At 51.6% G+C, this 230,686-nt stretch carries 212 protein-coding genes, 4 pseudogenes, 2 riboswitches and 1 other annotated feature (2 of these 219 only partly in view); of the genes and pseudogenes, 119 read left to right on the plus strand and 97 right to left on the minus strand.

The genetic code is table 11. The features are described from left to right. The 4 genes from mepS to GFC06_RS12265 all read right to left on the minus strand — a co-directional run. A protein-coding gene (gene mepS / locus GFC06_RS12250; protein WP_003027474.1) for a bifunctional murein DD-endopeptidase/murein LD-carboxypeptidase crosses the window boundary here: on the minus strand, positions 1-153 show its beginning. Its footprint begins 417 nt before the window's first position; 153 of the gene's 570 nt are visible here — the first part of the coding sequence; it begins with the start codon at positions 151-153; its stop codon lies beyond the left edge, outside the window. A gap of 413 nt (positions 154-566) precedes the next feature. Beyond that, entirely contained in the window at positions 567-1,280 is a 714-nt protein-coding gene (locus GFC06_RS12255; protein WP_019077242.1) for a phosphatase PAP2 family protein, read from the minus strand. Positions 1,281-1,315: 35 nt separating this feature from the next. Continuing rightward, positions 1,316-2,302: a CobW family GTP-binding protein gene (locus GFC06_RS12260; protein ID WP_019077241.1), complete on the minus strand. Its 987-nt coding sequence runs from the start codon at positions 2,300-2,302 to the stop codon at positions 1,316-1,318. A gap of 119 nt (positions 2,303-2,421) precedes the next feature. Then, positions 2,422-3,888, minus strand: a complete 1,467-nt coding sequence (locus GFC06_RS12265) for a mannitol dehydrogenase family protein (protein WP_103766558.1) — start codon at positions 3,886-3,888, stop codon at positions 2,422-2,424. A gap of 202 nt (positions 3,889-4,090) precedes the next feature. Between GFC06_RS12265 and uxuA the strand changes: the two genes are divergently transcribed. Continuing rightward, the gene (gene uxuA / locus GFC06_RS12270; protein WP_103766557.1) at positions 4,091-5,281 is read left to right on the plus strand and encodes a mannonate dehydratase; all 1,191 of its coding nucleotides are present in this window, start codon (positions 4,091-4,093) and stop codon (positions 5,279-5,281) included. A 45-nt stretch (positions 5,282-5,326) separates the two neighbouring features. Here uxuA and pdxR read toward each other — a convergent pair whose 3' ends face one another. Further along, the gene (pdxR, locus tag GFC06_RS12275) at positions 5,327-6,799 is read right to left on the minus strand and encodes a MocR-like pyridoxine biosynthesis transcription factor PdxR (RefSeq protein ID WP_103766556.1); all 1,473 of its coding nucleotides are present in this window, start codon (positions 6,797-6,799) and stop codon (positions 5,327-5,329) included. Positions 6,800-6,964: 165 nt separating this feature from the next. Here pdxR and torC point away from each other — a divergent pair, with 165 nt between their 5' ends. Genes torC through torD form a run of 3 tightly spaced genes read left to right on the plus strand, consistent with a single transcriptional unit; the run spans position 6,965 to position 11,228 of the window. Next, positions 6,965-8,104 (plus strand): pentaheme c-type cytochrome TorC, encoded by a 1,140-nt coding sequence (gene torC / locus GFC06_RS12280; RefSeq protein ID WP_103766555.1) that lies wholly within the window; start codon positions 6,965-6,967, stop codon positions 8,102-8,104. A gap of 3 nt (positions 8,105-8,107) precedes the next feature. Further along, on the plus strand, positions 8,108-10,606 hold the full coding sequence (torA, locus tag GFC06_RS12285) for a trimethylamine-N-oxide reductase TorA (protein WP_153690200.1): 2,499 nt from the start codon (positions 8,108-8,110) through the stop codon (positions 10,604-10,606). Continuing rightward, on the plus strand, positions 10,596-11,228 hold the full coding sequence (torD, locus tag GFC06_RS12290; protein WP_153690201.1) for a molecular chaperone TorD: 633 nt from the start codon (positions 10,596-10,598) through the stop codon (positions 11,226-11,228). Before torA ends, torD begins: the two co-directional genes overlap by 11 nt. Before the next feature lie 56 nt (positions 11,229-11,284). On the opposite strand, the gene yeiP is transcribed toward torD, so the two are convergent. Then, positions 11,285-11,857 (minus strand): elongation factor P-like protein YeiP, encoded by a 573-nt coding sequence (gene yeiP, locus GFC06_RS12295; protein ID WP_016153740.1) that lies wholly within the window; start codon positions 11,855-11,857, stop codon positions 11,285-11,287. Positions 11,858-12,014: 157 nt separating this feature from the next. Here yeiP and GFC06_RS12300 point away from each other — a divergent pair, with 157 nt between their 5' ends. After that, positions 12,015-12,269 (plus strand): YkgJ family cysteine cluster protein, encoded by a 255-nt coding sequence (locus GFC06_RS12300; protein ID WP_016153739.1) that lies wholly within the window; start codon positions 12,015-12,017, stop codon positions 12,267-12,269. Here GFC06_RS12300 and setB read toward each other — a convergent pair. Further along, positions 12,266-13,447 carry a sugar efflux transporter SetB gene (setB, locus tag GFC06_RS12305; protein WP_016153738.1) on the minus strand — a complete coding sequence of 394 codons (1,182 nt, stop codon included), beginning with the start codon at positions 13,445-13,447 and terminating at the stop codon, positions 12,266-12,268. The genes GFC06_RS12300 and setB overlap by 4 nt on opposite strands. Positions 13,448-13,815: 368 nt before the next feature. On the opposite strand from setB, the gene fruB reads away from it, so the two are divergent. From fruB to fruA, 3 genes are read left to right on the plus strand one after another with little or no spacing between them, the layout of a single operon-like run. Then, positions 13,816-14,946: a fused PTS fructose transporter subunit IIA/HPr protein gene (gene fruB / locus GFC06_RS12310; protein ID WP_016156988.1), complete on the plus strand. Its 1,131-nt coding sequence runs from the start codon at positions 13,816-13,818 to the stop codon at positions 14,944-14,946. Continuing rightward, a complete protein-coding gene (fruK, locus tag GFC06_RS12315) occupies positions 14,946-15,884 on the plus strand; it encodes a 1-phosphofructokinase (RefSeq protein ID WP_003834544.1) in 939 nt (312 codons plus the stop codon). Before fruB ends, fruK begins: the two co-directional genes overlap by 1 nt. A 16-nt stretch (positions 15,885-15,900) precedes the next feature. Continuing rightward, positions 15,901-17,589 carry a PTS fructose transporter subunit IIBC gene (gene fruA, locus GFC06_RS12320; protein WP_016153736.1) on the plus strand — a complete coding sequence of 563 codons (1,689 nt, stop codon included), beginning with the start codon at positions 15,901-15,903 and terminating at the stop codon, positions 17,587-17,589. Between the two features lie 79 nt (positions 17,590-17,668). Here fruA and GFC06_RS12325 read toward each other — a convergent pair whose 3' ends face one another. Together GFC06_RS12325 and cuyB are read right to left on the minus strand one after the other, a co-directional pair. Next, the gene (locus tag GFC06_RS12325; RefSeq protein ID WP_047500971.1) at positions 17,669-18,967 is read right to left on the minus strand and encodes an anaerobic C4-dicarboxylate transporter; all 1,299 of its coding nucleotides are present in this window, start codon (positions 18,965-18,967) and stop codon (positions 17,669-17,671) included. A gap of 76 nt (positions 18,968-19,043) precedes the next feature. Next, positions 19,044-19,763 (minus strand): cysteate racemase, encoded by a 720-nt coding sequence (cuyB, locus tag GFC06_RS12330; RefSeq protein ID WP_153690202.1) that lies wholly within the window; start codon positions 19,761-19,763, stop codon positions 19,044-19,046. Positions 19,764-20,116: 353 nt separating this feature from the next. Here cuyB and hypT point away from each other — a divergent pair, with 353 nt between their 5' ends. The 4 genes from hypT to GFC06_RS12350 all read left to right on the plus strand — a co-directional run bounded on the left by hypT (position 20,117) and on the right by GFC06_RS12350 (position 24,543). Beyond that, complete coding sequence (hypT, locus tag GFC06_RS12335) at positions 20,117-21,028, plus strand: hypochlorite stress DNA-binding transcriptional regulator HypT (protein WP_019077233.1); 912 nt, start codon at positions 20,117-20,119, stop codon at positions 21,026-21,028. Positions 21,029-21,331: 303 nt separating this feature from the next. After that, positions 21,332-22,273 carry a pseudouridine kinase gene (locus GFC06_RS12340; protein WP_016153731.1) on the plus strand — a complete coding sequence of 314 codons (942 nt, stop codon included), beginning with the start codon at positions 21,332-21,334 and terminating at the stop codon, positions 22,271-22,273. Then, positions 22,261-23,196 (plus strand): pseudouridine-5'-phosphate glycosidase, encoded by a 936-nt coding sequence (locus tag GFC06_RS12345; protein WP_153690203.1) that lies wholly within the window; start codon positions 22,261-22,263, stop codon positions 23,194-23,196. The genes GFC06_RS12340 and GFC06_RS12345 overlap by 13 nt, the downstream gene beginning before the upstream one ends. 96 nt (positions 23,197-23,292) lie before the next feature. Continuing rightward, positions 23,293-24,543 carry a NupC/NupG family nucleoside CNT transporter gene (locus tag GFC06_RS12350; protein ID WP_047359178.1) on the plus strand — a complete coding sequence of 417 codons (1,251 nt, stop codon included), beginning with the start codon at positions 23,293-23,295 and terminating at the stop codon, positions 24,541-24,543. A 43-nt stretch (positions 24,544-24,586) separates the two neighbouring features. Here the strand turns inward: GFC06_RS12350 and GFC06_RS12355 are convergent, their stop codons facing one another. From GFC06_RS12355 to GFC06_RS12365, 3 genes are all read right to left on the minus strand, one after another. Continuing rightward, positions 24,587-25,675 carry a sugar kinase gene (locus GFC06_RS12355; protein ID WP_047416236.1) on the minus strand — a complete coding sequence of 363 codons (1,089 nt, stop codon included), beginning with the start codon at positions 25,673-25,675 and terminating at the stop codon, positions 24,587-24,589. A 2-nt stretch (positions 25,676-25,677) separates the two neighbouring features. After that, the gene (nfo, locus tag GFC06_RS12360; RefSeq protein ID WP_046275457.1) at positions 25,678-26,535 is read right to left on the minus strand and encodes a deoxyribonuclease IV; all 858 of its coding nucleotides are present in this window, start codon (positions 26,533-26,535) and stop codon (positions 25,678-25,680) included. 71 nt (positions 26,536-26,606) lie between these two features. After that, positions 26,607-27,656 (minus strand): YeiH family protein, encoded by a 1,050-nt coding sequence (locus GFC06_RS12365; protein ID WP_016153726.1) that lies wholly within the window; start codon positions 27,654-27,656, stop codon positions 26,607-26,609. A 244-nt stretch (positions 27,657-27,900) separates the two neighbouring features. Here GFC06_RS12365 and yieE point away from each other — a divergent pair, with 244 nt between their 5' ends. Together yieE and lysP are read left to right on the plus strand one after the other, a co-directional pair. Further along, positions 27,901-28,773 carry a DNA-binding transcriptional regulator YeiE gene (gene yieE / locus GFC06_RS12370; protein ID WP_047500977.1) on the plus strand — a complete coding sequence of 291 codons (873 nt, stop codon included), beginning with the start codon at positions 27,901-27,903 and terminating at the stop codon, positions 28,771-28,773. Positions 28,774-28,976: 203 nt separating this feature from the next. Next, positions 28,977-30,446, plus strand: coding sequence for a lysine-specific permease (gene lysP, locus GFC06_RS12375; protein WP_047500979.1), 1,470 nt, complete (start codon positions 28,977-28,979; stop codon positions 30,444-30,446). 65 nt (positions 30,447-30,511) lie between these two features. On the opposite strand, the gene GFC06_RS12380 is transcribed toward lysP, so the two are convergent. Beyond that, positions 30,512-32,497 (minus strand): ligand-gated channel protein, encoded by a 1,986-nt coding sequence (locus tag GFC06_RS12380; protein ID WP_153690204.1) that lies wholly within the window; start codon positions 32,495-32,497, stop codon positions 30,512-30,514. Between the two features lie 348 nt (positions 32,498-32,845). Then, positions 32,846-33,682 (minus strand): S-formylglutathione hydrolase, encoded by an 837-nt coding sequence (gene fghA / locus GFC06_RS12385; RefSeq protein WP_047500981.1) that lies wholly within the window; start codon positions 33,680-33,682, stop codon positions 32,846-32,848. Between the two features lie 321 nt (positions 33,683-34,003). Here fghA and folE point away from each other — a divergent pair, with 321 nt between their 5' ends. The 6 genes from folE to mglC all read left to right on the plus strand — a co-directional run bounded on the left by folE (position 34,004) and on the right by mglC (position 40,924). After that, the gene (folE, locus tag GFC06_RS12390) at positions 34,004-34,672 is read left to right on the plus strand and encodes a GTP cyclohydrolase I FolE (RefSeq protein ID WP_003027410.1); all 669 of its coding nucleotides are present in this window, start codon (positions 34,004-34,006) and stop codon (positions 34,670-34,672) included. Positions 34,673-34,686: 14 nt separating this feature from the next. Continuing rightward, positions 34,687-35,844, plus strand: coding sequence for a DUF418 domain-containing protein YeiB (gene yeiB / locus GFC06_RS12395; RefSeq protein WP_049281981.1), 1,158 nt, complete (start codon positions 34,687-34,689; stop codon positions 35,842-35,844). 144 nt (positions 35,845-35,988) lie between these two features. Further along, positions 35,989-37,014: an HTH-type transcriptional regulator GalS gene (gene galS, locus GFC06_RS12400; protein ID WP_016153720.1), complete on the plus strand. Its 1,026-nt coding sequence runs from the start codon at positions 35,989-35,991 to the stop codon at positions 37,012-37,014. 293 nt (positions 37,015-37,307) lie between these two features. After that, positions 37,308-38,306 (plus strand): galactose/glucose ABC transporter substrate-binding protein MglB, encoded by a 999-nt coding sequence (mglB, locus tag GFC06_RS12405; protein WP_016153719.1) that lies wholly within the window; start codon positions 37,308-37,310, stop codon positions 38,304-38,306. A 71-nt stretch (positions 38,307-38,377) separates the two neighbouring features. Next, positions 38,378-39,898, plus strand: coding sequence for a galactose/methyl galactoside ABC transporter ATP-binding protein MglA (gene mglA / locus GFC06_RS12410; RefSeq protein WP_016153718.1), 1,521 nt, complete (start codon positions 38,378-38,380; stop codon positions 39,896-39,898). Positions 39,899-39,913: 15 nt separating this feature from the next. Further along, the gene (gene mglC / locus GFC06_RS12415) at positions 39,914-40,924 is read left to right on the plus strand and encodes a galactose/methyl galactoside ABC transporter permease MglC (RefSeq protein WP_003027393.1); all 1,011 of its coding nucleotides are present in this window, start codon (positions 39,914-39,916) and stop codon (positions 40,922-40,924) included. Positions 40,925-40,981: 57 nt separating this feature from the next. On the opposite strand, the gene preA is transcribed toward mglC, so the two are convergent. The 8 genes from preA to GFC06_RS12455 form a co-directional block, all read right to left on the minus strand. Continuing rightward, entirely contained in the window at positions 40,982-42,217 is a 1,236-nt protein-coding gene (preA, locus tag GFC06_RS12420; RefSeq protein WP_153690205.1) for an NAD-dependent dihydropyrimidine dehydrogenase subunit PreA, read from the minus strand. Then, positions 42,211-43,452, minus strand: a complete 1,242-nt coding sequence (locus GFC06_RS12425) for an NAD(P)-dependent oxidoreductase (RefSeq protein WP_153690206.1) — start codon at positions 43,450-43,452, stop codon at positions 42,211-42,213. Before GFC06_RS12425 ends, preA begins: the two co-directional genes overlap by 7 nt. A gap of 232 nt (positions 43,453-43,684) precedes the next feature. Next, positions 43,685-43,924 carry a DUF2542 family protein gene (locus tag GFC06_RS12430; protein WP_016153715.1) on the minus strand — a complete coding sequence of 80 codons (240 nt, stop codon included), beginning with the start codon at positions 43,922-43,924 and terminating at the stop codon, positions 43,685-43,687. 2 nt (positions 43,925-43,926) lie between these two features. Next, the gene (gene sanA, locus GFC06_RS12435; protein ID WP_016153714.1) at positions 43,927-44,646 is read right to left on the minus strand and encodes an outer membrane permeability protein SanA; all 720 of its coding nucleotides are present in this window, start codon (positions 44,644-44,646) and stop codon (positions 43,927-43,929) included. Between the two features lie 181 nt (positions 44,647-44,827). Next, complete coding sequence (gene cdd / locus GFC06_RS12440) at positions 44,828-45,712, minus strand: cytidine deaminase (RefSeq protein ID WP_016153713.1); 885 nt, start codon at positions 45,710-45,712, stop codon at positions 44,828-44,830. Between the two features lie 148 nt (positions 45,713-45,860). Beyond that, positions 45,861-46,556 (minus strand): CidB/LrgB family autolysis modulator, encoded by a 696-nt coding sequence (locus tag GFC06_RS12445; RefSeq protein ID WP_016153712.1) that lies wholly within the window; start codon positions 46,554-46,556, stop codon positions 45,861-45,863. Next, positions 46,553-46,951 carry a CidA/LrgA family protein gene (locus GFC06_RS12450; RefSeq protein WP_016153711.1) on the minus strand — a complete coding sequence of 133 codons (399 nt, stop codon included), beginning with the start codon at positions 46,949-46,951 and terminating at the stop codon, positions 46,553-46,555. Before GFC06_RS12450 ends, GFC06_RS12445 begins: the two co-directional genes overlap by 4 nt. 131 nt (positions 46,952-47,082) lie before the next feature. Beyond that, on the minus strand, positions 47,083-47,991 hold the full coding sequence (locus tag GFC06_RS12455) for a LysR substrate-binding domain-containing protein (RefSeq protein WP_016153710.1): 909 nt from the start codon (positions 47,989-47,991) through the stop codon (positions 47,083-47,085). Positions 47,992-48,117: 126 nt separating this feature from the next. On the opposite strand from GFC06_RS12455, the gene mhbT reads away from it, so the two are divergent. From mhbT to dusC, 6 genes are all read left to right on the plus strand, one after another. After that, on the plus strand, positions 48,118-49,476 hold the full coding sequence (mhbT, locus tag GFC06_RS12460) for a 3-hydroxybenzoate transporter MhbT (protein ID WP_153690207.1): 1,359 nt from the start codon (positions 48,118-48,120) through the stop codon (positions 49,474-49,476). An 11-nt stretch (positions 49,477-49,487) separates the two neighbouring features. Further along, positions 49,488-50,525, plus strand: a complete 1,038-nt coding sequence (gtdA, locus tag GFC06_RS12465; RefSeq protein ID WP_019077221.1) for a gentisate 1,2-dioxygenase — start codon at positions 49,488-49,490, stop codon at positions 50,523-50,525. Positions 50,526-50,540: 15 nt separating this feature from the next. Then, entirely contained in the window at positions 50,541-51,242 is a 702-nt protein-coding gene (locus GFC06_RS12470; RefSeq protein WP_016153707.1) for a fumarylacetoacetate hydrolase family protein, read from the plus strand. Positions 51,243-51,250: 8 nt separating this feature from the next. Further along, complete coding sequence (gene maiA, locus GFC06_RS12475; RefSeq protein WP_019077220.1) at positions 51,251-51,895, plus strand: maleylacetoacetate isomerase; 645 nt, start codon at positions 51,251-51,253, stop codon at positions 51,893-51,895. Between the two features lie 14 nt (positions 51,896-51,909). Next, the gene (locus tag GFC06_RS12480; protein WP_047500993.1) at positions 51,910-53,103 is read left to right on the plus strand and encodes a 3-hydroxybenzoate 6-monooxygenase; all 1,194 of its coding nucleotides are present in this window, start codon (positions 51,910-51,912) and stop codon (positions 53,101-53,103) included. 61 nt (positions 53,104-53,164) lie between these two features. Next, positions 53,165-54,115 (plus strand): tRNA dihydrouridine(16) synthase DusC, encoded by a 951-nt coding sequence (gene dusC / locus GFC06_RS12485; RefSeq protein WP_016153704.1) that lies wholly within the window; start codon positions 53,165-53,167, stop codon positions 54,113-54,115. Between the two features lie 32 nt (positions 54,116-54,147). On the opposite strand, the gene GFC06_RS23595 is transcribed toward dusC, so the two are convergent. Together GFC06_RS23595 and GFC06_RS12490 are read right to left on the minus strand one after the other, a co-directional pair. Continuing rightward, positions 54,148-54,231, minus strand: a complete 84-nt coding sequence (locus tag GFC06_RS23595; protein WP_019077217.1) for a small membrane protein YohP — start codon at positions 54,229-54,231, stop codon at positions 54,148-54,150. Between the two features lie 68 nt (positions 54,232-54,299). Next, entirely contained in the window at positions 54,300-55,034 is a 735-nt protein-coding gene (locus GFC06_RS12490; RefSeq protein WP_016153703.1) for a class I SAM-dependent methyltransferase, read from the minus strand. Between the two features lie 169 nt (positions 55,035-55,203). Between GFC06_RS12490 and mdtQ the strand changes: the two genes are divergently transcribed. After that, positions 55,204-56,643 carry a multidrug resistance outer membrane protein MdtQ gene (gene mdtQ / locus GFC06_RS12495; RefSeq protein ID WP_153690208.1) on the plus strand — a complete coding sequence of 480 codons (1,440 nt, stop codon included), beginning with the start codon at positions 55,204-55,206 and terminating at the stop codon, positions 56,641-56,643. A gap of 24 nt (positions 56,644-56,667) precedes the next feature. On the opposite strand, the gene GFC06_RS12500 is transcribed toward mdtQ, so the two are convergent. Further along, positions 56,668-57,240 carry a DedA family protein gene (locus GFC06_RS12500; RefSeq protein WP_016153701.1) on the minus strand — a complete coding sequence of 191 codons (573 nt, stop codon included), beginning with the start codon at positions 57,238-57,240 and terminating at the stop codon, positions 56,668-56,670. Between the two features lie 164 nt (positions 57,241-57,404). On the opposite strand from GFC06_RS12500, the gene GFC06_RS12505 reads away from it, so the two are divergent. After that, positions 57,405-57,992 (plus strand): Yip1 family protein, encoded by a 588-nt coding sequence (locus tag GFC06_RS12505; RefSeq protein WP_016153700.1) that lies wholly within the window; start codon positions 57,405-57,407, stop codon positions 57,990-57,992. Positions 57,993-58,172: 180 nt separating this feature from the next. Continuing rightward, positions 58,173-59,120 carry a D-alanyl-D-alanine endopeptidase gene (gene pbpG, locus GFC06_RS12510; RefSeq protein ID WP_153690209.1) on the plus strand — a complete coding sequence of 316 codons (948 nt, stop codon included), beginning with the start codon at positions 58,173-58,175 and terminating at the stop codon, positions 59,118-59,120. Positions 59,121-59,223: 103 nt separating this feature from the next. On the opposite strand, the gene dld is transcribed toward pbpG, so the two are convergent. Further along, complete coding sequence (gene dld / locus GFC06_RS12515) at positions 59,224-60,930, minus strand: D-lactate dehydrogenase (RefSeq protein WP_153690210.1); 1,707 nt, start codon at positions 60,928-60,930, stop codon at positions 59,224-59,226. Positions 60,931-61,162: 232 nt separating this feature from the next. Between dld and bglX the strand changes: the two genes are divergently transcribed. From bglX to GFC06_RS12540, 5 genes are all read left to right on the plus strand, one after another. Next, the gene (gene bglX / locus GFC06_RS12520) at positions 61,163-63,460 is read left to right on the plus strand and encodes a beta-glucosidase BglX (protein ID WP_072034073.1); all 2,298 of its coding nucleotides are present in this window, start codon (positions 61,163-61,165) and stop codon (positions 63,458-63,460) included. 218 nt (positions 63,461-63,678) lie between these two features. Further along, positions 63,679-64,596: a glycine betaine ABC transporter substrate-binding protein OsmF gene (gene osmF, locus GFC06_RS12525; protein WP_016153696.1), complete on the plus strand. Its 918-nt coding sequence runs from the start codon at positions 63,679-63,681 to the stop codon at positions 64,594-64,596. Positions 64,597-64,611: 15 nt separating this feature from the next. Beyond that, on the plus strand, positions 64,612-65,778 hold the full coding sequence (locus GFC06_RS12530; protein WP_016153695.1) for an ABC transporter permease: 1,167 nt from the start codon (positions 64,612-64,614) through the stop codon (positions 65,776-65,778). Further along, positions 65,771-66,718 carry an ABC transporter ATP-binding protein gene (locus GFC06_RS12535; RefSeq protein WP_016153694.1) on the plus strand — a complete coding sequence of 316 codons (948 nt, stop codon included), beginning with the start codon at positions 65,771-65,773 and terminating at the stop codon, positions 66,716-66,718. The genes GFC06_RS12530 and GFC06_RS12535 overlap by 8 nt, the downstream gene beginning before the upstream one ends. Then, positions 66,702-67,433, plus strand: a complete 732-nt coding sequence (locus GFC06_RS12540; protein ID WP_049281973.1) for an ABC transporter permease — start codon at positions 66,702-66,704, stop codon at positions 67,431-67,433. Before GFC06_RS12535 ends, GFC06_RS12540 begins: the two co-directional genes overlap by 17 nt. On the opposite strand, the gene GFC06_RS12545 is transcribed toward GFC06_RS12540, so the two are convergent. Further along, positions 67,414-67,521 (minus strand): protein YohO, encoded by a 108-nt coding sequence (locus GFC06_RS12545; RefSeq protein WP_003027354.1) that lies wholly within the window; start codon positions 67,519-67,521, stop codon positions 67,414-67,416. The genes GFC06_RS12540 and GFC06_RS12545 overlap by 20 nt on opposite strands. A gap of 74 nt (positions 67,522-67,595) precedes the next feature. Continuing rightward, positions 67,596-68,327, minus strand: a complete 732-nt coding sequence (gene mlrA / locus GFC06_RS12550; protein ID WP_016153692.1) for an HTH-type transcriptional regulator MlrA — start codon at positions 68,325-68,327, stop codon at positions 67,596-67,598. Positions 68,328-68,552: 225 nt separating this feature from the next. On the opposite strand from mlrA, the gene GFC06_RS12555 reads away from it, so the two are divergent. From GFC06_RS12555 to GFC06_RS12565, 3 genes are read left to right on the plus strand one after another with little or no spacing between them, the layout of a single operon-like run. Further along, positions 68,553-70,238, plus strand: coding sequence for a sensor histidine kinase (locus GFC06_RS12555; RefSeq protein ID WP_016153691.1), 1,686 nt, complete (start codon positions 68,553-68,555; stop codon positions 70,236-70,238). Further along, positions 70,235-70,954, plus strand: coding sequence for a two-component system response regulator BtsR (btsR, locus tag GFC06_RS12560; protein WP_016153690.1), 720 nt, complete (start codon positions 70,235-70,237; stop codon positions 70,952-70,954). The genes GFC06_RS12555 and btsR overlap by 4 nt, the downstream gene beginning before the upstream one ends. 46 nt (positions 70,955-71,000) lie before the next feature. Further along, entirely contained in the window at positions 71,001-71,471 is a 471-nt protein-coding gene (locus GFC06_RS12565) for a YehS family protein (protein ID WP_016156965.1), read from the plus strand. A gap of 42 nt (positions 71,472-71,513) precedes the next feature. Here GFC06_RS12565 and GFC06_RS12570 read toward each other — a convergent pair whose 3' ends face one another. Both GFC06_RS12570 and metG read right to left on the minus strand, forming a co-directional pair. Next, complete coding sequence (locus tag GFC06_RS12570) at positions 71,514-71,972, minus strand: YehR family lipoprotein (RefSeq protein ID WP_141875420.1); 459 nt, start codon at positions 71,970-71,972, stop codon at positions 71,514-71,516. A gap of 211 nt (positions 71,973-72,183) precedes the next feature. Beyond that, positions 72,184-74,217, minus strand: coding sequence for a methionine--tRNA ligase (gene metG, locus GFC06_RS12575; protein ID WP_047501004.1), 2,034 nt, complete (start codon positions 74,215-74,217; stop codon positions 72,184-72,186). Positions 74,218-74,381: 164 nt separating this feature from the next. Between metG and apbC the strand changes: the two genes are divergently transcribed. The 3 genes and pseudogenes from apbC to GFC06_RS12590 form a co-directional block, all read left to right on the plus strand. After that, positions 74,382-75,491, plus strand: a complete 1,110-nt coding sequence (gene apbC, locus GFC06_RS12580; RefSeq protein ID WP_016153686.1) for an iron-sulfur cluster carrier protein ApbC — start codon at positions 74,382-74,384, stop codon at positions 75,489-75,491. A 227-nt stretch (positions 75,492-75,718) separates the two neighbouring features. Continuing rightward, a complete protein-coding gene (locus GFC06_RS23490; RefSeq protein WP_407643783.1) occupies positions 75,719-75,916 on the plus strand; it encodes a DUF2574 family protein in 198 nt (65 codons plus the stop codon). A gap of 54 nt (positions 75,917-75,970) precedes the next feature. Further along, positions 75,971-76,429: pseudogene (locus GFC06_RS12590) on the plus strand (fimbrial protein); the annotation flags it as partial. Positions 76,430-76,482: 53 nt separating this feature from the next. On the opposite strand, the gene GFC06_RS12595 reads toward GFC06_RS12590, so the two are convergent. Then, a complete protein-coding gene (locus tag GFC06_RS12595) occupies positions 76,483-76,815 on the minus strand; it encodes an RcnB family protein (protein WP_019077205.1) in 333 nt (110 codons plus the stop codon). A gap of 140 nt (positions 76,816-76,955) precedes the next feature. Here GFC06_RS12595 and GFC06_RS12600 point away from each other — a divergent pair. Beyond that, positions 76,956-77,160: pseudogene (locus tag GFC06_RS12600) on the plus strand (IS3 family transposase); the annotation flags it as partial. Positions 77,161-77,513: 353 nt separating this feature from the next. Here the strand turns inward: GFC06_RS12600 and GFC06_RS12605 are convergent. Together GFC06_RS12605 and GFC06_RS12610 are read right to left on the minus strand one after the other, a co-directional pair. Continuing rightward, entirely contained in the window at positions 77,514-78,014 is a 501-nt protein-coding gene (locus tag GFC06_RS12605; protein WP_153690211.1) for a YrhA family protein, read from the minus strand. Positions 78,015-78,554: 540 nt separating this feature from the next. Beyond that, positions 78,555-78,707 carry a hypothetical protein gene (locus GFC06_RS12610; protein WP_153690212.1) on the minus strand — a complete coding sequence of 51 codons (153 nt, stop codon included), beginning with the start codon at positions 78,705-78,707 and terminating at the stop codon, positions 78,555-78,557. Positions 78,708-78,859: 152 nt separating this feature from the next. Beyond that, a riboswitch (TPP riboswitch) is annotated at positions 78,860-78,956 on the plus strand. Positions 78,957-78,987: 31 nt separating this feature from the next. On the opposite strand from GFC06_RS12610, the gene thiM reads away from it, so the two are divergent. The 3 genes from thiM to GFC06_RS12625 are packed head-to-tail and all read left to right on the plus strand — an operon-like array spanning position 78,988 to position 81,361. After that, positions 78,988-79,776 (plus strand): hydroxyethylthiazole kinase, encoded by a 789-nt coding sequence (gene thiM / locus GFC06_RS12615; RefSeq protein WP_153690213.1) that lies wholly within the window; start codon positions 78,988-78,990, stop codon positions 79,774-79,776. Continuing rightward, positions 79,773-80,573, plus strand: a complete 801-nt coding sequence (thiD, locus tag GFC06_RS12620) for a bifunctional hydroxymethylpyrimidine kinase/phosphomethylpyrimidine kinase (RefSeq protein ID WP_049281969.1) — start codon at positions 79,773-79,775, stop codon at positions 80,571-80,573. Before thiM ends, thiD begins: the two co-directional genes overlap by 4 nt. A 41-nt stretch (positions 80,574-80,614) precedes the next feature. Then, entirely contained in the window at positions 80,615-81,361 is a 747-nt protein-coding gene (locus tag GFC06_RS12625; protein WP_016153677.1) for a GntR family transcriptional regulator, read from the plus strand. Here the strand turns inward: GFC06_RS12625 and GFC06_RS12630 are convergent. From GFC06_RS12630 to GFC06_RS12640, 3 genes are read right to left on the minus strand one after another with little or no spacing between them, the layout of a single operon-like run. Beyond that, positions 81,335-82,300: a PfkB family carbohydrate kinase gene (locus tag GFC06_RS12630; RefSeq protein ID WP_080858893.1), complete on the minus strand. Its 966-nt coding sequence runs from the start codon at positions 82,298-82,300 to the stop codon at positions 81,335-81,337. The two genes, GFC06_RS12625 and GFC06_RS12630, sit on opposite strands and share 27 nt — an antisense overlap. After that, positions 82,297-83,301, minus strand: coding sequence for an ADP-ribosylglycohydrolase family protein (locus tag GFC06_RS12635; RefSeq protein WP_049281967.1), 1,005 nt, complete (start codon positions 83,299-83,301; stop codon positions 82,297-82,299). Before GFC06_RS12635 ends, GFC06_RS12630 begins: the two co-directional genes overlap by 4 nt. After that, on the minus strand, positions 83,298-84,575 hold the full coding sequence (locus GFC06_RS12640; RefSeq protein WP_103766531.1) for a nucleoside permease: 1,278 nt from the start codon (positions 84,573-84,575) through the stop codon (positions 83,298-83,300). The genes GFC06_RS12635 and GFC06_RS12640 overlap by 4 nt, the downstream gene beginning before the upstream one ends. 252 nt (positions 84,576-84,827) lie before the next feature. Here GFC06_RS12640 and fbaB point away from each other — a divergent pair, with 252 nt between their 5' ends. Next, positions 84,828-85,880, plus strand: coding sequence for a class I fructose-bisphosphate aldolase (fbaB, locus tag GFC06_RS12650; protein ID WP_016153672.1), 1,053 nt, complete (start codon positions 84,828-84,830; stop codon positions 85,878-85,880). A 22-nt stretch (positions 85,881-85,902) separates the two neighbouring features. Here the strand turns inward: fbaB and yegS are convergent, their stop codons facing one another. The 7 genes from yegS to GFC06_RS12685 form a co-directional block, all read right to left on the minus strand. Beyond that, positions 85,903-86,802, minus strand: coding sequence for a lipid kinase YegS (yegS, locus tag GFC06_RS12655; protein WP_016156953.1), 900 nt, complete (start codon positions 86,800-86,802; stop codon positions 85,903-85,905). Positions 86,803-87,663: 861 nt separating this feature from the next. Beyond that, positions 87,664-88,395, minus strand: coding sequence for an arginine ABC transporter substrate-binding protein ArtJ (gene artJ / locus GFC06_RS12660; RefSeq protein WP_016153670.1), 732 nt, complete (start codon positions 88,393-88,395; stop codon positions 87,664-87,666). 246 nt (positions 88,396-88,641) lie between these two features. Next, complete coding sequence (artM, locus tag GFC06_RS12665) at positions 88,642-89,310, minus strand: arginine ABC transporter permease ArtM (protein ID WP_016153669.1); 669 nt, start codon at positions 89,308-89,310, stop codon at positions 88,642-88,644. After that, on the minus strand, positions 89,310-90,026 hold the full coding sequence (gene artQ, locus GFC06_RS12670) for an arginine ABC transporter permease ArtQ (protein WP_016153668.1): 717 nt from the start codon (positions 90,024-90,026) through the stop codon (positions 89,310-89,312). The genes artM and artQ overlap by 1 nt, the downstream gene beginning before the upstream one ends. A gap of 6 nt (positions 90,027-90,032) precedes the next feature. After that, positions 90,033-90,764, minus strand: coding sequence for an arginine ABC transporter substrate-binding protein ArtI (gene artI / locus GFC06_RS12675; RefSeq protein WP_003027298.1), 732 nt, complete (start codon positions 90,762-90,764; stop codon positions 90,033-90,035). 16 nt (positions 90,765-90,780) lie between these two features. After that, complete coding sequence (gene artP, locus GFC06_RS12680) at positions 90,781-91,509, minus strand: arginine ABC transporter ATP-binding protein ArtP (RefSeq protein ID WP_016156950.1); 729 nt, start codon at positions 91,507-91,509, stop codon at positions 90,781-90,783. A 225-nt stretch (positions 91,510-91,734) separates the two neighbouring features. Continuing rightward, on the minus strand, positions 91,735-92,250 hold the full coding sequence (locus GFC06_RS12685) for a lipoprotein (protein WP_016153666.1): 516 nt from the start codon (positions 92,248-92,250) through the stop codon (positions 91,735-91,737). A 251-nt stretch (positions 92,251-92,501) separates the two neighbouring features. Between GFC06_RS12685 and GFC06_RS12690 the strand changes: the two genes are divergently transcribed. Both GFC06_RS12690 and GFC06_RS12695 read left to right on the plus strand, forming a co-directional pair. Further along, entirely contained in the window at positions 92,502-92,825 is a 324-nt protein-coding gene (locus GFC06_RS12690) for a heavy metal-binding domain-containing protein (protein WP_001160725.1), read from the plus strand. Beyond that, a complete protein-coding gene (locus tag GFC06_RS12695; protein WP_049042455.1) occupies positions 92,822-93,652 on the plus strand; it encodes an N-acetylmuramoyl-L-alanine amidase in 831 nt (276 codons plus the stop codon). The genes GFC06_RS12690 and GFC06_RS12695 overlap by 4 nt, the downstream gene beginning before the upstream one ends. Here the strand turns inward: GFC06_RS12695 and GFC06_RS12700 are convergent. The 4 genes from GFC06_RS12700 to poxB form a co-directional block, all read right to left on the minus strand. Continuing rightward, positions 93,649-94,662 (minus strand): NAD-dependent epimerase/dehydratase family protein, encoded by a 1,014-nt coding sequence (locus GFC06_RS12700; RefSeq protein ID WP_016153664.1) that lies wholly within the window; start codon positions 94,660-94,662, stop codon positions 93,649-93,651. The two genes, GFC06_RS12695 and GFC06_RS12700, sit on opposite strands and share 4 nt — an antisense overlap. A 94-nt stretch (positions 94,663-94,756) precedes the next feature. Then, positions 94,757-96,190, minus strand: a complete 1,434-nt coding sequence (locus GFC06_RS12705) for an SDR family oxidoreductase (RefSeq protein ID WP_016156947.1) — start codon at positions 96,188-96,190, stop codon at positions 94,757-94,759. Positions 96,191-96,200: 10 nt separating this feature from the next. Next, positions 96,201-97,202, minus strand: a complete 1,002-nt coding sequence (ltaE, locus tag GFC06_RS12710) for a low-specificity L-threonine aldolase (protein ID WP_016153662.1) — start codon at positions 97,200-97,202, stop codon at positions 96,201-96,203. A 36-nt stretch (positions 97,203-97,238) separates the two neighbouring features. Then, positions 97,239-98,957, minus strand: coding sequence for a ubiquinone-dependent pyruvate dehydrogenase (gene poxB, locus GFC06_RS12715; RefSeq protein WP_016156946.1), 1,719 nt, complete (start codon positions 98,955-98,957; stop codon positions 97,239-97,241). Between the two features lie 152 nt (positions 98,958-99,109). Here poxB and GFC06_RS12720 point away from each other — a divergent pair, with 152 nt between their 5' ends. After that, the gene (locus tag GFC06_RS12720; RefSeq protein WP_047501022.1) at positions 99,110-99,544 is read left to right on the plus strand and encodes a DoxX family protein; all 435 of its coding nucleotides are present in this window, start codon (positions 99,110-99,112) and stop codon (positions 99,542-99,544) included. A gap of 72 nt (positions 99,545-99,616) precedes the next feature. Here the strand turns inward: GFC06_RS12720 and GFC06_RS12725 are convergent, their stop codons facing one another. From GFC06_RS12725 to aqpZ, 5 genes are all read right to left on the minus strand, one after another. Beyond that, positions 99,617-101,233 (minus strand): FAD-NAD(P)-binding protein, encoded by a 1,617-nt coding sequence (locus tag GFC06_RS12725; RefSeq protein ID WP_047501024.1) that lies wholly within the window; start codon positions 101,231-101,233, stop codon positions 99,617-99,619. 201 nt (positions 101,234-101,434) lie between these two features. Then, entirely contained in the window at positions 101,435-102,403 is a 969-nt protein-coding gene (gene hcr, locus GFC06_RS12730) for an NADH oxidoreductase (protein ID WP_016153658.1), read from the minus strand. A 10-nt stretch (positions 102,404-102,413) separates the two neighbouring features. Next, complete coding sequence (gene hcp, locus GFC06_RS12735) at positions 102,414-104,066, minus strand: hydroxylamine reductase (RefSeq protein WP_016153657.1); 1,653 nt, start codon at positions 104,064-104,066, stop codon at positions 102,414-102,416. A 155-nt stretch (positions 104,067-104,221) separates the two neighbouring features. After that, positions 104,222-105,121, minus strand: coding sequence for a lysine exporter LysO family protein (locus GFC06_RS12740; RefSeq protein WP_016153656.1), 900 nt, complete (start codon positions 105,119-105,121; stop codon positions 104,222-104,224). Positions 105,122-105,263: 142 nt separating this feature from the next. Further along, positions 105,264-105,959 (minus strand): aquaporin Z, encoded by a 696-nt coding sequence (aqpZ, locus tag GFC06_RS12745; RefSeq protein ID WP_003840208.1) that lies wholly within the window; start codon positions 105,957-105,959, stop codon positions 105,264-105,266. Between the two features lie 372 nt (positions 105,960-106,331). Here aqpZ and GFC06_RS12750 point away from each other — a divergent pair, with 372 nt between their 5' ends. Further along, entirely contained in the window at positions 106,332-107,990 is a 1,659-nt protein-coding gene (locus tag GFC06_RS12750; protein ID WP_103766527.1) for an ATP-dependent endonuclease, read from the plus strand. Here the strand turns inward: GFC06_RS12750 and GFC06_RS12755 are convergent. Continuing rightward, the gene (locus GFC06_RS12755; RefSeq protein ID WP_049042464.1) at positions 107,987-108,937 is read right to left on the minus strand and encodes a VirK/YbjX family protein; all 951 of its coding nucleotides are present in this window, start codon (positions 108,935-108,937) and stop codon (positions 107,987-107,989) included. The two genes, GFC06_RS12750 and GFC06_RS12755, sit on opposite strands and share 4 nt — an antisense overlap. Positions 108,938-109,097: 160 nt before the next feature. Here GFC06_RS12755 and macA point away from each other — a divergent pair, with 160 nt between their 5' ends. Together macA and macB are read left to right on the plus strand one after the other, a co-directional pair. Next, the gene (gene macA, locus GFC06_RS12760) at positions 109,098-110,213 is read left to right on the plus strand and encodes a macrolide transporter subunit MacA (RefSeq protein WP_016156938.1); all 1,116 of its coding nucleotides are present in this window, start codon (positions 109,098-109,100) and stop codon (positions 110,211-110,213) included. Beyond that, complete coding sequence (gene macB / locus GFC06_RS12765; protein WP_153690214.1) at positions 110,210-112,156, plus strand: macrolide ABC transporter ATP-binding protein/permease MacB; 1,947 nt, start codon at positions 110,210-110,212, stop codon at positions 112,154-112,156. The genes macA and macB overlap by 4 nt, the downstream gene beginning before the upstream one ends. A 74-nt stretch (positions 112,157-112,230) precedes the next feature. Here the strand turns inward: macB and cspD are convergent, their stop codons facing one another. Further along, on the minus strand, positions 112,231-112,455 hold the full coding sequence (cspD, locus tag GFC06_RS12770) for a cold shock-like protein CspD (protein WP_003036813.1): 225 nt from the start codon (positions 112,453-112,455) through the stop codon (positions 112,231-112,233). Between the two features lie 323 nt (positions 112,456-112,778). Here cspD and clpS point away from each other — a divergent pair, with 323 nt between their 5' ends. After that, positions 112,779-113,099 carry an ATP-dependent Clp protease adapter ClpS gene (gene clpS / locus GFC06_RS12775; protein WP_003036810.1) on the plus strand — a complete coding sequence of 107 codons (321 nt, stop codon included), beginning with the start codon at positions 112,779-112,781 and terminating at the stop codon, positions 113,097-113,099. Positions 113,100-113,129: 30 nt separating this feature from the next. Further along, complete coding sequence (clpA, locus tag GFC06_RS12780) at positions 113,130-115,406, plus strand: ATP-dependent Clp protease ATP-binding subunit ClpA (protein ID WP_016153651.1); 2,277 nt, start codon at positions 113,130-113,132, stop codon at positions 115,404-115,406. 259 nt (positions 115,407-115,665) lie between these two features. On the opposite strand, the gene trhP is transcribed toward clpA, so the two are convergent. The 8 genes from trhP to GFC06_RS12820 form a co-directional block, all read right to left on the minus strand. Further along, positions 115,666-117,027: a prephenate-dependent tRNA uridine(34) hydroxylase TrhP gene (trhP, locus tag GFC06_RS12785; RefSeq protein WP_006683890.1), complete on the minus strand. Its 1,362-nt coding sequence runs from the start codon at positions 117,025-117,027 to the stop codon at positions 115,666-115,668. Between the two features lie 159 nt (positions 117,028-117,186). Next, on the minus strand, positions 117,187-117,519 hold the full coding sequence (locus GFC06_RS12790) for a YegP family protein (RefSeq protein ID WP_047501032.1): 333 nt from the start codon (positions 117,517-117,519) through the stop codon (positions 117,187-117,189). Between the two features lie 135 nt (positions 117,520-117,654). Continuing rightward, positions 117,655-118,377 (minus strand): envelope stress response regulator BaeR, encoded by a 723-nt coding sequence (baeR, locus tag GFC06_RS12795; RefSeq protein WP_019077149.1) that lies wholly within the window; start codon positions 118,375-118,377, stop codon positions 117,655-117,657. After that, positions 118,374-119,777: an envelope stress sensor histidine kinase BaeS gene (baeS, locus tag GFC06_RS12800; protein WP_016153606.1), complete on the minus strand. Its 1,404-nt coding sequence runs from the start codon at positions 119,775-119,777 to the stop codon at positions 118,374-118,376. The genes baeR and baeS overlap by 4 nt, the downstream gene beginning before the upstream one ends. Further along, a complete protein-coding gene (gene mdtD, locus GFC06_RS12805) occupies positions 119,777-121,189 on the minus strand; it encodes an MFS transporter (protein WP_153690215.1) in 1,413 nt (470 codons plus the stop codon). Before mdtD ends, baeS begins: the two co-directional genes overlap by 1 nt. Next, on the minus strand, positions 121,186-124,266 hold the full coding sequence (mdtC, locus tag GFC06_RS12810; RefSeq protein WP_016153604.1) for a multidrug efflux RND transporter permease subunit MdtC: 3,081 nt from the start codon (positions 124,264-124,266) through the stop codon (positions 121,186-121,188). The genes mdtD and mdtC overlap by 4 nt, the downstream gene beginning before the upstream one ends. Then, on the minus strand, positions 124,267-127,389 hold the full coding sequence (locus tag GFC06_RS12815) for an MdtB/MuxB family multidrug efflux RND transporter permease subunit (protein WP_016153603.1): 3,123 nt from the start codon (positions 127,387-127,389) through the stop codon (positions 124,267-124,269). It lies immediately after the preceding gene. Then, positions 127,389-128,636 carry an MdtA/MuxA family multidrug efflux RND transporter periplasmic adaptor subunit gene (locus tag GFC06_RS12820; RefSeq protein ID WP_049281957.1) on the minus strand — a complete coding sequence of 416 codons (1,248 nt, stop codon included), beginning with the start codon at positions 128,634-128,636 and terminating at the stop codon, positions 127,389-127,391. The genes GFC06_RS12815 and GFC06_RS12820 overlap by 1 nt, the downstream gene beginning before the upstream one ends. Positions 128,637-128,915: 279 nt before the next feature. Between GFC06_RS12820 and GFC06_RS23245 the strand changes: the two genes are divergently transcribed. Next, positions 128,916-128,975, plus strand: coding sequence for a type I toxin-antitoxin system Ibs family toxin (locus GFC06_RS23245; protein ID WP_109017525.1), 60 nt, complete (start codon positions 128,916-128,918; stop codon positions 128,973-128,975). Between the two features lie 99 nt (positions 128,976-129,074). On the opposite strand, the gene yegD is transcribed toward GFC06_RS23245, so the two are convergent. Further along, on the minus strand, positions 129,075-130,427 hold the full coding sequence (gene yegD, locus GFC06_RS12830; RefSeq protein ID WP_016156931.1) for a molecular chaperone: 1,353 nt from the start codon (positions 130,425-130,427) through the stop codon (positions 129,075-129,077). Between the two features lie 136 nt (positions 130,428-130,563). On the opposite strand from yegD, the gene alkA reads away from it, so the two are divergent. Then, entirely contained in the window at positions 130,564-131,433 is an 870-nt protein-coding gene (alkA, locus tag GFC06_RS12835) for a DNA-3-methyladenine glycosylase 2 (protein WP_103766507.1), read from the plus strand. Here alkA and GFC06_RS12840 read toward each other — a convergent pair. Next, positions 131,401-134,730 carry a diguanylate cyclase gene (locus GFC06_RS12840; protein WP_019077140.1) on the minus strand — a complete coding sequence of 1,110 codons (3,330 nt, stop codon included), beginning with the start codon at positions 134,728-134,730 and terminating at the stop codon, positions 131,401-131,403. The genes alkA and GFC06_RS12840 overlap by 33 nt on opposite strands. A 315-nt stretch (positions 134,731-135,045) precedes the next feature. Between GFC06_RS12840 and udk the strand changes: the two genes are divergently transcribed. The 3 genes from udk (at position 135,046) to asmA (ending at position 138,236) form a co-directional block, all read left to right on the plus strand. Then, on the plus strand, positions 135,046-135,687 hold the full coding sequence (gene udk / locus GFC06_RS12845) for a uridine kinase (protein ID WP_003036776.1): 642 nt from the start codon (positions 135,046-135,048) through the stop codon (positions 135,685-135,687). 91 nt (positions 135,688-135,778) lie between these two features. After that, on the plus strand, positions 135,779-136,360 hold the full coding sequence (dcd, locus tag GFC06_RS12850; RefSeq protein WP_016153598.1) for a dCTP deaminase: 582 nt from the start codon (positions 135,779-135,781) through the stop codon (positions 136,358-136,360). A 25-nt stretch (positions 136,361-136,385) separates the two neighbouring features. Continuing rightward, on the plus strand, positions 136,386-138,236 hold the full coding sequence (gene asmA, locus GFC06_RS12855) for an outer membrane assembly protein AsmA (protein WP_153690216.1): 1,851 nt from the start codon (positions 136,386-136,388) through the stop codon (positions 138,234-138,236). Positions 138,237-138,280: 44 nt separating this feature from the next. Here the strand turns inward: asmA and GFC06_RS12860 are convergent, their stop codons facing one another. After that, a complete protein-coding gene (locus tag GFC06_RS12860; protein WP_019077138.1) occupies positions 138,281-139,864 on the minus strand; it encodes a TerC family protein in 1,584 nt (527 codons plus the stop codon). Positions 139,865-140,518: 654 nt separating this feature from the next. On the opposite strand from GFC06_RS12860, the gene GFC06_RS12865 reads away from it, so the two are divergent. The 35 genes from GFC06_RS12865 to ugd all read left to right on the plus strand — a co-directional run bounded on the left by GFC06_RS12865 (position 140,519) and on the right by ugd (position 179,336). Then, a complete protein-coding gene (locus GFC06_RS12865; protein ID WP_153690217.1) occupies positions 140,519-141,658 on the plus strand; it encodes a polysaccharide export protein in 1,140 nt (379 codons plus the stop codon). Between the two features lie 5 nt (positions 141,659-141,663). Beyond that, entirely contained in the window at positions 141,664-142,113 is a 450-nt protein-coding gene (gene wzb / locus GFC06_RS12870) for a low molecular weight protein-tyrosine-phosphatase Wzb (protein WP_016156925.1), read from the plus strand. Continuing rightward, on the plus strand, positions 142,110-144,272 hold the full coding sequence (gene wzc / locus GFC06_RS12875; RefSeq protein WP_016156924.1) for a tyrosine-protein kinase Wzc: 2,163 nt from the start codon (positions 142,110-142,112) through the stop codon (positions 144,270-144,272). The genes wzb and wzc overlap by 4 nt, the downstream gene beginning before the upstream one ends. A gap of 120 nt (positions 144,273-144,392) precedes the next feature. After that, complete coding sequence (gene wcaA / locus GFC06_RS12880) at positions 144,393-145,235, plus strand: colanic acid biosynthesis glycosyltransferase WcaA (RefSeq protein ID WP_049281965.1); 843 nt, start codon at positions 144,393-144,395, stop codon at positions 145,233-145,235. 2 nt (positions 145,236-145,237) lie between these two features. Beyond that, positions 145,238-145,726 carry a colanic acid biosynthesis acetyltransferase WcaB gene (gene wcaB / locus GFC06_RS12885; protein ID WP_016156923.1) on the plus strand — a complete coding sequence of 163 codons (489 nt, stop codon included), beginning with the start codon at positions 145,238-145,240 and terminating at the stop codon, positions 145,724-145,726. After that, positions 145,723-146,940 (plus strand): colanic acid biosynthesis glycosyltransferase WcaC, encoded by a 1,218-nt coding sequence (gene wcaC / locus GFC06_RS12890; RefSeq protein ID WP_153690218.1) that lies wholly within the window; start codon positions 145,723-145,725, stop codon positions 146,938-146,940. Before wcaB ends, wcaC begins: the two co-directional genes overlap by 4 nt. Continuing rightward, entirely contained in the window at positions 146,915-148,132 is a 1,218-nt protein-coding gene (gene wcaD, locus GFC06_RS12895) for a colanic acid polymerase WcaD (protein ID WP_153690219.1), read from the plus strand. Before wcaC ends, wcaD begins: the two co-directional genes overlap by 26 nt. Before the next feature lie 5 nt (positions 148,133-148,137). After that, complete coding sequence (gene wcaE / locus GFC06_RS12900; protein ID WP_153690220.1) at positions 148,138-148,884, plus strand: colanic acid biosynthesis glycosyltransferase WcaE; 747 nt, start codon at positions 148,138-148,140, stop codon at positions 148,882-148,884. A gap of 9 nt (positions 148,885-148,893) precedes the next feature. Continuing rightward, positions 148,894-149,448 (plus strand): colanic acid biosynthesis acetyltransferase WcaF, encoded by a 555-nt coding sequence (gene wcaF, locus GFC06_RS12905; protein ID WP_016153587.1) that lies wholly within the window; start codon positions 148,894-148,896, stop codon positions 149,446-149,448. A 24-nt stretch (positions 149,449-149,472) separates the two neighbouring features. After that, the gene (gene gmd, locus GFC06_RS12910) at positions 149,473-150,594 is read left to right on the plus strand and encodes a GDP-mannose 4,6-dehydratase (RefSeq protein ID WP_016156920.1); all 1,122 of its coding nucleotides are present in this window, start codon (positions 149,473-149,475) and stop codon (positions 150,592-150,594) included. A gap of 2 nt (positions 150,595-150,596) precedes the next feature. Then, positions 150,597-151,562, plus strand: coding sequence for a GDP-L-fucose synthase (gene fcl / locus GFC06_RS12915; protein WP_153690221.1), 966 nt, complete (start codon positions 150,597-150,599; stop codon positions 151,560-151,562). Positions 151,563-151,564: 2 nt separating this feature from the next. Beyond that, positions 151,565-152,044 carry a GDP-mannose mannosyl hydrolase gene (locus GFC06_RS12920; RefSeq protein ID WP_153690222.1) on the plus strand — a complete coding sequence of 160 codons (480 nt, stop codon included), beginning with the start codon at positions 151,565-151,567 and terminating at the stop codon, positions 152,042-152,044. Continuing rightward, positions 152,041-153,267, plus strand: a complete 1,227-nt coding sequence (gene wcaI / locus GFC06_RS12925; RefSeq protein WP_153690223.1) for a colanic acid biosynthesis fucosyltransferase WcaI — start codon at positions 152,041-152,043, stop codon at positions 153,265-153,267. The genes GFC06_RS12920 and wcaI overlap by 4 nt, the downstream gene beginning before the upstream one ends. Continuing rightward, entirely contained in the window at positions 153,267-154,703 is a 1,437-nt protein-coding gene (gene cpsB / locus GFC06_RS12930; protein WP_153690741.1) for a mannose-1-phosphate guanyltransferase, read from the plus strand. Before wcaI ends, cpsB begins: the two co-directional genes overlap by 1 nt. A 127-nt stretch (positions 154,704-154,830) precedes the next feature. After that, positions 154,831-156,201, plus strand: coding sequence for a colanic acid biosynthesis phosphomannomutase CpsG (gene cpsG / locus GFC06_RS12935; RefSeq protein WP_049281944.1), 1,371 nt, complete (start codon positions 154,831-154,833; stop codon positions 156,199-156,201). Positions 156,202-156,255: 54 nt separating this feature from the next. Next, a complete protein-coding gene (wcaJ, locus tag GFC06_RS12940; protein WP_153690224.1) occupies positions 156,256-157,650 on the plus strand; it encodes an undecaprenyl-phosphate glucose phosphotransferase in 1,395 nt (464 codons plus the stop codon). Position 157,651: 1 nt separating this feature from the next. Further along, positions 157,652-159,130: a colanic acid undecaprenyl disphosphate flippase WzxC gene (gene wzxC / locus GFC06_RS12945; RefSeq protein WP_019077129.1), complete on the plus strand. Its 1,479-nt coding sequence runs from the start codon at positions 157,652-157,654 to the stop codon at positions 159,128-159,130. A 23-nt stretch (positions 159,131-159,153) separates the two neighbouring features. Continuing rightward, a complete protein-coding gene (gene wcaK, locus GFC06_RS12950; RefSeq protein ID WP_153690225.1) occupies positions 159,154-160,434 on the plus strand; it encodes a colanic acid biosynthesis pyruvyl transferase WcaK in 1,281 nt (426 codons plus the stop codon). Continuing rightward, positions 160,431-161,651 carry a colanic acid biosynthesis glycosyltransferase WcaL gene (wcaL, locus tag GFC06_RS12955; protein ID WP_019077128.1) on the plus strand — a complete coding sequence of 407 codons (1,221 nt, stop codon included), beginning with the start codon at positions 160,431-160,433 and terminating at the stop codon, positions 161,649-161,651. The genes wcaK and wcaL overlap by 4 nt, the downstream gene beginning before the upstream one ends. Before the next feature lie 11 nt (positions 161,652-161,662). Then, on the plus strand, positions 161,663-163,057 hold the full coding sequence (gene wcaM, locus GFC06_RS12960; protein ID WP_153690226.1) for a colanic acid biosynthesis protein WcaM: 1,395 nt from the start codon (positions 161,663-161,665) through the stop codon (positions 163,055-163,057). Positions 163,058-163,205: 148 nt separating this feature from the next. Then, positions 163,206-164,201, plus strand: coding sequence for an SDR family oxidoreductase (locus tag GFC06_RS12965; RefSeq protein WP_049281939.1), 996 nt, complete (start codon positions 163,206-163,208; stop codon positions 164,199-164,201). Between the two features lie 237 nt (positions 164,202-164,438). After that, the gene (gene galF, locus GFC06_RS12970) at positions 164,439-165,332 is read left to right on the plus strand and encodes a UTP--glucose-1-phosphate uridylyltransferase GalF (protein WP_153690227.1); all 894 of its coding nucleotides are present in this window, start codon (positions 164,439-164,441) and stop codon (positions 165,330-165,332) included. Positions 165,333-165,710: 378 nt separating this feature from the next. Continuing rightward, entirely contained in the window at positions 165,711-166,730 is a 1,020-nt protein-coding gene (locus tag GFC06_RS12975; RefSeq protein ID WP_153690228.1) for a glycosyltransferase, read from the plus strand. 26 nt (positions 166,731-166,756) lie between these two features. Beyond that, positions 166,757-167,830 carry a dTDP-glucose 4,6-dehydratase gene (rfbB, locus tag GFC06_RS12980; RefSeq protein WP_153690229.1) on the plus strand — a complete coding sequence of 358 codons (1,074 nt, stop codon included), beginning with the start codon at positions 166,757-166,759 and terminating at the stop codon, positions 167,828-167,830. A 1-nt stretch (position 167,831) separates the two neighbouring features. Next, positions 167,832-168,695 (plus strand): glucose-1-phosphate thymidylyltransferase RfbA, encoded by an 864-nt coding sequence (gene rfbA / locus GFC06_RS12985; protein WP_153690230.1) that lies wholly within the window; start codon positions 167,832-167,834, stop codon positions 168,693-168,695. 52 nt (positions 168,696-168,747) lie between these two features. Next, positions 168,748-169,140 carry a sugar 3,4-ketoisomerase gene (locus tag GFC06_RS12990; RefSeq protein WP_153690231.1) on the plus strand — a complete coding sequence of 131 codons (393 nt, stop codon included), beginning with the start codon at positions 168,748-168,750 and terminating at the stop codon, positions 169,138-169,140. A 51-nt stretch (positions 169,141-169,191) separates the two neighbouring features. Continuing rightward, positions 169,192-170,298, plus strand: a complete 1,107-nt coding sequence (locus GFC06_RS12995) for a DegT/DnrJ/EryC1/StrS family aminotransferase (protein ID WP_153690232.1) — start codon at positions 169,192-169,194, stop codon at positions 170,296-170,298. Further along, a complete protein-coding gene (locus tag GFC06_RS13000; protein WP_153690233.1) occupies positions 170,295-171,569 on the plus strand; it encodes an O-antigen translocase in 1,275 nt (424 codons plus the stop codon). Before GFC06_RS12995 ends, GFC06_RS13000 begins: the two co-directional genes overlap by 4 nt. A gap of 23 nt (positions 171,570-171,592) precedes the next feature. Further along, positions 171,593-172,507 carry a glycosyltransferase family 2 protein gene (locus GFC06_RS13005; RefSeq protein ID WP_153690234.1) on the plus strand — a complete coding sequence of 305 codons (915 nt, stop codon included), beginning with the start codon at positions 171,593-171,595 and terminating at the stop codon, positions 172,505-172,507. Beyond that, complete coding sequence (locus tag GFC06_RS13010) at positions 172,507-173,796, plus strand: O-antigen polymerase (protein ID WP_228522560.1); 1,290 nt, start codon at positions 172,507-172,509, stop codon at positions 173,794-173,796. The genes GFC06_RS13005 and GFC06_RS13010 overlap by 1 nt, the downstream gene beginning before the upstream one ends. Positions 173,797-173,800: 4 nt before the next feature. Continuing rightward, positions 173,801-174,904, plus strand: coding sequence for a glycosyltransferase (locus tag GFC06_RS13015; RefSeq protein WP_153690236.1), 1,104 nt, complete (start codon positions 173,801-173,803; stop codon positions 174,902-174,904). Between the two features lie 73 nt (positions 174,905-174,977). After that, positions 174,978-175,430: a GNAT family N-acetyltransferase gene (locus GFC06_RS13020; protein WP_153690237.1), complete on the plus strand. Its 453-nt coding sequence runs from the start codon at positions 174,978-174,980 to the stop codon at positions 175,428-175,430. A gap of 1 nt (position 175,431) precedes the next feature. After that, positions 175,432-176,370, plus strand: coding sequence for a GNAT family N-acetyltransferase (locus GFC06_RS13025; protein ID WP_153690238.1), 939 nt, complete (start codon positions 175,432-175,434; stop codon positions 176,368-176,370). Positions 176,371-176,527: 157 nt separating this feature from the next. Next, complete coding sequence (gene gndA, locus GFC06_RS13030) at positions 176,528-177,934, plus strand: NADP-dependent phosphogluconate dehydrogenase (RefSeq protein ID WP_153690239.1); 1,407 nt, start codon at positions 176,528-176,530, stop codon at positions 177,932-177,934. Between the two features lie 235 nt (positions 177,935-178,169). After that, positions 178,170-179,336 (plus strand): UDP-glucose 6-dehydrogenase, encoded by a 1,167-nt coding sequence (gene ugd, locus GFC06_RS13035; RefSeq protein WP_153690240.1) that lies wholly within the window; start codon positions 178,170-178,172, stop codon positions 179,334-179,336. A gap of 58 nt (positions 179,337-179,394) precedes the next feature. Here the strand turns inward: ugd and GFC06_RS13040 are convergent. Beyond that, positions 179,395-180,144 (minus strand): annotated as a pseudogene (locus GFC06_RS13040) (NAD-dependent epimerase/dehydratase family protein); the annotation flags it as partial. A gap of 229 nt (positions 180,145-180,373) precedes the next feature. Here GFC06_RS13040 and wzzB point away from each other — a divergent pair. Beyond that, on the plus strand, positions 180,374-181,357 hold the full coding sequence (gene wzzB / locus GFC06_RS13045; protein WP_153690241.1) for an LPS O-antigen chain length determinant protein WzzB: 984 nt from the start codon (positions 180,374-180,376) through the stop codon (positions 181,355-181,357). A gap of 64 nt (positions 181,358-181,421) precedes the next feature. Here wzzB and hisIE read toward each other — a convergent pair whose 3' ends face one another. The 9 genes from hisIE to hisL form a co-directional block, all read right to left on the minus strand. Next, positions 181,422-182,033, minus strand: coding sequence for a bifunctional phosphoribosyl-AMP cyclohydrolase/phosphoribosyl-ATP diphosphatase HisIE (gene hisIE, locus GFC06_RS13050; protein WP_103766463.1), 612 nt, complete (start codon positions 182,031-182,033; stop codon positions 181,422-181,424). After that, entirely contained in the window at positions 182,027-182,803 is a 777-nt protein-coding gene (gene hisF, locus GFC06_RS13055; RefSeq protein WP_131346297.1) for an imidazole glycerol phosphate synthase subunit HisF, read from the minus strand. Before hisF ends, hisIE begins: the two co-directional genes overlap by 7 nt. Next, the gene (gene hisA / locus GFC06_RS13060; RefSeq protein WP_153690242.1) at positions 182,785-183,522 is read right to left on the minus strand and encodes a 1-(5-phosphoribosyl)-5-[(5-phosphoribosylamino)methylideneamino]imidazole-4-carboxamide isomerase; all 738 of its coding nucleotides are present in this window, start codon (positions 183,520-183,522) and stop codon (positions 182,785-182,787) included. The genes hisF and hisA overlap by 19 nt, the downstream gene beginning before the upstream one ends. Then, positions 183,522-184,112 (minus strand): imidazole glycerol phosphate synthase subunit HisH, encoded by a 591-nt coding sequence (gene hisH, locus GFC06_RS13065; RefSeq protein ID WP_003030129.1) that lies wholly within the window; start codon positions 184,110-184,112, stop codon positions 183,522-183,524. The genes hisA and hisH overlap by 1 nt, the downstream gene beginning before the upstream one ends. Then, a complete protein-coding gene (hisB, locus tag GFC06_RS13070; RefSeq protein ID WP_153690243.1) occupies positions 184,112-185,179 on the minus strand; it encodes a bifunctional histidinol-phosphatase/imidazoleglycerol-phosphate dehydratase HisB in 1,068 nt (355 codons plus the stop codon). The genes hisH and hisB overlap by 1 nt, the downstream gene beginning before the upstream one ends. Next, positions 185,176-186,255: a histidinol-phosphate transaminase gene (gene hisC, locus GFC06_RS13075; RefSeq protein ID WP_049281927.1), complete on the minus strand. Its 1,080-nt coding sequence runs from the start codon at positions 186,253-186,255 to the stop codon at positions 185,176-185,178. The genes hisB and hisC overlap by 4 nt, the downstream gene beginning before the upstream one ends. Beyond that, complete coding sequence (hisD, locus tag GFC06_RS13080; RefSeq protein ID WP_049281926.1) at positions 186,252-187,556, minus strand: histidinol dehydrogenase; 1,305 nt, start codon at positions 187,554-187,556, stop codon at positions 186,252-186,254. Before hisD ends, hisC begins: the two co-directional genes overlap by 4 nt. A 5-nt stretch (positions 187,557-187,561) precedes the next feature. Beyond that, the gene (gene hisG / locus GFC06_RS13085) at positions 187,562-188,461 is read right to left on the minus strand and encodes an ATP phosphoribosyltransferase (RefSeq protein ID WP_003834191.1); all 900 of its coding nucleotides are present in this window, start codon (positions 188,459-188,461) and stop codon (positions 187,562-187,564) included. 45 nt (positions 188,462-188,506) lie between these two features. Next, positions 188,507-188,629 (minus strand) — a sequence feature (His leader region). After that, positions 188,605-188,652: a his operon leader peptide gene (gene hisL, locus GFC06_RS13090; protein WP_100250077.1), complete on the minus strand. Its 48-nt coding sequence runs from the start codon at positions 188,650-188,652 to the stop codon at positions 188,605-188,607. (Overlaps the previous feature by 25 nt.) A gap of 174 nt (positions 188,653-188,826) precedes the next feature. Here hisL and GFC06_RS13095 point away from each other — a divergent pair, with 174 nt between their 5' ends. The 4 genes and pseudogenes from GFC06_RS13095 to plaP all read left to right on the plus strand — a co-directional run bounded on the left by GFC06_RS13095 (position 188,827) and on the right by plaP (position 192,252). Next, positions 188,827-189,651, plus strand: a complete 825-nt coding sequence (locus tag GFC06_RS13095; RefSeq protein ID WP_047498991.1) for an SDR family oxidoreductase — start codon at positions 188,827-188,829, stop codon at positions 189,649-189,651. A 40-nt stretch (positions 189,652-189,691) separates the two neighbouring features. Next, positions 189,692-190,676 (plus strand): annotated as a pseudogene (locus GFC06_RS13100) (LysR substrate-binding domain-containing protein). A gap of 162 nt (positions 190,677-190,838) precedes the next feature. Further along, on the plus strand, positions 190,839-190,901 hold the full coding sequence (gene yoeI / locus GFC06_RS23535) for a membrane protein YoeI (RefSeq protein WP_099045591.1): 63 nt from the start codon (positions 190,839-190,841) through the stop codon (positions 190,899-190,901). Beyond that, positions 190,891-192,252 (plus strand): putrescine/proton symporter PlaP, encoded by a 1,362-nt coding sequence (gene plaP / locus GFC06_RS13110; RefSeq protein WP_016153551.1) that lies wholly within the window; start codon positions 190,891-190,893, stop codon positions 192,250-192,252. The genes yoeI and plaP overlap by 11 nt, the downstream gene beginning before the upstream one ends. A gap of 60 nt (positions 192,253-192,312) precedes the next feature. On the opposite strand, the gene sbcB is transcribed toward plaP, so the two are convergent. Continuing rightward, positions 192,313-193,737, minus strand: a complete 1,425-nt coding sequence (sbcB, locus tag GFC06_RS13115) for an exodeoxyribonuclease I (RefSeq protein WP_016153550.1) — start codon at positions 193,735-193,737, stop codon at positions 192,313-192,315. A gap of 397 nt (positions 193,738-194,134) precedes the next feature. On the opposite strand from sbcB, the gene phsA reads away from it, so the two are divergent. The 7 genes from phsA (at position 194,135) to GFC06_RS13150 (ending at position 201,386) form a co-directional block, all read left to right on the plus strand. Then, positions 194,135-196,408: a thiosulfate reductase PhsA gene (gene phsA, locus GFC06_RS13120; protein WP_153690244.1), complete on the plus strand. Its 2,274-nt coding sequence runs from the start codon at positions 194,135-194,137 to the stop codon at positions 196,406-196,408. Between the two features lie 14 nt (positions 196,409-196,422). Further along, positions 196,423-197,001 (plus strand): thiosulfate reductase electron transport protein PhsB, encoded by a 579-nt coding sequence (gene phsB, locus GFC06_RS13125; protein ID WP_016153548.1) that lies wholly within the window; start codon positions 196,423-196,425, stop codon positions 196,999-197,001. Further along, entirely contained in the window at positions 196,998-197,765 is a 768-nt protein-coding gene (phsC, locus tag GFC06_RS13130) for a thiosulfate reductase cytochrome B subunit (RefSeq protein ID WP_032319018.1), read from the plus strand. The genes phsB and phsC overlap by 4 nt, the downstream gene beginning before the upstream one ends. A gap of 138 nt (positions 197,766-197,903) precedes the next feature. Continuing rightward, positions 197,904-199,076, plus strand: a complete 1,173-nt coding sequence (dacD, locus tag GFC06_RS13135) for a serine-type D-Ala-D-Ala carboxypeptidase DacD (protein WP_032931656.1) — start codon at positions 197,904-197,906, stop codon at positions 199,074-199,076. Positions 199,077-199,199: 123 nt separating this feature from the next. Beyond that, on the plus strand, positions 199,200-199,667 hold the full coding sequence (gene sbmC / locus GFC06_RS13140) for a DNA gyrase inhibitor SbmC (protein WP_049281922.1): 468 nt from the start codon (positions 199,200-199,202) through the stop codon (positions 199,665-199,667). Positions 199,668-199,753: 86 nt separating this feature from the next. Further along, positions 199,754-200,812, plus strand: a complete 1,059-nt coding sequence (locus GFC06_RS13145) for an FUSC family protein (protein ID WP_016156885.1) — start codon at positions 199,754-199,756, stop codon at positions 200,810-200,812. Positions 200,813-201,050: 238 nt separating this feature from the next. After that, positions 201,051-201,386 (plus strand): DUF496 family protein, encoded by a 336-nt coding sequence (locus GFC06_RS13150; RefSeq protein ID WP_003834176.1) that lies wholly within the window; start codon positions 201,051-201,053, stop codon positions 201,384-201,386. Between the two features lie 40 nt (positions 201,387-201,426). Here the strand turns inward: GFC06_RS13150 and GFC06_RS13155 are convergent, their stop codons facing one another. The 21 genes from GFC06_RS13155 to pduA all read right to left on the minus strand — a co-directional run bounded on the left by GFC06_RS13155 (position 201,427) and on the right by pduA (position 218,187). Continuing rightward, positions 201,427-202,293 carry a GHMP family kinase ATP-binding protein gene (locus GFC06_RS13155; RefSeq protein WP_046275680.1) on the minus strand — a complete coding sequence of 289 codons (867 nt, stop codon included), beginning with the start codon at positions 202,291-202,293 and terminating at the stop codon, positions 201,427-201,429. Between the two features lie 92 nt (positions 202,294-202,385). Further along, positions 202,386-203,600 carry an acetate/propionate family kinase gene (locus GFC06_RS13160; protein ID WP_153690245.1) on the minus strand — a complete coding sequence of 405 codons (1,215 nt, stop codon included), beginning with the start codon at positions 203,598-203,600 and terminating at the stop codon, positions 202,386-202,388. After that, positions 203,585-204,037, minus strand: coding sequence for a propanediol utilization protein PduV (gene pduV / locus GFC06_RS13165; protein ID WP_046275682.1), 453 nt, complete (start codon positions 204,035-204,037; stop codon positions 203,585-203,587). Before pduV ends, GFC06_RS13160 begins: the two co-directional genes overlap by 16 nt. A gap of 4 nt (positions 204,038-204,041) precedes the next feature. After that, a complete protein-coding gene (pduU, locus tag GFC06_RS13170) occupies positions 204,042-204,392 on the minus strand; it encodes a propanediol utilization microcompartment protein PduU (RefSeq protein ID WP_016156881.1) in 351 nt (116 codons plus the stop codon). Continuing rightward, entirely contained in the window at positions 204,392-204,946 is a 555-nt protein-coding gene (pduT, locus tag GFC06_RS13175) for a propanediol utilization microcompartment protein PduT (RefSeq protein ID WP_003030201.1), read from the minus strand. Before pduT ends, pduU begins: the two co-directional genes overlap by 1 nt. Positions 204,947-204,948: 2 nt before the next feature. Continuing rightward, positions 204,949-206,304, minus strand: a complete 1,356-nt coding sequence (gene pduS / locus GFC06_RS13180; protein ID WP_153690246.1) for a cobalamin reductase PduS — start codon at positions 206,302-206,304, stop codon at positions 204,949-204,951. Continuing rightward, complete coding sequence (locus GFC06_RS13185; protein ID WP_016156879.1) at positions 206,301-207,413, minus strand: 1-propanol dehydrogenase PduQ; 1,113 nt, start codon at positions 207,411-207,413, stop codon at positions 206,301-206,303. Before GFC06_RS13185 ends, pduS begins: the two co-directional genes overlap by 4 nt. A gap of 10 nt (positions 207,414-207,423) precedes the next feature. Continuing rightward, entirely contained in the window at positions 207,424-208,809 is a 1,386-nt protein-coding gene (pduP, locus tag GFC06_RS13190) for a CoA-acylating propionaldehyde dehydrogenase PduP (RefSeq protein ID WP_047415486.1), read from the minus strand. Further along, complete coding sequence (gene pduO, locus GFC06_RS13195) at positions 208,806-209,813, minus strand: two-domain cob(I)yrinic acid a,c-diamide adenosyltransferase PduO (RefSeq protein ID WP_016153535.1); 1,008 nt, start codon at positions 209,811-209,813, stop codon at positions 208,806-208,808. Before pduO ends, pduP begins: the two co-directional genes overlap by 4 nt. 8 nt (positions 209,814-209,821) lie before the next feature. After that, positions 209,822-210,097 carry a EutN/CcmL family microcompartment protein gene (locus tag GFC06_RS13200; RefSeq protein WP_153690247.1) on the minus strand — a complete coding sequence of 92 codons (276 nt, stop codon included), beginning with the start codon at positions 210,095-210,097 and terminating at the stop codon, positions 209,822-209,824. Positions 210,098-210,100: 3 nt separating this feature from the next. Continuing rightward, positions 210,101-210,592: a microcompartment protein PduM gene (gene pduM, locus GFC06_RS13205; protein WP_049040282.1), complete on the minus strand. Its 492-nt coding sequence runs from the start codon at positions 210,590-210,592 to the stop codon at positions 210,101-210,103. Next, positions 210,589-211,221 carry a phosphate propanoyltransferase gene (locus tag GFC06_RS13210; protein WP_016153533.1) on the minus strand — a complete coding sequence of 211 codons (633 nt, stop codon included), beginning with the start codon at positions 211,219-211,221 and terminating at the stop codon, positions 210,589-210,591. The genes pduM and GFC06_RS13210 overlap by 4 nt, the downstream gene beginning before the upstream one ends. Continuing rightward, positions 211,221-211,685, minus strand: a complete 465-nt coding sequence (locus GFC06_RS13215; RefSeq protein ID WP_094761565.1) for a BMC domain-containing protein — start codon at positions 211,683-211,685, stop codon at positions 211,221-211,223. The genes GFC06_RS13210 and GFC06_RS13215 overlap by 1 nt, the downstream gene beginning before the upstream one ends. Before the next feature lie 24 nt (positions 211,686-211,709). Continuing rightward, the gene (gene pduJ / locus GFC06_RS13220; RefSeq protein ID WP_001057752.1) at positions 211,710-211,985 is read right to left on the minus strand and encodes a propanediol utilization microcompartment protein PduJ; all 276 of its coding nucleotides are present in this window, start codon (positions 211,983-211,985) and stop codon (positions 211,710-211,712) included. Positions 211,986-212,004: 19 nt separating this feature from the next. Continuing rightward, positions 212,005-212,355 carry a glycerol dehydratase reactivase beta/small subunit family protein gene (locus GFC06_RS13225; RefSeq protein ID WP_016156873.1) on the minus strand — a complete coding sequence of 117 codons (351 nt, stop codon included), beginning with the start codon at positions 212,353-212,355 and terminating at the stop codon, positions 212,005-212,007. Next, a complete protein-coding gene (locus tag GFC06_RS13230) occupies positions 212,345-214,177 on the minus strand; it encodes a diol dehydratase reactivase subunit alpha (RefSeq protein ID WP_153690248.1) in 1,833 nt (610 codons plus the stop codon). Before GFC06_RS13230 ends, GFC06_RS13225 begins: the two co-directional genes overlap by 11 nt. Before the next feature lie 15 nt (positions 214,178-214,192). After that, entirely contained in the window at positions 214,193-214,711 is a 519-nt protein-coding gene (pduE, locus tag GFC06_RS13235) for a propanediol dehydratase small subunit PduE (protein WP_153690249.1), read from the minus strand. A gap of 14 nt (positions 214,712-214,725) precedes the next feature. Next, entirely contained in the window at positions 214,726-215,400 is a 675-nt protein-coding gene (gene pduD / locus GFC06_RS13240; protein ID WP_003844241.1) for a propanediol dehydratase medium subunit PduD, read from the minus strand. Positions 215,401-215,410: 10 nt separating this feature from the next. After that, positions 215,411-217,075: a propanediol dehydratase large subunit PduC gene (gene pduC / locus GFC06_RS13245; RefSeq protein ID WP_153690250.1), complete on the minus strand. Its 1,665-nt coding sequence runs from the start codon at positions 217,073-217,075 to the stop codon at positions 215,411-215,413. An 18-nt stretch (positions 217,076-217,093) separates the two neighbouring features. Continuing rightward, a complete protein-coding gene (pduB, locus tag GFC06_RS13250; RefSeq protein ID WP_016153528.1) occupies positions 217,094-217,906 on the minus strand; it encodes a propanediol utilization microcompartment protein PduB in 813 nt (270 codons plus the stop codon). Continuing rightward, a complete protein-coding gene (gene pduA / locus GFC06_RS13255; RefSeq protein ID WP_003030255.1) occupies positions 217,906-218,187 on the minus strand; it encodes a propanediol utilization microcompartment protein PduA in 282 nt (93 codons plus the stop codon). Before pduA ends, pduB begins: the two co-directional genes overlap by 1 nt. A 525-nt stretch (positions 218,188-218,712) precedes the next feature. Between pduA and pduF the strand changes: the two genes are divergently transcribed. From pduF to GFC06_RS13325, 14 genes are all read left to right on the plus strand, one after another. Continuing rightward, positions 218,713-219,522 (plus strand): propanediol diffusion facilitator PduF, encoded by an 810-nt coding sequence (pduF, locus tag GFC06_RS13260; RefSeq protein ID WP_153690251.1) that lies wholly within the window; start codon positions 218,713-218,715, stop codon positions 219,520-219,522. A gap of 201 nt (positions 219,523-219,723) precedes the next feature. Continuing rightward, a complete protein-coding gene (pocR, locus tag GFC06_RS13265; RefSeq protein ID WP_016153526.1) occupies positions 219,724-220,635 on the plus strand; it encodes a transcriptional regulator PocR in 912 nt (303 codons plus the stop codon). Positions 220,636-220,967: 332 nt separating this feature from the next. Then, a riboswitch (cobalamin riboswitch) is annotated at positions 220,968-221,142 on the plus strand. 88 nt (positions 221,143-221,230) lie between these two features. Next, positions 221,231-222,610 (plus strand): cobyrinate a,c-diamide synthase, encoded by a 1,380-nt coding sequence (locus GFC06_RS13270; RefSeq protein WP_153690252.1) that lies wholly within the window; start codon positions 221,231-221,233, stop codon positions 222,608-222,610. Next, positions 222,607-223,566, plus strand: a complete 960-nt coding sequence (gene cbiB / locus GFC06_RS13275) for an adenosylcobinamide-phosphate synthase CbiB (protein ID WP_153690253.1) — start codon at positions 222,607-222,609, stop codon at positions 223,564-223,566. The genes GFC06_RS13270 and cbiB overlap by 4 nt, the downstream gene beginning before the upstream one ends. A 10-nt stretch (positions 223,567-223,576) precedes the next feature. Beyond that, positions 223,577-224,209: a cobalt-precorrin-8 methylmutase gene (locus tag GFC06_RS13280; RefSeq protein ID WP_008785140.1), complete on the plus strand. Its 633-nt coding sequence runs from the start codon at positions 223,577-223,579 to the stop codon at positions 224,207-224,209. Next, positions 224,206-225,342 carry a cobalt-precorrin-5B (C(1))-methyltransferase CbiD gene (gene cbiD / locus GFC06_RS13285; protein ID WP_016153523.1) on the plus strand — a complete coding sequence of 379 codons (1,137 nt, stop codon included), beginning with the start codon at positions 224,206-224,208 and terminating at the stop codon, positions 225,340-225,342. Before GFC06_RS13280 ends, cbiD begins: the two co-directional genes overlap by 4 nt. Further along, a complete protein-coding gene (locus tag GFC06_RS13290) occupies positions 225,336-225,941 on the plus strand; it encodes a cobalt-precorrin-7 (C(5))-methyltransferase (protein ID WP_019077093.1) in 606 nt (201 codons plus the stop codon). Before cbiD ends, GFC06_RS13290 begins: the two co-directional genes overlap by 7 nt. Further along, positions 225,931-226,500, plus strand: a complete 570-nt coding sequence (locus tag GFC06_RS13295) for a decarboxylating cobalt-precorrin-6B (C(15))-methyltransferase (RefSeq protein WP_016153521.1) — start codon at positions 225,931-225,933, stop codon at positions 226,498-226,500. The genes GFC06_RS13290 and GFC06_RS13295 overlap by 11 nt, the downstream gene beginning before the upstream one ends. Then, positions 226,493-227,266 carry a cobalt-precorrin-4 methyltransferase gene (locus GFC06_RS13300; protein WP_003030275.1) on the plus strand — a complete coding sequence of 258 codons (774 nt, stop codon included), beginning with the start codon at positions 226,493-226,495 and terminating at the stop codon, positions 227,264-227,266. Before GFC06_RS13295 ends, GFC06_RS13300 begins: the two co-directional genes overlap by 8 nt. Continuing rightward, positions 227,247-228,302 carry a cobalt-precorrin 5A hydrolase gene (gene cbiG, locus GFC06_RS13305; RefSeq protein ID WP_016153520.1) on the plus strand — a complete coding sequence of 352 codons (1,056 nt, stop codon included), beginning with the start codon at positions 227,247-227,249 and terminating at the stop codon, positions 228,300-228,302. Before GFC06_RS13300 ends, cbiG begins: the two co-directional genes overlap by 20 nt. After that, positions 228,302-229,027 carry a precorrin-3B C(17)-methyltransferase gene (locus GFC06_RS13310; protein ID WP_003030278.1) on the plus strand — a complete coding sequence of 242 codons (726 nt, stop codon included), beginning with the start codon at positions 228,302-228,304 and terminating at the stop codon, positions 229,025-229,027. Before cbiG ends, GFC06_RS13310 begins: the two co-directional genes overlap by 1 nt. Continuing rightward, positions 229,024-229,809 carry a cobalt-precorrin-6A reductase gene (locus GFC06_RS13315; RefSeq protein WP_047499027.1) on the plus strand — a complete coding sequence of 262 codons (786 nt, stop codon included), beginning with the start codon at positions 229,024-229,026 and terminating at the stop codon, positions 229,807-229,809. Before GFC06_RS13310 ends, GFC06_RS13315 begins: the two co-directional genes overlap by 4 nt. Positions 229,810-229,819: 10 nt before the next feature. Continuing rightward, the gene (cbiK, locus tag GFC06_RS13320) at positions 229,820-230,614 is read left to right on the plus strand and encodes a sirohydrochlorin cobaltochelatase (protein WP_019077091.1); all 795 of its coding nucleotides are present in this window, start codon (positions 229,820-229,822) and stop codon (positions 230,612-230,614) included. Next, positions 230,611-230,686 carry the 5' portion of a cobalt-factor II C(20)-methyltransferase gene (locus GFC06_RS13325; protein ID WP_016156863.1) on the plus strand. The gene runs 638 nt beyond the window's last position, so 76 of the gene's 714 nt are visible here — the first part of the coding sequence; the start codon lies at positions 230,611-230,613; its stop codon lies off the right edge, out of view. The genes cbiK and GFC06_RS13325 overlap by 4 nt, the downstream gene beginning before the upstream one ends.

Genomic DNA, 230,686 nt, shown 5'->3' on the forward strand with positions numbered 1-230,686 from the left:
CAGTGAAGAGTTATCTCCATTGCCCACAGCATGCGTCTCAGAATGCATATTCCTGGCGGTGTTCGTTGTGCTACATGCAGAAAGCAGAACCGCAACTGCTATCGCGGGTATGCCCCGCAAGATATATCTCAAAATCGGTTGAGATTTGACCATTTTGTTTGTTTTCCCTTGAAGTCCTTAACGATAAATATCGTTATAAAAAATGCCAAACGTGACGAGACTAATTACCATCGCACGATGAGACAATTCTTTAAGGTCAAATCTGTGGCAGAACGCACAAATTTATTCCTGAAGAGAATAATTATCCCGCGAGGCAAAACGAGTTCGAGATTACCCGATCGGTCCGGTCATTGCGAGTGAATTTACGTGATTTCTTATAAGAAAAATTGATACAGAAAGTGAATAACCGGCATTGCCTAAATTAAGAACAATCGGGATAAAAAAGACGCAACCCAATCATTTTAAAGATGAATAAGATGACGGGAGAATGACAGCCAGAATGATGAAATATCGGCAAGCATCATCAGGGAATCAGAGTTTTCCCTGATGATGTTAATTACTGTGCGTTATTTGTTTAAAAAATGTTTGTTTTTACCGGGCAGATAATTCGCAAACAGAGTGACTAATCGGTCGCTTAACGGTGTCATTAGCCACCAGGGCAGACCAATCAAGACGACAGTCATGGAACCGATCACGATATCGGTGAGCCAGTGAGCGCCAATCATTATGCGTGGAAAGGCAAAAACCACAGCGATAATAAGGCCGATTATTCCGGCGACTTTTCCGAAATAACGCAGCATAAATGCGGAAAAAATAAGCAGCATCATACCGTGATCGCCGGGGAAACTGTCTCTGGACGCATCTTTAGTCGGAATATGCAGCAGTTCGCTGACGCGATAAATATTATCCAGCATCAGAGTAGGGCTGGCGCGTTTAACGGGAATAAGCGCCTGGCCTAACTGATTTAATACCACTGCGGTGAGCAGCATAACCAGGCCAATAGCGACAATGCGTCGGCGACCTTCCGACGTCTCTTTCAGCCAAAAATGCAGCATCAAGGCGCCCATTGCCAGCAATGAGCAACCATCAAATGCCCGGTTATTGGTAATAGCAACAATCCACAAGAACTGCGGGCTTTCCACCAGTTTCTGGTTAAAGAAGCGGAAAACGCCCGTATCCAATGAAGACCAGATCCCATGTCCGGCAGGAAGATACCAGGACAGAAACAGCGCAAGCCCCGCAATATTGAGTAGGAGAATAAGAGGGTATCGGGTTTTCATCATCGTTTACCATTGCTATAAAAACGAAGGCAACCTTACGCGTTAGCGTCTAAACGAAGTCTCAACAATGCACTCTGTAGCGTATTCCAGTCGGTCTCAGTATCGGCGATGAGTTCAATACGGCTATCCGGTGGCGCGACGTTTTGCGTCTCAATATGCCAGTCCTCTCCCTGGCGGTTAATGCGCACCAGCCCTTCCTTTATACGCATGACACCTTTCACGCGCCCCACGGGGGCAAGACGGGACCATTCCAGCAGACCGATGGTATCGAACACCGTATCGGCGTCAAAAATCCAACCGCAGGCCTGATGGCCCTGGCCGCTGTTCAGGCTGCGCCGCCAGCGCTGCTGTGACGGCAGACTCAATGCCGCCAGTCCCTTTTTGTCTGCATGGCTATGGGCGTGCTCTGCGCTTGCAGGAAGCTCTGCCAGGTTTAGTCGGGGTAAATCCAGTAACTGCCCGTCAATTTGCCCATGGTCGGCATGAACCAACTGGCGATTGCCGCCGTAGTGTTGCCACCAGGTTTGCAAGGCGTTTTCGCTTTCCGCTGTGGCGCGGTCGGCTTTATTGGCAACAATGATATCTGCGGCGGCCAGCTGATCGCGGAAATTGTCATTGGCGACGCTTTTTTCATCCAGTAACAGCCGGGGGTCAAGAATACAGAGGGTCGCGCGCAGATCGATCCACGGTTCGTAAACCGGTGCGGTGAGTAAATCCAGAATTTGTTTAGGGTGTCCGAGGCCAGTAGGTTCAATCAGCAATCGATCGGGTTTTCCCTGACGCAGCAGCGTATTGAGGCCAACCTGCATCGGTAGACCGTTAACGCAGCACATACAGCCGCCGGGGATCTCTTTTAGCAATGCGCCGCTGTCGGCTAACAGGGCGCCATCAATACCTACTTCACCAAACTCATTGACCAGCACGGCCCACTTCTCTGCGGGATCCTTGTTCGCCAATAGATGAAGAATAGAGGTGGTTTTGCCACTGCCGAGAAAACCAGTGATGAGATTGGTTTTAGTCACAATTACTCCAGAATCATAAATTACCGTAATGGCATTTAACAATCCTGGCGAAAAATGGGGAAAAAGAGAAGGGGGGAGGGGACGAAGACGTGCTTCGTCCTGTTTAATGGCAGAAATCGTTAATTTTTTAACGTTTCAATGACAGCCTGATGCGCACCGTATTGGGTAATACGTTGCCAGGCCTGTTGAATGGCCGCGACAAACTGCGGATTCTGTACGAGATCGGCGGCGAAAATCTCATGCAGCGAAAGCAGGGCGCTGACGCGTTCTGATTCAGTGCTCTGTGCCACCAGAGCGGCAATTTTCTCACTGAGCGGGTCACGAATATCAATCGTAGCGCCTGAATCATCCACACCGCTCACGTAGCGCATCCAGCCTGCGATGCCGAGCGCCAACAGCGGCCACTCGCTTTGACGTGCTAAATGCACGCGGATCCCTTCCAGCATTCGCTGGGGTAATTTCTGGCTACCATCCATCGCGATTTGCCAGGTTTTGTGTTTCAGCGCCGGATTGGCAAAGCGGTCCAGCAGGCTTAAGGCATACTGGTTTAAATCAACATCGGTAATTTGCAGCGTGGGGGCCTGTTCGGTGAGCATCAGCCGGTAAGCGGCTTCACGAAATGCGCTATCCTGCATACAGTCGCTGATGTGCTGGAATCCGGCCAGATAGCCGAGATAAGCGAGAAACGAATGGCTGCCGTTCAGCATCCGCAGTTTCATTTGTTCCCACGGCAAGACGTTTTCAACCATCTGGACACCCGCGGTTTCCCATAGCGGACGACCACATACAAAGTTGTCTTCAATCACCCACTGAATAAACGGCTCGCAGCTGATTGCGCAAGGATCGGCAATGCCAAGCTCGTGGGCGATTTCAGCCAGCGACTCTTCGGTGGCGGCGGGAACAATCCGATCCACCATAGTACCCGGGAAACTGACGTGTTCCTGGATCCAGTGCGCCAGCTCAGGAGAGCGTTTTTCCGCCATCCCCAGTACGGCATTTTTTACCACATGACCATTGTCCGGGATGTTATCGCAGGAAAGGACGGTAAACGGCTGCAGCCCACGTTCACGTCGGCGGTGCAGCGCTTCTACGATAATACCGGGGGCGGAGTGCGGTTCAGCCGGTGTCTGCAGATCGTGAATAATACGCGCATTAGAGAGATCTAACGAACCCGTCGCCGGATCGATGCAGTAGCCTTTTTCCGTGATGGTTAACGAGACAATCGCGACCTGAGGCTCGCAGAATTTTTCAATAATGGCCGCCAGCGAATCCAGCGTGGCGTTCAGGCATTCGTTAACGGCACCGATAACAATAGGCTGGTTGCCGTTAGCCCCTTTTTCTAACACGGTAAATAAATGATCCTGTTCGCGAAGCTGACGCATCAGCCGATCGCCACTGAACAGACTGATCTCGCAAATTCCCCAGTCTCCGCCCTGCGCATTCAGCACCCTGTCGGTTAATAACGCCTGATGGGCGCGGTGAAAAGCACCGAAACCAAAATGTACAATCCGCGTTTTTAATTGTTGGCGGTCGTACTGCGGCATCATGACATTTTCCGCCAGTGGCGCTGAGGCAATAGTTTTCATTAAATACACCTGATTAACCATTAATTAACAATGGCAGTATAAAGTTATATGACAGCAAATTGAATTGGTGTGCCTCATTTATCCGGGGAATGTGAGCTGGATCAATCAATGATAGGCCATCTGTTGAACATCTCCGGGATGGCTGTATGGTAGTCGTCATTCAGGTAGTTTAATTTGGTATAACAACTTGTGAGGTGAAACAATGGAACAAACCTGGCGTTGGTACGGACCTAACGATCCGGTATCGCTTGATGATGTGCGTCAGGCTGGCGCAACGGGTGTTGTGACCGCCTTGCACCACATTCCCAACGGTGAAGTGTGGCCGGTAGAAGAGATTCAACAGCGTCAGGCTATTCTGGCTGAAAAAGGGCTGACCTGGTCGGTGGTGGAAAGTATTCCTGTCCACGAAGATATCAAAACGCGTTCAGGCCAGTACCAAACGTGGATTGCCAATTATCAGCAGAGTATCCGTAATCTGGCGACCTGCGGCATCGATACCGTGTGCTATAACTTCATGCCGATCCTCGACTGGACGCGTACCGATCTCGAATATCAGTTGCCGGACGGCTCCAAAGCGCTACGTTTTGACCAGATTGCTTTTGCAGCCTTCGAACTGCATATTCTTCAGCGCCCAGACGCCGCAGCGGATTACACCGCAGAAGAACAACGCCAGGCGCTGAATTACTTCAATGCTATGAGCGATGCCGATATCGAAAAGCTGACCCGCAATATCATTGCCGGCCTGCCCGGTGCGGAAGAGGGCTATACGCTGGATCAGTTCCGTGCGCGCCTCGCTGAATATGACGGCATCAGCAAAGACGATCTGCGCGATAATATGGCGGTATTCCTGCGGGCGATTGTGCCTGTGGCGGAAGAAGTCGGCGTGCGTCTGGCTGTCCACCCTGACGATCCGCCGCGTCCGATCCTCGGCCTGCCGCGCATTGTTTCGACTATCGAAGATATGCAGTGGCTGAAAGAAACCGTCGACAGCATCAATAACGGTTTCACCATGTGCACCGGTTCCTACGGCGTGCGCGCCGATAACGATCTGGTGAAAATGATCGAAACCTTTGGCGATCGAATCCACTTCACGCATTTGCGCTCCACCTGCCGTGAAGATAACCCGAAAACCTTCCACGAAGGTGCGCACCTGCAAGGCGATGTGGATATGGTATCGGTGGTTGCTGCCATCCTGAGCGAAGAACAGCGCCGTAAAAAGGCGGGCGATTTGCGTCCTATCCCGATGCGTCCGGATCACGGACACCAGATGCTTGACGACCTGCACAAGAAAACCAACCCAGGCTACTCCGCGATTGGTCGCCTGAAAGGGCTGGCGGAAGTTCGCGGCGTTGAGCTGGCGTTAAAACAAACGCAGTTCCGCGATCTGCTGTAAGGTTAACAACAGGGATTGTGCCGCAGGCGCGATCCCTGAAATTCATCAAGGCTGCGCTAGCGCCTGCTCCAGTACCGACAGCACCTTTTTGATCTGCTGTATCTGCAATCCGCCAAACCCGAAAAACATAACAGCATCGCTATTCTCCCTACGCCATGCGGCTCCTGAGCCATTTTCAATATCTGGCAGAGTGTCAAAGCGGATCCCTGCCAGCAGGCAGCGCTGTTGCAGCCTGGCTATCATATCTGGGTGTCTGTCAACGCGTAACGAGAGGTGCAGACCCGCCGTTGCGCCAGCGATTTTCCCTGACGGAAACAGAACAGAAAGGCCATCACGTAACAGATTGAGGCGCGCCGCATAGTTGCAGGCCAGCTTGCTGATGTGCGAATAAAACACCTGATTTTGCATTAATTCGGCTAAAAATTGCTGCAATAGCCACTGACTGCCGTTGTTGTTGAGCGCTTTCATATTCTTTACTGCCGGGAGCAGTTCATCAGGACAAATGAGATAGCCAAGACGCGTTCCCGGCCCCAGCGTTTTGGAAAATGTCCCCATGTAGATAACCCGGTTGTGATAATCCATAGCTTTCAGGGCAGGAAGGGGGTTCTCGCCATAGGTAAAAACAGCATCGTAGTCGTCTTCAAGGATATAAGCGCCGACGCGCTGCGCCCACGTCAATAATGACTGACGGCGCTCCAGCGAAAGGACGCTTCCCATTGGATACTGGTGAGCCGGAGTCACATAGCAAAGCTGGGTTTCATATTCGGGTAATTTATCTGTTTGCAGCCCGTGGTTATCTACAGCAATTGACGTAATGTCTGCACCGTAATAATTAAACAGATGCCATGCGCCAGAATAGCAAGGGGATTCGGCCACAACGTGGCACTTTTTTTGCTGACTGACGGCATGATGAACAATAAATATTTGACTGAGCAGCGACAATCCTTCCTGAATCCCATTGGTAATGATGATATTCTCCGCCCGGGTATTAATGCCGCGAGATAAATTAAGGTACCTGGCTAGTTGCTCACGCAGTGAAAATAATCCATTTGATGAATGATATCGGGTAAACAATTGCTCTTTAAGTACGCTTGGCGCGTTATTCCATTTTCGCCAGCTTGCCCAGGGAAAAGCATTGGGATCGGGGACGCCCATCCGGCAGTAGCACTCCCGCCCAGGCTCTGCGTAAACATCGGTAGAGACCCCGGCCGCTTTTGGTGTTACTGGCGGAGAGCCCTGGGGTACGGACACATGCGCTGGGGTTACACGTACAGGCGTGGTGAATATCACCTCATAGCCAATGCCGTGTCGGCTCTTAATTAATCCAGCCGCCATCAGCTTATCATAGGCCATCACTACCGTTATTTTGGCACTGTTCAATGCCTGAGCCTGCTCGCGAATAGAGGGGAGTTTATCTCCACACAGCAAATCACCCCGCTGAATGGCCTGTAAATAAAATTGAAATATCTGCAACTGCAGCGGAGTCCGGCTTTCTCTATCGAGAGTCAGTTTGAGCATGATAAATTCCTTATTTATAGATGGTGATTATATTACGGACTTCTGCTCTTTACTATTTGACGAACCTCATAGAGTGGATGCTGTTCCTATAATCTGCCTTCGCTGTCTCTATTTTTGATTTTTATTATCCCTTAGCGTGTCGCTATTAAAAAAATGGAGGCAAGCATGTCGTGGATAAGAAAAAACGCACTATGGTGCGCATTCGCCGGGGCGGTAGCAATGGCCCTGGCTATTTGGGGAACGTGGCAAGGCGTTCATTACACCAGTTCTACCGAGTTTTGTTTATCGTGTCACTCGATGCGCATATCTGGCGAGGAGTATAAAACCAGCATGCATTTTCGCAATGCTTCAGGTGTGCGTGCGGAGTGTAAGGATTGTCATATTCCGCCAGGCATCGTCCCAACGCTGGTTCGTAAAACGCAAGCCTTAAACGACCTCTACCACACCTTTATCTCTCCTTCGATCGATACCCCGGAAAAATTTGCCGCAAAGCGGGCGGAGTTGGCCCAACGAGAATGGGCGCGCATGAGCGCGAATAATTCTGCGGCGTGTAAATCCTGCCATAGCTACGAGGCAATGGATCACGGCAAGCAATCGGCAAATGCAGCGGCGCAAATGACCGCGGCGGCGGCAAAAGACAGTAACTGTATCGATTGTCACAAAGGCATTGCCCATCACAAACCCGATATGAGCAGCGGTTTTCGCGATCGTTACCAGCAGCTGCAGCGTCAGGGAGAGCAGTTACCCACGGCGACGACGCTGTATTCGTTAGGCGAAAAATCACTGACTGCGACAGCAGAGAGCCCGGCAGGTAAAGCCATGCTGTACCCGGCAACGCAAGTGCGTGTGCTGAAAAGAGAAGGGAAAAACGTTCAGATAGAGCTGACCGGCTGGCGGGAAAGCAAAGGACGGGGACGGGTGATTACCCAGTATATGGGTAAACGCGTTTTTGCTGCCGTATTAGATGCCTCGCTGATGAGCAATGTGAAGGTTGAGCAAACACAGGTTGATCCGGAGTCACATCAGGAGTGGCAGCAGGTAAGCGTGATGGCCTGGAGTTCAGCGGAGGGGTTTACCGACAATATTGACCCCCTCTGGCAATACGCCGATCAGATGTTGCAATCCACCTGTAGCGCTTGCCACAGCACGCCGCCGCCGACTCGTTATTCCGCGAATGGCTGGATCGCCGGACTGAAATCCATGTCCACCTACTACCGGCTTAGTCCGGTGGAAGACCGTACGTTGTTGAAATATCTCCAGACTCACGCCAGCGATATACCTCAACCTAACAATTCAAAAGGATAATTTATGGATATTCATGATTTTAATCCGTCACGTCGACGGTTTTTAAGCGGAATGCTGGCAGTCGGTGCCGTCAGCGCTTTAGGGCCAAATCCACTGATCTCAAAGGTCTGGGCAGCGGGTGAAAACCCGGAGCAATGGATCCAGTCTGGCTCGCACTTTGGCGCTTTTGAAGCCAAAGTCGTGAACGGTGAATGGGTCGATACCCGCCCCTTCAAACATGACAAATACCCCTGCGATATGCTCAATGCCGTTCGGGAGGTGGTCTACAACCCATCGCGCGTGCGCTACCCGATGGTGCGGCTGGACTGGCTGCGCAAGCGTGAAAAGTCAGATCGCAACCAGCGCGGCGATAATCGCTTTGTCCGTGTGAGCTGGGATCAGGCGTTGGATCTGTTCTATGAGGAGCTTGAACGAGTACAAAAGACCTACGGATCTTCTGGTGTCTTTACCGGGCTGGCGGACTGGCAAATTGTTGGCAAATATCATAAGGCCGGCGGCGCGATGGATCGGGGACTCGGCTTGCACGGTAGCTATGTAACGACCGTCGGCGACTACTCGGCAGCCGCAGCGCAGGTGATTTTGCCGCATGTGATTGGTTCGCTGGAAGTTTATGAGCAGCAAACGTCACTCCCGCTGGTTATCGAAAATACCCAAACCATCGTGCTGTGGGGCTGCGATCCTATCAAGAATCTGCAGATCGAGTTCCTGGTTCCCGATCACGATGCGTTTGGCTATTGGCAGCAGATTAAAGAAGCGGTTGCGCAGGGTAAGATGCGCGTTATCAGCGTTGATCCGGTGCGTAGCAAGTCGCAAAACTATCTTGGCTGTGAGCAGCTGGCGCTGCGACCGCAAACGGATGTCGCATTATTGCTGGCGCTGGCGCATACCCTGTACGAAGAAAAACTGTATGACGTGGCGTTCATTAACGATTATACCGTGGGCTTTGAACAGTTCTTGCCGTATCTGCTTGGGGAAAGCGACAAGCAGCCGAAAAATGCCGAATGGGCGGCGGAAATCTGCGGCCTGACGGCGGAGCAGATCCGCGACTTCGCCCGCCTGCTGGTCAAAGGCCGGACACAGTTTATGGGCGGCTGGTGCGTGCAGCGTATGCACCATGGCGAGCAGTATCCGTGGATGCTGGTGGTGCTGGCCAGCATGGTTGGCCAAATTGGCTTGCCGGGCGGCGGAGTAGGGTTTGGCTGGCACTATAACGGCGGCGGGACGGTCACCTCTGGCGGTCCCGTCCTGTCCGGCCTCGGGAGCATCAACAATCCCCCGGCCGCGAAATACAAAGCGGATTTCCGCGGCGCTTCAGAGCATATTCCTACCTCGCGAATGATTGATTGTTTGCTGGCGCCAGGCAAAAAGATCGCTTTCAACGGTGAAACATTAATTTTCCCTGATATCAAAATGGCGATTTTCAGCGCCGCCAATCCGTTCCATGCGCAGCAGGATCGTAACCGCATGATCGAAGCGTGGAAGAAGCTGGAAACCGTGGTAGTTCTGGATCATCAGTGGACAGCATCCTGTCGTTTTGCCGATATCGTCCTGCCTGTGACCACGCGCTTTGAGCGTAATGACATTGAGCAGTTCGGTACACACTCGAATAAAGGGCTGATGGCGATACATCAGGTGGTTAAACCGCAGTTTGAAGCGCGACATGACTTTGATGTCTTTGCCGGTCTGTGCAAACGCTTTGGTCAGGAAGAGACATACCGCGAAAAGCGGGATGAAATGCAGTGGATAAAAGCCATTTATGATGAGGGCGCGAAAACGGGAGCGTCCCTTGGCGTGAGTATGCCGAACTTCGAGAGCTTCTGGCAGGGCGAAGGATACATTGAATATCCTGCCGGGAAGCCGTGGGTGCGTCATGGAGAATTTCGCGAACAGCCGGATATCAACCCGTTAGGAACACCCTCTGGTCTGATTGAAATTTACAGCAAAACCATCGCGGGCTTTGCCTACGAGGACTGCCCGGGGCATCCGGTGTGGATGGAACCCTTTGAGCGTACCCATGGCAGCAAAACAGATAAATATCCGCTGCATCTGCAGTCCTGTCATCCGGATAAACGTCTGCACTCCCAGCTGTGCTCAAGCGAGGCGTTTCGTAACACCTATGCGGTGGCAGGAAGAGAGCCGCTGTACATGAGCGAGTCGGATGCCCGCGCACGTGGCCTGAAAGCCGGGGATATTGCGCGCGTGTTTAACGCCAGAGGCCAGGTGCTGGCCGGGGTGGTGATCAGTCCGGATTACGCACCTGGCGTCGTCCGGATTCATGAAGGCGCGTGGTATTCGCCGCAGGAAGGCGGGAAAGCGGGCACATTATGCACTTATGGCGATCCGAACGTGCTGAGTGCGGATATCGGTACATCGCAACTGGCGCAGGGGCCTTCGGCGCATACGGTGCTGGTCGAGGTGGAGCGGTACCAGGAGAATGCCCCGCAGGTCACAGGCTTTGGCGGGCCGGAGGTTGTGAAAGAGGAGGGGGCAAGTGCAGCATAATCATATTCATCGACAGCGGGCGGCGGTGTACCAGTGGTTTTCGCAACTGCTGTTCCGCGAGCTGGACGAGGAGCAACTCATCCGCCTTGAAAGTGGGGAAAGCCGAAAGTGGCTGGCGTCGTTGACGGCTATCCCTGGGTTATCCGTTGATGTCAAAAACCTGGAACGTAGTCTCGTTCGGGCGCTGCGCCGGGAAAGCCGACAGCTGGAGCTGGCGGCGGACTATGCCTCGTTGTTTTTGCTGGCACTTCCTGGCGGTGTTTCACCTTATGCGGGGTATTATCCGCATACGACCGCGCCTGAAGAACGTAAGGAAATGAATGTGCTGTTAGTCGAGTATGGGCTGACCCCGCAGGACAACGAGCCTGCCGACCATATTGCTGTACAGCTGGCACTGATGGCGAGAATGGTTACCAAAAAGGAGACGTTATCGGCGCAATATTACTTTTTGCATCATCACATTATGTGCTGGGCACCCCTGCTACGGGAAAGTTGTTTACAGCGGGACGAAGAGGGGGTTTATCCTCAGGCGGTTAACGTCATAACGCATTTTATGCGTGAGGATGAGCTGTATCTGGAATCTCTGTTGATGGATGATTTTTACCTCAGCAGCCAGGGCTGAAAAGAACAAAGGGACAGCAAATGCTGTCCCTTTTCACCGCTGTCGCAGCAGAAAAATTAGTCTGCGCGGCCCATGTAGCGACGTTCTTCGATATGGATACGGATTTTTTCGCCTGCACTCAGATATTCAGGAACCAGGATAACCAGACCGGTGCTCATGGTCGCTGGTTTGTTACGCGCACTTGCTGACGCGCCTTTAATGCCTGGTGCCGTTTCAACGATTTCCAGGTCTACCGTTTGCGGCAGTTCAAGCGCCAGCAGCTGGCCGTCCCAGGTCAGTACCTGCATATCCGGCATTCCGCCTTCCGGGATGAATAGCAATTCTTCTTCGATCTGGTCTTTGGTGAAGGTATACGGGGTATAGTCTTCTTTATCCATGAAGACGTATTCGTTGCCATCGACATAGGAGAAATCAACGCCACGACGGCTCAGGGTGACGGTATCAACGATGTCATCACCTTTGAAGCGCTCTTCAACTTTCAGACCGGTACGAACATCAGAAAAACGCATTTTGTACAGCGTGGCGGCGCCACGTGCGGTTGGTGATTGAATATCAATATCTTTTACAATCAGCAGTTTGCCGTTGTAATTCAGTACCATACCTTTTTTAATTTCGTTCGCTCTTGGCATCGAAAAAATCCTGTAATGAGGAGTGTCTAAAATATCGCGTAAAACTACTCGCGCCGGGGCATTCAGGCAAGCGGAATTGATGCTTTTGCTGGTGCCCAAAAGGTGTTACTGTGCGCTTCCTGCACAATCCGATGGTTTACGATAAAGAGAGTACTGTATGGAATGCCGTCCGGATTGTGGTGCATGTTGCACCGCGCCTTCAATTTCCAGTCCCATCCCCGGCATGCCTGATGGCAAGCCCGCTAATACGCCATGCGTTCAGCTGGATGAATCCCTGCGTTGTAAAATTTTTGCTTCGCCTCTGCGGCCAAAAGTGTGCGCCGGTTTACAGCCCAGTGCGGAAATGTGCGGACAGACGACGCACCAGGCCATGGTCTATCTCATCGAGCTCGAGGCGCTGACCGCACCTTAAACGTCTTTGATGCGCGTCAGACACGCGACGGTGGCGACGATCATCACCAACGCAAACCAGAATACCGCGTGATAGTTCCAGATTTCAGCGGCAATACCCGCCAACGATCCGGCAATAATCCAGCCCACGCGAATGGTATTTGTATAGAGAGTTGTGGCTGAACCCGCTTGTCCCGGCATCAGATCCTGGAAATAAAGCATGCCAATCCCGCCGAGGATGCCGATATAAATCGCGTTCAGCAGCTGTAAGCCAAGTAATATCGCCGGAGAGTGGGCTAACAGCATGCCGGCATAAAAGAAAAATCCGGCGACAACGGCGATTCTCATCAACAGGCGTTTGCCCAGACGCTTCGCGAAGTATCCGGCAATCAACATGGTTGGGATTTCCAACCCCGCGGCAGTTCCCATCATGATGCCCGCCAGCTTTTCCGGCAGATGCAGTTCGTTGATAATAAACAACGGCATATTAATGATATAGAGACTGTTAGTCCCCCACATTAATGTGCAGATAACAAACAGTAGCAGCGTGTCGCGTCGATTGCGGCGCGGGGCTTCTACCGCGCCTGTCGCGAGAGGCACGTTTTTACTCATCGAGGGTAAGAACAGCCAGACCATTACGCCGCAGACAACAAACGCCACCGCCGCGCTGAGGTACATCACCGTAAAGCTAAACCCCATGGCGAGCGCGTAGGCCAGCGGCGGGCCAATCACCCAGGCCAGCGAAACCTGCGCACGTAATATTGAACTGAACATGACGGCTTCCCGACCCGTACGGTCGGCGTGCTCGCGGGCGAGAGCAAACATTTGCGGGTTGGCGGTCGAACCGAAGCTGCTGAGGAATACCCCGACAAACAGCAGAATAAAATAGTTACGGTTCCAGGCGAACAGCACGCAGGCCAACATCCCCAGCACGCAGCAAAACACAATCAGGTTTTTGCGATCGCCTTTTTTATCTGAACGTCCGGCCAGAAACTGACTCACCAAAATGCCGATCACGGCGCTACCGGTAAAAAAGAACCCGACCATGCCGGGACGGGCATGGACTTCATCCGTCAGAAAAAGGCTGAGCGTTGGCGTCTGCAACGCACCGGCGATACCCGTCAGAAATGCGACAAGCAGGAACGCCGAAGACGTTAAATCAAACGCCTTGGGTGTGGCGGCTACGGGGGTGTTGTGCATGTTTTGATATCAATAATGTGAAGAGACGCGGAGTTTACGCTGCTTGTCAGAAAATAAACAGGGAGCCAAATCAAAATCGGCATCAAAAATCAAAATAGCATTTCAGTCAGAGAAAGCAGTTTGCTGACGCTGCTGAATCTGACAGGCTGACGCCGTTTTTGCGTCAGCAATTTTTTCTCCTCCGCGGAAAAAATGTGCGTTATCTCTAAATTCAGCAAGTAATTTGTCAACTTTACTTGTGTGCTGAAGAAAAAAGAGCAAGACTTCTTGAAACGTTTCAGCGTCATCTCGCCATAACTGATGGAGTCAGGTGACGCCTTTTTTCTCATGTTAGCTGAATCGTTTCAAATCAGCGGGAGAGGAGAACCATGTTCCAGTTATCTGTTCAGGATATTCACCCGGGCGAACAGGCCGGGAATAAAGAAGAGGCTATTCGCCAGGTTGCCGCTGCCTTAGTGCTGGCAGGTAACGTAGCGGAAGGCTACGTCGATGGCATGCTGGCGCGTGAACAACAGACGTCCACGTTCCTCGGCAACGGTATTGCTATTCCTCACGGTACGACGGACACGCGCGATCGGGTGCTGAAAACCGGCGTGCAGGTGTTTCAGTTTCCGCAGGGTGTGATCTGGGGTGAAGGGCAGGTTGCTTATGTGGCAATCGGCATCGCCGCCAGCTCTGATGAGCACCTCGGTTTACTGCGTCAGCTGACGCACGTGCTGAGCGATGACTCCGTCGCTGAACAGCTGAAATCTGCGACCACGGCGGAAGAGTTGCGCGCGTTGCTGATGGGGGAAAAGCAAAGCGAACAGCTGAAGCTTGATAACGAAACGCTGTCGCTGGACGTCGTTGCCAACTCGCTGGTCACGCTGCAGGCGCTCAACGCCGCACGGCTGAAAGAGGTCGGCGCGGTTGACGCCACCTTTGTGGCCAGAGCCATTAATGAGCAACCGATGAATCTCGGTCAGGGGATCTGGCTGAATGACTGTGCTGAAGGCAATGTGCGCAGCGCCGTTGCGGTCAGCCGCGCAGCAACAGCGTTCGATGTACAAGGCGAAGCGGCAGCCCTGCTGGTGACCGTCGCCATGAATGACGAACAACCGGTTGCGGTGCTGAAGCGCCTTGGCGATCTGCTGCTGAATAATAAAGCTGACCGTTTGTTGAAAGCCGATGCGGCAACGGTGCTGGCGCTGCTGACCAGCGATGATGCCTTAACTGATGATGTACTGAGCGCCGAATTTATAGTGCGCAATGAGCATGGTTTACACGCCCGCCCGGGCACCATGCTGGTGAATACGATTAAACAATTTAACAGTGAAATTACCGTGACAAATCTTGATGGAACCGGCAAGCCGGCGAATGGACGCAGTCTGATGAAAGTTGTGGCATTAGGCGTGAAGAAAGGACATCACCTGCGCTTTACCGCCCAGGGTGAAGATGCTGAACAGGCGCTGAAAGCGATTGGCGAAGCCATCGCGGCGGGTCTTGGGGAGGGCGCGTAATGAGCAGACGTGTTGCTACTATCACCCTTAACCCAGCCTACGATCTGGTGGGTTTCTGCCCGGAAATTGAACGCGGTGAAGTGAACCTGGTTAAAACGACCGGTCTGCATGCGGCAGGGAAAGGGATTAACGTCGCTAAGGTTCTGAAAGATTTAGGTATCGATGTAACGGTGGGCGGTTTCCTCGGTAAAGACAACCAGGATGGTTTTCAGCAGTTGTTCAGCGAGCTGGGTATCGCCAACCGTTTTCAGGTTGTACAGGGGCGTACGCGTATCAACGTTAAGCTGACCGAAAAAGACGGCGAAGTGTCCGATTTCAATTTCTCCGGCTTTGAAGTCACCCCGGCTGACTGGGAACGCTTTGTGAATGACTCGCTGAGCTGGCTGGGCCAGTTCGACATGGTGTGCGTCAGCGGCAGTTTGCCGACCGGCGTTAGCCCGGAAGCATTCACCGACTGGATGACGCGCCTGCGCAGTCAGTGTCCTTGCATTATCTTTGATAGTAGTCGTGAAGCATTAGTGGCCGGTCTGAAAGCGGCACCGTGGCTGGTGAAACCAAACCGTCGTGAACTGGAAATCTGGGCAGGCCGTAAGCTGCCAGAAATGAAAGATGTGATTGAAGCTGCACATGCGTTGCGCGAACAGGGTATTGCTCACGTGGTGATTTCACTTGGCGCGGAAGGTGCGCTGTGGGTTAACGCTTCGGGTGAGTGGATTGCTAAACCGCCGTCAGTCGAGGTGGTAAGCACCGTAGGCGCGGGTGATTCAATGGTTGGCGGCCTGATTTACGGCCTGCTGATGCGTGAATCCAGTGAACACACCCTGCGTCTGGCAACCGCTGTTGCCGCCCTGGCGGTAAGCCAAAGCAATGTGGGCATTACCGATCGTCCTCAGTTGGCCGCAATGATGGCGCGTGTCGACTTAAAACCGTTTAACTGACAGCAGGAGAGGCATAATGAAAACGCTGCTGATTATTGACGCTAATCTCGGCCAGGCTCGCGCTTATATGGCGAAAACCCTGCTTGGAGCGGCGGCGCAGAAAGCACATCTGGAAATTATTGATAATCCTAATGATGCCGAACTGGCAATTGTTCTGGGCGACACGCTTCCTGCCGACAGTTCGCTGAACGGCAAAAAAGTCTGGCTGGGCGATATTGGTCGTGCGGTTGCGCATCCTGAACTTTTCCTCAGTGAAGCGAAAGGCCACGCAAAACCTTATAGCGCTCCGGTTGCGACAGCGTCCGTGGCCAGTAGTGGTCCAAAACGCGTGGTGGCGGTGACGGCTTGTCCAACTGGTGTTGCCCATACGTTTATGGCCGCTGAAGCTATTGAAACGGAAGCGAAAAAACGTGGCTGGTGGGTGAAGGTTGAAACCCGTGGTTCTGTTGGCGCAGGCAATGCCATTACGCCGGAAGAGGTGGCTCAGGCGGATCTGGTGATTGTGGCGGCTGACATTGAAGTTGATCTGGCGAAGTTTGCCGGAAAACCAATGTACCGTACTTCTACTGGCCTTGCGCTGAAGAAAACGAAGCAGGAGCTGGATAAAGCGCTGGAAGAAGCAACGCCGTACCAGCCTGCCGGCAAAGCGCAGTCTGCAACCACTGAAGGTAAGAAAGAGAGCGCTGGCGCGTATCGTCACCTGCTGACGGGCGTATCCTACATGCTGCCGATGGTGGTTGCTGGCGGTCTGTGTATTGCACTCTCATTCGCTTTTGGTATCGAAGCGTTCAAGGAGCAGGGTACGCTGGCGGCCGCGCTGATGCAGATTGGCGGTGGTTCAGCTTTCGCGCTGATGGTGCCGGTTCTGGCGGGCTACATTGCGTTTTCCATCGCTGATCGTCCGGGTCTGACGCCTGGTCTTATCGGCGGTATGCTGGCGGTGAGCACCGGTTCCGGCTTTATTGGCGGGATTATTGCCGGTTTCCTTGCCGGTTATGTGGCGAAGCTCATCAGCACGAAGCTGAAACTCCCGCAGAGTATGGAAGCGCTAAAACCGATCCTGATCATTCCGCTGCTCTCAAGCCTGGTGGTTGGTCTGGCCATGATCTACCTGATCGGTAAACCAGTGGCGGGCATTCTGGAAGGTCTGACCCACTGGCTGCAAACCATGGGAACCGCGAACGCGGTGCTGCTTGGAGCGATTCTTGGCGGCATGATGTGTACCGATATGGGCGGTCCGGTTAACAAAGCGGCGTATGCTTTCGGTGTGGGCCTGCTTAGTACGCAAACCTATGCGCCGATGGCGGCGATTATGGCGGCGGGTATGGTGCCTCCGCTGGCCCTGGGGCTGGCAACGCTGGTGGCGCGTCGTAAGTTCGACAAAGCGCAGCAGGAAGGCGGTAAAGCTGCGCTGGTACTGGGCCTGTGCTTTATTACCGAAGGGGCTATCCCATTCGCTGCCCGTGACCCGATGCGCGTTTTGCCTTGCTGTATCGTTGGCGGCGCGATTACCGGGGCTATCTCGATGGCGGTGGGGGCTAAGCTGATGGCGCCGCACGGCGGTCTGTTCGTGCTGTTAATCCCTGGCGCAATCACTCCGGTGGTTGGATACCTGCTGGCCATTATTGCCGGTACGCTGGTAGCCGGTCTCTCCTACGCGGTGCTGAAACGCCCGGAAGCAGAGGTTGTGGCAAAGGCGGCCTGATTTAACGCTGACATCCGGGGCAGAGATTTCTCTGCCCCTTTTTTTATCCATAAGATCTGCTTGGTAGTGTTAAACCGGTTCAGGCAATCATTGGCGCGATGATAAAACCAAAGGCAACGCCAGCAATGATCCCGCCAAGCCCTGGCAACATAAACGGATGGTTTAAGACATACTTACCCACGCGCGTTGTCCCGGTGGTGTCGAACTCCATTGCCGCCAGCGAAGTCGGATAAGTTGGCAGAACAAACACGCCGGTCACTGCGACATAGGAAGCCAGAATGGCCCATGTGGGTACGCCGAGCGCGACGGCAAGAGGGATAATCAGCGGCGTGGTGGCTCCCTGCGAATAGAGAAGCGCGCAGGTACCAAACAGCACCAGCGCCAACAGCATCGGATAAGCCCGTAGAATATCGCCCGCGATATCCTTTATCCCCGTTAAGTGGGCATCAATGAAAGTTGTGCCCAGCGTAACAATACCCAGAATCACTGCCAACGAACTCATACCCGCCCGAAACGTGGATGTCAGGACAATCGCGTCTGTTGATGTTTTACATAGCACCACCATCAGACACGCGGCAGCTAGCATGCAGATAATGATAATATCCCGGGTATTCATGGGGTTACCTGCATCGAATCCAGGGCGCAATTGAGGGCATGCGGCAAGAATAACGATGACCACCGTTGCCAGCATAAACAGGGCGACTGACAGTCTGGCACCTGGCGTTGTGCTGTTTTGCCCTGCATATTTACGCACCAGTCCTTTTTGCAGGCGTTCCAGATAGACTTCATCATCCTGTAGCTCACATCCCTGACGTGAGGCGATAAAAGCGGCGACCATCGCGGCGACAAATGAGGCAGGCAGACAAACCGCCATGACCTGAATAAAGCTGATACCGTTGCCTTCCATAATAGTCAGCATAGCGGCCATTGCGGCACTGATCGGCGAACCGGATATCGCCACCTGAGAAGCGACTACGGAGCCTGCGAGCGTACGAGAAGGGCGAATACCTGACTCTTTGGCAACTTCGGCAATCACTGGCAGAGTAGAAAAGACGATGAACCCTGTTCCCGCCATAATCGTCATCGACCAGGTAATAATCGGCGCAATAATATTGATATATTTAGGGTTACGGCGCATAAAATTACCGGCAATGCGAACCAGATAATCCATGCCTCCGGCGGCCTGTAGCGCCGATGCCGCCACCACCACCGTCATAATAATAAGAATAACGTCAACGGGTGGTGAACCAATTTGCAGCCCAAATCCCAGCGTTAAAATAGCCAGCCCCAGCCCGCCACATAAACCAATACCAATTCCGCCAAGGCGGATACCGAAAAATATTGCGCCCAACACTACGATAATTTCTAGCCAAATCATAATGGCCTCCGCCAGAGAGTAATTTGTAATTAAAATGGATTTTTATTTAATGCAACAATTAAACAGGTAGGGACATTCATTGTGCCAAAAGGTGATTTTTACCCACGCGTTTCTCGTACCATTTAATACCGGCACGAACCAACGAACCGGTTGAATCAATATATTTTTCAGGTGACTTTTTGACGGCTTCAGCAAGAATGACAGGAACTTCAGTACATCCGAGCACGATGACTTGTGCCCCGCGTGAGAAGAGTGCTTCAGCCTGTTCATTCATCAGCGTTTGCGCCCGCTTAGCATCACCAGCTTTTAAGCAATAAATGCTTTCCATCACTTTTTCCTGACTGGATGAGTCAGGGCTGATGCAGGTTAACCCATGAGATTCTATGCCTTTTTGATAGAGGCCCATGTATAAAGTGGCGTTGGTGGCGAGTAATCCGACTTGCGATTTCCCGCAGTTTTTAACCTCATTGATGGTCGTTTCAACGATACTGAGCAACTCTGTATGGCAGCACGCTTTTAATTCATTAAACCAAAAGTGGGCGGTGTTACAGGGGATCACAATACACTCGGCGCCAGCATCTTCGAGTTTATGCATATAATCGCGCATTGCCGGAAGAGGGGAATGACCATGATGCATTAACGCGTCGGTTCGGTCAGGAATGTCAGGAATAGATGAAATAATTAAGGGGATATGTTCCTGGTCACGTTGCGCAGCGGTAAAAGTGACGAATTTATTAAACAGATCGACCGTTGCAGCAGGTCCCATACCACCAAGCACGCCAATTAAACCTTTCACGATATATACCTCAATTCACCGATGATTAATATTCAGAGCCGGGTTGTGTCTGCTGATAATGTTTAACAGCAGTGAGACGTGAGGAGAAATGCAATAATGTATGGCTTAATGCAAAAACCGCATGACTGTGGTTTATTGTGTAACCTCAGCAGGCCGGTATTAGGCCAGAGGCTCCGCGTTACGCGGCGGACAAGCGGTCGTAACCGATAGGGAGAGAAGTATGTTAATGTTAAAAATGAAGCCTTGATGCAAAAAACGAATCACCAGGCGCTAATGATGAATGTCATCTTCGGAACTATTCAGGCATGATGCTTTAAGGCTAATAGGCATATTTAAATATCCGCGTGATAAGCATGAAAAATATTGAGACAAAATGGTTATATGACTTTCTGACGTTGGAGGCATGCCGTCATTTTTCCCAAGCGGCTGAGGAGCGCAACATATCCCAACCGGCATTTAGTCGGCGGATCAAGGCGCTCGAATCAGCCGTGGGTGTGCTGCTTTTTGATCGCACAACGAGCCCACTGCAACTCACGGAGGAGGGCAAGCTATTTCATTCGCAAACCCGTAGTTTGTTGCAACAGCTGGAATGTAATCTGGATGAGCTAAGCGGCCACAATTTACTGGGTGTACCCAATATCAAAATAGCGGCGGCACATTCTCTGTCGCTGACGATGTTGCCCAGATTGGTGCACTCAATGGCGGCCTGGGGTGAGGAGTTTGTCTATCACGTTGAAGCTATTGATGTTGTTCAGGCGGTGAATACTCTGCGCGAGGGTAAAAGCGATTTTATTATCTCCTTTCGGGATGAAGACTTAATGCAGTCACCTTTCTGCGGCTTGAAGGTTTTTGAGTCTGAACTGTACCCCGTGTGTGCTGCTGATGCGCAGGGTAAGGCGTTGTTTGATATCTATCAGTCGCAGGCGCCGATTCTGAACTATACCAGCACATCCTACATGGGAAGATTGGTAAACCGTCATCTGGCGGAAGTAGGTGGCATTTCAGCCCGTACGCTGTTTATGTCTTCAATGAGTGAGTTATTAAAAAATATGGCATTGGATGGGCATGGTATCGCCTGGCTGCCGGCGTGGACAATCGTAAACGAACTGCGCGAAAAGCGGCTGGTTTGTCTGCAGACGCCGGAACTGATGGTGCCTATTCAGGCTTACATTTACCGAATGGATACCCGGTTGAATAAAACGGCTGAGCACTTCTGGCGGATTTTGTACAACCATATGCCAGAGGACCTTGTTTCGCTCAGTTGATACGAACCGGATCGCCTGTCGCATCTGAAAAATCTCCGGTTATGCCGGAGTTAAACTCTTTAGACTGCTTGAATTGTGTACTACCTCTCATTTTCTCTTTCCTTTACAGACTGTATCTATAAAAAATTGTGATTCTGTTCATATCTATTGAGTTTAGATCTTGAATATGGATTTACTTTGTCAAAAACACGCTTACTATGAACACATGTTTGATAGTGAACATGTGCTCTAATAACCTGATGTGTGGCGTTGGTTATTTTTAACGAACTCATTTGTGGCAAGTTAATTGCCAGGGGACGTGCTATGCGTGAAAAGGAATACATAGTAACTATTGGCTCGGCCAATATGGATGTTGCTGGGTATTCGCATGCTTCTCTAAATTATGCGGATTCGAATCCAGGAAAGATAAAATTCACCCCCGGCGGAGTTGGACGTAACATTGCACATAATCTCGCGCTGCTGGGGAAAAATTCATGGTTACTGACGGCGGTTGGTAATGATTTTTATGGACAATCGTTATTGGCGCAAACCAATCAATCCGGAGTTCATGTTGATAAGTGTCTTATCGTTCCCGGAGAGAATACGTCCAGTTATTTATCATTGCTTGATAACACCGGTGAAATGTTGGTTGCCATTAATGATATGAGCATTACCGAACATATTTCAGCAGATTTTTTATCACAGCATCATGATTTTATTCGGCAGGCGAAAGTCATCGTCGCCGATTGCAATATCAGCGAAGATGCCCTGGCATGGGTGCTGGAAAATGCCGGAGAGGTTCCGGTGTTTGTTGACCCGGTATCGGCATGGAAATGCGTCAAAATTCGCGAGCGGCTTGGACAAATTCACACTCTTAAACCCAACCGGCTTGAAGCCGAAACGCTAAGCGGTATTGCGCTTTCCGGGCGTGATGACGTGGGTAAAGTCGCCGCCTGGTTTCATGATCGCGGCTTAAATAGGCTGGTGCTCAGCATGGGCGGTGACGGTGTTTATTACAGTGATATTGCGGGAAGTCGTGGTTGGTCGCTGCCGATTAAAACTCACGTCATTAATGTTACCGGGGCTGGCGATGCGATGATGGCTGGACTGGCTTCCTGCTGGGTAGACGGCATGCCCTTTATTGATTCGGTTCGATTTGCGCAGGGTTGTTCATCAATGGCGTTAGCCTGTGAATATACCAATAACCCTGATTTGTCTGTTGCGAATGTAAGCTCATTAGTGGAGAACACAGAATGTCTGAATTAACTCTTTCCTCTGAATTATTACAAATATCTCCAGAAGTACAGGAAGCATTAAACAGTAAGAAGCCGATTGTTGCACTTGAATCAACCATTATTTCTCATGGTATGCCATTTCCGCAGAATGCCCAGACAGCGATTGAAGTAGAAGAAACTATTCGTAAACACGGTGCGGTTCCTGCGACCATTGCCATTATTGGCGGAATAATGAAAGTTGGTTTAAGCAAAAATGAAATTGAGCTGCTTGGGCGAGAAGGTCATAGCGTTACGAAAGTAAGTCGTCGTGATTTGCCGTTTGTGGTCGCGGCAGGAAAAAATGGTGCAACGACTGTTGCCTCAACCATGATTATTGCCGCCCTGGCGGGAATTAAAGTATTTGCGACAGGGGGAATAGGTGGGGTTCATCGTGGTGCTGAACATACCTTTGATATTTCCGCGGATCTGCAAGAACTGGCGCATACCAATGTCACGGTAATTTGTGCCGGGGCGAAATCTATTCTTGATCTCGGCTTAACTACTGAATATTTAGAAACCTTTGGTGTGCCGTTAATTGGTTATCAAACCAACGCGTTGCCAGCATTTTTCTGCCGTACCAGTCCGTTTGAGGTCAGTATCCGTCTGGACAGTGCGCAAGAGATTGCCCGTGCCATGGCGGTGAAATGGCAAACGGGTCTCGACGGCGGTCTGGTTGTTGCGAACCCCATCCCAGAGCAGTTTGCGATGGCCGAAGAGAAAATTAATGCGGCAATCGATCGGGCGGTAAAAGAAGCGGAAGATCAGGGCGTTGTGGGCAAAGAGAGTACGCCGTTCCTGTTAGCGCGGGTTGCAGAGCTGACCGGTGGTGACAGCCTGAAATCAAATATTCAGCTGGTGTTCAACAATGCGGTACTGGCCTGTGAAATTGCGAAGGAGTATCAGCGCCTCGTCTGACAGAGTTTCCCGGGCAGAATGCGGTCGCCCGCGAATATCAAACCTACCAAAACCTGGCGATAACGCCGGGTTTCCTGGCATGAAGGGAATTTCATTATGGATATAATGAGAAGTGTTGTGGGTATGGTGGTATTACTGGCCATCGCGTTTCTGCTGTCAGTAAATAAAAAACGTATCAGTCTGCGCACGGTCGGGGCTGCACTGGTACTGCAAATCGCAATCGGCGGCATTATGCTGTACTTCCCGCCAGGAAAATGGCTGGTTGAACAGGCTGCGCTCGGTGTCCACAAGGTAATGTCATACAGTGACGCGGGAAGCGCATTTATCTTTGGCTCCCTGGTAGGGCCAAAAATGGATGTGCTGTTTGACGGAGCCGGGTTTATCTTCGCTTTTCGGGTGCTTCCGGCCATCATTTTTGTGACCGCACTGATCAGTCTTCTCTACTACATTGGCGTGATGGGGCTGTTGATCCGCATCCTCGGCGGTATTTTCCAGAAAGCGCTGAACATCAGTAAGATCGAGTCATTTGTCGCCGTAACGACGATTTTCCTCGGGCAAAACGAGATCCCGGCGATAGTGAAGCCGTTTATTGACCGCCTGAATCGCAATGAGCTGTTTACCGCTATTTGTAGCGGGATGGCCTCGATTGCTGGCTCAATGATGATTGGTTACGCCGGAATGGGCGTTCCGATTGACTATTTGCTGGCGGCATCGTTGATGGCAATCCCTGGCGGTATTTTGTTCGCGCGTATGCTGAGTCCGGCTACTGAAGAATCTCGCGTCACCTTTGAGAACCTGTCATTTACTGAAACGCCACCGAAAAGCATCATCGAAGCAGCGGCGAGCGGAGCGATGACCGGGCTGAAAATTGCTGCTGGCGTGGCGACGGTCGTAATGGCATTTGTTGCCATTATCGCGCTGATTAACGGCATTATTGGCGGAATTGGTGGGTGGTTTGGCTTTGGTCATGCCACTCTGGAAGGGATCTTTGGCTATGCGCTAGCCCCGCTGGCGTGGATTATGGGTGTGGACTGGGGCGATGCGACGCTGGCAGGCAGCCTGATCGGACAGAAGCTGGCGATTAATGAGTTTGTCGCTTATCTCAACTTCTCGCCGTATCTGCAAACGGGTGGAACGCTGGATGTGAAGACCATTGCGATTATCTCGTTTGCGCTGTGCGGTTTCGCTAACTTTGGTTCGATTGGCGTTGTCGTCGGGGCATTTTCGGCGATAGCGCCACAGCGTGCCCCGGAAATCGCGCAGCTTGGCATGCGCGCGCTGGCAGCAGCAACGCTGTCAAACCTGATGAGCGCCACTATAGCCGGTTTCTTTATCGGGCTGGCATAGCGAAAATAATGCCGGATACGCGTAGCGCCATCCGGCATTACATTTAAGCAGTTTGCAGCAAATACAAGGCGTTATCTGCTGAGAGGGTTGGGTTGTTGATGCTGACGCTGGCTCGCGATAATGCCGCGCAGGCCATGGCAAAGTGAGCGCTTTCACGAAATTCACTACCTTCCAGAAAGCTGTACAGCAATCCCGCCATAAAAGCATCGTCGGCGCCAAAACTGTCTACAACCGTATGCTCAGGAGGCGTCAGTAAAAACTGTTCTCCGTCCTTTTCGCTGCAAAAAACGGATTCATCTTCCAGGCAAACAAAGATTCGTTTTACCCCTTGCTGATGGAGACTATTGACGGCCAGTACGCGATCGGCATCTGAATGAATAGGTTGACCCCACAAAATCGCCAGCTCTTTCTGCGTTGGTTTTAGCGTATGAATACGCGTAAACCAGGTCTTCATTTTTGCCGCTTTGAACTCTGAAACGGTGTCAATGAATACCGGAATATCATCAGCAATAGTAAAGACCCACTCAATGGCTTCGGCAGTCAGATTGCAATCAGCCAGTACGACACCGGAATGGCGGATCAAATCTCGCGAACTGTTCAGTAACTGCGGCGTCAATTGTTGCAGGATATGGGTATCGTTAATTGCCAGTACGGTCTCTTCCTGCTGATTAGCGATCGACAGGTAAGTTGAGGTGTTATGTCCATGCAGGCGTATGCAACTGGAAACGTTAACACCGGCCTGACGCGTTTGTTCCAGCAATGTTTCGCCATAGAAATCACTGCCAACAGCGGAAATTAAGTGGACGTCACGGCCCAGCAGCGCCAGGTTGTGGGCGATGTTACGTCCCACGCCGCCTGCCGAGCAGTGAATGCTACCAGGGTTAGAGGCAGCCTGAGGATAGTGGATGTCAGCAACACCACGAATATCCATATTGATCGCCCCAACAACCACGCAATAATCCTGTTCGGTAAGGATATAACCTTTACCTTTGATCATGCCTTTACGCATCAAATCCATAATATGCGCAGCAACGCGTGAACGGCTGATCTGCAAAATATCGGCGATTTCATTCTGCTGAATCAACGGATTGCGACGCAGGATCTTAAGGATCTGCTTTTCCCTGTCGTTCATGATTATGCCACCGCTTTTTCTGTTTGCTGGGCTTTCAGCCAGGCAATCTCTTCTGCCCAGATATCCGGATTAATCGTTTCCAGCACCAGCGGAATGCCGTCAAAACGATTGTCCTGCATGATCCAACGGAAGGCATCGTGGCCAATATTGCCTTCACCTAAGCTGTGGTGACGGTCAACGCGACTGCCAAATGCGCTCTTGGCGTCGTTCAGGTGCATACCGCGTAGGTACCTGAAGCCGACAATACGTTCAAATTCCGCAAACGTCTTTTCGCATTCCTCGACGGAGCGCAAATCGTAACCGGCCGCGAAGGCATGGCAGGTATCAATACAGACGCCGACGCGGGACTTGTCTTCGACGCCGTCGATAATGGCGGCAAGGTGCTCGAACTTAAATCCAAGGTTGCTGCCTTGTCCGGCGGTATTTTCGATAACTGCCGTAACGCCCTGGGTCTGAGCAAGGGCGATGTTGATGGATTCGGCAATGCGCGCCAGACACTCATCTTCTGGGATCTGCATCAAATGGCTGCCCGGGTGAAAGTTCAGCAAGGATAAGCCCAGCAGTTCACAGCGCTGCATTTCATCTATAAACGCATCACGTGATTTTTCCAGCGCATCGCTAACCGGATGACCGAGGTTAATCAGGTAACTGTCGTGAGGCAGGATCTGGGCGGCAGTATAGTGATACTTCTCGCAGGCAGATTTAAAATCATCAATGATTTCGGTGGTCAGCGGCGCGGCACGCCACTGGCGCTGATTTTTGGTGAACAGGGCGAATGCGGTCGCTTCGATTTCTGCGGCTCGAATAGCGGCGTTAGCCAGACCGCCAGCGGCGCTTACGTGCGCTCCGATATATTTCATAAATTTAACCCGCCATACTCAAATACAAAAAGGGAGAGTATAGCGGGTTAATAGAGGTGAGTCGTGATCGTTTATGCCATCAGCGCGTGGATAGCGACGTTAATCGCACCGCCACCCACAATCAGCCAGACAAACAGCAGCAGGGCCATCAGTAACGGTTTGGCACCGGCTTTTTTCAGCGCGCTAACGTGCGTGGTCAACCCCAGGGCCGCCATCGCCATTGCCAGCAAAATGGTGTCCAGCGTTACCAGCATGTTCACTACTGACTGTGGCAGCAGGTGGAACGAGTTAAAAATTGCGACCACAATGAACAGGATGGCAAACCATGGAATGGTTATTTTGCTCTTCTCACCGCCCGTGGCCGGAGACAGTTGTTTAACGCGTGCGGCCAGGAGGATAAGGAACGGTGCCAGCATCATGACGCGCAGCATTTTGGCAATAACCGCGGCGTTTTCCGCATCCGGGCTAATGGCGTGCCCGGCAGCCACAACCTGTGCAACTTCATGCATGGTGGAGCCAATGTAAATGCCGTAGGTTTCTGGGCTAAACCAGTGTGAAAGCAACGGATACATCGCCGGATACAGGAAGATAGCGATAGTACCGAAGATAACCACGGTGGCGACAGCGACGGTCACTTTACTGGCTTCTGCTTTTACCACTGGTTCGGTTGCTAGCACGGCGGCGGCACCACAAATGCTGCTACCCGCGCCAATCAGCCAGCTGGTGTGACGGTCCAGACCAAATACTTTCTGCCCCAGGAAACAGGCAATCATAAAGGTGCTGCTTAGCGTTAACACATCAATCACGATACCGCTGACGCCGACGTCAGCAATTTGCGCGAAGGTGAGGCGGAAACCGTAGAGGATAATCCCCAGACGTAATAAATGTTGTTTCGCGAACAGCACGCCGCCGTCACAGCTTTTCCAGATGTGCGGATAGACGGTGTTGCCGAGAATCATCCCCAATAAGATGGCTAAGGTGAGGGCGCTGAACCCGGCACCTGCGACGGCGGGAATGGATCCTCCCCATAAGGCGACCCCAGTGATAACTGCACTCAGGGCAAGCCCCGGAATAAAATGCCACGCTGTACGACGATGAGTCTGTAAGGTGAGTTCTGTCATATCCTTCTCCTTTATCTGGGTAAAAGAGTAAGGCGAAGTGGTTTAAAAATAAAATTGATTATATATTTATAATTAATCTATATAAGTGGTATACCCGTCATACTTCAAGTTGCATTTGCGTTGGCTGCGCTCGTTCACCCCAGTCACGTACTTAAGTACGCTCCGGGGGATGCTCTCTCTTGCCGCCTTCCTGCAACTCGAATTATTTAGGGTATAAGTAACGGCTATCCGGTGGAAAACGACTATGCATATCACCCTGCGACAACTTGAAGTGTTTGCTGAGGTACTAAAAAGCGGCTCAACAACCCAGGCATCTGTCATGCTGGCATTGTCGCAGTCGGCGGTGAGTGCGGCGCTTACCGATCTGGAAGGGCAACTTGGCGTACAACTGTTTGACCGTGTCGGCAAACGGCTGGTGGTTAACGAACACGGACGCTTGCTTTATCCGCGCGCGCTGGCGTTACTTGAGCAAACGACCGAAATCGAACAGCTTTTTCGCAAAGATAATGGCGCCATTCGGGTCTATGCCAGTAGCACCATCGGTAATTATATTCTGCCCGCCATGATCGCCCGTTATCGCCAGGACTTCCCCGATTTGCCGCTGGAACTTAGCGTGGGCAACAGCCAGGACGTGATCAATGCGGTGCTGGATTTTCGGGTAGACATCGGGCTGATAGAAGGGCCGTGTCACAGTACGGAAATCATCTCTGAACCGTGGCTGGAGGACGAACTGGTGGTGTTTGCCGCACCGTCGTCACCGCTCACAAAGGGGCCCATTACGCTGGAACAGCTGGCTGCTTCGCCGTGGATCCTGCGTGAGCGAGGATCGGGTACGCGTGAACTGGTGGATTACCTGCTGTTGTCTCATCTGCCAAGATTTCAGATGGCGATGGAGTTGGGGAACTCCGAGGCCATTAAGCATGCGGTGCGCCATGGTCTCGGGATCAGCTGTTTGTCGCGTCGGGTCATTGCGGAGCAGTTACAGGCAGGGACGCTGAGCGAAGTTACCGTGCCACTGCCGCGTTTAGTGCGCACTCTCTGGCGCGTTCATCACCGGCAAAAACATATCTCCAATGCCATTACGCGTTTTTTATATTACAGCGACCAGGTTGAGTAGGGCGAATAGCGCGCTAACTCTCGTCAGGTCACCCTATCCATAATGGCTGTTACGTCTTAACCGCCTTGTGCTGCTCATTTTCTGCTTTACTTATAATCCGCGGCCAGTCATGAAGGTCTCTTATAACAGCGCATTTGTGCCGGAAGAATGCCATTTCGTCTGCTACAATCGCGCCTCATTTTTTGGATGGATAGCATTTTCACATGGTTTCCGAAACTAAAACCACAGAAGCGCCCACGCTACGTCGTGAACTGAAGGCGCGTCACCTGACGATGATTGCCATTGGAGGCTCCATCGGTACAGGTCTTTTCGTTGCATCTGGTGCAACTATTTCTGCGGCGGGTCCTGGCGGCGCGTTGTTCTCTTATATCCTGATCGGTCTGATGGTGTACTTCCTGATGACCAGCCTCGGTGAACTGGCTGCCTATATGCCGGTTTCCGGCTCGTTCTCCACTTACGGTCAAAACTACGTAGAAGAAGGCTTTGGCTTCGCGCTGGGCTGGAACTACTGGTACAACTGGGCGGTAACGATTGCCGTTGACCTGGTGGCCGCACAGCTGGTGATGAGCTGGTGGTTCCCGGACACGCCGGGCTGGATCTGGAGCGCACTGTTCCTCGGCGTTATCTTCCTGCTGAACTACATTTCCGTTCGCGGATTTGGTGAAGCGGAATACTGGTTCTCGCTGATCAAAGTTACCACTGTAATTATCTTCATCGTGGTTGGCGTGATGATGATTTTCGGTATCTTCAAAGGCACTCAGCCAGTGGGCTGGAGCAACTGGACGACCGGTGATGCACCGTTTGCCGGGGGTTTTGCCGCGATGATTGGCGTGGCGATGATCGTCGGCTTCTCTTTCCAGGGAACTGAGCTGATCGGTATCGCGGCAGGCGAATCTGAAGATCCTGAAAAGAACATTCCACGTGCGGTGCGTCAGGTGTTTTGGCGAATCCTGCTGTTCTATGTGTTCGCGATTTTGATTATCAGCCTGATTATCCCGTACACCGATCCGAGCCTGCTGCGCAACGATGTGAAAGACATCAGCGTTAGCCCGTTCACGTTGGTATTCCAGCATGCGGGTCTGCTGTCAGCCGCAGCAGTAATGAACGCGGTTATCCTGACGGCGGTACTGTCAGCGGGTAACTCCGGGATGTATGCCTCCACGCGTATGCTTTACACCCTGGCATGCGACGGTAAAGCGCCGCGTATTTTCGGCAAACTGTCTCGTGGCGGTGTTCCGCGTAACGCGCTGTATGCGACGACTGTGGTGGCGGGGCTGTGTTTCCTGACCTCTATGTTTGGTAACCAGACCGTGTACCTCTGGCTGCTGAACACCTCCGGGATGACGGGCTTTATCGCCTGGCTGGGGATCGCTATTAGCCACTATCGTTTCCGTCGCGGTTATGTGCTGCAGGGGCGCGATGTGAAGGATCTGCCGTACCGTTCTGGCTTCTTCCCACTGGGTCCGATCTTCGCCTTTGTGCTGTGCCTGATTATCACTCTGGGCCAGAACTACGAAGCGTTCCTGAAAGATAGCATTGACTGGGGCGGCGTGATGGCAACCTATATCGGTATCCCGCTGTTCCTGATTATCTGGTTTGGCTATAAGCTGGCGAAAGGAACTCATTTTGTTCGCTACAGCGAAATGAAATTCCCGGATCGCGTGAAGAAATAACAGTATAAAAAGCATAACAAAAACCCCGGCATGATGAGTGCCGGGGTTTTTTTATTGCGCCAGACTTAGAAGCTGTAAGTCAGGCCAACCGTGTAACGACGACCATCGAGAACAGTGTCGTAGGTATCGTAATCGATTTGCTTATCCAGCACGTTATACACGCCAGCGGTCATCAGCAGATCTTTGTTTGCATAATAGCGCAAACCAACATCGACCTGAGTATAGGACGGGGTGCCCTGCGCCATGGAGGTACGGCTCAGGTATTCAGACGTTTTCCCGCGCAGATTCAGACGGCTCCAGAAACCGAGATCCTGCGTGGCCTGCCAGTCCAGCGTGGTGTTGAACATATGCTTTGGCATTTTGTTCAATGGCTGACCGGAGAACTGACCGCTTTTCTGTTCAGATTCCGTGTAAGTGTAGTTCGCCGTCCAGTTGATGTCGGAAGTCATCTTCCAGCCGAAAGTGGATTCTACGCCGCGCATATTGGCTTTATCGACGTTAACGCGATCGCTGACGAAGTCATAGTGGGTATTGCCGATGGTACAGGCCGGATCGGAGCTGCTGTTACAGCGGCGCACTTCGGTGATTTTGTCTTTGAAGTCAGTATTGAACAGCGTGACGCCCGCGTTGAGATCGTTGCCGTTATCCCACAGTAAACCGATCTCTTCGCTGAGGCTTTTCTCCGGCTTCAGGTCCGGGTTGCCGACAATGATGCCGTTCAGTCTACCGCCGCCGGTGACCTGTCCCCAACTGGCAGACGACTGGCGCAGATCCGGTGCGCGATAGCCCGCTGAAACGCCGCCTTTTAAGGTCCATTGATCGCTCAGATGCCATACGCCATAACCGCGCGGTGTCCAGTTGTCGCCGTAGTTTTCATCTTTATCCATACGCAGACCGCCAGTCAGCGTGAAGGTATCGGTAACGGCCCACTCATCTTCAGCAAACAGCGCCCAGCTCCAGCGGGTCAGTTTGTTCAGTCCATCAGCAGCTTGCAGCTGGTTGCCGTTATCACTCAGTTTTTCATAACGGTATTGCCCGCCCAACGTCAGGGTGTGCGCCCCAAGGAAGACCTGGTTCTGGTTATTGAAAATCGTGTTGTAGGACTTCATCTGGCGACCTGGGTTTTCGGTCTCTTCCTGCTGGACATAGCTGGTGGAGTTGAAGTCGTCGTAATAACCGCTGTGGGTTAGTGAATACGTTGTGTGCACATACTTGTTTTCGCTTTTACTGTTGGGCTTGCAGCTTCCGTTGCGGCAGCTTTCCTCGGCCATGGATTTGCCTGGCGTACTGTCGCGATCCTGCAGTTCACGTGCGTAATCGAAGTCGATGTCATTTTTATCATCTGGCGTAAAGTTCAGGGTTAAGCCCCCGTTACGCATACGCTGTTCATTGTAGCCATTGAGGATTTTGTCCTCCGCCCGATGAGAGAATAATCCGGTCACTTTTGCGCCGAGTAATCCGTCAATCAGGGGCCCAGACGCATAGGCATTGGTCTGATAAATATCGCCGGAGTCTCTGTCTTCCTGGAAAGTGGCATCGCCGTGCAGAGAGCCGGTCCAGGCTTTGGTATTCGACACTTTCTTGGTGATGACGTTGATGACGCCGCCCATCGCATCGGAGCCGTACAGAGATGACATTGGGCCACGGATTACCTCGATACGCTCGATGGATTCCAGCGGCGGCAGCCAACCTTGCTCAATACCTGAGTTGTCGCTGTTAGGACGTGTGCCGCGTGTGCTGATGCGTTTACCGTTGACCAGGAAGAGCGTGTATTGCGAAGCCATACCACGAATACTGATATCGCTGCTGCTACCCCCGCCGGAGACGACGACGCCAGGGACATCTTTTAGCGCATCGGTAACATCGCGATAGGCTTTGTCCTCAATCTGCTGCTTGGTAATAACAGATATCGAAGCGGGAGCGTCCTGAATTTTCTGTTCGAAGCCGGTGGCGGTAACCACCACGGTGTCTTGTTCAGCGGCATGCCCGAGTGATGGGAGACTGGCGACGCATACTGCGGCAGCTACAGCCTTAACGTGAGGTATAGTCATTTGTATCATTCCATTTAAATGAATTTACCCGGCATACTTCAAGTTGCAGATGCGTGGCTACGCGCGTTCATACAACTCGAATTATTTAGGGTAACGATCAGCGCGTCATGTGAAAGGCCATGACAATTGTATGTATTTGTCTTTTAAGGACTCTTTTCAGTAAAGAAGCGAATGGATTGTACAAAAGTATGAATGTTTGTAAACACAAATGATAATCGAAATCATTTGTGTTTGATCTCGTTTTGAGGGTAATGCTTTTTAAATCAATAGGATAGTGGAGAAAGAAAAAAGGAGAAAAAGTGAAGGAATGATGGAGAAATGAAGAGGGCTGGCGCCCTCACTCAGGCGTTACTTCAACAAATACTGGGCGTGGAAGCGCAGGTGATCCTCAATAAACGACGCAATAAAGTAATAGCTATGGTCGTAACCGGGCTGGATGCGTAGCGTCATTGGCCATGCGGTTTGACGGGCCGTTTCGGCCAGCACCGCGGGTTGCAGCTGATCGGCGAGAAACTGATCGCTGTCTCCCTGATCAATAAGCGTCGGAATCGCGTCTGCGGGCTTGCTGGCCAACATTAACTCGCAGCTGTCCCACTCGGCCCACTGTGATTTATCTTCACCCAGATACGCGCTAAAAGCCTTCTCCCCCCACGGAACGCGGCAAGGATTTACGATCGGCGCAAAGGCGGAAATGCTGGTGTATTTCCCGGGATTTTTCAGCGCCATAATCAATGCGCCGTGACCGCCCATGGAGTGTCCACTGATGGCGCAGCGATCGCTGACGTTAAACTGCGATTGAATCAGTGCCGGCAGCTCATCACGCAGATAGTCATACATGCGAAAATGCGTTGCCCATGGCTGTTGGGTAGCATTGAGGTAAAATCCCGCCCCCTGGCCTAAATCGTAGCCATCATCATTGGCAACCTGCTCGCCGCGCGGACTGGTGTCCGGCATCACCAGTACAATGCCCAGCTCAGCCGCGATGCGTTGTGCGCCGGCTTTAGTCGTGAAGTTTTCATCATTGCATGTCAGACCCGACAGCCAGTACAGCACCGGAGGCGGGGTGTTATCGCGCGGGGGAGGAAGAAAAATACTGAAGGTCATGGTGCAATTTAACGTGGCGGAGTCGTGACGCCAGCGTTGCTGCCAGCCTTCAAAACAGCGGTGCTCTTCAAGCATTTCCATGCGGGGCTCCTTGTTGTGTTGAACCTGAATATGTTTGCGAACTCACCATAATACAGATTATTCATGGCACTGTGAGCAACTTTCACTTCCGCATTGAGCAAACATACTTCATCATCTATATAACTTTACATTAACACTCGACGTCGCCGGGTAGAACGACAAGTGAAATCGCTACGCTGAAAGGCTGTGCCAATTTCAATAATTATCGCGGTGAATACTGGATTATGTGCGCCGCCTCACGCACAATGTTCTGGCTGTGACACAGCCTAAAAACTTTGCCCCATGCAGGGCAGAGGCGCCCCACCTGCAGGAGAAGAAGAAATGTCATCACTCAGTAAAGAAGCGGCCCTGGTTCATGAAGCGCTGGTCGCGCGTGGTCTTGAAACGCCACTACGCCCGCCCGTGCAAGAGATGGATAACGAAACGCGCAAACGTCTTATCTCGGGCCATATGACCGAGATTATGCAGTTGCTCAATCTCGATTTGAGCGATGACAGTTTGATGGAAACTCCGCATCGCATTGCGAAAATGTATGTAGATGAGATTTTCTCCGGCCTCGACTACGCCAACTTCCCGAAAATTACCGTCATTGAAAACAAAATGAAGGTGGACGAGATGGTCACGGTCCGCGATATCACGCTGACCAGCACCTGCGAACACCACTTTGTTACTATCGATGGCAAAGCGACGGTGGCGTATATCCCGAAAGATTCGGTTATTGGTCTGTCGAAGATTAACCGCATTGTGCAGTTTTTCGCACAGCGTCCGCAGGTTCAGGAACGTCTCACCCAGCAAATTCTCACCGCGCTGCAAACGCTGCTCGGGACGAATAATGTGGCGGTGTCGATTGATGCGGTACATTACTGTGTGAAAGCGCGTGGCATTCGCGATGCGACCAGTGCGACCACGACCACTTCTCTTGGCGGATTGTTTAAGTCCAGCCAGAACACGCGTCAGGAATTCCTGCGCGCAGTACGTCATCACAACTGATTAGGGCAGGGACCATGGAGCGTAATGTCACGCTGGATTTTATTCGTGGCGTCGCCATTCTTGGTATCCTGCTTCTCAATATTAGCGCCTTTGGCTTGCCAAAGGCGGCATACCTCAATCCCGCGTGGTATGGCAACATCACCTTATCCGACGCCTGGACCTGGGCGCTGCTCGATCTCTTTGCGCAGGTAAAATTCCTCACGTTGTTTGCGCTGCTGTTCGGTGCCGGTCTGCAAATGCTGCTCCCGCGCGGCAAACGCTGGATCCAGTCGCGGCTTACGCTGCTGGTTCTATTGGGTTTTATTCACGGTTTACTCTTCTGGGATGGCGATATCCTGCTGGCATATGGCTTAATCGGCCTGATTTGTTGGCGGTTGATCCGTGATGCGCCGTCGGTAAAAAGCTTATTTAACACCGGCGTACTGCTTTATCTGGTGGGCGTTGGCGTATTGCTGCTGCTGGGGGTAATCTCCGGGAGTGAAACCAGTCGTGCCTGGACGCCGGATGCCTCAGCGTTGCTGTATGAAAAATACTGGAAAATAAACGGTGGAATGGAAGCCGTCAGCAATCGCGTGGATATGATGTCCAATAGCTTGCTGGCGCTGGGCGCACAGTACGGCTGGCAACTGGCGGGGATGATGCTGCTCGGCGCGGCATTGATGCGCAGCGGTTGGTTAAAAGGGCAGTACAGCTTACAGCATTACCGACGCACCGGTGTACTGCTGGTCATTCTCGGGATGGCGATTAACCTGCCTGCTATCGTCGCTCAGTGGCATCTGAACTGGGCATATCGCTGGTGTGCCTTCTTGCTACAAGCCCCGCGAGAGCTGGGCGCGCCGTTGCAAACCATCGGTTACGCCGCGCTGATGTTCGGCTTCTGGCCGCAGCTTAGCCGCTTAAAATGGGTCATTGCCATCGCCTGTGTGGGGCGCATGGCATTAACTAACTATCTGTTACAAACCTTAATCTGCACCGCGCTGTTTTACCAGGTCGGCTTATTTATGAAATTTGACCGACTGGAGCTGCTGTATTTCGTCATTCCGGTTTGGGCCGTTAACCTACTTTTCTCCGTCATATGGCTACGTTTTTACCGCCAGGGCCCGGTGGAATGGCTGTGGCGTCAATTAACCCTGCGTGCTGCGGGGACATCATTGCCGCGTACATCCAGATAACGATCTGGATCACATTCATTAACAAAACGGATGTAAGCGCTTTCATTCCTGTGACATCTCTCACGCAGTGCGTTTCGTTGTGCTGACAAAATACCCAGCCTGGGGTGTCTGCGGGCAACCGCAATCTAAAACAGGGCAGTGAATATGATCACCATACGTGATGTGGCACGACAGTCTGGCGTTTCTGTAGCCACCGTTTCCCGCGTACTGAACAACAGTGCGCTGGTGAGTCCCGATACGCGTGAAGCGGTAATGAAGGCAGTTACTCTGCTGGGCTATCGACCTAATGCCAACGCGCAAGCGCTGGCGACGCAGGTGAGCGACACGATTGGTGTTGTGGTCATGGATGTATCAGACGCCTTTTTTGGCGCGCTGGTAAAAGCCGTGGATATGGTTGCCCAGCAGCATCAGAAGTATGTCCTGATTGGCAACAGCTATCATGAGGCTGAAAAAGAACGTCATGCCATTGAGGTGTTGATTCGTCAGCGCTGTAACGCACTGATTGTACACTCTAAAGCACTGAGCGATCGGGAACTCGCCGAGTTTATGGATCAGATCCCCGGCATGGTGCTGATCAACCGTCTGGTGCCGGGTTACGCCCACCGCTGCGTCTGCCTGGATAACATCAGCGGTGCCAAAATGGCGACCCGAATGCTGCTGAATAATGGTCATCAACGCATCGGTTATCTGGCGTCAAGCCATCGCATTGAAGATGACACCATGCGCAAAGAAGGGTGGTTAACAGCCCTGAAAGAGCAGGGGATTGTTGCGGCAGAAAGTTGGGTCGGCACCGGTTCGCCCGATATGCAAGGCGGAGAGTCTGCGATGGTAGAACTGCTGGGACGTAACTTACAACTGACGGCGGTTTTCGCCTATAACGACAATATGGCTGCCGGCGCGCTGACCGCGCTAAAAGACAACGGCATCGCTATTCCATTACACCTTTCTATCATTGGCTTTGATGATATTCCTATCGCGCGTTACACCGATCCGCAACTGACCACCGTACGCTATCCCATTGCCTCCATGGCAAAAATGGCGACGGAGCTTGCGCTACAGGGGGCTGCAGGCACGTTAGACCCGGAGGCGACGCATTGCTTTATGCCGACGCTGGTGCGTCGCCATTCAGTGGCGCTACGGCAGAATGCGGCACCGATCACTAACTCATAATGTTGCGCGATGTAACCGCTTTCAATATGTGAGTAAATTCACAGTATATTAACAATGCGATAGCTATGATGACACTGTTTGTTGCGCTGTAACTACTATGTAACGGTGAATAATCACTTTCACCGAGGTAAAGGTGCCTTAAACAAAAATTAAAGCCTGTTTTTGGAGCGTTGCCAGACACGGAAGAAATATTTTTTAAAAGTGAGCTTCGGCGTTCAGTAACACTTCAGTAACGTTCTGCCTGCCGAGCATTTATCTCAAGTACTACCCTGCATAATAAAACCGGAGATACCATGAATAAGAAGGTGTTGACCCTGTCTGCTGTAATGGCAAGCATGTTATTCGGCGCGGCTGCGCACGCTGCTGATACCCGCATTGGTGTAACTATCTATAAGTATGACGATAATTTTATGTCTGTAGTACGTAAGGCTATTGAAAAAGATGCCAAAGCGGCGCCAGATGTACAACTGCTGATGAATGACTCGCAGAACGACCAGTCCAAACAAAACGACCAGATCGACGTGCTGCTGGCAAAAGGCGTTAAAGCACTGGCGATTAACCTGGTTGACCCGGCAGCGGCAGGCACGGTCATTGAAAAAGCACGCGGGCAGAACGTACCGATCGTGTTCTTTAACAAAGAACCTTCTCGTAAGGCGCTGGACAGCTATGACAAAGCGTTTTACGTCGGTACCGACTCTAAAGAGTCCGGTATTATTCAGGGTGATTTGATCGCCAAACACTGGGCAGCGAATCCGAACTGGGACCTGAACAAAGACGGCAAAATTCAGTTTGTTCTGCTGAAAGGCGAACCGGGACACCCGGACGCTGAAGCACGTACCACTTACGTGATTAAAGAGCTGAACGATAAAGGCATTAAAACTGAGCAACTGCAGTTAGATACTGCAATGTGGGATACCGCTCAGGCAAAAGATAAAATGGATGCGTGGATGTCCGGTCCGAACGCCAACAAAATCGAAGTGGTTATCGCAAACAACGATGCGATGGCAATGGGCGCAGTTGAAGCGCTGAAAGCGCACAACAAAACCAGCGTACCGGTATTTGGTGTGGATGCGCTGCCTGAAGCGCTGGCTCTGGTGAAATCTGGCGCAATGGCTGGTACCGTGCTGAACGACGCCAACAACCAGGCGAAAGCCACCTTCGATCTGGCGAAAAACCTGGCTGACGGTAAAGGTGCGGCAGATGGCACTAACTGGAAAATTGAGAACAAAATTGTTCGCGTTCCTTACGTAGGTGTCGATAAAGATAATCTGGCAGAGTTTACCAATAAGTAAATACTCCGTCTTTGGGCGCAATGTCATTGCGCCCTTAATAACGCACTCTGCAAGGCCAACAAGGTATAATTATGGTCAGCACACATACTCAGTCGTCAGGCGAATACTTGTTGGAAATGACCGGCATCAACAAGTCCTTCCCCGGCGTTAAGGCTCTTGATAATGTCAATTTAAAAGTCCGCCCACATTCCATTCATGCCTTAATGGGGGAGAATGGCGCGGGGAAATCAACATTATTGAAATGTCTTTTCGGCATCTATCAAAAAGATTCCGGTAGTATTTTATTTCAGGGTAAAGAAATCGATTTTCATTCTGCTAAAGAAGCGCTTGAGAATGGTATTTCGATGGTACACCAGGAATTAAACCTGGTATTACAACGTTCTGTGATGGATAACATGTGGCTGGGACGCTATCCCACCAAAGGCATGTTTGTCGATCAGGACAAAATGTACCGCGATACCAAAGCGATATTTGATGAGCTGGATATTGATATCGATCCGCGTGCGCGCGTTGGTACATTATCCGTTTCTCAAATGCAGATGATTGAAATTGCGAAAGCGTTCTCCTATGACGCAAAAATCGTCATCATGGATGAGCCAACGTCATCGTTAACCGAGAAAGAAGTTAATCATCTGTTTACCATTATCCGTAAGCTGAAAGAGCGTGGATGCGGTATTGTTTATATTTCTCACAAGATGGAAGAAATCTTCCAGCTATGCGATGAAATTACCGTGCTGCGCGATGGCCAGTGGATTGCGACCCAGCCGCTGGAAGGGCTGGATATGGATAAGATCATCTCCATGATGGTCGGCCGTTCACTGAACCAACGTTTTCCGGATAAAGAAAACAAACCCGGTGAAGTCATTCTGCAAGTGCGTAACCTGACCTCGCTGCGTCAGCCGTCGATTCGTGATATCTCGTTTGATTTGCACAAAGGGGAAATTCTCGGGATTGCCGGGCTGGTCGGCGCAAAACGTACTGATATCGTTGAAACGCTTTTTGGTATTCGAGAGAAATCATCGGGTACGATTACGCTACACGGCAAAAAGATTAATAACCACAGCGCAAATGAGGCCATTAATCATGGTTTTGCGCTGGTCACGGAAGAGCGCCGCTCAACCGGTATTTACGCGTATCTGGATATTGGTTTTAACTCGTTAATCTCCAATATCCAAAACTATAAAAATAAAGTTGGTCTGCTGGATAATTCCCGCATGAAGAGTGATACCCAGTGGGTAATTGACTCAATGAGGGTGAAAACGCCGGGCCATCGTACACAAATCGGTTCACTGTCCGGTGGTAATCAGCAAAAGGTGGTTATTGGTCGCTGGTTATTAACGCAGCCAGAAATCCTGATGTTAGATGAACCCACGCGTGGTATCGATGTTGGCGCGAAGTTTGAAATTTATCAGCTGATTGCCGAACTCGCGAAAAAGGATAAGGGGATTATTATTATTTCCTCTGAAATGCCGGAGCTGCTAGGAATTACCGATCGTATTCTGGTGATGAGCAATGGTCTCGTTGCTGGAATTGTTGACACTAAAACAACAACGCAAAACGAAATCCTCCGTCTTGCGTCTTTGCACCTTTAAGATTAGGGGCTCCTCATGAGTGCGTTAAATAAGAAAAGTTTTCTTACTTATCTGAAAGAAGGCGGAATTTACGTTGTTCTTTTGGTTTTGCTGGCGATTATTATTTTCCAGGATCCCACTTTCTTAAGCTTACTGAACCTGAGTAATATTCTGACGCAATCCTCGGTGCGTATTATTATCGCATTGGGTGTGGCCGGGCTGATTGTTACCCAAGGGACAGACCTGTCGGCGGGACGTCAGGTTGGCCTGGCGGCAGTCGTGGCGGCAACCTTGCTACAGTCGATGGAGAACGCCAACAAGGTGTTCCCGGAAATGGCTACAATGCCAATCATCGTAGTGGTGCTGATTGTTTGCGTGATTGGCGCCATTATCGGTCTGGTGAACGGTATTATCATTGCTTATCTGAATGTGACACCGTTTATTACCACCCTGGGTACGATGATCATCGTTTACGGGATCAACTCCCTGTACTACGACTTTGTCGGCGCATCACCAATTTCTGGCTTTGACAGCGGATTCTCCACCTTCGCGCAGGGCTTTATTGCGCTGGGTAGTTTCCGCCTCTCCTACATCACCTTCTATGCGCTGATTGCGGTGGCGTTTGTCTGGGTGCTGTGGAACAAAACCCGCTTCGGTAAAAACATTTTCGCCATCGGCGGAAACCCAGAAGCCGCGAAAGTGTCCGGGGTCAACGTTGCGCTGAACCTGCTGATCATCTATGCGTTGTCTGGCGTGTTTTATGCCTTTGGTGGTTTGCTCGAAGCCGGGCGTATCGGCTCGGCGACTAACAACCTCGGCTTTATGTATGAGCTGGATGCGATTGCGGCGTGCGTGGTTGGCGGTGTGTCGTTCAGCGGCGGGGTCGGGACCGTGTTTGGTGTGGTGACCGGTGTGATTATCTTCACCGTCATCAACTACGGTCTGACTTACATCGGCGTGAACCCTTACTGGCAGTACATTATCAAGGGCGGCATTATCATCTTCGCGGTCGCGCTGGACTCACTGAAGTACGCGCGTAAGAAGTAATCGTATACCGCAAAAAGCCCGGTGCAGCGTAATCTGTACCGGGCTTTTTTGTCAGCGTTACAACGTTAACGCATGCTCTTTCTGACCGGGTTTAAATTTCACCTCACCCAGCTCAATACAGGCTACCGGGCAAACGTGACCACACAGCAGGCATCCCACACATTTTTCTGTGTTGCAGTGCGGTGTGCGGGTTTCCTCATTCCATTCCATCGCCTGATGTCCGCCGTCATAACAGGAGATGTAGCAGCGGCCACAGCCAACGCATTTATCAAGATGAATGTTCGGGTAGACGATGTAGCTACGGTCAAGATCCTCCGCGGGGATGATATTGGCATTGGCAAGACCAACCATCTCCTCCAGTGAGTCAAACCCTTGATCGGCGAGGTAATGTGACAGCCCGCTGGTCATGTCCTCCACAATCCGGTAGCCATACTGCATGATCCCGGTGGTCACCTGCAGCGTGGCCGCGCCTAACAGTAAAAACTCGGCGGCATCTTCCCAGGTCTCAATTCCCCCGATGCCGCTGATCGGGAAATCGCGCAGTTCAGGGTGCATGCGCAGTTGTTGGATAAATCGCAAAGCAATAGGTTTAACGGCCTTGCCGGAGTAGCCGGAAATACTGGATTTACCGTTGACGATCGGCATCCCGATTTTTCGGTTCAGATCGATATTCGTGATGGATTTAACCGTATTGATGGTCGCGATACCGTCGGCACCTCCGTGTTTTGCTGCCAGAGCCACCTCACACATATCACCAATGTTCGGTGTCATTTTCGCCAGCATCGGCAGGGATGAGCCGCGTTTAACGGCCCGACAATACTTTTCAACCAGCTCAGGGCTTTGCCCTACATCGCTACCCATGGCATGTGAGGTCATTTGCGGGCACGAGAAGTTACACTCGATCATGTCTGCACCCGCGTCTTCAACCAGGCGAGCCAGTTCCTGCCATTGCTGCTCATTTTCCCCCATAATCGACGCAATCAGGACTTTGTCCGGGTAGTCCTGTTTCAGTCGACGAATTGCGGCCAGATTCTCCTCCAGCGGATGCTCGGCAATTTGTTCCATGTTTTTGAAGCCAATAAAGCCGGTATCTTCTTTGGTGAGATGGTCAAAGCGTGGGGAGACTTCATTAGCAATAAAGAACCCGATCGTTTTAAAAACAATGCCACCCCAGCCGCTATCATAGGCTTTGGCGCACATTTCATAGCAGTTGCCCACCGGAGAGGAAGAGAGGCAGAACGGGTTGGGGAATTTGACGCCGCAAAAAGTAATAGAAAGATCTTTCGTTAACATGAGCAAGCTCCCTCTAAATAGTGATGAATGGCCTGAGCGGCTTCTTTTCCTGTTTTCACGGCGTAAACAACGGTTTTATCGCCTTTAACAATATCGCCCGCAGCAAACAGAGCCGGATCGGCGGTTTGATAATTGTGCGTATCGATAAGATTGCGCTGTGGTTTTAACGCGGCGAAATTATCAAGCTGAGCATGTTGGCCGACGGCGAGAATAATCTGTTCGGCTTCAAGCATGAGTTCTCCAGGCTGACGTACGTGCTTAAAGGTGACTCGATTTCCGCTAACCGCCACGGGCGTGAAGCCGTCAATTATCGACACCCCTAAAGCCTGTGTGCTGCTGAATTCTTTGTCGCTGGCCGGGAAGTCGGCGAGTTCTTCACGCGCGACACAGGTGACTGACGGGCAGCCCAGCAGCTTCAACGTACTGGCGACATCCATCGCCACGTCGCCACCGCCGATGATTAATGCACTTTGTGCGACGGTAATATCGCCGTTGGATTGCCGGGCTCGTTGCAGAAAATCGACGGCGATTTCGACGTGATTCGCCCTCTCAAACAGAGGTAATGTTGAACCGTAAGACATCCCAACGGTAACCAGTACGGCGCGGTATTCTGCTTTGAGTTGCTCAACGGAAAGGGCATTGCCGACTTCACAATTGCACTTGATGGTCACGCCCATTTCAACGATACGGGCAATTTCAAGATCCAAAACTGCTTGCGGCAGACGAAACTCTGGAATGCCATAACGCAACCAGCCACCTGGCTGGGCCTGTTTTTCGAAGATTGTCACATCATAACCAAGATTACTTAGCGTTACGCTGGCCTGTAACCCTGCCGGACCCGCCCCGATGATAGCTACTTTGCCGAGCGTTTTTGTTGCCGGCTGATAGATTTTCATTGCGGTCTGCTGTTCAAAATCGGTAATAAAGCGTTGCAGACGTGCAATATCGATAGGTTTATCAATTCCTGAGCGCGTACATCCGCGCTGGCATAATTTTTCGGTTGGGCAAACCCGGGCGCACACCGCACCGAGCGCATTATTTTCGCGGATAGTTTCGGCAGCGCCTTTAAAATTACGAAAATAAATAGAACGAATAAATTTCCCTGGGTCTGTTTGCGCTGGGCAATCATGACTACAGGGGGCGTCGTGACATAATAAACAGCGAGAAGCCTCTTTTATTGCTAATAATGGGGTAAAAGCAGGCGTGAGCTCATCCAGATAATTTTGTTGTGGCATATTTTCTTCCTTAATGCTTGAGTAAATTAAGGCAAACCGTTAATAACAAAATATAAAAAGTGAAGGCTATTCTTAAGGCTAAGCACTGCAGGAAGAGTATTCTGTGAAAGGATTCACAAATAGAAGATAGTCTGAGGGAAATGCTGGTGGGCAGCATTAATCCCTTACATTGAAATGGTAACTATTATCAAAATATTAGCTATTCTCAAATGCTAATATAAAGGAAAATTCTTTAGCGATAAAAGACTAAGTAAATGACCATCCCGAAGGATAAACATCCGCACCCGGCATAAACCAGCACATAAGACCAAAATTGCAGGGGTTCTTGATTGCGATAAGCGTAAACCGGTTCGCGCGCATTCTTTTTAATTTTATCTACGGCCCCAGAGCGCCAGCCTTTCCATGCTTCGCGAAAACAAAATACGGGAATGAGCAGAAAGGCCAACACGACGAAAAGGGTTTGTACATCCATGCTTATTTTCCTTGTTTCTTTTGTAATTCGAGTAGTTGTTCAGGCGTGACCGCCGGATATCCCTGTGCATCGTCCGGTACCTGATGCATGGTAGGGATGGGCACCAGCGGGCCTAAAAAGCGGGGTTCACGTTTGAAAATATAGAGATCGGCCAGTGCGCCAAAGCGGGCGCCAAATTCACGTACCCGCACGGTGAGCATATCTTTTGGTGAGGGCACCGCATAGCACTGGGCCTGGATGCCCATATGCAGCGCAATAAACAAGGCGCGCTCACAGTGGAATCGCTGAGTAATAATGATGAAATCGTTGGTATCGAACACCTTGCGGGTTCGTACAATCGAATCGAGCGTCCGGAACCCGGCGTAATCAAGCACGATATCAGCGGGATCGACACCGGCGGCAATCAGATCTTTACGCATCGTCATGGGTTCGTTGTAGCTTTGCTGCGCGTTGTCGCCGCTCAGCAGCAGATAGTTTACCTTTCCGCTGTTATAGGCGTTCAATGCGCCCTGAATGCGGTAGCGGTAATACTGGTTGATGACGCCGGTGCGATAGTATTTCGCCGTGCCCAGGACCACACCGACCTGGCGGTAGGGTAAATCCTGCAATTCGTCGTAGATGTAGGGAGCGGTCTTCCAGCTCATCCACCTGTCGAGCCCAAGCACAGTCAAAAGCAGCAAGCCTACCAGGACTAACAGGCTGTAAAACACGCGCTTTAACATGCAGAAAACTCGTTATTTGGATGGAATTTCAATCAGGCTACTGTACCGGAAGACGTAGCGCAAGAAACAGCAATCTGATTGAGGGGATTTTCAGCAAAACGGCCCTGTTGGATGGTAGCAACAGCAAATCTGGCCGACAACCTGGAGCGATTGCAGGCCAGATAAGCGTAGCGCCAGGCAATTAACCGAGCAGCACGCGCTCAATATTATTGCAGCCCAGCGCTTTCAGGGTAGCGGAGGTCGCATCCCACTGAATCAACGGCGCATCGGCTTTTTCAGCCAGCACAGCACGCTGGATATCCGGGTAGTCATAACCGTTAAGGTTCAACAGGTTTAACGCGCCTTGCAGCGGCGGCAGGGTCGGGTTGAAGGCGGCATTTTCCGCATAGCTACCGCTAAAAATTCGACCATCTTTACATTCCAGCGCCACGCCGCTTGGGGAGTTGCTGTACGGCATATGACATCTGTTAGCGGCGGTGATAGCCGCTTGGGTCAACGCATCGCCCTGCAGCGCGAAGCCGTGATCCTGATCGTCCATCAGCAGCGTTTTAATCTCCAGATCTTTCGGTCCGAAGGCGTCTGGCAGGTAATCGCGCAGCACGTGTGGCGCACGTCCCGGCAGATGAATACGTAAATCCAGTCCGCTGTTCAGTTCGTTCATAAACTGGCGACAGTGGCCGCACGGCGTGTAGTTGACGGTGATGGCGGCGAGCCCTTTTTCACCGCGCAGCCAGGCATGGCTAATGGCGCTTTGCTCGGCATGAACGGTTTGCTGCATGGTCGCCCCCAGGAACTCCATGTTGCCACCGAAGTACCAGGTGCCGCTGATGCCGCGAGAAATTGCCCCAACGTTGAAGTTGGACAGCGGAGTACGCGCGCAGGCCGCAGCCAGCGGCAAAAGAGCGAATGCCAGCGCGTCTTCGTCCAGTCCCGATTCGCGTTTCAGCAAAGAGACCTGCTCAGCAGTCAGCATGGCGGGGAAATGCGCATCCGCCAGAACAGGCGCCAGGGCTGATTGCAAGTTATCCGCGAGTTGGGCAAAAGCAGTTTGAAAACGTGGATGCATGGCGATGCCTCATAACAATGTAATGGAATCGTAGTTTACGGGCCTGTTACGGCTTTATATGTGATCCAAATCTCATTGTGTATGCAACTTATGAAACTTAAATTAAAAATGTGCAACGCATCGCAAATAATTAGCCAAAAATTGAAGGTTAACCGACCAGGGCCAGAATAATCGGGAACAGGAATGGGGCGACCAACGAGGTGATAATGCCGCAAATAACCAGCGCCAGAGAGCTAAACGCGCCTTCCTGATAGTCCAGCTCTGCACAGCGTGCGGTACCCAGGGCGTGCGAAGCGGTACCCATAGCCAGTCCACGTGCGGCTTTGGTGCGAATACGCATCGCATTGAGCAAAGTATGACCAAACACAGCCCCGAGGATACCAACAAAAATGACGCACACGGCGCTGATGGCCGGAATACCACCAATACTTCCTCCCACTGCCATAGCGATAGGCGTGGTTACCGATTTCGGCATGATTGACGCAGCAATTTGCGGCGATGCGCCCATCAACAAGGCGATTGTTGTACCTGTAACCATCGCCACTACGCTCCCCGCAAAGCAGATGGCAATAATTGATTTCCAGCGAGCGCGAATCTGGTGCAGCTGTTCGTATAACGGATAGGCCAGCGCGACCACGGCAGGTTGCAGCAAATCGTTCAGCACCTCACTGCCTTTGAAATAGTGATCGTAGGGAATTCCGGTCAGCATCAGAATGGGAATGATCACCACCATGGCGACCAGTAGCGGGTTCAATAGCGGCATTTTAAATCGTGCAGCCAGCTTACGTGCGCCAAAAAATACCGCCAGCGTAAGGGGTAACGACCACCAGATATACGACATCATTCTTTAGACCCTTTTTGCCCAACGATTTTGCGCTCACCGTGCACAATGTGAGAACTCCAGCTCACCACCAGGAAAACGACCAGCGTACTGATGGTACAGGACACCACCACCGGACCAAATTGCGCACGGAGCAGATCAAAGTACTGCATGATCCCCACGCCAATCGGGACAAACAACAGGGCCATATAGCGAATCAGCACATAGCAGCCGGGGTTAACCCATTTTGCCGGTAGCACCTGCAAAGCCAGTAAGACAAACAGAATCAGCATGCCGATAATGCTGCCCGGAATGGTGATGGGGAGTAGCGATGCAAGAAAAATACCTGCATAGAGGCAGGCATAAATCAGGACGAATGCGCGCAAATATTGCCAGATAATGTTCAGTGCTTTGCTCATAGTTGAAACCCTTGACGAGACTGATTCATCATACAATTAAACTTCAAAACGTGCTACCGATCACATCATGAATTCTAAGCATAGAAGAAATAGATATCTGGAACATCGGGCGATGGCCCTAACTGTTCACGTTAAACCTGTGCCAGGTAATACAGAAAACGATTCAGGGCGGTCGTGGGTGTTTCATTGTTGCGCCAGAACACGCCTACGCTGCCTTTTTGTTCAATCTTCGGCAGATTCAGGATAGCCAGCTGTCCCTGGGCGGCATAACGCTGCGCCAGGCGTAGAGAAAGAATAGAGATCATGTCGCTACTTTGCAGCAGGTTGGTGCTGACGTTTATCGACGCCGACTCAATGATGTTTTCCGGTAGCATGACGCCGTTATCTACCAGCGCGTTGTCAATGCTTATCCGGATGGGCGTTCCCGTCGGCCAGACAATCCAGCGCCAGTTAGCCAGATCATGCCAGGTGAGCAGGGGATATTTTGCCAGCGGATGGTCGGGGCGCGCGACGAAACATACCGGCTCGGTATACAGCACCTGGTAATTGAGCGGCAACTGAAGCGCCCGGCCACCGACGCGTCCGACCACCACATCCACCGAACCCGCGAGCAGATCGTGCAACAGCGGGGTCATCACCTTCTCTTCAATATTAAGATGCAAGGTCGGCAGCTCTGTGAGCAAACCCAGTATCGCCTGTGAAACGCAGTCCGTCGCCACCGGCGAGCAGCCAATCTTCAGACTCCCTACCAGGCCTCCCTGCTTAAAACGGGCGATTTCATACTGTGAACGTTCCATATCATTGATCAGGCGTTGGGCATGCTGCAGTAGCAGCTTGCCGCCTTCTGAAGGGCGTAAGCCTTTGCTATGACGTTCAAAGAGTGTGATACCCATCTCATCTTCGAGCTGCGATAACCATTTTGACAACGCTGGCTGGGTGATATTCATCATTCGGGCGACGTGAGTCAAATTCCCCTGTTCGCCCAGCGCAATAAGCGTTTGCAGGTGGTGTAACTTAAGTTTCTGCGCCCAGTTAGCCATTTGCTATAACCTCCAGGTTATGCCTCTGCATGAAAAGCCATTGTACATTTCATCTCCAAACATACAAAGTCGCAACATACCTAAAACAAAACAGACATCTACTCTACCTGCACTGAGGCATTCACTATGACTCAACAACGTGATCTACAAGCACTGATCGATTCCGCCCCCGTCGGTAAGACCCAGTGGCGCGTTATCATTTGCTGTTTTTTGGTCGTCATGCTCGACGGTTTTGATACTGCGGCTATTGGTTTTATCGCGCCCGACATTCGCACCCACTGGCAACTGACGGCCGGAGATCTGGCGCCGTTGTTTGGCGCAGGCCTGCTGGGTCTGACCGCTGGCGCACTGCTCTGCGGTCCGCTATCGGATCGTTTTGGCCGCAAACGGGTGATTGAACTCTGCGTGGCGCTGTTCGGCGCACTGAGCCTGATTTCGGCTTTTTCCCCCGATCTGCAAACGCTGGTTTTTTTGCGCTTCCTTACCGGGTTAGGCCTGGGCGGCGCGATGCCAAATACTATCACTATGACCTCAGAATACCTGCCAGCGCGTCGACGTGGTGCACTGGTCACCATGATGTTCTGCGGTTTTACCCTGGGCTCGGCGATGGGCGGGATTGTCAGCGCACAGCTGGTGCCGGTTATTGGCTGGCACGGCATCCTGGTGCTGGGAGGCGTGCTACCGCTGATGCTGTTTGTGGCTCTGCTGTTTGCGCTGCCGGAATCCCCACGCTGGCAGGTTCGTCGTCAGTTGCCGCAAAACGTGATTGCCAGAACCGTCAGCGCCTTCACCCGGGAACGTTATGACAATACCCAATTTTATCTCAACGAGGGCGCCGCGATTGCGAAAGGCAGCATTCGCCAGCTGTTCGTCGGGCAACAGTTGCCCATTACCCTGATGTTATGGGTGGTGTTCTTTATGAGCCTGCTGATCATTTATCTGCTCTCCAGCTGGATGCCAACGCTGCTTAACCATCGCGGAATTGACCTGCAGCATGCCTCATGGGTGACCGCCGCCTTTCAGATTGGCGGTACGCTCGGTGCGCTGGTGCTGGGAGTGCTGATGGATAAATACAACCCTTTCCGCGTGCTGGCAGTGAGCTATGCGCTGGGTGCGGTGTGTATTGTCATGATTGGTCTGAGCGAGAACGGCCTGTGGCTGATGGCGCTGGCCATTTTTGGCACCGGCATCGGCATCAGCGGTTCGCAGGTGGGCCTGAATGCCTTAACCGCCACGCTTTATCCGACGCAGAGCCGGGCCACGGGCGTCAGCTGGTCTAATGCGATTGGCCGCTGCGGCGCGATTGTCGGCTCGCTCTCCGGCGGCGTGATGATGGCGATGAATTTCTCATTCGATAACCTGTTTTTCATTATTGCCGTTCCGGCGGCCATCAGCGCGGTGATGCTTATGCTGCTGACGGTTGTTATCCGCCAGTCGGCCTCTGTCCCTGACGCGTTGTCACGCGTAGGCATCGTGAACAAATAAGGAGAATCTCTATGTCAGAACTTAATCAGGATGTTAAGAACAGCCGTCAGCAGTTTTACCAGCATATTTCCGGGCAGAATCTGACCCCGCTGTGGGAGTCGCTGCACCGCCTGGTACCGCCAACGCCGAACGCACATTGTGCTCCTGCGTACTGGAACTATCAGGAGATCCGCCCGCTGCTGCTGGAAAGCGGCGATCTGATTGGCGCGAAAGAGGCGATTCGTCGCGTACTGGTGCTGGAAAACCCCATGCTGCGCGGACAGTCTTCAATCACCCCAACGCTGTACGCCGGATTGCAGTTAATCATGCCGGGCGAGGTTGCCCCGAGTCACCGGCATAATCAGTCTGCGCTGCGCTTTATTGTCGAAGGGAAAGGGGCATTTACCGCGGTGGATGGCGAGCGCACCCAAATGCATGAAGGCGATTTTATTCTGACGCCACAGTGGCGCTGGCACGACCACGGCAACCCAGGCAGTGAACCGGTGGTGTGGCTGGACGGTCTGGATCTGCCACTGGTGAATCTGCTGGGTTGCGGCTTTGCGGAAGATTACCCGGAGGATCAGCAACCGGTCACGCGCAAGGAAGGGGATTACTTACCACGCTACGCGGCCAATATGCTGCCGCTGCGTCATCAGAAGGGTAACTCATCGCCAATTTTCAACTATCGCTACGATCGCAGCCGTGAAGCGCTGCATGACCTGACCCGCATGGGCGACGCCGATGAGTGGGACGGTTACAAGATGCGTTACGTCAACCCGGTAACCGGTGGTTATCCCATGCCTTCAATGGGGACCTTTTTACAACTGTTGCCGAAGGGCTTTTCCTCGCGGATGGCGCGTACCACCGACAGCACTATCTATCACGTGGTGGAAGGAAGCGGGCAGGTCACCATCGGCACCGAGATCTTCAATTTTTCGCCAAAAGATATCTTCGTGGTGCCAACCTGGCACGGCGTGTCATTCCAGGCCCACGAAGATGCCGTCTTATTTAGTTTTTCGGACAGACCGGTTCAGGAAGCGCTGGGGTTGTTCCGTGAAGCACGTTATTAATTTGGGAGAGAGAAAATGACGCAATACGTATTCGAACCACAAGCGCCTGTTACCGTTCCGGTCGTTGGCAGTAATGAACAGTTTCCCGTGCGTCGCGTTTACTGCGTGGGCCGCAACTATGCCGCTCATGCGCGTGAAATGGGTTTTGATCCGGATCGCGAACCGCCGTTCTTCTTCTGTAAACCTGCCGATGCAGTGGTCCCGGTGGCGGCCGGTCAAACCCTCGAGCTGCCATACCCGTCGCAGACCGATAACTATCACTATGAGATAGAGCTGGTGGTGGCGATCGGTAAAAAGGGCAGCGATATACCCCTGGAAAAAGCGCACGAATATATCTGGGGCTATGCCACTGGTCTGGATATGACCCGCCGCGACAGGCAGATGGAGATGCGCCAGATGGGGCGTCCGTGGGAAATCGGCAAAGCATTTGATCTCTCAGCCCCCATCGCGCCGCTGCATAAAGCCAGCGAAAGTGCGGATGTTAACAACGCGCCTATCTGGTTGCAGGTCAACGGCGACGATCATCAGCGTAGCGATATTCGCCACCTCATCTGGTCCGTTAATGAAACCATTAGCTATCTGTCCGGCTTTTTCGAACTACAGCCGGGCGATTTGATCTACACAGGCACGCCAGAGGGCGTGGGCGCAGTGGTGAAAGGAGATGTGATCACCGGCAATGTAGACGGTTTAACCCCCATCGCTGTGAAGATTGTCTGAGGTGGATGATGAAGCTGTACAGTTTCTTTAACAGCTCAGCGTCATATCGCGTACGCATTGCGCTGGCGCTGAAGGGGCTTGATTACCAGACGGTGGGTGTCAACATTCGCATCGGTCAGCAGAACGAGCTGGCTTACCGGCGGATGAACCCGGTAGGGCTTGTACCGACGCTGGTCACTGATGAGGGAGAATCACTCGGGCAGTCGCTGGCGATAACCGACTGGCTGGATGGTCACTTTCCGCAGTCGCCGCTGCTGCCAGCCGACTTCCCGACGCGCAGCCGGGTGCTGGAAATTGTTTATGCCATCGCTTGTGATATCCATCCTGTGAATAACATGCGGGTACTGCGCTACCTGAGCGAAGAGCTAAAGGTCAGTGAAGAGGATAAAAAACGCTGGTATGCGCACTGGATCCAGCAAGGGTTAAGCGCGGTGGAACAGATGCTGCGCCAGAGTCACTCGGGGACGTTCTGCGTGGGGGATGCGCCGACGCTGGCGGATTGCTGTCTGATCCCGCAGTGGGCGAACGCGTTACGTATGGGCTGTGATCTGAGCGGGTATCCGCGCTGTAAGGCGGTATACGATGCCTGTACCCAGCTTCCGGCGTTTATCGCCGCCGCGCCCGAGAATCAACAAGACAAAATTCCAGCCTGATAAGGAGAACGACAATGGCTAAAGTGACACGCGCAATTATCGTGGGTGGCGGGATTGGCGGCGCGGCGACCGCGCTGTCGCTGGCCCGTCAAGGCATTAAAGTGATGTTGCTGGAGAAAGCGCACGAGATTGGTGAGATTGGTGCGGGCATTCAGCTCGGGCCGAACGCGTTTTCTGCTCTGGACAGCCTTGGTGTGGGTGACGTCGCCCGCAAGCGCGCCGTTTTTACCGATCACATCACCATGATGGATGCGGTAAACGCGAAAGAGGTTGTACATATTGAAACCGGGCAGGCGTTCCGCGATCACTTTGGCGGTCCTTATGCGGTTATCCATCGGGTTGATATTCATGCTTCTGTCTGGGAAGCGGCACTGGTTCATCCCAACGTTGAGTATCGCACTTCAACTAACGTGGTTGATATTCGCCAGACAGAAGATGATGTGACGGTATTTGATGAGCACGGTAACAGCTGGACAGCGGATATTTTGGTGGGCTGTGACGGTGTGAAGTCGGTTGTGCGGCAGTCTCTGATTGGCGATGCGCCACGCGTTACCGGGCACGTGGTCTATCGCGCGGTGATTGATTGCGATGATATGCCGGAAGATTTGCGCATTAACGCGCCGGTGCTGTGGGCCGGACCGCACTGCCACCTGGTGCACTATCCACTGCGCGGCGGCAAGCAGTATAACCTGGTGGTGACCTTCCACAGTCGTCAGCAGGAGGAGTGGGGGGTAAAGGATGGCAGTAAAGAGGAAGTGCTCTCCTATTTTGCCGGTATTCATGCGCGTCCGCGTCAGATGCTGGATAAGCCGACCTCATGGCGTCGTTGGTCCACCGCTGACCGCGAACCGGTAGAGAAATGGGGGACCGACCGCATTACGCTGGTGGGTGATGCTGCGCATCCGGTGGCACAATATATGGCGCAGGGCGCCTGTATGGCGCTTGAAGATGCCGTTACTCTCGGTAAGGCGTTACAGCAGTGTGACGGCGATGCGGCTGATGCCTTTGCCTTGTATGAGTCGGTGCGTATTCCGCGTACTGCGCGCATCGTCTGGTCGACGCGCGAAATGGGACGTGTGTACCACGCCGCAGGCGTCGAGCGCCAGGTGCGTAATCTGCTGTGGAAAGGCAAATCTCAGGCGGAATTTTATCGTGGTATGGAATGGCTGTACGGCTGGAAAGAAGATAACTGCCTGTTGCCGCGCTGAGCCTCTTTAATCTCCCGAACGGAGGCGCTACCATAGCGCCTCTTTTTTTGCGGGTGACGATATGCGTGTTTTACTGGCGCCGATGGAAGGCGTGCTCGACTCACTGGTGCGCGAGCTGCTGACTGAAGTGAATGATTACGATCTGTGCATCACCGAGTTTGTGCGCGTGGTAGATCAGCTCCTGCCGGCAAAAGTATTCCATCGGCTCTGCCCGGAACTGCATAACAATAGCCGGACGCCATCCGGCACGCGGGTGCGCATACAGTTGCTGGGGCAGTATCCGCAGTGGCTGGCGGAGAACGCGGCGCGCGCGGTAGAACTGGGCTCGTTTGGTGTCGATCTGAACTGTGGCTGCCCGTCGAAGCTGGTCAACGGCAGCGGCGGTGGCGCAACGTTATTAAAAGATCCTGAACTCATCTACCGGGGCGCAAAAGCCATGCGCGAGGCGGTTCCGGATCATCTCCCCGTGACGGTGAAAGTGCGTCTGGGCTGGGACAACAGCGACAGGCAGTTTGAAATTGCTGATGCCGTTCAGCAGGCGGGCGCCAGCGAGCTGGCGGTGCATGGCCGAACCAAGGAACAGGGCTATAAGGCCGAACATATCAACTGGCAGGCGATCGGTGAGATCCGCCAGCGGCTTACCATTCCGGTTATCGCAAATGGCGAAATCTGGGACTGGCAAAGCGCCCAGGACTGTATGGCTATCAGCGGATGCGATGCGGTGATGATCGGCCGTGGGGCATTAAATATTCCGAACCTGAGCCGTGTGGTGAAGTACAACGAGCCGCGTATGCCGTGGCCTGATGTCGTGATGCTGTTGCAAAAATATACTCGTCTTGAAAAGCAGGGTGATACCGGGCTGTACCACGTGGCGCGGATTAAACAATGGTTAGGATATTTGCGTAAAGAATACTCAGAGGCAACCGCGCTGTTTCAGGAAATTCGCGCATTAAACAATTCACCGGATATCGCGCGCGCGATTCAGGCCATTGATATCGCTAAATTGCATTAACACATTAATCGGCCACCGGAGTGGCCTTTGTTTCAAAAAATCATCTTAAACACGCCAGTTACCACCAATAACCCAATCAGAAAAATAACTAAAATAATCCACAGTAAGATTTTCATCAGCGTTCCTTTTTTGGTGAGTTCAGGTTAAGTATAGGAAAGCCTGTGAAAATCTTCCTGTAATGACCCTACTCCGGTTTACGCGCGCTGAGCAGAAACACCATTGGCCGCTCTTTTTCTTCATCCAGCGCCGGGTTTTCAGCAATCTGTTCAGCGGACGGTCCCCATTCATCGACACAAACGATTTCGAATCCGGCGGCTATCAGCGCATTAATCCAGGTCGCCAGCTTACGGTGCTGTTTTTTGACACCCTCCGCGAACCAGTTACTGATGCGTGTGCCTTCCTGCTGATAGTGATTGACCGGCCAGGACTGTTGCCCGGTTTTATCTTTTATCCAACCCTGATTAAGCGGTGCAGTATAAATGGGATGCTCGGCAGAGAATACCAACATGCCTCCCGGTGTTAACGACTGGTAAATCGTTACGAATAATCGCGCGATATCGCGCAAATAGTGCAGGGCAAGTGAGCTGTAAACCAGGTCAAAGGAATTTGGCGACAGGGAAAGCGTTTCGAGATCTTCACGGCGATAAACGATGCCATTACCCTGCGTCATGCTGTGCGCCTGGGTTAACATCTTTTGTGAAATATCCAGTCCCACTACGCTGGCCGCCTGGTTATCGCGCGCGTAGCGGCAAAACCAGCCGTATCCGCAACCCAAATCGAGGATATTTTTTCCCTGTAGAGCGGGGAGCATCGCTTGTATTGTCGGCCATTCTGGCGCACCGTCGAGCCCTTTTACTGAACGGTCCAGCGTGGCATATCCGGCAAAGAACTCGGGATCGTCATAGATATTCTGTGACATAATGTCTCCATCCATAAATTATTGAAATTAATTAATCTAAATTATTTGTTGGGTGTATATTTTTCCGATTATATATTTTTATTGCCAAAGGTGTATTGCCACGCGTAACTAAAAAAGGAAACGCGACAAGTCGTAATCTCAGCACATCTTTTCTTACCTGTGTCTCTCCATGAATCGTAATTCTGCTTTTGTCACGACGGCATTGTTGCCGCTTTTTATTTTGATGTCAGGTTGCGCGCCGATGCATGATGACCGCCAGTCTCTGTCACAGCAGACCCCCGCTGCGAATGTCGATACCACATTGCCTGCGGCGTTAAAAAATGGCTGGCCGGACAGCCAATGGTGGAAGGCATACCATGACCCCCAGCTTAATGCGCTGATTGACAGCACGTTACGCAACTCCCCTGATATGCAGGTCGCGGAACAGCGCATTCAACTGGCGGAGGCGCAGGCTAAGGCTGTGGAGGCGCAGGATGGCCCGGAGATCGATTTCTCTGCAGATGTGGAGCGTCAGAGAATGTCAGCCGAAGGGCTGATGGGTCCGTTTGCCATTACCGATCCGGCCGCCGGGACGACCGGGCCGTGGTACACCAACGGCACCTTTGGTTTAACTGCTGGCTGGAATCTGGATCTGTGGGGTAAAAATCGGGCCGAAGTGACGGCACGTATTGGGGCCGTTAAGGCGCGTGAAGCCGAGCGCGAGCAAACGCAACAGGTGCTGGCGAGCGGTGTGGCTCGTCTTTACTGGGAATGGCAAACGCAGGCCGGGCTGAAAACCGTGTTGACGCAAATCGAAACCGAGCAGCAGAACGTCATTAACGTTGATCGTCAACTGTATCAAAATGGTCTTACTTCTTCGGTGGAAGGCGTTGAAACCGATATCGATTCCAGCAAAACAGAGCAGCAGCTGAACGATGTCAGCGGTAAAATGAAGGTAATTGAAGCGCGGTTGAGCGCGCTGACCAACTCGCAGTCCACAGCCCTGAAACTCCATTCGACCCCGCTGCCCGCGGTGGAAAGCCAGCTCCCGTCCCAGCTAGGTTATTCGCTGCTGGCCCGCCGACCGGATTTGCAGGCGGCGCACTGGTACATTGAGTCATCGCTGAGCAGCATTGATGCGGCGAAAGCGGCGTTTTATCCCGATGTAAATCTGATGGCATTTTTACAACAGGATGCGTTACATCTGAGCGACTTGTTTCGCCATTCCGCGCAGCAAATGGGCGTAACGGCCGGGCTGACGCTGCCTATCTTTGATAGCGGCAGGCTGAACGCGAATCTCGACATTACTCAAGCGCAAAGCAACCTGACGGTGGCGAATTACAACAAAGCCGTGGTGGATGCGGTGAATGACGTGGCGCGTGCAGCTTCGCAGGTAGAAACCCTCGCGCAGAAGAATCAGCATCAGCAGCAGATTGAGCATGATGCACTGCGCGTAGTGGGTCTGGCGCAGGCGCGCTTCAATGCCGGAATTATTGCGGGCTCCCGGGTAAGTGAGGCAAAGATCCCGGCATTACGTGAACAGTGCAACGCTCTGCTTTTACAAGGGCAATGGCTGGATGCCTCAATCCAGTTGAACCGTGCGCTGGGGGGCGGCTACCACGCTTCGTAACGCACCCGCCCGGTAGACATCGCGCTACCGGGCTGTACTTTTGCTGCTGCGTTTTTTTAACCACCACCGAACGCCAGGCACCAGCACAATCACCAGAGCCAGCCATATCCAGTGCTTAATATGCTGGTCGAGATTGTGTAGCCACGGCGCAATGACTTCTCCCCCCACGTAACCCAGAGTGGTAAATATCAGCGCCCACGCCAGCGCCCCCAGGATATTCAACGGCAGGAAAATTTTAGGCGGCAAATGGCTTGCGCCAATCAGCAACGGGCCGATCACGCGAAAACCATACATAAAACGGGTGCCAATCACGAACAGATAAGGACGGCGCTGGATCATTTTCTGCGCCCGGCGGATTTTGTCGCGATGTTTTGAGAAACGACGCAAAATTTTTCCACCGTAACGACGCCCAAGCAGATACAGCAATTGATCGCCAATCATCCCGCCCAGGGCCACAGAGATAACCACCAGAGGAAATTTAAGTAATCCCTGATGTGCCGCCACGCCGCCCAGCAGGGTAATGGTTTCACCTTCGGCCAAACTGCCAATGACCAATGCGGCGTAACCGTAATGTGCAATAAGACTGTTTATATCCATATGTCTGGATGACCTCCCGACGTTAAGCATACACCCTGTGAATCATCGTGGGGTTTAAAAGCGCTGAATTAGCGGTTCGTCATTTTTGTTGTTGTACAAAAATTAACCCAAAGCTGAATTATACTTGAACTGTTGAGGTCCGGAGCTGACAAGAAGGGGGCGGTATGAACCATGTCTGGGGGCTGTTTTCCCATCCCGATCGTGAAATGCATGTGATCAACAGCGAAAACGAAAGCGTTTCGCATCACTATACCCACCATGTACTGCTGATGGCGGCAATCCCGGTTGTTTGTGCGTTCATCGGTACCACACAAATCGGCTGGGATTTTGGCGATGGCAATATCCTGAAATTATCCCTGTTGACTGGATTTGCAATGGCGATTCTGTTTTACGGGGTGATGCTGGCGGGCGTTGCCGTCATGGGCCGGGTTATCTGGTGGATGGCGCGTAACTACCCGCAGCGTCCGTCGCTGGCGCATTGTATGGTCTTTGCCGGATATGTCGCGACGCCGCTGTTTTTAAGCGGGCTGGTCGCACTTTATCCGCTGGTCTGGCTGTGCGCATTAGTCGGGACTCTCGCGCTGTTTTACACCGGTTATTTACTTTATCTCGGTATTCCAACGTTCCTGAATATCACTCGTGAGGAAGGGTTGAGTTTTTCCAGTTCGACGCTGGCAATCGGTGTGCTGGTACTGGAGGTTCTGCTGGCTATTACGGTAATCCTGTGGGGTTACGGCTATCGGTTATTCTGACGAATAAACCTGTCTACGCTGCGTTGTTGACGTAAAAGTCAGCAACGCAGCATTTCGAGACGATTCTCCTGTGGCAGCAAACCTGCCGGATCGCTATGATGCCTGAGCTAGCTTGAGATAATACTTAATCTCTGGCGGTGTGCGTTGTGACGTGCGTGAACCATTATCAGAAATCTCATCATGCTGAAATTCCGAGTTTCATTATTAAGCCTTGCCCTGGTGCTGGCCGTTCCTTTTGCACCCCAAGCCGTGGCGAAAACGGCAACTACCGCAGCGGCTTCTCAACCTGAGATAGCGTCCGGTAGCGCGATGATCGTTGATCTGAATACCAACAAAGTTATCTATTCGAACCACCCGGACCTTGTGCGCCCGATTGCGTCGATTACCAAATTAATGACGGCGATGGTGGTGCTTGATGCACGACTGCCGCTGAATGAAAAGCTGAAAGTCGATATTAGCCAGACGCCGGAGATGAAAGGCATTTACTCTCGCGTACGACTGAACAGTGAAATCAGCCGTAAAGACATGTTACTACTGGCGCTGATGTCATCAGAAAACCGCGCGGCGGCGAGCCTGGCGCATCATTACCCGGGCGGATACAACGCGTTTATCAAAGCCATGAATGCCAAAGCGAAAGCGCTCGGCATGTCTCAGACACGCTTTGTGGAACCCACTGGTTTGTCGATTCATAACGTCTCGACCGCCCGTGACTTAACCAAGCTGCTGATCGCCAGCAAACAGTATCCGCTGATCGGCCAGTTAAGTACCACGCGTGAAGATATGGCGACGTTTGCCAACCCTGCGTATACGCTGCCGTTTCGTAACACCAACCATCTGGTATACCGCGATAACTGGAATATTCAGTTAACGAAAACCGGTTTTACCAATGCGGCAGGCCACTGTCTGGTGATGCGCACGGTGATTAACAACAAGCCGGTGGCGCTGGTGGTGATGGATGCCTTTGGCAAATATACTCACTTTGCCGATGCCAGCCGTTTACGTACCTGGATTGAAACGGGCAAGGTGATGCCGGTTCCGGCGGCGGCGCTGAGCTATAAAAAGCAAAAAGCTGCGCAGATGGCAGCGGCTGGTTCGGCGAAGGGCGAGCAAACCGCACAGAACGATTAAATAAGATGTCTTATCCGGCCTACGCATAGCGAATGTAGCAGTAGGCCGGGCAAGCGAAGCGCCCCGGCAACATGCCCGGTAGCGCTTATCTTTTTCAGGTTTACTATTCTTTCCAGAACTTCTGCTTACTCGTTTTCCCAATACCCGGATTCATACTGTTGGTGGGGTCATTCTCACGGTAAAAACGGGTCAAGGTTTCCGGTGCCTGATACAGATGCCCGACGTTATGCTCTGCCGGATACTGCGCCCCACGCTCACGAAGGAGTTCCAGCATCTGCTCTTTGAGCGCATGCGCATCCACGCCTTTTTTCACGATGTAATCCTGATGGAAAACGTAACACATAAAGTGACCGTAATAGAGTTTGTGCACCAGTTGACTGTCGATCTCTGGAGGCAGATGCTCGTACCATTCGGTGTCGTTACGACGCAGCGCGATATCCAGCGCCAGAATATCTTCCACCTCATCCGCATGTACGGCCTGATAACGAATAGCCGCACCAGCCGCCGCGAAGCGGTGCAAGAACGCCTTGCTGCCTTCTTCCGCCGTACAGGCAAAGAAGTCGCCTTCAGCGGTTTTGAAATACTCGCTTAGCCAGTTTTGGGCTTCAGCCACGCCGCCACCGGCCATTTTTAACAGCAGGTGATGCTCGTACTTATCGCGCCAGCTTTTCATGCGCGCCGGTAAGTGGCTGGGGAACAAATGACCAAATTTCTGCATTGCCCGGTCGGTGAAGTGAGGACGGAAAATTTTCACTTTTTCCAGCATCGCATCGGTGCGACCTTTCAGGGTGAAGAAGAACGGCATTTTGTCGGTGCCGAGCTTGTCGATCATCAGAAACGTATCTTTGCCGTATTGCTCAGCGATGTCGTAAATATCGCGGTGCATATATTCACCGGCGACCGGCAGATGCTCGAATTTTGCCAGAATATGACGGCGGATCTCCGTCAGCACCTCTGGCTGGTTGGTGCCGATGTAAAAGACCTGCTGGTTTTTTTCGGCTTCGAAGGTGTCCAGACGCACGGCAAAGACTGCGAGCTTGCCTGCACAACCGGACGATTCAAACAAGCGATCCGGGTCAGCGTTATAGCGTGCGGGCGTGTCTGCGTCGATATCTCTGACACGGGTAACGTAGTCGTGATCGTGCGCGTGACGCCCGTCGTGGCGAACATCGTCATCTCTAATACGCTCGTCATCCAGTTTGCTCAGGATCTGCTCCGGGGTCTGGCCCAGCTCGATACCCAGATGGTTAACCAGCTGTAATTTTCCCTGTTCGTCAATACGCGCAAACAGCGACATCTCCGTGTATGCCGGGCCGCGCTGTACCAGCGAGCCGCCGGAGTTGTTGCAAATGCCACCGATAACCGAAGCGCCGATACAGGAAGATCCGATTACCGAATGCGGTTCACGGCCAAACGGTTTGAGCGCTTTTTCCAGCGAATAGAGCGTGGTTCCTGGATAGGCCAGCACCTGTTCACCTTTGCCGATGACGTGCAGCTTATCAAGACGCAGGGTGCTGATAATGACAATCTCGCGGTCGTAATCATTACCACTCGGCGTAGACCCTTCGGTCAGGCCGGTGTTAGCGGCCTGCATCAGGATAATTTTATCCGCGGCGACGCAGGCGCTCAAAACGCGCCATAGTTCTAAAAGCGACCCGGGGAACACGACGGCAAGCGCATCGCCCTGGCCGGAGCGGAATCCCTTGCGATAGCGGGCGGTTTTAGCAGGTTCTGTCAGCAGGTGTGAATGACCCACCAGACGGGTCAGTTCATTCAGGAAAGCTTTATTATCTGTTGTAATGGAAGACATTCTCCACTCCTTGTGGTGGGACTCAATATCAGGAACAAGCATAGCGCTTTGTATGACAATACGCTTTCTCATTCATATTGTCTCTGGTTCGTCTTTTACTGATTCGCGCTGGTTTCGAAAATTAGGAGAATAACCTTAGCTTTCTTTATCGCTCCCGTTTAGTCTTACGGCAAACTGCGGTTTTTGTTATATTTTCGCTGCCTCGTCGGGAAAAAATAAAGAGAGAATCAACATGAAATGGCTATGTTCTGTAGGTGTCGCGGTGAGTCTGGCATTGCAACCAGCGTTGGCGGACACTCTGTTTGGTAACCATCCACTGACGCCAGAGGCGCGGGATGCCTTCGTTACCGATTTACTCAAGCAGATGACCGTAGATGAGAAGATTGGGCAACTGCGTTTGATAAGCGTCGGGCCTGATAACCCGAAAGAAGCCATCCGCGAGATGATCAAAGACGGGCAGGTTGGGGCAATTTTTAACACCGTCACGCGCCAGGATATCCGCAAAATGCAGGATCAGGTGATGGATCTCAGCCGCCTGAAAATCCCTCTCTTTTTTGCCTACGATGTATTGCACGGTCAGCGTACCGTATTCCCGATAAGCCTCGGTCTGGCGTCCTCCTTTAATCTTGATGCGGTCAGAACCGTTGGTCGAGTGTCTGCGTATGAAGCCGCCGATGATGGTCTGAATATGACCTGGGCGCCGATGGTCGATGTCTCGCGCGATCCGCGCTGGGGCCGCGCCTCGGAAGGGTTTGGCGAAGATACGTATTTGACCGCCACGATGGGCAAAACCATGGTGGAAGCGATGCAGGGTAAAAGCCCGGCCGATCGCTATTCGGTGATGACCAGCGTCAAGCACTATGCCGCCTATGGCGCGGTTGAAGGCGGCAAGGAATACAACACTGTCGATATGAGCCCGCAGCGTTTGTTCAACGACTATATGCCACCGTACAAAGCCGGACTGGACGCCGGTAGCGGTGCGGTGATGGTGGGGCTTAATTCGCTGAACGGCACGCCGGCGACTTCGGATGCATGGCTGTTAAAAGACGTGCTGCGCGATGAGTGGGGCTTTAAGGGCATTACCGTTTCCGATCACGGCGCGATTAAGGAACTGATTAAGCACGGTACCGCCGCCGATCCTGAAGATGCGGTGCGTGTGGCGATCAAGTCCGGCATCAACATGAGCATGAGCGATGAGTATTACAGTAAATACCTGCCGGGGTTGATTAAGTCAGGTAAGGTGACGATGGCGGAGCTGGATGACGCTGCGCGTCATGTGCTGAACGTGAAATATGATATGGGGCTGTTTAACGATCCGTACAGCCATCTGGGGGCTAAAGAATCTGACCCGCAGGACACCAACGCGGAAAGCCGTTTGCACCGCAAAGAGGCGCGTGAAGTGGCGCGTGAAAGCCTGGTGCTGCTGAAAAACCGTCTGGAAACATTGCCGCTGAAAAAATCCGCCACCGTAGCGGTTGTCGGTCCGCTGGCCGACAGCAAGCGTGATGTGATGGGCAGTTGGTCTGCTGCCGGGGTTGCCGAGCAGTCGGTAACGGTGCTGACGGGGATTAAAAATGCCATCGGCGAGCAGGGCAAAGTGGTATACGCCAAAGGGGCGAACATCACCAACGACAAAGGCATTGTCGACTTCCTCAACCAGTATGAAGAGGCGGTGAAGGTTGACCCGCGTTCGCCGCAGGCGATGATTGATGAAGCCGTTAACGCCGCGAAGCAGTCTGACGTAGTCGTCGCGGTAGTTGGTGAAGCGCAGGGAATGGCGCATGAAGCCTCCAGCCGCACCGATATCACCATTCCGCAGAGTCAGCGTGACCTGATTACCGCGCTGAAAGCCACGGGTAAACCGCTGGTTCTGGTACTGATGAACGGTCGTCCGCTGGCGCTGGTTAAGGAAGATCAACAGGCCGATGCGATCCTCGAAACCTGGTTTGCCGGAACGGAAGGCGGTAACGCCATCGCCGATGTGCTGTTTGGCGATTACAACCCGTCAGGCAAGTTGCCGATGTCTTTCCCGCGCTCTGTCGGACAGATCCCGGTCTATTACAGCCATCTCAATACCGGTCGCCCGTATAATGCCGATAAGCCGAATAAGTACACGTCGCGCTACTTTGACGAAGCGAACGGTCCGTTGTATCCCTTTGGCTATGGCCTGAGCTACACCACATTCACGGTTTCTGATGTGAAACTCTCTTCTCCGACGATGAAGCGTGACGGGACCGTGACGGCCAGCGTGCAGGTGACCAACACCGGCAAACGCGAAGGTGCGACGGTGATTCAGATGTATTTGCAGGATGTTACCGCTTCAATGAGTCGTCCGGTAAAACAGCTGAAAGGTTTTGAGAAGGTGAATCTTAAGCCGGGTGAAACCCAAACCGTTAGCTTCCCAATTGATGTTGAAGCGCTGAAATTCTGGAACCAGCGTATGCAATACGATGCCGAACCGGGCAAGTTCAACGTCTTTATCGGCGTGGATTCTGCCAGAGTGAAGCAGGGCGAATTTGAACTGCTGTAATTGATATCATGCCTGATAGCGTGACGCTTATCAGGCCTGCGAAATCGTACCATCCGGTAAACTCACTTTGGGTTTGCCGGATTTTTTTTATTGTATTATCGCCTTACCGCGAGTAACTCTCAGTGTTACTACCCAATTGCCAGGTTAAGGCTTGATTTTTCGACTATGCTTTTTCCTCAAGTCTCTGAAAAGGGCCGTAAAAGAATGAGGAGTGCAGCATGATAATTTCAAAAGTTTGGGTGGGTTCGCTGGCGTTGTTAGCCGCGATCAGCTTGCCCTTACAGGCCGCGTCACCCGTCACGGTCGGTTCAAAAATAGATACCGAAGGGGCGCTGCTCGGCAACATTATTTTGCAGGTGCTCGAAAGTCACGGCGTGAAAACCGTTAATAAAGTACAGCTGGGTACCACTCCGGTGGTGCGTGGGGCAATCACCTCCGGTGAACTGGATATTTATCCGGAATATACCGGCAATGGCGCATTCTTTTTTAAAGATGAGAATGATCCTGCATGGAAAAATGCGCAGGCCGGTTATGACAAAGTGAAAAAGCTGGACGCAGAGCAAAATAAGCTGATCTGGCTAACGCCTGCGCCCGCCAACAACACCTGGACCATTGCGGTTCGCCAGGATGTCGCGCAAAAGAATAAGCTTGAGTCTCTTGCCGATTTAGGCCGTTACCTGAAAGACGGGGGGACGTTCAAACTTGCCGCCTCTGCGGAATTTATTGAACGGGCTGACGCGCTGCCTGCCTTTGAAAAAGCCTATGATTTCAAACTGAATCAGAATCAGCTGTTGTCGCTGGCGGGGGGGGATACCGCGGTGACGATTAAAGCGGCGGCGCAGCAGACCTCTGGGGTCAATGCGGCGATGGCCTACGGTACCGACGGTCCGGTTGCGGCGCTTGGTCTGCAAACATTAAGCGATCCGCAAGGCGTACAGCCCATTTATGCGCCAGCGCCCGTTGTGCGTGAATCGGTGCTGCAGGACTACCCGCAAATGGCAGAATGGCTACAACCGGTATTTGCCAGCCTGGATGAAAAAACGCTGCAACGGCTGAATGCCAGTATCGCCGTGGAGGGGCTGGATGCGAAAAAAGTCGCAGCAGACTACCTGAAGCAAAAAGGATGGGTGAAGTAACGGAGTTTGCAGCAGGTGGGTGTTTTGTCGAATATTTCAGTAAATCGGGTGCTGTTGCTGCTGGTGTTTCTTACCATCGCGGCGGCAGCGCTTCCTTTCATCAGCTATGCTCCCAATCGCCTGGTTTCCGGTGAAGGGCGTCAACTCTGGGATATCCAACCCGACATGGCATGGGGATTAGCGGCGGCCTGTGTGCTGCTGTTTCTTCTGTGCTTTGTACCGGGAAAATCCGGCAATATATTGACGCTTATCGTTAGCCAACTGTTGGTGATTGCGGCGCTGGTCATCGCCGGCACAACGGCAACGTATCTGGCTCAGACGGGTAGCCCGCTGGCCAGAACCAGCCTGGGCAGCGGGTTCTGGTTAGGGCTGGGACTGATGCTGCTGGCAGCCAGTGACGCCATTCGTCGCATCACCGAACGGGCGTCGTGGCGTTGGTTATTGCACGCACAAATATTCATTTTGCCGCTGGTGTTACTGCTCTCCGGTACGTTTAACGATCTTTCTCTGCTTAAAGAATATGCCAATCGCCAGGATGTCTTTAACGACGCGCTGGCGCAGCATCTGACGATTCTGTTCGCTACCGTGGTGCCCGCGCTGCTCATTGGCGTGCCGCTGGGCGTCTGGTGTACTTTTTCTGTCTCCCGTCAGGGGCCAGTATTCGCGGTACTGAACATCATCCAGACTATTCCCTCCGTCGCGCTGTTTGGCCTGTTAATTGCGCCGCTTGCCGGACTGGTGAAGCACTTTCCCTTGCTGGGTTCGCTTGGCGTAGCGGGAACCGGTCTGACGCCTGCGCTTATTGCGTTGGTGCTGTATGCGCTTTTACCGCTGGTTCGCGGCGTAGTGGCTGGATTGAATCAGGTTCCACGCGATGTACTTGAAAGCGCCCGGGCGATGGGGATGAGCGCGCGTCAGCGGTTTATCTCGGTGCAGTTTCCACTGGCGCTGCCGGTCTTCTTGCGCAGTTTGCGAGTGGTGATGGTCCAGACGGTGGGGATGGCGGTGATAGCCGCGCTGATTGGTGCAGGGGGATTTGGCGCGCTGGTCTTTCAGGGATTGCTCAGTAGCGCCGTTGATTTAGTGCTGTTGGGCGTGATCCCGGTCGTTGTGCTGGCTGTGTTGATTGATGCGCTGTTTGATTTAGGGATCGCGCTGCTAAAGGTATCGAATAATGATTGAATTTCGCCATGTCAGTAAAACCTATGGCCAACAAAAAGCTGTCGACGACCTTAACCTGCAGTTAGGAGAGGGCAGCTTTTCGGTATTAATTGGCACGTCAGGTTCGGGCAAGTCTACCACGCTAAAGATGATCAACCGGCTGGTTGAACATGACAGCGGGCAGATCCGTTTCGCCGGGGAGGAGATCCGCAGCCTGCCGGTGCTGGAGTTACGACGGCGCATGGGGTACGCGATTCAGTCTATTGGTTTGTTTCCCCACTGGACCGTCGCGCAGAATATTGCCACCGTACCGCAGCTGCAAAAGTGGTCACGTTCACGTATTGATGACCGAACAGATGAACTAATGGCGCTGCTGGGCCTCGAGGCGAGTTTACGTCACCGTTATCCGCATCAGCTTTCCGGCGGACAACAGCAGCGGGTTGGAGTTGCGCGTGCGTTGGCCGCAGATCCACAGGTGCTACTGATGGATGAGCCTTTTGGCGCGCTGGACCCGGTCACCCGCGGCGCGCTGCAGCAGGAGATGACGCGTATCCATCGTTTATTGGGACGTACCATTGTGCTGGTGACGCATGATATCGACGAGGCGCTGAGACTGGCGGAGCATCTGATTTTGATGGATGCGGGAAAAGTTGTGAAGCAAGGCACGCCGCTGTCGATGCTCACTGCGCCAGCGAATGATTTCGTGCAAACTTTTTTTGGCCGCAGTGAACTGGGCGTAAGGCTGTTGTCGCTGCGTACGGTAGGGGATTTTATCCGTCGCGGCGAACACTCAGACGGCGAGCCGCTGGTGGATGAGATGACGCTACGTGATGCATTGTCGGTGTTCGTGGCGCGTGGCTGCGATGTCTTGCCGGTCGTGACGCCTCAGGGGTTGCCCTGCGGGACGCTTCATTTTCGCGATTTGCTTTCGGAGACGCCGACCCGTGAAACGTCTTGCTGATCCATTGCTATGGCTTGTTGCGCTGTTTCTGATCCTGTTGATGGGGTTGCCTCACAGTCAGGCCCTGTTTAGTTCGCTATTTCCGACGCTGCCGCGTCCCGTATATCAGCAGGAAAGTTTTACGGCGTTGGCGTTGAGCCATTTTGCGTTGGTGGGGATTTCAAGCCTTATTGCCGTCATCATTGGCACCGGAGCGGGAATAGCGGTAACCCGGCCCTGGGGCGCGGAATTCAGGCCGATGGTGGAAACGATTGCCGCCGTGGGGCAGACATTTCCTCCGGTCGCCGTGCTGGCGATCGCCGTACCGGTGATGGGGTTTGGGCTTGAACCCGCGATTATCGCGCTGATTTTGTATGGCGTGTTACCAATCTTGCAGGCAACTCTGGCGGGACTCGGCGGAATTTCTCCCAGCGTGATGGATATCGCCAGCGGAATGGGCATGAGTCAGGGCCAGCGGCTGCGGAAAGTGGAGTTGCCGCTGGCGGCACCGGTTATTCTGGCGGGAATTCGCACGTCGGTGATTATTAATATTGGCACCGCTACGATAGCCTCAACTGTCGGGGCGAACACGCTGGGCACGCCGATTATCATCGGCCTGAGCGGGTTCAATACCGCCTATGTGATTCAGGGGGCGCTGCTGGTCGCGCTGGCTGCGGTGATAGTTGACCGCGGGTTTGAGCGATTAGCGAGCCACCTTACCCGGCACGTAAAATGAATGTGTAGCCTGCCAGCATGACGCCGCCGATACCGCCGATGGCCATCAGCAGGAAGAGGGTAATGACACCGATTTTAGCTGCGCTCATTATGCACTCCTTATGTGAATCTAAGGATTGTACACGTTTGTTAACAGAATATTAAGAGCCGATCCTGGTTGGCTTTAAATACCGAGCGGATAAATATCGTGACCTAACGCGCGCCATTCGTTCAGTTGTTGCTGCTGAGCAGGCGTTTGGCTTTCGCCGCACCAGACCAGTAAGGTTCGGCCTTCAAACAGTTCCGGTCGCAATTGGTTTAGCGAGTGGGCGAGGACGTCAACGCGCCATCCCTGCTGGCTGGCTACCCAACCCTCCAGCCATAAGCGGGTGGTATCATGAATGTTCCAGCCGACAACCAGGGCATCTTTCCCCTGTTTCTTGCGCGCCGAGGCCAGACAAATCGCGATGTAGTTGATGAGGACACCGTCGAGGATCCCCAGTAACGCCTGCAGGATCGGCTGCTGACATTGCAGGCGGCGGCGTAACGGAATGAACAAATGGGTGTTGAGCGTTTGTGCGGGATAATCCTGACCGCGCTCTTTGATCCACATCCTGAGGCTATGCAGATTATTACTTTGCAAATAGCTCAACAGCGTCTCTTGCTGTTCGCGCCAGCCGTTATGCACATCAATGTTCTCATTGCTGAGCAACATTTTTACCTTACTGACCTGAACGCCGTTATTTATCCAGCGTTTTATCTCACGGATCCGGTCAATATCCGCGTCGTTGAACAGGCGATGCCCGCCGTCTGTTCGCTGCGGTTTCAGTAATCCGTAACGCCTCTGCCACGCGCGTAAAGTGACAGGGTTGATATCACAAAGCAAAGCCACTTCACCTATTGTGTAAAGCGCCATCGTCGTCTCACTTATGCTCGCGAGGTCCCAGTTTTACTTTAGACGCTCTTTTGCGAACCAGGTAGTTTTGTCTGTTTTTTGATCAACAAATGGGTGAGTTTGTAGTCATGCTCGCGCTTTCGAGTGATCGTTCTCACAAATTCCTTTTTTTTTGCAACACTTCAAAGAAAGTTACGCGCAGCCCATGTATGTTACGCGCTTTTAAGTGATGTGTGGTTGGCAGGTATGTACGAGTTTAATCTGGTGTTGCTGCTGCTTCAGCAGATGTGTGTGTTTCTCGTTATCGCGTGGCTCATGAGCAAAACGCGTTTGTTTATCCCGCTGATGCAGGTCACGATCCGGCTCCCGCACAAGCTGCTTTGCTACGTTACCTTTTCCATTTTCTGCATTTTGGGCACCTATTTCGGGCTGCACATTGATGATTCTATTGCTAATACCCGAGCTATCGGCGCGGTGATGGGTGGGCTGCTTGGCGGCCCGGTGGTCGGCGGTTTGGTCGGTCTAACCGGTGGCTTACATCGTTATTCAATGGGCGGAATGACGGCGCTCAGTTGCATGATTTCGACCATTGTCGAAGGTTTGCTCGGCGGGCTGGTGCACAGCGTGCTCACCCGTCGTGGCCGTACCGATAAAGTCTTTAGCCCACTGACCGCGGGTGCCATTACTTTTGTCGCCGAACTGGTGCAGATGCTGATCATCTTGTTAATCGCCCGGCCGTTTGACGATGCGTTTCGGCTGGTCAGTAATATCGCCGCGCCGATGATGGTGACGAATACCGTGGGCGCAGCCTTATTTATGCGTATTTTGCTCGATAAACGGGCGATGTTTGAAAAATATACCTCTGCTTTTTCCGCCACTGCGCTCAAAGTTGCCGCCTCAACGGAGGGTATTTTGCGCCAGGGGTTTAACGAGGTTAACAGCATGAAGGTCGCTCAGGTGCTGTATGAAGAGCTGGATATCGGTGCTGTGGCAATTACCGACCGCGAGAAGCTGCTGGCATTTACCGGCATTGGTGACGATCACCATCTACCCGGAAAACCTATTTCGTCGTCGTACACCCAACGGGCGATAGAAACCGGAGAGGTGGTGTATGCCGATGGGAATGAAGTCCCTTACCGCTGCTCTTTGCACCCGCAATGCAAATTAGGCTCGACGCTGGTGATCCCTTTGCGGGGGGAAAACCAGCGGGTGATGGGAACCATCAAACTGTATGAAGCCAAAAACCGCCTCTTTAGCTCGATCAACCGCACGCTGGGGGAAGGGATCGCCCAGTTGCTTTCGGCGCAGATTCTGGCCGGGCAGTATGAGCGGCAAAAAGCGATGCTCACGCAGTCGGAAATCAAACTCCTGCATGCACAGGTGAACCCCCATTTTTTGTTTAATGCGCTCAACACCATCAAAGCCGTGATCCGACGTGATAGCGAGCAGGCCAGCCAACTGGTGCAGTATCTGTCGACGTTCTTTCGCAAAAACTTAAAACGTCCGTCGGAGATTGTGACGCTGGCTGATGAAATTGAGCACGTTAATGCCTATCTGCAAATTGAAAAGGCGCGATTTCAGTCGCGCCTGCAGGTGACTTTAACGGTGCCAGATGCGCTTTCGTATCAGCAATTACCTGCCTTTACCCTACAACCTATTGTGGAGAATGCCATTAAGCACGGTACCTCTCAGCTACTGGATACCGGCGAAGTGTCGATTACCGCCCGCCGCGAAGGGCAGTATCTGATGCTGGATATTGAAGATAACGCCGGGTTGTATCAGCCAACGTCTGAGGCCAGCGGATTGGGTATGAATCTGGTTGATAAACGACTGCGCGAGCGGTTTGGCGACGATTTTGGCATCAGCGTAGCGTGTGAACCTGACCGCTTTACCCGAATCACTTTACGACTTCCTCTGGAGGAACTGGCATGATCAAAGTGCTGATTGTCGATGACGAACCGTTAGCGCGGGAGAATCTGCGGATCCTGTTGCAGGCGCAAAGCGACATCGAGATCGTCGGCGAATGTTCGAATGCGGTGGAAGCCATCGGCGCGGTACATAAACTGCGTCCGGATGTCCTGTTCCTTGATATTCAGATGCCGCGTATCAGCGGTCTGGAAATGGTTGGCATGCTTGATCCTGAGCATCGTCCGTATATTGTTTTCCTTACTGCGTTTGATGAATATGCGGTGAAAGCTTTTGAAGAACACGCGTTTGATTATCTTCTCAAACCGATTGAAGAGGCGCGACTGGAAAAAACGCTGAGCCGTTTGCGTCAGGAGCGCACAAAACAGGATGTATCGCTACTGCCGGAGAATCAGCAGGCGCTGAAGTTTATTCCGTGCAGCGGCCACAGCCGAATCTATCTGCTGCAAATGGATGACGTGGCGTTTATCAGCAGCCGCATGAGCGGCGTGTATGTGACCAGCAGCGATGGTAAAGAAGGTTTCACCGAACTGACGCTCAGAACGCTGGAAAGCCGTACACCTTTACTGCGCTGCCATCGGCAGTATCTGGTGAATATGGCGCAATTGCGGGAGATCCGTCTGGAAGAAAACGGTCAGGCCGAACTGATTTTACGCAACGGGCTGACAGTTCCGGTAAGTCGCCGTTATCTTAAAAGTCTAAAAGAGGCGATTGGACTGTAAAACTGATACACTGCGCGCCATTGCATCACCGACAGTTGAAGGCTCTATGCTAAGTAACGATATTCTTCGTAGCCTGCGCTACACCCTGAAAGCGAACAATAACGACATGGTGCGTATTCTTGCGCTTGCTGACATGGAATCCACCTCCGCAGGTTTTGATACCTGGATGACAAAAGAAGATGAAGCCGGGTTTATTCGTTGCCCGGATATCATTCTCTCCGGATTTTTAAACGGTCTGATTTATCATCTGCGTGGTAAAGACGAGTCTGCGCCGGAACTGGCGCTTGAGCGTCGTGTTAACAACAATACGGTGCTGAAAAAGCTGCGTATCGCCTTTTCGCTGAAAACCGATGACATTCTGGCCATTATGACCGAGCAGAAGTTTCGTGTGTCGATGCCGGAAATTACCGCCATGATGCGCGCGCCGGACCATAAGAACTATCGCGAATGCGGCGATCAGTTTCTGCGTTATTTCCTGCGGGGTTTGACGTCGCGAGTGCACAAAACGAAAGCGTAAAACGACGCTGGCGACCGCGATGAATTTCGGGTCGCCAGGATGTTATTTCACCTCTTTAAAACCTGCCGATTCCATTACCGTTTGCATTTGCTTCATGCTGATATTTTTATCGGCTTTCTCAGAAAGCTTCATCCCGGAAATTGCCTGTAACGCTTTTATATCGACTTTTTCCATATCGATAGTGACATTTTCCTGCGCGTAGGTATCTGTATAGGTGAGCTTTTCTTCTACGCCTGCAATATTTTGATATTTAGCGCTTAACGCGTCGAATACTTTTGCGGCTTCCTCTTTATTGCTGGCGCCGACAGACGCATAGCTGATTTTACTTTCGGAGCTTTGTTTCAGAACTTTGTCACCTTTATAGGTGTAAGAGACGGTGATATCCGAACCGTTAAGATTGGCATTGAATGTTTTCGTCTCTTCTTTTTCACCACAACCCGCCAGGGAAAAAACCACAACCGATGCCGCGGCGAGAGAAACTAATTTTTGTAACGCTGTCATGTAAAACTCCATTTTATGAATATCGAATGCTAAATAATAATTCTAATGAATATGATGGGGCCGGGCGGCCTTAATAGCAGAGCAGTATAGAATAAATCTAATAGCGATGGCTAAGCAGTCCGAAAATGGAGTGGGGGAGTGTGTTTAAGATTAAAGGTAAATCCCTCAGCAAAAAAAAAGCGCTGCAGTTGCAGCGCTCGAGATGTCTGATTTATTTCACCTGTTGGCCAGGTTTTGCGCCTTCGTCCGGGCTTAACAGGAAGATATCTTTCCCGCCAGGACCTGCCGCCATGACCATCCCTTCAGAAATGCCGAAGCGCATCTTACGAGGTGCCAGGTTAGCAACCATAATGGTCTGACGTCCAATCAGGGTCTGCGGATCCGGATAGGCAGAACGAATACCAGAGAAGACGTTACGCTTCTCGCCACCGAGATCCAGCGTCAGACGCAGCAGTTTGTCAGAACCTTCCACAAACTCGGCGTTTTCAATCAATGCCACACGCAGGTCAACTTTGGCGAAATCGTCAAAGGTAATGGTTTCCTGAATCGGGTCATCCGCCAGCGGGCCGGTTACTGGTGCGGCAGCGGCCTTCACTTCTTCTTTCGACGCTTCCACCAGCGCTTCAACCTGTTTCATGTCGATGCGATTGTAGAGCGCCTTAAAGGTGTTGACCTTGTGACCGAGCAGCGGTTGCTTAATGGCATCCCAGCTCAGCTCGCTGTTCAGGAAAGCTTCTACACGTTCAGCAAGCGTTGGCAGAACCGGTTTCAGGTAAGTCATCAGGACGCGGAACAGGTTGATACCCATGGAGCAGATCGCCTGCAGGTCGGCATCGCGGCCTTCCTGTTTAGCAACGACCCACGGAGCCTGTTCGTCAACGTAGCGGTTTGCCACATCGGCCAGCGCCATGATTTCACGGATAGCTTTACCAAATTCACGGCTTTCCCATGCTTCGCCAATCACCGCAGCAGCGTCAGTGAAGGTTTTATACAACGCCGGGTCGGCCAGTTCAGCAGCCAGTACGCCGTCAAAACGCTTGCTGATAAAGCCTGCGTTACGTGATGCCAGGTTGACTACTTTGTTGACGATATCGGCGTTTACACGCTGAACGAAGTCTTCCAGGTTCAGGTCGATATCATCAATGCGTGAAGAAAGCTTCGCTGTGTAGTAGTAACGCAGGCTGTCGGCGTCAAAGTGCTTCAGCCAGGTGCTGGCCTTAATGAAGGTACCGCGAGATTTGGACATCTTCGCACCGTTTACTGTCACATAACCGTGTACGAACAGGTTGGTCGGCTTACGGAAGTTGCTGCCTTCCAGCATCGCCGGCCAGAACAGGCTATGGAAGTAGACGATGTCTTTACCGATGAAGTGATACAGCTCGGCGTCGGAATCTTTCTTCCAATACTCATCAAAACTGGTCGTGTCGCCGCGCTTATCGCACAGGTTTTTGAACGAACCCATATAGCCAATTGGTGCATCCAGCCAGACATAGAAGTACTTGCCTGGCGCATCCGGGATTTCAAAACCGAAGTATGGGGCATCGCGGGAAATATCCCACTGCTGCAGGCCGGATTCGAACCATTCCTGCATTTTGTTGGCGACCTGCTCCTGCAACGCGCCGCTGCGTGTCCAGGCCTGCAGCATCTCGCTGAATGACGGCAGGTCAAAGAAGAAGTGTTCGGAGTCGCGCATTACCGGCGTCGCGCCAGAAACGACGGATTTCGGCTCGATAAGTTCGGTCGGGCTGTAGGTTGCGCCGCAAACTTCACAGTTATCGCCATACTGATCCGGAGATTTACATTTCGGGCAAGTGCCTTTAACGAAACGGTCCGGCAGGAACATGCCTTTTTCCGGATCGTAAAGCTGGGAGATAGTACGGTTCTTAATAAAACCGTTCTCCTTCAGGCGCGTATAAATCAGCTCAGACAGCTCACGGTTCTCTTCGCTGTGCGTAGAGTGGTAGTTGTCATAGCTGATGTCAAAACCCGCAAAATCAGTCTGATGCTCCTGACTCATTTCACCGATCATCTGCTCTGGCGTGATCCCAAGCTGCTGTGCTTTCAGCATGATTGGCGTACCGTGTGCGTCGTCCGCGCAGATGAAGTTAACCTGGTGGCCGCGCATTCGCTGGTAACGGACCCAGACATCAGCCTGGATGTGCTCCAGCATATGGCCGAGGTGGATAGAGCCGTTGGCGTACGGCAGCGCGCACGTTACCAGAATTTTCTTCGCGACTTGAGTCATAGTGGGCAATTACTTCTTTTGTAGTGAAAAGGGCTTTGATAGTACCAAAATGGTAATTACTGCGCCAAGCGATAAGGGCATTTATCCGTAAATGAATAATTGTTGCGGTTGGAGTAAACTACCTGGTGACTATTGTATTTTCAGAACAACAAAAAGGAGTCGGGATGAACGCACAATCCCAGGCCAAATCACCAGAGACCCTGCGCGCGATGGTTGCCGGGACGCTGGCGAATTTTCAGCATTCAACCCTGAAGCATAATCTGACGACGCTTAAAGCGTTGCATCACGTCGCCTGGATGGATGACACGTTGCACGTTGAGCTGGTCATGCCGTTTGTCTGGCAGAGCGCGTTTGAGGACTTAAAAGAGCAATGTAGCGCCGATCTGCTGCGTATTACTGGTGCGAAAGCGATCGACTGGAAACTGTCGCATAACATTGCGACGCTGAAACGCGTGAAAAACCAGCCGGGCATTAATGGTGTAAAAAACATCATCGCCGTCAGTTCGGGTAAAGGTGGCGTGGGTAAATCCTCTACTGCCGTGAACCTGGCGCTGGCGCTGGCTGCCGAAGGGGCGAAGGTAGGGATACTGGACGCCGATATTTATGGCCCGTCAATCCCGACGATGCTCGGTGCGGAAAACCAGCGTCCAACCTCTCCAGACGGTACCCATATGGCGCCGATCATGTCTCACGGCCTGGCGACAAACTCTATTGGTTATCTGGTTACTGACGATAATGCGATGGTGTGGCGTGGCCCGATGGCCAGCAAAGCCCTGCTGCAGATGCTGCAAGAAACCTTATGGCCGGATCTTGATTACCTGGTACTGGATATGCCGCCGGGTACGGGTGATATCCAGTTGACGCTGGCGCAAAACATTCCGGTCACGGGTGCTGTTGTGGTGACCACTCCGCAGGACATCGCGCTGATCGATGCGAAAAAAGGCATCGTGATGTTCGAAAAAGTCGAAGTGCCAGTGCTGGGTATTGTTGAGAATATGAGTATGCATATTTGCAGCAACTGCGGTCATCACGAGCCAATCTTCGGCACCGGTGGCGCGCAGAAACTGGCTGAGCAGTATCACACCCAACTGCTGGGACAGATGCCGCTGCATATTTCTCTGCGTGAAGACCTGGATCGTGGTACGCCGACGGTCATCAGCCGTCCTGACAGTGAATTTACCGCCATTTACCGCGACCTGGCAGGACGTGTCGCTGCCCAGCTCTACTGGCAAGGGGAAGTGATTCCGGGTGAAATTGCCTTCCGCGCGGTGTAATTAATAGCGTTAAAAATATTCACTGAATCAATAATGAATTGATTCAGTGAATATATTGGATGAAAAATCTCACTCAATTATTTATCCGGACTGTATAATTCATCTCTTTTTCTGAATAAACGCCCTCAATTCATCATTTAAATTGATCAAATTGGTCGAATTAATCTACAATCTCAATTAGTCTTAGCGAGGCAGTTAATCCATAATCTACTGGAAAGACGGCTTGTGTGCTGTTTCCCAACCGATACAGGAATAATGAACGTAATGAAAAAAAATTATTCTTGGGAGTTATTACTTTGGCTTATGGAATGAGCGCTTCTGCTTTCGCCACAGATACTGCCACCTTGAATATCAATGGTTGGGTAACTGAACCCACCTGTAGCGCTGATGCCGGGTGTATATTTCAGATAAAAATGATGGGTTAACGACAATTAATCTAGATATGACATCTGGACCAGCAATGATTTTTCAGTAAGTAGAATTTAAGCTTTACAGTAACGCATAAACCCATCACGTGTCAGTTTTCATTACCCCGATACGAAATTAAAATGCCAGATACAACATTAAATGAGATGCTCACGGTTAATAATACCAAATCGGGTTCCACAAATCTGGTATTGAATTGCGAAAGTATATATAACGTTACCACCAATCCCGTCACTTTTAAAGTGGTGCGCGGTGACTGGGATGAAAGCGGGAAAATACTAAAAAACACGATAGCAAATGGCGCCAAAGGGGTGGGGTTCCAGATATATAATGGCACCGCGACTTCTCCCCTAAAACAGGGGGATAATCTGATGAACAGAATGACCAAACTGGAAGCAATCAGTAATCAGTACACTTTCCCTATCACTGCGAAATATGTTCGCGTGACAGGGGAATCATTACTGCCTGGTGAAGTACAAAGTAAAGTGATATTTGCAGTATCTTATGACTAATTGATTTGCGGGTATTTCACGTACTTTCTTGCTGAAAGTACGTGTTTTTTCTATTAACGATGATAAAAAATCTCGCCGTCGTAGGCTTTAATGATCTTACCGTCAGCATCGTTGATCAGCACGTACGCACCACCCATGTAGGTCCAGTGGGTACCGGCGGTAGGGGCTGGCAGGTTGCGTTGGTTCCATTGCTTAATCGCATATTCGTCAGTACGGTACAGCGGTGGGACCGTGTCACCAGGTTTAAAATGGGTAAAGTCGGCGATGAAACCGCTCAACTCATACTTATCAATTCCGGTGGGAGCAGCTGTTGCGGCCGGCGCGGCCCAGACGACGCTGCTTGCAAGCAGGAGTGCACCCAGCAACATTTTATTCTTCATACCCATCCTCTTTACCTGTTCGGGTCATCAACATCAGTCGTGTATCATTCCTGGCTTATAGGGCATCTGACAAGAACTTTTTTGTGTTCACGCCAGTCATTTCGTAAAAAGTGTAAATGAATGTACAGAATTACGACAATCTCGAGCGCAAGATCCATCACGAACTGCAAGATAGCGAACAACAGTGTGCGATTAATCGGGTCTGGCGGCTGATGAAGTGTCCCGGGAAAAGGCTCAGGTCGGGGACCGAAGCCTACGAGCGCGTAAAGGGGAGGCCAGTATCGTGACGCCAACAGGCTCCAGCGGCAGTTCAATCCGGAAGCACCGGATGAACGTTGGGTAACGGACATATATATAAATTTAACTATACGATTTTAATTTTATCGCAGCGGTAAACGGTTGGATAATTAAAGTCATAAAGTTTAGATTCAGAAAAGTTAAAGATATTTAAAATAATTCGGAGCAGAATATTTTCTAGTGATGAAACAGATATTTCACACTAATTAGATAATGTATTTCATATAAAGGATGGGGGAATTATAAATCGTTTTTAGTGAAGTGCAGTTAATGAAGCACGATCGCTACTGCTAATGAATTGGTTTGCTAACTCACCGAATTCATCTAGATCATTTTTTGTAATTAACAAAATGACTCCTTAGCTAAAAATTAATAAGAAAAAAGGGGCGTTATAGCCCCTCCATAATTTAAGCTACTGTATCTAATATTTCTGATAAGAAATCTGTAAAGTTAGGGAATGATCCAAAGACATTTTCGGTGCCTACATTATCTCTAATTTCAAAAAGGTTTGTTTTACTATCGTAAGTAAATATAGAGATACTATCATTGCCAATCAATAATCGCTCACTTAAATCAGGATTGATGTAATCATCATTATCCCTATAAAAATCATTCATAATAAACAAGTTTCTTACTAATGGCTCTGGTATGGATAGGCTAAATAAGATTAAGCCATCAAATTCAAATCCATCCATTGTTTCTAAAAATGTAACATAATCAGGTTGATTTACTAATAATAAGTAAACTTCATCACCTAGCTTATCAAGTGTTGGACTTAAGATAGAAGTTGATTTTCGCTTATTTATACTCAAAATGTATTGGTCTGTGATAGGCTCTTCTATTGGATAATTCCAGTTGGTCATTTTGCTTTTCAAATCATTCAGGATTTCACTAATATTATTACTCATTTAAATTCCTAATAATTAATTTAGCAGATAAATTGAACCAGTTGGCACAGCCCAAAAATAAAAATGATTCCAGTAATAATTCTAATTACGAGATTTATTAATCCCAATGAACCAGCCTTCATCTATGTTGCGTTGTGTATTGTCATATACCTCATCAGCCATAGCTCGATGCTTCCTCTTATATGGATGAGTATAATAAACAATGTTCCGTTTCCTTTCTGGTATATCATAAATAGAGGGTACTTTTGTATAGTGATACTCTTCTGCGTCTAATTCGTAATAGATTCGTGATTCATCGAAAGCTCTGAAAGGGATCAATATATGCTGAAAATCCTCAGGGGCTAGCTCCCTTCCGGCATCCCATGCCCGGATAAGCCTAAATTCTCTCATGTAAAACCTTCATGAAGTAAAAAGTTTATATTATCATCGGCCGATGCGTGGTCAATTATTTAGATTGTGAATGCTTCAAATGATATTCATTGGTTTCATGGGTGAAATGCAAACTTGGAAATGATTCAGGTTAATTATTTTATTCACTGATTAAAACCCTTCTTTTCTTCTGTCCTTTGAACAGAAACTATAGTTGTGAGTAAAATTTACTTGAATGATTTCTAATGTGAAAGAACCTACGGCTCCTTCAACCGACATAACCACGGTGATGATCTGATGCACAGTAAAACGGGCTTTACGCATAGCGATCTCCTTCGTTGGCAGATTGAGTATGCTGGAAGATATCTCTAGATGTGAATGGCACGATTATGCGGGATGTTTACAGGACGCCGGTCAGGGGCTTGCTTTAGCAAGCTACTTCCTCTACGCTGTTAATATTATTGGAATTTATGTAACTAAATGACTCGGGGTGCCCTTCCTGGTGAAGGCTGAGAAATACCCGTACCACCTGATCTGGATAATGCCAGCGTAGGGAAGTCTGACACTGCTCGTGTCCCTTCTTCGCGCGGGCAGGAGCTGAACCATGCAGCCTGACCTGCACAGCCGCACACTCGCGGCTCACACCTTACACCAATTTAGAACGCTTTCCCCTCTCACACACTGCATGACCAACGAGGTCGTGCAAAGCTTTACGGCCAATACGCTGCTGGCGCTGGGCGCATCACCTGCAATGGTAATCGAGCCCGAGGAAGCCAGTCAGTTCGCGGCTATTGCCAGTGCATTACTGATTAACGTCGGCACCTTAACCCGGGAACGGGCTACGGCGATGCGCGCCGCAGTTGAGCGGGCACAACTTGCTAAAACCCCGTGGACGCTCGATCCCGTTGCCGTGGGGGCGCTGGAGTTTCGTCGTCGCTTCTGTCTGGATTTGTTGGCGCTACAGCCTGCGGCTATCCGCGGCAACGCTTCGGAAATACTGGCTCTGGCGGGTATGAACGGCGGGGGACGCGGCGTGGATACGACCGATACGGCAGCCGCTGCGCTTCCCGCAGCGCAGGCACTGGCTCGTCAGGTTGGGACCATTGTCGTGGTTACCGGCGAAATTGACTATGTCACCGATGGTCAGCGTACCGTCTGCGTGAACGGGGGGGACCCGTTGATGACGCGCGTGGTGGGCACCGGATGCGCGCTGTCGGCGGTCGTTGCGGCCAGCTGCGCCCTTCACGGTGACCGGCTTGATAACGTCGCCTCCGCCTGTAGCTGGATGAAACAGGCTGGACAAATAGCCACTCAACAATCAACCGGACCGGGCAGTTTTGTCCCGGCATTTATCGACGCCCTCTATAACCTGAATGCGCAGGAGCAACTATGAAACGGATTAACGCATTAACCATTGCCGGAACCGATCCAAGCGGTGGCGCAGGTATTCAGGCCGATTTAAAAACGTTCTCGGCGCTTGGCGCTTACGGCTGCTCGGTTATCACGGCGTTGGTGGCGCAAAATACGCGCGGGGTGCAGTCGGTGTATCGCATTGAACCTGACTTTGTCGCCGCACAACTGGATTCGGTGTTCAGTGATGTGCGTATCGACACCACTAAAATCGGTATGCTGGCGGAAACGGATATTGTTGAAGCGGTCGCCGAACGCTTGCGTCGCCATCGGGTGCAAAATGTCGTGCTGGATACCGTGATGCTGGCGAAAAGCGGCGATCCGTTGCTGTCTCCTTCGGCGGTTGAAACGCTGCGTACCCATTTGCTGCCGCAGGTTTCGATTATCACCCCAAATTTACCCGAAGCAGCGGCGCTGCTCGGGGCTCCCCATGCGCAGACTGAGCAGGAGATGTTAGAACAGGGAAGGGCGCTGCGGGCGCTGGGCTGCGAGGCGGTGTTGATGAAAGGCGGTCATCTGGAGAATGCGCAAAGCCCCGACTGGCTCTTTACCCGTGATGGCGAACAGCGTTTTACCGCGCCAAGGGTGATGACCAAAAATACCCACGGTACTGGCTGTACGCTATCGGCGGCGCTGGCGGCGCTGCGTCCGCGCCATGACAACTGGGCACAGACAGTGCAGGAAGCTAAGTTGTGGCTTTCAGCGGCATTGGCGCAGGCCGACACCCTGGAAGTCGGTGAGGGAATTGGTCCGGTGCATCATTTCCACGCGTGGTGGTAATGAGTATACTGGCTGCAGAAACGGCTGCAGGAAAAAGATAAATGGAACAAGCGCATACCCAGCTTATCGCGCAACTGAATGAACGTATTTCCGCGGCAGATAACACGCCGCTGTATATGAAATTTGCGCAAACGGTTAAAAACGCTGTGCGTAGCGGGATTCTGGAGCATGGAAACATCCTGCCCGGCGAGCGCGATCTCAGCCAGTTGACTGGCGTTTCGCGAATTACGGTTCGTAAGGCGATGCAGGCCCTGGAAGAAGAAGGTGTCGTGACGCGCGCCCGCGGTTACGGGACGCAAATCAACAACATCTTCGAGTATTCGCTAAAAGAAGCGCGTGGTTTTTCACAGCAGGTGGTGTTGCGCGGTAAAAAACCAGATACGCTGTGGGTTAACAAGCGGATTGTGCCTTGCCCGGAAGAGGTAGCGCAGCAGCTGGCTGTTGCCACGGGAAGTGACGTCTTCCTGCTCAAGCGCATTCGCTACGTAGATGAAGATGCGGTTTCTATTGAAGAGTCATGGGTTCCTGCCCATCTAATCCATGACGTGGATGCCATCGGCGTTTCACTGTATGACTATTTTCGCAGCCAGCATATTTTCCCGCAGCGCACCCGCTCACGTGTCAGTGCCCGAATGCCTGACGCAGAGTTCCAGGCGCACATTCAAATGGACAGCAAAGTGCCGGTGCTGGTGATCAAGCAGGTAGCGCTTGACCAGCAGCAACGGCCCATTGAATACAGCATCAGCTATTGTCGAAGCGATCTATACGTGTTTGTGTGCGAGGAGTAACGCCTCGCGCGTAGGGGCGCAATCGCCGCCGCGATGCCCAACTACCCAGGACGCCACGGCGTTTCCAAGCAGTACCGCGTCAGCCAGCGACCAGCCAGACGCCAGTCCGGCCAGCATGCCGCCAGCGTGGCTGTCACCTGCGCCAATAGTATCAACGACCGCTGTCGCAAATGCCGGAACGCAACCGGAAGTTTGGGTGCTGAAATACCACGCACCGTCTTTATCGTGGCGTACCACCACCGGTGTGGCGAAACGTTGCACCCATTGTGCGCCAAAACCTTCTATATCCTGGCTTAATGCAAACCGCTCGGCGGCAATTTCCGCCTCCTGCCGATTGAGCGATACCAGTGGACGGCAGGCCATAATTCTTGCCAGTAAGGGCTCGGGAATGTCGCCGATGCGTGGGCCAAAATCGATAAACGGCGTCACTTCCTCCAGCCCTTCCAGCCAATGCACCAGCAACTCACCACACGGAGAGGCTAACTGATAGCCCGAGAGATAAACCAGGCTGTGACGTGGGATCTCCAGCTGTGCCAGCCAGTCAGCGTTCCACTGATTTTCGACGCCACTAAAGGACATAAAGGTACGTTCGCCATCCGGCTCGACCAGAGCCAGACACCAGCCGTTATCGCCTGCGGCGTTATCGATCAGGCTGTGCAGTCCCTCTTTTGCCATCCGGTTGCGGATAATATCGGCCCACACCCCCTGACCCAGCGGTAAAGCATTACTGGCGTCGATACCTAACCGCTTGAGTGCTACGGCAATATTGAGCGCACAGCCGCCAACGTTCACCCCTTGCTGTTTGAGTTCAATGTCACATCCGCGCCAGGGAAGGGCATACGCATCGGCAATGACATCAATCACCGCCGCACCCACCACCGTAACGGGTCGCTGTGTGCGTAACTGCGGGAGAAGTTGTTGCAGACGCGTGGTGCTCATAGTGCCTCCCGCTGCTCGCGCAGTCGCATCAATCCACTGGCGTAGCGGATAAAGTCCAGCTGATTTACCGCATCGAGCTCATGTTTCAATGCCGGATTAATCGCACTTACGCCGTGGAGCGCGCCACAAATGGCAGTTGCCATCGCCCCGATGGTGTCGGTATCGCCCCCGAGGTTCGCGCACAGAATGGCGCAGCGGTTAGGATCGGTCTGCGCCAGCTCAACCATAGCGATGGCGCATGGCACGGATTCAATGGTACTGGTTCCGGCCCCTACAACCTGATACAACTGCTCGCAGGCAGACTCAATGCCGTCAGCGTTACGGACAATTTTCAGCGCCAGTTCAAGGCGTGCAGAGAGCGATGCGCTAAAGGTAGTGATCCTTTTTTGCTGCGCATGCCGGGCAATGGCTGGCAGCGCGTCGACAATCTCTGACCATTTTCCGCCGTCGATAGCGCGTGATACCGCCCACGCGACCACCACTGCGCCAGCGATAGCCAAATCCGATTTATGTGTCGGGCTGGAGGCTAATGCCACATCATCGATAAAGGCATCGAGATCGCGCGCGGGGAGCAGGCATCCCAGCGGTGAAACGCGCATTGCCGCTCCGTTGGTAACGCCGTTATTTTCCAGTTCGGCGACAGGTTTGCCGTCGCGAATGGCTTTTAGCGCAATTTTTGAGGTCGGGCCGAGCACGTTTTTATTAAAAGCATCAAAACGTTCAGCCCAGCCCAGAATATTGCGGCCAATAACGTCGGGTACAATCTCTCCGTCGCACTCAAGCAGGGCATCAGCCAGACACAGCGCCATGGAGGTGTCATCAGTGAACTCCGCCTGGTTAAAATAGCAGGCGGCATTATTCTCCGCAGGGCCGGGTAAAAAACGGTCGATCCAACCGAAATGGGCTTTAACCCGGGTTCTTGGCCACAGTTCCGACGGCATACCCATCGCATCCCCTAACGCCTGCCCATAAAGAGCACCGAGAATACGTTCTGCTTTCATTTTACTTCCCCTTGTTTCAACGCTACATCGCGATCGTCCACCTTAATGGCGGTGATTTCTTTATCTGACTCGCGAAAGAAAATCATAAACATTACGGCAATGACGGCGATCATGACCGCGCCAAATCCCCACATGCCAGCCCAGTTAAAGGTAAGACCATTCACCGGTTCCTGATAAGCAAACATTTTTTCCATCATCACGCCGCCCAGACGATAACCGAGCAGGCTACCGAATCCCTGACAGCAGAGGGTGATAAGCCCTTGCGCCGCGGTGCGCATATGTACGGGCGCTTTTTTATCGACATAAATGTAGGCTGTGACGTAGTAGAAGTCGTAACTGACGCCGTGCAGCAGAATGCCGAGAAACAGCAGAGCGTAAGTGAAATATTCTTCCGCGCCGCCGTAAACGAAAAATCCGTAGCGGATAGCCGCAGTAATAAGACCAAGCAGCAATACCTTTTTAATGCCAAAGCGTTTGGTGAAAAACGGTAGCGCCAGCATAAAGAAGATTTCAGAGAACTGGCCCAGCGTCATCCAGCCGGTGGCGTTTTTCATCCCGACTTCTGTCAGATAACCGTTGGCAAAGATGTAATAGAACGCCAGCGGCATCGCGAACAGAAAAGAGCAAAAGAAAAAGACGAGGAAGTTCTTATCCCGCAGCAGGATCAGCGCATCCAGACCCAGCATGACCTTGAAATCCATTTTGCCGGTACTTTTCGGCGGCGTATCCGGTAAATAGAACGCAAAGACGCCTAACAGAGCGGAGCTTCCGGCAGTGATAAGCAGAGGAATATTGGTAGGGGAGATGTCACTATAGCCAAGCATTTGCGGTAAGAAACCGCAGGCCAAACCAGAGGCGATCCAGCCAATGGTCCCCATCACACGGATGCGCGGGAAATCACGCTCAACGTCACTGACGTTGGCAAAAGCGATACTGTTGGTCAGCGCAATCGTCGGCATATAGGTCAACGAATAGGCCAGTAACAGCGGGAAAAATCCGCTGAAGGTGGTTTGCTGGGCGGCGAAGTACATCAATATAGCGCCGACGAACATCAGCACCGCCAGCACTTTTTGCGCGGAGAAAAAACGGTCAGTGACAGAACCGACCAGGATGGGCGACAGGATCGCAGCAATCGCGGTACAGGCATAGGACCAGCCGATCTCCCCGGCGCTAAAGCCACTTTTACTCAGCCACAGCCACAGCGGTACAAACCAGGCGCCCCAGATAAACCACTCTACAAACATCATGAACGACAGCTTAACTGTAGTTTTCATCTTTAAATCCTTCATGACAGGTAAGGTACGCACTGATAGTACCATTCGATAATACCTTTAAAATACCTTTGAGGTCTAAATTTGACCGCCTTAACATTATTTCTTCCTGAATCGAGCCAGCAGAAGTTGCTGAAAAGTGCGCTAAAGATGGAAAAAAAACGCAGTCGGTACCAGGCTTATTGCTGCCCGCAACAAAGCGGGTCAGGACAATCCACATTCCGGTTTCAAATCGGAACTTACGGGAGCATAGCTATGACTGATATTGCGCAGTTGCTTGGCAAAGATGCCGACAACCTTTTACAGCATCGTTGTATGACCATTCCTTCTGACCAACTTTACCTGCCTGGACATGATTACGTCGATCGCGTGATGGTGGATAACAACCGTCCGCCAGCGGTGCTGCGTAATATGCAAACGCTGTATAACACGGGCCGACTGGCTGGGACAGGTTATCTGTCAATTCTACCGGTGGATCAGGGCGTGGAACACTCCGCGGGGGCATCGTTTGCGGCTAACCCGCTGTACTTTGATCCGAAGAATATTGTGGAACTGGCTATCGAAGCAGGGTGTAACTGCGTGGCATCGACCTATGGCGTGCTGGCTTCCGTCTCCCGTCGCTACGCGCACCGCATTCCGTTTCTTGTAAAAATTAACCACAACGAAACGCTGAGCTACCCCAATACGTTTGACCAGACGCTGTATGCCAGCGTAGAACAGGCATTCAATATGGGCGCGGTTGCGGTAGGGGCAACCATCTATTTCGGTTCAGAGGAGTCCCGTCGCCAGATTGAAGAGATTTCTGCGGCGTTCGAGCGTGCTCATGAACTGGGGATGGTCACCGTGCTGTGGGCGTATCTGCGTAACTCCGCGTTTAAAAAAGATGGCGTGGATTACCATGTTTCCGCCGATCTCACCGGGCAGGCTAACCATCTGGCAGCCACTATCGGGGCGGATATCGTTAAGCAGAAAATGGCGGAAAATAACGGCGGGTATAAAGCAGTCAACTTTGGCTACACCGACGATCGCGTTTACAGCAAGCTGACCAGCGACAACCCAATCGATCTGGTGCGTTATCAGTTGGCGAACTGCTATATGGGGCGCGCCGGATTAATTAACTCTGGCGGTGCGGCTGGCGGCGAAACCGATCTGAGCGATGCGGTACGTACGGCGGTGATTAACAAACGTGCTGGCGGCATGGGGCTGATTCTTGGACGAAAAGCATTCAAGAAAACCATGGCTGACGGCGTTAAGCTGATTAACGCCGTGCAGGATGTTTATCTGGACAGCAAAGTCACCATTGCCTGATCCCAGTTGGAGTGTCGTCGTGTTAACGCAGTAGCGGACAACCCGGCGGCAGTCTGCAACGTAGCGCTGCGGGCAGGATTTCAATATGAAATTCTTGTCCGCTAAGCGGTTCGCCATCGAGATTAAACGTAATTTCGTGCGGGGCGCGGATATCAAACCACGATGATGCGCCTTCGATGATGTTAGGGTTGTCTTCGGATTGCGTTAACGCCGAAAGTAGCCCTGGCAGCAGCTCTTCGCCGGTAAAAATACGCAGTTGCAGCAGACCATCGTTGATCAGCGCCGTCGGGCAAAGCTGTTGCCCACCACCGGCCTGACGACCATTACCGATACCAATGACCAGCGCCTTACCCTGCCAGTGAAAATCTTCCCCACGAATGTCGCAGATGTCGGGTTTGAGCGTATCCATGCGCATTAATCCGTGAATAAAGTACGATACGCCACCTAATGCGGCCTTGAGTTTTTCTGGCGTCTCGGTGGTGATGCGTGTGCCGAAGCCGCCGGTCGCCATATTGATAAAACAGGTTTTATCATTGACCTGAACCATATCGATATCAGTCGCATTTCCGGCGATAGCTAGTTTTAACGCCTTATCAAGGGCGTCGGGTATGCCTACGCTGGTTGCAAAATCATTCGCCGTTCCCAACGGTAAAATACCGAGCGCCGGGATATTGCCGCCCTGCGACTGGATCAGCGCCGTCGAGACTTCGTTAATTGTGCCGTCGCCGCCGCCGGCAATCACCGTTGCAACGCCTAACTGGCGAGCTTCATCAACGTAGCGTTGTGCGTCGCCTTTTTCCCAGGTAACGCGAACATGGATTTCCACGCCTTCATCGCGTAGCTCTGCAATGACATCACGCAGGGGGAGATTATCAGCACTTTTTCCGTTGAGGATCAGTAAACTGGCAGGGAACGCTATCATCCGTTTGCCTCACTTTTTTTCGTTTTAACAAGTGTACGCCAGGAATGGGTTTATGGCGTAAGAACTGACTGAAAGCGAAGGCGAAGAGATAAAAAAAGCCGCAGGATGCGCAATACTGTTCAGTTAAGCATTATGGGGAACATGTGATTCTTGCTCAGGGTTCCGTTCACCTCGGCGGTAGCAATTCTCTGAAGCGCAGATACCCGTGAACGTGCAAGGGAGGCTCACCGCCGCCTCCCTTGCAACCCAGGCTCCCGGCGGGGAAATCGTCGCTGCGCGATTCATTCGTCTTATGCCGTCTGCCTGTCGGGTCGGGGCCGGGCCTGCGTCCCTGCAGGCCGTCCCCTCTGCCCGCATCCCTGCGGGCAGACCCGGTCAGCCGTCAACGCCTCATCGATTTTCAGCCGGAACGGGGTCATCGCTGCAACGCACTGACTTTCAGTTAAATCTGTTTTGCTGTTCAGATAAAAAACGCAGGGGGTCAGGTGTGGGCTGGTCCGGCTGAAAATTGCCGACGTGTTTCCGTAAGGCCGGGAGAACTCGCAGGGATGCGGGTTCAGGGCGCGTTTTACAGGGAAGTTTCCTCGCGCCCGGCCCGGTAGCCTGGAGGAATAAACGGAGGGGACCGCGGAGCGGCAATTTTCCCGCCGGGAGCCGGGATTGTAAAGGGCGTGGCGGAGAACGCCCTTTACACGTTCACAGGAACCGGTGTTTCAGAGAAACGATGCACATGAGGTGAACGGAACCCTTACCGTGAGATAGCATATTCATAACTTCTGCCAACACAGGTGATGCTTTCTGATACAGAGGCGTTAACTGAACCGCATTACGCAGAATGCGGCTTTTCAGATTGGGTGGACGTTACTGTGGGAACCACTGATCGCTGATTTTTTGGTACGTGCCGTCAGCTTTGATTGCGGCCAGCGCGCTATTCAGTTTTTCCAGCAGGGCTTTGTTATCCGGGCGAACCGCAATGCCAAGACCAGTACCGAAGTATTGTGGGTCGGTCACTTTGTCAGTGGCTACGCCTAACTGCGGGTTGGTTTTCAGCCACTCGTTAACCACGGCGGTATCGCCAAATACGCCATCAATACGACCATTTTTCAGGTCGATAATCGCATTCTGATAGCTGTCGTAGGCCACGGTTTTCACTTCAGGGTGTTTGTCCTGCAGGTATTTCTGGTGCGTGGTACCGTTTTCCATGCCAATGCGTTTCCCTTTCAGGTCGGCAAAGGTTTTATAGGTGTCTTTTTTCGCAATCACCAGCGCGGAGTTTGCATAGTAAGGCTGAGTAAATGCCACCTGCTTGCTACGCTCAGGCGTGATGTCCATTCCGGAAATCACCGCATCATATTTTTTGAATTTCAGCGCGGGAATCAAGCTATCAAAAGCATGATTGGTGAAAGTACAGTCAGCCTGCATTTGTTTACACAGTGCCGTTGCCAGGTCGATGTCAAAACCGACAATTTTATTGCTTGCATCCAGTGACTCAAATGGCGGATAAGTAGCTGATACACCAAAACTAATTTTATCAGCAGCTGAGGCGCCAGCGGCGAAAGTAGCAAGTAATGCGGCCAGTACTAACTTTTTCATGGTGGAACTCCCGTCTGTCAATCTTATGATTATTTACCGTGTCTGCGGCGTGAATTAACAATGCCATTTAATGAATTTATATGCAATAAAAATGATTAACTATTTTTTCTGATATAAAAAAAGACGGACAATTTAGGTTGTTGTCCGTCTTTTTTATTTTGGCTTTATGCATATTCACCGGAGAGTGTACAACGGAAGATGAATCGTAGCCTGATAAGCGTAGCGCCATCAGACATAAAAACCGATTTAATTCCGGTGTTCAAACGCCAGCGCTTTACGTTCGATCAAGCGCATCATCAGCGTCAGCAAACCGTTGACGATCAGGTAAATCACACCCGCCGCGCCGAAAACCATGACGTCATAAGTGCGACCATACAGCAGCTGACTATAGCCCATGACTTCCATCAGCGTGATGGTGTATGCCAGTGAGGTACTTTTAAACACCAGCACCACTTCGTTGGAATACGAGGAGAGGGCGCGTTTAAAGGCGTACGGCAACAGAATCGCCAGCGTATCCTTCTTACTCATCCCCAACGCTCCACAGGACTGCCACTGGCCTTCCGGGATTGCGCGGATAGCACCGTAGAACAGCTGGGTGGTATAAGCCGCACTATTTAACGATAGCGCAATTAAGGCGCACAGCCACGGTTCAGAGAGCAGGTGCCACAGTACCGGATACTCCTGTAGCGTCGGGAACTGCCCTGGCCCGTAGTAGATCAGGAAGATTTGCACCAGCAGCGGAGTACCGGTAAACAACGTGATATAGGCGCGAACCAACCAGACCACAATCGGCGTTTTTAGCGTCAGGATGACGGTGAAAACCAGCGCCAGCACCAGAGCAACCACGATGGAGGCGACCGTCAGCGTCAGGCTGGTATGCAGCCCTTTTAACAATTCAGGTAAATACTCAAGCATTAGCCTGGTCTCCGCTCAAATCGTGTCGCGCGCAGGTCAATGCGTTTGAGAATGTACTGACTCACCAGCGTAATCACCAGGTAAATAGCCGCCGCCACAATGTACCAGGTAAACGGCTCCTGGGTACGGGTGGCAATGCTCTTGGTTTGCAGCATCAGATCGTTCACGCTGATAAGGCTGACCAGCGCGGTATCTTTCAGCAATACCAGCCACTGGTTACCCAGTCCCGGCAGAGCGTGACGCCACATCTGCGGCATCACCAGGCGAAAGAAGATCGCGGCTTTAGACAAACCCAACGCCTGACCTGATTCCCATTGTCCGAGTGGTACGGCCTTCAGCGCGCCACGCAGCGTTTGCGACGCGTAAGCCGCATACAGCAATGACAGCGCAATTACACCGCACAGGAACGGGCTGACGTCGAAGTTTTCGATCTGCATCTGAACCGGGATTTGTACAAACCCGAGATTGATCGTAAAGCCATCGGCCAGCGTCAGCAGCAGCTGTGAAGAGCCGAAATAGATGAACAGAACCACCAGAATTTCCGGCAGACCACGCAGGATGGTGACCAGAGCTGAGCCCGTCCATGCCACCGGACGCCATTTTACTGACTCCCAGACGGCAAAAAACATGGCGAGCGCGAGGCCAATAATCAGCGCACAAACGGCAAGGCCGACGGTCATCCCGGCGGCGCTTGCTAAAGGAAAAAATTCATTCATCAAGTATTACTTCTGGAACCATTTGTTGTAGATGGTCTCGTAAGTCCCATCTTTCTTCACTTTTTCCAGCGCAGCGTTAAATTTCTGCTGCAGCTCGGTATTGCCCTGGCGCACAGCGATGCCCAGACCCGTACCGAAGTAATCTTTATCCGTCACTTTGTCGCCAACTGCGGCCAGCTTTGGATTGTCTTTCAGCCATTCGGTCACCACTGCGGTATCACCAAATACGCCGTCAATACGACCATTTTGCAGATCGAGTTTGGCATTCTGGTAGCTGTCATACGGTACGGTGGTCACTTCCGGATGTTTATCCATGATGAATTTCTGGTGCGTAGTACCGTTTTGTACACCGACTTTTTTGCCTTTCAGCTGGTCAATGCTGGTGTATTTACCCTGTTGGCCAACAAACAGGGCAGAGTTGTCGTAATACGGGGTGGTGAACAGAACCTGTTTTTCACGCTCTGGCGTGATGTCCATACCGGCCATCACCGCGTCAAAACGACGGAATTTCAGGCTCGGGATCAGGCTGTCGAAGGCCTGATTGGTGAAGGTACAGGTCGCGTCAATCTCTTTACACAGCGCATTCGCCAGATCAACGTCAAACCCTACGATTTTGTTATTCGCATCAATAGATTCAAACGGAGGATAAGACGCTTCGGTGGCGAAACGAATGGTTTGGGCTGCGGTAGCGGAAAGGCTAAAACCTGCGATTAGCGCGGCAATCAGAACTTTTTTCATTGTATTGTCCCGAATCTTAGTGAGAGAGATAGTTTTTAAACGCTTCGGTTTGCGGGTTGGCAAAGCAGCTCGCATCCCCAAACTCGACGATATGACCGTTTTCCATATACACCACACGGCTGGCCGTTTTACGTGCAACTTCCACTTCGTGGGTGACGATCACCTGAGTAATGTTGGTTTCCGCCAGTTCACGAATGATGCTGACGATTTGGGCAGTAATTTCCGGATCAAGCGCTGCGGTAGGTTCATCAAACAGCAGCACCTGCGGCTCCATCATCAACGCGCGGGCAATGGCCACACGCTGTTGCTGGCCGCCGGAGAGATGCAGTGGGTAGCGATCGCTGTACGGCTTCAGGCGCAGACGTTCCAGCAATTTTTCGGCCCGTGCCAGCGCTTGATCTTTTGTCAGACCCAGTACGCGGCAGGGCGCTTCAATCAGATTCTGCACAACCGTGAGATGCGGCCAAAGGTTGTATTGCTGGAAGACCATGCCCACGTTCTGACGCAGCTCCCGAATGGCTTTGTCTGACGGGGTCTTCGTGAAGTCGAAACGGTTACCCGCAATAGAGAGCGTGCCCGAGCGCGGCATCTCAAGCAGGTTGAGTACGCGCAGCAGCGAGCTTTTCCCGGCTCCACTTGGGCCAAGTAACACCAGTGTTTCACCCTGAGGGCAATCCAGCGTGATATCGAACAGCGCCTGATGTGCGCCGTAGAAGCAGTTAATGCCGTTTAATTGAATACTCATTGACACTCGATACTGGCAGTCTGATAGCTATTGAAGCCGCAGATACTACCTTTGACAGAATAGTTATGCAATATTTATGCGTTAAAAGTTAAATGCAAACCGCATTCTTATCTAAACATAGCACAAAATAGCGGGGCCACCAGTGGGCAAGAATAATTGTCGGCATTCTATGCAGAATGCCAGACAATTTATGGGGGTTATGGTTCAGGCGGGTGAATGGGGCGGTTAGCGGTTTTCGACAGACTGGCGCAGCGTCCCGGCTGGCGCGTGTACGCTGCCGCCCAGATAGCGGACATCGTCAACTACCCAGCACTGGCCTTCGCGGATCATCAGCACTTCATCACGCCAGCTTTGGTCACCCTGTTTAAGCTCTACGCGCAGCGGAATGTTGCGTGCATCACTATTCGGAATGGTCGATGCGCTGGCGACGCTGGCACTGTCCGGTAACGTAGCGCGACTAGAGAACGGATCGCTGTTAAACAGATCGCGATGCGCGTTATCACGGCTGGCATCGTTCAGCAGTTTCGCCAGGTTGTCGCTGAGGTACGGACGAAGGGGGGTAATGTCATTGTTTCGGTGCTGAATACGGTAATCATAGAATTGTTGAGCCACGCTGTCTGGCCCGCCTTCTACGCATGAGCCGCTACGCGTGCCGTTATCTTTGTAGGCCGGCGTTACGGTAGTACAGGCGCTGAGAAGTAGTGCACATGGAACCAGCAGAGAGAGTTTCGAGTAGCGCATAATGATTTCCTTATTAGCTTTCTACTATTAGTGTTCTACGTTGATTTACATGTCATACTTCAAGTTGCTTGTGCGTTGGCTACGTGCGTTCACCCCAGTCACATAGTTATCTATGCTCCTGGAGATTCACTCTCTTGCCGCCTTCCTGCAACTCGAATTATTTTGTGTAAAGAATATATCCTTTCAATGATAGTGGATCGGTTCGATAATGCTTTTGAGATCGTGCTCTTAGCGCAAAAAGGAGATTAACCATGCAGTTTTCGACTACCCCTACGCTGGAAGGGCAGAGCATCGTGGAATACTGCGGTGTTGTGACTGGCGAAGCCATTTTAGGCGCGAATATCTTCCGCGATTTCTTCGCCGGCATTCGCGATATCGTCGGCGGTCGCTCCGGCGCGTATGAAAAAGAGCTGCGTAAAGCGCGTGAGATTGCTTTTCAGGAGCTTGGTGAACAGGCAAAAGCGCTAGGTGCTGATGCGGTAGTCGGTATCGATATCGATTACGAAACCGTAGGCAAAGACGGTAGCATGCTGATGGTGAGCGTCAGCGGCACCGCGGTGAAAACTCGCCGATGAAGCGTCTGCTGTCTCTGCTGGCATTAACGCTGCTGCTGGTAGGATGTGCTGGCGAAAAAGGGATTGTCGACAAAGACGGGTATCAGTTAGATACCCGTCGTCAGGCGCAGGCTGCTTACCCGCGCATTAAAGTGCTGGTTATCCATTACACGGCCGATGATTTCGACTCTTCTCTGGCTACGCTGACCGATAAAAACGTCAGCTCGCACTATCTGATCCCGGCAGTGCCGCCGCTCTACCACGGCAAACCGCGTATCTGGCAACTGGTGCCGGAAAAAGATCTGGCCTGGCATGCGGGGATTAGCTTTTGGCGCGGCGCTACGCGAATTAACGATACCTCGATCGGCATTGAGCTGGAAAACCGCGGCTGGCAAAAATCGGCGGGCAGCAAGTATTTTGCGCCGTTTGAACCCGCGCAAATTCAGGCGTTAATCCCCTTGGCGAAAGATATTATTGCCCGCTATGACATAAAACCGCAGAACGTGGTGGCGCATGCGGATGTCGCACCGCAGCGCAAGGACGATCCAGGTCCACTGTTTCCATGGGAAGAACTGGCTGCGCAAGGAATTGGCGCGTGGCCGGATGCTCAGCGGGTGGCGTTTTATCTTGCCGGACGAGCGCCCGATGCACCGGTAGAAACCTCATCATTGCTCGATCTGCTGTCGCGCTATGGTTATGAGGTAAAACCTGAAATGACGCCGCGTGAACAGCGGCGGGTGATTATGGCCTTCCAGATGCACTTCCGCCCGACGTTGTGGAACGGCGTGGCGGATGCAGAAACTCAGGCGATTGCCGAAGCGTTACTGGAGAAATACGGGCAGGGTTAACGCGGCAGCTTGCCGTGGTCACGCAGCCAGGCCGCGGTACGCTCAATCCCTTCATCCAGCGTCACAACGGGCTGATAACCTAATTCTTCCTGAGCGCGGGTGGTATCCAGCGTAAAGTCAAAATTCAGCTTCGAGACGCCGTAATGCGTAAGCTTTGGCTCTTTCGCGGATTTATTGCCTAGCCGCTCCATGCTGCGGGCAATCATGTCCAGCATCGGGTAGGGCACGGAGCGGATGCGGCAATCAATATTTAGCTCGTCGATGAGTTTCTGCACAATACTGCGCAGGGTGCGATGCTCGCCGTTGGTAATGTTGTACGCGCGACCCGACGGCAGATTATCGCAGGCTTGCTGACTTGCCAGCCACATCGCGTGCACCGCATTCTCGTAGTAGGTCATATCCACCAGCGCACTTCCGCCGTGCGGCAACAGGATGCTGCCGTAGTGGTACATCATATGGGCCAGGCGCGGGATAAAGACTTTATCGTGTGGTCCGAACAAGCTTTGCGGACGCAATACCGTAAAACGGGTCTGCGGGTTGGCCTGTGTCAGCAACGCAATCACATCTTCGCCAGCCGCTTTACTGCGGGCGAATTCATTGGCAAAGCGTTGGGGGCGGAAGTCCTCTTTGATATCCCGATGGTGGTGATAATCAAAATAGAGCGACGGTGATGAGATATGAATGAAGTTACGAACGCCCCAGGCCACGGCCCACTCGCCCAGACGGCGGGTTGCGCGAACGTTGGCCAGATCGAAAGCTTCCTGAGTTCCCCATGGTGAGGTAAAACTGGAGCAGTGCCACAGCGTATCGATACCGGCGAGCATCACTTTTGCCTGCGAAGAGACCAGCTCGGTCAAATCGGCATGCACAAACTCTGCGCCCATTTTCTCCAGCAGCTTGCCCATCGCTTCGTTGCGACCGGTAGCTCTGACGCTGACGCCTTTGCTGCATAAAAACTCAACCGCGTTTCGGCCTAAGCCGCTGGTGGCTCCGGTAACCAGTACCTTCATATCAATCCACTGTGTTTAAAAAACGTCGTGCGCATTCTTCCGTGAATTTCGTCTGTATGCAATGGGAAACATGAAAGAATACAGGCTCTTTTTATCATGAGTCTGTGATTTGTTCTGCAAGTTTAGCAATACGCTTCGCCATCCCTCTGAAAATGAACAGATGCGCCGGGATCATCAGCAGCCAATAGAAGAGGCCTGGCATGCCATGCGGATGCCACCAGGCGCGGACATCAATGCGTCGGTGGTCGCCTTTATCTTCCAACGTGAAGCTCAGTCGACCCAATCCTGGCGCTTTCATCCCAAACAGCAGCGTCAGCTGTTTTTCTGGCTCAACGATGATCACTTTCCAGCTATCAACGGTATCGCCAACCTGCAACAGAGAGTGTTGCGGTCTGCCTTTCGCCAGCTTATGGCCGACCAGCAGGTCCAACGCCGCGCGCGTTTTCCATAAAATATTGCCAAAGAAATAGCCTTCTTTGCCGCCGAGGCGATTCACCACCTGCCACAGCGCCTGCCGACTGGCGGAGGTTTCAACGCTAAAGCCAGCTTGTTTAGCGAAATAGCCATATTCGGGGCGCCAGCGGGCAAATGCCTGCGCGTCGTAACCCCAGTCGCTGGAATTAACCAGCTTCTCTTCTTCTTTCAACGTGCTGCGCACCGCGTCATCAAAGGCAATCAGCTTTTGCGGGATCAGGGTGCGTAATTCGGTGTCATCGGCCAGCAGGTCGTGTTTTAAACCCTGTATCAGCGCTTTGGCCGTGGTCGGCGGCACTGACGTTATGACGTTCAAAAACCAGACCGAAATCCAGCGGGTAGGAAAGGGGACAGGGATGAGCAGGCGATGTTTACCGCTGACCGCCATAAAATGCTCGAACTGCTCCTGATAGCTCAATACCTGCGGCCCGGCGGCTTCGAGCACGCGGTGTTGGCGTGTAGGATGGTCCAACAACGCCACCAGGTAGTACATTAAATTCTCCAGCGCGATAGGTGTGGTACGCGAGCGCACCCAGCGCGGAGGGGTGAGTACCGGCAGGTTGTAGACCATGTCGCGCATCACTTCAAAGGCGGCAGAACCTGCCCCTACGATAATACCAGCGCGCAATTCGGTCATTGGCACGCCTGATTCGCGCAGGGTGTCCGCGGTTATCTGTCGCGCACGCAGATGATCGGATTGTTCATGCCGGGGAGCCTGTAATGAGCTCAGGAAAATAAGCTGTTTGACTGGCGTATCACGTAGCGCATCGCGCACGTTCATTGCTACCTGGCGCTCATGGGCGATAAAATCACCGCCTTCTCCCATGCCATGGACCAGGTAATAGACCGTATCAACGCCGGTCAGCAGCGGCGTTAGGTTATCTGGCCAATTCAAATCGACCTTATGGCAACTGACGTTGGCCAACTGCTGCTTTTCCAGTCGCTCGATGCGGCGTGCCGCAGCCAGCACCTGATGCCCTTGCTGACTGAGCGCCTGTACCAGATGCTGACCAATGTAGCCACTGGCGCCAAGAACCAAAATCCGTTGCGGCACGCCTATCTCCTTAGCGGGTTAAAAAAGCGCGCCAGTGGGCGACGACTTCAGCAAGCTGTTCACGCGATACGTCCAGATGCATCACCAGACGCACAATCGGCGAGGCGTTAATCAGCACGCCTTGCGCTTTCATGTACTCGCCCAGCGCCGCAGCGTGTTCTTCGCCAACGCGGACAAACAGCATGTTGGTGTCGTGGCGCATGACGTCCGCTCCTGCTTCGCGCAGTTGTTCCGCCATCCAGGCGGCGTTGTCATGGTCTTCTTGTAAACGCGACACGTTATTTTTCAGCGCATACAGTCCGGCCGCCGCCAGAATACCGGCCTGACGCATTCCGCCGCCGGTCATTTTACGCCAGCGAATGGCGCGCTTGATGTACTCGTGGCTGCCGACCAGCAGTGAGCCTACCGGCGTTCCTAAACCTTTGGAGAGACAAATGGTGAACGAATCGCAGTATTGCGTGACATCTTTTAACTCACAGCCATAGGCGACGATGGCGTTAAAAATACGTGCGCCGTCGACATGCAGCGCAAGATTGCGCTCACGGGTAAATTCCCAGGCCTCTTTCAGATACTCGCGTGGTAGCACTTTGCCGTTGTGGGTGTTTTCCAGGCTGAGCAGACGCGTGCGGGCAAAATGGATATCGTCCGCTTTGATTTTTGCCGCCACTTTGTCCAGCGGCAAAGAGCCATCCGGCATGGCGTCGATAGGTTGCGGTTGAATGCTGCCGAGCACCGCTGCGCCACCCGCTTCGTAGAGATAGTTATGTGCGCCCTGACCGGCGATATACTCTTCGCCGCGCTGACAATGGCTGAGGAGAGCCACCAGGTTCGCCTGAGTGCCTGTGGGTAAGAAAATTGCGGCTTCTTTGCCAGCAAGCTCGGCTGCGTATTGCTGGAGGGCATTAACGGTAGGGTCATCACCGTAGACGTCGTCCCCGACCGGGGCGGCCATCATCTCTTCGAGCATGGCGCGACTTGGCCGGGTGACGGTATCACTGCGTAAATCAATCACGGGCATTCCTTTTTAAGTGAGGTAATGCCCTCTGTTTTACCTGAGCCAGTTAGTTTTCGCCAGTTCGATCACTTCATCACCGCGCCCGCTGATGATTGCGCGCAGCATATACAGGCTAAAACCTTTAGCTTGTTCGAGTTTGATCTGCGGCGGGATCGCCAGTTCTTCTTTCGCGACGACCACATCGACCAGCACCGGACCGTCAATCGACATCGCCCTTTGCAGCGCTTCATCAACCTCTGAGGATTTCTCCACGCGAATGCCCGTGATGCCGCAAGCCTCGGCAATCCGTGCGAAATTTGTATCGTGCAGTTCGGTGCCGTCGGTCAGATAACCGCCAGCTTTCATCTCCATCGCCACAAACCCCAACACGCTGTTGTTGAAGACAATAATCTTCACCGGCAGCTTCATTTGCACAACCGACAGAAAGTCGCCCATCAGCATGCTAAAACCGCCGTCACCGCACATTGCGACAACCTGGCGTCCCGGTTCGGTTGCTTGTGCGCCGAGCGCCTGCGGCATGGCATTGGCCATCGACCCGTGGTTAAACGAACCGATCAGACGGCGTTTACCGTTCATTTTCAGATAACGTGCCGCCCACACCGTTGGCGTGCCAACGTCGCAGGTGAAGATGGCGTCGTCAGCGGCAAAATGGCTGATCTGCTGCGCCAGATACTGCGGATGAATGGCTTTATCGCTGGGTTTGGCTAAATCATCCAGCCCTTTACGCGCCTCACGATAGTGTTCCAGCGCTTTATCCAGGAACTGCCGATCGGTTTTTTCTTCCACCAGCGGCAGCAGGGTGCGGAGTGTGGATTTAATATCGCCTACCAGCGCCATATCTACTTTACTGTGCGCGCCAATGCTCGCCGGATTGATATCAATCTGAATAATCTTGGCGTCGGTGGGGTAGAACGGGCGATAGGGGAACTGGGTACCTAGCAGGATCAGCGTGTCGGCATTCATCATGGTATGGAAGCCGGATGAAAAGCCGATCAGCCCGGTCATGCCCACGTCGTAAGGGTTGTCGTACTCCACATGCTCTTTACCACGCAAGGCGTGCACAATCGGCGCTTTTATTTTAGCAGCAAACTCAACCAGTTCTTTATGCGCACCGGCGCAGCCACTGCCGCACATCAGGGCGATATTGCTGGAGTAGCGTAGCAGTTGCGCTAGTTTTCTGAGCTCTTCTTCTTCCGGAGTGACCACCGGGAGCGGCGCATGATACCAGTGAGTGCTGGCGCTTTCAGGTGCTGGCTTCAGCGCAACGTCGCCGGGTAATACCACCACGGAGACGCCGCGGTTGAGCACCGCTTTACGCATGGCAATTGCCAGCACCTGTGGGATCTGTTCAGGGCTGGAAACCAGCTCGCAATAGTGGCTACATTCGCGAAACAACTCTTGCGGGTGGGTCTCCTGAAAATAACCGCTGCCTATCTCACTGGATGGAATGTGTGCGGCAATTGCCAGTACCGGGACGTGGTTGCGGTGGCAATCAAACAGGCCGTTAATCAGGTGCAGGTTGCCTGGTCCACACGAGCCAGCGCAGACGGCCAGTTCTCCCGTCAACTGCGCTTCAGCGCCCGCGGCGAAGGCCGCAACCTCTTCATGACGGGTTGGCATCCAGTCAATCGTTCCCATACGATTCAGACTGTCACTAAGGCCATTTAGCGAGTCACCCGTCACACCCCAAATGCGTTTAACGCCAGCTTGTTCAAGTGTTTTAGCAATAAAAGCGGCAACCGTTTGTTTCATGGTTTTCCTTCTCCTTTAATGTGATACCGGTTACAAGTTTAGATGAAGATAATAGTTATGCTTATCATTACCTCTTATTTCCGGCAGGTTTCATTAAGCCTGTATTAAGCGTAGTTTGTTATTGGACATGGTGAAACAAGGAATAAATTCAAATGGTTATAAAACTATTAAATACAGTTAACCGGGTACTGACTCATGAAGATTTTGGCAAGTTTTTGTTACGTATTGCCGTGGGGGGATTAATGCTGTTTCATGGGCTGCATAAACTGTTCGCGGGTATTGATGGCATCGGTGGCATGCTGATAGCGAAAGGTTTCCCCGGCTTTATTGCGTATGGCGTTCTGCTGGGAGAGGTTGTGGCACCGTGTCTGATTATTCTTGGGATCCTGACGCGTCCGGCGGCGTTGGGGCTGGCGTTTACGATGGTGGTGGCATGGCTGATGGTCGGGATGGGTGAAACCTGGTCACTGGATAAAACCGGCGCATGGGCAATTGAAAGTCTGGTGTATTTCTTCATCGGCGCTCTGGCCGTGGCATTTTTGGGCGCGGGGCGATTCTCCGTTGCCGGAAACTCGGCCTGGCGATAGTTTGCCATCCGAGAATCAATACAGAGGCGGGAATGCGTTAACCTATCTCCGCCTCGCCATTAAATCTGGCCGCTAATCCATGTCGACACTGCTCCACAGTTTGTGCCGACGTCTCAGTGCACGTTGCGTCAATGCCTTTGCCATCGCGGTGCCTATTTCAGCGCTAACCACCAACCCCTGAATAAAGGGACGGTCGTGCATCAACCACGGCAGTCCGCCAAAGGCGATGCGGTTGCGGGCGTTTTCCGGCGCTTGCAGCGTGTAATCTTCGCCGATATCCGGGATCTCATCGCCACAGGCCAGCAGTTGATCGCGTAGCGTTGGGAACGGAATATCTTTGCTCTGTAATGCCCGTTGTCCTCGGGCGTCAATAAATACATCAAATTCACTGCGCTGACCGTGGTGGTAAATGACCGTCATTTCCTGCTCATTTGTACGCTCATAATCTTTGCCGAGTGCGAGGATCTCAATCAGCCCGGCATCGTGCAGAGCCAGCAATCGGCGGATAGATTCAGACGGGATTGCCGCATAGTTATCAATAAAGACGCGCGCCAGTCCGTGCCTGAAACGTTTTTCGTCGCGAGCATCAAGATGAGGAACGATCTCTTCAATAACCTCATGGAGGCGCAATAAGGTATAGCGCCAGGCGACGGTATGTTGTTCCTGCTTGTTGCGTTCAACCTCCACCAGGTTACGCCTCGCCCAGTCAAAAGGGTCATGCTTGAGCCTGTCGGCAAAATAGACCTCGGGGAATGTGTCGGCGTTAAGCGTTGCAAGTGCAACCTGTTGACACCACCCTGGGGCCGCGTCTTGCAGTTGTTGCACAATAAGCCGGAAGATGCGGTCCAGTAATCCGTTTTGGCCCTCGGCAATGGCGTCTTCAATCGCTTCTTGCGTCGCGATATTCAGCGGTTCATAGGGAAGAGGGCAGTAAAAATCCGCTTCAGGCAGCACACCGCTGCGCGACATCAGGGTCAGCTTCAGGTTTTGGCTGTCGGGTTTACGCGTGAACTGCAGTGAACGGTCGGTATTGGTGGTGAAGGTACCATGCTGACTGACCACGGCCATCGCCGCGTCGATAGCGCTTAGCGAGGTGCCCAGAATACCCACCCTGCAAGCGCTAATCTGCGCCTCCATCAGGCCGGTCCACGGACTGGGGAAAAACTTGCGTGCCTGAGCATCAGTTTCTGGCCACAGATGGCCGCTGGCGATAGCGGCGAAATCCACTTCGACGGGCTGTGACGCGTGATTGATCCACAGGGAGACCCCAGTCGGGTTTGCTTGCAGGTCGGTGACTTTACTTGATTCATATACGCGAATTGTGAACCCGGATCTTTGCGCTTTATCGACGATGGCTAAAAAACGATCGCGATAATAGTCGCCGAGGATCACCCGGGGCAAAAATTGCCGCTCATGCAACGATGTACGTTCAAGCCGAAACTGCGCCAGGTATTCATCGCTTTGATTCTGTAGCCACGTCAGATAACTGATATAAATCGGCGGGATCTCAATGCTGGCTATATTGGCCAGCATGTGGTCTGCGTTGTTGTCGCTGTTATAAGGCATGCCTACGCCAGCTTCCTCAGCTTGCTCATAAAGCTGTATCTCCAGCGGTTCACCGCGCTCAACGAGGGCATGAAACGTATAAATTCCGGTGGGACCTACGCCGACGATGGCCACTTTTTTCATGGGGATCCTTTGTAGAAAGTTCGACGCGGTAGTCGGGGTTTTGCTTAACCTGTGCCAGGTAAGTGTGGTCGATAATTCGCAGGAGGAGGACGGTATTTTGCCTGGGAGGGTGAAAAAATCGGAATTTTGCAGCGTCTGACAACATAAAAAAAGGCCACCCGATATAACCGGGTAGCCTTTTGCACATCAGATATCGGTCAATTACGCCAGCACTAAATCACCCTGCGGATGACAGGAGCAAGCCAGCACATAACCTTCAGCAATTTCTGCGTCGGTCAGCGTCATGGTGCTGCTGACCGTGTAGTTACCGTCAACCACTTTGGTTTTGCAGCAGCCGCAAACGCCCGCACGGCATGCGGCGACAACCGGCACTTTATTGCTTTCCAGCGCTTCCAGCAGCGTACTGCCTACCGGCGCATAAAACTCTTTTGCCGGCTGCAGTTTGGTGAACTTCAGACCGCTGGTGGCGGCTTCAGCTACCGGCGTGAAAAACTGCTCTTTAAAGAAGCGTGTCACGCCCAGCGCGTTGACTTCTTTCTCGACCAGATCCATATACGGCGCCGGGCCGCAGGTCATCACGGTGCGCGAAGCCAGGTCCGGTACGCTTTGCAGCAGTTCGGTGGTCAGTCGGCCGGAAACAAAACCGTCAGTGGCATTGTTTTCAGCAACTAAGGTCACCGGATACTCGCGCCATTCGTCGGCAAAAATGACATCTTGCGGTGAACGAACGTTAAAGATCACCTGCACATCTGCTTGTGGGCGGTATTTTGCCAACCAGCGACGCATTGACATGATTGGCGTGACGCCACAGCCAGCGGCCAGCATCAGGAACCTGTCTTCCGCTTTATCTTCACAGGTGAATTCACCCATTGCATCGGACAGCCAGATATAGTCGCCGCGCTTCACGTCGCGGGTTAACCACTGTGAGCCTGCGCCATCGTCAATGCGGCGGATGGTCAGCGTGATGTATTCGCTAACGCCCGGCGTTGAAGAGAGGGTGTAAGCCCGCAGCGTGTCCGCTGAATTACGTACGCTGACCAGTGCATACTGCCCGGCGCGGTACGGATAATAGTCGTGGCACAGCAACGAAATTGTCCATACATCCGGCGTTTCCTGATGGATGTGATGAACCTGCATCCGCCATGGGCACTGATGAGTTGGCATTGTCATTCTTTACTCCTTACGCGCTCAGCAGTTGCTTCATATCTTCTTCAACGGTGGTCACGGAGCGCAGACCGAACTTCTCGTTGAGAACTGCCAGCAGGTCCGGCGTGAAGAAGCCAGGCGCAGTCGGGCCAGTGACGATGTTTTTCACACCCAGAGACAGCAGGGTCAGCAGAATGACAATCGCTTTCTGTTCGAACCAGGAGAGCACCAGAGACAGCGGCAGATCGTTCACGCCACAGCCCAGTTTCTCAGCCAGGGTTACCGCCAGGATGATGGCAGAGTATGCATCGTTACACTGACCTGCATCGACCAGACGCGGCAGGCCTTCGATATCGCCGAACTCCAGTTTGTTGAAACGGTATTTACCGCACGCCAGTGTCAGGATCAGGCAGTCGTCCGGCACGCTGGTGGCGAAGTCGGTGAAGTAGTTACGTTCGCCACGCGCGCCATCACAACCGCCAACCAGGAAGATGTGACGCAGTTTTTCGCGGCTTACCAGGTCGATCAGGGTATCAGCCGCGCCCAGCAGAGTCTGACGACCGAAACCAACGGTGATCAGGTGCGGAATTTCGCTGTACGGGAAGCCCGCCATCTGCTGAGCCTGAGCAATTACCGGAGCGAAGTTGTCGCCTTCGAGGTGGCTTACACCCGGCCAACCGACGATGCTACGAGTCCAGATACGGTCATCGTAGGCGCCAACGGTTGGGTCGATGATGCAGTTAGAGGTCATTACGATTGGGCCCGGGAAGCGGGCAAATTCAACCTGCTGATTCTGCCAGCCGCTGCCGTAGTTACCGATCAGGTGTTTGAACTTACGCAGTTCCGGGTAGCCGTGCGCCGGCAGCATTTCACCGTGGGTATAGACGTTAACGCCGGTACCTTCGGTCTGCTCCAGCAGGTTGTACAGATCTTTCAGGTCGTGACCGGAGATCAGGATGCACTTACCTTCGGTTGCTTTGACGTTGACCTGAGTTGGCGTCGGGTGGCCGTATTTAGTGGTTTCGCCAGCATCCAGAATGCTCATCACTTTGAAGTTCATCTGGCCGATTTCCATTGAGCACTCCAGCAGAGCGTTCATATCGGAAGGCCAGGTTCCCAGCCATGCCATGATTTTGTGGTACTGAGCGTAGATGTCGTTGTCGTACTGACCGAGAACGTGCGCGTGCTCCATGTAAGCTGCCGCACCTTTCAGGCCGTACAGGCACAGCAGACGCAGGCCGAGAATGTTCTCGCCAATGGCTGCTTTGTCTTTGTTCGGGGTAAATTCAGCGGCCTGACGTTGCAGGTCGCCCAGATCGTCGCTGACCAGTTGCAGATCGGCCATCGGGTTAGCGACCGCTGCGTTCGCGTCGATGTTCAGGCATTGCGCTTTCAGGGCGTCGCGCATGGCGATAGCTTCACGGGCATAGCCAACAATACGCGGGGAATCGAAGTTAACGTTGGTCAGCGTGGAGAAGAATGCACGCGGCGCAAAGTTATCAACCTCATGGTCGATGATGCCGTATTCACGTGCCTTAACAGCCCATGCAGACAGACCTTGTAGGGAAGCAATCAGCAGATCCTGCAAATCGGAGGTTTCAGCCGTTTTACCGCACATACCCTGCGCGTAAGAGCAGCCGTTTCCTGCCGGAGTACGGATGGTTTGTTCACATTGCACACAAAACATGGTCACACCTTTTAAAGTTATATTTAATATACATGTTTAAGGTTATGCCTGTGCGCGAAGGGATAAAAGGGATTTCTGCTACAACTTGCAGGGAGATTGATTTAGCGCAATTTTGGCGGTAGATGACTACCGCCAGAGAGGTATTTGTCCTGACGTCAGGCGGAGAAAAACGCCATCAGCAAAGGCACTAACAGACTCAGAATAAAGCCGTGGACGATGGCTGCCGGAACCATCTCCAGACCGCCGCTGCGTTGGAGCACCGGTAAGGTGAAATCCATTGATGTCGCGCCACATAGCCCCAGCGCGGTTGAGCGGCTGCGGCCCACCATTCCAGGAATCAACATAATGGCAATCAGCTCGCGGGCCAGGTCATTAAAGAAGGCGGCGCTACCAATCACTGGCCCGAACGATTCGGTTAACAGAATACCGGACAGGGAATACCAGCCAAAACCTGATGCCATCGCCAGCGCGGTTTTCAGCGGTAAGCCGAGGATCAACGCATTAATAACCCCTGCCAGCATCGAACTGGCGACGACGACCACCGCAACAATCATCCCCCGGCGATTCAGCACAATTTGCTTTAAGGTCATACCGCTGTTGCGCAGTTGAATCCCGACCAGGAACAGTAAAAAGATTAACGTATATTCGCTGGCTTCGGTGGCGTGCTGCAGAATAGGAAGACCGGTGAGGCCGAGCAGAAAACCCACGACGACGACGCCACAAAGCTGGAGCGACTCAAGCGCCATCGCAATTCGCGAGGGTAGCTTTTCTTGCTTGTGGTTATGTCGCCAGGGCAGCGAACGCTCCAGCCAGAACAGCGCCGCGATATTACACAGCAAAATGACCGTCACGCTGACCGCAGAATAATGAAGAATGGCTAACAGGTTGCTGGCGAGATTATCCAGAAACGCCAGGCTGATACCCATAAAAAAGAGAATAAGGTAGACGATCCAGCTCAACAGGCGATTGATGAGTTTTAATGCAGCCCTGTGCCGAAGCGGAATAAGGTAGCCCACAATAAGGGGAACCAGAATGATTAACAGCCCTGAAAACATGAAAACCAGATCCTTGCTGAGAGTAAGACGAAATGCGCCAGCACACACTACTCAATGCAAAGAAGGGAGTAAAGTTGCAAATAAAAGGAAATATAGCGGGGAAAAAAAGACCTGACTTGCGCCAGGCCTTTTTTGTTATCGATTAATCGCGTTTTTCCAGCAAAGTGCGGTAAATAAGACCGCCGAGGACCCCACCGATAATCGGCATAACCCAGAAGAACCACAATTGCTGTAATGCCCAGCCGCCCTGGAAGATGGCTACAGCGGTACTACGTGCCGGGTTAACGGAGGTGTTGGTAACCGGAATACTGATCAAGTGGATCAGGGTTAACGCCAGACCAATCGCAATAGGTGCAAAACCTGCCGGAGCATGTTTATCGGTCGCACCGTGGATCACTAATAAGAAACCAGCGGTCAAAATAATTTCAATTACGACGGCAGAAAGCATTGAATAGCCGCCAGGTGAATGTTCACCAAAGCCGTTCGAGGCAAAACCACTGGCAGTTGCGTCAAAACCAGCTTTACCGCTGGCAATAAGATACAGTGCCGCTGCTGCAACAATACCGCCCACAACCTGAGCGATAACATAACCAATAACGTCTTTTGCCGGGAAGCGACCGCCCGCCCATAAACCGAAGGTCACCGCCGGGTTAAAGTGTCCGCCGGAAATATGACCTACGGCGAATGCCATGGTTAATACGGTCAAACCAAACGCCAGCGCGACACCGGCAAATCCAATACCCAACTCCGGGAATGCTGCGGCCAGAACTGCGCTACCGCACCCACCAAAGACGAGCCAAAACGTACCGAAGAATTCGGCTGCTAATTTCCTGAACATAACCACCTCAATTAAAAGTTCCGGGTTCGTGTTCCTTACCCGGTAATTCATCGCTAAAAGGGACGATGATGAAAGAGCCGGTATTTTAGAAAAAAACATCATCCCTTCGCCAGTTAAATTGATGAAAAAATTTGATTTAAGGCAATATGTTGTGATTCCTTTTTGAATATTGGATGAATGAAGCATAGTTCAATTAGCAAAACGGCGATGATTGAGTTCTGAAATAATATTCCGGGGAAAACATAAGAAGAATATTCTTATATTTTTTGATTTCTGCGACTAACCTCCTGATCATATCGGGTGTCCTGAGCGCCCGCTTGCCGTTATACTCCTGATAACTTGAAGGAAAAAGTTAGCATTTCCGGAGGCTATATGATTCTCGAACGCGTTGAGATTGTTGGATTTCGTGGTATTAACCGTTTGTCGTTGATGCTGGAGCAAAGCAACGTGCTGATTGGGGAGAACGCGTGGGGTAAGTCCAGTCTGTTGGATGCTTTAACCCTGTTGCTGTCGCCGGAAATTGATTTATACCACTTTGACCGCGAAGATTTCTGGTTCCCGCCGGGCGATATACAAGGCCGGGAACATCATCTGCATATCATCCTGACGTTTCGTGAGTCTCAACCAGGTCGTCACCGCGTGCGCAGGTATCGTCCTCTGGAAGCCAGTTGGACGCTGTGTCAGGATGGCTATCACCGCATATTCTATCGGCTGGAAGGTGAATGTGCGGACGACGGTAGCGTTCTGACGTTACGCAGTTTTCTGGATGGCGAGGGCCATCAGCTTCCCCTCGACGACATTAACGATCAGGCGCGGCACCTCGTGCGTTTGATGCCAGTACTGCGCCTGCGTGACGCGCGTTTTATGCGACGGATCCGTAACGGTACGGTGCCGGATTCGGCGGATGTCGAAGTGACCGCGCGGCAACTGGATTTTCTGGCACGTGAACTGGCTACCCGACCGCAAAACCTGACAGATGGGCAGATACGTCAGGGGTTATCGGCCATGGTACAGCTATTGGAACACTATTTTTCTGAGCAGGGTTCCAGTCAGTCCCGCTATCGTCTGATGCGTCGACGTTCCAATAACGAACAACGTAGCTGGCGCTATCTGGATATTATCAACCGTATGATTGATAGACCGGGCGGACGCACGCACCGCGTGATCCTGTTGGGACTGTTTTCGACGCTGTTACAGGCCAAAGGCACGCTTAGGCTGGATAAAGACGCCCGGCCGTTACTGTTGGTAGAAGATCCTGAAACGCGTTTACATCCGATTATGCTGTCGGTTGCCTGGCACCTGCTGAATTTGCTTCCACTGCAACGGGTGGCGACCACCAACTCAGGTGAGTTACTGTCCCTCACCCCCGTGGAACATGTTGTCCGCCTGGTGCGTGAGTCTTCCCGCGTCGCCGCCTGGCGGCTTGGGCCAGGTGGGATCAGCGCAGAAGATGGTCGGCGTATTGCCTTTCATATTCGTTTTAACCGTGCATCGTCGTTGTTTGCCCGCTGCTGGCTGCTGGTGGAAGGCGAAACGGAAACCTGGGTCATTAACGAACTGGCCCGCCAGTGTGGGCACCACTTTGATGCGGAAGGTATCAAAGTCATTGAGTTTGCCCAGTCCGGCCTTAAGCCGCTGGTTAAGTTCGCCCGCCGGATGGGTATCGAGTGGCATGTGCTGGTTGATGGTGATGAAGCCGGGAAAAAGTATGCTGCTACGGTGCGGAGTTTGTTGAATAACGACAGAGAAGAAGAACGCGATCATTTAACCATGCTTCCCGCGCTGGACATGGAACACTTTATGTATCGCCAGGGGTTCGCTGACGTTTTTCACAGGGTGGCGCAAATCCCCGAAAACGTGCCCATGAATATGCGCAAAATTATCTCGAAGGCGATTCACCGGTCGTCAAAACCAGATTTAGCCATTGAGGTGGCGATGGAAGCCGGTCGGCGCGGCGTTGACGCGGTGCCAACGCTGCTGCGAAAAATGTTTTCCCGCGTGCTGTGGTTGGCACGCGGCAGAGCGGATTAGCGGCGAAACATCGACGACAGCTGCGAGTGGATGCTGTCCAGTAGCTGGTAGCGACGGCGGTATTCCGCGCGTTTTTTGCTGGCAATGTCCGCTTCGCTTTTTCGCGCCATTGTGCGTGGGATATGGTAATAGCCGTGACTGTCGCACTCACCGCCAACCGACTCCCAAAATGCGTTGTAGTCGGAAAGTATCACCTTGTTTTTATCGTGGTAACGCGGGCTGCGAAAGATATGCTGTTCATTGCTGACAGCCAGAATTTGTTTAATATTCAATTGTTCTGCAAAGCAGCAAATGGCTTCCATCACAATACGTTTAGGGAAAATCCCGTAGCATGATTTGGTCGCTTTTTGAATTTCTTCATGTGGCAGTAATCGACTGCCTCCCTGTAACCCGCCAATAAACAGTGTGCTGCTTCCTTGATAATTGCACAGCGTAAACGTCATTTCCGCTAAAGTCTCGCCAGCGCTATTGCGTACCAGAATGGTACTTTCACCTTCTTTATCCAGTGAGATAAATGAGCCCAGTATTACGCTAAATATTTCGCTATTTTTGCCTTCAATTTGTGCCAGTTGTAATCCATCCGCACTTAAATAAGCTTTATATTCAGTGGCTGAAAAAGAGCTGCGGATAGCATTGTAATGAAAACGCACAGCATCCAGTTTCATTTTCCGATCAAGGTTTTGTGCGAGATAGGCGCGATGTAGGCGAACCGGCAGACGAGGCTGGCGTGCCAGTACGCTATCGAGATCAGGCCATTGCGCCAGTTCAGTCATCCATTCATGCATTAATCGTGGCATAAGCGCTGAGCGCAACAAAAACTTACGACGGAAGCTACGCTGATGCCAAAATTTTCCAGGGCGCCAATGTCCGGTCATCAGGCTACAAAAGAGGCTAAAACTTGTGGCGGGTTTTGAAGAATGAAAAGTGCTGTCAGTTAGCTGGCTCATAATAACAATCCGATGGATACTCTGGTACTAATTTCAACACAGCGGATCTTAACCATTCATCAATAACTCTGTTATTCTTGCGTTTTTCAACGGCTATTTATTTAACGTTGATGTTTACCACTCCACTCTGGTGGACGTATTGGGGGAAATTGGGACATTTATGAAGCTCAAGGGAAAAATCAAAAAGCGCTATTTTCTCTTCGCCATCATCATTATTGTGGCGATAATTGCACTTTGGCGAACGCTTAATGCGCCTTTACCTCAGTATCAAACGTTAATTGTGCGTCCGGGCGATCTGCAGCAAAGCGTACTGGCAACCGGGAAACTGGATGCGTTGCGTAAAGTTGACGTCGGGGCGCAGGTAAGCGGGCAGTTAAAAACGCTGTCGGTCGCGATTGGCGACAAAGTAAAAAAAGATCAACTGCTTGGCGTTATCGATCCTGAACAGGCGCAAAACCAGATTAAAGAGGTTGAAGCGACGCTGATGGAATTACGCGCTCAGCGTTTACAGGCTGAAGCCGAGTGGAAACTGGCGCGGGTAACGCTTTCCCGTCAGCAACAGCTGGCGAAAACCCAGGCTGTCTCGCAGCAGGATCTCGACACGGCGGCTACTCAGATGGCGGTCAAACAGGCGCAAATCGGCACAATTGATGCGCAAATTAAGCGTAATCAGGCCTCTCTCGATACGGCAAAAACCAACCTTGATTACACCCGCATCGTCGCGCCAATGGCAGGCGAAGTCACGCAAATTACTACCCTTCAGGGGCAAACCGTTATTGCTGCCCAGCAGGCGCCTAACATTCTGACATTGGCAGATATGAGCACCATGCTGGTGAAAGCGCAGGTTTCCGAGGCGGATGTGATTCACCTGCATCCCGGGCAAAAGGCCTGGTTTACCGTACTGGGCGATCCTCAGACGCGCTACGAAGGTAAGCTCAAAGATGTTCTTCCGACGCCAGAGAAAGTGAATGATGCAATTTTCTACTATGCTCGCTTCGAAGTTCCCAACCCGAAAGGGATCCTGCGTCTGGATATGACCGCGCAGGTCCATATCCAGCTCACCGATGTGAAAAATGTCCTGACGATCCCGCTGTCGGCGCTGGGCGATCCTATTGGCAACAATCGTTATAACGTCAGGCTGCTGCGTAACGGTGAAACCCGTGAACGTGAAGTGGTTATCGGCGCGCGTAATGACACCGATGTGGAGATCGTGAAAGGGCTGGAAGAGGGGGATGAAGTCATCACCGGTGAGGGCAACGCTGGAGCGCCAAAATGACGGCATTGCTTGAACTGAGCAATATCCGCCGCAGCTATCCGTCAGGCGAAGGTCAGGTCGAGGTATTGAAGGACGTATCCTTGAGCATTCAGGCCGGGGAAATGGTAGCGATTGTCGGGGCGTCTGGCTCGGGTAAATCGACGCTGATGAATATTCTCGGCTGTCTGGACAAACCCACCAGCGGTACGTATCGGGTTGCCGGGCGCGATGTCTCCACGCTGGATAGCGATGCGTTAGCCCAGCTGCGTCGCGAACATTTCGGTTTTATCTTCCAGCGTTATCATTTGTTGTCGCATTTAACCGCCGCGCAAAACGTTGAGGTGCCTGCAGTCTACGCTGGTACCGAACGTAAGCAGCGCCTGGCCCGTGCGCAAGAACTCCTGCAGCGACTGGGGCTGGGCGACAGATTCGACTATCAGCCTTCCCAGCTTTCCGGTGGTCAGCAGCAGCGGGTCAGTATTGCGCGTGCGCTGATGAACGGGGGACAGGTTATCCTCGCCGACGAACCCACCGGCGCGCTGGACAGCCATTCAGGCGAAGAGGTGATGGCGATTTTGCATCAGCTGCGCGATCGCGGGCATACGGTGATTATCGTCACTCACGACAGCCAGGTCGCCGCGCAGGCCGAACGCGTCATTGAAATTCGTGACGGCGAGATTGTGCGCAATCCGCCGTCGCACAAACCCTCTACCGGGCGCGATATCGCGGAGCCGACGGTGAAAACGGCGTCCGGCTGGGGGCAGTTTGTCAGCGGTTTTCGCGAAGCGCTCACTATGGCCTGGCTGGCAATGGCTGCGAATAAAATGCGAACGCTACTGACCATGCTTGGGATCATCATCGGTATTGCTTCGGTGGTGTCGATTGTGGTGGTAGGCGATGCGGCTAAACAGCTGGTACTGGCAGATATTCGCGCTATTGGCACCAATACCATCGATATCTATCCTGGCAAAGATTTCGGCGACGACGACCCACAATATCAACAGGCGCTGAAGTATGACGATTTAACGGCGTTACAGAAGCAGCCCTGGGTCAGTTCGGTGACGCCTGCGGTGTCGAAAAACCTGCGGCTACGCTATGGCAATATCGACGTGGCCGCCAGTGCTAATGGCGTTAGCGGCGACTATTTCAATGTCTATGGCATGACGTTTAGCGAAGGGACCACTTTTAACGCTGAACAACTGGCGGGGCGCGCTCAGGTGGTGGTGCTCGACAGCAATACCCGTCGTCAATTGTTCCCCAACAAAGCGAAAGTTGTCGGCGAAGTCGTGCTGGTGGGGAATATGCCTGCCACGGTGATTGGTGTTGCAGAAGAGAAACAGTCGATGTTTGGCAGTAGCAAGATCCTGCGGGTCTGGCTGCCTTACAGCACCATGTCCGGGCGAATTATGGGGCAGTCGTGGCTGAACTCGATCACCGTGCGGGTGAAAGACGGTTTTGATAGTGCCCAGGCCGAGCAGCAGCTCACCCGACTACTGACGTTACGCCACGGTAAGAAGGATTTCTTCACCTGGAATATGGACGGTGTCTTGAAAACCGCCGAAAAGACCACACGTACATTACAACTCTTCCTGACGCTGGTGGCCGTGATTTCGCTGGTGGTCGGTGGGATTGGTGTGATGAATATTATGCTGGTTTCGGTAACCGAACGAACGCGCGAGATTGGCATTCGTATGGCGGTTGGCGCCCGCGCCAGTGACGTACTGCAGCAGTTCTTAATTGAAGCGGTGCTGGTGTGTCTGGTTGGCGGCGCGTTGGGCATTAGCTTGTCGATGCTGATCGCCTTTACGCTTCAGCTATTCCTGCCTGGCTGGGAAATAGGTTTCTCACCCGTAGCCTTATTGACGGCGTTTCTGTGTTCGACTGCGACCGGGATTTTGTTTGGCTGGCTACCGGCGCGAAATGCGGCGCGGCTGGATCCGGTAGATGCTCTGGCGCGGGAATAATACCATCGAGATAAAAATGCCAGCCGCAAAGGCTGGCATTTTGACTGCGGGATGTACACAATGAAACAGAAGAGCTATGCGACAGCTTCTGCTTCAATGACAGGCACGATGACGCTGGCATGATTGCCTTTTGGCCCCTGGTGGACATCAAACTGGACAGACTGCCCGGCTTTTAGCGTTCTGTAACCATCCATCTGAATGGTGGAGTAATGGGCGAAAATATCTTCGCCGCCGCCTTCGGGGCAGATGAAACCAAACCCTTTGGCGTTGTTGAACCACTTAACAGTACCCGTTTCCATGCTTCGACATCCTTCGTAAATCTTATATAAGTAAGATGGAATGAACCGGTGGCGGAGTGGGGGCTGTTCAAAACCTCGCCAACTCTCGAAACTACAATTTAGAGAAATCAGGCGAGGCGTCAAGCGCCAGGCTGACGGAATAGGGTAAAAATGCATCAAAATTTGAAGCAGTTAACGCTATTGTCGGTTATGTGACAGATGTCGCGGATGGCACTAATAGATGATAGTTATCTAATACTTGAGGTAGATTGATTGTGCGCATAGGCTGCTTGTCAGCGGCAAGATTTTCTGCCGGAAACCGTAACTGAAGATGACGACTGACAATGGGTAAGACTAACGACTGGCTGGATTTCGATCTGCTGGCGGAAGATAAATTGCGCGACGCGCTAAAACCGCCATCTATGTATAAAGTGATATTAGTCAATGATGATTACACTCCGATGGAGTTTGTTATTGACGTGTTACAAAAATTCTTTTCTTATGATGTAGAACGTGCAACGCAACTGATGCTTGCCGTTCACTATCAAGGTAAAGCGATTTGCGGCGTATTCACTGCCGAAGTGGCTGAAACCAAAGTTGCGATGGTGAACAAGTATGCGAGGGAGAACGAGCATCCGTTGCTGTGTACGCTAGAAAAAGCCTAAATGCAGGCATAAATATTGGGGGAGGTGCCTATGCTCAATCAAGAACTGGAGCTCAGTTTAAACATGGCTTTCGCCAGAGCGCGCGAGCACCGACATGAGTTTATGACCGTCGAGCACTTGCTACTGGCATTGCTCAGTAACCCATCGGCCCGCGAAGCGCTGGAAGCGTGTTCTGTGGATCTGGTGGCGCTGCGTCAGGAACTCGAAGCCTTCATTGAACAAACCACACCCGTATTGCCTGCCAGTGAAGAAGAGCGCGACACGCAGCCCACGTTGAGTTTTCAGCGTGTGTTGCAACGCGCGGTCTTTCATGTTCAGTCCTCCGGGCGCAATGAAGTTACCGGTGCTAATGTGCTGGTCGCCATCTTCAGCGAGCAGGAATCTCAGGCGGCTTATCTGCTGCGTAAGCATGAAGTGAGTCGCCTTGATGTGGTGAATTTTATTTCTCATGGCACGCGCAAAGACGAACCAAGTCAGTCCTCTGACTCTGGTAATCAGCCGAATAACGAAGAGCAAGCTGGCGGGGAGGACCGTATGGAGAACTTCACGACTAACCTTAACCAGCTTGCCCGTGTGGGCGGAATTGATCCGCTCATTGGCCGGGACAAAGAGCTGGAACGCGCCATTCAGGTACTGTGCCGTCGTCGAAAAAACAACCCGCTGCTGGTAGGTGAGTCTGGCGTCGGTAAAACCGCTATTGCGGAAGGCCTCGCCTGGCGTATCGTCCAGGGCGACGTGCCGGAAGTGATGGCTGATTGTACCCTATACTCTCTGGATATCGGCTCGCTGCTGGCGGGTACCAAATACCGTGGCGATTTTGAAAAACGCTTTAAGGCGCTGCTGAAACAACTGGAACAGGATACTAACAGCATTCTGTTTATCGATGAGATCCACACCATTATCGGCGCGGGTGCGGCATCGGGCGGCCAGGTGGATGCAGCTAACCTGATCAAGCCGTTGCTCTCCAGCGGTAAAATCCGTGTGATAGGCTCCACAACCTATCAGGAATTCAGCAATATCTTTGAAAAGGACCGCGCGCTAGCACGCCGTTTCCAGAAAATCGATATCACTGAGCCGTCGGTTGAAGAGACCGTGCAGATCATCAACGGTCTGAAGCCGAAATACGAAGCGCACCATGACGTTCGCTACACCGCCAAAGCGGTGCGTGCAGCGGTCGAACTGGCGGTGAAATACATTAACGATCGTCATCTGCCGGACAAAGCGATTGACGTGATCGATGAGGCGGGCGCGCGGGCACGTCTGATGCCGGTCAGCAAGCGCAAGAAAACCGTCAACGTGGCGGATATCGAGTCCGTCGTGGCCCGCATTGCGCGGATCCCGGAGAAGAGCGTTTCGCAGAGCGATCGCGATACGCTGAAAAACCTGGGCAACCGTCTGAAAATGCTGGTATTCGGACAGGATAAAGCCATTGAGGCGCTGACTGAAGCGATCAAAATGAGCCGTGCTGGTCTGGGACACGAGCATAAACCTGTCGGTTCGTTCCTGTTTGCCGGACCGACTGGCGTTGGTAAGACCGAAGTCACGGTGCAGTTGTCCAAAGCGCTGGGTATTGAGCTGCTGCGGTTTGATATGTCCGAGTATATGGAACGTCACACCGTCAGCCGCCTGATTGGTGCGCCTCCAGGATATGTCGGTTTCGACCAGGGCGGTTTGCTGACGGATGCTGTCATTAAGCATCCGCATGCGGTACTGCTGCTGGATGAAATCGAAAAAGCGCATCCGGACGTCTTTAACCTGCTGCTGCAGGTGATGGATAACGGTACGCTGACCGACAATAACGGGCGTAAAGCGGATTTCCGCAACGTGGTGCTGGTCATGACCACCAACGCCGGCGTGCGTGAAACCGAGCGTAAATCGATTGGGCTGATTCATCAGGACAACAGTACTGATGCGATGGGCGAAATCAAAAAAGTGTTTACGCCGGAATTCCGTAACCGTCTCGACAACATTATCTGGTTCGATCATCTCTCTACTGAGGTGATTCATCAGGTTGTTGATAAGTTTATCGTCGAACTTCAGGTTCAGTTGGATCAGAAAGGTGTCTCTCTGGAAGTGAGTCAGGAAGCCCGCGACTGGCTGGCTGAGAAGGGCTATGACCGCGCAATGGGTGCACGCCCGATGACGCGCGTTGTCCAGGATAACCTGAAAAAACCATTGGCTAACGAACTGCTGTTCGGCTCGCTTGTGGATGGCGGTCAGGTGACCGTTGCGCTGGATAAAGAGAAAAATGAGCTGACCTATGGTTTCCAGAGTGCGCAAAAGCACAAGCCAGAAGCAGCGCATTAATATCTAACCACCTAATGAACCGGGCGTAATGCCCGGTTTTTTTTCGCCTGAAAGTCGTGATTTGAATAGGGGGGGGTAAACGGCAGGCAAAAAATAAGCCTGCGTAAGGGAGATTACGCAGGCTAAGGAGGTGGTTCCTGGTACAGCTAGCATTTATGGGTTATGTTTTTCAGCGGATGGGATAATACCCTTAATGAACGAAGCGGTATGTGATCGATTTCTAAGAATCTTCCGAACGCTGAAAAATAACCGTAATTAACTACTTAGCATGTGGGTTGCGCGTGGACTCACCGGCAAAATTACGCATCAACAATGCATAATTCAGATCGATATCCTCCGGTACAGGCATCCACACTGTGTAACCATCGCCCGGCGCAACCGGCATCGCTTCGCCTTTCGCGTTTTCCATCTGTTCGAGGGTAAAGTTGATGTTGCCCTGTGGGGTCATCAGCTCCAGGCTGTCGCCGACGGTGAATTTATTTTTCACCAGCACAGCCGCCAGTTCACCTTTACGTTCGCCTGTGAATTCGCCGACAAACTGCTGACGCTCGGATACAGAGAAGCCGTATTCGTAGTTCTGATAGTCGTCATGCGTATGGCGGCGCAGGAACCCCTCGGTGTAACCGCGATGCGCCAGACCTTCCAGCGTTTCCAGCAGTTGCGGGTCGAACGGTTTCCCGGCAGCGGCATCATCAATGGCCTTGCGATAAACCTGCGCGGTACGTGCACAGTAATAGTATGATTTAGTACGGCCTTCAATTTTCAGCGAATGCACGCCCATCTGAGTCAGGCGCTCAACGTGGGCAATGGCACGCAAATCCTTCGAGTTCATGATGTAAGTGCCGTGTTCGTCTTCAAACGCGGTCATGTACTCACCCGGACGCTGGGCTTCTTCGATCATAAAGACTTTGTCAGTCGGCGCGCCAATACCCAGCGTTGGCTCAACATTTTGTACCGGGATAGGCTCGTACTTATGCACGATATTGCCCACCACGTCTTCTTTGCCTTCCTGCACGTTGTATTCCCAGCGGCAGGCATTGGTACAGGTACCCTGATTTGGGTCACGCTTGTTGATGTAGCCAGAGAGCAGGCAGCGGCCGGAGTAAGCCATGCACAGTGCGCCGTGAACAAAGATCTCAATTTCCATATCCGGCACCTGGGTGCGGATCTCTTCAATTTCTTCTAACGACAGTTCGCGGGACAGGATCACACGGGTCAATCCCATCTGCTTCCAGAATTTCACCGTCGCCCAGTTTACGGCGTTAGCCTGTACTGAAAGGTGAATGTCCATGTCAGGGAAGTTTTCGCGCACCAGCATAATCAGACCGGGGTCGGACATGATCAGTGCATCCGGTCCCATTTCCACCACCGGTTTCAGGTCACGAATGAAGGTCTTCAGCTTGGCGTTATGCGGGGCAATATTAACCACCACATAGAATTTTTTACCCAGTTCATGGGCTTCATTAATGCCTAGCTGCAGGTTTTCGTGATTGAATTCGTTGTTGCGTACGCGCAGTGAGTAACGCGGCTGGCCCGCATATACAGCGTCTGCGCCATAGGCGAAAGCGTAACGCATGTTTTTCAGCGTTCCCGCCGGGGAAAGGAGTTCCGGTTTAAACATAATTATCTCGTTCTGATGACAGGTCAGACTCGCCTCACTCAATGAGGCGGTTAGGGGAGTGCCCCCATATTAAGGGCGGGCATTGTAGCGCTGTGGGGAAGACAGGTAAAGAAAAACGCCGGGCGACAGCGTGGCGTTACCCGGCTGAGCGAGTCATTATCAGGTTTTATCTTTTATCGTCTGACTTACACCATTGGCCTTAACTGAAGCAATACCGGTCTCGCGCGACTGTTCATTCGCATACAGTTGACTGCTACCAATAATCTGGTGGTTTGCTGCTTTCAGATTGAAATGCAATTTGCCATTAGCTGCCGTTTTTTTCTCATAACGCTCGGCCAGAGGGCTGTTAGCCTGGACAGATGCGATCCCTTTTTCTGCCGCGCCTTTTGTCGTGTAAAGCTCACTGGTAAGGATAGTTTCCCCGTTTCCAGCCTTAAGCACAAAGCGGTACTGATCATCGCTACTCTTGCTTAATTCAAACCAACCAGCCATATGAACTCCTTGATTAAAGTTTTATATCAAACAGTTATTGACGACAGTGTTGCCACAAAGAGTATGAGCGATATTTGGAGAGTTGCTAGTCAACAGGACTCCACGAAGCCGCGGAGTCCTGCAGGATGGGAGTGTTTACGCAATTCGACAGGCGTCGGCTTCCCAGCGATACCCTACGCCATAGACCGCGCGGATAAACGACTGCTCCGCATCCAGCGATTCCAGCTTGCGTCGCAGGTTCTTAATATGGCTGTCGATGGTTCGGTCGGTAACGACACGGTAATCGTCATAGAGATGATTGAGCAACTGTTCACGGGAGAACACTTTTCCCGGTTCATGCGACAACGTTTTGAGTAAGCGAAATTCAGCAGGCGTTAAGTCGAGCATTTTCCCACGCCAGGACGCCTGAAAACGACCTTCATCGACGATCAACGGGCTGTCAGCATCCATCTGTTGCAGTTCGCGCTGCGGCTTGCAACGGCGCAGAATCGTCTTCACGCGAGCAACAACTTCACGCGGGCTGTAGGGTTTGCAAATATAATCATCCGCACCGATCTCCAGCCCCAGCAGGCGATCAATTTCTTCTATCTTGGCGGTTACCATCATGATGGGGACTTCAGAGAATCGGCGGATTTCCCGGCACAGAGTCAGGCCGTCGGTACCAGGCAGCATCAGATCCAACAAGATCAGGTCGGGCGGCGTCTGACGCACGTAAGGAAGAACCAGATCGCCGTGGCTGATGAGCGTAGGAGCGTAGCTTGCCGCACGCAGATAGTCGATAAGCAGTTGCCCCAGCTTGGGCTCGTCTTCCACGATCAGAATACGCGGCGTGTTTTCATCAATGGGTAACTCAGTCATACATCTCTCTGTAAATCGCGTTCCAGCGGTAATGTTACTGTAATGCTAACCCCGCCAAAAGGCGAATGGGCGGCGCGAATCAGACCATTATGCGCCTGTACGATATTGACGCAAATTGCCAGCCCCAGCCCGGAACCACCGCTGGCACGGTTACGCGAGCCTTCGGTGCGATAAAAGCGTTCAAACAGCTTCTGTAACTGGTCGTCACTTACGCCGGGAGCGGAATCAGCGAAGGTTAATAAAACCATACGCTCGCGTTGTTCGGCGCTGATGTGCAGCCCGCCGCCGCTGTCGGTGTAGCGCAGACTGTTTTCCAGCAGATTGTTGAACAACTGCATCAGACGATCCCTGTCGCCAAATACCGTCATGCTGTCCGGGAGTGAAAGTTGTATCGTCAGTCCACGGCTGGCAAAGCGTTCACGAAATGCGCCACTTGCCACTTCCAACAGCGGGATGAGATCCAGCGATGTTTTCTGGTAGGCCAGCGCGCCTTCATCAGACATGGAGAGCTGATGCAGATCGTCCACCAGCTTGGTGAGCGTACCCACTTCAGCCTGCAAAGAGGCAACGGAGTCAGGGGTGAACTGGCGTACGCCATCCTGAATGGCCTCCAGTTCACCGCGCAACACCGCTAACGGCGTACGCAGTTCGTGAGAAATATCGGCCATAAAGTCACGACGCATCTGCTGGTTTTTTTCCAGCGTACTGGCAAGCTGGTTGAAGTCCTGCGCCAGCTTGCCCAGCTCATCCGTACTGGTCGGCGCAACGCGAGTGGTGAAATCGCCAGCCGCCAGTTTGTGCGTGCCTTCTACCAACCGCTTGACCGGGGCCAGCAGGCTGCGCGCCAGCGTAAACGTTGCCAGCGCCGCCAGGATCGTGGAGAGCGCGACGATGAGCCAACTGGAACGCCTTTGCTGCATGTCGAAATTGATATCCGTATTGCGCGTTAAGCGTTCCACGGGAGAGGCAATCACGGCACCGACTTCGCTACCGTTGACGCGGATCGGATGGCGCATACCGTCACGGGGAACCGGAGCACGCGGACCGACCAGCACGCGGGCATTTTGGTCGACAACCCAAAACTGCGTACGCCAGCCGTGCGGCGGCATGCCGGGGCCGGGTTTATCATCGTCGTTGTCGTGTTCAAAAGAGCGCAGGATCTGAAAAACAAACCGATCGTTATTGCGTAAGAATCGCCAGTTGCCGTGCTGTTCATACTGCTCGCTTAATGCGTCGCTGAGCATTTGCAGCCGCTGTTCGTTACCGTGCTTGATATAGTCAATAAAACCGCGTTCGAAGCTTATGCGTACGGCCCAGTGCATGCTGATCAGCAATACGATGCAGGTGGCGAAAATCGCCAGAAACAGTTTGCCGGTGATACCGGGCCGCCAGAACTTCATCAGGTGCTCCTCTTGCGCCGTGAAATCACCGCGTTGGTTTGCGTGTCGTTCGGCACGCGGGCAAAAATAATGGCGGGCAGCGCGATAATGAATGCGATGCACAGCCAGGTATACATAAAGACGGTATGCGTACTTCCGCTGTCGATGACGCTATGCTGCTGACCGAACATACCTAGCAGCAGTCCCGCGATGGTCACCCCGATACTCATCGACAGCTGCATGATCATTGACAGCAGGCTGTTACCACTGCTGGCGAGATCGTCAGGCAGGTCTTTTAACGTCAGGGTGTTCATGGATGAAAAGCGCGTTGAGTTGACCATTCCCTGTAAGAACAGTACGAAGGGCAGGGCGTAATACCAGCCGAGCAACGCGGTGGTCATCAGCAGCAGACTGACCAGCGACAGGCCAAGCGTTGTAGCGACCAGTACGCGACGGTAGCCAAAGCGGTTAACGACCTGCACCACAATGCGCTTCATGCCCATACTGCCGAGCACCATCGGGATCATCATCAGCCCGGCATGAAAGGGGGAAAAACCGAGGCCTATTTGTAAAAACACCGGCGTCATAAACGGCAGCATACCGCTACCGATGCGTCCGGCAAAACTGCCGAAAAGACCCAGCGAGAAGCTCGGTGTGCGAAACAGATTCAGGCTGAACAGCGCGCGTGGATTACGATGGGCGTGTTTCAGATACAGCGCAATAGCCAGCACTCCGCAGATAACCAACGCTGCCAGCGAGAGACTGGAGATGCCGGTTCCTTTACTGCCATCAAGTGCCAGCGTCAGTACCGCCATGCCGACTGCCAGCATCGCAAATCCGGAGAGATCGAAGCGTCGGGTTTGCATGGTGTAGTTGGGCATCAGCATTAACGTCGCTATCGCGCCGACAATACCAACCGGAATGTTAATCAAAAATATCCAGTGCCAGGAGGCGTACTCAACCAGAATACCGCCTAATGCCGGTCCCAGTAGCGGGCCAATCTGACCGGGCAATGTGACAAACGTCATCGCCGCCATATATTGCTCACGCGGGACGATTTTCATCACCGTTAGCCTGCCGACCGGCACCATCATCGCACCGCCAATGCCTTGTAAGACGCGCGCTATCACCAGCTCGTTGAGTGTGCTAGACCCGGCGCAAAACAGCGAGCCAAGCGTAAACAGGATGATGGCGGTGAAGAAGATATTACGCACGCCAACTTTGTCCGCCAGCCATCCGCTGGCGGGCAGCATCACGGCAACGGTTAAAACATATGACACAATGACCATATGCATGTGTAACGGGCTTTCCCCGAGGCTTGCCGCCATCGAGGGAAGCGCAGTATTCACGATGGTGGTATCCAGCGACTGCATAAAAAAGCCGAATGCCACAATCCAAAGCTGCCAGCGGGTGCTGTCGGGAAGTTCTGTCATAACTCTGCTACCGGTTTGCTGTTTTTACGCGAAAAACGCAGACGCAGACGGTCGAAAAAGAGATAGACCACGGGCGTGGTGTACAGCGTCAGGAGTTGACTCACGACCAGCCCGCCGACAATGGTTATCCCCAAAGGTTGACGTAGTTCGGAGCCATCCCCGGCGGATAACACCAGCGGCAGCGCGCCAAACAACGCCGCCAGCGTGGTCATCATGATTGGGCGAAAGCGCAGCAGGCAGGCCTGGAAAATGGCTTCTTCCGGCTGCAGCTTGCCGTTTCTCTGCGCTTCCAGCGCAAAATCGACCATCATGATGGCATTTTTCTTCACAATGCCAATTAATAGCATTATCCCTATCAGGGCGATTAGGCTGAACGGGGCATTGAACAGCTCAAGCGCCAGCAAAGCCCCGACGCCAGCTGAAGGTAGCGTGGAGAGAATGGTCAGGGGATGAACATAGCTTTCATACAGCATACCCAGAACGATGTAGACCGTGGCAATGGCGGCGATAATCAGGATCACCTGTGAGTTCATGGTGTCCTGAAATACCTGTGCCGTGCCGGCAAAGCTACCGCGAACCGTGGAGGGGACGCCGAGCTGGGTCATGGTTCTGTTGATAGCCTCTGTCGCCTCAGACAGTGAAGAACCTGTTGGCAGGTTAAACGACACGGTTGAGGCAGCGGACAAGCCCTGATGGTTTACCGACAGCGGGGCATTCGCCGGTTGCCATTTGGCAAAGTACGATAGCGGGATTGCCTTACCGTCATTGTTGATGACGAACATTTTATCCAGCGCACTGATATCCTGGGTGTAACGTCGATCGACCTCCATCACCACTTTGTACTGGTTCATCGGTTGATAAATAGTTGAAATTTGCCGTTGTCCAAACGCGTTGTTCAACAGGCTGTTAGCGGCTGCAACGTCGATCCCCAGACGAGACATGGTGTCGCGATCGTAGACCAGGTTCATTTCCGCGCCATTGTCCTGCTGATCTGAGTTGACATCCGCCAGTTGGGGCAGGGCGGCAAGCGCCTTACGGATCTTCGGCTCCCACTCGCGCAGTGCCGCCAGATCGTCGGAAAGCAATGTGTATTGATAGCTGGCATTGGCCTGGCGGCCGCCGACGCGAATATCCTGCACCGCCATCAGAAACAGATTCGCGCCAGGCTCTTTTGCAAGCGCGACGCGCAGGCGGTCGATCACCTGCTGAGCGGTTTCACCGCGCTCATCGCGTGGCTTGAGGGTGATAAACATCATCCCGCTGTTAACCCGGGAACCGCCGGTAAATCCGGTGACGTTATTCACCGCCGGGTCGTCGCGGATGATCTTCATAAAGTCCTGCAGTTTGCCGCGCATCGCCTGGAAAGAGATGCTCTGGTCGGCCTGAATCCCCCCCATCAACACGCCCGTATCCTGCTCCGGGAAGAAGGTTTTGGGGATGGAAATATAAAGCCAGATATTCAGCGCAATGGTGCCAAGTAACACCACGCCCACCAGTCGCGTATGGCGCAGCACCCACTTAAGCGAAGTGCCGTAACTCTGTTGCAGTGCCACCAGCACACGACCAAAACCTCGTTTACGAGACTGTTCACGCGGGGCGCTGGATTTGAGCATCCAGCCACACATCATTGGCGTTAATGTCAGCGACACCAGCAGCGAGATACCGATAGCAACTGACAGCGTGACGGCAAATTCGCGCAGCAAGCGCCCAGGCAATCCGCCCATTAACAGCAGCGGGAGGAACACCGCTACCAGCGACAGGCTCATTGAGAGCACCGTGAATCCCACTTCGCGCGTACCTTGTAGCGCCGCCTGCAGTGGCTTCATTCCCGCTTCCAGGTGGCGGGCAATATTTTCCAGCACCACGATCGCGTCATCAACGACAAATCCCGTGGCAATGGTCAACGCCATTAATGACAGGTTGTTCAGGCTGAATCCGCACAGATACATGGCGGCAAAGGTACCGATCAGCGAGACCGGAACCGCTACCGCAGGGATCAGGGTCGCGCGCCCGGAGCGCAGGAAAACAAAGACCACCAGAATAACCAGCGCAACGGAGATAATCAGCGTCTGTTCGACTTCCTCCAGCGAGGCGCGAATGGTCGGTGAACGGTCCTGGGCAATTTGCAGATCGATGGCGGCCGGGACCAGCGTTTGTAACTCCGGTAATTTGGCCCGAATGCTGTCTACCGTCTGAATAATATTGGCTTCTGGCAGCTTGCGGATCATCAGCAGGATAGCCGGTTTAGCGTTGGTCATCCCCGCGTTACGTACGTCCTGCACCGAGTCGCTCACAGACGCAACATCGCCCAGCCGCACCGCAGCGCCGTTATTGTAGTGGATGATAATCGGCTGGTACTCGGCGGCGGTTTTCAGCTCATCGTTGGTTTGTACCTGCCAGCGGTGGGTATCATTCTCGATGGCTCCCTGCGGCTTACGCACATTGGCGTTAGCAATCGCGCTACGCACGTCGTCCAGCGACACGCCCTGATTAAACAGCGCTTGCGGGTTAAGCCCTACGCGCACGGCAGGCAGAGAGCTGCCCCCAACGTCGACGTCACCCACGCCGTCGATTTGCGCGATGGTCTGTGCTAATTGGGTTGATGCGAAATCGTACAGCTCACCCTGCGAGTAAGTGTCCGACGTGAGCGTCAGGATCATGATTGGCGCATCGGAAGGGTTGGCTTTGCGGTACGTGGGGCGGCTTGGCATGCCGCTGGGTAGCAGGCTTTGCGCTGCGTTAATCGCGGCCTGAACATCCCGCGCCGCGCCATTGATGTCACGGTCGAATTTGAATTCAAGAATAATGCGCGTACTGCCAAGGGAACTGCTCGAGGTCATTTCGTTCACGCCCGCGATGCGCCCCAGTGAGCGCTCCAGCGGGGTGGCTACCGAAGACGCCATCGTTTCAGGGGAAGCGCCGGGTAATGATGCGCTGACCATGATCACCGGGAAATCCACCTGCGGCAGCGGAGCTACCGGCAGCAGACGAAAGCCCAGTATCCCGCACAGGGTGATGGCCACCGAAATGAGAATGGTCGCCACCGGACGATGAATGAAAAGCGCGAAAAATTTCATCTACGCTTCCTCTTCCTGGCGCGGGAAGCGGCTTTTCACGTACAGCGACAGACGGTCAAACAGCAGATAAATCACCGGGGTGGTAAACAGGGTTAATACCTGGCTTACCAGCAGACCACCGACCATACCAATTCCTAATGGACGACGTAATTCGGCCCCCACGCCGGTACTTAACATCAGCGGCAACGCGCCGAGCAGTGCCGCCAACGTAGTCATCAGAATCGGGCGAAAACGCAGCAGACAGGCCTGGAAAATAGCGTCGCGTGGGGTCATGCCCTGTTCGCGCTCCGCGGCAAGGGCGAAGTCGATCATCATGATGGCGTTTTTCTTGACGATACCGATGAGCAAAATAATGCCGATAATCGCGATGACGTCCAGTTCACTGCCGGCAATCATTAACGCCAGGAGGGCGCCGACGCCCGCCGTGGGTAGCGTGGAGAGAATGGTAATCGGGTGAATAAAGCTCTCATACAGCACGCCGAGGACGATATACATCGCGACAACCGCAGCCACAATCAACCAGATGGTATTACCCAGTGCGGCCTGGAAAGCGAGCGTACTGCCCTGGAACTGGGTGGTAATATTTGCTGGCAGATTGAGCGTTTTTTCGGCATCCAGAATTGCCTGCACCGCATCGCCCAGCGAATGACCGTCCGGTACGTTGAACGAGATGGTGGTGACCGGGAACTGATCGAGGTGGTTAATCGACAGCGGAGCGAAACGCTGTTCAATGCTGGCGATTGCGCTAAGCGGAACCACGCCGCCGTCGCTGCTGGTCAGACGGATAGTGTCCAGTGCAGCAAGCCCCGGCGTACTGTTGGTGTCATGTTCCAATACGACGCGATACTGGTTGGCCTGGGTGTAGATGGTTGAAATCAGTCGCTGGCCGAAGGCGTTGTACAGGGCGTTATCGACATCCGCCATGCTGATGCCTAAACGGCTGGCGCTATCGCGATTGACGTTCACATACGCCACCAGCCCTTTGTCCTGCCAGTCGCTACTGACATCGGACAGTTGCGGTAGCTGGTGTAGTTTTTCTAACAGCTGTGGAACCCAGGTGCTGAGGGCATCAAGGGACGTTGCTTGCAGCGTAAACTGATATTGCGTCCGGCTGACCTGGGTATCAATCGTCAGGTCCTGGGTGGGCTGAAGATAGAGATCAACGCCGGGTACTCTGTCAACCGCGTCCTGTAGGCGTGCGATCACTTTCTGCACGCGATCGTCGCGATCGTCCAGCGGCTTAAGGTTGATTTGCAGACGCGCGCTGTTCAATGCCGGATTAGTACCATCCACGCCGACAAAAGCGGTCAGGCTCTCTACCGCCGGATCTTGAAGGATGACATCGGAAACCTGGCGCTGGCGCTGGGCCATGCTGGCAAATGAACTGGACTGCGGCGCCTGCAGCGTACCCTGGATGATGCCGTTGTCCTGGATCGGGAAGAATCCTTTGGGGATAAAGACCCATAACATAACGCTCAGTGCCAGCGTGCCGAGCGCCACGCCCAGCGTGAGCCACGGATGGTTCAGCACTTTTGCCAGCCAGTGACCGTACCCGGCAATGACGCGATCGAACATACGCTCCGAGGCACGGGAAAAGCGGTTTTGCTTGCGCAACGAGGCCTGATTAAGCATGCGCGCGCACATCATCGGCGTGAGGGTGAGCGAGACGACGGCGGAAATCAGAATTGCCACGGCCAGCGTAACGGCAAACTCGCGGAATAATCGGCCAACGATATCACCCATAAACAACAGCGGGATCAGCACGGCGATTAGCGAAAATGTCAGAGAGATGATGGTAAAACCAATCTCACCAGCCCCCTTCAGGGCGGCAGTCAGCGGTTTTTCGCCTTTTTCGATATAGCGTGAAATATTCTCGATAACCACGATAGCGTCATCCACTACGAATCCTGTCGCGATGGTTAGCGCCATTAGGGTCAGGTTATTGATGGAGAAATCAAGAAATACCATCACCGCGAAGGTGCCGATGAGCGACAGCGGAACGGCGACCGCAGGAATAATCGTCGCCGGAATATTGCGCAGGAACAGGTAGATGATCATCACCACCAGCGCAATCGCCAGCATTAGCTCAAACTGGGTGTCTGCAACGGACGCACGAATATTGGTCGTACGATCCGAAAGCACGCTGACCTTAACTGATTTGGGCAGGCTTTCGGTGAGCTGCGGCAGCATTTGACGGATACTGTCTGCCGTGGAGATGATGTTCGCCCCAGGCTGGCGCTGAACATTCATTACAATGGCTTGTTGCTTATTGGCCCATGCGCCCAGCCAACTATTTTCTGCCCCTTGTTCGACGGTGGCGACATCGCCCAGACGAACCGGCGCACCGTTTTTATAGGCCACGATGAGCTGGCGATATTCGTCTGCGGACTGCATCTGGTCGTTGGCGGAAAGGGTGACAGCACGCGTTGGGCCATCAAGACTCCCTTTTGCCGAATTGACGTTAGCCCCGGTAATGGCTGTACGGATGGTTTCGCTGGTCAGACCGAGTGCGGCAATAGCCTGTGCGTTAAGCTTCACGCGGACCGCCGGTCGTTGCCCGCCGGAAAGTGTTACCAGACCGACACCGGAAACCTGAGAGATTTTCTGCGCGACGCGGGTTTCGACCATATCTTCCACCTGCGTCATCGGCATGGCGCTGGACGTGACCGCCAGCGTCATGATCGGTGGATCTGCCGGGTTTACCTTGCTGTAGACTGGCGGATTGGGCAGATCGCCCGGTAATAAATTGGTGGCGGCGTTAATCGCCGCCTGAACTTCCTGCTCGGCAACATCCAGCGGGAGTGTCAGTTGAAACTGCAACGTGACGACCGATGCGCCGCCGGAACTTTGCGAGGACATCTGTTTTAAGCCGGACATCTGTCCGAACTGACGCTCAAGCGGCGCGGTTACCGCCGAGGTCATGACGTCCGGGCTGGCGCCAGGGTACAGCGTAACGACCTGAATCGTGGGGTAATCGACTTCCGGTAAGGCAGCGATCGGCAGGAAACGATAACCGATAATACCGGCAAGCAAAATCGCGACCATCAGCAGCGTGGTGGCGACAGGTCGCAGAATAAACAGGCGTGATGGCCCGCCTGTGTTGTGCGGAGGTAACACCTGCATCAGGAGTTAGCTCCTTTTTTGCCGTATCCGCGGGGCGCAGTTTTCTGGTCCTGAGCTGAGGCGTCATGCGCCTCTACAACTTCTACTTTTGCGCCTTCCGTCAGGCGGTCAATACCGTCGGTTACGACCCGATCACCTGCGGACAACCCGGCGGCGATCACTACTTTTTGGCTATCCTGAATACCTGGTTTAACCAGATGTTTGCTCACTTTATTCTCGCTGTTCAGCACCCAGACAAAATGGCCCTCATTGCCCATCTGCAGGGCGGCCGTTGGGATCACCACGGCGTTTTGTTCCGTGTCGACCAGCATGCGGGCGTTAACGAACTGGTTAGGGAATAAAGCATCATCCTGATTGTCAAAACGGGCTTTAACTTTGATGGTTCCGGTCGTGGCATCAATCTGATTGTCGAGACTGAGCAGGACGCCTTCGCTCAGTTTTTGCGAATTGGTTCGGTCCCAGGCTTCGACCTTTAACGGAGTCCCCGATTTTTGCGCCCGCAACACGGTGGCAATGTCGTTTTCAGGCAAGGTGAATATCAGGTCGATAGGATGGGTTTGCGTAATGACGACGATTCCGGTGGTATCGCCGCTGGAAATTTGGTTACCGACGTCGACCTGCTTCAGACCGACACGCCCCTCTACAGGCGCGGTTATCCGGCTCCAGTCAAGCTGCAATTGGGCGCTGGCGACGCTGGCTTCATCGGCTTTGATTGTCCCTAATGTTTCATTTACCAGCGCCTGCTGGGCATCCAGCTCCTGGCGGGAGACCAGATTAGTTTTCACCAGCTGTTGATAGCGGGCAAGATCGCGACGGGCATTTGCCAGCGTGGCTTTATCTTTGGCCAGTTGGCCCTGCGCCTGAGCCAGAGCAACTTTGAACTGGCTGGGATCTATCTCTGCCAGCAGGTCGCCGGCTTTTACCTGCTGTCCTTCCTCGAAGTGTAAGGCAATGAGCTGACCATCCACCCGGCTACGTACCGTGGCGGTATTTGCGGCAGTAATGGTACCCAGTCCTGTCAGGTAACGCGGAACGGCTTCCATGGCGGCGGTGGCAGCCTGAACGGGAGCCAACGGCCCGGAGCGCATTCCACGCCGTCCCGAACCTGGCGTGTGCTGCGCTGGTTTGGTCGCGCCCGGTGCGTTTTCCTGGGCGTCGTTACGGCTTTGCCAGAACCAGATGGCGGCGACGGTGGCCACAACGATCGCGATTGCTATCACCCAGCGGGATTTTTTACTGCCTTTCATTGTTATAAGTTTCTCATCCTGAAACGATTCGCGGAATGATACTAGTTTAGCCAGCGAACAAGGGAGAAAAATGGAGGAATTATGAAACACTGTCGGGATTCGTCTGAATGCCGATGCGGCTTTGCGAAGCGTTACGCAACAATCGGTGGTGAAGATAGCGAATACGTGATTGTGCGTAAGAGTGCTGACAAGGCAAAAAGGAGGAAAGCCAGAGATTTCAGCGGGACGCTGGAACGGAAAAGCCCCTCCCGAGGAAGGGGCCAAAATAGGGAAAGGGTTATGATGAAGCAGGTCATCATCCTGGTGATACTCTTAGTGATTAGCTTACCGGCTTACTAAGACACCAGGGGGAGGAGAAGCTCTCCCTAACCCTCACTCCTGTAAATAAGCCACAGCAATGGTGATGTCAATACGCGTACTTTTCAGCATGCGAGCCGCTTAGCGGAAAACAACGTCAGCCCAGCGGGCCAGTCCGGCAGTAACGGAACCGAAATCATCGCCCCCCGCGATCGGAATCCCGGGAAGTTGCTGGGCGAGGGCTTTTTTAATCAGCGGCGAACGCGCGCTACCGCCGGTCAGGTAAATCACGTCCGGTTTTTCCTGCGCGTTTTCCAGCGCCAGTTGAACCTGCTCCAGAATGCGCGCCAGGGGCTGATTGAGCGCAGCTTCCAGCCCGTGTTGACTGATATCGGTTGCCAGCGTGTTGCTGATAAACGGTATCGCCGCCGTCACAATGGTCTGATCGGAAAGCGCGATTTTGCTCTCTTCTGCGCTGCGCACCAGGCGATAGCTCAGACGCTCGCGCCAGACTTTAAGCAGTAGGGCGACTTTATCGGCTTCTTTCGCGTCGCGGACAAGATCGTTGAGCAAGCGACCGTTGGCGCTACTGTAGAAGTCACTTTGCGCGGGAACATCGTTGATCGCGACCGCGTTCCACCAGGGCAGAATAGGTAAGGCGATCCCTTTTTCCGTTTCTCCCCCCATACCGAGCAGCGGCATCAGATGTTTAAACGCCAGCGCAATATCCAGATCGTTCCCGCCAACGCGGCAGCCGCTGTGCCCCAGCAGGCTGTTTTCGCGATCGGCGCGCTGATGCCATTGCGGCCCCATCAGCAGCAGTGAACAGTCGGTTGTACCCCCGCCAATATCCACCACCAGCACGCGTTTTTCTTCCTGCAGCGTGGCTTCGTAATCCAGACCCGCCGCTACCGGCTCGTACTGGAAGACGACATCCTGAAAACCGGCGCGTTTGGCCGCACGTTCAAGAATACCCTGCGCCTGGGCGTTGGCATCATCGCCCCCTAACCCCTGGAAGTTGATGGGACGACCAATAACGGCCTGGGTGATGGCTTCCGGCAACTGATTTTGTGCCTGGTTGCGTATGTGCAGCATCATCGCGCAGACCAGATCTTCAAACAGCGCAACCTGCTGCGGCTTCAGACCGCTGGCACCCAAAAATGATTTTGGCGATTTAACGAAGTACACCTCTTCCGGGTCTTCAATATATTGACCCAGCGATGCCAGACCGAACTGCACGCTGTTGGCGTTAACGTCGATGTCTTCTTCGCGGTTATAGCGCATCGCGCGGCGAAGCAGCGCCTGCGTTTCGTCGTCCGTGGTTGGGATGTCGTGATGGCGATACAGCCACTCGCTGACCGCTTCGCGCGTTGGCGCGCACAGCATTGAAGGCAGAAGCGTGCTGTTATTTTCCATTTTGAGCAGGTGAGGCTGCCCGTCACGCATAACGGCCACTGAACAGTTTGCCGTACCGTAGTCAAAACCAATAAACACCGTAAAAATCCCCATGCCAGTGAAGAAGGGGCGTGACTTTAACGAAATGTTGACGCTCCGACAACTGGAATATGAAAGCAAGGCGCATCGATTGAATACCGTTTATGCTGTAGGTTTGCATAAAAAGGAAAACTGAATGTTCACGCTGAGCTGGCAACCGCCTTATGACTGGCCCTGGATGCTGGGATTTCTTGCCGCCCGTGCGGTTAACGGTGTCGAAACGGTGGAGGAACTGAGTTATGCCAGAAGCCTGTCCGTAGGGGAGCATCGGGGTCTGGTGCGCGTCGTACCGGATTTGCACGCCAATGTGCTACACGTGACGTTAAGTTCGGGATTACAACCCGTCGCCCCCGAGTGCCTGGCGAAAATAACCCGCTTGTTTGATCTTACCTGTTGCCCGCAGCAAATAGTCAGCGCGCTGGGAAGCCTTGGTGCGGCGCGTCCGGGACTGCGCCTGCCGGGATGTGTCGATGCTTTTGAGCAAGGGGTACGGGCGATTTTAGGGCAGTTAGTCAGCGTGGCTATGGCGGCAAAACTGACGGCGAAAGTCGCCCATGCTTATGGCGACACGCTGGAGGATGCGCCAGGTTATGTTTGTTTTCCCATGCCTGAAGCGCTTGCTGACGCCGAACCGCTGCACCTGAAAGCGTTAGGGATGCCGCTCAAACGCGCTGAAGCGTTGATTCACCTGGCGCGTGCAACGCTTGAAGGAACGCTTGCGACAGTAGCGCCTGACGATATTGAGCAAGGCGTTAAGCAACTACAAACGTTTCCCGGAATAGGGCGCTGGACCGCCAACTATTTTGCGCTGCGTGGTTGGCAGGCGAAGGATGTTTTTCTGCCGGATGATTATCTGATTAAACAGCGTTTTCCCGGCATGACGCCAGCCCAGATCCGGCGGTATGCAGAGCGTTGGAAACCCTGGCGCTCCTATGCACTCTTGCATATCTGGTACACGGATGGCTGGCAACCGTCAGTTGATGGCGAAATTACTGGTATTCAGTAGCAGATCCAACGGTTGGGCGTTGGCAATAATGTCGCCATAAATCATGTCAATACCGATGCCAGAAAGCGCATCCATGATAAGCGGCAACTGCACCGGACCGGCGATGCTTTTAATGTCCAGACGCTGGGCATGTCCCTGGATAATGGACACCCACATCTCGTCAATCAGGTCTCCGTGAGCGCTGGCGCTTAGCTCGCTGTCAAGCAACAGGTAATCGACAATGTGGTATTTCAGATTGTCAAAAAGCTCTAAATCACGACCGACCTGACTTAACACAATTCGACAACCGAACTGACGTAGCCGATGCAGGGCGGATATCGCCTGCGTTGGATTCGTTTTGATGACGCTGGCCGGAACGGTCAGGTGCAGCAGCCGTGGCGGTAACGGGCTATGTTGCAATTGTTCCAGCAGCTCATCAACAAGTTCTGAATTGAGCAGCCCGGCGGCGGAAAGGGGGAGCGCAACACTGAGGCCCTTGCTGGCGACTGCCGGGGCAGCATTCTGGAAGAATTCGCTGAATACCCGACGGTCGAGCGCTTGATTCAATGTGGGATCGACCAGCCCGGTACGGAATGTTTGCTCTTCAATCACTTCGCCTTCAGCGGTCCCTAAGCGTAGCGATATAAGCCAGAAGCTAAACGTCTCAGGTATACGTGGAGAAGCCACGCCTCTGGCGATCATCAGCATGGGGCTATGCATAATGGTATGCTTTTGTTCGTCCAATGACAGTTGGCTACGCGCGGCATGCGCCTGGCTTTGCTGGGGTTCATAGACGCAGACACGCCCACGTCCGCTGTTTTTCGCCGCGTAGCAGGCGATATCCGCCTGAGACATGACGTCAGTCGCGATATGGTTTTTGTCATCAATCAGCGTAATTCCCGCACTGGCGCCAATGCGGTGCAAGCGGCCATCCCACATGAAGTGGTAATCGTTAATAGCACTGATGATGCGACCTGAAATGAAGCGGGCGCTTTCGATATTACAATCTGGCAGCAACAGACCAAACTCGTCGCCGCCAAGGCGCGCCAGCATATCGCTGGACCGCAGCATGCTTAGCATCAGTGAAGAGAGTTCGCGCAGCAGGGCATCGCCTGCGGCATGACCTGCGCTATCGTTCACCGCTTTAAAACGATCAAGATCGATAAAAACCAGCACATGACTTTGGTGCGCGTCGTGCACCGTATGCAGCAACTGTTTGAGATGGTTTTCAAAGCTGACCCGATTGGCCAACTGCGTCAGGTCGTCATGCGAAGCGCTGTAGCTAAGCTGGCGCAGCATCTTACGTGACTCGGTGACATCCTGAATAACCAGCACTGAGCCAATGCTGCCGCCATCAAGGGTGCTGAGGGGCGTGATGCTGTACTGAATGTCATAACTGTTGCCGTTGCGACAATGCAGGACGACTTCTTGTTCCATTGCCTTACGCGACATGTCGGCACTGTAGATATTTTCCATCAGCGGACCGTTATCGCCGAAAGTAATACGCAGTACCGTCAGGAGCGGAATGCCAATTGCGTTTTCCTGCTGCCAGCCGCTCATTTTCTCAGCGACCGGATTCATAAAGGTCACATTCATGTCGACATCAATACAAATCACCGCCTCGCCGATGGAGTCCAGCGTAATATGCAAACGCTCTTTTTCTTGGAACAGCGCTTCGTTGAGCTGCTTCACCTCGGTCATATCCATATTGATGCCAAGTAAGCGTTCAACTTCACCGTCTTTATTCAGTACCCGGTTGGCCAATGAGCGGATATGCCGTATGCCACCTTTTACCGCGATACGAAACTCAAGCTTAAACGGGGCTCGTGCGGCCAGCGAATCGCGAATCACATTTTCGGCGTGTTCGCGATCTTCAGGCACAACGCATTCATACCAGACTTGCCAACTGGGTTTGATATGTGCCGGGACTTCGTAGAGATCGAACATACGCTTATCCCAACTGATCACATCAGGCTGCAGTTCCCATTCCCAAATGCCGATCCCCCCGGCTTCATTAGCGAGCGTAATGCGCTCCATCAGCCGTTTGTTCATCCACTCGGTGTGCTTCAGATCGTTAATGTCCTCAATCTGCGCAATAAAGTAGAGTGGGGTGGTGTCGCTATGGCGCACCAGCGAAACGGCCAGCAAGGCCCATACCACCTCGCCTGCGCGCGTGTAATAGCGTTTCTCCATGGAATAGCTGTTAATTTCCCCGCGCGCCAGCATGTTTAACTGTTCGAGGTCATTGTTCAAATCTTCCGGCCAGGTTAATTGCTGGAAGGTGAGCGAACGTAGCTCCTCCTGGCTATAGCCCAGAAACTGGCACAAGGCTTTATTGGCCTGTAGCCATTGCCCCTCGGTCCCGACCAGCGCCATGCCAATTGCGGAATATTCCATAGCATTGCGAAAGCGCGCTTCGCTTTCTGAGATGTGCTTGCGTTCTGCCCGAAACGCGTACATCACCATGGTCATCATATTGGCTGGCAACAGGATCATCAAAAACGGCAGCCACGGTATGCTGGTCATCATGTTCTGTTTGGGGGTGTAGAGCAGCGAAGGGTCAGCGGCCAACATCAGCGAAACCATCATCACGGTGCTGAGGAAAATTAAAAACGCCTCCATACGCGGCAGACGGACAGCGCTCCACATCAACAGGACAATAACGCAGGTAAACGGCCATGGAATGAACATCATCGACAGCCAACTGAACGTTAACGTCACCAGAAGCGTAATCAGAGTTTCAAGCAGTAATCGCGGATTGCGGTGGCGCAGCAGATAATGTGGCTTAAACAGTAAACCTAATGGTACCAGCGCCAGCGCGCCGATGGATTCTGACAGCACCCAAATGAGGAAGGTATTTAACGACGTTTCTTGCGGTAATAATAACCAGAGTAATACGCCGCCCAGCAGCGGAGGGACCACTGCGCTGCCGAATGCCAGGCGCGCCCAGTCGTTGAGATTTTGTAAAGGATTGTACCAGGGCAGCAGTTTGCGCAATAACATTGCCCCCACGACAGCCTCAATAATGTTGATGGCCGTGTAGGTAAAGCTAAGTGACTCGCCGGGGAAGAAGAGCAAAGAACCCGCGATGTTACCCAATGAGCACGCCAGCGCGATCCCCGGCCACATTTTTCCCGCATGACGGTAAAAAGCCACCATCATGATTGAGGTCGGAAACCACAGCGGCGCCAGCTGCGCACCGAAACGAGACAGTTCCAGCGAGAACAGCGTAAAGATGAAAGCCACCAGACCTAAACTGGCCAGGCGCAGTAGAGGATGAGGTAAGGTAACTAAAACATGTTGGGATTGTTTACTCATTACCACTCTACCCAAATAGCCGTTGTCGCCCAGTAGAGATGCCGGACGCATCACATTTAATCTGGGTTTATGCTAGTACAAATAATTTACAATTTATACGCCAGCTGCTCATAAATTAACACTCTCAAGCTATTAATTACTAAGGCTGGCGAATAAATGTAGCGCATGCTTTAAATATGACCGTTTTAATTTGCGACAGGGAAGGCATTGGTGCAGCCTGGGCTGGCGTCGCGCCGCTGAAATCCCTATAATTGCCGCGTTTGGCGTTTCGGCGCCGCCCTTCCTAACATCCAGGTTAATCAGGTCGCTAAATTTATGACTGATCAGTCCCATCAGTGCGTCATTATCGGCATTGCCGGCGCATCGGCTTCCGGCAAGAGTCTTATTGCCAGTACTCTTTATCGCGAATTGCGTGAACAAGTCGGTGACGAACATATTGGCGTTATTCCCGAAGACAGCTATTACAAAGATCAAAGCCATCTATCGATGGAAGAGCGTGTAAAAACCAACTACGACCATCCGAACGCGATGGATCACAGCCTGCTGTTCCAACATCTGCAAACGCTGAAACGCGGTAGTGCCATTGAGCTGCCAGTGTACAGCTACGTTGAGCACACGCGCACGCAAGACACTATTCATATCGAACCCAAGAAAGTCATCATCCTGGAAGGCATTTTGCTGCTGACGGATGCGCGTTTGCGTGATGAGATGAACTTCTCTATTTTTGTTGATACCCCGCTGGATATTTGCCTGATGCGCCGTATCAAGCGCGATGTGAACGAACGTGGTCGTTCAATGGATTCAGTGATGGCGCAATATCAGAAAACCGTCCGTCCGATGTTCCTGCAATTTATTGAGCCTTCAAAACAATACGCCGACATCATTGTGCCGCGCGGGGGTAAAAACCGCATCGCCATCGATATTCTGAAGGCTAAAATCAGTCAGTTCTTTGAATAAGTTCAGCGAATTGTGTACCGTTCAGTGATAACCTGGTTCACCCTTAATGCACCTGGCATTAAGGGGTTGAAGCACGAAAGGAGAAAGTGCCATGCGTTTATGTGACCGAGATATTGAAGCCTGGTTGGATCAAGGTCGTCTGTCGATCAATCCACGCCCTCCTGTCGAGCGAATCAACGGCGCCACGGTAGATGTGCGCCTTGGCAACAAATTCCGTACGTTCCGCGGGCATACGGCGGCGTATATCGATCTGAGCGGACCGAAAGATGAAGTCAGCGCCGCGCTGGATCGCGTGATGAGTGATGAAATCGTCCTCAAAGACGGCGAGGCATTTTTCCTGCATCCGGGCGAACTGGCGCTGGCAGTGACGTTCGAATCCGTGACGCTGCCTTCCGATCTTGTTGGTTGGTTAGATGGCCGTTCTTCGTTGGCGCGTCTGGGACTGATGGTACACGTCACCGCACACCGTATCGATCCGGGCTGGTCTGGCTGCATCGTACTGGAGTTTTACAACTCCGGAAAACTACCGCTGGCCCTGCGTCCTGGCATGCCGATTGGCGCATTAAGCTTCGAACCGCTTTCCGGTCCGGCGGCGCGACCTTACAACCGTCGTCAGGATGCAAAGTATCGCGATCAGCAGGGCGCCGTTGCCAGCCGGATCGATAAAGACTGAGTATTTTCAGTCCATTGGGGATAGCATGAGACGATTTCTGACGACGCTGATGATTCTACTGGTCGTGCTGGTGGCCGGTTTTTCTGCGTTAGTACTGTTGGTGAATCCGAATGATTTCCGCGCATATATGGTCAAGCAGGTTGCTGCGCGTAGCGGATATCAGCTGCAGTTGGATGGCCCTCTGCGTTGGCACGTATGGCCTCAGCTGAGTATCCTCTCGGGGCGCATGGTGTTAACGGCTGAAGGCGCCAGCGAACCCCTGATTCGTGCCGACAATATGCGTCTTGACGTCGCGTTGTGGCCGCTGTTGAGTCACCAGCTCAGCGTGAAGCAGGTGATGCTCAAAGGCGCGGTGATTCAACTGACCCCGCAAACTGAAGCGGTGCGCGGCAAAGATGCGCCCGTTGCCCCAAAAGACAATACCTTGCCCGACCTGGCTGAAGACAGAGGATGGTCGTTTGATATTGCCCGCCTGCGTGTTGCCGATAGCGTTCTGGTATTCCAGCATGAAGACGATGAACAGGTCACGGTTCGCGATATTCGTCTGGATATGGAACAGGATAACCAGCACCGCGGCACGTTTGATTTCTCCGGGCGCGTTAACCGCGATCAGCGTGACCTCGCGTTATCCTTCAACGGCAGCGTTGATGCCTCCGACTATCCGCATAACTTATCCGCGAATATTGAGCAGCTAAGCTGGCAATTGCAGGGGGCCGATCTACCGGCGCAGGGGATCAAAGGCCAGGGACAGTTTCAGGCGCAGTGGCTGGAAGAGAAAAAACAGCTCGCGTTTAGCCAGATTCATTTGACCGCTAACGACAGCTCTCTCGCCGGGCAAGTTCATGTGACATTGTTGGATAAACCAGAATGGGCCGTCGACCTGAGGTTTGGTCAGCTCAATCTGGACAATCTGCTCGTACAACGTGAGGCTGTGACGACGAACGGTGAGGTTCAGCAAGGTCAGAGTCAGTCAACGCTGGCGCGCCCCGTCATTGCTTCCCAGGTTGATGCCGTTTCGTATCAGGGACTGAAGGGATTTTCGGCAGACATCGCTTTGCAAGCTGACAAAGTGCTGTGGCGGAAAATGGCGTTTGACAATGTCTCGGCAAAAATTGACAACCAGTTCGGCTTGTTGAACGTTACGCAGTTGCAGGGGAAAAGTGACGGCGGGCTGGTGTCGCTTCCTGGTATGCTGGATGCCAGAAAAGGACAGCCGCGAGCGGTCTTCCATCCGCGCCTGGAAGGCGTAGAAATTGGTACTATCCTGAAAGCCTTCGACTACCCCATCGCCCTCACCGGTAAGCTGTCACTGGCAGGGGATTTCTCTGGCTCAGATATTGATGCCCAGGCGTTTCGTCATAGCTGGCAAGGGCAGGCCCATGTCGAAATGAGCGATACGCGAATGGAAGGAATGAACTTCCAGCAGATGATACAACAGGCCGTCGAACGTAGCGGTGGGGATGTTAAAGCTCAGCAAAACCTGGATAACGTGACCCGGTTGGATCATTTTGTAACCGATATGACGCTGGATAACGGCGAGGTTACGCTGGATAACATGGCGGGTGAGTCGGCGATGCTGGCGCTGACCGGCAAGGGAACGCTGGATCTGGTGAAGCTGAATTGCGACACGCTGTTTAACATTCGCGTGCTGGGTGGCTGGGATGGCGAAAGTAAGCTGATTAACTTCCTGAAGGCTACCCCGGTTCCTCTCAGAGTCTACGGTCAGTGGCAGGCGCTAAACTACAGTCTGCAAGTCGACCAGATTTTGCGTAAGCATTTGCAGGATGAAGCGAAACGTCGCCTTAACGATTGGGCCGATCGCAATAAAGACTCCCGCAACGGTAAAGATGTTAAAAAGTTGCTGGATAAACTCTGATTCATATTGCCGGATGGCGGTTGATGCCGCCTCCGGCTCGTGATTTACACCTCGTAATCCATCTCTTCTTCACTGTGCAGCGGTATCAGTTGGACTTTTTGCACGCGATGATTTTCCACCTGCAGGGTTTTTAGTCGATAGTCGCCGACCTGAACTTCCTCCCCGGTTTTCGGGATGCGCTGCAAATACTCCATTAACAGTCCGGCAATGGTGTGATATTCACGCTTATCATCTAACGGGATAGGCACGTACTGCACCAGATCTTCCAACGGCATGTGTCCGTTAGCGGTCCATGAACCATCTGCGTTTTTCTGAATGTCATGGCGGGCGTCAATCTCCTCTACCTCATTTGGCAGGTTACCGGCGATGGTTTCCATCACGTCACTGAGCGTTACAATCCCTTCAACTGACCCAAATTCATCGGCCACAAAAGCGAAGTGCGTCCGGGCGTTACGGAACTGCTCAAGCGCCGGAAGCAGCGGCAGAGTTTCCGGGAACACCAACGGCTGGCGAATCAAGACGCGTAAGTCGAGCGGCTCGCCGCGAAGAGATTGCTGTAGCAGGTCGATGACATGCACCACGCCCAGCAAGTCTTCCTGCTCATCTTCGCCGGTGACTACCAGACGCGTATGCTGGTTTTTTTCCAGCAAAGCGCGGATTTCTGTTTCCGGGGCATTGAGGTCGATGTGCTCAATATCATGGCGCGAGGTCATGATGCTGCTGACCGTACGCTGATTAAGGTTCAGCACACGTTCAATCATCCGCCGTTCCTGAGGGGCAAAAATTTGGCCTTCATGATGGTCTGCCAGCATTGCCGCGGTTTCGGCATCCAGTTCGGCGTCTTCTTTTTGCCCGCTCAGCAGTCGCATTACCGCCTCGGCGGTGCGCTGGCGCAGGGTATGGTTGGCTGACAGGAAGCGACGGCGGTTAAAGATAGCTAACTGGTTCAATGCTTCTATCATGACCGAGAAGCCGATGGCGGCGTACAGGTAACCTTTCGGAATATGGAAACCAAACCCATCGGCGACCAGACTGAAACCAATCATCAGCAAGAAGCTCAGGCACAGAATGACGATAGTGGGATGGCTGTTGACAAAGCGCGTCAGCGACTTGCTGGCAAGCACCATCAGGCTGATGGCAATAATCACCGCGGCCATCATTACCGCCAGGTGATCGACCATCCCCACGGCGGTAATGACGGAATCCAGGGAGAAGATGGCGTCCAGCACGACTATTTGCGCGACGACGCCCCAGAACTTAGCGCCTTTACGCTGGGTCGGGTTCTCGCTGTCTTTGCCTTCAAGCCGTTCGTTTAGCTCCATGGTGGCTTTAAACAGCAGGAAGAAACCGCCGAACAGCATGATCAGATCGCGCGCGCTGAAGCTCAGGCCGCGAATGCTGAACAGCGGCGTGGTCAGCGTTACCAGCCATGATATTGATGCCAACAGCAGCAGGCGCATGACCATCGCCAGCAGTAGCCCGGTAATACGCGCCTTATCCCGCTGGGCAGGAGGCAGTTTCTCCGCGAGGATGGCAATAAAAACAAGATTATCAATGCCAAGAACAAGTTCGATCACGATTAGCGTGACGAGTCCGGCCCAGATTGACGGATCGGCAATCCATTCCATAGTAAATGCTATACCCATAGTTGTATGACAATTGTCACAATTCGATCATGGGTAAAACTGGCGAAAAATGCAATGGCGAGGAGGGATTTCTCTGTAGCCTATTACAACCAGGTACGGGATATTAGCCTTAATGTAACTACAGGAAATAATATTATTAATTCAAAGCTCTTTAAGAAATATCGCAGGTGGGATATTTCTATATTAACGTTGTCAATATCAATAAAATCCTAAAAATATACAAATTCAACGCTTAATATTAATCTTAAAAGCAAGTTGTCGGTAACTTGTTACCTTGCCTGATATTCGCTTAGCTGCAACAATTCCTCCGGTAATAATCAAAAGATAAATATTTCCTTATCAACCAGCGGCGCTATTCCTGATGCGTTCCCGCTGTGAATGTGATGAAAATAAAGGGGAAGATAAAAATTTAAATTAATCAGTGCATTGGTAGCTAATGAAGCCAGGGGCGGTAGCGTGTCTGGTCGCCTGAGACGAGCCTAAATTATTCTGTCAAGAGACCGCAGATGAATTCATTTTTTTTAGGACAGATGCCAGTTAAATTCCTTTTCAATTAACGGCAAGGTAAATGCGTACAGGCGAAGTCGCTATTTAGATCGCACGTGATAATTACTCTGCCAAAGTGATAAATAATCAATGATGAAATCCAAACTTAAATTGATGCCTGTATTGGTATCGGTAATCTTGATAAACGGTTGTACCGTGCTTCCGGGCAGCAATATGTCTACGATGGGCAAAGATGTGATTAAACAGCAGGACGCTGATTTTGATATCGATCGCATGGTGAATGTTTATCCACTCACCCCACGACTGGTCGAACAATTACGTCCCCGACCAAATGTTGCGCAGCCTAATATGTCTCTCGACCAGGAGATTGCCGGGTATCAGTACCGGGTCGGCCCGGGCGATGTCCTGAATGTCACCGTCTGGGATCATCCTGAACTCACCACGCCGGCCGGGCAGTATCGTAGCTCAAGTGATGCCGGCAACTGGGTGCAGCCTGATGGCACCATGTTTTACCCCTACATCGGCAAAGTTAGCGTGTCAGGGAAAACGTTGGCCGAAATTCGTAGTGATATTACCGGGCGCTTAGCGAAGTACATTGCTGACCCGCAGGTGGACGTTAATATCGCCGCTTTCCGTTCGCAGAAGGCCTATGTCTCCGGGCAGGTGAACAAATCCGGCCAGCAGGCCATCACCAACGTGCCGCTTACCATTCTCGATGCCATTAACGCCGCAGGCGGTCTCACCGAGGCGGCAGACTGGCGCAACGTTGTACTGACTCATAAAGGGCAGGAGCAACGCATTTCACTGCAAGCGCTAATGCAAAATGGCGACCTGAGCCAGAACCGTCTGCTCTATCCTAGCGACATCCTGTTTGTTCCGCGTAATGACGATTTGAAAGTCTTCGTGATGGGGGAAGTGAAAAAACAGAGCACCCTCAAAATGGACTTCAGCGGTATGACGCTCACCGAAGCGCTCGGCAACGCGGAAGGTATCGACCTGACCACCTCCAACGCCAGCGGCATTTTCGTTATTCGTCCATTGAAAGGCGAGGGCGGGAACAACGGCAAGATTGCCAATATCTATCAGCTTGATATGTCCGATGCGACATCGCTGGTGATGGCGACGTCATTCCGACTCCAGCCATACGATGTGGTGTACGTCACTACCGCGCCGGTTGCTCGCTGGAACCGTTTGATCAATCAGTTGCTGCCGACTATTAGCGGTGTTCGCTATATGACGGACACGGCCAGCGACCTTCACAACTGGTAATCGTCATGTTTAACAAAATCTTAGTTGTCTGTGTGGGGAACATTTGCCGCTCTCCGACGGCAGAGCGCTTGTTAAGGCAATTTCACCCGGCGCTGACGGTCTCTTCTGCCGGCCTTGGGGCGTTGGTAGGCAAAGGCGCGGACCCGTGCGCCATCAGCGTGGCGCAGGCGCACAACCTGTCACTGGAGAATCATTGTGCCCGGCAGATCTCGGGACGAATGTGCCGGGAGTATGACCTGATCCTGACCATGGAAAAACGCCATATCTCTGCCCTGTGTGAAATGGTGCCGGAGATGCGCGGCAAAGTGATGTTGTTTGGTCACTGGGACAGCGAGCGCGAAATTCCCGATCCGTATCGTAAAAGCCGTGATGCGTTTGACGCGGTGTACGCATTACTTGAACGGTCTGCACGCCAATGGGCTCAGGCACTGAACGCAGAGCAGGGAAAACAATGACAGAAAAAGTAAAACAGTCTGCTGCGCCGGTAACGGGCAATGATGAAATCGATATTGGCCGTCTGGTGGCAACGGTGGTGGAAGCCCGCTGGTGGGTGCTTGGTATTACTGCGGCATTTGCATTATGCGCAGCGGTTTACACGCTATTTGCCACTCCGATCTACAGTGCGGACGCGCTGGTGCAAATTGAGCAAAATACCGGAAATTCACTGGTGCAGGATATTGGCTCGGCGTTGTCGAACAAACCTCCGGCCTCTGAAGCGGAAATTCAGCTCATCCAGTCACGGCTGGTATTGGGGAAAACGGTAGACGATCTCAACCTGGATATCGCGGTTACCAAAGATACGTTCCCCATTTTTGGCGCGGGTTGGGATCGGTTGATGGGGCGCCAGAACGAAACGGTTAACGTGACGACTTTCACGCTGCCAAAGGCAATGAATGAACAGACCTTCACGCTAAGCGTGCTGAATGACAAAAGTTATCAGCTGGTGAGTGACGGAGGTTTTAGCGCCCAGGGGCAGGTTGGGCAGGTGCTGAAACATGACGGCGTGACGATGCTGGTCGAGGCTATCCATGCCAGCCCTGAGAGCCAATTTACCGTCAGCAAATTCTCCACGCTGGGCATGATCAACACCCTGCAAAATAATCTGATGGTGACGGAAACCGGCAAAGACACTGGCGTACTGAGCCTGACCTTTACCGGCGAAGACCGCGAGCAAATCCGCCAGATCCTTGACAGTATTACCCGCAACTACCTGCAACAAAACGTGGAGCGTAAATCTGAAGAGGCCGCCAAAAGTCTGGCGTTTCTGGCAAAGCAGTTGCCCGAGGTACGTAACCGGCTGGACGTTGCCGAAAACAAGCTGAATGCCTTTCGTCAGGACAAAGACTCCGTGGATTTGCCGCTGGAAGCCAAAGCGGTGCTGGATTCCATGGTGAATATTGATGCGCAGCTTAATGAGCTGACCTTCAAAGAAGCGGAGATTTCCAAGCTGTTCACCAAAGCGCACCCTGCGTACCGCACCTTGCTGGAAAAACGCCAGGCGCTGGAAGATGAGAAAAGCAAGCTGAACGGGCGCGTAACGGCGATGCCGAAAACGCAGCAGGAAATTGTCCGCCTGACGCGTGACGTGGAGTCCGGCCAGCAGGTCTATATGCAGCTGCTGAACAAGCAACAGGAGCTGAAGATTACCGAGGCCAGTACGGTCGGAGATGTGCGCATCGTCGATCCCGCGATTGCCCAGCCAGGCGTGCTGAAGCCGAAAACGACGCTGATTATTCTCGGTAGCATCATTCTTGGTTTGATGCTTTCAGTGGTGGGCGTACTGCTGCGTTCCCTGTTTAATCGCGGCATTGAAAGCCCACAGGCGCTGGAAGAGCATGGTATCAGCGTGTATGCCAGCATTCCGCTATCAGAATGGCAAAAAGCTCGCGATAACGTGCAAACCATTAAAGGCGTGAAACGCTACAAGCAAAGCCAGTTGCTGGCGGTGGGGAATCCGACGGATCTTGCGATAGAAGCGGTCCGCAGCCTGCGTACCAGCCTGCACTTTGCCATGATGCAGGCGCGCAACAACGTCTTGATGCTGACCGGCGTCAGCCCGTCAATTGGTAAAACGTTTGTCTGCGCCAACCTGGCGGCGGTCGTTAGTCAGACCAACAAACGCGTGCTGTTGATCGACTGCGACATGCGCAAAGGTTATACCCACGAGCTGCTGGGGACCAATAACGTTAACGGTCTGTCTGAGATCCTCATCGGCAAGGGGGATATCTCATCCAGCGCGAAACCGACATCGATTCCACATTTCGATCTGATCCCTCGCGGACAAATTCCCCCCAACCCCTCCGAACTGCTGATGAGTGAACGCTTTGGCGAACTGATTGCATGGGCCAGCTCGCACTATGACCTGGTGCTGATCGATACCCCGCCAATACTGGCGGTGACCGACGCGGCTATCGTGGGTCGTCACGTTGGAACCACGCTGATGGTGGCGCGTTACGCGGTCAACACGCTGAAAGAGGTGGAAACCAGCCTGAGTCGCTTCGAGCAAAACGGCATTCAGGTGAAAGGGGTGATCCTGAACTCGATCTTCCGCCGTGCCAGCGGGTATCAGGATTACGGTTACTACGAATACGAGTACACCTCGGATACGAAATAGATTACGAACATTGCCGGATAGCGGCCCACAAAAACATATTTATACCCTAAATAATTCGAGTTGCAGGAAAGCCAACGCAGATGCAACTTGAAGTATGACGGGGATATCTGGGAAACGAAAATGACGATAGACAACCCGCTAATTTCAATTTATATGCCCACCTGGAACCGTCAGCAACTGGCCATCCGGGCGATTAAATCGGTACTGCGCCAGGACTATCCTCACTGGGAGATGATCATTGTGGATGATTGCTCTTCCTCGTATGAGCAACTGCAGCAATTTGTTGAAGAGCTCAACGATCCGCGTGTGTCGTATACGCGTAATCCCACTAACTCCGGAGCCTGTGCGGTGCGTAATCAGGCCATCATGCAGGCCAGTGGGCAATATATTACGGGTATTGATGATGATGATGAATGGACGCCGAACCGCCTGAGCGTATTTCTCAATTATCGCCATCATCTGGTGACGCGGGCGTTTCTGTATGCCAATGACTATGTCTGTGAAGGCGAAGTATATTCGCAGCCGACCAGTTTGCCGCTCTATCCGAAGGCCGTTTATTCACGCCGTAAATTTTATAAGCGCAATATTATTGGTAATCAGGTGTTTACCTGGGCCTGGCGGTTTAAAGCATGCCTGTTCGATACCACGCTGAAAGCGGCGCAGGATTATGACATTTTCCTGCGCATGGTGGTGGCGTATGGCAAACCGTGGAAGGTAAAAGAGGCAACGCAGATCCTGCATGTGAATCACGGTGAAATGCGTATTACCTCATCCCCGCATAAATTCTCTGGCTACTTTCAGTTCTACCGTAAGCACAAAGGCAAATTTGACCGGGCCAGCAAGAAATATCAGCTGTTTACCCTCTACCAAATCCGCAATAAACGGATGAACTGGCGCACGTTGCTGACGCTGCTTTCTGTTCGCAATAGTAAGCGCCTGGCCGACGGACTGCGAGGACGCTAAGTATGCTGGAAGATTTACGCGCGAACGGCTGGAGTCTGCGACCCTGCTGCATGGTGGTGGCCTATCGGATTGCCCATTTTTGCTCCGTCTGGCGTAAAAAAAATGTCTTGAACAACCTGTGGGCGGCGCCGGTGCTGGTGATGTATCGCCTTATCACTGAATGCGTGTTTGGCTATGAAATCCAGGCCGCTGCATCTATTGGTCGTCGTTTCACCATCCATCATGGCTATGGGGTGGTGATCAATAAACACGTGGTGGCGGGGGATGATTTCACCCTGCGCCACGGCGTCACCATCGGCAATCTTGGCGGCAACGATCTGTCCTGTCCGGTCATCGGTAACGGCGTTGAGCTGGGGGCCAATGTCACTCTGCTTGGCGGCGTTGCCATTGGCGATAACGTGACGATTGGCGCCGGGAGCGTCGTAGTGGACAGCATCCCGGACAATACGCTGGTCGTGGGCGAGAAGGCACGGGTGAAGGTAATAAAATGAAGATATTACAGTTTAATGTGCGACTCGCAGAAGGCGGGGCGGCAGGTGTGGCGTTAGATTTGCATCTGAGGGCGCTGGAAAAAGGGCTGTCATCGCATTTTGTCTACGGCTATGGCAAAGGCGGTAAGAAAAGCGTCAGCCATGCGAATTACCCGCAGGTTATCAAACATACGCCACGTCTGACGTCGGCGGCGAACATTGCGCTGTTTCGTTTCGCGAACCGCGACATGTTTGGCAATCTCGACAAGTTGTACCGTACGGTAACCCGCACTTCCGGCCCGCTGGTACTGCATTTTCATGTGTTGCACAGCTACTGGTTGAATCTGGAAGAGGTGGTCGCCTTTTGCCAAAAAGTGAAGGCGCATAAACCGGATATCACCTTCGTCTGGACGCTGCACGATCACTGGAGCGTGACCGGGCGCTGTGCCTTTACCGATGGTTGCGAAAGCTGGAAAACGGGCTGTCAGAAATGTCCAACGCTCAGTAACTATCCGCCGGTAAAAATCGATAAAGCCCATCAACAGTTGCCTGGTAAACGGCAGATGTTTCGCGCCATGCTGGCGCTGGGCTGCCAGTTCATCTCGCCCAGTCAGCATGTGGCCGATGCATTCAACAGTCTGTATGGCGTCGGTCGTTGCCGCATTATTAACAACGGCATCGATGTGGCAACGGAAGCCATTCTTGCCGAACTTCCCGCTAAGCATGAGGAAAGCGGCAGACCGAAAATCGCCGTGGTGGCCCATGACCTGCGCTATGACGGAAAAACCAGTCAGCAACTGGTGCGAGCGATGATTGCGCTCGGAGACAAAATTGAGCTGCATACCTTCGGCAAATTTTCTCCGTTTGTCGGGGATAACGTCATCAATCACGGGTTTGAGAGCGATAAGCGCACGTTGATGAGCGCGCTTAACGAGATGGATGGGCTGGTGTTCAGCTCGCGCGTTGATAACTACCCGCTGATTCTGTGTGAAGCGCTTTCCATCGGCGTACCGGTTATTGCTACGCATAGCGATGCCGCGCAGGAAGTGCTGGCGAAATCGGGCGGCAAAACGTTCAGCGAAGCGGACGTTTTGCACCTGGTGCAACTGAAAAGATCAGACATTGCGCAGGCGGTATTTGACACGTCGCTTGCCGCGTTCAGCCAGCGCAGCCGGGTGGCATACAGTGGGCAACAGATGCTGGAGGAGTATGTCTCGTTCTATCAGAATCTGTAGCTATCTGGTGCTACCGCTGCTTTATCTGCTGGTTAACGTCAAACTCGCCCAGCTTGGCGAGAGCTTCCCGATAACTATCGTCACGTTCTTGCCCGTTCTGCTGTTGCTGTTTGTCGAGCGCATCAATATTAAAAAATTAATGATTGCGCTGGGCGTGGGGGGCGGACTGACGGCGTTTAACTATCTGTTCGGACAATCACTGGATGCCAGCAAGTACGTGACGTCCGCAATGCTGTTTGTCTATACCGTGGTGATTATCGGTATGGTGTGGAGTATTCGCTTCAAAACCATTTCGCCGCATAACTACATTAAGATCTTGCGTTTTTTCTGGCTGGTTGTGGGCCTGGTGGTGGGGTTAGCTGCGGTGGAAATGGCGCAGATAATTCTTAGTGGCGGCAGCAGTTTAATGGAAGTTATTTCGAAATATCTTATTTACAGTAATAGCTATGTTCTGAACTTTATTAAGTTTGGTGGGAAGCGTACCACTGCACTCTATTTCGAACCGGCATTCTTCGCTCTGGCGTTAATCTCAATTTGGCTCAGTATCAAACAGTTTGGTATCAAAACGCCTAAGTCCGATGCTATGATTCTGGCAGGGATAATATTATCAGGATCGTTTTCAGGGGTAATGACATTTATTTTGTTTTACCTCCTGGAGTGGGCGTTCCAGTATCTGAATAAAGATGCGATAAAAAAGAAGTTGCCGCTGGCGATAATCTCATTAAGCGTGTTTGTTGTTGGTGTGATATTTGCGTTGCCGTACATCGCGACACGGCTTGGAGATTTAGGAACTGAAGGCTCATCATCGTATTATCGTATCGTGGGACCATTAGTAATGGTCGGTTATTCATTACTTAACGTTGATGGGGTAGTGAGATTCGGCTCACTTTATGAATATGTTGCGTCATTCGGAATTTTTAACGGTGCAGATGTTGGTAAAACGATAGACAATGGCTTGTATCTGCTGATTATTTATTTCTCATGGTTCGCGGTGATATTAGCCCTGTGGTACATGGGGAAAGTCATGAAGATGATGATCAATGCGTTTGGTGATAATCAGAATTATCGGGTGCAGCTTTATCTTTTTACGCCGCTGTCGCTGTTTTTTACAGGTTCAGTATTTAGTCCGGAATACGCATTTTTAATTGTATGTCCGTTTATTTTGCGCAAGGCGCTGAATATAGCGAGGTAGAACGCATGCTGCTCAGTATTATTACCGTCGCCTTTCGTAATCTGGAAGGGATCGTCAAAACTCACGCGTCGTTAGCTCATCTGGCGCAGGCGGGTGATATCAGTTTTGAGTGGATTGTTGTTGATGGCGGCTCCTCTGACGGTACCTCGGCCTTTCTTGAAGAGCTCAGTGGAGAGCACCGGTTACGGTTTGTCAGCGAGCCGGATAAGGGCATCTATGATGCAATGAACAAAGGTATCGCTATGGCGCGCGGGCGGTTTGCGCTGTTCCTCAACTCCGGGGATATTCTGCATGCAGATGCTGCTCATTTTATCAGCCAGCTAAAAACGCAGAGCGATAAAGCGATGGTCATTGGCGATGCGTTGCTGGATTTCGGTAATGGTAACAAAATTAAGCGGCGGGCCAAGCCGGGTTGGTATATTTATCACAGCCTTCCCGCCAGCCATCAGGCCATCTTCTTTCCTCTCTCTGGACTGAATGTCTGGCGCTATGATTTGCAATATAAGATATCGTCTGATTACGCGCTGGCAGCCAAATTATACAAGTCAGGTTACGCGTTTAAAAAGCTGAGCGGGCTGGTGTCAGAGTTTTCCATGGGTGGGGTGTCAACGACGAATAATCTGGAATTGTGCCGGGATGCAAAAAAGGTACAGCGCCAGATATTACACATGCCAGGTTTTTGGACTGGGTTGTCAGAATATTTACGTCTGCGCACAACCGGTAAAACAAAAACCTTATATGGAAAAGCGTAAGGGTACATTATGCAGGATTTAAGCGGCTTCAACGTGCCGGGAGGTTTTCGCGGCGGCGGTGCCATTAAAGTGCAATTATGGTGGGCAGTGCAAGCCACATTATTTCGCTGGTCCCCGCAGGTAATGTATCGCTGGCGTGCGTTTTTATTGCGAATGTTTGGCGCAAAAATAGGAAAAAACGTAGTTATTCGACCTTCAGTAAAAATTACTTATCCGTGGAAATTAACCCTGGGAGATTATTCCTGGGTGGGTGATGACGCGGTTTTATATACGCTGGGTGATATTACGATTGGTGCGCACGCGGTTATTTCGCAAAAAAGTTATTTATGCACCGGGAGTCATGATTACGCCAGTCAACATTTTGATATTAACGCCACACCAATTGTAGTTGGTGATAAATGCTGGCTGGCGACAGATGTCTTTGTCGCGCCTGGCGTGACGATTGGCGATGGCACCGTCGTCGGAGCACGCAGCAGTGTATTTAAATCGCTGCCAGCCAATGTCGTTTGTCGGGGAAATCCCGCAATAGTTACACGCGAACGCGTCGAGAAAGTTACTCCCTGAGGGGATCATTTAAGAGGTAATAACATGTCAAAAGTCGCTCTCATCACTGGCGTAACCGGGCAGGATGGTTCTTACCTGGCAGAGTTCCTGCTGGAAAAAGGGTATGAAGTACACGGTATTAAGCGCCGCGCTTCATCATTCAACACCGAACGTGTGGACCACATCTATCAGGATCCGCATTCGGGCAATCCCAAATTCCATCTGCACTATGGCGATTTGACGGACTCCTCCAACCTGACCCGTATTTTACAGGAAGTGCAACCGGATGAGGTCTATAACCTGGGCGCCATGAGTCATGTCGCGGTGTCGTTTGATTCACCGGAATACACCGCGGATGTCGATGCTATCGGCACCTTGCGTTTGCTGGAAGCTATCCGCTTCCTCGGGCTGGAAAAGAAGACCCGTTTTTATCAGGCTTCCACCTCTGAACTGTACGGCCTGGTACAGGAAATCCCGCAGAAAGAGAGCACGCCGTTCTACCCGCGCTCGCCGTATGCCGTTGCTAAGCTGTACGCCTACTGGATAACCGTCAACTACCGCGAATCTTACGGTATGTATGCCTGTAACGGTATTCTGTTTAACCACGAATCTCCGCGCCGCGGCGAAACCTTTGTCACGCGCAAAATTACGCGTGCGATCGCCAACATCGCGCAGGGGCTGGAGTCTTGCCTGTACCTGGGCAATATGGATTCGCTGCGTGACTGGGGGCATGCCAAAGATTACGTCAGGATGCAGTGGATGATGCTGCAGCAGGACAAGCCGGAAGATTTCGTGATTGCCACCGGCGTGCAGTATTCCGTGCGCCAGTTTGTGGAAATGGCCGCCGCTCAGTTGGGGATTAAATTGCGCTTTGAAGGCGAGGGCGTGAATGAGAAAGGCATTGTGGTTTCCGTAACCGGACACGACGCGCCGGGTGTGAAACCTGGGGATGTCATGATTGCCGTCGATCCGCGCTATTTCCGTCCGGCAGAGGTGGAAACGCTGCTGGGCGATCCGGCCAAAGCGCATGAAAAACTGGGCTGGAAGCCGGAAATCACGTTGCGCCAGATGATCTCGGAAATGGTTGCCAACGATCTTGAAGCAGCGAAGAAGCATTCCCTGCTGAAGTCGCACGGTTACGAGGTAGCCATCGCGCTGGAGTACTGAGGATGAAGACACAACGTATTTTTGTGGCGGGCCATCGCGGGATGGTGGGGTCCGCCATCGTCAGACAATTGTCGCAGCGAGATAATGTCGAGCTGGTGTTGCGTACCCGCGACCAACTTAACCTGCTGGACGCCAGTGCGGTGCAGGCGTTCTTTGCCACTGAACGTATTGACCAGATTTATCTGGCAGCGGCTAAAGTTGGCGGGATCGTGGCGAATAATACTTATCCTGCTGATTTTATTTATGAAAATATGATGATTGAGAGCAACATTATTCATGCTGCGCATTTACATAACGTGAATAAACTGCTGTTCCTCGGATCATCCTGTATTTATCCAAAGCAAGCCACCCAGCCAATAGCCGAAAGCGAGCTGTTGCAGGGGCAGCTGGAACCGACCAATGAGCCGTATGCGATTGCCAAAATTGCTGGGATCAAGCTGTGCGAATCGTATAACCGCCAGTATGGCCGCGATTATCGCTCGGTGATGCCGACCAATCTGTATGGGCCGCATGACAACTTCCACCCGAGTAATTCGCATGTGATCCCGGCGCTGCTGCGCCGCTTTCATGACGCTCGCGAGCACAATACGCCGGATGTGGTGGTGTGGGGAAGCGGGACGCCAATGCGTGAATTTCTGCATGTTGACGATATGGCAGCGGCCAGTATCCACGTGATGGAGCTGGCTCAGGAAGTCTTGCAGGAATATACCCAGCCGATGCTGTCGCATATCAACGTGGGGACCGGCGTGGACTGCACCATCCGCGAACTGGCGCAAACCATCGCGCAGGTCGTGGGTTACAAGGGGCGCGTGGTGTTCGACGCCAGCAAACCGGATGGAACGCCGCGCAAATTGCTCGATGTTACGCGTCTGCATCAGTTGGGCTGGTATCACGAGATATCACTGGAAGCGGGGCTTGCCAGTACCTGGCAGTGGTTCCTTGAAAACCAGCAGCGCTACCGGGGGTAAGCATGTTTTTACGTCATGAGGATTTTGCCACCGTAGTACGTTCAACTCCGCTGATTTCCATCGATTTGATCGTGGAAAACACCCACGGTGAATTTCTGCTCGGTAAGCGTCTCAATCGTCCGGCGCAGGGTTACTGGTTTGTGCCCGGCGGTCGGGTGCAAAAAGATGAACCGCTGCACGTGGCCTTTGAGCGGCTTACCGAAACGGAGCTGGGGTTACGTTTACCGCTGTCCGCTGCGGAGTTTTACGGTGTCTGGCAGCACTTCTATGACGACAACTTTTCTGGGGATGATTTCTCAACGCATTACATCGTGCTGGGATTTCGTCTGCGGGTGTCGGAAAACGACTTGCAACTGCCCAATGTCCAACATGATGCGTACCGATGGATGGCGGCTACACAGATTCTGGTCAGTGACCACGTACACGACAACAGTCGGGCTTACTTCTGTAAAACAAGTCAGGCCGGAGTACCCGGGCTATGAAGATCCTCGTGTATGGCATCAACTATTCGCCGGAGTTGACCGGTATCGGCAAATACACCGGTGAAATGGTGGAGTGGATGGCGCAGCAGGGGCATGACGTTCGGGTGATCACCGCGCCGCCTTATTATCCCCAGTGGAAGGTAAACGGCAGTTATTCATCCTGGCGCTACCGTCGCGAAGAGGGCGACGCCCTCGTCTGGCGTTGTCCGCTGTATGTGCCTGAGCAACCCTCAACGCTCAAGCGCCTGCTGCATTTGGGCAGTTTCGCCCTGAGCAGTTTTTTCCCGCTACTGGCGCAACGTCGCTGGAAGCCAGATCGCATTATCGGCGTGGTGCCGACGCTGTTTTGCACGCCAGGCATGCGCCTGCTGGCAAAGCTTTGTGGCGCACGTACGCTATTGCACGTTCAGGATTACGAAGTCGATGCCATGTTGGGGCTAGGAATGGCGGGCAAAGGCACGCGCGGTATGGTGGCAAAACTGGCCAGCGCCTTTGAGCGCAGTGGGCTGTTGAATATGGACCATATTTCGACGATTTCCCGTTCCATGATGCACAAAGCCATGGAAAAAGGCGTTGCGCCGCACAAGGTTATTTTCTTTCCGAACTGGTCAGAAGTGACGCGCTTTCGTGATGTGAGCGACGCCGATGCCCTGGCGTTGTCCCAGCAACTGGGATTGCCTGCCGAACAAAAGATCGTTCTTTACTCAGGCAATATCGGTGAAAAGCAGGGGCTGGAGAGCGTAATAGACGCAGCGGTCGAGTTGAGCGAACACCCCTGGCTGTTTGTGATTGTCGGGCAGGGCGGTGGTAAAGCGCGGCTGGAGAGCATGGCCAGCGAACGCGGCCTGAATAACGTGATGTTCTTTCCGCTGCAATCATATGACGCGCTGCCAGCGTTGCTCAAGATTGCGGATTGTCATCTGGTCGTGCAAAAGCGTGGTGCGGCTGATGCCGTACTGCCCTCCAAATTGACCAATATCCTCGCTGTTGGTGGTAACGCAGTTATTACTGCCGAACCTGAAACCGAGCTGGGTCAGCTTTGTGACGCTCACCCTGGCATTGCGGTGTGCGTGGAGCCGGAGTCGGTAAACGCGCTGGTTTGCGGTATTAAACGGGCATTGATGATGCCAAAAGTAAACACGGTGGCACGTGATTATGCCGAACGCACGCTGGATAAAGAAAACGTGCTGAGTCAATTTCTTGCAGATATACGGGGTACATGATGAGTCAAAGCAAACTCTTTCCGGTGGTGATGGCCGGTGGCTCGGGTAGCCGTTTATGGCCACTGTCCCGCGTGCTGTACCCAAAGCAGTTCCTGTGCCTGAAAGGCGATCTCACCATGCTGCAGACGACGATTTGCCGTCTGAATGGCGTGGAGTGCGAAAGCCCGGTGGTTATCTGTAATGAACAACACCGTTTTATCGTAGCGGAACAGTTACGACAACTGCACAAGCTGACTGAGAACATCATTCTCGAACCTGCCGGGCGTAACACGGCACCGGCGATAGCGCTGGCCGCGCTGGCGGCAAAACGTCAAAGTCCGGGTGAGGATCCGCTGCTGCTGGTCTTGGCGGCCGATCACATGATTGCCGACGAAGAGGCATTCCGCGAGGCGGTTCGCAATGCGATGCCCTATGCCGGAGCGGGTAAGCTGGTGACGTTCGGTATCGTGCCGGACCAGCCGGAAACCGGCTATGGCTATATCCGCCGGGGGGAGGTCTCGTCGACGAATACCGACGCCGTGGCTTTTGAAGTGGCACAGTTTGTTGAAAAGCCTAATCTGGAAACCGCGCAGGCTTACGTGACGAGCGGCGACTACTACTGGAACAGCGGCATGTTCTTGTTCCGGGCCGGACGTTACCTGGAAGAACTGAAAAAGTATCGTCCCGACATTCTTGAAGCCTGTGAGAACGCCATGAGTACGGTCGACCCCGATCTCGATTTTATCCGCGTTGATGAACAGGCGTTTCTCGCCTGCCCGGAAGAGTCTGTGGACTATGCGGTAATGGAACGTACAGCCGATGCGGTGGTGATGCCAATGAACGCAGGCTGGAGCGATGTTGGCTCCTGGTCATCGCTGTGGGAAATCAGTGCCCATACCGCTGAAGGCAATGTGCATCACGGCGATGTCATAAGCCACAAAACGGAAAACAGTTACGTGTATGCCGAATCCGGCCTGGTGACGACCGTCGGGGTGAAAGATCTGGTGGTGGTGCAGACCAAAGACGCGGTGCTGATAGCCGATCGCAACGCAGTGCAGGACGTCAAAAAAGTGGTAGAGCAAATTAAGGCTGACGGGCGTCATGAGCATCATATTCACCGCGAAGTTTATCGTCCGTGGGGCAAGTACGACTCAATTGATGCCGGGGAGCGTTACCAGGTGAAGCGAATTACCGTCAAGCCTGGTGAGGGATTGTCTGTGCAGATGCATCATCACCGGGCTGAACACTGGGTTGTGGTTGCCGGTACCGCGAAGGTGACAATCAATGATGATATCAAACTGCTTGCTGAAAACGAGTCTGTCTATATTCCGCTGGGGGCGACCCATTGTCTGGAGAACCCCGGGAAAATCCCGCTCGATCTGATTGAAGTGCGCTCCGGATCTTACCTCGATGAGGATGATGTGGTGCGGTTTGCGGATCGCTACGGGCGCGCGTAACACAACATCATCGTTGCCGGATGGCGGCGTGAACACCTTATCCGGCCTAAAAACTAACGGCTAGTCATTTTGTGAAAAATATCTCCAGTCAGGAGAGGGCTAACTGTTGCCTGAAGAAGGGGAAATCATGACGAAATTAACCTGTTTCAAAGCCTACGATATTCGCGGCAGGCTGGGCGAAGAGCTGAATGAAGAGATTGCGTGGCGCATTGGCCGCGCTTACGGCGAGTTCCTGAAGCCAAAATCTATCGTTCTGGGCGGCGATGTGCGTCTGACCAGCGAGACGCTGAAGCTGGCGCTGGCGAAAGGGCTGCAGGATGCGGGGGTGAATGTGCTGGATATTGGCATGTCGGGCACCGAAGAGATTTACTTCGCCACCTTCCACCTTGGCATTGACGGCGGTATTGAAGTGACCGCCAGCCATAATCCGATGGATTACAACGGCATGAAGCTGGTGCGGGAAGGGGCGCGGCCCATCAGCGGAGATACCGGTCTGCGCGACGTGCAGCGCCTGGCGGAAGCCAACGACTTCCCGGCGGTTGATGTGACAAAACGTGGCCACTACCAGCGTATTACTACCCGCGATGCCTACATCGACCACCTGCTGGGTTACATCAATCCCGGCAGCCTGAAACCGATGAAGCTGGTGCTCAACTCCGGCAACGGTGCGGCAGGTCCAGTGGTTGACGCCATTGAAGCCCGTTTTCAGGCGCTGGGTGTGCCGGTCGAGTTCATCAAAATTCACAATACGCCGGATGGCAACTTCCCCAACGGTATACCCAATCCTCTGCTGCCGGAATGCCGGGCCGACACGCGCAATGCGGTGATTGAACACGGTGCGGATATGGGGATTGCCTTCGACGGTGATTTTGACCGCTGCTTCCTGTTCGATGAAAAAGGTCAGTTCATTGAGGGCTACTACATTGTCGGCCTGCTGGCGGAAGCGTTTCTGGAGAAGAATCCGGGGGCGAAAATTATCCACGACCCGCGCCTGTCCTGGAATACCGTGGACGTGGTGACGGCGGCAGGCGGTAAACCGGTGATGTCAAAAACCGGGCACGCGTTTATCAAAGAGCGCATGCGCCATGAAGATGCCATTTATGGCGGTGAAATGAGCGCGCATCACTATTTCCGTGATTTTGCTTACTGCGACAGCGGAATGATCCCGTGGCTGCTGGTGGCGGAACTGCTGAGTCTGAAAGGGCAGTCGCTGGGTGAACTGGTCCGTGACCGGATGGTGGCCTATCCGGCGAGTGGGGAAATCAACAGCACGCTGGCAGAGCCGGCGGCAGCGATTGCGCGTGTGGAGCAGCACTTTTCCCGTGAGGCGCTGACGGTGGACAGAACGGACGGTATCAGCATGGCGTTTGTCGACTGGCGCTTTAATTTACGCTCTTCCAATACCGAACCGGTGGTGCGCCTGAACGTGGAATCGCGCGGAAATATTCCGTTGATGGAAGCGCGAACGCGCACTCTTCTGGCGTTACTGAATCAGTAATGCCGGTGCTTCCTTTGCCCGCTTATGGGCAAAGGGTGACTAACAGGAACCACGATGACACATCTAAAAAAGCGCGAACGCGCCAAAACCAATGCGTCGTTAATTTCGATGGTGCAACGCTTTTCAGATATCACCATCATGTTTGGCGGGTTGTGGGTGATCTGCGAATTAAGCGGTTTGCCTTTCCTGTATATGCACCTGCTGGTGGCGCTGATCACGCTGGTCGTTTTTCAGATGCTCGGTGGCATAACGGATTTTTATCGCTCCTGGCGCGGCGTCAAAATTTCCACTGAGCTGGTGCTGTTACTACAAAACTGGACGCTGAGTCTGATTTTTAGCGCAGGTCTGATCGCCTTTAATAACGATTTTGATAACCGTCTCGCCGTCTGGCTGGCATGGTATCTGCTTTCAAGCGTCGGCCTGGTGTTGAGCCGTTCGTTTATTCGCTACGGTGCGGGGTGGCTGCGTAATCGTGGTTACAACACCCGCCGGGTGGCGGTGGCTGGCGACCTGCCCGCCGGACAAATGCTGCTGGACAGTTTTCGCCATGAATCGTGGCTGGGATTTGAAGTGGCGGGGGTCTATCACGACCCAATCCCTGGAAAAAACTCCCGCGACTGGGCCGGTAATCTGCAACAACTGGTGGACGACGCCAAAGCTTCACGCATTCATAACGTTTATATCGCCATGTCGATGAGCGATGGCGCCAGCGTAAAAAAACTGGTGCGTGAGTTGGCCGACACTACCTGCTCGGTGATCCTCATTCCTGATGTCTTTACCTTCAATATTCTGCATTCACGGATTGAAGAGATGAACGGCGTTCCGGTGGTACCGCTGTATGACACGCCGCTCTCGGGGATTAATCGCCTGTTAAAGCGCGCGGAAGATATCGTGCTGGCTTCACTGATCCTGCTGCTTATTTCCCCGGTGCTGTGTGGTATTGCGCTGCTGGTAAAACTGACCTCCAAAGGTCCGGTGATTTTCCGCCAGACCCGCTATGGCATGGACGGGAAGCCGATCAAAGTCTGGAAATTTCGCTCGATGAAAGTGATGGAGAACGACGCGGTGGTAACGCAGGCGACGCAAAACGATCCGCGCGTTACCCCTGTGGGAAATTTCCTGCGCCGGACATCGCTCGATGAACTGCCGCAGTTTATTAACGTCCTGACCGGGGGGATGTCTATCGTCGGGCCACGTCCGCATGCGGTGGCGCATAACGAACAGTACCGCCAACTGATCGAGGGGTACATGTTACGCCATAAGGTGAAACCGGGCATTACCGGCTGGGCGCAAATCAACGGCTGGCGCGGTGAAACCGATACGCTGGAAAAAATGGAAAAACGTGTGGAGTTTGACCTCGAATACATTCGCGAGTGGAGCGTGTGGTTCGATATCAAAATTGTTTTTCTGACGGTATTCAAAGGCTTTGTGAACAAAGCGGCGTATTAACATGAGCTTACGAGAAAAAACGCTTAATGGCGCAAAGTGGTCGGCGATTGCTACGGTGATCATTATTGGTCTGGGACTTATCCAGATGACCGTCCTGGCGCGGATTATTGATAACCACCAGTTTGGGTTGCTAACCGTGTCGCTGGTGATTATTGCGCTGGCCGATACGCTGTCGGATTTCGGTATCGCCAATTCAATTATTCAGCGCAAAGACATCGGTTATCTTGAGCTGACTACGCTGTACTGGCTCAACGTTGGGCTGGGTATGGTGGTATGTGTGGTGATGTTTCTGCTTAGCGGGACGATTGCCAGCGTGCTCAATAATCCCGAACTGGCGCCACTCATCAAAACCTTATCGCTGGCGTTTGTGGTGATACCGCACGGGCAGCAGTTTCGCGCGCTGATGCAAAAAGAGCTGGCCTTCAACAAAATTGGCATGATTGAAACCAGTTCGGTGTTGGCCGGTTTTACCTTTACCGTGGTCAGCGCCCATTTCTGGCCGCTCGCGCTGACGGCCATTCTCGGGTATCTGGTGAACAGTACGCTACGAACGCTGCTGTTCGGCTATTTTGGTCGCCGGATTTACCGTCCGGGGCTGCATTTTTCGCTGGCATCCGTTTCGTCGAACCTGCGTTTTGGCGCGTGGCTGACGGCAGACAGCATTATCAATTACCTCAATACCAACCTTTCCACGTTGGTTTTAGCCAGAACGTTGGGCGCTGGCGTGGCGGGCGGATTCAATCTCGCCTGGAACGTGGCGGTTGTTCCCCCGATCAAACTGAACCCGATTATTACCCGTGTCCTGTTTCCGGCGTTTGCCAAAATTCAGGACGATAGTGAAAAGCTACGGGTGAATTTTTACAAGCTGCTGTCGGTGGTCGGGATCATCAACTTCCCGGTACTACTGGGATTGATGGTGGTGTCGAACAATGTGGTGCCGCTGGTATTTGGCGAGAAGTGGAACGGTATTATTCCCGTCTTGCAACTGCTGTGCATTGTTGGACTGCTGCGCTCTGTGGGGAATCCGATCGGTTCACTGCTGATGGCGAAAGCACGGGTCGACATCAGCTTCAAATTCAATGTGTTCAAAACCTTTCTGTTTATTCCCGCCATTTTCATCGGTGGTCATCAGGCCGGGGCGATTGGCGTGACGCTGGGCTTTTTGCTGGTCCAGGTGATTAACACGATCCTCAGTTACTTTGTGATGATCAAACCTGTTCTTGGCTCCAGCTACCGCCAGTACATGCTCAGTCTGTGGCTGCCGTTATATCTCTCTTTACCTACCCTTGTGGTGAGCTATGCGCTGGACGTAATGCTGCGCAGCCAACTGTCGCCAGGCGCGTTGCTGGGGATCCAGGTAGCGGCAGGAGCGCTGGCGTTCGCGGCGATGATTGTGGTGTCGCGCCATCCGTTAGTGGTGGAAATAAAACGCCAGCTCTGCCGCAGTGAAAAAATGAAAACCTTGCTTCGTGCAGGATAAGAACAACGCTTTAAGAGGTCATAATGAAACTATTAATTTTAGGCAACCATACCTGTGGGAACCGTGGGGATAGCGCGATTCTGCGCGGTTTGCTGGATGCCATTAACGCGTTGCGTCCTGAGACTGAAGTGGATGTTATGAGCCGTTATCCGGTGAGTTCTTCGTGGTTGCTGAACCGCCCGGTGATGGGCGATCCGCTGTATTCGCAGATGAAGCAACACAATAACGTCGCGGGCGTCATGGGACGCGTGAAGAAGGTGCTGCGTCGTCGCTATCAGCATCAGGTGCTACTCTCGCGTGTCACCGATTCCGGTAATCTGCGCAATATCGCGATCGCCCAGGGGTTTACCGATTTTGTTCGTCTGCTGTCGCGCTACGACGCCATTATCCAGGTTGGCGGATCGTTTTTTGTCGATCTGTATGGCGTACCGCAGTTTGAACATGCCCTGTGTACGTTTATGGCGAAAAAACCGCTGTACATGATTGGCCACAGCGTGGGGCCATTCCAGGATGAACAGTTTAATCAACTGGCGAACTACGTTTTTGGACACTGTAATGCGTTGATTTTGCGTGAATCCGTCAGTCTGGATCTGATGAAGCACAGTGCAATAAACACGGATAAAGTCGAAACCGGGGTAGATACCGCCTGGCTGGTAAATAACCATGATGAGGATTATGAGCCTGGTTATGCCGTACAGCACTGGTTACACATGGCGGCAAAACAGAAGACCGTTGCCATTACTCTGCGTGAGCTGACTCCTTTTGATAAGCGTCTGGGGACAACGCAGCAGGCCTATGAGCAAGCTTTTGCTGGGGTAGTGAACCGCATCCTTGATGAAGGTTACCAGGTGATAGCGCTGTCAACCTGTACCGGTATTGATAGTTACAACAAAGATGACCGTATGGTGGCGTTGAACCTGAGCCAGTATGTTAACGACCCGGGCCGTTATCACGTGGTGATGGATGAACTCAACGACCTGGAGATGGGGAAAATTTTGGCTGCATGCGATCTGACGGTGGGGACTCGTTTACACTCGGCCATCATCTCGATGAATTTTATGACGCCAGCCATCGCCATTAATTATGAGCATAAATCGGCAGGGATCATGCAACAACTGGGGTTAGCAGAGATGGCCGTCGATATTCGCCATCTGCTCGATGGCAGCCTGGAAGGGAAGGTCGCCGATGCTCTCGGACAGCTACCTGAGCTGAACATACGTCTCGGCGACGCGGTTAGGCGTGAGCGTGAACGTGGGGTGAACATGGTGCAATCGGTTTTAACGCGTATTGAGGGGGAAAAATGAAGGTTGGCTTTTTCCTGCTTAAATTTCCGCTCTCATCCGAGACCTTTGTACTCAATCAGATTACCGCATTTATCGACATGGGCTACGACGTGGAAATTGTCGCGTTGCACAAGGGCGATCTTGAAAATACCCATGCTTCATTTAATACCTACCGTCTGGGTGAAAAAACGCGCTGGTTACTGAATGAGCCGAACAGCAAACTGGCGAAGCTTAAGTATAGGGCAGTGGCGGCCCTGCGCGGTATTACCCGCTCAGCCACCTGGAAAGCTCTGAATGTTTCACGCTATGGCGATGAGGCGCGCAATCTGATTTTGGCGGCCATTTGTGGCGCGAACCCGCGGGCGTTTGAAGCGGATGTGTTTATCGCTCATTTTGGACCCGCAGGTGTAACGGCCGCCAAACTGCGTGAGCTTGGGATGATCCGCGGCAAAATCGCCACGGTATTTCACGGCATTGATGTTTCGCATCGGGATGTGCTTGCCCACTACACCCCTGAATATCAGCAACTGTTTGAACGTGGGGATTTGATGTTACCCATCAGCAACCTCTGGGCCGGACGTTTAAAAAATATGGGGTGCCCGCCGCAGAAAATCGCGGTCTCGCGCATGGGAATCGATATGACGCGCTTTACGCCCCGCCAGTTGAAATCGCCAGCCGCACCGCTGGAGATTATCTCTGTCGCCAGGTTAACTGAGAAAAAAGGACTGCACGTCGCCATCGAAGCCTGTCGTCAGTTGAAAGAGCAGGGCGTTGCATTCCGTTATCGCATCCTTGGCATTGGCCCCTGGGAGCGTCGTCTGCGTACGCTAATTGAGCAATATCAACTTGATGATGTGATTGAGATGCCTGGCTTTAAACCCAGCCATCAGGTGAAGGAAATGCTTGAGCAGGCGGATGTCTTTTTGCTGCCGTCGATCACCGGAAGGGATGGCGATATGGAGGGGATCCCGGTGGCGCTGATGGAGGCGATGGCGGTGGGGATCCCGGTGATTTCCACCGTCCATAGTGGGATCCCTGAACTGGTCGAGTCGGGCAAGTCTGGCTGGCTGGCACCGGAAAACGATGCGCAGGCGCTGGCCGAGCGATTAGCGGCATTTAGCCTGCTCGACAGTGAGCAGGTGCAGCCGATTGTGCAGTGCGCGCGAGAAAAAATTGCAACTGAATTTAATCAGTTAGCGATCAATAAACAGTTAGCCAGTCTGCTGCAAACGATGTAAATCGAGGTTGTATGTCAGAGAAAAAACTCTCACGCCGTACTTTTCTGACGGCAGGCTCTGCGCTTGTCGTGCTGCATTCTCCCGTTGTTCGGGCGCTAGAATCACCGGGCAGCGTCAACATTCAGGATTACAACCCACAGGATTGGGTGGCCTCTTTCAGGCAGGCGTTCAAAGAAGGACAAACGGTCGTCGTACCAACAGGGCTGGAATGTAAGGATCTCAATACCGCCATCGTTATCCCGCCAGGCAAAACGCTATTCCTGCAAGGGCGAATAAGCGGCAATGGCCGTGGGCGCTTTGTTCTGCAGGATGGATGCAAGGTGATGGGCGAGCAGGGCGGGAGCCTGAGGAACGTTACCCTCGATGTGCGGGGGTCGGACTGTGTGATAAAAGGGATTGCCATGAGCGGTTTCGGTCCGGTGACGCAAATCTATATCGGCGGTAAAACCTCGAGGCTGATGCGTAATCTGACTATCGATGATATTACCGTCACGCGTGCTAACTATGGCATTTTGCGTCAGGGTTTTCATAATCGAATGGACGGCGTAAAGATCACGAACAGCCGTTTTAGCGATTTACAGGGTGATGCTATCGAGTGGAATGTGGCGATAAACGACAGCAATATCCTCATTTCTGACCATGTCATTGAACGTATCAACTGTACCAACGGCAACGTGAACTGGGGCATCGGCATCGGTCTGGCGGGGAGTACCTATGACAATACCTATCCCGATGAACTGGCGGTAAAAAACTTTGTGGTAGCGAACATCACCGGTAGCGACTGCCGACAGTTAGTCCATGTGGAGAACGGCAAACACTTTATTATTCGTAATATTACCGCGCGGAATATCACCCCGGATTATAGTAAGAAAGCGGGCATTGATAATGCGACGGTCGCTATTTACGGATGTGATAATTTCGTAATTGATAATATCAATATGGAGAATAGCGCAGGTATGCTCATTGGTTACGGCGTAATCAAAGGGCGTTATTTATCCATTCCACAAAACTTTAAGTTAAATAATATTCATCTGGATAATACGAAACGTGAATACAAATTGCGCGGTATTCAGATCTCCTCTGGTAATGCGACTTCATTTGTGGCGATCACCAACGTGGAGATGAAGCATGCCACGCTTGAGTTGCATAACCAACCACAGCACCTTTTTTTACGTAACATCAGGGTTATGCAGCAATCCGCGACGGGACCCGCACTCAAGATGCACTTCGATCTCCGTCAGGATGTGCGCGGCAAGTTTATGGCTAAACAGGACACGTTACTCTCGCTGGCGAATGTTCATGCGGTAAACGAAACCGGGCAAACCTCAGTTGACATCGACCGGGTAAACCATCAGGTGGTGAATGTCGAAGCGGTGAATTTTCGACTCCCGGGACGTGGGGGATAACCTCACTATAATCTTACTGGATATCATTGGCTAAAAGATTATAATCACACAATTACTGTTAAAGCTGGGACTGGGCAGCATTGACTACTCAGGGAAGACGCTCATCTTTATCATATGTTTCTTGTGTTACGAACAGACAAAGTGATTTATGAACGATAAAGTTTTGCTCATCGGTGCATCCGGATTCGTGGGTACCAGACTCCTGGAAACGGCGATTACAGATTTTGAAATCAAGAATCTTGATAAACAACAGAGCCATTTCTACCCACAAATTACGCAGATTGGCGATGTTCGCGACCAACAAGCCCTGGATCAGGCGCTCTCAGGCTATGATACCGTCGTTTTGTTAGCGGCTGAACACCGTGATGATGTCAGTCCTACTTCACTCTACTATGATGTGAATGTTCAGGGGACTCGCAATGTATTGGCCGCTATGGAGAAAAATGATGTAAAGAACATCATTTTCACCAGTTCTGTTGCGGTTTATGGCCTGAACAAAACCAACCCTGATGAAAATCATCCTCACGATCCCTTCAACCATTACGGTAAAAGTAAGTGGCAGGCAGAAGAAGTTCTACGTGAATGGCATGCCAAAGCTCCAGATGAACGTTCGCTGACCATTATCCGCCCGACGGTTATCTTTGGCGAACGCAACCGCGGCAACGTTTATAATCTGCTGAAGCAGATCGCTGGCGGTAAGTTTATGATGGTTGGAGCTGGTACGAATTATAAATCAATGGCTTATGTAGGCAATATTGTTGAGTTTATCAAGTATAAACTGAAGAATGTGACAGCTGGTTATGAGGTTTATAATTACGTTGATAAACCTGATCTCAATATGAATCAACTGGTTACAGAAGTTGAACAGAGCTTAAGTAAAAAAATCCCCTCAGCACACTTACCTTACGCTTTAGGCATGTTAGGTGGCTATTGCTTTGATATTTTGGGAAAAGTGACAGGCAAAAAATATGCTGTCAGTTCTGTGCGCGTGAAGAAGTTCTGTGCCACCACACAGTTTGATGCAACAAAAGTCCATTCCTCTGGTTTTGTCGCTCCTTACACATTGTCCCAGGGACTGGATCGCACTTTAAAATATGAGTTTCTGCATGATAAGAAAGATGACATTACGTTTGTCTCTGAGTGATTGGTGTTTGTAGATTGTCTGGGGCATAGTTAACTACGATTTTTCGGAAATGTTATAAAATTGACGAGATGAGTTTGTTTCCGAGGAATCCGAGTTCACCTCGGTGCTGGTGAAGTGTAGAGTTTGCATTCGGTTTACCTTAACCGGGTTATTTCGTGTTGAGGATGGAGCCAGCAATACTGGCTAACGTACGGCTAAAGTCTATACTTTATCAGCCGTTTGGAGGTAGGAGAGAGAATGACTAATTTGAAAGCAGTTATCCCGGTAGCAGGGCTAGGGATGCATATGTTGCCTGCCACGAAGGCAATCCCTAAAGAGATGCTGCCGATCGTAGACAAGCCGATGATTCAATACATTGTCGACGAAATTGTAGCTGCAGGTATCAAAGAAATCGTTCTGGTGACTCACGCGTCTAAGAACGCGGTTGAGAACCACTTCGACACCTCTTACGAACTGGAATCGTTGCTTGAGCAGCGTGTTAAGCGCCAGTTATTAGCTGAGGTGCAGTCTATCTGTCCTCCGGGCGTGACAATTATGAATGTTCGTCAGGCTCAGCTGCTGGGTCTGGGTCATTCCATTCTTTGTGCTCGCCCAATTGTTGGGGACAACCCGTTTGTTGTGGTATTACCAGACGTCGTTTTGGATACTGCAAGTGCAGATCCGCTGCGTTACAACCTCGCTGCCATGGTGGCTCGTTTCAATGAAACCGGGCGCAGCCAGGTACTGGCCAAGCGTATGGAAGGCGATCTTTCTGAGTACTCTGTTATTCAGACCAAAGAGCCTTTGGACAACGAAGGTAAAGTCAGCCGCATCGTTGAATTTATTGAAAAACCTGACCAACCGCAGACTCTTGATTCCGATCTGATGGCCGTAGGCCGCTATGTGCTGTCTGCTGATATTTGGGCAGAATTAGAGCATACCCAACCAGGTGCCTGGGGACGTATTCAGTTGACGGATGCTATTGCGGAATTGGCTAAAAAACAGTCTGTTGATGCGATGCTGATGACGGGCGACAGCTACGACTGCGGGAAGAAGATGGGGTATATGCAGGCGTTTGTTAAGTACGGCCTGCGTAACTTGAAAGAAGGGCCGAGGTTTCGCAAGAGCATCGAGAAGTTACTGAGCGAATAAGTTGTAACTTCGACCAAAGGGTTATTCATAAATTAAACACGGCAGTGAACCCTTGAAATGTAGCAGTGGCTATAATTTGAGATGTCATTGCCGTTTTGTTTTTTGGTTTTCATATAAAAAACAAACTGTTATGCTAGTAAAAATAGTAATGATAGCTTGGTGTTTACTCTTGTTTCTGCCATCGTTTGGTAAGACAATTAGCAGTCAGATTTGAAGCGGCCAATTGGCCTTAACACAGATATGGGACTAATGTAGTGCACTGGTAGCTTTTGAGCCAGGGGCGGTAGCATTCTCTTAGATGAGAAAATGAGATAACTTGAGACGTTGCCAATTCACGCAGCCGTTGTAACTCTTCAAAACCCTAAAATTGAATAACTTATGAAAAATGTTGCATTTATTGTGACCAAAGCTGAGATCGGCGGGGCTCAGACTTGGACAAACGAAATGATGAAATTAGTGAGGAGCGATTGTTCTGTTCACTTAATAACGTCGGAAGAAGGATGGCTAACTGAACAGGGAAATTTTGATAAAGTCCTGATACTTCCTCAGTTAAAAAAACATTTTAGCCTTACAGGGTATTTTAGTCTTCTAAAATATATTAAAAATAAAAAAATAAAAGTTATGATAGCCAGTTCTGCAAATGCTGGAATTTATTCCAGAATGGCTAAGTTATTTTCCGGGTTTAGGTGTATTTATGTTTCGCATGGATGGTCATGCATATATAATGGTGGTGTGTTAAAATTTTTATTTATTAAAATTGAAAAATATCTTTCTCACTTTACTGATGTAATTTGGTGTGTATCAAAAAGCGATGAGGAAAAAGCTCGGGGTATCATTGGGATTAGGCAAAATAAAATAGTAACATTGACTAATTCAATCCCAAAAATGAAATGCAAAGATAATCACTTTAATAATAAAAGAATTGTATTTGTTGGCAGGTTAACCCATCCTAAAAGACCAGAACTTCTGGCAGAGGTTGTAAGAAAACATCCAGATATTAAATTGGATGTTGTTGGTGGTGGCGATTATTTAGAAGCATTAAAAGATAATTTTAAGGGATGTGCTAACATTAACTTTCTTGGTGAAATAAATAGCTTTGATAGTTATGCAAATTATGATCTTTTTGCTCTAATATCTGACAGCGAAGGATTACCAATGTCTGGTTTAGAAGCCCACACTGCAGGTATTCCTATTTTGATTAGCGATGTTGGCGGATGTAAAGAATTAATCGATAAAAATGGAATAGTTGTATCTAATGTTATGGATGAAATTGAAAAAGGATTGTTAGATATTTTTGATAAATATGAAAGTTACCTGGCTGCAGCCCAGCTAGAAAAGAATAAATTTGATTTCAATAGCTATTCTAATTCTTATAAGAAACTAATATTAGAGTCATAACTCATCAACAGAAAGAAATTTAAATAATGAAAATATTAGTAACTGGTGGTGCGGGATTTATCGGGTCTGCTGTAGTTCGCCATATTATTAAAAACACTCAGGATATTGTTATCAACGTAGATAAATTGACTTACGCTGGTAATCTTGAGTCTCTTCACGAAGTCAGTGATTGCGAACGCTATTATTTTGAGCATGCGGATATCTGCGACCAAACGACAATGGATCGCATTTTTGCGACGCATAAACCTGATGCAGTGATGCATCTTGCGGCAGAAAGCCATGTAGACCGCTCAATTACTGGACCTGCTGCTTTTATCGAGACGAACATTGTAGGCACTTATGTCCTACTGGAAGCAGCGCGTATTTATTGGTCCAAATTAGACGAGAGCGCCAAAAAGGTATTTCGCTTCCATCATATCTCGACTGATGAGGTCTATGGTGATTTGCCACATCCTGATGAAGTAGAAAATAGCGAAGGGCTGCCGTTGTTTACCGAGAAAACGGCATATGAACCTAGCAGTCCTTATTCCGCCTCGAAAGCGTCCAGCGATCATTTAGTTCGTGCGTGGTTACGCACTTACGGTCTTCCTATTATTGTCACGAACTGCTCCAATAACTACGGCCCGTATCACTTCCCGGAAAAGTTGATTCCGCTGGTGATCCTTAATGCACTGGAAGGTAAACCTTTACCTATTTATGGTAAGGGGGATCAGATTCGCGACTGGTTATATGTTGAAGATCATGCTCGCGCACTCTATACGGTTGTCACTCAGGGTAAAACAGGTGAGACCTACAATATAGGTGGATATAACGAAAAGAAAAACCTCGATGTAGTGCACACTATTTGTGACCTACTTGACGAGATCGTACCTAAAGAAGTCTCTTACCGTGAGCTAATTACTTATGTGACTGACCGTCCTGGACACGATCGCCGCTATGCGATTGATGCGGACAAAATTAGCTGTGAACTGGGTTGGAAACCGTTAGAAACTTTTGAGACTGGTATTCGTCAAACTATTAATTGGTATTTAAATAATACTGAATGGTGCCGCCGAGTGCAGGATGGTAGCTACCAACGTGAACGCTTAGGATTAGAATGACATGAAAGGTATTATTTTAGCCGGTGGTTCAGGAACCCGATTATACCCAATTACGATGGGAATATCTAAACAGCTGCTTCCTGTATATGATAAGCCAATGATCTACTATCCCTTATCAGTTTTAATGCTAGCAGGGATACAAGATATTTTAATTATTACCACGCCAGAAGACCAACAAGGATTTATCCGGCTTTTGGGAGATGGAGGTCAGTTTGGTATCAACCTTACCTATGCTATACAGCCAAGTCCAGATGGTTTGGCACAGGCATTTTTCATTGGTGAACAATTTATTGGGCAGGATTCAGTTTGCCTTGTGTTGGGTGATAATATATTTTTTGGACAGGGGTTTACTCCAAAACTTCGAGCGGCAGCCGAAAGAAAATCAGGAGCTACAGTTTTTGGATATCAGGTTATGGACCCTGAACGATTTGGAGTGGTGGAATTCGATGATAAATTTAAAGCATTAAGTATAGAAGAGAAACCAATTTATCCGAAATCAAATTGGGCTGTAACTGGTCTTTATTTTTATGATAATAGTGTAATTAATATTGCTAAATCAATAAAGCCCTCAGCAAGAGGTGAGCTTGAGATCACAACAGTTAATGAAGTATATCTCAAAAACCAATCTTTGACTGTAGAGCTCTTAGGTCGCGGTTTTGCATGGCTTGATACCGGTACACACGATAGCTTAATTGAAGCAGGCAGCTTCGTTGAAACAGTGCAAAAAAGACAAGGAATGATGGTTGCGTGTCCTGAAGAGATCGCATGGAGAAATGGCTGGCTCTCTGATTCAGAATTATTGAGAAGAGGTAAACTATTGGGGAAAAATGCCTATGGAAATTATTTACTGAAACTTAATAATTAAAAATGAATGTAATTTTTTATTGGGGAATGAAATTGGTGGTTCAGTAGATAAAATGAAATTAATTGAGTTTAAAATAAATGGCGATAAACGAGGCAGTTTGATTTCATTAGAAGGTAACAAAAACATCCCTTTTGAAATTAAACGAATATATTATATATATGGTGCTAATGATAGTTTGCCTAGAGGGTTTCATGCCCATAAAAAGCTGAAACAAGTTATTATTGCACTCAGCGGGGCAGTGACCCTAATTCTCGAAAATAGTCATGGAAAGAAAGTTATTGTTTTAGATTCACCTAATAAAGGAATATTAATTGATACGATTTGCTGGCGAGAAATGCATAGTTTTACAAAAGATTGTGTGTTATTAGTCTTGGCAAGTGATATTTATGATAAGGATGATTATATTAACGATTATCTTGAGTTTAAAAAAATAATCCAAATTTGATGATGGTGTTGTCGTTCGTTTTTTTTCGTCTCTATAAAAGTGTAGGCTAAAATGAATATTCAATTTTTGAACCTGAAAAGAATTAATGAAAGATATTTAACCGATTTATTTAATGCTTGTAAATCTGTTTTGGATTCTGGCTGGTATATTAATGGAAAAGAATTAAATGCTTTTGAGAATTCATATGCTAAATATTGTGGTGTCAAGCATTGTATCGGCGTTGCAAATGGATTGGATGCGTTAGTTTTAGTTCTCAAAGCATGGAAAGAGTTAGGGAAGTTGAATGCTGGTGACGAGGTTATTGTACCAGCTAATACCTTTATTGCATCTGTACTAGCTATTACGGAAGCCGGGTTAACTCCAATATTGGTTGAGCCTGATCCAATAACAAATAACCTTGATCCAAAAAACCTGAAAAAATCGATTACTCACAAAACTAAGGTTATATTACCCGTTCATTTGTATGGACGTGTGGCCGAAATGTCGTTAATTAATGATTTTGCGAAAGAACACCATCTTTTAGTTTTAGAAGATTGTGCACAAGGTCATGGTGTTAGTTACAACGGTATTAAAGCTGGTGCTTTAGGTGATGCTGCTGCATTTAGCTTTTATCCGGGGAAAAATTTAGGGGCACTGGGTGATGCAGGTGCTATTACTACAAATGATAGTGAATTAGCTGCTTGTATTTCAGCTATTAGAAATTATGGTTCATCACAAAAATACAAACATGATTTTAAGGGTGTCAATAGTCGATTGGATGAAATGCAAGCAGCTATGCTGAATGTTAAGCTCAAATATCTTGATGAAGATATTGCTTTAAGACAAATGATTGCCGAACGTTACAATAGAGAAATAAAAAACAAATTTATTCAATTACCTGAGAATAAAAATAGAACTGAAAATGTATGGCATTTATATGTTATAAAATCAGAATTTAGAAATGAGTTACAGCAATATTTATCTGACAAAAATATAGAGACTTTGATTCATTACCCTACACCTATACATAAACAAAACGCATATAAAGAATTAAATAGCTTGTCATTGCCAATCTCAGAAGCAATTCATAAGAGTATCTTGTCTTTGCCCATGGATCCGACGATGAGTAAAGACGAGATTGATTATGTCATAAAGTCTGTTAATGGCTTTAAAAAATGAGACGACTGTTAGCTGTAACATTTTTTACTGGCGTGTTGACGTTGTTTAAAATGATTGCTGGTTTTATCATTGCAAAAATAGTGGCTGTATATACTGGCCCTACAGGCATGGTTCTATTGGGGCAAATACAAAGCATAGTCACTGGCCTTAATGGAATTGTTAATGCTCCAGTTGGTAGTGGAGTGGTCAGATATACAGCTGAAAATTTAGATAATGGAATTGATGATTGTATTCCGTGGTGGCGAGCTAGTATAAGATGGGGAGTCATACTTATATCTATTTTGATCCCAATGGTACTAATTATTTCTCCTTATCTCGCGAAAAATATATTAGGTAATTCAGAATATACATGGATCATCATTGTTACAGCATTAGCACTTCCGTTCGGTGCATTAGGTACATTTATTATATCGATCCTTAATGGATTCCAAAAATATAAGATTTATGTGCTTTTAGGTTTGCTATCAACTTTTATATCAACATTAGTTATGGTTGCTCTAATTTTTTTAAAAGGGATCAGTGGAGCATTAGTTGCTGTTGCAATTCAATACGCTATAGTCGGAATGGTTATGGCGGGTTTTATAAATCAGCAAAAATGGTTTTTCTGGAAAAATGTATGGGGAAAAGCTCATCGGTATTATATGCGTGGTATTGGTGGGTACATCTTAATGGCCATCACAAGTGCGGTGATTGCACCAATATCTTTAATCCTTATTAGGAATATTATCATTCATTATTCAGGGTGGAGCGAAGCTGGTTATTGGCAGGCTGTTTGGAAGATATCGGAAACCTATCTCCTGGTAATCACATTAGCCCTTGGGACGTATTTTCTTCCCAGACTTACTACATTAAAAAATAATGTTGAAATATTTAATGAAGTAAATAAAACGGCTTTGCTGATATTCCCAATTGTATGTTGTTGTTCATTGATGATTTTTTTGTTGAGAGATACAATAATTTCATTATTATTTACTAAAGATTTTCAAGTCGCCCGTATGTTTTTTCCTGTACAATTAATAGGAGATATATTAAAAATAATAAGTTGGGTTTACGCATATGTTATGATCTCAAAAGGAATGACAAAAACATTTATCTTTTCAGAAATTTTATTCGGCGCACTATTTGTATTGTTAGCATTTGTTTTTGTTAAACAATATGGCACCATCGGTGCATCATTTGCTTATGTACTTAATTACTTTTTTTATTTTTTATTTTCTTTTCTATTGATTTACTTCAACAGAAATAAAAATGACACTCCCATTTTTTATTAGACTCTATATAGATTGTGAATATTATGATAATTAGTGTAGTTGTAGTAAGTTACAATTCACAAACTACTATTCATGAAACGTTGAATAGTATACTTAATCAATCATATGATCTTTCTAAGATTGAAATTATATTTGCTGATGATTTTTCAACGGATCGTACGAGAGATATAATCTATAAATGGATAGAAATACATAGTGATGCATTCCATTCAGTTATTTTGAGTTTTCTAACCGAAAATCGTGGCGTTGCAATTAATTGCAATAAGGCTTGGAGGTTATGTACTGGGGCATGGATAAAGTCAATTGCAGCAGACGATGTATTGCATATGGATTGCATTAAAAATAATATTGATTATGCAATAAGTAATGACTGCTCCGTCCTTTTTTCTAAAATGCAGATTATGAAAAACGGTATTTTAACTAACAGTGTATTACCAAATAAATACGATATTGAGGTATTATGCTCCAATTTTGACAATCAACTGAAATCTCTGTACGAGAGTAATATATCGGGTGCACCAACTACATTTATTAATAGACAGGCATTAATACAGATAGGCTTCGTTGATGAACGATATGCTATGCTTGAAGATTACCCTTTGTGGATAAAATTTTTACAAAACGGAGTTAAATTGGACTTTGTGGATAATGTTACAGTTTATTATAGAGTGGATGATTCAATAAGCAGGAGTAAAAAAAATATAGTGAATTTAAAGTATTTTAATGATCTCATGAAATTTGAAGAGGAAGTTGTATTTCCAAAATTGAAGAAGAGAAAACTTGTTCGTATCAGGAAGCAACTCTGGTATCGGCTAATGTTTTTCATTATTAAATTGGCTAAAAATAGAAGAAATAAGTTGGTAGATTTAATATATCCAGTGATTCTATTAATTAAACCAGCTATAATTAAAACAATTATTAAAAAAGTTGAATTGTGATGATATTTCTTTCATTTCTTTTATGCTGTTTAGGTATGGTATTTATATTCAAATTTGCCCCCCCATCCATAAATGAAATAAATAACATAACTTTTAATATTTATCTCTACTATTTTATATTATCAATAGTTGGAGCTTTTATAATAACTTGGTCTGATGATTTTTTCGATATACCAAGCTATTATATTAATAGCGAAATAAAAGAATATGCTTTATTAGTTATATCTACAAATTTCACAATCTATTGCTTATGTTTGTTATTTTTCTTAACATTATTTAATAATGCAAACGGCTTGATATATAAACATTTCAAGGAGAAAAAATTCACTTTTTCAAAAAATGAGAAAAAAATAACGATTTTTTTTGATTGTCTATTGGTACTGTGCATTTGCGGTTTGGTATATTTCCTATTCATAAATAAAAGTGTTCCGTTAGCTTTATTGATTCACGGAAAAGACTTTAGCGAGGTATATGAAGCACGAATTGAGGCTTTTAATTCAAGTGCTTACATTTTTTTTGTTAAAAAATTCCTCTATGAAACATCAATAATAGTTGCCTTGTATTTCTTTGTGCATGAGAGTAAATTAAAAAAATATATAGCATGCTTTATATGTTTGCTTTTCTGTTTTATTCAAACTGAAAAGGCTCCCATAATATATCTAATATTAGCGCTTTTCTTTGTTTCCATGCTTAAAAATAATAAAAAGATCGGTTTATTTAAATTGGCTTTCCTGCTTACATTTGTTATGATTTTGTTGGTTGCGTTGTATTCTATTTTATATCAACAGTCAAATGCTATTGACTCTCTTATAAATGTAGTTAATAGAATTTTTATACAGCAGATATCAGGAGTCTTTCTTAGCATCCAGTATTTTGGCGAGTATAAGCCTTTTGACTTAGGGTACAACATATTCCCAAGAATTTACTCTGGAATATTTGGCATTGATCAATCAAAAATCATCGCAGAGCAACTAGCGGAATATTATTTGACAGACTTATATAATGCTGGAGTTGTTAAAAATATTAATGGACTTTATGTAATGGATGCTTGGGCTGCTGGGGGGTGGATTGGAACGATTTTAGTAACGATTTTACTTGCTGGTTATGGTGCATTTACATACATATTTTTCTTACGAAAAAGAAAAGAACCGACTGTCCTTGCTTTTTATGGGTATTTTTCTGTTTATAATTTCTCTTTCATAACTAGCGCTGGTGTTTCTATTTTTTCCCCTTTTGCAATATTGTTTTTATTTATTTTTGTTATTTTATATAAAATAAGTTCTCGGTGATTACATGAAAATTTGTTTAGTTACTACTGGTTTGGGTGTTGGAGGTGCTGAAAAGCAAGTTTGCGATTTAGCTGATGTATATGAACAAAAAGAAAATGAAGTAATTATAATTAGTCTGACAGGTTCCTCTCAAATTAAACCTATAAGCAATAACATTAGAATTTATTCTTTTAATATGCAGAAGAACTTTTTTTCTTTATTTACAACATATGTGAAAGTAAGATCGATAATTAAACGGTTTTCTCCTGATGTTGTACATTCGCATATGCTTCATGCTAATATTTTTTGCAGATTAATGCGGTTGAGTACTAACATTAAAGTATTGATATCAACGGCGCATAATACATACGAGGGTAATGTCCTCTGGATGACTTTGTATAGAGTTACTGATTTTTTGGCAACTATTAGTACAAATGTAAGCAAGGCCAGTGTAGAAGCTTTTTTAAAATCAAAAGCTTCATATGATAAAAAAATGATAGTACAGTATAATGGGATTAATTGTGATAATTTTTCCCCCTCGCTTATAGATAGAGTTGATTATAGAGAAAAGCTAAATATCCATAATGAGGATGTATTGCTACTATCAGTCGGCCGTCTTACTGAAGCAAAGAATCATTCCATGCTATTGAATTGCTTTTCGGCTGTTAAAAATGAATTTCCTAACACTAAATTAGCAATAATTGGTGCAGGGGAATTAAGCGAGAACTTACAGTTACAAATAAAATCTTTAAATATTCAAGATTCTGTATTTATGCTGGGAACTTCTTTTGATATTAAACAATGGATGTCAGCAGCGGATGTCTTCGTGTTGACATCAAAATGGGAAGGAATGCCTTTAGTTATATGTGAAGCAATGAGTTGCGAAAAATTAGTTGTATCTACTGATTGTGGCGGAGTTAGGGAAATAATTGATGATTGTGGCTATATATCACCTATAGATGATAATGCTAGATATATAGAGAACCTTAAAAGTGTTTTATCATTGAATGATACTGAACGTTTAGCTCTTGGTAAAAAATCACGAAAAAAAATATTGGATAATTTTTCATTGGATAAAATTTCTGAAGACTGGTTATCACTATACAAATCTCTATCAGAATCGAATTAGATTATTATTTATATTCGTCATGATTTTTATTATCTTATCGATAAATCTTGTCATTTATTTAGAGACTCTATATATGACTGAAATTAAATTCGTTGATTTTGATGAAATTTATCTGAATAAATCATGGGAATGGTTGCAAGATGAAGAGATCAGAATTCTGACAAACACCCCTCCTTTCACCAAAAGTCAGCAGCAAATTTTCTACGAATCATTACCCCGAAAGGATTATTTAATCTGGGGGGTCGAGGTCGATAAGTTACCGATAGGTGTGCTTGGATTAAAAAATATTAAGCACGGAAAAGGGGAGTACTTTGGCTATATAGGGAATAAAGACTATTGGGGCAAAGGTTTATTTAAAGAAATGAAGTTATACATTTTAGAAAAAGCCAAAGAGAATGAAATAGATTATATTTACTTGAAAGTAATTAAAGGGAATAAACGAGCAATTCGAGCTTATCATCGAGAAGGTTTTATTCTTGAAAAAGAAAATGAAGATTCGATTGAAATGGTTTTAAGGATACTATGATATGAATATAAAAAAATACTCTTTTGATGATAAAATATTGTGGGATGAATTTGTTAAACTTGCCAAGAATGGCCATTTCTTTTTCCTCCGTGATTATATGGATTATCATGCTGATAGATTTACAGATCATTCTTTATTAATATATGATGATAAGAATACATTGATTGCATTATTGCCAGCAAATATAGAAGGTAAGACTTTATTTTCTCATCAAGGGCTAACTTTTGGCGGTTTGCTGGTAAAGCCATCAATAAAGCAAGTTGATGTTATTAATGTTTTTAAATACTTAAAAAACTATATTAAAGACATTGGGGTAGATAAGGTTATTTATAAAAGAATACCATACATCTATCATACTATGCCTGCTGACGAGGATTTATATGCGCTGTTTAGAATAAATGCAAAGTTATTAAGGAGAGATGTCAGTTCTGCAATAGATCTAAAAAATCAAATTAAGTACTCTAAGGGAAGAAAATGGATTGTAAAAAAAACGCAGGAAAATGGCTTGGTTTATGAAGAAATATCTGATGTTAAATGTTTTTGGACCATTTTAGAGATGGTTTTATTTGAGAGGCATGGCGTTAGGCCCGTTCATAGTTATGACGAAATAGAAAAATTAAAGAATAATTTTCCAGCATCGATTAAATTCTATAGTTCAATTTATAATAATGTGATATTAGCTGGTGCAGTTATATTCGAAGTTCAAAATACTGTACATACTCAGTATCTTTTTAACACTGAACTTGGTCGCAGCATGGGCGCACTCGATGGCTTAATAGATCATTTAGTAAAAAATAGATACGTGGATATGCGATATTTTGATTTTGGAATATCAAATGAAGAACAAGGCTTAGTCTTAAATGAAGGATTAATCTCTCAAAAAGAGGGGTTTGGTGCAAGAGCAATAACCCATGACTTCTATGAAATACTTAGTGATTGATGTGGTTATTTAAGCACAACATTTTATCTGTATATATCTGCTTAGATTATAAAACCATATATTTCTCGTATTGTTTTAGGGAAGAATGCGTTAATATTTAGAAATCATTCAAGCCGTGCATACGTCGCGCGGTGACCACACCTGACAGGAGTATGTAATGTCCAAGCAACAGATCGGCGTCGTCGGTATGGCAGTGATGGGGCGCAACCTGGCGCTCAACATCGAAAGCCGTGGTTATACCGTCTCCATCTTCAACCGCTCCCGCGAGAAAACTGAAGAAGTTGTTGCCGAGAACTCGGGTAAGAAACTGGTTCCGTACTACACGGTACAGGAGTTCGTCGAGTCTCTTGAAACCCCACGTCGTATCCTGTTAATGGTGAAAGCGGGTGCTGGCACCGATGCTGCCATCGATTCCCTGAAGCCGTATCTGGATAAAGGCGACATCATCATTGATGGCGGTAACACCTTCTTCCAGGACACTATCCGTCGTAACCGTGAACTGTCCGCCGAAGGCTTTAACTTCATCGGTACTGGTGTTTCCGGCGGTGAAGAGGGTGCCTTGAAAGGTCCTTCTATCATGCCTGGCGGCCAGAAAGAAGCGTATGAGTTGGTTGCACCGATCCTTACTAAGATTGCTGCAGTAGCTGAAGATGGTGAACCGTGCGTAACCTATATTGGTGCTGACGGCGCAGGTCACTACGTGAAGATGGTGCACAACGGTATTGAATATGGCGATATGCAGCTGATTGCTGAAGCCTATTCCCTGTTGAAAGGCGGTCTGAACCTGTCTAACGAAGAGCTGGCTACTACTTTTACCGAGTGGAATGAAGGTGAGTTGAGCAGCTACCTGATTGACATCACCAAAGACATCTTCACCAAAAAAGATGAAGAGGGTAAATACCTGGTTGATGTGATTCTGGATGAAGCCGCGAACAAAGGCACCGGTAAATGGACCAGCCAGAGCTCTCTGGATCTGGGGGAACCGCTGTCTCTGATCACTGAGTCCGTGTTTGCGCGTTACATCTCTTCTCTGAAAGACCAGCGTGTTGCGGCATCTAAAGTACTTTCTGGTCCGCAGGCTAAGCTGGCGGGCGATAAAGCTGAGTTCGTTGAGAAAGTGCGCCGTGCGCTGTACCTGGGCAAAATCGTCTCCTATGCACAAGGTTTCTCTCAACTGCGTGCCGCGTCTGACGAATACAACTGGGATCTGAACTACGGTGAAATCGCGAAGATCTTCCGTGCTGGCTGTATCATTCGTGCACAGTTCCTGCAGAAAATCACCGACGCCTATGCTGAAAACAAAGGTATCGCAAACCTGCTATTGGCGCCGTACTTCAAAAATATCGCTGATGAATATCAGCAAGCGCTGCGTGATGTAGTGGCTTACGCTGTGCAGAACGGTATTCCGGTTCCGACTTTCTCTGCAGCGGTAGCGTACTATGACAGCTACCGTTCTGCGGTACTGCCGGCTAACCTGATCCAGGCCCAGCGTGACTACTTTGGCGCACATACGTATAAACGCACTGATAAAGAAGGTGTATTCCACACCGAATGGATGGAGTAAGTCTTCTGACGTGAACTGGCCCGGTTTTTTGACCGGGCTTTTTTTTATCTCAAATTTTATTGATTTAAGTTGATTGCTTAATCTTTACTTAATATTTCTAGCGTACTCTGATAAAGAAAATCTGAATTGTTTTAACTTTCGTTGACCTAATATTCAAAAAAACGTTAAAACATTACCCTCTTATCAAGATGTACGACATCATGATTAAATATTAAGATAATACTGAGAGCATGAAATGAAAATTACCATTTCTGGTACTGGGTATGTTGGTCTGTCAAATAGTCTTCTTATCGCCCAACATCATGAGGTCATTGCTCTGGACATTGTTCCTTCACGTGTCGAGATGCTAAATAATCGGATATCTCCGATAGTTGATCAAGAAATTGAACAGTTTCTGCAATTAAAAGATATAAAATTCGAAGCTACACTAGACAAACACTACGCTTATCAGAGCGCAGAATTTGTCATTATTGCAACCCCAACAGATTACGATCCTAAAACTAATTACTTTGATACTAGCAGCGTCGAGTCAGTCATACTGGATGTTATTGAAATAAATCCAGATGCCTTAATGATAATAAAATCGACAGTTCCTGTCGGTTTTACTCAATCAATGCGTCAAAAATATAGCTCAGACAATATCATCTTTTCCCCCGAATTCCTGCGTGAGGGTAAAGCGCTATACGACAACCTGCATCCGTCTCGTATCGTTATTGGTGAACGTTCCGAACGCGCCGAGCATTTTGCCGCGTTGCTGCAGGAAGGCGCGGTGAAAAAGGACATCCCAACGTTATTTACCGACTCGACTGAAGCGGAAGCAATCAAACTTTTTGCTAATACTTATCTGGCGTTACGCGTGGCCTATTTTAATGAACTGGATAGCTATGCAGAAAGCCTTGGTCTGAACTCACGCCAGATTATCGAAGGGGTGTGTCTGGATCCGCGTATCGGTAATCATTACAACAACCCGTCATTTGGTTATGGTGGCTATTGCCTGCCGAAAGATACTAAGCAGTTGCTGGCAAACTATGCTTCTGTGCCGAATAATATCATTGGCGCGATTGTCGATGCCAACCGCACGCGCAAAGACTTTATTGCAGACTCTATTCTTGCGCGTAAACCTAAAGTGGTTGGCGTGTATCGTTTGATCATGAAAAGTGGCTCCGATAATTTCCGAGCATCCTCTATTCAGGGAATCATGAAGCGCATAAAAGCCAAGGGGGTTACCGTAATTATTTATGAGCCCGTCATCGAGGAAAATGAATTTTTCCACTCTCGGGTGGTTCGTGATCTTAATGCGTTCAAAAATGAAGCAGATATTATTATTTCTAACCGCATGGTGTCAGAATTAGCTGATGTCGCCGATAAAGTATATACCCGCGATTTGTTTGGTAGTGATTAATCTCATCTCCATAAAAAAGGCCTTATAAAAGGCCTTTTTGTTTTAATCAGGTCAGTGATTAAACTTTGTAGCAATCACGGTGCCAGTCAACAAAGTTCTTAACCACAACTTTAACTGTTGTTTCAGACGCAAAAACAATAATATCACTACTGTGCTTTAGTCTCTGCGCTGGTTTCCAGTACATCGCCAGGTTGTAGCGGTAGCATATTTTTCGTAGCTTCAATGCCCAGTGCATCTTCAAGGGCTTGGATGTAGTCCATTAACTCAACCGGTGAGCTATTACCGATATTGTAAACCCGATATGGTGCAATGCTGGCCGCTGGTGTTCCTGTTTCAACGGTCCACTGCTCGTCTGCTTGCGAAATGACATCCTGCAGGCGAATGACTGCTTCGGCGATATCATCAATATAGGTGAAATCACGCTTCATTTTGTTGTAGTTAAAAACGTCAATACTTTTCCCTTCCAGCATCGCTTTGGTGAACTTGAACAGCGCCATATCCGGGCGACCCCAAGGGCCGTACACGGTAAAGAAACTTAGGCCGGTGGTGGGCAATCCATACAAATGGGAATAAGTATGGGCCATCAGTTCGTTGGCTTTTTTAGGTTACCGCATACAGAGATACGGGGTGATCGACGGAATCAGCCGTAGATAAAGGCATTTTGCGATTCAGGCCATATATCGGACAGGAGGATGCATAGAGTGAATACTGAATTTTGTTATGGCGACAACCTCCCAGTATGTTTAGAAATCCTGTGAGATTTGAGTCTGCATATGCATCGGGGGGCGAGTGAATAACGTACGGAAGCGTTAGGCATGCCCGTTGACTACTATTTAACCTTTCGTTCGATATTTTGCTCAGAGTAGGAACCCAGAGTATTGACACTTTTAGTAAACCACTTCTTTTTTTCAGTAGTGATTAAAATGCCAATTAAAATCACTTAAATAATCTGTTTTTTTTATCAATAATCCTATGGCATTAAACATATTTATGACTAAACTAATGCCAGTTTTAGTCTTTCCTCATTTAGGATATCTATGTCTGTGAGTGATAACAACGTATCCGGGCGCAGTAACGATCCGGAGCAGATTGATCTGATTGATTTATTGATGCAGCTGTGGCGTGGGAAATTGACGATTATTGTTGCTATCGTTATTGCTATTGCCTGTGCTGTCGGTTATTTAGCGGTTGCTAAAGAGAAATGGACCTCTACAGCGATTATCACTCAACCGGATGTTGGACAGATTGCCACGTATAACAACGCACTCAATGTGTTGTATGGTGCCAGCGCGCCTAAGGTGACTGAACTTCAGACAAACGTTATTGGTCGTTTCAGTACCTCTTTCTCTGCATTGGCGGAAACGCTGGATAATCAGGAAAAACCGGAAAAACTGTCGATTGAGCAGTCTGTAAAAGGCCAACAACTGCCGTTAGCGGTTTCTTATGTTGGTGCTTCCCCAGAAGATGCTCAGCGTCAACTTGCTGAATATATTCAACAAACAGATGAAAAGGTTGCCAAAGAACTGGAGCTTGATCTTGCTGATAATGTCAAGTTGCAAACAGCTACGCTGCAAGATTCTCTGAAAACTCAGGAAGCGGTTGCTCAGGAGCAAAAAGATTTGCGAATTAAGCAAATACAGGAAGCTTTGCGTTATGCAGAACAGGCTGGTGTAATTAAGCCACAAATTCAGCAAACTCAGGATGTCACGCAGGACAGTATGCTACTGCTGGGCAGTGATGCACTGAAATCAATGATTGAACACGAAGCGACTCGTCCCTTGATCTTCTCTGGTAATTACTACCAGACCAAGCAAAACCTACTGGACATTGAGGCGTTAAATCTTGAAAAGGCAAAACTGCACTCCTACCGCTATGTGTTGAAACCAACGTTACCGATTCGTCGTGACAGTCCGAAAAAAGCAATCACCCTGGTGCTGGCGATTCTGCTCGGCGGGATGATTGGTGCCGGGATCGTGCTGGGGCAAAATGCGCTGCGCGGTTACAAAGCCAAAGCACAGTAATCCTAAAGCAGTTTTATTCTGACAACAAAAAACCGGGCGAGCCCGGTTTTTTTACGTCTACAGATTACTGATGTCTTTTGCGTAAATTCTCAATCACCGTCGTCAGGTCGAGGTCCTGATCCTGCAGCAGAACCAGCAGGTGATACATCAGATCAGAGGCTTCATTGGTCAGTTCGAGACGATCGTTCACGGTTGCGGCCAGCGCGGTCTCTACGCCTTCTTCGCCTACCTTCTGGGCAATACGTTTAGTGCCGCTGGCATACAGTTTCGCGGTGTAGGAGCTTGCCGGGTCAGCGGTTTTACGTTCGGCCAGTAGTTGCTCCAGTTGATACAGGAACAGCCACTGGTGGCTGGCATCGCCAAAGCAGCTTGAGGTGCCTTTATGGCAGGTCGGGCCAATCGGGTTAACCAGCACCAGCAGGGTGTCGTTGTCGCAGTCAGGCGCGATGCTCACCACGTTCAGGAAGTGACCGGAGGTTTCTCCTTTGGTCCACAGACGCTGCTTGGTCCGCGAGAAAAAGGTCACTTTGCCGCTTTCAAGCGTTTTATCCAGTGCTTCCGGGTTCATATAACCCAGCATTAGTACCTCACCGGAAACCGCATGCTGCACGATGACTGGCATCAGTCCGTCGGTTTTTTCCCAGTCCAGCTCGCGGCATTGTTGCTTCGTTAACATATCCTGATCTCCACGCCCTGTGTTGCCAGGAACGCTTTTAATTCGCCAATATTAATAATTTGCTTGTGAAAGACGGAAGCGGCAAGCGCGCCGTCAACGTCGGCGTCCCGGAATGCTTCAAGGAAGTGTTCCATGGTGCCCGCGCCGCCGGAGGCAATCAGCGGTACATGGCAAACGTCGCGCACTTTTTTCAGTTGCTCCAGGTCATAACCGTTACGCACGCCGTCCTGGTTCATCATGTTCAGGACGATTTCGCCTGCGCCGCGTTTTTGTACTTCCTGCACCCAGTCCAGCGTTTCCCACTGCGTGACGCGGGTACGGCTTTCATCCCCGGTATATTGATTAACATGATATTTGCCGGTTTCGGCGTCATACCAGGTATCAATGCCTACCACGATACACTGCACGCCAAAGCGGTCAGCCAGACGAGTGATAAGCTCCGGTTCGGCCAGCGCCGGGGAGTTGATAGAGATTTTATCCGCCCCGAAGGAGAGGATGCGCGCCGCATCGTCGATGGATTTAATGCCACCGGCAACGCAGAACGGAATATCGATCACTTCTGCCACGCGAGATACCCAGCTTTTATCCACTACGCGGCCATCGCTGGAGGCGGTGATATCGTAGAACACCAGTTCATCTGCGCCTTCATCGGCATAGCGTTTTGCCAGCGGGACAATGTCGCCAATAATCTCGTGATTGCGAAACTGGACGCCTTTTACCACCTGCCCATCACGAACGTCCAGACAAGGAATTATGCGTTTTGCCAGCATTGAATGGCCTCCTCAACGGTGAACTTACCTTCCAGCAGGGCGCGTCCGACGATCACGCCGCGTACGCCGGTTCCACGCAGGGCTGCTACGTCCTCGATCCCGCCAATGCCGCCAGATGACTGGAATGCTACCTGCGGATATTTGGCGCACACTTCTTCATAAAGCGCGACGTTTGAGCCAGCCAGCGTGCCGTCGCGGGAGATATCGGTGCACAGCACGTGCTTCAGGCCGACGGGTAAATAGGTCTCAACCAGTTCTTCCAGAGAAACCCCAGAATCTTCCTGCCAGCCGCTAACCGCTACCTGTTTATTACCGCGCTCGTCAATACGCACGTCCAGCGCCAGTACCAGCGCGTCGGCGCCAAAACGGGCAAACCAGCTCTTGACTACCTCAGGGGATTTTACTGCCGTCGAACCTACCACCACGCGCGCCACGCCTGCGTCAAGCAGCGCCGCAACGTCCGCTTCAGTCCGCACGCCACCGCCAACCTGTACCGGAACATTGACTCCAGCGACCAGCGTTTTAATCAGCGGGATCTGCCGCTGCGCCGGGTCTTTCGCGCCGGTTAAATCAACCAGGTGCAGTACTTCGGCACCCTGAGCTGTGTAATCCTGTAAACGGGGGAGAGGATCATTGCCATAATCACGTTGCGTTGCGTAATCGCCCTGATGAAGACGCACCACCGTGCCGTCGATTAAATCTAATGCCGGAATAATCATTACATCTCCAGAAAGTTTTTCAGCAACTGCGCCCCAGCCGCGCCTGAGCGTTCAGGGTGAAACTGCACGCCAAAGAAATTGTCCTTTTGTACTGCCGCGGTAAATGGTTCGCCGTAATGGCACTGGGCGATGGTCCACGGGTTCACCGGCATAGCATAGCTGTGTACAAAGTAGAAATACGCGCCATCTTCAATGCCCTGGAACAGACGATTTCCCGCCTGCGGATAGACGCGATTCCAGCCCATATGCGGCAGCGGCAGACCGAAATCGGTCATCTTCGGAACGTCCTGCTCAATAATGCCCAGCAGAGAGACACCGTTACTCTCTTCGCTGCGGCGGCCAAGCAGTTGCATGCCTAAGCAGATCCCCAGTACCGGTTGCGTACAAGCTTTAATCAGTTCAATCAGTTCACGCTCGTGCAACTGGTCCATAGCCGCCTGGGCGGTACCGACGCCCGGCAGAAACAGTTTATCGGCACGCAGCACCACGTCCGGGTCACGGCTGACAACCGGGTCGTATCCATGGCGTGCGACGGCGGATTTCACCGAGTGCAGGTTGGCGCAGCCGGTATCAAGGATCACCACGTTCATTACAGCACTCCTTTTGAGGAGGGCAGCGTATCGCCTTCTACGCGAATAGCCTGACGCAGCGTACGACCAAAGGCTTTAAACAGGCTTTCCACTCGGTGGTGGTCATTTTTCCCTTTGGTTTTCAGGTGCAAGGTGACACCCATGGTGTAAGAGAGTGAACGGAAGAAGTGTTCAATCATCTCTGTGCTCAGATCGCCAACGCGCTGGTAGGTAAACTCCGCGCGGTATTCCAGGTGCGGACGCCCCGAGATATCCAGCGCGCAACGTGCCAGGCACTCGTCCATCGGCAGCACAAAACCAAAACGGTTGATACCGCGTTTATCGCCTAATGCCAGCTTTAAGGCTTCACCCAGCGCCAGACCGGTATCTTCAACGGTGTGGTGATCGTCAATATACAGATCGCCTTTGACGGCTATTTCCATGCGAAAACCGCCGTGGGTGGCGATTTGATCCAGCATGTGGTCAAAGAAGCCAACGCCGGTATTGATTTTGCTACGGCCTTCGCGGTCCAGCCAGACTTTGACGTCAATCTGCGTCTCTTTGGTATTGCGCTCAACGTGCGCGTAGCGGTCTCGCTTGGTCAACTGCTCGCCGATCATCGCCCAGTTCAGGGTGTCGCGGTGGTAGCGTAATCCGCTAATGCCCATGTTTTCTGCGAGCTGAATATCGGTCGCCCGGTCGCCAATGACGTAGCTGTTTGCCGCATCCATGGCCTGTTCAACCAGATACTGCTCAACCAGTTTCATTTTTGGCTTACGGCAATCACACGCGTCCGCTGGCAGGTGCGGGCAGATCAGCACCTCATCGAATGCTACACCCTGAGAGGTGAAAATTTGCATCATCAGGTTATGCGGACCGTCAAAATCGGCCTGTGGGAAGCTCTGCGTACCGAGTCCATCCTGGTTAGTAATCATCACCAGCTTAAAGCCGGCTTTTTGCAGCTTCAGCAAAACGGGAACGACGTCCGGCTCGAAGGCGAGTTTGTCAAAGCGATCGACCTGAAAGTCACTTGGCGGTTCGGAAATCAGGGTTCCATCACGGTCAATAAAAAGATACTTCTGGCTCATACTTGCTCCGCACGTAAGGCGTCAATGACGCGCTGGCTCTCTTCGCGGGTTCCGACAGTAATTCGCAGGCAGCCGCTTAATGAAGGTTGTTTATTCTGATCTCGTAAGATAATGCCCTGATCCCACAAAGATTTAAATACGCTGCTTGATGCGGTGAAGCGCGCCAGAACATAGTTGGTTTCAGAGTCGAAAACCTGCTCTACACAGCGAATGGTTTTCAGGTTCTCCACCAGATACTGACGCTCTTGCAGGATCTGCTCTACGCGTTGGCGCATGGCGGAAATCCCTTGTGGCGTCAGCGCCTGGGCGGCAATATCCGCTACCGGGGTAGAAAGCGGGTAGGGGGCAATCACCTTTAACAGCAGATTGATAACCTCTTCATTCGCCAGCGTAAATCCGCAGCGTAAACCGGCGAGAGCAAACGCTTTAGACAGCGTGCGTAATACTGCCAGATGCGGATACTCAGACAGCCAGCCTGCCAGCGTAGCCTGCGGACAAAACTCAATATAGGCCTCATCAGCGACCACGATGGCTTTACCCTGCGTCATTTCGAGCAGTGAACGTAGGTCCTGCGGATTTATCAGCTGGCCGGTTGGGTTATTGGGGCTGCATACGTAGACCACTTTCACGCCATCAAGCTTGTCCGCGATGCCTTGTAAATCCAGCTGCCAGTTATCCAGGGTCGGGACGGTGCGGCATTCAACGCCAATCGTTTCGGCGCTGACGCTGTACATGCCGTAAGTCGGCGGACAGTAGAGAATTGCATCTTTACCGGGTTCGCAAAAAGCGCGCACCAGCAGTTCGATCCCTTCATCTGCACCGCGGCTGACCAGCACCTGCTCTGGTTTGACGCCAGCATACTGCGCGTAATTCTCAATTACGGTTTTCGGCTGACACTCTGGATAGCGGTTCAGCGTCTGCTGGCGTAGCTGGAACTCAACGGCGGTTGGGTACTCATTCGCGTTGAGCCAGACGTCCCCGTTACCGCCAAGACGACGGGCAGACTGATAGGGCGTTAACTCGCGAACATTCTTACGGGCTAAATCAGTGACGCTGAGAAAGTTGTCAGTGCTCATGCTTGCTCCTTCAGGGCGTTAACGCGCAGGGTGACGGCATTTTTGTGGGCAGTCAGTCGTTCAGCCGCGGCCAGTGTTTCAATGGTGGAGGCCAGGGTAGAGAAACCTTGGGGAGTTAATTCCTGTACCGTCATCCGTTTCTGGAAATCAGCCAGCCCAAGGCTTGAGCAGGTTGCGGTATAGCCGTAGGTCGGAAGAACGTGGTTGGTGCCGGAAGCATAGTCACCAGCCGACTCAGGGGACCAGTCACCCAGGAATACCGAACCAGCGCTGGTGATATCGTCAACCAGTTCACGCGCGTTACGGGTCTGAATAATCAGGTGCTCCGGGCCGTAGGCGTTAGAGATGGCCACGCATTGCTCAAGATCTCTGGCGACGATCAGTCGGCTGGCGGCGAGCGCCTGGCGTGCGGTGTCGGCGCGGGAAAGCTCGGCGAGCTGGCGTTCAACGGCTTTGGCCACGCCTTCGGCAAGCGTAGCGTCTGGCGTCAGCAGGATAACCTGCGAGTCGGGGCCGTGTTCGGCCTGAGAAAGCAGGTCGGAAGCAACAAAGTCAGGCGTCGCGCCGCTGTCGGCAATAACCAGCACTTCAGACGGGCCCGCAGGCATGTCGATAGCCGCGCCGTCAAGACGTTGGCTGACCTGACGTTTGGCTTCGGTCACATACGCATTGCCTGGCCCGAAGATTTTATCGACCTTAGGAATAGATTCGGTACCCAGCGCCAGCGCGGCAATGGCCTGCGCGCCGCCCACGTTGAACACCTCTTTTACGCCACACAGTTGCGCGGCGTAGAGGATTTCATCGGCAATCGGCGGCGGTGAGCAGAGCACCACTTTTTTGCAGCCAGCGATACGCGCCGGGGTCGCCAGCATTAATACGGTCGAGAAGAGCGGTGCCGATCCTCCAGGAATATACAGCCCCACGGAGGCGATAGGGCGAGTAACCTGCTGGCAGCGCACGCCAGGCTGAGTTTCAATATCCACCGGCGGCAGGATTTGCGCGGTGTGGAACGTATCAATATTACGTACCGCCGCCCGCATGGCTTGTTTCAGCTCGTCGCTCAGGCGGCTACTGGCTTGCTGAATTTCTTCTTCGGTGACGCGCAGCGCGCCGACCTCGGTTTTGTCAAACTTCGCACTGTATTCACGCAGCGCCCGGTCGCCGTTATTTTTGACGTTCTCAAGAATCTCAGCCACCGTGCGGCTGATGCTTTCAGAGGCGGATATCGCCGGGCGCATCAGCAGTTCGCGCTGCTGCTCGGGGCTACGGCTATTCCAGTCGATCAGGGTATTGAAGCTCATGGCTATCACTCCATCATCTTCTCAATCGGCAGCACCAGAATTGAGCTGGCGCCGAGCGCTTTCAGTTTTTCCATCGTTTCCCAGAACAGGGTTTCGCTGCTGACCATGTGCATGGCTACGCGCTGCTGGTCACCCGCCAGTGGCAGAATGGTAGGGCGCTCAGCGCCTGGCAGCAGGGCGATGACTTCGTCCAGACGTTCGCTCGGCGCGTGCATCATGATGTATTTTGATTCACGAGCCTGAATAACCCCCTGAATACGGGTCAGCAGTTTGTCGATCAGTTGTTGCTTGGCTTCGGCCATTTCGCCGTCGCGCTGAATCAGGCAGGCTTTAGAGCGGTAAATCACTTCCACTTCACGCAGACCGTTGGCTTCAAGCGTGGCTCCGGTTGACACCAGATCGCAAATCGCATCAGCCAGACCTGCGCGGGGAGCGACTTCTACAGAGCCGTTTAACAGACAGGATTTAAACGACACCCCTTTTTGATCAAGATAACGTTTAAGCAGGTGTGGGTAAGAGGTAGCGATACGCTTACCGTTCAGCGCTGCCGGGCCATCCCAGGCTTCATCAACCGGGGTAGCCAGCGAAAGACGGCAGCCGCCGAAGTCCAGACGACGCAGGGTAAAATAGCGCGGATCTTCACCCTGGGCCCGGCGGTTGAGCAGTTCCTCTTCGAGAACGTTTTCCCCGATGATGCCGAGATCTACGACGCCGTCCATCACCAGACCCGGGATATCGTCATCACGCACGCGCAGAATATCGATCGGCATATTCTCAGCCATCGCGATCAAGCGCTGGGTGTGAAGATTAATTTTAATGCCGCAACGGGCCAGCAATTCGCGTGAATCATCGCTTAAACGACCTGATTTCTGCATAGCTATGCGTAAACGGGTGTTATCTAACATTCTTTATTCCTCGTTATCCTGTCTGAATCAGTTTGGGCCACGCACAAAAAAAAGCCCCCGGAAGAAATCTTCCGGGGGCTTTCTCATACGCTCATGCACCGCTGGAAGATTTAAATGTCTCCCAGCACACATCGCCTGAAAGACTAGTCAGGATGATGGTGATGATGGTGTTTGAATTGAGCGCGTGTCATAAATTTTCTCGATGAATGTTTATTCATTTGATGTCTTTTAACCTAAACCACTTTAGCTACGGAAAGCAAGGGCTTTTTTTGATCATTAATTCATTTCATATTGATACTATGAATTGTCAGCCACTGTGGGCTAGCGTAGCCTTGCGTTATAGGCCAAAAGTCAGGAGAGAAGGCATGAAAAAGGTCGCAATTGTCGGTTTAGGTTGGTTAGGCATGCCGTTAGCTATGTCGCTGGCGGCGAGAGGCTGGCAGGTTACCGGCAGCAAAACCACATTGGATGGGGTGGAAGCGGCCCGCATGAGTGGTATAGAGAGCTACTCGCTGCGCCTGGAGCCTGAACTGGTCTGTGAGACAGACGATCTCGACGCACTGATGGACGCCGACGCGCTGGTTATTACGCTACCTGCGCGCCGTAGCGGTCCGGGGGAGACATTTTACCTGCAGGCTATGCAGGAGCTGGTCGACAGTGCGCTGGCGTACCGTATCCCGCGGATTATTTTTACCAGTTCGACGTCGGTCTATGGCGATGCACAAGGCATCGTGAAAGAAGGGACTCCGCGTAACCCGGTCACGGCAAGTGGTCGCGTTTTGAAAGAACTTGAAGACTGGTTGCACAATTTACCCGGCACTTCGGTGGATATTTTGCGCCTGGCCGGACTTGTCGGCCCGGGAAGACATCCCGGTCGTTTTTTCGCTGGCAAGACGGCGCCAGATGGACACCATGGCGTCAATCTGGTGCATCTGGATGATGTGGTTGCCGCCATCTCTTTGCTGCTGCAAGCGCCAAAAGGGGGACACATCTATAATATATGTGCGCCTATGCATCCGGCGCGCAATGTGTTCTATCCACAGATGGCCCGCCAGTTGGGGATGGAGCCGCCGGAATTTCGTGGCAATGAGGATAACGGTAAAGGTAAAGTCATTGATGGCAACCGTATTTGTAACGAGCTTGGGTTTGAGTACCAGTATCCTGACCCGCTGGTGATGCCGATGGAGTGACAGACCAGCAGAGTGCCGCTGATACCGCCAGGGGGCGAGTATGAAACCACTGCTGGACGTTCTTATCATCCTCGATGCATTGGAAAAAGAGGGCAGTTTCGCAGCGGCGTCGGCAAAATTGTTTAAGACGCCGTCTGCGCTTAGCTACACCGTCCATAAGCTGGAAAGCGATCTTAATATTCAGCTACTCGATCGCAGCGGACATCGGGCTAAGTTTACCCGTACCGGGCAGATGCTGCTGGAAAAGGGGCGGGAGGTGTTGCACACCGTCCGCGAACTCGAAAAGCAGGCGATTAAACTTCACGAAGGCTGGGAGAATGAACTGGTTATTGGCGTAGATGATACGTTTCCCTTTTCGCTGCTGGCCCCACTCATCGAATCTTTCTATCAACACCACAGTGTGACGCGCCTGAAATTTATCAATGGCGTGCTGGGCGGCTCCTGGGATGCCCTCACTCAGGGGCGGGCGGATATTATTGTCGGCGCCACGCATGAGCCGCCTGCCGCGAGCGAATTTGGCTTTGCGCAGCTAGGGGTTCTGGAGCAGGTGTTTGTGGTTGCGTCGCATCATCCGCTGGCGCAGGAACAGGAACCGTTAAACCGTCGCACTATCCGGCGTTTTCGCGCAATTGTGGTTGGCGACAATGCACAGCATGCCAACGTCTCGGGCTCTCAGGTGCTCGACGATCAGGAAGCCATCACCGTTTTTGACTTCAAAACCAAGCTGGAACTGCAAATCAGTGGTCTGGGATGCGGCTATATTCCGCGCTACCTGGCACAGCGATTTCTGGAGAGCGGCGCTCTGATTGAGAAAAAGGTGGTCGCACAAATTATCTTTGAACCCGTGTGGATAGGTTGGAATGAACAGACAGCCGGGTTGGCCAGTGCCTGGTGGCGGGATGAGATTTTAGCAAATAGTGCTATTGCGGGGGTGTACGTTAAAACGGCTGCTGATAAATCAATCAGTTAAGAAAAAATATTCTTTTGTAGTAGCTTCAATCTCTTGTTATTTCTCTCCAAATTAGTGCAAAATACGCCGCTTGCAAAAAATGACATTAACCGACGTTTTAATACGCGTCGGTTATTTTTTTGCATCAAACCAATCATTCATAAAAGAGGCCGGGCTTCGTACCGGATAGATACTTACTTAAAAATCGACAGTTGTTGTCGCTGAGGATTAACAAAAAATGGGGCAATTTTTTGCTTACGCGACGGTTTTCGCCGTAATGGGGGATAACCATGTCGCATAACGCTACTCCAAACACCTCTCGCGTGGAATTACGTAAAACGCTTACGCTGGTTCCGGTTGTCATGATGGGCCTTGCCTATATGCAGCCGATGACGCTGTTCGATACATTCGGTATCGTATCAGGAATGACCGATGGTCACGTCCCGACAGCTTACGCCTTTGCACTGATCGCCATCCTCTTTACCGCACTGAGCTACGGTAAACTGGTGCGTCGCTATCCGTCTGCAGGCTCTGCCTACACTTACGCCCAGAAATCCATTAGCCCGACCGTTGGCTTTATGGTGGGTTGGTCATCATTGCTGGACTACCTGTTCGCACCGATGATCAACATTCTGTTGGCGAAAATTTATTTTGAAGCTCTGGTGCCGTCGATACCGTCATGGATATTCGTGGTGGCGCTGGTGGCCTTTATGACCGCCTTTAACCTGCGCAGTCTGAAATCTGTTGCAAATTTCAACACCGTCATCGTGTTGTTGCAGGTGGTGCTGATTGCAGTGATCCTCGGCATGGTCGTTTATGGCGTGTTCGAAGGGGAAGGTGCCGGTACGCTGGCGAGCAGCCGTCCGTTCTGGTCAGGTGATGCGCATGTGATCCCGATGATCACGGGAGCGACTATCCTGTGCTTCTCGTTCACCGGTTTTGACGGTATCAGCAACCTGTCTGAAGAAACCAAAGACGCTGAACGAGTGATCCCGCGGGCGATTTTCCTGACCGCGCTGATTGGTGGCCTGATCTTTATCGTCTCCACCTATCTGTTGCAGCTGTACTTCCCGGATATCTCGCGCTTCAAGGATCCGGACGCTTCGCAGCCGGAAATCATGTTGTATGTCGCTGGTAAGTTCTTCCAGGTCGGCGCGCTGATTTTCTCTACCATTACCGTACTGGCGTCAGGTATGGCGGCGCATGCAGGCGTAGCGCGTCTGATGTATGTGATGGGGCGTGACGGTGTGTTCCCGAAAAGTTTCTTCGGTTATGTCCACCCGAAATGGCGTACTCCGTCCATGAACATCATTCTGGTTGGTGCGATTGCTCTGCTGGCAATTAACTTCGACCTGGTGATGGCGACGGCGCTGATTAACTTCGGTGCGCTGGTGGCGTTTACCTTCGTTAACCTGTCGGTGATCTCCCAGTTCTGGATCCGTGAGAAGCGTAACAAGACGCTGAAAGACCACTTCCAGTATCTGTTCCTGCCAATGTGCGGTGCGCTGACCGTTGGTGCGCTGTGGGTGAACCTGGAAGAGAGCTCAATGGTTCTGGGTCTGATCTGGGCCGCTATTGGTCTGATTTACCTGGCTTGCGTGACCAAAAGTTTCCGTAACCCGGTGCCACAGTACGACGAAGATATCGCGTAATAGCTGTATTTAGATAAAAAAAACCGGAGACATGTTCTCCGGTTTTTTTATACGTGGGAGTTATACAATCTCTTGCGCATACTGCCAGAGTGACTTCAGCAGCATCAGTTTCTCTTTGTTATCTGCATATTGCTGGCTCAGCATCTGCAATTCATTGGCGTAATTTTGCAAAAACTCAGGCGTGAATATTTGACGACGATGGTCCAGCCAGCGCTGCTGTTCGGCTTCATCCAGCGTTCCGGGGAAGTTACGTGCGCGGTAGTTAAACAGCAGCTTTTCAATGCGCTTATCGACAAAGGAGATATCCAGCGCCGGTAAATTGCGCGGCTCAGTTTCCAGAACGATTTTCATCGCGGCACGGTCGGCATCGCTGAAAAAACCATTGTATAACTGTGCGTCTACGTTATCTGATGGCGTAAAGGGTTCCGCATCGGCGAAGATGGCCACCACTTTGTCGCGAACCTGCGGGTTTTCGCGCAGTATTTTGAGATTATCCAGACAATGCTGGCGGTTAATGCCAAGGCGATCGGCATCTTCCGGGCGCAAGGTATTCGCCTGTGCCAGTACCGGGCATTTGTTGATGTGCACCAGTTTAACCGGCACGGCTGGGTTATCTCCCAGATCAGCTTTAGCAGTGTAGAGCCGCTCACGTAGCGCGTCGCTGTCCAGTTCGAGCAGCGGTGAAATATCACCGGCTAAGTCGACCATAATCACCGCGTTGCGATTCTCAGGATGCCAGGCCAATGGCGCCACCCAACTGGTGTTGCCGCGCCATGCGCCGAACATCCCCGAAACATGGACCAGCGGCTTCATTTGCGGGACATCAATCAGTGCGGCCAGCTTGTGCTTATTGCGATGGCTGTAGAGATAATCAAACAGGCGCGGCTGGCGCGACTTCACTAATTGCGCCATCGCAATTGTGGCGTATACATCGGCCATCGCATCGTGGGCATTGGCATGTTCAATACCGTTGGCTTTGGTCAAATGCTCCAGGCGAAAGCTGGGTAAGCCGTCGTCGTTTTCCGGCCAGTTAATTCCTTCAGGACGCAGGGCATAGCAGGCGCGCATCACATCCAGCAGATCCCAGCGTGAATTATCGTTCTGCCAGCTCCAGGCGTAGGGATCGTAGAAATTGCGATACAGGATGTTGCGCGTCACTTCATCATCGAAGCGCACGTTGTTATAGCCCAGGATACAGGTTTTCGGCACCGTGAACAGGGCGTGGATGCGAGCAGCAAAGGCGGCTTCATTTTCTCCTTTTTCACGCGCTTCCTGCGGTGTGATACCGGTTATCAGCACCGCCTCAGGCTGCGGCAGATAGTCGTCTGCGGGTTTGCAATAAAAGACTTCAGGTTCACCGATAATGTTGAAATCGCTATCTGTGCGGATAGCCGCAAATTGCGCGGGTCTGTCCAGCGCCGGATGGGTACCAAAGGTCTCGTAATCGTGAAAGAGAAAACCAGGTTGCTGCTTGCCGTCATTCATTGTTCAGTTATGTCCGGGATCAATTTAGCGCTCGTCCAAGAATACCAAAAAATAGCGAGGTAATCAGCAAAGCGATTATCAATGCTGAATGATGTACGCAATAAAATTGAGATGAACAGGCTTAAATAGAATTGATTAATAAATTTTGCACTGTTAAGGGAAATTACTGGAATAAATTGTCTGAAATCTATGAGCTGATAAATAATATAAATGAGAACCATTATTGTTATTTGGTGCTGATTTGTTGTGTTCTGGAAATTTTAAAATTCTTTTATAAACAATGGGTTTTTATTTTGGCGGTTAGCTGCTCTATATTCTAATGAAATGTGAGTGAGGTTAAAAATTAATAATTTAAACACCATATAATAATTGGATATATCTAATAACAGGAGGTTATATGAGCATTAGTCGGCGTAATTTTTTGCGAGGAGTGGGTATCGGTTGCTCAGCCTGTGCGATAGGCAGTTTTCCGCCAGGCGCACTGGCGCGAAATTCTCCAGAGAGCATTAAGGGGAAAACATCTCTGACGCCAAGCTTGTGCGAAATGTGTTCTTATCGTTGTCCAATACAGGCACAGGTAATTAATAACAAGACGGTTTTTATTCAGGGGAACCCTAATGCGCCTCAACAAGGCACGCGTGTCTGCGCGCGCGGAGGCAGTGGTGTTAGCCTGGTCAACGACCCGCACCGTATTGTCAAACCCATGAAACGCACAGGGCCTCGCGGGAGCGGAGAATGGCAGGTTATTAGTTGGGAACAGGCTTACAAAGAAATTGCCGAAAAAATGACGGCAATAAAAGCGCAGCATGGCCCTCAGGGGGTCGTATTCTCTTCCAAATCCGGTTCGCTTTCGGGTCATTTATTTCAGCTGGCAACGGCGTTTGGATCGCCAAACACCTTTACGCATGCGTCGACATGCCCTGCCGGAAAATCGATTGCCGCCAAAGTGATGATGGGCGGCGATTTGGCTATGGATATCGCCAATACCCGTTATATGGTCTCTTTTGGCCACAATCTCTATGAAGGTATTGAGGTTGCCGAAACGCATGAACTGATGACCGCGCAGGAAAAGGGCGCAAAAATGGTCAGCTTCGATCCCCGTTTGTCAGTTTTCTCCAGCAAGGCGGATGAATGGCATGCGCTCAAGCCGGGCGGCGACTTGCCGGTGTTAATGGCCATGTGTCACGTCATGATTAATGAACATCTGTATGACGCGGACTTCGTTGCGCGCTACACCACAGGGTTTGACCAACTGGCAGAAGCGGTACAAGAGACCACGCCGGAATGGGCGCAAAAGCAGGCTGATGTGCCTGCCGATGTTATTGTTCGGGTCACCCGCGAAATGGCCGCCTGTGCGCCTCATGCTATCGTCAGCCCTGGCCATCGCGCGACGTTTTCGCAAGAAGAAATTGATATGCGGCGTATGATTTTCACCCTCAATGCGCTGCTGGGAAATATTGAGCGTGAAGGCGGCTTGTACCAGAAAAAAGCCGCGGCGACCTACAATAAGCTGGCCGGAGAGAAGGTCGCTCCGGTGCTGGCAAAACCTGATGCCAAATTGCCCAAGCCAACGGCGCAGCGCATCGATTTGGTTGCCCCACAATTCAAGTACATCGCGGCGGGCGGCGGCGTGGTGCAAAGCATCATCGATGCCGTGTTAAACCAGACGCCGTATCCGGTGAAGGGATGGATTATGTCCCGCCACAATCCTTTCCAAACCGTGACCTGTCGGCCTGATCTGGTCAAAACCGTCGAACAACTCGATCTGGTGGTCAGTTGCGATGTCTATTTAAGCGAAAGCGCGGCATATGCCGATTATCTGTTACCCGAATGCACCTACCTTGAACGCGATGAAGAAGTCTCTGACATGTCGGGCCTGAATCCGGCCTATGCCCTGCGCCAGCAGGTTGTAGAGCCGATTGGGGATGCGCGTCCGAGCTGGCAAATCTGGAAAGAGCTGGCCGTGCAGTTAGGCCTTGGGCAGTTCTACCCCTGGCAGGATATGCAGACGCGGCAGCTGTACCAGCTTAATGGTGATCATGCGCTGTCCGCTGAACTGCGTCAGAAAGGATATCGGGAGTGGGGTGTTCCGCTTCTGCTGCGGGAACCTGAAGCAGTGCGTCAGTTTGTGGCGCGTTATCCGGGCGCGGTGGCGGTTGACGGCGACGGTACCTATGGCGAGCAACTGCGCTTTAAATCCCCGTCTGGAAAAATTGAACTCTACTCTGAAGAGCTGGAAGCACTTTTGCCTGGCTACGGTATTCCGCGCGCCCGCAATTTTGCCCTCAAAGGCGACAATGAACTCTATTTTATTCAGGGAAAAGTGGCGGTGCATACCAACGGCGCGACGCAATATGTACCGCTGCTGAGTGAGCTGATGTGGGATAACGCGGTGTGGATCCACCCACAAACGGCCCGTGAAAAAGGCATCAAAAACGGCGATGAGATTTGGCTGGAAAATGCGACCGGTAAGGAAAAAGGCAAAGCGCTGGTTACTGCCGGAATACGACCCGATACGCTGTTCGTTTATATGGGATTTGGCGCCAAGGCGGGAGCCAAAACCGCGGCGACGACGCACGGTATTCACTGCGGTAATTTGCTTCCGCATGTTACCAGTCCGGTTTCCGGTACGGTGGTGCACACCGCTGGCGTCACGCTTCGTCGGGCATGAGAAAGGAGAACATCATGAATCAATCAACAAACCCTTATGTCATGCTGCATGACGAGAAACGCTGTATTGGCTGTCAGGCGTGTACGGTTGCCTGCAAGGTACTGAATGACGTGCCGGAGGGATTTAGTCGCCTACAAGTGCAGATCCGTTCACCCGAACATGAACCCGAGGTGCTGTCCCACTTCCAGTTTGTTCGCGTTTCCTGTCAGCATTGTGAAGATGCGCCGTGCGTCAGCGTCTGTCCTACCGGCGCTTCATTTCGTGACGAAAATGGCATTGTGCAAGTGGATAAGTCTCGCTGTATTGGTTGTGACTACTGCGTCGCCGCTTGCCCGTTCCATGTCCGCTACCTCAACCCACAAACGGGGATTGCCGACAAATGTAACTTCTGCGCCGATACTCGCCTGGAGGTCGGACAATCGCCAGCCTGCGTTTCCGTTTGTCCGACGGATGCGCTGAAGTTTGGACGTCGCGATGACCCGGAAATTCAGCACTGGATTAATCAAAAAGAGGTTTATCGCCAGCAGGATACGCGTAGCGGTCCGGTAAGTGTCTATCGGCGTAAAGAGATCCATCAGGAGGGTAATGTATGAATTCTATCTGGGGAGCAGAGCTTAACTATGCGCCGGACTACTGGCCGCTGTGGCTCATTTATGCAGGCGTTATTATTGTGCTGATGATTGCGGGCCTGGTAACGCACGCGCTGTTACGTCGGATGCTGGCGCCCAAAACGGCAACCGGGGAAGAGCATCGGGACTACCTCTATTCGCTGGCGGTCCGCCGCTGGCACTGGGGTAATGCGCTGCTCTTTATCCTGCTTCTGCTGAGCGGCCTGTTTGGCCACTTTTCTGTCGGACCGGTGGCCTTAATGGTGCAGGTACATACTTGGTGTGGCTTCGCATTGCTGGCCTTCTGGATTGGCTTTGTGTTAATAAACGCAACCAGCGGCAACGGCTGCCATTATCGCGTGAAATTTAGCGGGTTGATATCACGCTGCCTGCTGCAAACACGCTTTTATCTGTATGGCATTATGAAAGGTGAGCCGCACCCGTTTGCCGCAACGGCAGAGGACAAATTTAACCCGCTGCAACAGCTGGCCTACCTGGCCATCATGTACGCACTGGTTCCACTACTGATCATCACCGGGTTGCTATGTCTCTACCCACAGGTGGTAGGGGCGGGGCCGGTGATGCTGGTGCTGCATATGGCGTTAGCGATTGTGGGCTTACTGTTCATCTGCGCGCATATTTACCTGTGCACGCTGGGTGACACGCCAGGGCAAATTTTTCGCAGTATGATCGATGGTTATCACCGCCATCGCAGTCATCACGCAGAGACCGCGCCGCGTAAAGGGTAGTTCCGGCGAGATTTGTCTCTGAAACCCTTTCCTAATAGCAAGAAAATGTGCCTTATGTCACATTTTCTTGCAATTTATCCATGTTTCTTCGACAGAACTTCCGTAAAAAGAACGGCTATTTCTCCCTTTCCTGAGGACATGCTGTTGAAACGCCGTTTGTTTATTGCCGCTTCACTATTAACGATGAGTTTTTCGCCCGCCTGGGCGAGCGATGCCGTGAGCTTCGCCCCACAACCTCCTGCGATTACTGCCGGGGCATGGGTGTTAATGGATTACACCACGGGCCAAATCCTGACAGCCGGTAATGAACACCAGCAGCGCAATCCTGCCAGCCTGACGAAACTGATGACTGGCTATGTTGTCGATCGCGCAATTGACAGCAAGCGTATTAGTCCGACAGATATTGTGACCGTCGGGCGCGATGCCTGGGCAAAAGATAATCCGGTATTTGTCGGTTCATCCTTGATGTTCCTGAAAGAAGGGGATCGCGTTTCGGTACGTGACCTCAGCCGTGGGTTAATTGTTGATTCCGGTAATGATGCCTGCGTGGCACTGGCGGATTACATCGCCGGAGGGCAGCCGCAGTTTGTCGCGATGATGAACAACTATGCGCAAAAACTGAACCTGCAGGACACCCATTTTGAAACGGTACATGGTCTGGATGCGCCGGGTCAGCATAGCTCCGCGTACGACCTGGCCGTGCTGTCCCGCGCTATCATCCACGGGGAACCGGATTTCTACCATATGTACAGTGAGAAAAGCCTTACCTGGAACGGCATCACACAGCAAAACCGTAACGGCTTGTTGTGGGATAAAACCATGAACGTAGATGGCCTGAAGACAGGGCATACGTCCGGTGCCGGGTTTAACCTGATTGCTTCCGCCGTCGATGGTCAGCGCCGCCTGATTGCGGTGGTGATGGGCGCGGAGAGTGCTAAAGGGCGCGAAGATCAGGCACGTAAACTGCTGCAATGGGGGCAACACAACTTCGATACAGTGCAGGTTTTGCGTAGCGGTAAGCAGGTTGGCACTGAACGGATCTGGTATGGCGATAAAGAAAAAATCAGCCTCGGAACCGAGCAGGATTTCTGGATGGCCCTGCCTAAAGCAGAAGTCCCTAACATCAAAGCAAAATATGTCCTTGATAAGAAAGAGCTGGTTGCTCCCATCGCTGCGCATCAACGTGTGGGGGAGATTGAACTCTACGATCGGGATAAGCTGGTGGCACATTGGCCTCTGGTTACGCTGGAATCCGTCGGCGAAGGCGGCGTTTTCTCGCGCCTGAGCGACTATTTCCACCACAAGGCGTAGTTTTTCCTGATGCGTCTGACTGGCAAGAGTGCGAATCTGCTCACATAATAATCACTATTTCCTTGTGGCCGACATAGCCAGAAATTACACTGTATATAAATACAGTGTAACGGTGGAGGTTGTATGGAGTACGAGATAAAGCTGGTCGATAAACGCATGATTGCCGGTTTCCATATGGTTGGACCGTGGGAACAAACGGTGAAGCAGGGGTTTGAGCAATTAATGAAGTGGGTCGACGGAAAACAGATTGTGCCGTTGGAATGGATTGCTGTTTATTACGACAACCCTGATGTTGTTCCTGCGGAAAAACTGCGCTGTGATACCGTGGTTTCTGTGCCTGAAGGTTTTGAAATCCAGGAAAACAGCGAAGGGGTGATCCTCACCGAACTGGCGGGTGGCGACTATGCTGTCGCCGTTGCGCGCGTTGAGAATCACGATTTTGCGAAGCCTTGGTATCAGTTCTTCGAGCGCCTGTTGCAGGATACGACTTATGCGATAGCCGCTAAACCCTGCTTTGAAGTTTATATGAACAATGGCATGGAGGACGGTTACTGGGACATTGAAATGTACGTGCCAGTGCAGACGAAGTAACTGTTTGGGGTGTAAATCAGGATGATCTTTTCACGCTAAAAACAGGTACAATTCGCTTCTTTGCTATTCCCTGACGGAGTGCATGAGTGCGTGCAGACAAATCGCTGAGTCCTTTTGAAATTCGTTTGTATCGTCATTATCGTGTGGTGCATGGTATTCGCATTGCGCTGGCGTTTCTCCTTACTTTTCTGTTGGTACGCCTGTTAAACATTCCCGAAGGTACATGGCCTCTGATCACGCTGGTGGTGATCATGGGGCCAATATCTTTTTGGGGTAACGTTGTTCCCAGGGCCTTTGAACGTATAGGCGGCACGATCCTGGGCTCGGTCCTGGGACTGGTTGCCCTGCGTCTGGAACTCTTCTCGCTGCCGTTAATGCTGATATGGTGCGCGGTAGCGATGTTTCTCTGCGGCTGGCTGGCGCTGGGTAAAAGGCCGTATCAGGCGCTGCTGATTGGCATAACGCTTGCCGTGGTCGTGGGTGCGCCTGCCGGAGATATGAATACCGCGTTATGGCGCGGCGGTGATGTTATTCTGGGGTCGTTATTGGCGATGCTGTTTACCGGCATCTGGCCGCAGCGGGCATTTATACACTGGCGTATCCAACTGGCGCATTGTGTCACGGGGTACAATCGGGTGTATCAGGCCGCGCTATCCCCCAATCTGCTCGAGCAACCGCGGCTGGAGAAGCATTTACAACAACTGTTGAGCGACGTTGTCAAAATGCGTGGGCTCATCGCTCCTGCCAGCAAGGAAACCCGTATTCAAAAATCGATCTTTGAGGCTATTCAGACGGTGAATCGCAATCTGGTCTGCATGCTCGAGCTGCAAATTAATGCGCTGTGGGCCAGCCGTACCAGCCACTTTGTCATGTTGAATGCGCATACGCTGCGTGAAACTCAGCTCAGGACCCAGCAGGCACTACTGACAATAACCCACGCCTTGTATGAAGGTAATCCGCAGCCGGTGCTTGCCAATACGGAAAAGCTCAATGACACCGTGGCAGAGCTGCGTCAGCTTATTGCTGAGCATAAAGGCGATAATGTCGCAGAAACGCCCATTCACGGCTACGTTTGGTTGAACATGGAGATGGCTCGACAGCTGGAGTTACTGTCACATTTAATCTGTCGCGCACTGCGCAAATAAAGAGCAGATGAGGGGATTGGTTCTACTGCTGCTTCGATTCAGCAAAGATTAGAGGTATGATACTGAAAAAGGCTAAAACCATTGGTAACTGCAATGGCTTTACCCTCGATAACTCAGGTTTCAACCATGCATTGTCGATGCAGATGCAACTTGAAGTATGGCGGGCATGAAAGTAATGTTGACCCACTTTAGCCGTTGTTTTAACGAATCCGAATCTCACATTATCAGGGGTGTAAAAATGGAAACTACCAAGCCTTCTTTCCAGGACGTGCTGGAATTTGTTCGTCTGTTCCGTCGTAAAAACAAACTGCAACGTGAAATCCAGGACGTTGAGAAAAAGATCCGTGACAACCAGAAACGCGTTCTGCTGTTGGACAACCTGAGCGACTACATCAAGCCTGGTATGAGCGTGGAAGCGATTCAGGGCATCATTGCCAGCATGAAAAGCGATTATGAAGATCGTGTTGATGACTACATCATCAAAAACGCCGAGATCTCTAAAGAACGCCGCGATATCTCTAAAAAGCTGAAAGCCATGGGCGAAGTGAAAAACGGCGAAGCGAAAGCCGAGTAACGATTTTATGCTTGTCCGGGTCGCTGCCGTGCGGCGACCCTTATTGCAGTTCGACCCCGCCCGTTACCATGCGTAACAAATGCTGTTCTGGCCAGTGAATCGTAAGTTTTTTCTGCGTCAGCATCCATTTAATGTAATCCACATCATGACGATTTCTGTCCAGCATCAGTCCGACTACGCTGCCGCTGTGCGCGACGTTGACGCCGTATAAATCACATTCTTCCACCAGTGCTAATAGTGAATCAAAATCTGGCTTTGGTAACAGCAGTTGGCTGGCGATTGCGCTAAGCGTAGCCGCTTCTCCCAACCGGTAAGGATTTTGGCTAATACAGGCTTCCTGTACTTTTTCCCATGCCCGTTGGAGGGCCGCAGCTCCCGCCTGCAAGCCGGAATGACGTGGAATACGGTGATAATCCGCGGTACGCAATGTTTCAGGGCTTTCGAGAACCAGCAGATCGAGTTGAGGCTGAGCTTCACAACCAATTTGCGTGGAGGCGTTGTTATGATCGAAAAGAGTAAGCTTACGAAAAACGGTGCTGTCGGTCGGCTCCAGCGAAACGCAAAGCTGTGCCAGTGTTGGCTCGTCCAGCTGATGGCCCAGATAATGCGCCGCGGCGATGGCCGTGGCGGCAATATCCGCAGTGCTGCTGGCCATTCCTTTCGCGATGGGAATGGTTGATTGAACATCTATCCGGATATCCTGACTGAGATGCGCCGGGTACTGCCAGTGCTGTAATAACCTGTCAACCATTGCCCGAGAAAGTGGACGTTCATCTGTCAGCGGTGAGCCTGAAGTAACCTCAACGGTGCTATACCATTCGACTGGGCAGGAGACCAGTTTCTCACTGCCCAGAATCCAGCCCTGGATAAGTTCTCCGCACGATGCGGGACATTGCGCAACAGCCACGTCTTCACCTTTGTGTTCAGCAATCCTCGGGGCATAGTGTCATGGCGATCGCGCTATTACCATGATTTGCCGCAATTTGCGGTGCGGCAATATCAGGCGGGAATGCCCAATGTCACAGTTTCTGATATCGCTAAACGCATAACGTCCTGGGCTATCATCAGCTCTTCATTGGTATTAATCACCGCCACTTTAACTACCGCATTTTCCGTCTGAATAAAGGTGGCGTTACGCTGATTTTTTTCTTCATCAACGGCCAGACCTAAGAAATTCAGGTTGTGGCAAATCGCGGCGCGAGCACGCGCTGAATTTTCACCAATTCCCCCGGTAAACACCAGCGCATCCAGACCGCCCATCTGCATAATATAGCTGCCAATAGTGGCGCGAATCCGCTCGGCAAAAAGCGTCAATGCCAGTGCTGCCTGGTGATTGCCCGTATCTGCGGCATGTTCAACATCCCGGTAGTCGGGTGAAACACCAGAAACTCCGAGTAATCCGGACTCATTGTTGAGCAATTGGTTGAGCTGCTGCGCGGTTTTTCCTTCACGCAGGGCAATCCACGGCAGAATGGATGGATCAATATCGCCACTTCGCGTGCCCATCATTACGCCAGACTGCGGCGTAAAACCCATGGAGGTATTTACCGAGTGTCCGCCTTTGATAGCGCAGATGCTGCTGCCGTTGCCCAGATGACAACAAACAACCCGCAGGGCGCTGAGCGGCACGCCCAGCTTTTCAGCAAGTTGAGCGCTGACATACTTGTGGCTGGTACCATGAAAACCATAACGACGAATACCGAGCTCTGAGTAGTAGCGCCAGGGCAGGGGATAGATGAAAGACGGCTCATCAAGGGTCTGATGAAAAGCCGTGTCAAAAACCGCAACGGCTGGCGTTTTCGGCAGTAGCTGGCGAAATACCGCAATCCCCAACGCATTAACCGGGTTATGAAGCGGTGCCAGTTCCGCAAGGCGTTCGATTTCCGCCAGCGTTTCATCGGTTACTCGTGCGGAATCTTTGAAGGATTCTCCACCGTGTGCGACGCGATGGCCAACGCCGTCGATCTCTTCCAGACTGCTGATAATATTGTGGCTGAGCAGTTTTTCCAGTAGCAGCGTTACTGCTTCACGGTGATCGGCTACGGGCAAAGTCTCCTGCCATTTTTGCGCTGGTGCTTTTAGGGTGACCTGCGCATCAGACATACCGATACGTTCGATCAGTCCCTGGCAAATCATTTCACCCTGCGGCATCGCCAGAAGCTGAAACTTAAGCGAGGAACTGCCTGCATTAATGGCCATTATTTTGTGAGACATGAAGGTTCCTTTGCATTCAGAAAAATGAACATCTCATCGACCCCGGTATTCTCCAGCGCGCTGGTGACAAATACTTGTTGCGCGCCAGCCTGAACTAGCCAACTCTCCACGAGAGAAATACGCTGCGGGCTGGCTAAATCGGCTTTGGTGACGAGGCCGATAACGGGTCGGTTCATCGGACCAGTAAAACCTGGAGAAAAAGGTGACCACGGCGCGTCAGCATTGAGAACCAGCGCGATGATGTCTGCTTCACAGGCGCTGGCCAGCAGCGCGCTGTACAGGCAGCGGTTTTCGAGATACTCACCCGGTGTGTCTATCGTTGTGGGAGACCAGACAATGGCCTGGGTCTTCTGATAGTGAAGCGCCTCTCCCCGCATGCACTGCGTGAGTGACGTTTTACCGCACTGGCTGGGGCCAATTAGCATTATGCGTTTCATGAGATTATGTCCGGGTGATGGGACAGGCGGTAAAACGCATCATTTCGCCCAGCGTCCGGGTTACCTGTTTCAGCGCGTACTCAACGGCGGAAACATCGCCCGTCAGCACCACTGCGCCGGTAAAACGGTCGAGAAAACCAATCTCTACCGCCCCGGATTTCGTGGCGATATCACAGGCGATGATTGAGGCTTCGCTGGGGGTAATCGTCAGAATACCGATTGCGGAAACCGACTCTGGTAATCCCAGTTTCTTGAACAAATCTTTACCCGGATTAGCGATAAGATGCGCCAGCGTAACCTGCTTGCCAGGAACATATTCCTGAATCATACGATCCGTGGTGGGTTGTCTTTCCATTATCCCTCCACCATCTGTCGCCACATGCTTTCATGCGGACGAGGGATGACCGAACGGTAAACCAACAGACCTTTTTCACCTGCACTTTCACTGGCAACTGTCACTGCGTTATTCACATCAGACACATCGCCAGCGACAACCATGTAGCACTTGCCGCCAATACCAAATGCCATATGGACGCGTACCAGCGTGACATTGGAGGCTTTAACCGCACGGTCGGCGGCACAGATGCAGGCCGCAACGCTCCATGTTTCAACAATGCCCACGGCCTGACGCTTATCCACGCTGTTAAGTCCACTGATCGCAGGAAGTACGCTGGCGTGAATGTTGGGTAGTACCAGACTATCAACGAGCATATCGCCAGCAAGAGAAGTTCCGGTGGCGATCGCCTGTTGTACTGCGCCTACGTCACCACCGAGCATGAGCAGAAATTTACCCGGGCAGATGGTCTTGCTGACCAGTAAATTAACATTCGCGCTTTTTAACATGGCATCGCCAGCTTCCATTCCTTTGGCAATGCTGGTGAGTTCTAAAATCCCTATAGCCTGAGACATGATTAACCTCTTATTACCGTGATGGATTGCTCAGTAATTTCGCTGACAATACCGTCAATACTGGCGTGGACAGGTGCGCCTAATGCACCGGACGGCACATCGGCAACGCATTGACCGCGAACAACGTGTTCGCCCTGCTGTACACATGGGATCGCGCTGGCACCAATATGCTGGCGTAGCAACAGCGTCGTTTTATCCGTGGGATAATCAGTCTCAGCCAGTGGCGCATCGTGATACCAGTCGCTAAGGCCCAGTTTGGTAATAAGGCGCTTCACCGGAATAAGCCGATACTTCGCCATTTCATCCTCAGGATTTAACGGCCCTTCATAACGATGGTTGAGCGCCCGTAGCTCGCGTTTAAGCATGCGGTTGATTCGCATCGGTGAAATCCCAACCGGACAGGCTACGCTTTCACATACATTGCATTCTGAACAGGTCAGGGCCGTGAGCAGTAACTGCGGTGTGGCCGCCTGCTGATAATTAACCGCGCGAACCAGCAGGTGCGGTGATAATTTATGGCCGATCAAATGTCTTGGGCACAAATCCGTACACAAACGACACTGCTCGCAAACGGTTTTTGCGACGGAAAGCACGGTGCGTTCATCCTGCATCCGCCGCTGAATCAACGCATGAGACTTTGGTAAAACCAGCAGTCCCCCGGTGGTCTTGCTGACTGGGGTATCCAGTGAGGTAATCAGGCCGCCCATCATCGGACCACCGTTAATAAAACCGGGATCGTCAACGGTAGCACCACCGGCCAACGCCAGAACCTCATGTAAAGACATTCCGATAGGGACGGTAAGAGTGATTGGTCTGGCGACCGCGCCATTAACGGTCAGGGTACGGCGCGTAACCGGGTATTGCTGCTCAACGGCTCTGGCGATGTTGAGTACAGTCTGGACGTTATTGACCACCACGCCGACGCTGACCGGCAACGCGGCAGGCGGAACTCTCCGGCCCGTCGCCATCCAGATGGTCAAAACCTCGTCACCAGCCGGGTAGACATCAGGCAAAATATGTAAGCGGATCCCGGCAGGCAGAAGGGGCGTTAACGCATTGATAGCCTTTTGATATTTCTCTTTGAGCGCAATAATACCGGCCCTGGCCCCGGTAGCCGTCATGGCATATTGAACGCCGCGGATAAGTCGCTCAGCCTGAACGGCCATCAATTGCTGGTCAACTTTCAGCATCGGCTCACATTCTGCCGCATTGACCAGAAACGTATCGACCTGCGCCTGTAATTTTACGTGAGCTGGAAAGCCCGCGCCTCCGGCCCCGACAACACCCGCTGCGCGAACGCGTTCGCGAATTGTCTGCGCATCATAAAGCGTGGACTCTGCCGTCATGGCTGTCTTCATAATAATTCCTCAAGCAGTTCCTGCATGGCGCTGGCGTCGGCAACACGAGGATTGGTTTGCAGCGTGACATCAGCCAGCGCGGCCTGAACCATCGACGGTATACGTTGTGACCAGGCTTGCTTTCCGTCTTTAAGCGCGTCAGCAAAAGAAGGTAACGCACACTGTTTTTTGAGTAGCTCTATATGACGAATTAGCGCATTCAGTGCCGCCGTATCGTTCGCGTTATCCGGGCATAGGTGGCAGGCTTTAGCGAAACGGGCGTAGCGCTTCGCGGCCCGCGGATCGCGGGCATTAAAATGAATGACATGGGTCAGCAGCAGCGCATTGGCAAGTCCGTGGGGCAGATGAAACTGGCCGCCCAACTGATGGGCAATCGCATGATTGATACCCAGACCAGCCTGACTGAATGCCATTCCCGCGAGCGTTGACGCGTTGTGCATTTTTCCTCTGGTTGCCAGGCAGTCGCCTTTGCTGACGGCGACAGGCAGGTACTGGAAGACAATTTGTGCCGCTTTTTCAGCCAGCGCATCGGTGAAGTCGCTGGCTTTCGTGGATACGTAAGCCTCCAGCGCATGCGTTAATACGTCCATGCCGGTATTCGCTGTTATGGCTGGTGGAACGCTGACGACCAGCGTCGGATCAAGGATGGCCATGTCCGGATAAAGCGCATTATTAAATAATGGATACTTAATGCCTTTATCCGGATCGCTAATCACGCAGGCGCTGGTCACCTCCGATCCCGTGCCGCTGGTGGTGGGAATTGCAACGCAGGTTTCAATCTCAATACCGAACTGTCGGCTGAACCAGACGATGGCTTTTGCGGCGTCCAGTGCAGATCCACCGCCAAAACCAATGACGACGTCCGGTCGTAGGGACTGCATTTGCGCAATCCCTTGTACTACCGTGCTAATGGTGGGATCGGGGGTGATATCGCTGAAAATGCTGATGCGGTTATCCGCTGGCAGCGCGTCGCGCAGCTTTTCAATCAGGGGAGAACGCGCGAGAAAACCATCGCAGATAATCCAGATATGCTTATTCGTGAAGCGCTTAAGCACATCCAGGCTTCCCTGGCCGCTGTACAATCGAGTTTGCAGTGAAAAGCTTTTCATAACGGCCCCATTAGCGAATAGAAAAACCGTTTGTCAGCACGCAACGACGAGAGCGTGCGAAAGTGCGCGCAGATGTCGTTCCTTCACCGGTCGGCGTTGCGATGGTGAAGGTGGTAAAGCCTTCACCACCAACGCCAATCCCAGCATAAGAGGGGCCATTTTTCACAAAAATGGAGGTCTGAAGCGTGCGCGCGGCAAGGTTCAGACGTGACACATTTTGCGAATGCATAATGGCGGTGTGATGCAATCCCTCTTCAACCTTCAGGGCCAACGTTAACGCGCTGTCAAAATCGCTCACCGTTACGATGGGGAGCATTGGCATCAGTTGCTCGCTGGTAACCCATGGGTCGTCAGCCTTGACGATACCTATCAGTAATCGAGGTGCTTTTGCCGGAACCGGTATTCCCGCGGCTTCCAGTAAGGTTGCCGGGCTTTTCCCTACCAGTTGTTTATTGGCTATTCCTTCTGGCAGACAAACTGCGCGCAGTTTGTCTATCTCTTCGCTATTGAGTCGCATCGCGCCAAAAGACTGCATTTGTTGAACCAGTCGTTCGGCAACGGCATCAACAACAATCAGGCTCTTCTCAGCAATGCAGGGGAGGTTGTAATCAAAGGATGCGCCATTGATGATATCTTCCGCCGCCTTAACCAGGTCGGCTGTTTCATCAACAATGCAGGGAGGATTGCCTGCGCCTGCGCCAATGACTTTTTTCCCGCTTTTCATGCCCATAGCAACAATGCCTGGACCACCGGTAATCGCCAGAACTGCGATTTTAGGGTGCGCCATCATCTGCTGGGTAGCCTCAAAAGTGGGTTCTGTGACCGTGACGACAAGATTCCGAATCCCGCAGCAGCGAAAAGCAATATCTTCAATCATGGTAATCAGCTTCAGTGAGACCGCTTTTGCACCTGGATGTGGGCTAAAATAAACGCTATTTCCCGCAGCCAGCATACTGATGCTGTTGTTAATAATGGTTTCCGTCGGGTTGGTGCTGGGGGCGACGGAACCAATCACGCCAAAGGGTGAATACTCGAATAACACCATGCCGCCGTCGCCGGTAAGCGCCGTGGTGGTGAGATCTTCGATACCCGGGGTATTGTCCAACGCAGCTTTATTTTTAAGGAACTTATCCTCTTTGTTGCCCATTCCCGTTTCGGCAGCGCTTTCAGCAGCCAATGAAGCAAGGTGAGGCGTCAGTTCTTCTCGCAGGGCGTTAATGATGGCGCTGCGGGTTTTCAATGGACATTGCTGATAACGCAGAAAAGCCTGATGAGCGGCATCGATCGCTTCGCTAACGGACGGAAAAATTCCATTACCCTTAACTTCTGCTTTTGCCGGTGCAAGTTGCTCACTCAAAATGTTACGAATAAGGGTTTCAAGTTCTGAAGTGTTCATTGATGTGTTCTCACGTTAATTGCCGCAATGGCCGTTTCTGCAATGTCCATATCCTGCTCAACGCTTCCCCCGCTGATGCCAAGACCCCCAAGGAGTAACCCCTCACGCCATAATGCGTACCCGCCACCGAAGGTGACGACTTTTCCCTGCATATGGCTTTCCAGACCGTAAAGCGCGGCGCCTGGCTGCACTGCCGATGTCAGCTCATGCGTGGCGGTTTTCATTGCCACGGCGGTCCAGGCTTTTTTCGGTGCCAGTTCGCTACTGACGAGTAATGCGTCAGGCATGCGCCAGGTCACCGTTTGGGTCCCATTCGCATCAACAATGCTGATGACGACCGGAACCTGAAGTTCTTCTGCTCTCGTTACCGCAGCGCGAGTGAGTTGGTGGAGTTCCTGAAAAGACAGAGACATAGCCGGCTCCCTGGTAGCTGATGTACGGATGGCTGCGAGATAACGCTCCGCCACTTTCTGAATAATGTTGTTTTGATGGGCGTCATGATCTTCTGCTCGTGCAAGCGCATATAAGCAGTCGGACAGGCGATTGATATAACGCATCAGCACGTGTCTGACGGAAATCTCGGTGGAGAGTTCGACCAGTCGCCTCTCTGCGCGGCGGGCCAGCGTGCGGGCAAAGTGCAGACGGCTGGCGGCTTCGCTGCGGCCAGGTAAAATAAAGCTGCGTAGGGGGGGCACTCTCCCCATCGCGGTATCAATGGCGGCTTCCAGCGCGGCAATTTCTTCTGAGCTGATGTAGCGCTGCTCTGGCGCTGGCTGTTCGCTTTCGCTTGCCAGCTCGGCGCTGAACCAAAAAAGCTGCAGTTGAATGTTTTCGAGTAACTGGCGGTGCTGCGGGTTTTTCGCTGCGCAAACACACAGGCTAAGCGCCGCATTAAGTTCGTCCAGCGTACCGTAAGCCTCGACGCGCGGGTGCGTTTTGCTCACGCGTTGCCCGGTAAAGAGGGCCGTTGTGCCGGCATCGCCAGTGCGGGTATAAATCGCCATAGTTCCTCCTAACGAGAAAGCGTGTCGACAATGCCGACGATAGCCAGATCGATGGCCTCATTAGGGCCGGAAAAAACGTATCTGGCGCTGGAGCCACTGCTGAGTAATACCAGTTCTCCAGTTCCAGCGCCGACAGAATCAACCGCGACTTCATCTCCACTCACAGGGGACGCGGGAAGCTCTCCGTCCGCACTCACCCGACGTACCAGCAACAGTTTCTTCCCCACCAGTGATGGGGATTTTTGCGTGGAAACCACAACGCCTGTAACCCGTGCCAGATGCATAGCTCACTCCTGCTTAATTAATTGGACATTTCGCGTACCGACGGCGTCCTGAGCCAGAGCCGTCACGACACATCGACGACGTAGCACCAGAACGCCCCCCTTCAGTTGGGCGACGTCGGCATAGCTGAGAAGTTTGTCAGGATGCAAAACGATGATTCGTCCCAGCTCGTCACTGAACTCCAGCGGCAGACGCGCGAGTTTTCTAACGGGGATTGCGGGTAACAATCGGTGTTGTAGTGAAATTTTCACGCGGACTCCGCATGCCAGCGCTTCGTGGATCGTTACCACCGACATGTTGTCCGCGCAGCCCTCGGCAATTTGCTCCAGCAATGGCAGGTCCGCCTGCAGGAGGTGGAGCGACGAGTACTGGCAGCACAATGTCCGTGGTTCGATTTCCCGTAACTGCGCGACGCTAAGAGAGAGCGTGCTTTCCGCGCGTTTTTTTAATCGGGAAACAACCTCCTCGATAATGCGTTGCAGCAGTTCGTTGTTCATCGTGGGCTCACCAGTGTGGCAAATGCCTGCGGATTATCAGCGCCCGCAGCATTGGCTTCGTCGGTATCGATATGCATCTCAAGGCGCATATCCGGCGAAACGCGTACGGCGACGTTATCGAAAATCAGTCGACGTTCATCGCCATTAATAGCAACAGAGACTTTATCGCCATGGGAAACGCGCAGGATTAGGGCATCGAGCGGCGACATATGGATATGGCGTTGGGCGACGATTACCCCGGATGCTAAGTCCAGTTCAGCAAATGGACTGATAAGGCGAACGCCTGGCGTGCCCTCGATGCTGCCTGACATCCGTAGTGGAGCAGCAATTCCCAACGTACGAGCGTCGGTACGAGAAATTTCGACCTGACTGGTGCTACGCAGTGGGCCGAGTAAGCGCACATTTTTTAACTGACCTTTTGGTCCCACCAGCGTGACGGTCTGGTCTGCTGCATATTGTCCGGGCTGCAGCAGCTCTTTTTTCTCACTAATAGGGTGATTGGGAAACAAGCGGTCGTAATCTTCAGCGCATAGATGAATATGACGATTAGAGATCCCTAGCGGAATAGGGCGCTCACGCATTTCATCCAGAACTTTGGTGACCGTTGTCTCCAGTTGCTGTTTATCCATCACGCTTCACCTCGTTTGCCTGAGTGCAGACAAAGAGAGCGCGGCTCGCCCTTTTGACGGGGGCAGGCAGGGTCAAGACACAGATTGCAGCTAATCAACTCTGCATCTTGTGGCGCTTCGGGCGCTGCATGGTCCTCAGGCATCTCTTCATGTGGTACGACCGGTGTCGGGGCGGGCGCTGGCTCAGACTCCGGGGTGACGCTATGTGACAGAATGCCATCCCCTGGTCTGGATATGACTTTGTGAGCCACCAGTCCATCTCGCTGGTCAGCGAAACTGACACCGGTGGAAATGGCCGCCTGGACGGAGGCCACATCCCCGATTATCTTGATCACCATCCAGCCTGAACCGTTGGTTTTTTCGAGGCCCACCAGCGTGATGGAGGCGGCTTTCGCCATGACGTCCGCGCAACTGATGGCTAATGCCAGACCACTAACTTCAAGTAATCCCAGTGATTGCTTCACGCTGTGCTCCTTGGTTGCAACGACTTATGCGGATTTAGGTAAAATGGCTTCAACGTCGCTGTGCGGACGTGGGATAACGTGGCAGGATTTCACCTCGCCAACGGCGCTTGCTGCAGCGCTTCCTGCATCTACGGCAGCTTTCACTGCGCCGACATCGCCGCGAACCATAACGGTGATAAGGCCTGAGCCGATTTTTTCGTAACCAACCAACTGCACGTTTGCGGATTTCACCATGGCATCAGCGGCTTCAATAGCGCCGACGAGCCCTTTTGTTTCAACCAGTCCCAGTGCGTTATTCATACTGCTTTTCTCCTGTGGGTTATGAGTGGCATTCCCGAAACGGAATGCCTTTAACCAGCCGCGCAGCGTTATTACCAATGCTGCGTCGGGCGTGGTTATCTTGTTGATACGTCAGCGTAAATAGTGGCGCTGATGTGGGTAAGTTTTTATAGTGCACGACCAGTTTTTCGCGACTGCAGCCAATGCCAACCAGCAGCGGCGATTGGCAAGCCGCCAGCCATGCGTTGTGGATAACGTCAGTTGACGGGCTCTCCTGAATCACAAAGGGGATCCCTTCTTCTTCAATACCCAGCAACACATCACTCCAGACGTCAGTGCATCCAGCAGTGGCGAAGATAACGATGGCTGGCGTGGTGAGATTACTTTCCATGAGCGAATGCCTTGTACCAGGAGAGAATCAGCCCTGTCGCGACCGCGTTGCGCGGACCTTCGGTGCCACGAATGTTGCCGCGCCCGGCAACCAGGCGATAGTGCGCCAGCGCATCGGTGACCAGTTGCGGAACTTCAAAGTCCAGGGATGAGCCGCCAACCAGCACCACAAAAGGAATATCCCGAATGTTCCCGGTCGGACTCACCTGACGTAGCGCTCTGAGTGCGTTGGTGACGAAAACGCGTTCCTTAGCGCTGCGGCGAATGGCCCGGACTTTCTCCAGCGCCAGTTCGCCTGGCAGTGGCACCAGTTCATCGGGTTTTACTACGCATACGCGGGCAAAAACCGTTGGCGGGAGAGGTGTAGGGAAGAACTGGACGCTGCCATCTTCGTGGCGAAGATGGAACAAGCTCTCGACTTTCGCCAGCGGGTACTTTTTGATCTCTTCAGCGAGATAACGGTCTTCCAGCCCCAGTTCACGGGCAATAATCATCGTGACCATATCGCCCGCACCCGCCAGGTGCGTGGCAATAATTTCGCCTTTCGGGTTGATGATGGAGGCGTCGGTCGATCCTGCACCGAGGTCCAGAATAGCCAGTGGCCGCGTCGTGCCGGGGGTGGTTAAGGCCCCCAGAATGGCAGCTTCGGCTTCGGCGCCGCCAACCTGGACGTCAATGTTGAGCTTTTGCGTGATTTCCTGAGCAATCATCGCCATTTGCAGGCGGTCTGATTTCACCATGGAAGCAATGCCGACAGCCTGTTCCAGCGAGAACTCACCGGCTAGTCCGCCGGTCACGCTGACGGGAACCGAGGTATCGGCTGCCAGCAGGTCCTGAATAAAAATTTCGTGGCTGGGTTTGTTAGTTAATTCAGCCATTGTCTGGCGCACATGCTCCAGCATGCCGCCAATATTGGTGCCAGCCTCTCCGGTGACGTTATCCAGTTTTGGGCATTCACCAACGGCTTTCATAATCGCTTCAGCGCCAGCTGCAACGTCGACCCGTACGGTACGACCCTGCGACTGTAGCTCCAGATTTCCGGCAGGAATGGCTCGTGCTTTCACATCACCTGATGGCGTTTTCACGACCACGGCAGAACGGTTGCCAATCAGCGCCCGCGCCATCGGGACAATGTTTTTAGTCTCGTCGGCGTTGAGGCCAAAAACGGTCGCAATCCCGTAAGGGTTAGAAAGCGTTTCAATGACTTTTCCTGGAATTGCGACCTCAATGGCAGCCAGCATACCTAACGGGATGCGGTCGATATGAAGGACTTCATCGACGATAGGCAGGGGGTGGGTCAGACGATTACTGACCAACACGCCATCGTCCTGCTGCAAAATAACGCCAGTTAACTGGTATCCGGCGCGGACGGAGGCATTAATCATCGTGGCGACATCGGCGAAATCAAAGGCCGATGACACCACCAGAATATAGGGCGTATCCGCCGGACGGCTGAGCAGGTCTTCCGGCGTAATAGTGACGCCAACGCCTAATCCGACGCCGCCCGGCGTTTTAGGGTTATGGCCGATCATGGTGGATTCAGTGATGATGGTTTCGGTTATCGTTTCCATCGCGACGTCGCCAATGACCGGGGTGGCTTCGTTAATACGGATTAGCGAAATATCGCTGACATTGATACCGGCATTTTTTGCTGCCAGCGAAAGTGCCTCCTGAATACCAAACACATTACGTAATGTGCCTTTAATTCCGGTGGTTTCTGCCAGCGCGCTGCCGGTGATGCTCAGTGCGCCAGACTCATCGAGGGCAGCCAGAGCGACTTCCGTTGATGAGTTGCCTATGTCAATGCCAGCTATATATCGCATGATCCTGTCCCTGAGTTAGTCGTCGCCTTTGAGTTTTTTACGCTCAACGTACAGCGCTGCCGCTTCACGAACGAAAGCTGCACAGATCTTTGCCTGATAACGATTTTCGAGATCGTCAGCGATAGCCATCAGCTCGTCTTTCGTTGAGCGGTATGGGCGCAGCGCGTTGTAGATCTCAAGAATGCGATCGTCAGGTACAGCGGTTAGCTCAGCGGCACGCTCGAAGTTCATCGCCAGTCTGTCACGTCCGGCATCTTTGGCGATTTCCGCCTGAAGGCGCAGCGTTTCAGGGGTGATGCGCATGTCCTGCGCCGTCACTTTGTTGCTCAGAACATTTTCGAGCGTGAAGTCATCCAGAGTTTTGTTGGTTGCGGTTTTTACCCACTCAGGATGTTTATTCGCGAGAGGGTAATCCGTGACTTTCGCGGTATGTGCTGGTGAACTCGCCGCGGCCGGCGTCACGGGCTCGTCTTGCAGGCTGTTCATCCGGCTCAGCACATCCCGAACCATCGATTCAATTGCGTCGGTATTCATGGAGTTATCCTTTATCAAAGCGCCACGCGCAGTTCCTGCGGGTTTTTGCCCGTCACGACGTATTTGGTCTCTTTAATGTGCAGAATGGCCGATTTCGCCTGGTACTTAGGACGAGCCATCTGGTCATTCAGAGTAGGGACCGGTTGCGGAGATTCACGCTTGGCATAACGCGCGGCGTTTTTACCGATCTGACGATAGGTTTCCAGCGTCAGAAGTGGTGCCTGAGGGAACAGCTCCAGGTTAGAAAGCGGCGGTAACCCCTGCTGGTGGATTACCGTGGTGCCTTTTGACTGGATGCCGATAGAGATCCCGGAACCGCTCAGACGGTTACCTTCCACGGCGACAAATGCCACATCGGAGGATTTAAAGCAGCGGATAACGCGCGCTTTAATGCCTTCTTCTTCAATACCCGCAATCACTTCGCGCAAAATGTTCTTATGCGGGATCCCTACGATATTGACGGTTTGCGACAGTCCAAACGCGGGACCTACGGCAATAATCACTTCGTCTTGCTGCTGGCCTTGTTTGGCTTCGCCAATCTCGGTCAGAAAGCTGTCGCCCTGCGCCGCTGCAGCCTGTGGCGCGCTAGCCGCTGTCGATGCGCGGAATGAGACGGGTTTGTCGCTGGTTTGCATTTCAGACAGTACGTCTTCAATTATCTGGCGCAGCAGCTTTTCATTGATTTCCATTTTTCACCCCTTAGCCAAGTTCGTTGGGATCAAGTGCGCCAGGGATGTTTTTGATCTCTTCCCAGCGTTCGCCTTGTAGGCGATAACCTGTTGCCGGACCGGCATAGTCATTGACGTCATTTACTGCGGATAGCACCTGTCCGTCGCCAACGATAATGGCGGAGGTATGCAGATAATCCCCGGTTAACTTGGCTTTCTGGATGTTGAGCATGTCCTGAGCGACATCGGTAAACCCGCCCTGAGCAAGGGCTTTCACCACTTCCAGACCGTTACGGTTTTTATTGATGATCTCTTGCGCAAACTTGATATCTTCAACGATGTTTCGCTCCGGCATATCTTTCGAACCGTGGGCGTAAGTCGCCGCTTCCACTTCTTCATCAGTGATTGGTGGTAATCCCATCCCGGCAAAGACGGCCTGCAGTGCACGTGCCGCTTTATTACGAATGGCGATAACGTCTTCTTCACGAACCGGACGCAGACCCCCATCTACCTTGAGGTCTCGCTGGAGAACGTTGTAGTCGTCAAAATCTTCGGCATCCTCGTTCGAACCCGCAAACATATTGTCGTAGTTCGGTACAGCGGAATAACCGGAAGAAATGAAGTCAGTACCCGGCAGGAACTGCATCAGCAGGCGGGCAGTACGACGCATATCCGAGTGGGTAAAGGTTTGGTCGTTGCTGGAGGCACACTCCAGATCCAGGGAGGAACAGATCAGGTTTTCAGCTAACACCGCACGAATGCCTGACGGCACAGCGGAAGGCACGCCGATGCAGCTTACTGAGCCATTTTGTAAACCCTGTACGCCAGCGGCTTTGGTGATGTAAATACAGCGGGCTTCAAGGTAAAGCATCGATTTACCTTCGGCGTAACCCATCTGAACTTCTGAGCCAGAACCGGAGGTAAAGCGCATTTTCAGACCGCGTGAGGCGTAGGAAGAGGCGAGGAAACCTTTCGACCATGGCGTGTCATCGCCGTCGGTAAAGACGGGTTCAGTACCATAGACAGAGATGGTTTCCGCGTAACAGGTGTGGCCTAACATACCGAGTTTAAGTTCGGTCGCTTCTTCCAGCGAGCACTGGGTTAATACGCCAGGGCGCCCAACTTGTGAGCCGACTAACAGCGCAATGGCGTTAAAGGGTGCATAACGCGCAACGGCAACCGTCGTTTCTTGTTCGTCAAATCCGCGCCAGGCGCCTTCAGCCGCATCAGCGGCAATCTGCACCGGATTATCTTTAACGTTAGTGACGTGCGCCTGCTGAGACGGTGTACGACGAGCACGCATTTTCTGCATGGCCATCATCATCTCAACGACGTTCATATGGGACACCACTTCGACAATTTTTGCCGGGGTCATTGCGGTGGTCAGCGGCACAATGTCTTTGCGCTTCACGTTAGGGTCGCAAAGCATATTGGCAAGTTTTACTGAGTTCATCGCCATGACTTCTTCAGCGCGCGCCAGGTTAATGCCATAGCGGGCAATGAAATGGTCAATTAAGTCAAATTCACTGGCGGATTTGCCGTCCAGTTCTGTGACTGTACCGTTGACGATTTTAATCGACGGTTTAGGGTCGTTCGGGCTTTCCATCGCAATGAAGCCTTCTTCGATCCACTCCTTAACGAAGCCATCCTGATTCACAGGGCGCTTCGCCAGTGCTTCAAATCTTTTCGATCTCATGAATCAGCCTCACAGATATCAGATGTAGGACGGACGATCGTTTTTCGGTTCTGAGCCGAGGGTCCCGAGTACGGTTTTACCGATTTCGCGGGCGGAGATAACGGCCTGACGTACAGCGCCGGAATCGCCTGAAATGACCAGAATGGCTTCGTTACTGAAGCTGGTGCCATGGGCAGGGGAGCTGTAGGCCACAACTTCCACGTTGGCGGATTTCAGCGCAGTATCAGCCATCAGGACACCAACGGATGCCGGGGCGCCGACGATCACGCCACAGGCACGGCCAATCGGTGCACCAAAGGCTTTTTCCAGCGCGTAGCTGGCGCGTGCGGTGTATTGCATCTCGATGTGACCGGCTTCGTTGGCATACACATCGCCAAAGGTGCGATCCAGTTCTTTCAGCGCAACCTCAATTCCGCGTTTCACGTCGGAAACATCGTTGCCGCCGAGAATAATCAGCGAACCGTGACCCGCGCCGCCTTTGGTATCACGTGGCAACTCAATACTGACGACTTCAGTATTGGTGGCTTTTACCGCTTCATCTGCGGCCATGATGTGCGGGCCTGCACCAGTACGCGCGCCAAGGATGCCAATGGAGCGATACCGTTTTTCAAGTTTCATTGCGTCCAGTAGGGCGCTGTCCACGTTGGCGATTACCAGACCGACGGTGTCGCCAATCGCAGTACCGACAAACTCCGTTAAACTGCAGCTTTTCTCTGCCATAGCCGTTTCTCGTGTTGGAGGATTATTTTCAGGGATAGCCTGCTGTTCCGGCGTTGCCACGCGAGCAATCACCTGCGCCATGATCTGATCAACCAGCTCATTGCTGCTCATTAGCTAATTCCCTTCGGTAAGATTTTTTCTACATCGGTATGAGGGCGTGGGATGACGTGTACGGCTTTCACTTCTCCCACATTACGTGCTGCGGCGGCACCTGCATCTGTTGCTGCTTTGACTGCGCCAACATCGCCGCGGACAATGACTGTTACCAGCCCCGAACCAATTTTTTCGTAGCCGACCAGCATTACATTGGCTGACTTCACCATTGCATCTGCGGCCTCTATGGCTGCAGTCAAGCCTTTGGTTTCTACCATTCCTAACGCTTCTTGTTGCATAAAGACCTCGCCTGGGTTGTCCCGATGTTCATGACTATAAAAAGAAGCGAGGAAAAAGAATGGCTGACTTGAAATTGAGAGTGAAAAAATAATAGAGGTAAGGTGATATAAAATTGCTATTAATTATTTTAACTTATTGTTTTTAATGGATATATTAAATTTTATTGATATGATTATTTAGTTATGTCAGTTCCACATTTACACTTTTTCTGGTGACATTATAAATATCATTTGCTATGCGAAAAAAATGAAATTGTGATGGTGGTTTGAAAACGGATTTCTGCTAATAGCAATATTTTATTGTTTTGAAAATGTCCGTGTAATACGCGTAATCCCGATTGTCTCTAATGTTTTAATAAAGTGCGTAGCAAGAATTTGCTATTGCGCCACGATTTTAAAGGGCAAGCTATCCGCAGAATGCCAACAATTTGCTGATACGGCCTTTTATAGTAAGCCTCGAAGTATTCTACTTGCCAGTAAGGAGTCCGCTGGTAAAGACACGAACTCTGCTTAGAAGGTGTCACAATGAACGATTCACTAAAAGCGCAATGCATTGCTGAGTTTTTGGGTACCGGGCTGTTTTTGTTTTTTGGTATTGGCTGCCTGAGCGCTCTGAAAGTCGCAGGTGCCAGCCTGGGATTGTGGGAGATCTGCATCATTTGGGGTCTGGGGATCTCGCTTGCAGTCTACCTGACGGCCGGGATTTCTGGCGCGCATCTCAACCCTGCTATCACCATCGCACTGTGGCTGTTTGCCTGTTTTCCGGGGCGCAAAGTATTACCTTACACTGTGGCGCAGGTCGCGGGGGCCTTTGGTGGCGCTTTGCTGGCTTATTTGCTCTACGGCAGTCTGTTTACCGAGTATGAGTCGGCCCACCAGATGGTGCGCGGCAGTCTGGAAAGCCTGCACCTTGCCAGTATTTTTAGTACCTATCCTGCGGCGGCGCTCAGCGTCTGGCAGGCAGCGTTGGTCGAAGTGGTGATTACCTCCATTCTTATGGGGATGATCATGGCGCTGACTGACGACGGTAACGGCGTTCCTAAAGGTCCGTTGGCGCCATTGCTGATTGGTATTCTGGTTGCTGTTATCGGCGCATCCACCGGTCCGCTAACCGGATTTGCGATGAATCCGGCGCGTGATTTTGGTCCTAAATTGTTTGCCTGGATGGCCGGGTGGGGAGAGGTTGCGATGACCGGCGGGCGTGATATCCCTTATTTCATTGTACCGATTGTTGCCCCAATCATCGGCGCGTGCGCGGGCGCAGCAATTTATCGTTATTTGATTGGCAAAAATTTACCCTGTAATACGTGTAAGCTGGACGAAAATGAGAGCTAGCTTCACAGAAGAAGTTTATTTTTGAAAAGTAAAAACTGTTTTCGTGATCCGGTATCCTGAACTGCCCAAAAAGTCTCCCAAGAATGGGAGACTTTTGTTATGTTCAATTACGACTTTCATCAATGCTCAGGATGGCAGGGTGAAAATGAATGTGAATAATATGTTTTATTTATAACAATAAATTAACTGAGAGGTTTTATCATGATTTCTGCGAGTGCCCTGAACTCAGAACTCATTAATAAAATCGCACAGGATTTTGCGCAGGCCACCAGTCTGGCCGTTGTGGTTGTCAATATTCACGGTGATGAAATTTCTGAGCTTTTTAATTTCACCCCTTTTTGCCAGTTGATGCGTCAGCATCCTCAGCACAGTACCCGTTGTCGTATGAGCGATCGCTGTGGAGGGCTGGAAGCCTCTAAATCCGATCAACCCTGCATCTATCGCTGTCACGCCGGACTTACCGATTTCTCAATTCCGCTGGTCATTGCGGGGCACCTGGTAGGGTTTGTACTTTGTGGCCAGGTACGCTTAAGTAACGATGTTGGTTTGGTTGATATTCTGAATGTAGATGACCGCTGGCAAGCCGATCCCGAACTGGTCAACGAGTTTCGTAATGTACCGGAAATGGACTATTCGCGAGTCATCGCCTCAGCGGATCTGCTGAAGCTCATCGTAGAAAATTGCCTTAAGAAACAACTTAATTTTGTGGTTATCAAAGATAACCCGCAGCAGTCAGAGCCAGTACGCGCTAACCGCAGCACCAATCCTCATGACAGCAAAATGAAAAAAGCACTGCGCTATATTGATGCGCATTTATCAGACGAATTGCGTCTGGAGGATGTCGCCTCTCATGTTTACCTTAGCCCTTACTATTTCAGCAAATTGTTCAAAAAATATCATGGTATCGGTTTTAACGCATGGGTAAACCAGCAGCGAATGGCCAGTGCAAAAGAGCTGCTTTGCCACAGTGACTGGAGCATAGCCAGCATTGCGCGTAATTTAGGATTTTCGCAAACCAGTTATTTTTGCAAAGTTTTTCGTCAAACGTATCAGGTCACGCCGCAGGCATTTCGCCAGCAAATAAATGTCATTTCACGTGGCGAATCCGCTTAAATGGCAATATTTTGCTATTGCCGATTTTTGATATAGGGCGCTATGCCAGTCATTATAAAATGAAAAGTAGCGACAGCAGTCAATAAATTGTCATAGCGCAACAAAATAATAGTATTAGAGGGATAAACTGCACCAGTTTTTATTTTTGTGATGAGATACAGTGTCTCTGTGAATGACTTTCTTTATTCTTTGTTGGCACTTTCATTCAGAATGCGAGCATATGAATAAGTGGGTTTATGCCAGGTAATTGGTTGAATGAACCCGGCAAGATATTAAATTGAATTATTGTCATGAGGTCGTGAATTTACCTCATAACAGAGAGCTTAATTAATCAGGCTCTTGAACTGACAGGTTTGCCACATTTGTGGTAGGGAAGGGGGTGAGAATCCCCCGCAGCCCCCGCTGCTGTGATGCTGACGACCCCGTATTGACCACTGATCGCAAGATTGGGAAGGACGGGTGAGGATGACGCTAAGCCAGAAGACCTGCCTGTCAGTGACTACCAACAACTTCGGTGGGAAGTGGGTGGTTCAGATGCATACAGTCGAGAGACTGGGTATCTTTACACCCCTACCACCCTGAACAGGATCAGGGTATGGCGGCCAATTTTCACGCTTTTGTTCTTGCAGGTACCGGAAGCGGCTGTGGTAAAACCACGGTGACGCTGGGCTTGTTGAGCTTGTTGAAAAAACGCGGTTTACGCGTCCAGCCTTGCAAAGTAGGCCCCGATTACCTTGATACCGGCTGGCATACCTCGGTATGCGGCACTGCTTCCCGCAATCTTGATAGCTTCATGCTTCCCGTCCCCACCCTGAATGCTTTATTTCGCGAGCACATGCAACATGCGGATATCGCCGTTATTGAAGGCGTTATGGGGTTGTATGATGGATACGGCACCGACCCAAACTACTGCAGCACCGCCGCGATGGCCAAACAGTTAGACTGTCCGATTATCCTACTGGTTGATGGCAAAGCCGTTTCCACCTCGATCGCCGCGACGGTAATGGGGTTTCAGCATTTTGATCCAACCCTGAATATTGCCGGCGTTATTGTTAACCGGGTTAACAGCGAAACGCATTACCAGCTCCTGAAAGTGGCGATTGAGCGTTACTGCGCTGTACCCGTCTTAGGCTACGTTCCCCGTATGGAAGGCGTTGCGCTTCCTGAGCGTCATCTGGGTTTGGTTACCGCGCGTGAGTCGGTTATCAACCAGAAGCCGTGGCAGGCGTTTGCCGCGACGCTGGAGCAAACCCTTGATATCGACGCGCTGCTGAGATTAAGCCAGTTAGACACGCTTCCTGCGGGTGAATGGCCAGCGCTGCCCGCCGCAGACGCCGGAGCAGGGCTAACGCTTGCCATCGCCGATGACGAAGCGTTCAATTTCTACTACCCGGACAACATTGCGCTACTGGAGCGCACGGGGCTTAAAATTGTCCGTTTTAGTCCGTTGCACGACACCTGTTTACCCGACTGTCAGATGATCTGGCTGGGGGGCGGCTATCCTGAGTTACATGCTGCGGCGTTGGCCCGTAATGTTGCAATGCTTAACCAACTGCGGGCGGCGCACCAGCAGGGTGTCGCGATTTATGCCGAGTGCGGGGGGCTGATGTATCTCGGCAGTTCGCTGGAAGACAGTCAGGGTGATACCTGGCTGATGGCGGATATCATTCCCGGTCACAGCAAAATGGGAAAACGTCTGACCCGATTTGGCTACTGCGAAGCGCAGGCCGCGCAGCAAACGTTGTTAGCTGCAGAAGGCGAAGTGCTGCGCGGACATGAATTCCACTACTCCGATTTTACCCCTGAAACCTCCGCGGTGATGAACTGTCGCAAAGTGCGCGATGGCAAAACGCTGCAAGCCTGGTCCGGCGGCTGGCAGGTGGGAAATACCTTCGCCAGCTATCTACACGTTCATTTTGCTCAACGTCCGCAGATGCTTAACCACTGGCTGGCAGCCGCGAGGAGCGCACTATGACCATCCTCGCGTGGTGTGTTGCCTGGCTGCTTGATTTTATCATCGGCGATCCGCAGAACTGGCCGCATCCGGTACGCTGGATTGGCAATCTGATTTCTGCGGTGCAACGGGTTGTTCGGCGTTACTGCCATAGCGACCGTGCGCTACGCATCGGTGGCGGGGTGATGTGGATTGTGGTGGTGGGGCTGACCTGGGTTGTGTCCTGGGGAGTACTGGCGCTGGCGCACTCTATTCATCCCTGGCTTGGTTGGGTGGTGGAGGTCTGGATGATCTTTACCGTGCTGGCCGGGCGCTGCCTGGCAAACGCCGCGCAGGATGTCGAGCGTCCGCTACGTGCCGGTAACCTTGCTGCAAGTCGGGAAAAGCTGTCATGGATTGTGGGACGTGATACCTCGCAATTACAGCCACAGCAGATCAATCGCGGCGTAGTGGAAACCGTGGCTGAGAACACCGTTGATGGCATCATCGCGCCGCTGTTCTTCTTGCTCCTCGGCGGTGCGCCTCTGGCGATGGCCTACAAAGCGGTAAACACCCTTGACTCCATGGTGGGCTACAAACATGAAAAATACCGCGCTATCGGTATGGTCAGCGCTCGTCTGGACGATGTCGCAAATTATATTCCCGCGAGACTAAGTTGGCTGCTGCTGGGCGTAGCGGCATTTTTATGTCGCCAGGACGGCGCGCGTGCTTTGCAGATTGGCTGGCGCGATCGCTACAACCACAGCAGCCCAAACTGCGCGTGGTCAGAAGCGTCCGTTGCCGGGGCATTAGGAATTCGTCTGGGTGGTCCTAATGACTACTTTGGCGAGCGCGTTGAGAAACCGTGGATCGGTGATGCACAACGCGACATTTCGGTAGACGACATTTCCCATACGATTCGATTGATGTGGGTGGCATCGATGCTGGCACTGGCGCTGTTTATTGCGCTGCGGTGGCTGCTGGTCGGTGTGGCCTGAGGACAACACAATGCAATATATCCAGCAACCCCAGGCGATTGAGGCCAAAAGTTTCGACATTATTGGCGAGATCATCCGTGAAACCCGCCCGGACTATCAGTTTGCCAGCCCGTTACATGAAGCCATTATCAAGCGGGTTATTCACACGACAGCGGATTTCGACTGGCTGGACATTCTGTGGTTTTCCAGTGATGTGCTGGAGCAGTTCTGTGCGGCGCTTAGCCGTTCGAGCGTGATTTATACCGATACCACTATGGCCCTTTCCGGGATTAATAAAACGCTGCTGGCAAAATTCGGTGGCGAATGCCGCTGCTACATCAGCGACCCGCGGGTCGTGCGGACGGCAAAAGAGCAGGGCATTACCCGGTCAATGGCGGCCGTTGACATTGCGGTGAAGGAAGAGGGTGAAAAGCTGTTTGTGTTTGGCAACGCGCCGACAGCGCTGTTCCGCCTGCTTGAGCATGATGTGGCCGTCAGTGGTGTAGTTGGCGTACCGGTTGGGTTCGTCGGTGCAGAAGAGTCGAAAGATGCACTGACCCAAAGCAATCTGCCCGCCATTGCTGCGTTAGGTCGTAAAGGGGGAAGTAACGTCGCCGCCGCGATCGTCAACGCCATGCTTTATCACATGCAGGGGGCGCGATGAGCGAGTCCTTCGATACGCCGGTGTGGCACAACGGAAAAGCGCTGCGTAAAGGATATACCACGGGATCGTGCGCGACGGCGGCGGCAAAAGTGGCGGCGCTGATGGTATTGCGCCAGCACCTGATCCATCAGGTTTCTATCGTGACGCCATCAGGTGTGACGCTGTGTCTGAACGTAGAGTCACCGCATATCGAAGGACAGCAGGCGATAGCCGCCATCCGCAAAGACGGTGGCGATGATGTGGATGCTACCCACGGCATGCTGATTTTTGCCCGCGTGACGTTAAACGATAGCAAAGAGATAACCCTTCAGGGCGGGGAAGGCGTCGGCACGGTAACCCGCAAAGGGATCGGCCTGCCGGTGGGCAGTTCGGCGATTAATCGCACACCTCGCCAGACCATTGAGTCTGCGGTTCGTGAGGCGATTGGTCCGAATCGTGGGGCGCAAATTGAAATTTTCGCGCCGGAAGGCGAAGAGCGGGCACAAAAAACCTACAACTCCCGCCTTGGCATTCTGGGCGGCATTTCGATCATTGGTACGACTGGGATCGTCACGCCGATGTCAGAAGAAAGCTGGAAACGTTCACTGTCGCTGGAGCTGGAAATTAAGCGAGCGGCGGGGCTGGAGCGTGTCGTACTGGTGCCAGGAAACCACGGCGAACGTTTTGTGCGTGAGCAGATGGGGATCGACACCCAGGTTGTGGTCACTATGAGCAATTTTGTCGGCTACATGATTGAAGAAGCCGTACGCCTGGGGTTCCGACAAATTGTGCTGGTGGGACACCCTGGTAAGCTCGTCAAAATTGCGGCGGGGATCTTTCATACCCACAGCCATATTGCCGATGCTCGCATGGAAACGCTGGTGGCCCACCTCGCGTTACTGGGGGCGCCGCTGGAACTGCTCACGCTGGTCAGCGACTGCGATACCACCGAGGCGGCGATGGAACACATAGAAGCATACGGTTTTCAGCACATTTACAACCATCTGGCTAAGCGCATCTGTATGCGCGTCCTGCAAACGTTGCGCTTTACCAAAAATCCCCCGACCTGTGACGCCATCATGTTCTCTTTTGATAATCAGGTGCTTGGAAGTAATCGCCCGGTCGCAGAGATTGCTGAGGAGATGCAATGTTAACCGTTGTAGGGATGGGACCAGCCGGTTTGCATTTGATGACGCCTGCTGCGCGTGAAGCGGTCGCAACGGCTGATGTTCTGGTCGGTGGAAAGCGACATTTGCAGCAATTCCCGGATTTTACCGGTGAACAGTTTGTTCTCGGCGCCAATATTCTCGAACTCTTGAACTGGATTTGCGCGCACCAGGAGCAACGCGTTGTGGTGCTGGCATCTGGCGATCCGCTGTTTTACGGCATCGGGACGCGCATGGTGGCGCATTTCGGTATTGAAAATGTGCGCATTATTCCCGGTATTAGCGCGGTGCAGTACCTGTGTGCGCAGTCCGGTATTGATATGAACGATATGTGGCTGACCAGTAGCCATGGTCGCAGCGTCTGTTTCGATGAACTGGCGCGACATAACAAGGTGGCGATGGTGACAGATGCGCAGTGTGGCCCGCGTGAAATTGCGCAGCAGCTCATTGCACGAGGCAAGGGACATCGCTGGATGGTGATTGGCGAAAACCTGGCAATGGAAAACGAACGGATCCATTTCCTGCCTGTGAACGAAGTTAACGCCGACTATGACATGAATGCAGTGGTGATCCTTGATGAAAGATGAGCTGTTTTTACGTGGAGAGAAAGTGCCGATGACCAAAGAAGCGGTACGTGCACTTGCCCTCTCAAAACTTGAATTACACCGCGCCAGTCACCTGATTGATATTGGCGCAGGAACCGGCAGCGTGTCGATAGAAGCCGCGCTGCAATACCCTGGATTGCGCGTGACGGCAATCGAGCGTAACCCGGCGGCGCTCAGGTTATTGGATGAAAACCGCCAGCATTTTGCCTGTGCAAACATCGACATTTTTCCCGGTGTTGCGCCGATGACCATCGCTGAAAAAGCCGATGCTATTTTCATGGGCGGCAGCGGTGGCCATTTGACTGAACTGATTGACTGGTCAATGCGTCAATTGCATCCCGCAGGGCGGCTGGTGATGACATTCATCCTCCAGGAAAACCTCAACACCGCGCTGGCACATCTGGACCATCTTGGCGTACCGGGAGTGGATTGCCTGCAGCTACAGGTTTCCTCGCTTACCACGCTTGGCAGTGGTCACTATTTCAAACCGAATAACCCCGTATTTGTTATCGCCTGTCAGAAGGAAGGAAACCATGTCTGAGATTTTTGATCCCCGTAGCGTGTGGTTTGTTGGCGCAGGTCCTGGCGATCGCGAGCTGATTACCCTCAAAGGTTACCGGTTGCTACAGCAGGCGCAGGTTGTTATCTACGCCGGATCGCTGATTAACACCGAACTGCTGGAATATTGTCCTGCTGGTGCTGAATGCCACGACAGCGCTGAACTGCATCTGGAGCAGATCCTTGATCTGATGGAAGCCGGAGTGAAAGCGGGTAAGACCGTGGTGCGTCTGCAAACCGGCGATGTTTCGCTGTACGGTTCCGTGCGCGAGCAGGGCGAGGAACTGACCAAACGCGGGATTGACTGGCAGGTGGTGCCCGGCGTCAGCGCATTCCTTGGTGCGGCGGCGGAGTTGGGCGTTGAGTATACCGTGCCTGAGGTCTCACAGAGCCTGATCATTACCCGCCTGGAAGGACGCACGCCGGTGCCGGAGCGCGAACAGCTGGAGTCATTTGCCAGTCACCAGACATCTATGGCGATTTATCTGTCCGTTCAGCGTATTCATCGTGTGGCCGAGCGTTTGATTGAAGGCGGTTATCCGGCGACCACGCCCGTGGCGGTGATCTACAAGGCAACCTGGCCGGAAAGCCAGACCGTGCGCGGTACCCTGGCGGATATTGGCGACAAGGTTCGTGATGCGGGCATCCGTAAAACGGCCCTTATTCTGGTCGGTAATTTCCTGGGCTCGGAGTATCACTACTCCAAACTCTATGCGGCGGACTTTAGCCATGAATACCGTAAAGCCTGAGTCAATTGCGCTTTTTTGCCTGACCCCGGGAGGCGTTACGCTGGCAAAACGTCTGGCGGCCATGCTGCCGGTCACCTGTTTTACCAGTGAAAAGCTGCTGGAGGAGGGATTCATTCCTTTCGAAAACGGCTTTGCGAATACCGCCCGCGAAGCGTTTGCGAATTACTCGGCGCTGATTTTTATCGGTGCGACCGGCATTGCGGTGCGCGTGCTGGCCCCGCTGGTCAACGACAAATTTTGCGATCCGGCGGTGGTGGTCATTGATGAACGCGCCCAGCATGTCATCAGCCTGCTCTCCGGTCACGCGGGCGGTGCCAATGCGCTGGCGCGGTATCTGGCGGGCATGTTGGGCGCCGATCCGGTGATCACCACGGCGACGGATGTCAACGATATGGCGGCACTGGATACGCTGGCATTTCAACTGAATGCCCGGATGAGTGATTTCCGTTCGGCGGTGAAGATCGTTAATCAGATGCTGGTCAGTAATAAGCGGGTGGGGCTGTGGTGGGATGATGAACTGACGCAGGATGTCAGTCATTGCGACCGGCGCGGATTTATCACGGTAACCGATCTCAATCAGCTTCCTGAACTGGATGCGCTGGTGTGTATCACCTTACGCACCAACTTACCCGATCTGCCGGTTCCGCACTGGAAGCTGGTGCCGCAGCGTGTTGTGGCCGGAATTGGTTGTCGTCGTGACACGCCGTTCCCGTTGCTGGCCGCGCTGCTTGCCAGGCAACTCGAAGCCCAGCAGCTCGATCCGCTGGCGCTAAAAGCGATTGGCAGTATCACGCTGAAAAAAGATGAACAGGGACTTATCCAACTGGCTTCGTGCTGTCGCGTTCCTTTCGAAACCTTTACTGCTGACGCGCTGCGTGAGCATGAACACCGTTTTCCGGCCTCATCGTTTGTTCGCAAAACGGTGGGTACAGGAAGCGTTTCCGGTCCTGCAGCCTGGCTGCTGAGCCACGGAAAACTGTTAGGCGAGACCCTGCGAGAACAGGGCGTCACTATCACTTTGGGAGTTTCACACTGATGTTAAGCGTAATTGGAATTGGCCCTGGCTCGCAGGCAATGATGACCATGGAAGCCGTTGAAGCATTGCAGGCAGCGGAAATCATCGTTGGCTATAAAACCTACACCCACCTGGTAAAAGCGTTCACTGGCGACAAGCAGGTGATCAAAACCGGGATGTGCAAAGAGATTGAACGCTGCCAGGCGGCGATCGAACTGGCGCAGGCAGGTCACAATGTGGCGCTGATCAGCAGCGGTGATGCAGGGATTTACGGTATGGCCGGGCTGGTGCTTGAGCTTGTCAGCAAGCAAAAGCTAGACGTTGAGGTCAGGCTGATCCCAGGAATGACGGCCAGCATTGCCGCCGCCTCTTTGCTGGGTGCGCCGTTGATGCACGACTTCTGCCACATCAGCTTGAGCGATCTGTTAACTCCGTGGCCAGTTATCGAAAAACGCATAGTGGCTGCCGGCGAAGCAGACTTTGTAATCTGTTTCTACAACCCGCGCAGTCGGGGTCGCGAAGGACATCTGGCGCGCGCATTTGAGCTGCTTTCTGCCAGCAAGAGCGCGCAAACGCCGGTGGGTATTGTGAAGTCAGCCGGACGTAAAAAACAGGAAAAATGGTTGACCACCCTGGGTGAAATGGACTTTGAACCGGTTGATATGACCAGCCTTGTGATTGTTGGCAACAAAACAACCTATGTTCAGGACGGTCTGATGATCACGCCACGAGGTTATGTGCTGTGAATTACGGTGATGTGTTGGTCATGGGCGGTACCAGCGATGCGCGCATGCTGTGCCAGCAACTGGACGCAGCCAATGTGGCCTACACCCTGTCAGTTGCGACGCCAACGGGGAAGCAGCTGGCGGGAGATATCAAAGGTCAGGTGCGCTGCGGGCGTCTGGAGCGCGAACAAATGATTGCCTGGCTACAGGAAAATCGGACGCGCTGGGTGATAGACGCCTCGCATCCGTATGCCGAGGTGGTGAGCCGCAACATCATGAACGCCTGCGAAGCGGCGGGGGTACTGCTGAGCCGCTATCAACGTCCTGAGCAGTTGAGCGGTTTAACTCACCCGCAGCTTCATACCGTTCAGAGTATTCAGCAAGCCTGCGAGGTTGCGCGCCGTTTCGGCGACCGCGTGCTGCTGACGACCGGCAGTAAAGATCTGGCTATCTGGCGCGAAGGGTTGCCTGAAAAAACGCTGCTGGCGCGCGTCCTACCTGTACCCGAGGTTATTCAGCAATGCGCGGACCTGGGATTTGGCGTCGGTGAGATTTTTGCATTGTGCGGGCCGTTTAGCGCCGAGTTCAACGCTGCGTTTTATCGCCAGTGTCAGGCTGATGTGGTGATCACTAAGGCATCCGGTGCGGAAGGTGGTTATCAGGAAAAAGTTCAACCCTGTCTGGATGCTGGTATCCCCTGCATCGTGATTACACGTCCGGCACCGTTGGTGACGGGAGAAGAGTTACTGGAAAGTCAGGCCGCCTTTGGGGCGCGTTTAACGCGCTGGCTGGCCGCTGCTTAAGGAGTTAGAGATGAAAAAGGCGCTTCTGGTGGTCAGCTTTGGCACCAGCTATCACGACACCTGTGAGAAAAATATTGTGGCTTGCGAGAGCGATCTCGCAGCCAGTTGCCCTGACCGCGACCTGTTTCGGGCGTTTACCTCCGGGATGATTATCCGCAAGCTCAAGCAGCGCGACGGCATTGAGATCGACACGCCGCTGCAGGCACTGCAAAAGCTGGCGGAGCAGGGGTATCAGGACGTGGCTATTCAGTCGTTGCACATTATCAACGGTGATGAATACGAAAAAATTGTCCGCGAAGTGCAAAGCATGCGCCCGCTTTTTTCTCGCCTGACGCTGGGGGTTCCGCTGCTGAGCAGCCATGACGATTACGCCCAGCTGATGCTGGCGCTGCAACAGCAAATGCCGGTGCTTGGCGAAAATGAAAAAGTGGTGTTTATGGGACACGGTGCCAGCCATCATGCCTTTGCTGCCTATGCCTGCCTCGACCATATGATGACGGCACAGCGCTACCCGGCGCGGGTTGGGGCGGTGGAAAGCTACCCGGAAGTCGATGTGCTGATTGAAAGTTTGTCTCAGGAAGGGGTGACGGCGGTGCATCTGATGCCGCTGATGTTAGTTGCTGGCGATCATGCCATCAATGATATGGCCTCTGACGAAGAGGATTCCTGGAAAACATTGTTCAATGCGGCCGGGATACCGGCTACGCCGTGGCTCAGTGGTCTGGGTGAGAATCCGGCGGTTCGCGCTATGTTCGTGGCGCATTTACAACAGGCGCTTAATGTGGCGCTGGAGGAAGCGGCATGAGCGGAAAACTGTACGCATTAAGCACCGGGCCTGGCGCTTCCGATCTTATCACCGTGCGGGCCGCACGCACGC

This window comes from Citrobacter braakii, from assembly GCF_009648935.1.
Lineage (GTDB): Bacteria > Pseudomonadota > Gammaproteobacteria > Enterobacterales > Enterobacteriaceae > Citrobacter > Citrobacter braakii.

Coding starts and splice junctions, on each gene's coding strand:
- GFC06_RS12255 (WP_019077242.1), bottom strand. CDS start 1,280: ATGAAAACCCGATACCCTCTTATTCTCCTACTCAATATTGCGGGGCTT.
- GFC06_RS12265 (WP_103766558.1), bottom strand. CDS start 3,888: ATGAAAACTATTGCCTCAGCGCCACTGGCGGAAAATGTCATGATGCCG.
- uxuA (WP_103766557.1), top strand. CDS start 4,091: ATGGAACAAACCTGGCGTTGGTACGGACCTAACGATCCGGTATCGCTT.
- pdxR (WP_103766556.1), bottom strand. CDS start 6,799: ATGCTCAAACTGACTCTCGATAGAGAAAGCCGGACTCCGCTGCAGTTG.
- torC (WP_103766555.1), top strand. CDS start 6,965: ATGTCGTGGATAAGAAAAAACGCACTATGGTGCGCATTCGCCGGGGCG.
- torA (WP_153690200.1), top strand. CDS start 8,108: ATGGATATTCATGATTTTAATCCGTCACGTCGACGGTTTTTAAGCGGA.
- yeiP (WP_016153740.1), bottom strand. CDS start 11,857: ATGCCAAGAGCGAACGAAATTAAAAAAGGTATGGTACTGAATTACAAC.
- GFC06_RS12300 (WP_016153739.1), top strand. CDS start 12,015: ATGGAATGCCGTCCGGATTGTGGTGCATGTTGCACCGCGCCTTCAATT.
- setB (WP_016153738.1), bottom strand. CDS start 13,447: ATGCACAACACCCCCGTAGCCGCCACACCCAAGGCGTTTGATTTAACG.
- fruB (WP_016156988.1), top strand. CDS start 13,816: ATGTTCCAGTTATCTGTTCAGGATATTCACCCGGGCGAACAGGCCGGG.
- fruK (WP_003834544.1), top strand. CDS start 14,946: ATGAGCAGACGTGTTGCTACTATCACCCTTAACCCAGCCTACGATCTG.
- fruA (WP_016153736.1), top strand. CDS start 15,901: ATGAAAACGCTGCTGATTATTGACGCTAATCTCGGCCAGGCTCGCGCT.
- GFC06_RS12325 (WP_047500971.1), bottom strand. CDS start 18,967: ATGATTTGGCTAGAAATTATCGTAGTGTTGGGCGCAATATTTTTCGGT.
- hypT (WP_019077233.1), top strand. CDS start 20,117: ATGAAAAATATTGAGACAAAATGGTTATATGACTTTCTGACGTTGGAG.
- GFC06_RS12340 (WP_016153731.1), top strand. CDS start 21,332: ATGCGTGAAAAGGAATACATAGTAACTATTGGCTCGGCCAATATGGAT.
- GFC06_RS12345 (WP_153690203.1), top strand. CDS start 22,261: ATGTCTGAATTAACTCTTTCCTCTGAATTATTACAAATATCTCCAGAA.
- GFC06_RS12350 (WP_047359178.1), top strand. CDS start 23,293: ATGGATATAATGAGAAGTGTTGTGGGTATGGTGGTATTACTGGCCATC.
- GFC06_RS12355 (WP_047416236.1), bottom strand. CDS start 25,675: ATGAACGACAGGGAAAAGCAGATCCTTAAGATCCTGCGTCGCAATCCG.
- nfo (WP_046275457.1), bottom strand. CDS start 26,535: ATGAAATATATCGGAGCGCACGTAAGCGCCGCTGGCGGTCTGGCTAAC.
- GFC06_RS12365 (WP_016153726.1), bottom strand. CDS start 27,656: ATGACAGAACTCACCTTACAGACTCATCGTCGTACAGCGTGGCATTTT.
- yieE (WP_047500977.1), top strand. CDS start 27,901: ATGCATATCACCCTGCGACAACTTGAAGTGTTTGCTGAGGTACTAAAA.
- lysP (WP_047500979.1), top strand. CDS start 28,977: ATGGTTTCCGAAACTAAAACCACAGAAGCGCCCACGCTACGTCGTGAA.
- GFC06_RS12380 (WP_153690204.1), bottom strand. CDS start 32,497: ATGACTATACCTCACGTTAAGGCTGTAGCTGCCGCAGTATGCGTCGCC.
- fghA (WP_047500981.1), bottom strand. CDS start 33,682: ATGGAAATGCTTGAAGAGCACCGCTGTTTTGAAGGCTGGCAGCAACGC.
- folE (WP_003027410.1), top strand. CDS start 34,004: ATGTCATCACTCAGTAAAGAAGCGGCCCTGGTTCATGAAGCGCTGGTC.
- yeiB (WP_049281981.1), top strand. CDS start 34,687: ATGGAGCGTAATGTCACGCTGGATTTTATTCGTGGCGTCGCCATTCTT.
- galS (WP_016153720.1), top strand. CDS start 35,989: ATGATCACCATACGTGATGTGGCACGACAGTCTGGCGTTTCTGTAGCC.
- mglB (WP_016153719.1), top strand. CDS start 37,308: ATGAATAAGAAGGTGTTGACCCTGTCTGCTGTAATGGCAAGCATGTTA.
- mglA (WP_016153718.1), top strand. CDS start 38,378: ATGGTCAGCACACATACTCAGTCGTCAGGCGAATACTTGTTGGAAATG.
- mglC (WP_003027393.1), top strand. CDS start 39,914: ATGAGTGCGTTAAATAAGAAAAGTTTTCTTACTTATCTGAAAGAAGGC.
- preA (WP_153690205.1), bottom strand. CDS start 42,217: ATGTTAACGAAAGATCTTTCTATTACTTTTTGCGGCGTCAAATTCCCC.
- GFC06_RS12425 (WP_153690206.1), bottom strand. CDS start 43,452: ATGCCACAACAAAATTATCTGGATGAGCTCACGCCTGCTTTTACCCCA.
- GFC06_RS12430 (WP_016153715.1), bottom strand. CDS start 43,924: ATGGATGTACAAACCCTTTTCGTCGTGTTGGCCTTTCTGCTCATTCCC.
- sanA (WP_016153714.1), bottom strand. CDS start 44,646: ATGTTAAAGCGCGTGTTTTACAGCCTGTTAGTCCTGGTAGGCTTGCTG.
- cdd (WP_016153713.1), bottom strand. CDS start 45,712: ATGCATCCACGTTTTCAAACTGCTTTTGCCCAACTCGCGGATAACTTG.
- GFC06_RS12445 (WP_016153712.1), bottom strand. CDS start 46,556: ATGATGTCGTATATCTGGTGGTCGTTACCCCTTACGCTGGCGGTATTT.
- GFC06_RS12450 (WP_016153711.1), bottom strand. CDS start 46,951: ATGAGCAAAGCACTGAACATTATCTGGCAATATTTGCGCGCATTCGTC.
- GFC06_RS12455 (WP_016153710.1), bottom strand. CDS start 47,991: ATGGCTAACTGGGCGCAGAAACTTAAGTTACACCACCTGCAAACGCTT.
- mhbT (WP_153690207.1), top strand. CDS start 48,118: ATGACTCAACAACGTGATCTACAAGCACTGATCGATTCCGCCCCCGTC.
- gtdA (WP_019077221.1), top strand. CDS start 49,488: ATGTCAGAACTTAATCAGGATGTTAAGAACAGCCGTCAGCAGTTTTAC.
- GFC06_RS12470 (WP_016153707.1), top strand. CDS start 50,541: ATGACGCAATACGTATTCGAACCACAAGCGCCTGTTACCGTTCCGGTC.
- maiA (WP_019077220.1), top strand. CDS start 51,251: ATGAAGCTGTACAGTTTCTTTAACAGCTCAGCGTCATATCGCGTACGC.
- GFC06_RS12480 (WP_047500993.1), top strand. CDS start 51,910: ATGGCTAAAGTGACACGCGCAATTATCGTGGGTGGCGGGATTGGCGGC.
- dusC (WP_016153704.1), top strand. CDS start 53,165: ATGCGTGTTTTACTGGCGCCGATGGAAGGCGTGCTCGACTCACTGGTG.
- GFC06_RS23595 (WP_019077217.1), bottom strand. CDS start 54,231: ATGAAAATCTTACTGTGGATTATTTTAGTTATTTTTCTGATTGGGTTA.
- GFC06_RS12490 (WP_016153703.1), bottom strand. CDS start 55,034: ATGTCACAGAATATCTATGACGATCCCGAGTTCTTTGCCGGATATGCC.
- mdtQ (WP_153690208.1), top strand. CDS start 55,204: ATGAATCGTAATTCTGCTTTTGTCACGACGGCATTGTTGCCGCTTTTT.
- GFC06_RS12500 (WP_016153701.1), bottom strand. CDS start 57,240: ATGGATATAAACAGTCTTATTGCACATTACGGTTACGCCGCATTGGTC.
- GFC06_RS12505 (WP_016153700.1), top strand. CDS start 57,405: ATGAACCATGTCTGGGGGCTGTTTTCCCATCCCGATCGTGAAATGCAT.
- pbpG (WP_153690209.1), top strand. CDS start 58,173: ATGCTGAAATTCCGAGTTTCATTATTAAGCCTTGCCCTGGTGCTGGCC.
- dld (WP_153690210.1), bottom strand. CDS start 60,930: ATGTCTTCCATTACAACAGATAATAAAGCTTTCCTGAATGAACTGACC.
- bglX (WP_072034073.1), top strand. CDS start 61,163: ATGAAATGGCTATGTTCTGTAGGTGTCGCGGTGAGTCTGGCATTGCAA.
- osmF (WP_016153696.1), top strand. CDS start 63,679: ATGATAATTTCAAAAGTTTGGGTGGGTTCGCTGGCGTTGTTAGCCGCG.
- GFC06_RS12535 (WP_016153694.1), top strand. CDS start 65,771: ATGATTGAATTTCGCCATGTCAGTAAAACCTATGGCCAACAAAAAGCT.
- GFC06_RS12545 (WP_003027354.1), bottom strand. CDS start 67,521: ATGAGCGCAGCTAAAATCGGTGTCATTACCCTCTTCCTGCTGATGGCC.
- mlrA (WP_016153692.1), bottom strand. CDS start 68,327: ATGGCGCTTTACACAATAGGTGAAGTGGCTTTGCTTTGTGATATCAAC.
- GFC06_RS12555 (WP_016153691.1), top strand. CDS start 68,553: ATGTACGAGTTTAATCTGGTGTTGCTGCTGCTTCAGCAGATGTGTGTG.
- btsR (WP_016153690.1), top strand. CDS start 70,235: ATGATCAAAGTGCTGATTGTCGATGACGAACCGTTAGCGCGGGAGAAT.
- GFC06_RS12565 (WP_016156965.1), top strand. CDS start 71,001: ATGCTAAGTAACGATATTCTTCGTAGCCTGCGCTACACCCTGAAAGCG.
- GFC06_RS12570 (WP_141875420.1), bottom strand. CDS start 71,972: ATGACAGCGTTACAAAAATTAGTTTCTCTCGCCGCGGCATCGGTTGTG.
- metG (WP_047501004.1), bottom strand. CDS start 74,217: ATGACTCAAGTCGCGAAGAAAATTCTGGTAACGTGCGCGCTGCCGTAC.
- apbC (WP_016153686.1), top strand. CDS start 74,382: ATGAACGCACAATCCCAGGCCAAATCACCAGAGACCCTGCGCGCGATG.
- GFC06_RS12595 (WP_019077205.1), bottom strand. CDS start 76,815: ATGGGTATGAAGAATAAAATGTTGCTGGGTGCACTCCTGCTTGCAAGC.
- GFC06_RS12605 (WP_153690211.1), bottom strand. CDS start 78,014: ATGAGTAATAATATTAGTGAAATCCTGAATGATTTGAAAAGCAAAATG.
- GFC06_RS12610 (WP_153690212.1), bottom strand. CDS start 78,707: ATGCGTAAAGCCCGTTTTACTGTGCATCAGATCATCACCGTGGTTATG.
- thiM (WP_153690213.1), top strand. CDS start 78,988: ATGCAGCCTGACCTGCACAGCCGCACACTCGCGGCTCACACCTTACAC.
- thiD (WP_049281969.1), top strand. CDS start 79,773: ATGAAACGGATTAACGCATTAACCATTGCCGGAACCGATCCAAGCGGT.
- GFC06_RS12625 (WP_016153677.1), top strand. CDS start 80,615: ATGGAACAAGCGCATACCCAGCTTATCGCGCAACTGAATGAACGTATT.
- GFC06_RS12630 (WP_080858893.1), bottom strand. CDS start 82,300: ATGAGCACCACGCGTCTGCAACAACTTCTCCCGCAGTTACGCACACAG.
- GFC06_RS12635 (WP_049281967.1), bottom strand. CDS start 83,301: ATGAAAGCAGAACGTATTCTCGGTGCTCTTTATGGGCAGGCGTTAGGG.
- GFC06_RS12640 (WP_103766531.1), bottom strand. CDS start 84,575: ATGAAAACTACAGTTAAGCTGTCGTTCATGATGTTTGTAGAGTGGTTT.
- fbaB (WP_016153672.1), top strand. CDS start 84,828: ATGACTGATATTGCGCAGTTGCTTGGCAAAGATGCCGACAACCTTTTA.
- yegS (WP_016156953.1), bottom strand. CDS start 86,802: ATGATAGCGTTCCCTGCCAGTTTACTGATCCTCAACGGAAAAAGTGCT.
- artJ (WP_016153670.1), bottom strand. CDS start 88,395: ATGAAAAAGTTAGTACTGGCCGCATTACTTGCTACTTTCGCCGCTGGC.
- artM (WP_016153669.1), bottom strand. CDS start 89,310: ATGCTTGAGTATTTACCTGAATTGTTAAAAGGGCTGCATACCAGCCTG.
- artQ (WP_016153668.1), bottom strand. CDS start 90,026: ATGAATGAATTTTTTCCTTTAGCAAGCGCCGCCGGGATGACCGTCGGC.
- artI (WP_003027298.1), bottom strand. CDS start 90,764: ATGAAAAAAGTTCTGATTGCCGCGCTAATCGCAGGTTTTAGCCTTTCC.
- artP (WP_016156950.1), bottom strand. CDS start 91,509: ATGAGTATTCAATTAAACGGCATTAACTGCTTCTACGGCGCACATCAG.
- GFC06_RS12685 (WP_016153666.1), bottom strand. CDS start 92,250: ATGCGCTACTCGAAACTCTCTCTGCTGGTTCCATGTGCACTACTTCTC.
- GFC06_RS12690 (WP_001160725.1), top strand. CDS start 92,502: ATGCAGTTTTCGACTACCCCTACGCTGGAAGGGCAGAGCATCGTGGAA.
- GFC06_RS12695 (WP_049042455.1), top strand. CDS start 92,822: ATGAAGCGTCTGCTGTCTCTGCTGGCATTAACGCTGCTGCTGGTAGGA.
- GFC06_RS12700 (WP_016153664.1), bottom strand. CDS start 94,662: ATGAAGGTACTGGTTACCGGAGCCACCAGCGGCTTAGGCCGAAACGCG.
- poxB (WP_016156946.1), bottom strand. CDS start 98,957: ATGAAACAAACGGTTGCCGCTTTTATTGCTAAAACACTTGAACAAGCT.
- GFC06_RS12720 (WP_047501022.1), top strand. CDS start 99,110: ATGGTTATAAAACTATTAAATACAGTTAACCGGGTACTGACTCATGAA.
- GFC06_RS12725 (WP_047501024.1), bottom strand. CDS start 101,233: ATGAAAAAAGTGGCCATCGTCGGCGTAGGTCCCACCGGAATTTATACG.
- hcr (WP_016153658.1), bottom strand. CDS start 102,403: ATGACAATGCCAACTCATCAGTGCCCATGGCGGATGCAGGTTCATCAC.
- hcp (WP_016153657.1), bottom strand. CDS start 104,066: ATGTTTTGTGTGCAATGTGAACAAACCATCCGTACTCCGGCAGGAAAC.
- GFC06_RS12740 (WP_016153656.1), bottom strand. CDS start 105,121: ATGTTTTCAGGGCTGTTAATCATTCTGGTTCCCCTTATTGTGGGCTAC.
- aqpZ (WP_003840208.1), bottom strand. CDS start 105,959: ATGTTCAGGAAATTAGCAGCCGAATTCTTCGGTACGTTTTGGCTCGTC.
- GFC06_RS12750 (WP_103766527.1), top strand. CDS start 106,332: ATGATTCTCGAACGCGTTGAGATTGTTGGATTTCGTGGTATTAACCGT.
- GFC06_RS12755 (WP_049042464.1), bottom strand. CDS start 108,937: ATGAGCCAGCTAACTGACAGCACTTTTCATTCTTCAAAACCCGCCACA.
- macA (WP_016156938.1), top strand. CDS start 109,098: ATGAAGCTCAAGGGAAAAATCAAAAAGCGCTATTTTCTCTTCGCCATC.
- macB (WP_153690214.1), top strand. CDS start 110,210: ATGACGGCATTGCTTGAACTGAGCAATATCCGCCGCAGCTATCCGTCA.
- cspD (WP_003036813.1), bottom strand. CDS start 112,455: ATGGAAACGGGTACTGTTAAGTGGTTCAACAACGCCAAAGGGTTTGGT.
- clpS (WP_003036810.1), top strand. CDS start 112,779: ATGGGTAAGACTAACGACTGGCTGGATTTCGATCTGCTGGCGGAAGAT.
- clpA (WP_016153651.1), top strand. CDS start 113,130: ATGCTCAATCAAGAACTGGAGCTCAGTTTAAACATGGCTTTCGCCAGA.
- trhP (WP_006683890.1), bottom strand. CDS start 117,027: ATGTTTAAACCGGAACTCCTTTCCCCGGCGGGAACGCTGAAAAACATG.
- GFC06_RS12790 (WP_047501032.1), bottom strand. CDS start 117,519: ATGGCTGGTTGGTTTGAATTAAGCAAGAGTAGCGATGATCAGTACCGC.
- baeR (WP_019077149.1), bottom strand. CDS start 118,377: ATGACTGAGTTACCCATTGATGAAAACACGCCGCGTATTCTGATCGTG.
- baeS (WP_016153606.1), bottom strand. CDS start 119,777: ATGAAGTTCTGGCGGCCCGGTATCACCGGCAAACTGTTTCTGGCGATT.
- mdtD (WP_153690215.1), bottom strand. CDS start 121,189: ATGACAGAACTTCCCGACAGCACCCGCTGGCAGCTTTGGATTGTGGCA.
- mdtC (WP_016153604.1), bottom strand. CDS start 124,266: ATGAAATTTTTCGCGCTTTTCATTCATCGTCCGGTGGCGACCATTCTC.
- GFC06_RS12815 (WP_016153603.1), bottom strand. CDS start 127,389: ATGCAGGTGTTACCTCCGCACAACACAGGCGGGCCATCACGCCTGTTT.
- GFC06_RS12820 (WP_049281957.1), bottom strand. CDS start 128,636: ATGAAAGGCAGTAAAAAATCCCGCTGGGTGATAGCAATCGCGATCGTT.
- alkA (WP_103766507.1), top strand. CDS start 130,564: ATGTTCACGCTGAGCTGGCAACCGCCTTATGACTGGCCCTGGATGCTG.
- GFC06_RS12840 (WP_019077140.1), bottom strand. CDS start 134,730: ATGAGTAAACAATCCCAACATGTTTTAGTTACCTTACCTCATCCTCTA.
- udk (WP_003036776.1), top strand. CDS start 135,046: ATGACTGATCAGTCCCATCAGTGCGTCATTATCGGCATTGCCGGCGCA.
- dcd (WP_016153598.1), top strand. CDS start 135,779: ATGCGTTTATGTGACCGAGATATTGAAGCCTGGTTGGATCAAGGTCGT.
- asmA (WP_153690216.1), top strand. CDS start 136,386: ATGAGACGATTTCTGACGACGCTGATGATTCTACTGGTCGTGCTGGTG.
- GFC06_RS12860 (WP_019077138.1), bottom strand. CDS start 139,864: ATGGAATGGATTGCCGATCCGTCAATCTGGGCCGGACTCGTCACGCTA.
- GFC06_RS12865 (WP_153690217.1), top strand. CDS start 140,519: ATGATGAAATCCAAACTTAAATTGATGCCTGTATTGGTATCGGTAATC.
- wzb (WP_016156925.1), top strand. CDS start 141,664: ATGTTTAACAAAATCTTAGTTGTCTGTGTGGGGAACATTTGCCGCTCT.
- wzc (WP_016156924.1), top strand. CDS start 142,110: ATGACAGAAAAAGTAAAACAGTCTGCTGCGCCGGTAACGGGCAATGAT.
- wcaA (WP_049281965.1), top strand. CDS start 144,393: ATGACGATAGACAACCCGCTAATTTCAATTTATATGCCCACCTGGAAC.
- wcaB (WP_016156923.1), top strand. CDS start 145,238: ATGCTGGAAGATTTACGCGCGAACGGCTGGAGTCTGCGACCCTGCTGC.
- wcaC (WP_153690218.1), top strand. CDS start 145,723: ATGAAGATATTACAGTTTAATGTGCGACTCGCAGAAGGCGGGGCGGCA.
- wcaD (WP_153690219.1), top strand. CDS start 146,915: ATGTCTCGTTCTATCAGAATCTGTAGCTATCTGGTGCTACCGCTGCTT.
- wcaE (WP_153690220.1), top strand. CDS start 148,138: ATGCTGCTCAGTATTATTACCGTCGCCTTTCGTAATCTGGAAGGGATC.
- wcaF (WP_016153587.1), top strand. CDS start 148,894: ATGCAGGATTTAAGCGGCTTCAACGTGCCGGGAGGTTTTCGCGGCGGC.
- gmd (WP_016156920.1), top strand. CDS start 149,473: ATGTCAAAAGTCGCTCTCATCACTGGCGTAACCGGGCAGGATGGTTCT.
- fcl (WP_153690221.1), top strand. CDS start 150,597: ATGAAGACACAACGTATTTTTGTGGCGGGCCATCGCGGGATGGTGGGG.
- GFC06_RS12920 (WP_153690222.1), top strand. CDS start 151,565: ATGTTTTTACGTCATGAGGATTTTGCCACCGTAGTACGTTCAACTCCG.
- wcaI (WP_153690223.1), top strand. CDS start 152,041: ATGAAGATCCTCGTGTATGGCATCAACTATTCGCCGGAGTTGACCGGT.
- cpsB (WP_153690741.1), top strand. CDS start 153,267: ATGAGTCAAAGCAAACTCTTTCCGGTGGTGATGGCCGGTGGCTCGGGT.
- cpsG (WP_049281944.1), top strand. CDS start 154,831: ATGACGAAATTAACCTGTTTCAAAGCCTACGATATTCGCGGCAGGCTG.
- wcaJ (WP_153690224.1), top strand. CDS start 156,256: ATGACACATCTAAAAAAGCGCGAACGCGCCAAAACCAATGCGTCGTTA.
- wzxC (WP_019077129.1), top strand. CDS start 157,652: ATGAGCTTACGAGAAAAAACGCTTAATGGCGCAAAGTGGTCGGCGATT.
- wcaK (WP_153690225.1), top strand. CDS start 159,154: ATGAAACTATTAATTTTAGGCAACCATACCTGTGGGAACCGTGGGGAT.
- wcaL (WP_019077128.1), top strand. CDS start 160,431: ATGAAGGTTGGCTTTTTCCTGCTTAAATTTCCGCTCTCATCCGAGACC.
- wcaM (WP_153690226.1), top strand. CDS start 161,663: ATGTCAGAGAAAAAACTCTCACGCCGTACTTTTCTGACGGCAGGCTCT.
- GFC06_RS12965 (WP_049281939.1), top strand. CDS start 163,206: ATGAACGATAAAGTTTTGCTCATCGGTGCATCCGGATTCGTGGGTACC.
- galF (WP_153690227.1), top strand. CDS start 164,439: ATGACTAATTTGAAAGCAGTTATCCCGGTAGCAGGGCTAGGGATGCAT.
- GFC06_RS12975 (WP_153690228.1), top strand. CDS start 165,711: ATGAAAAATGTTGCATTTATTGTGACCAAAGCTGAGATCGGCGGGGCT.
- rfbB (WP_153690229.1), top strand. CDS start 166,757: ATGAAAATATTAGTAACTGGTGGTGCGGGATTTATCGGGTCTGCTGTA.
- rfbA (WP_153690230.1), top strand. CDS start 167,832: ATGAAAGGTATTATTTTAGCCGGTGGTTCAGGAACCCGATTATACCCA.
- GFC06_RS12990 (WP_153690231.1), top strand. CDS start 168,748: ATGAAATTAATTGAGTTTAAAATAAATGGCGATAAACGAGGCAGTTTG.
- GFC06_RS12995 (WP_153690232.1), top strand. CDS start 169,192: ATGAATATTCAATTTTTGAACCTGAAAAGAATTAATGAAAGATATTTA.
- GFC06_RS13000 (WP_153690233.1), top strand. CDS start 170,295: ATGAGACGACTGTTAGCTGTAACATTTTTTACTGGCGTGTTGACGTTG.
- GFC06_RS13005 (WP_153690234.1), top strand. CDS start 171,593: ATGATAATTAGTGTAGTTGTAGTAAGTTACAATTCACAAACTACTATT.
- GFC06_RS13010 (WP_228522560.1), top strand. CDS start 172,507: ATGATATTTCTTTCATTTCTTTTATGCTGTTTAGGTATGGTATTTATA.
- GFC06_RS13015 (WP_153690236.1), top strand. CDS start 173,801: ATGAAAATTTGTTTAGTTACTACTGGTTTGGGTGTTGGAGGTGCTGAA.
- GFC06_RS13020 (WP_153690237.1), top strand. CDS start 174,978: ATGACTGAAATTAAATTCGTTGATTTTGATGAAATTTATCTGAATAAA.
- GFC06_RS13025 (WP_153690238.1), top strand. CDS start 175,432: ATGAATATAAAAAAATACTCTTTTGATGATAAAATATTGTGGGATGAA.
- gndA (WP_153690239.1), top strand. CDS start 176,528: ATGTCCAAGCAACAGATCGGCGTCGTCGGTATGGCAGTGATGGGGCGC.
- ugd (WP_153690240.1), top strand. CDS start 178,170: ATGAAAATTACCATTTCTGGTACTGGGTATGTTGGTCTGTCAAATAGT.
- wzzB (WP_153690241.1), top strand. CDS start 180,374: ATGTCTGTGAGTGATAACAACGTATCCGGGCGCAGTAACGATCCGGAG.
- hisIE (WP_103766463.1), bottom strand. CDS start 182,033: ATGTTAACGAAGCAACAATGCCGCGAGCTGGACTGGGAAAAAACCGAC.
- hisF (WP_131346297.1), bottom strand. CDS start 182,803: ATGCTGGCAAAACGCATAATTCCTTGTCTGGACGTTCGTGATGGGCAG.
- hisA (WP_153690242.1), bottom strand. CDS start 183,522: ATGATTATTCCGGCATTAGATTTAATCGACGGCACGGTGGTGCGTCTT.
- hisH (WP_003030129.1), bottom strand. CDS start 184,112: ATGAACGTGGTGATCCTTGATACCGGCTGCGCCAACCTGCACTCGGTG.
- hisB (WP_153690243.1), bottom strand. CDS start 185,179: ATGAGCCAGAAGTATCTTTTTATTGACCGTGATGGAACCCTGATTTCC.
- hisC (WP_049281927.1), bottom strand. CDS start 186,255: ATGAGCACTGACAACTTTCTCAGCGTCACTGATTTAGCCCGTAAGAAT.
- hisD (WP_049281926.1), bottom strand. CDS start 187,556: ATGAGCTTCAATACCCTGATCGACTGGAATAGCCGTAGCCCCGAGCAG.
- hisG (WP_003834191.1), bottom strand. CDS start 188,461: ATGTTAGATAACACCCGTTTACGCATAGCTATGCAGAAATCAGGTCGT.
- GFC06_RS13095 (WP_047498991.1), top strand. CDS start 188,827: ATGAAAAAGGTCGCAATTGTCGGTTTAGGTTGGTTAGGCATGCCGTTA.
- plaP (WP_016153551.1), top strand. CDS start 190,891: ATGTCGCATAACGCTACTCCAAACACCTCTCGCGTGGAATTACGTAAA.
- sbcB (WP_016153550.1), bottom strand. CDS start 193,737: ATGAATGACGGCAAGCAGCAACCTGGTTTTCTCTTTCACGATTACGAG.
- phsA (WP_153690244.1), top strand. CDS start 194,135: ATGAGCATTAGTCGGCGTAATTTTTTGCGAGGAGTGGGTATCGGTTGC.
- phsB (WP_016153548.1), top strand. CDS start 196,423: ATGAATCAATCAACAAACCCTTATGTCATGCTGCATGACGAGAAACGC.
- phsC (WP_032319018.1), top strand. CDS start 196,998: ATGAATTCTATCTGGGGAGCAGAGCTTAACTATGCGCCGGACTACTGG.
- dacD (WP_032931656.1), top strand. CDS start 197,904: ATGCTGTTGAAACGCCGTTTGTTTATTGCCGCTTCACTATTAACGATG.
- sbmC (WP_049281922.1), top strand. CDS start 199,200: ATGGAGTACGAGATAAAGCTGGTCGATAAACGCATGATTGCCGGTTTC.
- GFC06_RS13150 (WP_003834176.1), top strand. CDS start 201,051: ATGGAAACTACCAAGCCTTCTTTCCAGGACGTGCTGGAATTTGTTCGT.
- GFC06_RS13160 (WP_153690245.1), bottom strand. CDS start 203,600: ATGTCTCACAAAATAATGGCCATTAATGCAGGCAGTTCCTCGCTTAAG.
- pduV (WP_046275682.1), bottom strand. CDS start 204,037: ATGAAACGCATAATGCTAATTGGCCCCAGCCAGTGCGGTAAAACGTCA.
- pduU (WP_016156881.1), bottom strand. CDS start 204,392: ATGGAAAGACAACCCACCACGGATCGTATGATTCAGGAATATGTTCCT.
- pduT (WP_003030201.1), bottom strand. CDS start 204,946: ATGTCTCAGGCTATAGGGATTTTAGAACTCACCAGCATTGCCAAAGGA.
- pduS (WP_153690246.1), bottom strand. CDS start 206,304: ATGAAGACAGCCATGACGGCAGAGTCCACGCTTTATGATGCGCAGACA.
- GFC06_RS13185 (WP_016156879.1), bottom strand. CDS start 207,413: ATGAAAAGCTTTTCACTGCAAACTCGATTGTACAGCGGCCAGGGAAGC.
- pduP (WP_047415486.1), bottom strand. CDS start 208,809: ATGAACACTTCAGAACTTGAAACCCTTATTCGTAACATTTTGAGTGAG.
- pduO (WP_016153535.1), bottom strand. CDS start 209,813: ATGGCGATTTATACCCGCACTGGCGATGCCGGCACAACGGCCCTCTTT.
- GFC06_RS13200 (WP_153690247.1), bottom strand. CDS start 210,097: ATGCATCTGGCACGGGTTACAGGCGTTGTGGTTTCCACGCAAAAATCC.
- pduM (WP_049040282.1), bottom strand. CDS start 210,592: ATGAACAACGAACTGCTGCAACGCATTATCGAGGAGGTTGTTTCCCGA.
- GFC06_RS13210 (WP_016153533.1), bottom strand. CDS start 211,221: ATGGATAAACAGCAACTGGAGACAACGGTCACCAAAGTTCTGGATGAA.
- pduJ (WP_001057752.1), bottom strand. CDS start 211,985: ATGAATAACGCACTGGGACTGGTTGAAACAAAAGGGCTCGTCGGCGCT.
- GFC06_RS13225 (WP_016156873.1), bottom strand. CDS start 212,355: ATGGAAAGTAATCTCACCACGCCAGCCATCGTTATCTTCGCCACTGCT.
- GFC06_RS13230 (WP_153690248.1), bottom strand. CDS start 214,177: ATGCGATATATAGCTGGCATTGACATAGGCAACTCATCAACGGAAGTC.
- pduE (WP_153690249.1), bottom strand. CDS start 214,711: ATGAATACCGACGCAATTGAATCGATGGTTCGGGATGTGCTGAGCCGG.
- pduD (WP_003844241.1), bottom strand. CDS start 215,400: ATGGAAATCAATGAAAAGCTGCTGCGCCAGATAATTGAAGACGTACTG.
- pduC (WP_153690250.1), bottom strand. CDS start 217,075: ATGAGATCGAAAAGATTTGAAGCACTGGCGAAGCGCCCTGTGAATCAG.
- pduB (WP_016153528.1), bottom strand. CDS start 217,906: ATGAGCAGCAATGAGCTGGTTGATCAGATCATGGCGCAGGTGATTGCT.
- pduA (WP_003030255.1), bottom strand. CDS start 218,187: ATGCAACAAGAAGCGTTAGGAATGGTAGAAACCAAAGGCTTGACTGCA.
- pduF (WP_153690251.1), top strand. CDS start 218,713: ATGAACGATTCACTAAAAGCGCAATGCATTGCTGAGTTTTTGGGTACC.
- pocR (WP_016153526.1), top strand. CDS start 219,724: ATGATTTCTGCGAGTGCCCTGAACTCAGAACTCATTAATAAAATCGCA.
- GFC06_RS13270 (WP_153690252.1), top strand. CDS start 221,231: ATGGCGGCCAATTTTCACGCTTTTGTTCTTGCAGGTACCGGAAGCGGC.
- cbiB (WP_153690253.1), top strand. CDS start 222,607: ATGACCATCCTCGCGTGGTGTGTTGCCTGGCTGCTTGATTTTATCATC.
- GFC06_RS13280 (WP_008785140.1), top strand. CDS start 223,577: ATGCAATATATCCAGCAACCCCAGGCGATTGAGGCCAAAAGTTTCGAC.
- cbiD (WP_016153523.1), top strand. CDS start 224,206: ATGAGCGAGTCCTTCGATACGCCGGTGTGGCACAACGGAAAAGCGCTG.
- GFC06_RS13290 (WP_019077093.1), top strand. CDS start 225,336: ATGTTAACCGTTGTAGGGATGGGACCAGCCGGTTTGCATTTGATGACG.
- GFC06_RS13295 (WP_016153521.1), top strand. CDS start 225,931: ATGAAAGATGAGCTGTTTTTACGTGGAGAGAAAGTGCCGATGACCAAA.
- GFC06_RS13300 (WP_003030275.1), top strand. CDS start 226,493: ATGTCTGAGATTTTTGATCCCCGTAGCGTGTGGTTTGTTGGCGCAGGT.
- cbiG (WP_016153520.1), top strand. CDS start 227,247: ATGAATACCGTAAAGCCTGAGTCAATTGCGCTTTTTTGCCTGACCCCG.
- GFC06_RS13310 (WP_003030278.1), top strand. CDS start 228,302: ATGTTAAGCGTAATTGGAATTGGCCCTGGCTCGCAGGCAATGATGACC.
- cbiK (WP_019077091.1), top strand. CDS start 229,820: ATGAAAAAGGCGCTTCTGGTGGTCAGCTTTGGCACCAGCTATCACGAC.